197 protein-coding genes, 3 tRNA genes and 3 pseudogenes (1 of these 203 cut by a window edge) are annotated in these 190,716 nt (G+C 64.2%); 96 read left to right on the top strand and 107 right to left on the bottom strand.

What is annotated here, in order from left to right; all coding sequences use genetic code 11:
- Positions 1 to 154 precede the first annotated feature (154 nt).
- Complete coding sequence (locus BRA1253DRAFT_RS36770; protein ID WP_198288283.1) at positions 155 to 817, bottom strand: c-type cytochrome; 663 nt, start codon at positions 815 to 817, stop codon at positions 155 to 157.
- 79 nt (positions 818 to 896) lie between these two features.
- Positions 897 to 1,118: pseudogene (locus tag BRA1253DRAFT_RS36765) on the bottom strand (FixH family protein); the annotation flags it as partial.
- Between the two features lie 177 nt (positions 1,119 to 1,295).
- On the opposite strand from BRA1253DRAFT_RS36765, the gene BRA1253DRAFT_RS44070 reads away from it, so the two are divergent.
- Both BRA1253DRAFT_RS44070 and BRA1253DRAFT_RS36760 read left to right on the top strand, forming a co-directional pair.
- On the top strand, positions 1,296 to 1,580 hold the full coding sequence (locus tag BRA1253DRAFT_RS44070) for a hypothetical protein (protein WP_157158679.1): 285 nt from the start codon (positions 1,296 to 1,298) through the stop codon (positions 1,578 to 1,580).
- A 381-nt stretch (positions 1,581 to 1,961) separates the two neighbouring features.
- A complete protein-coding gene (locus BRA1253DRAFT_RS36760) occupies positions 1,962 to 4,496 on the top strand; it encodes an NAD-dependent epimerase/dehydratase family protein (protein WP_007602724.1) in 2,535 nt (844 codons plus the stop codon).
- Positions 4,497 to 4,532: 36 nt separating this feature from the next.
- On the opposite strand, the gene BRA1253DRAFT_RS42440 is transcribed toward BRA1253DRAFT_RS36760, so the two are convergent.
- The 12 genes from BRA1253DRAFT_RS42440 to BRA1253DRAFT_RS40620 form a co-directional block, all read right to left on the bottom strand.
- A complete protein-coding gene (locus tag BRA1253DRAFT_RS42440) occupies positions 4,533 to 4,832 on the bottom strand; it encodes a helix-turn-helix transcriptional regulator (RefSeq protein ID WP_007602722.1) in 300 nt (99 codons plus the stop codon).
- 160 nt (positions 4,833 to 4,992) lie between these two features.
- Positions 4,993 to 5,610 carry a cation transporter gene (locus BRA1253DRAFT_RS36755; RefSeq protein ID WP_007602720.1) on the bottom strand — a complete coding sequence of 206 codons (618 nt, stop codon included), beginning with the start codon at positions 5,608 to 5,610 and terminating at the stop codon, positions 4,993 to 4,995.
- Between the two features lie 815 nt (positions 5,611 to 6,425).
- Positions 6,426 to 7,121 carry a hypothetical protein gene (locus BRA1253DRAFT_RS36750; protein WP_007602718.1) on the bottom strand — a complete coding sequence of 232 codons (696 nt, stop codon included), beginning with the start codon at positions 7,119 to 7,121 and terminating at the stop codon, positions 6,426 to 6,428.
- A gap of 518 nt (positions 7,122 to 7,639) precedes the next feature.
- Entirely contained in the window at positions 7,640 to 7,771 is a 132-nt protein-coding gene (locus tag BRA1253DRAFT_RS45955) for a hypothetical protein (RefSeq protein WP_007602716.1), read from the bottom strand.
- A complete protein-coding gene (locus BRA1253DRAFT_RS36745) occupies positions 7,768 to 7,989 on the bottom strand; it encodes a hypothetical protein (RefSeq protein ID WP_007602714.1) in 222 nt (73 codons plus the stop codon). Before BRA1253DRAFT_RS36745 ends, BRA1253DRAFT_RS45955 begins: the two co-directional genes overlap by 4 nt.
- A 2-nt stretch (positions 7,990 to 7,991) precedes the next feature.
- Positions 7,992 to 8,249 (bottom strand): hypothetical protein, encoded by a 258-nt coding sequence (locus tag BRA1253DRAFT_RS36740; RefSeq protein WP_007602713.1) that lies wholly within the window; start codon positions 8,247 to 8,249, stop codon positions 7,992 to 7,994.
- 26 nt (positions 8,250 to 8,275) lie between these two features.
- Positions 8,276 to 8,932, bottom strand: a complete 657-nt coding sequence (locus tag BRA1253DRAFT_RS36735) for a hypothetical protein (RefSeq protein WP_007602712.1) — start codon at positions 8,930 to 8,932, stop codon at positions 8,276 to 8,278.
- A gap of 154 nt (positions 8,933 to 9,086) precedes the next feature.
- On the bottom strand, positions 9,087 to 9,236 hold the full coding sequence (locus tag BRA1253DRAFT_RS44065; protein ID WP_007602711.1) for a hypothetical protein: 150 nt from the start codon (positions 9,234 to 9,236) through the stop codon (positions 9,087 to 9,089).
- Positions 9,233 to 9,460: a hypothetical protein gene (locus BRA1253DRAFT_RS36730; protein WP_007602710.1), complete on the bottom strand. Its 228-nt coding sequence runs from the start codon at positions 9,458 to 9,460 to the stop codon at positions 9,233 to 9,235. Before BRA1253DRAFT_RS36730 ends, BRA1253DRAFT_RS44065 begins: the two co-directional genes overlap by 4 nt.
- A 364-nt stretch (positions 9,461 to 9,824) precedes the next feature.
- Complete coding sequence (locus tag BRA1253DRAFT_RS36725; protein WP_007602709.1) at positions 9,825 to 10,292, bottom strand: hypothetical protein; 468 nt, start codon at positions 10,290 to 10,292, stop codon at positions 9,825 to 9,827.
- 271 nt (positions 10,293 to 10,563) lie between these two features.
- Positions 10,564 to 12,858 (bottom strand): replication initiation protein, encoded by a 2,295-nt coding sequence (locus BRA1253DRAFT_RS36720; protein WP_007602708.1) that lies wholly within the window; start codon positions 12,856 to 12,858, stop codon positions 10,564 to 10,566.
- 252 nt (positions 12,859 to 13,110) lie between these two features.
- Positions 13,111 to 13,602 (bottom strand): hypothetical protein, encoded by a 492-nt coding sequence (locus BRA1253DRAFT_RS40620; protein ID WP_007602707.1) that lies wholly within the window; start codon positions 13,600 to 13,602, stop codon positions 13,111 to 13,113.
- Positions 13,603 to 13,791: 189 nt separating this feature from the next.
- On the opposite strand from BRA1253DRAFT_RS40620, the gene BRA1253DRAFT_RS40615 reads away from it, so the two are divergent.
- The 6 genes from BRA1253DRAFT_RS40615 (at position 13,792) to BRA1253DRAFT_RS36685 (ending at position 17,438) form a co-directional block, all read left to right on the top strand.
- Entirely contained in the window at positions 13,792 to 15,192 is a 1,401-nt protein-coding gene (locus BRA1253DRAFT_RS40615) for an AAA family ATPase (protein ID WP_007602706.1), read from the top strand.
- Positions 15,192 to 15,512: a hypothetical protein gene (locus tag BRA1253DRAFT_RS36705; RefSeq protein ID WP_007602705.1), complete on the top strand. Its 321-nt coding sequence runs from the start codon at positions 15,192 to 15,194 to the stop codon at positions 15,510 to 15,512. The genes BRA1253DRAFT_RS40615 and BRA1253DRAFT_RS36705 overlap by 1 nt, the downstream gene beginning before the upstream one ends.
- Positions 15,509 to 15,790 carry a hypothetical protein gene (locus BRA1253DRAFT_RS36700; protein ID WP_007602691.1) on the top strand — a complete coding sequence of 94 codons (282 nt, stop codon included), beginning with the start codon at positions 15,509 to 15,511 and terminating at the stop codon, positions 15,788 to 15,790. Before BRA1253DRAFT_RS36705 ends, BRA1253DRAFT_RS36700 begins: the two co-directional genes overlap by 4 nt.
- 155 nt (positions 15,791 to 15,945) lie before the next feature.
- Positions 15,946 to 16,263, top strand: a complete 318-nt coding sequence (locus BRA1253DRAFT_RS36695) for a hypothetical protein (protein WP_007602690.1) — start codon at positions 15,946 to 15,948, stop codon at positions 16,261 to 16,263.
- Entirely contained in the window at positions 16,260 to 17,000 is a 741-nt protein-coding gene (locus BRA1253DRAFT_RS36690; protein ID WP_007602689.1) for a hypothetical protein, read from the top strand. The genes BRA1253DRAFT_RS36695 and BRA1253DRAFT_RS36690 overlap by 4 nt, the downstream gene beginning before the upstream one ends.
- A 63-nt stretch (positions 17,001 to 17,063) precedes the next feature.
- Positions 17,064 to 17,438: a hypothetical protein gene (locus BRA1253DRAFT_RS36685; RefSeq protein ID WP_007602688.1), complete on the top strand. Its 375-nt coding sequence runs from the start codon at positions 17,064 to 17,066 to the stop codon at positions 17,436 to 17,438.
- 94 nt (positions 17,439 to 17,532) lie between these two features.
- Here BRA1253DRAFT_RS36685 and BRA1253DRAFT_RS36680 read toward each other — a convergent pair whose 3' ends face one another.
- Positions 17,533 to 17,919, bottom strand: a complete 387-nt coding sequence (locus BRA1253DRAFT_RS36680) for a hypothetical protein (RefSeq protein WP_007602686.1) — start codon at positions 17,917 to 17,919, stop codon at positions 17,533 to 17,535.
- A gap of 124 nt (positions 17,920 to 18,043) precedes the next feature.
- Here BRA1253DRAFT_RS36680 and BRA1253DRAFT_RS36675 point away from each other — a divergent pair, with 124 nt between their 5' ends.
- Complete coding sequence (locus tag BRA1253DRAFT_RS36675; protein WP_007602685.1) at positions 18,044 to 18,259, top strand: hypothetical protein; 216 nt, start codon at positions 18,044 to 18,046, stop codon at positions 18,257 to 18,259.
- Here the strand turns inward: BRA1253DRAFT_RS36675 and BRA1253DRAFT_RS36670 are convergent.
- Positions 18,256 to 19,092 (bottom strand): metallophosphoesterase, encoded by an 837-nt coding sequence (locus tag BRA1253DRAFT_RS36670; RefSeq protein ID WP_007602684.1) that lies wholly within the window; start codon positions 19,090 to 19,092, stop codon positions 18,256 to 18,258. The genes BRA1253DRAFT_RS36675 and BRA1253DRAFT_RS36670 overlap by 4 nt on opposite strands.
- A gap of 123 nt (positions 19,093 to 19,215) precedes the next feature.
- Positions 19,216 to 19,301 (bottom strand) — tRNA-Tyr (locus tag BRA1253DRAFT_RS36665).
- 206 nt (positions 19,302 to 19,507) lie between these two features.
- Here BRA1253DRAFT_RS36665 and rlmB point away from each other — a divergent pair.
- Positions 19,508 to 20,338: a 23S rRNA (guanosine(2251)-2'-O)-methyltransferase RlmB gene (rlmB, locus tag BRA1253DRAFT_RS36660; RefSeq protein ID WP_007602681.1), complete on the top strand. Its 831-nt coding sequence runs from the start codon at positions 19,508 to 19,510 to the stop codon at positions 20,336 to 20,338.
- A 61-nt stretch (positions 20,339 to 20,399) separates the two neighbouring features.
- On the opposite strand, the gene BRA1253DRAFT_RS36655 is transcribed toward rlmB, so the two are convergent.
- Both BRA1253DRAFT_RS36655 and BRA1253DRAFT_RS36650 read right to left on the bottom strand, forming a co-directional pair.
- A complete protein-coding gene (locus BRA1253DRAFT_RS36655; protein WP_007602680.1) occupies positions 20,400 to 20,927 on the bottom strand; it encodes a hypothetical protein in 528 nt (175 codons plus the stop codon).
- Positions 20,928 to 20,970: 43 nt separating this feature from the next.
- Positions 20,971 to 21,456 carry a hypothetical protein gene (locus BRA1253DRAFT_RS36650; protein WP_007602679.1) on the bottom strand — a complete coding sequence of 162 codons (486 nt, stop codon included), beginning with the start codon at positions 21,454 to 21,456 and terminating at the stop codon, positions 20,971 to 20,973.
- 283 nt (positions 21,457 to 21,739) lie between these two features.
- Here BRA1253DRAFT_RS36650 and BRA1253DRAFT_RS36645 point away from each other — a divergent pair, with 283 nt between their 5' ends.
- A complete protein-coding gene (locus BRA1253DRAFT_RS36645) occupies positions 21,740 to 22,240 on the top strand; it encodes a hypothetical protein (RefSeq protein ID WP_007602678.1) in 501 nt (166 codons plus the stop codon).
- Positions 22,241 to 22,405: 165 nt separating this feature from the next.
- A tRNA-Thr gene (locus tag BRA1253DRAFT_RS36640) sits at positions 22,406 to 22,480 on the top strand.
- Positions 22,481 to 22,497: 17 nt separating this feature from the next.
- Here the strand turns inward: BRA1253DRAFT_RS36640 and BRA1253DRAFT_RS36635 are convergent.
- The 4 genes and pseudogenes from BRA1253DRAFT_RS36635 to BRA1253DRAFT_RS36620 form a co-directional block, all read right to left on the bottom strand.
- Entirely contained in the window at positions 22,498 to 22,911 is a 414-nt protein-coding gene (locus BRA1253DRAFT_RS36635) for a GFA family protein (RefSeq protein WP_007602677.1), read from the bottom strand.
- Between the two features lie 59 nt (positions 22,912 to 22,970).
- Positions 22,971 to 23,654 (bottom strand): class I SAM-dependent methyltransferase, encoded by a 684-nt coding sequence (locus BRA1253DRAFT_RS36630; protein ID WP_007602676.1) that lies wholly within the window; start codon positions 23,652 to 23,654, stop codon positions 22,971 to 22,973.
- Positions 23,655 to 23,733: 79 nt separating this feature from the next.
- The gene (locus tag BRA1253DRAFT_RS36625) at positions 23,734 to 24,453 is read right to left on the bottom strand and encodes a bifunctional 2-polyprenyl-6-hydroxyphenol methylase/3-demethylubiquinol 3-O-methyltransferase UbiG (protein WP_007602670.1); all 720 of its coding nucleotides are present in this window, start codon (positions 24,451 to 24,453) and stop codon (positions 23,734 to 23,736) included.
- Between the two features lie 247 nt (positions 24,454 to 24,700).
- Positions 24,701 to 26,397: pseudogene (locus tag BRA1253DRAFT_RS36620) on the bottom strand (methyl-accepting chemotaxis protein).
- Between the two features lie 246 nt (positions 26,398 to 26,643).
- Here BRA1253DRAFT_RS36620 and BRA1253DRAFT_RS36615 point away from each other — a divergent pair.
- Complete coding sequence (locus BRA1253DRAFT_RS36615) at positions 26,644 to 26,823, top strand: hypothetical protein (protein WP_198288282.1); 180 nt, start codon at positions 26,644 to 26,646, stop codon at positions 26,821 to 26,823.
- A 3-nt stretch (positions 26,824 to 26,826) separates the two neighbouring features.
- Here BRA1253DRAFT_RS36615 and BRA1253DRAFT_RS44800 read toward each other — a convergent pair whose 3' ends face one another.
- Positions 26,827 to 26,991, bottom strand: coding sequence for a hypothetical protein (locus BRA1253DRAFT_RS44800; protein ID WP_007602663.1), 165 nt, complete (start codon positions 26,989 to 26,991; stop codon positions 26,827 to 26,829).
- Between the two features lie 102 nt (positions 26,992 to 27,093).
- On the opposite strand from BRA1253DRAFT_RS44800, the gene BRA1253DRAFT_RS36610 reads away from it, so the two are divergent.
- Together BRA1253DRAFT_RS36610 and BRA1253DRAFT_RS36605 are read left to right on the top strand one after the other, a co-directional pair.
- Positions 27,094 to 27,468, top strand: a complete 375-nt coding sequence (locus BRA1253DRAFT_RS36610) for a hypothetical protein (protein WP_007602662.1) — start codon at positions 27,094 to 27,096, stop codon at positions 27,466 to 27,468.
- Between the two features lie 304 nt (positions 27,469 to 27,772).
- Entirely contained in the window at positions 27,773 to 28,027 is a 255-nt protein-coding gene (locus BRA1253DRAFT_RS36605; protein ID WP_007602660.1) for a hypothetical protein, read from the top strand.
- Positions 28,028 to 28,081: 54 nt separating this feature from the next.
- Here the strand turns inward: BRA1253DRAFT_RS36605 and BRA1253DRAFT_RS46385 are convergent, their stop codons facing one another.
- The 4 genes from BRA1253DRAFT_RS46385 to BRA1253DRAFT_RS44795 form a co-directional block, all read right to left on the bottom strand.
- On the bottom strand, positions 28,082 to 28,324 hold the full coding sequence (locus BRA1253DRAFT_RS46385; protein ID WP_007602659.1) for a hypothetical protein: 243 nt from the start codon (positions 28,322 to 28,324) through the stop codon (positions 28,082 to 28,084).
- A gap of 254 nt (positions 28,325 to 28,578) precedes the next feature.
- The gene (locus BRA1253DRAFT_RS36595) at positions 28,579 to 29,286 is read right to left on the bottom strand and encodes an outer membrane protein (RefSeq protein ID WP_007602658.1); all 708 of its coding nucleotides are present in this window, start codon (positions 29,284 to 29,286) and stop codon (positions 28,579 to 28,581) included.
- A 289-nt stretch (positions 29,287 to 29,575) separates the two neighbouring features.
- Positions 29,576 to 29,971 (bottom strand): hypothetical protein, encoded by a 396-nt coding sequence (locus BRA1253DRAFT_RS36590; RefSeq protein ID WP_007602657.1) that lies wholly within the window; start codon positions 29,969 to 29,971, stop codon positions 29,576 to 29,578.
- Between the two features lie 390 nt (positions 29,972 to 30,361).
- Entirely contained in the window at positions 30,362 to 30,745 is a 384-nt protein-coding gene (locus BRA1253DRAFT_RS44795) for a His-rich protein BRANT (RefSeq protein WP_007602656.1), read from the bottom strand.
- Positions 30,746 to 30,997: 252 nt separating this feature from the next.
- Between BRA1253DRAFT_RS44795 and BRA1253DRAFT_RS36580 the strand changes: the two genes are divergently transcribed.
- Together BRA1253DRAFT_RS36580 and BRA1253DRAFT_RS36575 are read left to right on the top strand one after the other, a co-directional pair.
- Positions 30,998 to 31,540: a tetratricopeptide repeat protein gene (locus tag BRA1253DRAFT_RS36580; protein ID WP_007602654.1), complete on the top strand. Its 543-nt coding sequence runs from the start codon at positions 30,998 to 31,000 to the stop codon at positions 31,538 to 31,540.
- A 108-nt stretch (positions 31,541 to 31,648) separates the two neighbouring features.
- The gene (locus tag BRA1253DRAFT_RS36575; protein WP_007602652.1) at positions 31,649 to 33,037 is read left to right on the top strand and encodes a serine hydrolase; all 1,389 of its coding nucleotides are present in this window, start codon (positions 31,649 to 31,651) and stop codon (positions 33,035 to 33,037) included.
- Here BRA1253DRAFT_RS36575 and BRA1253DRAFT_RS36570 read toward each other — a convergent pair.
- Positions 33,024 to 34,589: a S10 family peptidase gene (locus BRA1253DRAFT_RS36570; protein ID WP_007602650.1), complete on the bottom strand. Its 1,566-nt coding sequence runs from the start codon at positions 34,587 to 34,589 to the stop codon at positions 33,024 to 33,026. The two genes, BRA1253DRAFT_RS36575 and BRA1253DRAFT_RS36570, sit on opposite strands and share 14 nt — an antisense overlap.
- Positions 34,590 to 34,844: 255 nt before the next feature.
- Between BRA1253DRAFT_RS36570 and BRA1253DRAFT_RS36565 the strand changes: the two genes are divergently transcribed.
- From BRA1253DRAFT_RS36565 to BRA1253DRAFT_RS36555, 3 genes are all read left to right on the top strand, one after another.
- Entirely contained in the window at positions 34,845 to 35,624 is a 780-nt protein-coding gene (locus BRA1253DRAFT_RS36565; RefSeq protein WP_007602648.1) for an NAD kinase, read from the top strand.
- A gap of 87 nt (positions 35,625 to 35,711) precedes the next feature.
- On the top strand, positions 35,712 to 36,257 hold the full coding sequence (locus BRA1253DRAFT_RS36560; protein ID WP_007602647.1) for a response regulator: 546 nt from the start codon (positions 35,712 to 35,714) through the stop codon (positions 36,255 to 36,257).
- 31 nt (positions 36,258 to 36,288) lie between these two features.
- Entirely contained in the window at positions 36,289 to 36,867 is a 579-nt protein-coding gene (locus BRA1253DRAFT_RS36555) for an Hpt domain-containing protein (protein ID WP_007602646.1), read from the top strand.
- A 122-nt stretch (positions 36,868 to 36,989) separates the two neighbouring features.
- Here the strand turns inward: BRA1253DRAFT_RS36555 and BRA1253DRAFT_RS36550 are convergent, their stop codons facing one another.
- From BRA1253DRAFT_RS36550 to folE, 4 genes are all read right to left on the bottom strand, one after another.
- On the bottom strand, positions 36,990 to 38,165 hold the full coding sequence (locus BRA1253DRAFT_RS36550) for a DUF2336 domain-containing protein (protein WP_007602645.1): 1,176 nt from the start codon (positions 38,163 to 38,165) through the stop codon (positions 36,990 to 36,992).
- Positions 38,166 to 38,370: 205 nt separating this feature from the next.
- Positions 38,371 to 39,471 (bottom strand): hypothetical protein, encoded by a 1,101-nt coding sequence (locus BRA1253DRAFT_RS36545; RefSeq protein ID WP_007602632.1) that lies wholly within the window; start codon positions 39,469 to 39,471, stop codon positions 38,371 to 38,373.
- Between the two features lie 66 nt (positions 39,472 to 39,537).
- On the bottom strand, positions 39,538 to 39,960 hold the full coding sequence (hisI, locus tag BRA1253DRAFT_RS36540) for a phosphoribosyl-AMP cyclohydrolase (RefSeq protein WP_007602631.1): 423 nt from the start codon (positions 39,958 to 39,960) through the stop codon (positions 39,538 to 39,540).
- A gap of 27 nt (positions 39,961 to 39,987) precedes the next feature.
- The gene (gene folE / locus BRA1253DRAFT_RS36535) at positions 39,988 to 40,680 is read right to left on the bottom strand and encodes a GTP cyclohydrolase I FolE (RefSeq protein WP_007602630.1); all 693 of its coding nucleotides are present in this window, start codon (positions 40,678 to 40,680) and stop codon (positions 39,988 to 39,990) included.
- Between the two features lie 231 nt (positions 40,681 to 40,911).
- On the opposite strand from folE, the gene BRA1253DRAFT_RS36530 reads away from it, so the two are divergent.
- On the top strand, positions 40,912 to 41,367 hold the full coding sequence (locus BRA1253DRAFT_RS36530) for an iron-sulfur cluster assembly scaffold protein (protein ID WP_007602629.1): 456 nt from the start codon (positions 40,912 to 40,914) through the stop codon (positions 41,365 to 41,367).
- Positions 41,368 to 41,429: 62 nt separating this feature from the next.
- Here the strand turns inward: BRA1253DRAFT_RS36530 and BRA1253DRAFT_RS36525 are convergent, their stop codons facing one another.
- Complete coding sequence (locus BRA1253DRAFT_RS36525; RefSeq protein WP_007602628.1) at positions 41,430 to 42,329, bottom strand: hypothetical protein; 900 nt, start codon at positions 42,327 to 42,329, stop codon at positions 41,430 to 41,432.
- 241 nt (positions 42,330 to 42,570) lie between these two features.
- Between BRA1253DRAFT_RS36525 and yidD the strand changes: the two genes are divergently transcribed.
- Entirely contained in the window at positions 42,571 to 42,909 is a 339-nt protein-coding gene (yidD, locus tag BRA1253DRAFT_RS36520) for a membrane protein insertion efficiency factor YidD (protein WP_035994626.1), read from the top strand.
- Between the two features lie 90 nt (positions 42,910 to 42,999).
- Positions 43,000 to 43,212, top strand: a complete 213-nt coding sequence (locus tag BRA1253DRAFT_RS36515) for a hypothetical protein (protein ID WP_007602626.1) — start codon at positions 43,000 to 43,002, stop codon at positions 43,210 to 43,212.
- A 9-nt stretch (positions 43,213 to 43,221) separates the two neighbouring features.
- On the opposite strand, the gene BRA1253DRAFT_RS36510 is transcribed toward BRA1253DRAFT_RS36515, so the two are convergent.
- From BRA1253DRAFT_RS36510 to BRA1253DRAFT_RS36500, 3 genes are read right to left on the bottom strand one after another with little or no spacing between them, the layout of a single operon-like run.
- Entirely contained in the window at positions 43,222 to 44,178 is a 957-nt protein-coding gene (locus BRA1253DRAFT_RS36510; RefSeq protein ID WP_007602625.1) for a PDR/VanB family oxidoreductase, read from the bottom strand.
- On the bottom strand, positions 44,175 to 44,696 hold the full coding sequence (locus tag BRA1253DRAFT_RS36505; RefSeq protein WP_007602624.1) for an MOSC domain-containing protein: 522 nt from the start codon (positions 44,694 to 44,696) through the stop codon (positions 44,175 to 44,177). The genes BRA1253DRAFT_RS36510 and BRA1253DRAFT_RS36505 overlap by 4 nt, the downstream gene beginning before the upstream one ends.
- Before the next feature lie 55 nt (positions 44,697 to 44,751).
- A complete protein-coding gene (locus tag BRA1253DRAFT_RS36500; protein ID WP_007602623.1) occupies positions 44,752 to 46,065 on the bottom strand; it encodes an MFS transporter in 1,314 nt (437 codons plus the stop codon).
- 356 nt (positions 46,066 to 46,421) lie between these two features.
- Here BRA1253DRAFT_RS36500 and BRA1253DRAFT_RS36495 point away from each other — a divergent pair, with 356 nt between their 5' ends.
- Positions 46,422 to 46,985 (top strand): helix-turn-helix domain-containing protein, encoded by a 564-nt coding sequence (locus BRA1253DRAFT_RS36495; RefSeq protein WP_007602622.1) that lies wholly within the window; start codon positions 46,422 to 46,424, stop codon positions 46,983 to 46,985.
- Positions 46,986 to 47,004: 19 nt separating this feature from the next.
- On the opposite strand, the gene BRA1253DRAFT_RS36490 is transcribed toward BRA1253DRAFT_RS36495, so the two are convergent.
- Positions 47,005 to 48,219, bottom strand: a complete 1,215-nt coding sequence (locus BRA1253DRAFT_RS36490) for a hypothetical protein (RefSeq protein ID WP_088941232.1) — start codon at positions 48,217 to 48,219, stop codon at positions 47,005 to 47,007.
- Positions 48,220 to 48,221: 2 nt separating this feature from the next.
- Positions 48,222 to 49,589, bottom strand: coding sequence for an APC family permease (locus BRA1253DRAFT_RS36485; protein WP_007602618.1), 1,368 nt, complete (start codon positions 49,587 to 49,589; stop codon positions 48,222 to 48,224).
- Between the two features lie 329 nt (positions 49,590 to 49,918).
- On the opposite strand from BRA1253DRAFT_RS36485, the gene BRA1253DRAFT_RS36480 reads away from it, so the two are divergent.
- Entirely contained in the window at positions 49,919 to 51,262 is a 1,344-nt protein-coding gene (locus BRA1253DRAFT_RS36480; RefSeq protein ID WP_007602614.1) for an alpha/beta hydrolase, read from the top strand.
- A 33-nt stretch (positions 51,263 to 51,295) separates the two neighbouring features.
- On the opposite strand, the gene BRA1253DRAFT_RS36475 is transcribed toward BRA1253DRAFT_RS36480, so the two are convergent.
- A complete protein-coding gene (locus tag BRA1253DRAFT_RS36475; RefSeq protein WP_007602613.1) occupies positions 51,296 to 51,688 on the bottom strand; it encodes a hypothetical protein in 393 nt (130 codons plus the stop codon).
- A 92-nt stretch (positions 51,689 to 51,780) separates the two neighbouring features.
- Positions 51,781 to 52,953 carry an MFS transporter gene (locus BRA1253DRAFT_RS36470; RefSeq protein ID WP_007602611.1) on the bottom strand — a complete coding sequence of 391 codons (1,173 nt, stop codon included), beginning with the start codon at positions 52,951 to 52,953 and terminating at the stop codon, positions 51,781 to 51,783.
- A gap of 186 nt (positions 52,954 to 53,139) precedes the next feature.
- Between BRA1253DRAFT_RS36470 and thrS the strand changes: the two genes are divergently transcribed.
- The 3 genes from thrS to BRA1253DRAFT_RS36455 all read left to right on the top strand — a co-directional run bounded on the left by thrS (position 53,140) and on the right by BRA1253DRAFT_RS36455 (position 57,210).
- Positions 53,140 to 55,221: a threonine--tRNA ligase gene (thrS, locus tag BRA1253DRAFT_RS36465; RefSeq protein WP_007602610.1), complete on the top strand. Its 2,082-nt coding sequence runs from the start codon at positions 53,140 to 53,142 to the stop codon at positions 55,219 to 55,221.
- 93 nt (positions 55,222 to 55,314) lie between these two features.
- Positions 55,315 to 55,878 carry a nitroreductase gene (locus tag BRA1253DRAFT_RS36460; RefSeq protein ID WP_007602608.1) on the top strand — a complete coding sequence of 188 codons (564 nt, stop codon included), beginning with the start codon at positions 55,315 to 55,317 and terminating at the stop codon, positions 55,876 to 55,878.
- A 63-nt stretch (positions 55,879 to 55,941) separates the two neighbouring features.
- The gene (locus BRA1253DRAFT_RS36455) at positions 55,942 to 57,210 is read left to right on the top strand and encodes a serine hydrolase (protein ID WP_007602606.1); all 1,269 of its coding nucleotides are present in this window, start codon (positions 55,942 to 55,944) and stop codon (positions 57,208 to 57,210) included.
- On the opposite strand, the gene BRA1253DRAFT_RS36450 is transcribed toward BRA1253DRAFT_RS36455, so the two are convergent.
- The 3 genes from BRA1253DRAFT_RS36450 to BRA1253DRAFT_RS36440 all read right to left on the bottom strand — a co-directional run bounded on the left by BRA1253DRAFT_RS36450 (position 57,196) and on the right by BRA1253DRAFT_RS36440 (position 62,350).
- Entirely contained in the window at positions 57,196 to 59,658 is a 2,463-nt protein-coding gene (locus BRA1253DRAFT_RS36450; RefSeq protein ID WP_007602600.1) for a bifunctional diguanylate cyclase/phosphodiesterase, read from the bottom strand. The genes BRA1253DRAFT_RS36455 and BRA1253DRAFT_RS36450 overlap by 15 nt on opposite strands.
- Before the next feature lie 1,040 nt (positions 59,659 to 60,698).
- Positions 60,699 to 60,938, bottom strand: a complete 240-nt coding sequence (locus BRA1253DRAFT_RS44790; protein ID WP_007602597.1) for a hypothetical protein — start codon at positions 60,936 to 60,938, stop codon at positions 60,699 to 60,701.
- Positions 60,939 to 61,276: 338 nt separating this feature from the next.
- Complete coding sequence (locus BRA1253DRAFT_RS36440) at positions 61,277 to 62,350, bottom strand: hypothetical protein (RefSeq protein ID WP_007602595.1); 1,074 nt, start codon at positions 62,348 to 62,350, stop codon at positions 61,277 to 61,279.
- Positions 62,351 to 62,590: 240 nt separating this feature from the next.
- Here BRA1253DRAFT_RS36440 and BRA1253DRAFT_RS36435 point away from each other — a divergent pair, with 240 nt between their 5' ends.
- Positions 62,591 to 63,631, top strand: coding sequence for a patatin-like phospholipase family protein (locus BRA1253DRAFT_RS36435; protein WP_007602593.1), 1,041 nt, complete (start codon positions 62,591 to 62,593; stop codon positions 63,629 to 63,631).
- Here the strand turns inward: BRA1253DRAFT_RS36435 and BRA1253DRAFT_RS36430 are convergent, their stop codons facing one another.
- Entirely contained in the window at positions 63,632 to 64,060 is a 429-nt protein-coding gene (locus BRA1253DRAFT_RS36430; RefSeq protein WP_007602592.1) for a CBS domain-containing protein, read from the bottom strand.
- A gap of 189 nt (positions 64,061 to 64,249) precedes the next feature.
- Entirely contained in the window at positions 64,250 to 65,086 is an 837-nt protein-coding gene (locus BRA1253DRAFT_RS36425) for a rhomboid family intramembrane serine protease (RefSeq protein WP_035995689.1), read from the bottom strand.
- Between the two features lie 448 nt (positions 65,087 to 65,534).
- On the opposite strand from BRA1253DRAFT_RS36425, the gene BRA1253DRAFT_RS36420 reads away from it, so the two are divergent.
- Positions 65,535 to 66,089: a PAS domain-containing protein gene (locus BRA1253DRAFT_RS36420; RefSeq protein ID WP_007602588.1), complete on the top strand. Its 555-nt coding sequence runs from the start codon at positions 65,535 to 65,537 to the stop codon at positions 66,087 to 66,089.
- A gap of 13 nt (positions 66,090 to 66,102) precedes the next feature.
- On the opposite strand, the gene BRA1253DRAFT_RS36415 is transcribed toward BRA1253DRAFT_RS36420, so the two are convergent.
- Positions 66,103 to 66,483 carry a hypothetical protein gene (locus tag BRA1253DRAFT_RS36415; RefSeq protein ID WP_007602587.1) on the bottom strand — a complete coding sequence of 127 codons (381 nt, stop codon included), beginning with the start codon at positions 66,481 to 66,483 and terminating at the stop codon, positions 66,103 to 66,105.
- 147 nt (positions 66,484 to 66,630) lie between these two features.
- On the opposite strand from BRA1253DRAFT_RS36415, the gene BRA1253DRAFT_RS36410 reads away from it, so the two are divergent.
- Positions 66,631 to 67,140 carry a GNAT family N-acetyltransferase gene (locus BRA1253DRAFT_RS36410; protein WP_007602586.1) on the top strand — a complete coding sequence of 170 codons (510 nt, stop codon included), beginning with the start codon at positions 66,631 to 66,633 and terminating at the stop codon, positions 67,138 to 67,140.
- A gap of 65 nt (positions 67,141 to 67,205) precedes the next feature.
- Here BRA1253DRAFT_RS36410 and BRA1253DRAFT_RS36405 read toward each other — a convergent pair whose 3' ends face one another.
- Complete coding sequence (locus BRA1253DRAFT_RS36405) at positions 67,206 to 69,200, bottom strand: DEAD/DEAH box helicase (protein WP_007602585.1); 1,995 nt, start codon at positions 69,198 to 69,200, stop codon at positions 67,206 to 67,208.
- Between the two features lie 368 nt (positions 69,201 to 69,568).
- Here BRA1253DRAFT_RS36405 and BRA1253DRAFT_RS36400 point away from each other — a divergent pair, with 368 nt between their 5' ends.
- Positions 69,569 to 70,309, top strand: a complete 741-nt coding sequence (locus BRA1253DRAFT_RS36400) for a metallophosphoesterase (protein WP_007602584.1) — start codon at positions 69,569 to 69,571, stop codon at positions 70,307 to 70,309.
- Positions 70,310 to 70,361: 52 nt separating this feature from the next.
- Positions 70,362 to 70,715 (top strand): cupin domain-containing protein, encoded by a 354-nt coding sequence (locus BRA1253DRAFT_RS36395; RefSeq protein WP_007602583.1) that lies wholly within the window; start codon positions 70,362 to 70,364, stop codon positions 70,713 to 70,715.
- 37 nt (positions 70,716 to 70,752) lie between these two features.
- Here BRA1253DRAFT_RS36395 and BRA1253DRAFT_RS44060 read toward each other — a convergent pair whose 3' ends face one another.
- The 4 genes from BRA1253DRAFT_RS44060 to BRA1253DRAFT_RS36375 form a co-directional block, all read right to left on the bottom strand.
- Positions 70,753 to 71,265, bottom strand: coding sequence for a hypothetical protein (locus tag BRA1253DRAFT_RS44060; protein ID WP_007602582.1), 513 nt, complete (start codon positions 71,263 to 71,265; stop codon positions 70,753 to 70,755).
- A gap of 114 nt (positions 71,266 to 71,379) precedes the next feature.
- Entirely contained in the window at positions 71,380 to 71,793 is a 414-nt protein-coding gene (locus BRA1253DRAFT_RS44055) for a VOC family protein (RefSeq protein ID WP_007602581.1), read from the bottom strand.
- 14 nt (positions 71,794 to 71,807) lie between these two features.
- A complete protein-coding gene (locus BRA1253DRAFT_RS36380) occupies positions 71,808 to 73,547 on the bottom strand; it encodes a serine hydrolase (RefSeq protein WP_007602580.1) in 1,740 nt (579 codons plus the stop codon).
- A gap of 93 nt (positions 73,548 to 73,640) precedes the next feature.
- Complete coding sequence (locus BRA1253DRAFT_RS36375; RefSeq protein ID WP_007602576.1) at positions 73,641 to 74,792, bottom strand: zinc-binding dehydrogenase; 1,152 nt, start codon at positions 74,790 to 74,792, stop codon at positions 73,641 to 73,643.
- A gap of 254 nt (positions 74,793 to 75,046) precedes the next feature.
- Here BRA1253DRAFT_RS36375 and BRA1253DRAFT_RS36370 point away from each other — a divergent pair, with 254 nt between their 5' ends.
- The 4 genes from BRA1253DRAFT_RS36370 to BRA1253DRAFT_RS36355 all read left to right on the top strand — a co-directional run bounded on the left by BRA1253DRAFT_RS36370 (position 75,047) and on the right by BRA1253DRAFT_RS36355 (position 79,163).
- Positions 75,047 to 76,288, top strand: coding sequence for an MFS transporter (locus tag BRA1253DRAFT_RS36370; protein ID WP_007602575.1), 1,242 nt, complete (start codon positions 75,047 to 75,049; stop codon positions 76,286 to 76,288).
- Between the two features lie 71 nt (positions 76,289 to 76,359).
- Positions 76,360 to 77,526 (top strand): CynX/NimT family MFS transporter, encoded by a 1,167-nt coding sequence (locus tag BRA1253DRAFT_RS36365; RefSeq protein WP_007602574.1) that lies wholly within the window; start codon positions 76,360 to 76,362, stop codon positions 77,524 to 77,526.
- Between the two features lie 68 nt (positions 77,527 to 77,594).
- On the top strand, positions 77,595 to 78,206 hold the full coding sequence (locus BRA1253DRAFT_RS36360) for a PilZ domain-containing protein (RefSeq protein ID WP_007602573.1): 612 nt from the start codon (positions 77,595 to 77,597) through the stop codon (positions 78,204 to 78,206).
- Positions 78,207 to 78,536: 330 nt separating this feature from the next.
- Positions 78,537 to 79,163, top strand: coding sequence for a transglutaminase-like cysteine peptidase (locus BRA1253DRAFT_RS36355; RefSeq protein ID WP_007602572.1), 627 nt, complete (start codon positions 78,537 to 78,539; stop codon positions 79,161 to 79,163).
- Between the two features lie 131 nt (positions 79,164 to 79,294).
- On the opposite strand, the gene BRA1253DRAFT_RS36350 is transcribed toward BRA1253DRAFT_RS36355, so the two are convergent.
- On the bottom strand, positions 79,295 to 81,055 hold the full coding sequence (locus BRA1253DRAFT_RS36350) for a CYTH and CHAD domain-containing protein (RefSeq protein ID WP_007602571.1): 1,761 nt from the start codon (positions 81,053 to 81,055) through the stop codon (positions 79,295 to 79,297).
- A gap of 320 nt (positions 81,056 to 81,375) precedes the next feature.
- On the opposite strand from BRA1253DRAFT_RS36350, the gene BRA1253DRAFT_RS36345 reads away from it, so the two are divergent.
- Both BRA1253DRAFT_RS36345 and BRA1253DRAFT_RS36340 read left to right on the top strand, forming a co-directional pair.
- Complete coding sequence (locus BRA1253DRAFT_RS36345) at positions 81,376 to 82,188, top strand: helix-turn-helix domain-containing protein (RefSeq protein ID WP_007602570.1); 813 nt, start codon at positions 81,376 to 81,378, stop codon at positions 82,186 to 82,188.
- Positions 82,189 to 82,351: 163 nt separating this feature from the next.
- Positions 82,352 to 83,281, top strand: coding sequence for a tripartite tricarboxylate transporter substrate binding protein (locus BRA1253DRAFT_RS36340; RefSeq protein ID WP_245286046.1), 930 nt, complete (start codon positions 82,352 to 82,354; stop codon positions 83,279 to 83,281).
- A gap of 15 nt (positions 83,282 to 83,296) precedes the next feature.
- Here the strand turns inward: BRA1253DRAFT_RS36340 and BRA1253DRAFT_RS36335 are convergent, their stop codons facing one another.
- The gene (locus BRA1253DRAFT_RS36335) at positions 83,297 to 84,592 is read right to left on the bottom strand and encodes an amidohydrolase family protein (protein ID WP_245286045.1); all 1,296 of its coding nucleotides are present in this window, start codon (positions 84,590 to 84,592) and stop codon (positions 83,297 to 83,299) included.
- Between the two features lie 804 nt (positions 84,593 to 85,396).
- Between BRA1253DRAFT_RS36335 and BRA1253DRAFT_RS36325 the strand changes: the two genes are divergently transcribed.
- A complete protein-coding gene (locus BRA1253DRAFT_RS36325) occupies positions 85,397 to 85,606 on the top strand; it encodes a hypothetical protein (protein WP_007602565.1) in 210 nt (69 codons plus the stop codon).
- A gap of 18 nt (positions 85,607 to 85,624) precedes the next feature.
- On the opposite strand, the gene BRA1253DRAFT_RS36320 is transcribed toward BRA1253DRAFT_RS36325, so the two are convergent.
- Positions 85,625 to 86,329, bottom strand: a complete 705-nt coding sequence (locus tag BRA1253DRAFT_RS36320) for a GntR family transcriptional regulator (RefSeq protein ID WP_007602564.1) — start codon at positions 86,327 to 86,329, stop codon at positions 85,625 to 85,627.
- Positions 86,330 to 86,593: 264 nt separating this feature from the next.
- On the opposite strand from BRA1253DRAFT_RS36320, the pseudogene BRA1253DRAFT_RS36315 reads away from it, so the two are divergent.
- The 6 genes and pseudogenes from BRA1253DRAFT_RS36315 (at position 86,594) to BRA1253DRAFT_RS36290 (ending at position 92,183) form a co-directional block, all read left to right on the top strand.
- Positions 86,594 to 87,582, top strand: a pseudogene (locus tag BRA1253DRAFT_RS36315) (ABC transporter ATP-binding protein).
- A 42-nt stretch (positions 87,583 to 87,624) separates the two neighbouring features.
- Positions 87,625 to 88,914, top strand: coding sequence for a PotD/PotF family extracellular solute-binding protein (locus BRA1253DRAFT_RS36310; protein ID WP_007602563.1), 1,290 nt, complete (start codon positions 87,625 to 87,627; stop codon positions 88,912 to 88,914).
- 4 nt (positions 88,915 to 88,918) lie between these two features.
- Positions 88,919 to 89,878: an ABC transporter permease gene (locus BRA1253DRAFT_RS36305; protein ID WP_007602562.1), complete on the top strand. Its 960-nt coding sequence runs from the start codon at positions 88,919 to 88,921 to the stop codon at positions 89,876 to 89,878.
- Positions 89,879 to 89,881: 3 nt separating this feature from the next.
- Positions 89,882 to 90,760: an ABC transporter permease gene (locus BRA1253DRAFT_RS36300; RefSeq protein WP_007602561.1), complete on the top strand. Its 879-nt coding sequence runs from the start codon at positions 89,882 to 89,884 to the stop codon at positions 90,758 to 90,760.
- 20 nt (positions 90,761 to 90,780) lie between these two features.
- Positions 90,781 to 91,512, top strand: a complete 732-nt coding sequence (locus BRA1253DRAFT_RS36295) for an aspartate/glutamate racemase family protein (protein ID WP_007602560.1) — start codon at positions 90,781 to 90,783, stop codon at positions 91,510 to 91,512.
- Between the two features lie 176 nt (positions 91,513 to 91,688).
- Positions 91,689 to 92,183: a hypothetical protein gene (locus tag BRA1253DRAFT_RS36290; protein WP_007602558.1), complete on the top strand. Its 495-nt coding sequence runs from the start codon at positions 91,689 to 91,691 to the stop codon at positions 92,181 to 92,183.
- Positions 92,184 to 92,357: 174 nt separating this feature from the next.
- Here the strand turns inward: BRA1253DRAFT_RS36290 and BRA1253DRAFT_RS36285 are convergent, their stop codons facing one another.
- Both BRA1253DRAFT_RS36285 and BRA1253DRAFT_RS36280 read right to left on the bottom strand, forming a co-directional pair.
- Positions 92,358 to 92,720: a hypothetical protein gene (locus tag BRA1253DRAFT_RS36285; protein WP_007602557.1), complete on the bottom strand. Its 363-nt coding sequence runs from the start codon at positions 92,718 to 92,720 to the stop codon at positions 92,358 to 92,360.
- 103 nt (positions 92,721 to 92,823) lie between these two features.
- A complete protein-coding gene (locus tag BRA1253DRAFT_RS36280) occupies positions 92,824 to 93,126 on the bottom strand; it encodes a hypothetical protein (RefSeq protein WP_007602556.1) in 303 nt (100 codons plus the stop codon).
- A 92-nt stretch (positions 93,127 to 93,218) separates the two neighbouring features.
- On the opposite strand from BRA1253DRAFT_RS36280, the gene BRA1253DRAFT_RS36275 reads away from it, so the two are divergent.
- A complete protein-coding gene (locus BRA1253DRAFT_RS36275; RefSeq protein ID WP_007602555.1) occupies positions 93,219 to 93,434 on the top strand; it encodes a hypothetical protein in 216 nt (71 codons plus the stop codon).
- 31 nt (positions 93,435 to 93,465) lie between these two features.
- Here BRA1253DRAFT_RS36275 and BRA1253DRAFT_RS42430 read toward each other — a convergent pair whose 3' ends face one another.
- The 4 genes from BRA1253DRAFT_RS42430 to BRA1253DRAFT_RS36255 all read right to left on the bottom strand — a co-directional run bounded on the left by BRA1253DRAFT_RS42430 (position 93,466) and on the right by BRA1253DRAFT_RS36255 (position 96,232).
- The gene (locus BRA1253DRAFT_RS42430; RefSeq protein ID WP_245286044.1) at positions 93,466 to 94,872 is read right to left on the bottom strand and encodes a PAS-domain containing protein; all 1,407 of its coding nucleotides are present in this window, start codon (positions 94,870 to 94,872) and stop codon (positions 93,466 to 93,468) included.
- Positions 94,873 to 95,112 (bottom strand): hypothetical protein, encoded by a 240-nt coding sequence (locus BRA1253DRAFT_RS45715; protein ID WP_245286043.1) that lies wholly within the window; start codon positions 95,110 to 95,112, stop codon positions 94,873 to 94,875. It abuts the gene before it with no gap.
- A 169-nt stretch (positions 95,113 to 95,281) separates the two neighbouring features.
- Positions 95,282 to 95,812 (bottom strand): gamma carbonic anhydrase family protein, encoded by a 531-nt coding sequence (locus tag BRA1253DRAFT_RS36260; RefSeq protein WP_007602554.1) that lies wholly within the window; start codon positions 95,810 to 95,812, stop codon positions 95,282 to 95,284.
- Between the two features lie 90 nt (positions 95,813 to 95,902).
- On the bottom strand, positions 95,903 to 96,232 hold the full coding sequence (locus BRA1253DRAFT_RS36255) for a hypothetical protein (protein WP_007602553.1): 330 nt from the start codon (positions 96,230 to 96,232) through the stop codon (positions 95,903 to 95,905).
- Positions 96,233 to 96,454: 222 nt separating this feature from the next.
- On the opposite strand from BRA1253DRAFT_RS36255, the gene BRA1253DRAFT_RS36250 reads away from it, so the two are divergent.
- Complete coding sequence (locus BRA1253DRAFT_RS36250) at positions 96,455 to 97,162, top strand: hypothetical protein (RefSeq protein ID WP_007602552.1); 708 nt, start codon at positions 96,455 to 96,457, stop codon at positions 97,160 to 97,162.
- A 166-nt stretch (positions 97,163 to 97,328) separates the two neighbouring features.
- Here BRA1253DRAFT_RS36250 and BRA1253DRAFT_RS36245 read toward each other — a convergent pair whose 3' ends face one another.
- The 3 genes from BRA1253DRAFT_RS36245 to cysE all read right to left on the bottom strand — a co-directional run bounded on the left by BRA1253DRAFT_RS36245 (position 97,329) and on the right by cysE (position 99,807).
- Positions 97,329 to 98,519 (bottom strand): FAD-binding domain, encoded by a 1,191-nt coding sequence (locus BRA1253DRAFT_RS36245; RefSeq protein ID WP_007602551.1) that lies wholly within the window; start codon positions 98,517 to 98,519, stop codon positions 97,329 to 97,331.
- A 94-nt stretch (positions 98,520 to 98,613) separates the two neighbouring features.
- On the bottom strand, positions 98,614 to 98,832 hold the full coding sequence (locus tag BRA1253DRAFT_RS36240) for a DUF3126 family protein (RefSeq protein WP_007602550.1): 219 nt from the start codon (positions 98,830 to 98,832) through the stop codon (positions 98,614 to 98,616).
- A 150-nt stretch (positions 98,833 to 98,982) separates the two neighbouring features.
- A complete protein-coding gene (gene cysE / locus BRA1253DRAFT_RS36235) occupies positions 98,983 to 99,807 on the bottom strand; it encodes a serine O-acetyltransferase (protein ID WP_007602549.1) in 825 nt (274 codons plus the stop codon).
- Between the two features lie 275 nt (positions 99,808 to 100,082).
- On the opposite strand from cysE, the gene BRA1253DRAFT_RS36230 reads away from it, so the two are divergent.
- Positions 100,083 to 101,441 (top strand): hypothetical protein, encoded by a 1,359-nt coding sequence (locus BRA1253DRAFT_RS36230; protein ID WP_007602548.1) that lies wholly within the window; start codon positions 100,083 to 100,085, stop codon positions 101,439 to 101,441.
- A gap of 316 nt (positions 101,442 to 101,757) precedes the next feature.
- On the opposite strand, the gene BRA1253DRAFT_RS36225 is transcribed toward BRA1253DRAFT_RS36230, so the two are convergent.
- The gene (locus tag BRA1253DRAFT_RS36225; RefSeq protein WP_007602547.1) at positions 101,758 to 102,528 is read right to left on the bottom strand and encodes an alpha/beta hydrolase; all 771 of its coding nucleotides are present in this window, start codon (positions 102,526 to 102,528) and stop codon (positions 101,758 to 101,760) included.
- A 215-nt stretch (positions 102,529 to 102,743) separates the two neighbouring features.
- Here BRA1253DRAFT_RS36225 and BRA1253DRAFT_RS36220 point away from each other — a divergent pair, with 215 nt between their 5' ends.
- On the top strand, positions 102,744 to 103,706 hold the full coding sequence (locus tag BRA1253DRAFT_RS36220; protein WP_007602546.1) for an AraC family transcriptional regulator: 963 nt from the start codon (positions 102,744 to 102,746) through the stop codon (positions 103,704 to 103,706).
- A 149-nt stretch (positions 103,707 to 103,855) separates the two neighbouring features.
- On the opposite strand, the gene BRA1253DRAFT_RS36215 is transcribed toward BRA1253DRAFT_RS36220, so the two are convergent.
- Together BRA1253DRAFT_RS36215 and BRA1253DRAFT_RS36210 are read right to left on the bottom strand one after the other, a co-directional pair.
- Positions 103,856 to 104,611: an alpha/beta fold hydrolase gene (locus BRA1253DRAFT_RS36215; RefSeq protein WP_007602545.1), complete on the bottom strand. Its 756-nt coding sequence runs from the start codon at positions 104,609 to 104,611 to the stop codon at positions 103,856 to 103,858.
- 34 nt (positions 104,612 to 104,645) lie between these two features.
- Positions 104,646 to 105,782 (bottom strand): hypothetical protein, encoded by a 1,137-nt coding sequence (locus tag BRA1253DRAFT_RS36210; RefSeq protein ID WP_007602544.1) that lies wholly within the window; start codon positions 105,780 to 105,782, stop codon positions 104,646 to 104,648.
- Between the two features lie 304 nt (positions 105,783 to 106,086).
- On the opposite strand from BRA1253DRAFT_RS36210, the gene BRA1253DRAFT_RS36205 reads away from it, so the two are divergent.
- Both BRA1253DRAFT_RS36205 and BRA1253DRAFT_RS36200 read left to right on the top strand, forming a co-directional pair.
- Entirely contained in the window at positions 106,087 to 106,332 is a 246-nt protein-coding gene (locus tag BRA1253DRAFT_RS36205; protein ID WP_007602543.1) for a zinc-finger domain-containing protein, read from the top strand.
- Between the two features lie 19 nt (positions 106,333 to 106,351).
- Entirely contained in the window at positions 106,352 to 107,554 is a 1,203-nt protein-coding gene (locus BRA1253DRAFT_RS36200) for an FAD-dependent monooxygenase (protein ID WP_007602542.1), read from the top strand.
- Positions 107,555 to 107,569: 15 nt separating this feature from the next.
- Here BRA1253DRAFT_RS36200 and BRA1253DRAFT_RS36195 read toward each other — a convergent pair whose 3' ends face one another.
- Positions 107,570 to 108,004 carry a hypothetical protein gene (locus tag BRA1253DRAFT_RS36195; RefSeq protein WP_007602541.1) on the bottom strand — a complete coding sequence of 145 codons (435 nt, stop codon included), beginning with the start codon at positions 108,002 to 108,004 and terminating at the stop codon, positions 107,570 to 107,572.
- A 172-nt stretch (positions 108,005 to 108,176) separates the two neighbouring features.
- Here BRA1253DRAFT_RS36195 and BRA1253DRAFT_RS36190 point away from each other — a divergent pair.
- Positions 108,177 to 108,265: transfer RNA gene (locus BRA1253DRAFT_RS36190), tRNA-Leu, on the top strand.
- Positions 108,266 to 108,424: 159 nt separating this feature from the next.
- Positions 108,425 to 109,675 carry a multidrug effflux MFS transporter gene (locus tag BRA1253DRAFT_RS36185; RefSeq protein ID WP_007602540.1) on the top strand — a complete coding sequence of 417 codons (1,251 nt, stop codon included), beginning with the start codon at positions 108,425 to 108,427 and terminating at the stop codon, positions 109,673 to 109,675.
- Between the two features lie 204 nt (positions 109,676 to 109,879).
- On the opposite strand, the gene BRA1253DRAFT_RS36180 is transcribed toward BRA1253DRAFT_RS36185, so the two are convergent.
- Both BRA1253DRAFT_RS36180 and BRA1253DRAFT_RS36175 read right to left on the bottom strand, forming a co-directional pair.
- On the bottom strand, positions 109,880 to 111,475 hold the full coding sequence (locus BRA1253DRAFT_RS36180; protein ID WP_245286042.1) for a glycosyltransferase family 39 protein: 1,596 nt from the start codon (positions 111,473 to 111,475) through the stop codon (positions 109,880 to 109,882).
- A 244-nt stretch (positions 111,476 to 111,719) separates the two neighbouring features.
- Positions 111,720 to 113,327 (bottom strand): ABC transporter substrate-binding protein, encoded by a 1,608-nt coding sequence (locus BRA1253DRAFT_RS36175; RefSeq protein ID WP_007602537.1) that lies wholly within the window; start codon positions 113,325 to 113,327, stop codon positions 111,720 to 111,722.
- A gap of 280 nt (positions 113,328 to 113,607) precedes the next feature.
- Between BRA1253DRAFT_RS36175 and BRA1253DRAFT_RS36170 the strand changes: the two genes are divergently transcribed.
- From BRA1253DRAFT_RS36170 to BRA1253DRAFT_RS36135, 8 genes are all read left to right on the top strand, one after another.
- Positions 113,608 to 114,738, top strand: a complete 1,131-nt coding sequence (locus BRA1253DRAFT_RS36170; protein ID WP_007602535.1) for a M20/M25/M40 family metallo-hydrolase — start codon at positions 113,608 to 113,610, stop codon at positions 114,736 to 114,738.
- A gap of 167 nt (positions 114,739 to 114,905) precedes the next feature.
- Positions 114,906 to 115,847, top strand: coding sequence for an ABC transporter permease (locus tag BRA1253DRAFT_RS36165; RefSeq protein WP_007602533.1), 942 nt, complete (start codon positions 114,906 to 114,908; stop codon positions 115,845 to 115,847).
- Positions 115,848 to 115,868: 21 nt separating this feature from the next.
- Positions 115,869 to 116,756, top strand: a complete 888-nt coding sequence (locus tag BRA1253DRAFT_RS36160) for an ABC transporter permease (protein ID WP_007602531.1) — start codon at positions 115,869 to 115,871, stop codon at positions 116,754 to 116,756.
- A 14-nt stretch (positions 116,757 to 116,770) separates the two neighbouring features.
- Positions 116,771 to 118,420 (top strand): ABC transporter ATP-binding protein, encoded by a 1,650-nt coding sequence (locus BRA1253DRAFT_RS36155; RefSeq protein WP_035995682.1) that lies wholly within the window; start codon positions 116,771 to 116,773, stop codon positions 118,418 to 118,420.
- Positions 118,421 to 118,632: 212 nt separating this feature from the next.
- Positions 118,633 to 120,138 carry a M81 family metallopeptidase gene (locus BRA1253DRAFT_RS36150; RefSeq protein ID WP_007602526.1) on the top strand — a complete coding sequence of 502 codons (1,506 nt, stop codon included), beginning with the start codon at positions 118,633 to 118,635 and terminating at the stop codon, positions 120,136 to 120,138.
- A 13-nt stretch (positions 120,139 to 120,151) separates the two neighbouring features.
- Positions 120,152 to 121,324, top strand: a complete 1,173-nt coding sequence (locus tag BRA1253DRAFT_RS36145) for a M20 aminoacylase family protein (RefSeq protein WP_007602524.1) — start codon at positions 120,152 to 120,154, stop codon at positions 121,322 to 121,324.
- The gene (locus tag BRA1253DRAFT_RS36140; protein ID WP_007602522.1) at positions 121,317 to 122,738 is read left to right on the top strand and encodes an amidase; all 1,422 of its coding nucleotides are present in this window, start codon (positions 121,317 to 121,319) and stop codon (positions 122,736 to 122,738) included. Before BRA1253DRAFT_RS36145 ends, BRA1253DRAFT_RS36140 begins: the two co-directional genes overlap by 8 nt.
- A gap of 98 nt (positions 122,739 to 122,836) precedes the next feature.
- Positions 122,837 to 123,727 (top strand): crotonase/enoyl-CoA hydratase family protein, encoded by an 891-nt coding sequence (locus BRA1253DRAFT_RS36135; RefSeq protein WP_007602513.1) that lies wholly within the window; start codon positions 122,837 to 122,839, stop codon positions 123,725 to 123,727.
- Between the two features lie 105 nt (positions 123,728 to 123,832).
- Here the strand turns inward: BRA1253DRAFT_RS36135 and BRA1253DRAFT_RS36130 are convergent, their stop codons facing one another.
- Both BRA1253DRAFT_RS36130 and BRA1253DRAFT_RS36125 read right to left on the bottom strand, forming a co-directional pair.
- A complete protein-coding gene (locus BRA1253DRAFT_RS36130; protein ID WP_007602512.1) occupies positions 123,833 to 124,810 on the bottom strand; it encodes an NADPH:quinone oxidoreductase family protein in 978 nt (325 codons plus the stop codon).
- Positions 124,810 to 125,418: a 2-hydroxychromene-2-carboxylate isomerase gene (locus BRA1253DRAFT_RS36125; protein WP_007602510.1), complete on the bottom strand. Its 609-nt coding sequence runs from the start codon at positions 125,416 to 125,418 to the stop codon at positions 124,810 to 124,812. The genes BRA1253DRAFT_RS36130 and BRA1253DRAFT_RS36125 overlap by 1 nt, the downstream gene beginning before the upstream one ends.
- Positions 125,419 to 125,528: 110 nt before the next feature.
- Here BRA1253DRAFT_RS36125 and BRA1253DRAFT_RS36120 point away from each other — a divergent pair, with 110 nt between their 5' ends.
- Both BRA1253DRAFT_RS36120 and BRA1253DRAFT_RS36115 read left to right on the top strand, forming a co-directional pair.
- Complete coding sequence (locus BRA1253DRAFT_RS36120) at positions 125,529 to 126,551, top strand: methionine synthase (protein WP_007602507.1); 1,023 nt, start codon at positions 125,529 to 125,531, stop codon at positions 126,549 to 126,551.
- Positions 126,520 to 126,783, top strand: coding sequence for a hypothetical protein (locus BRA1253DRAFT_RS36115; RefSeq protein ID WP_245286113.1), 264 nt, complete (start codon positions 126,520 to 126,522; stop codon positions 126,781 to 126,783). The genes BRA1253DRAFT_RS36120 and BRA1253DRAFT_RS36115 overlap by 32 nt, the downstream gene beginning before the upstream one ends.
- On the opposite strand, the gene BRA1253DRAFT_RS36110 is transcribed toward BRA1253DRAFT_RS36115, so the two are convergent.
- The 3 genes from BRA1253DRAFT_RS36110 to BRA1253DRAFT_RS36100 all read right to left on the bottom strand — a co-directional run bounded on the left by BRA1253DRAFT_RS36110 (position 126,780) and on the right by BRA1253DRAFT_RS36100 (position 128,803).
- Positions 126,780 to 127,397 (bottom strand): hypothetical protein, encoded by a 618-nt coding sequence (locus BRA1253DRAFT_RS36110; RefSeq protein WP_007602506.1) that lies wholly within the window; start codon positions 127,395 to 127,397, stop codon positions 126,780 to 126,782. The genes BRA1253DRAFT_RS36115 and BRA1253DRAFT_RS36110 overlap by 4 nt on opposite strands.
- Before the next feature lie 107 nt (positions 127,398 to 127,504).
- Positions 127,505 to 128,032: a xanthine phosphoribosyltransferase gene (gene gpt, locus BRA1253DRAFT_RS36105; protein WP_007602504.1), complete on the bottom strand. Its 528-nt coding sequence runs from the start codon at positions 128,030 to 128,032 to the stop codon at positions 127,505 to 127,507.
- Between the two features lie 33 nt (positions 128,033 to 128,065).
- Complete coding sequence (locus BRA1253DRAFT_RS36100) at positions 128,066 to 128,803, bottom strand: molybdopterin-binding protein (RefSeq protein WP_007602502.1); 738 nt, start codon at positions 128,801 to 128,803, stop codon at positions 128,066 to 128,068.
- A 277-nt stretch (positions 128,804 to 129,080) separates the two neighbouring features.
- On the opposite strand from BRA1253DRAFT_RS36100, the gene BRA1253DRAFT_RS36095 reads away from it, so the two are divergent.
- From BRA1253DRAFT_RS36095 to BRA1253DRAFT_RS36075, 5 genes are all read left to right on the top strand, one after another.
- Positions 129,081 to 130,499 (top strand): circularly permuted type 2 ATP-grasp protein, encoded by a 1,419-nt coding sequence (locus BRA1253DRAFT_RS36095; RefSeq protein ID WP_007602500.1) that lies wholly within the window; start codon positions 129,081 to 129,083, stop codon positions 130,497 to 130,499.
- A 4-nt stretch (positions 130,500 to 130,503) separates the two neighbouring features.
- Positions 130,504 to 131,448, top strand: a complete 945-nt coding sequence (locus tag BRA1253DRAFT_RS36090) for an alpha-E domain-containing protein (protein ID WP_007602499.1) — start codon at positions 130,504 to 130,506, stop codon at positions 131,446 to 131,448.
- A 109-nt stretch (positions 131,449 to 131,557) separates the two neighbouring features.
- On the top strand, positions 131,558 to 132,406 hold the full coding sequence (locus BRA1253DRAFT_RS36085; protein WP_007602496.1) for a transglutaminase family protein: 849 nt from the start codon (positions 131,558 to 131,560) through the stop codon (positions 132,404 to 132,406).
- Between the two features lie 123 nt (positions 132,407 to 132,529).
- Complete coding sequence (locus BRA1253DRAFT_RS36080; protein WP_007602494.1) at positions 132,530 to 133,288, top strand: peptidase; 759 nt, start codon at positions 132,530 to 132,532, stop codon at positions 133,286 to 133,288.
- A 26-nt stretch (positions 133,289 to 133,314) separates the two neighbouring features.
- Complete coding sequence (locus tag BRA1253DRAFT_RS36075; RefSeq protein ID WP_007602492.1) at positions 133,315 to 134,073, top strand: SDR family oxidoreductase; 759 nt, start codon at positions 133,315 to 133,317, stop codon at positions 134,071 to 134,073.
- 156 nt (positions 134,074 to 134,229) lie between these two features.
- Here the strand turns inward: BRA1253DRAFT_RS36075 and BRA1253DRAFT_RS36070 are convergent, their stop codons facing one another.
- The gene (locus BRA1253DRAFT_RS36070) at positions 134,230 to 135,468 is read right to left on the bottom strand and encodes an MFS transporter (protein ID WP_007602490.1); all 1,239 of its coding nucleotides are present in this window, start codon (positions 135,466 to 135,468) and stop codon (positions 134,230 to 134,232) included.
- Between the two features lie 158 nt (positions 135,469 to 135,626).
- Between BRA1253DRAFT_RS36070 and BRA1253DRAFT_RS36065 the strand changes: the two genes are divergently transcribed.
- On the top strand, positions 135,627 to 136,877 hold the full coding sequence (locus tag BRA1253DRAFT_RS36065) for a NupC/NupG family nucleoside CNT transporter (protein ID WP_007602488.1): 1,251 nt from the start codon (positions 135,627 to 135,629) through the stop codon (positions 136,875 to 136,877).
- Between the two features lie 126 nt (positions 136,878 to 137,003).
- On the opposite strand, the gene BRA1253DRAFT_RS36060 is transcribed toward BRA1253DRAFT_RS36065, so the two are convergent.
- Complete coding sequence (locus BRA1253DRAFT_RS36060) at positions 137,004 to 138,074, bottom strand: low specificity L-threonine aldolase (protein ID WP_007602486.1); 1,071 nt, start codon at positions 138,072 to 138,074, stop codon at positions 137,004 to 137,006.
- 27 nt (positions 138,075 to 138,101) lie between these two features.
- Positions 138,102 to 139,022, bottom strand: coding sequence for an amino acid ABC transporter substrate-binding protein (locus BRA1253DRAFT_RS36055; RefSeq protein WP_007602484.1), 921 nt, complete (start codon positions 139,020 to 139,022; stop codon positions 138,102 to 138,104).
- A gap of 25 nt (positions 139,023 to 139,047) precedes the next feature.
- On the opposite strand from BRA1253DRAFT_RS36055, the gene BRA1253DRAFT_RS36050 reads away from it, so the two are divergent.
- Positions 139,048 to 140,097, top strand: coding sequence for a LysR substrate-binding domain-containing protein (locus tag BRA1253DRAFT_RS36050; protein WP_245286041.1), 1,050 nt, complete (start codon positions 139,048 to 139,050; stop codon positions 140,095 to 140,097).
- Positions 140,098 to 140,218: 121 nt separating this feature from the next.
- Positions 140,219 to 142,345, top strand: coding sequence for a tetratricopeptide repeat protein (locus BRA1253DRAFT_RS36045; RefSeq protein WP_007602480.1), 2,127 nt, complete (start codon positions 140,219 to 140,221; stop codon positions 142,343 to 142,345).
- 12 nt (positions 142,346 to 142,357) lie between these two features.
- On the opposite strand, the gene BRA1253DRAFT_RS36040 is transcribed toward BRA1253DRAFT_RS36045, so the two are convergent.
- Both BRA1253DRAFT_RS36040 and BRA1253DRAFT_RS36035 read right to left on the bottom strand, forming a co-directional pair.
- Positions 142,358 to 142,897 (bottom strand): cupin domain-containing protein, encoded by a 540-nt coding sequence (locus BRA1253DRAFT_RS36040; RefSeq protein ID WP_007602478.1) that lies wholly within the window; start codon positions 142,895 to 142,897, stop codon positions 142,358 to 142,360.
- Between the two features lie 149 nt (positions 142,898 to 143,046).
- The gene (locus BRA1253DRAFT_RS36035) at positions 143,047 to 143,334 is read right to left on the bottom strand and encodes an usg protein (RefSeq protein ID WP_007602477.1); all 288 of its coding nucleotides are present in this window, start codon (positions 143,332 to 143,334) and stop codon (positions 143,047 to 143,049) included.
- 378 nt (positions 143,335 to 143,712) lie between these two features.
- Here BRA1253DRAFT_RS36035 and BRA1253DRAFT_RS36030 point away from each other — a divergent pair, with 378 nt between their 5' ends.
- Both BRA1253DRAFT_RS36030 and groL read left to right on the top strand, forming a co-directional pair.
- A complete protein-coding gene (locus BRA1253DRAFT_RS36030; protein ID WP_007602476.1) occupies positions 143,713 to 144,027 on the top strand; it encodes a co-chaperone GroES in 315 nt (104 codons plus the stop codon).
- A gap of 44 nt (positions 144,028 to 144,071) precedes the next feature.
- Positions 144,072 to 145,712 (top strand): chaperonin GroEL, encoded by a 1,641-nt coding sequence (groL, locus tag BRA1253DRAFT_RS36025; protein ID WP_007602475.1) that lies wholly within the window; start codon positions 144,072 to 144,074, stop codon positions 145,710 to 145,712.
- Between the two features lie 237 nt (positions 145,713 to 145,949).
- On the opposite strand, the gene lepB is transcribed toward groL, so the two are convergent.
- On the bottom strand, positions 145,950 to 146,696 hold the full coding sequence (lepB, locus tag BRA1253DRAFT_RS36020) for a signal peptidase I (protein WP_007602474.1): 747 nt from the start codon (positions 146,694 to 146,696) through the stop codon (positions 145,950 to 145,952).
- A gap of 108 nt (positions 146,697 to 146,804) precedes the next feature.
- Positions 146,805 to 147,638 (bottom strand): LysR family transcriptional regulator, encoded by an 834-nt coding sequence (locus BRA1253DRAFT_RS36015; RefSeq protein WP_035995675.1) that lies wholly within the window; start codon positions 147,636 to 147,638, stop codon positions 146,805 to 146,807.
- Positions 147,639 to 147,770: 132 nt separating this feature from the next.
- On the opposite strand from BRA1253DRAFT_RS36015, the gene BRA1253DRAFT_RS36010 reads away from it, so the two are divergent.
- The 3 genes from BRA1253DRAFT_RS36010 to BRA1253DRAFT_RS36000 all read left to right on the top strand — a co-directional run bounded on the left by BRA1253DRAFT_RS36010 (position 147,771) and on the right by BRA1253DRAFT_RS36000 (position 150,480).
- A complete protein-coding gene (locus BRA1253DRAFT_RS36010; RefSeq protein ID WP_007602472.1) occupies positions 147,771 to 148,364 on the top strand; it encodes a cysteine hydrolase family protein in 594 nt (197 codons plus the stop codon).
- Positions 148,365 to 148,377: 13 nt separating this feature from the next.
- Positions 148,378 to 149,016 (top strand): glutathione binding-like protein, encoded by a 639-nt coding sequence (locus BRA1253DRAFT_RS36005; protein ID WP_007602471.1) that lies wholly within the window; start codon positions 148,378 to 148,380, stop codon positions 149,014 to 149,016.
- Positions 149,017 to 149,127: 111 nt separating this feature from the next.
- Positions 149,128 to 150,480 carry a caspase family protein gene (locus BRA1253DRAFT_RS36000; protein ID WP_007602470.1) on the top strand — a complete coding sequence of 451 codons (1,353 nt, stop codon included), beginning with the start codon at positions 149,128 to 149,130 and terminating at the stop codon, positions 150,478 to 150,480.
- A gap of 31 nt (positions 150,481 to 150,511) precedes the next feature.
- Here the strand turns inward: BRA1253DRAFT_RS36000 and BRA1253DRAFT_RS35995 are convergent, their stop codons facing one another.
- Positions 150,512 to 151,585, bottom strand: a complete 1,074-nt coding sequence (locus tag BRA1253DRAFT_RS35995) for a DUF2778 domain-containing protein (protein ID WP_035994611.1) — start codon at positions 151,583 to 151,585, stop codon at positions 150,512 to 150,514.
- A gap of 647 nt (positions 151,586 to 152,232) precedes the next feature.
- On the opposite strand from BRA1253DRAFT_RS35995, the gene BRA1253DRAFT_RS35990 reads away from it, so the two are divergent.
- Together BRA1253DRAFT_RS35990 and BRA1253DRAFT_RS35985 are read left to right on the top strand one after the other, a co-directional pair.
- Positions 152,233 to 152,757 (top strand): FecR domain-containing protein, encoded by a 525-nt coding sequence (locus BRA1253DRAFT_RS35990; RefSeq protein ID WP_007602468.1) that lies wholly within the window; start codon positions 152,233 to 152,235, stop codon positions 152,755 to 152,757.
- 76 nt (positions 152,758 to 152,833) lie between these two features.
- Positions 152,834 to 154,723: a CHASE2 domain-containing protein gene (locus BRA1253DRAFT_RS35985; RefSeq protein WP_007602467.1), complete on the top strand. Its 1,890-nt coding sequence runs from the start codon at positions 152,834 to 152,836 to the stop codon at positions 154,721 to 154,723.
- 26 nt (positions 154,724 to 154,749) lie between these two features.
- Here BRA1253DRAFT_RS35985 and BRA1253DRAFT_RS35980 read toward each other — a convergent pair whose 3' ends face one another.
- From BRA1253DRAFT_RS35980 to BRA1253DRAFT_RS35965, 4 genes are all read right to left on the bottom strand, one after another.
- Entirely contained in the window at positions 154,750 to 156,252 is a 1,503-nt protein-coding gene (locus BRA1253DRAFT_RS35980; protein ID WP_007602466.1) for a glycosyltransferase family 39 protein, read from the bottom strand.
- Between the two features lie 6 nt (positions 156,253 to 156,258).
- Complete coding sequence (locus BRA1253DRAFT_RS35975; RefSeq protein ID WP_007602465.1) at positions 156,259 to 157,392, bottom strand: glycosyltransferase family 2 protein; 1,134 nt, start codon at positions 157,390 to 157,392, stop codon at positions 156,259 to 156,261.
- Between the two features lie 290 nt (positions 157,393 to 157,682).
- Complete coding sequence (locus BRA1253DRAFT_RS35970; protein ID WP_007602463.1) at positions 157,683 to 157,886, bottom strand: hypothetical protein; 204 nt, start codon at positions 157,884 to 157,886, stop codon at positions 157,683 to 157,685.
- 88 nt (positions 157,887 to 157,974) lie between these two features.
- Positions 157,975 to 158,355, bottom strand: coding sequence for a hypothetical protein (locus BRA1253DRAFT_RS35965; RefSeq protein ID WP_007602461.1), 381 nt, complete (start codon positions 158,353 to 158,355; stop codon positions 157,975 to 157,977).
- A 115-nt stretch (positions 158,356 to 158,470) separates the two neighbouring features.
- Here BRA1253DRAFT_RS35965 and BRA1253DRAFT_RS35960 point away from each other — a divergent pair, with 115 nt between their 5' ends.
- On the top strand, positions 158,471 to 159,292 hold the full coding sequence (locus BRA1253DRAFT_RS35960; RefSeq protein WP_007602458.1) for a DUF72 domain-containing protein: 822 nt from the start codon (positions 158,471 to 158,473) through the stop codon (positions 159,290 to 159,292).
- Between the two features lie 22 nt (positions 159,293 to 159,314).
- Positions 159,315 to 159,776, top strand: coding sequence for a DUF488 family protein (locus BRA1253DRAFT_RS35955; protein WP_007602457.1), 462 nt, complete (start codon positions 159,315 to 159,317; stop codon positions 159,774 to 159,776).
- 115 nt (positions 159,777 to 159,891) lie between these two features.
- Here BRA1253DRAFT_RS35955 and BRA1253DRAFT_RS35950 read toward each other — a convergent pair whose 3' ends face one another.
- The 7 genes from BRA1253DRAFT_RS35950 to BRA1253DRAFT_RS35920 form a co-directional block, all read right to left on the bottom strand.
- Entirely contained in the window at positions 159,892 to 160,806 is a 915-nt protein-coding gene (locus BRA1253DRAFT_RS35950; RefSeq protein ID WP_007602456.1) for a PhzF family phenazine biosynthesis protein, read from the bottom strand.
- A 123-nt stretch (positions 160,807 to 160,929) separates the two neighbouring features.
- Positions 160,930 to 161,241, bottom strand: a complete 312-nt coding sequence (locus BRA1253DRAFT_RS35945) for an amidohydrolase family protein (RefSeq protein WP_245286040.1) — start codon at positions 161,239 to 161,241, stop codon at positions 160,930 to 160,932.
- A 384-nt stretch (positions 161,242 to 161,625) separates the two neighbouring features.
- Positions 161,626 to 162,933 (bottom strand): adenylate/guanylate cyclase domain-containing protein, encoded by a 1,308-nt coding sequence (locus BRA1253DRAFT_RS35940; protein ID WP_007602452.1) that lies wholly within the window; start codon positions 162,931 to 162,933, stop codon positions 161,626 to 161,628.
- Between the two features lie 31 nt (positions 162,934 to 162,964).
- Complete coding sequence (locus BRA1253DRAFT_RS35935) at positions 162,965 to 164,128, bottom strand: ABC transporter permease (protein WP_007602451.1); 1,164 nt, start codon at positions 164,126 to 164,128, stop codon at positions 162,965 to 162,967.
- A complete protein-coding gene (locus BRA1253DRAFT_RS35930) occupies positions 164,125 to 165,057 on the bottom strand; it encodes an ABC transporter ATP-binding protein (protein WP_007602449.1) in 933 nt (310 codons plus the stop codon). Before BRA1253DRAFT_RS35930 ends, BRA1253DRAFT_RS35935 begins: the two co-directional genes overlap by 4 nt.
- Positions 165,054 to 165,995, bottom strand: a complete 942-nt coding sequence (locus tag BRA1253DRAFT_RS35925) for an HlyD family secretion protein (protein WP_007602447.1) — start codon at positions 165,993 to 165,995, stop codon at positions 165,054 to 165,056. The genes BRA1253DRAFT_RS35930 and BRA1253DRAFT_RS35925 overlap by 4 nt, the downstream gene beginning before the upstream one ends.
- Positions 165,992 to 166,687, bottom strand: a complete 696-nt coding sequence (locus BRA1253DRAFT_RS35920; protein ID WP_007602445.1) for a TetR/AcrR family transcriptional regulator — start codon at positions 166,685 to 166,687, stop codon at positions 165,992 to 165,994. The genes BRA1253DRAFT_RS35925 and BRA1253DRAFT_RS35920 overlap by 4 nt, the downstream gene beginning before the upstream one ends.
- Before the next feature lie 109 nt (positions 166,688 to 166,796).
- On the opposite strand from BRA1253DRAFT_RS35920, the gene BRA1253DRAFT_RS35915 reads away from it, so the two are divergent.
- The 3 genes from BRA1253DRAFT_RS35915 to BRA1253DRAFT_RS35905 are packed head-to-tail and all read left to right on the top strand — an operon-like array spanning position 166,797 to position 168,022.
- A complete protein-coding gene (locus BRA1253DRAFT_RS35915; RefSeq protein WP_007602444.1) occupies positions 166,797 to 167,132 on the top strand; it encodes a helix-turn-helix transcriptional regulator in 336 nt (111 codons plus the stop codon).
- The gene (locus BRA1253DRAFT_RS35910) at positions 167,129 to 167,593 is read left to right on the top strand and encodes an SRPBCC domain-containing protein (protein WP_007602441.1); all 465 of its coding nucleotides are present in this window, start codon (positions 167,129 to 167,131) and stop codon (positions 167,591 to 167,593) included. The genes BRA1253DRAFT_RS35915 and BRA1253DRAFT_RS35910 overlap by 4 nt, the downstream gene beginning before the upstream one ends.
- Before the next feature lie 12 nt (positions 167,594 to 167,605).
- The gene (locus BRA1253DRAFT_RS35905) at positions 167,606 to 168,022 is read left to right on the top strand and encodes a GFA family protein (RefSeq protein ID WP_007602439.1); all 417 of its coding nucleotides are present in this window, start codon (positions 167,606 to 167,608) and stop codon (positions 168,020 to 168,022) included.
- Positions 168,023 to 168,182: 160 nt separating this feature from the next.
- Here BRA1253DRAFT_RS35905 and BRA1253DRAFT_RS35900 read toward each other — a convergent pair whose 3' ends face one another.
- Both BRA1253DRAFT_RS35900 and BRA1253DRAFT_RS35895 read right to left on the bottom strand, forming a co-directional pair.
- Positions 168,183 to 168,593: a DUF2000 family protein gene (locus BRA1253DRAFT_RS35900; protein WP_007602437.1), complete on the bottom strand. Its 411-nt coding sequence runs from the start codon at positions 168,591 to 168,593 to the stop codon at positions 168,183 to 168,185.
- Positions 168,594 to 168,656: 63 nt separating this feature from the next.
- The gene (locus BRA1253DRAFT_RS35895; RefSeq protein WP_007602435.1) at positions 168,657 to 169,046 is read right to left on the bottom strand and encodes a DUF4189 domain-containing protein; all 390 of its coding nucleotides are present in this window, start codon (positions 169,044 to 169,046) and stop codon (positions 168,657 to 168,659) included.
- Positions 169,047 to 169,223: 177 nt separating this feature from the next.
- Between BRA1253DRAFT_RS35895 and BRA1253DRAFT_RS35890 the strand changes: the two genes are divergently transcribed.
- Entirely contained in the window at positions 169,224 to 169,715 is a 492-nt protein-coding gene (locus tag BRA1253DRAFT_RS35890) for an avidin/streptavidin family protein (protein WP_007602433.1), read from the top strand.
- Between the two features lie 51 nt (positions 169,716 to 169,766).
- Here BRA1253DRAFT_RS35890 and BRA1253DRAFT_RS35885 read toward each other — a convergent pair whose 3' ends face one another.
- From BRA1253DRAFT_RS35885 to BRA1253DRAFT_RS35850, 8 genes are all read right to left on the bottom strand, one after another.
- Positions 169,767 to 171,371: an NTP transferase domain-containing protein gene (locus tag BRA1253DRAFT_RS35885; protein WP_007602431.1), complete on the bottom strand. Its 1,605-nt coding sequence runs from the start codon at positions 171,369 to 171,371 to the stop codon at positions 169,767 to 169,769.
- The gene (locus tag BRA1253DRAFT_RS35880; RefSeq protein WP_007602429.1) at positions 171,368 to 172,069 is read right to left on the bottom strand and encodes an XdhC family protein; all 702 of its coding nucleotides are present in this window, start codon (positions 172,067 to 172,069) and stop codon (positions 171,368 to 171,370) included. The genes BRA1253DRAFT_RS35885 and BRA1253DRAFT_RS35880 overlap by 4 nt, the downstream gene beginning before the upstream one ends.
- Before the next feature lie 2 nt (positions 172,070 to 172,071).
- A complete protein-coding gene (locus tag BRA1253DRAFT_RS35875) occupies positions 172,072 to 172,395 on the bottom strand; it encodes an XdhC family protein (RefSeq protein WP_007602422.1) in 324 nt (107 codons plus the stop codon).
- A 9-nt stretch (positions 172,396 to 172,404) separates the two neighbouring features.
- Entirely contained in the window at positions 172,405 to 173,607 is a 1,203-nt protein-coding gene (locus tag BRA1253DRAFT_RS35870; protein ID WP_007602421.1) for a VWA domain-containing protein, read from the bottom strand.
- Between the two features lie 122 nt (positions 173,608 to 173,729).
- Entirely contained in the window at positions 173,730 to 174,650 is a 921-nt protein-coding gene (locus BRA1253DRAFT_RS35865) for a MoxR family ATPase (protein ID WP_007602420.1), read from the bottom strand.
- A gap of 61 nt (positions 174,651 to 174,711) precedes the next feature.
- Positions 174,712 to 175,518: a xanthine dehydrogenase family protein subunit M gene (locus BRA1253DRAFT_RS35860; RefSeq protein ID WP_007602419.1), complete on the bottom strand. Its 807-nt coding sequence runs from the start codon at positions 175,516 to 175,518 to the stop codon at positions 174,712 to 174,714.
- A gap of 31 nt (positions 175,519 to 175,549) precedes the next feature.
- Positions 175,550 to 176,035, bottom strand: coding sequence for a (2Fe-2S)-binding protein (locus BRA1253DRAFT_RS35855; RefSeq protein ID WP_007602418.1), 486 nt, complete (start codon positions 176,033 to 176,035; stop codon positions 175,550 to 175,552).
- Between the two features lie 164 nt (positions 176,036 to 176,199).
- On the bottom strand, positions 176,200 to 176,646 hold the full coding sequence (locus tag BRA1253DRAFT_RS35850) for a carbon monoxide dehydrogenase subunit G (protein WP_007602417.1): 447 nt from the start codon (positions 176,644 to 176,646) through the stop codon (positions 176,200 to 176,202).
- Positions 176,647 to 176,825: 179 nt separating this feature from the next.
- Here BRA1253DRAFT_RS35850 and BRA1253DRAFT_RS35845 point away from each other — a divergent pair, with 179 nt between their 5' ends.
- The 3 genes from BRA1253DRAFT_RS35845 to BRA1253DRAFT_RS35835 all read left to right on the top strand — a co-directional run bounded on the left by BRA1253DRAFT_RS35845 (position 176,826) and on the right by BRA1253DRAFT_RS35835 (position 179,495).
- Positions 176,826 to 178,181 (top strand): 3-carboxy-cis,cis-muconate cycloisomerase, encoded by a 1,356-nt coding sequence (locus BRA1253DRAFT_RS35845; RefSeq protein WP_007602416.1) that lies wholly within the window; start codon positions 176,826 to 176,828, stop codon positions 178,179 to 178,181.
- A 35-nt stretch (positions 178,182 to 178,216) separates the two neighbouring features.
- Positions 178,217 to 178,999 carry a 3-oxoadipate enol-lactonase gene (pcaD, locus tag BRA1253DRAFT_RS35840; protein WP_007602415.1) on the top strand — a complete coding sequence of 261 codons (783 nt, stop codon included), beginning with the start codon at positions 178,217 to 178,219 and terminating at the stop codon, positions 178,997 to 178,999.
- Between the two features lie 103 nt (positions 179,000 to 179,102).
- A complete protein-coding gene (locus tag BRA1253DRAFT_RS35835; RefSeq protein ID WP_007602414.1) occupies positions 179,103 to 179,495 on the top strand; it encodes a carboxymuconolactone decarboxylase family protein in 393 nt (130 codons plus the stop codon).
- Here BRA1253DRAFT_RS35835 and BRA1253DRAFT_RS35830 read toward each other — a convergent pair.
- Entirely contained in the window at positions 179,457 to 179,993 is a 537-nt protein-coding gene (locus BRA1253DRAFT_RS35830; protein WP_007602413.1) for a hypothetical protein, read from the bottom strand. The two genes, BRA1253DRAFT_RS35835 and BRA1253DRAFT_RS35830, sit on opposite strands and share 39 nt — an antisense overlap.
- 343 nt (positions 179,994 to 180,336) lie before the next feature.
- Here BRA1253DRAFT_RS35830 and BRA1253DRAFT_RS35825 point away from each other — a divergent pair, with 343 nt between their 5' ends.
- The 5 genes from BRA1253DRAFT_RS35825 to BRA1253DRAFT_RS35805 all read left to right on the top strand — a co-directional run bounded on the left by BRA1253DRAFT_RS35825 (position 180,337) and on the right by BRA1253DRAFT_RS35805 (position 185,430).
- Complete coding sequence (locus BRA1253DRAFT_RS35825; protein ID WP_007602412.1) at positions 180,337 to 181,254, top strand: branched-chain amino acid ABC transporter permease; 918 nt, start codon at positions 180,337 to 180,339, stop codon at positions 181,252 to 181,254.
- Positions 181,255 to 181,265: 11 nt separating this feature from the next.
- Positions 181,266 to 182,585 carry a high-affinity branched-chain amino acid ABC transporter permease LivM gene (livM, locus tag BRA1253DRAFT_RS35820; protein WP_007602411.1) on the top strand — a complete coding sequence of 440 codons (1,320 nt, stop codon included), beginning with the start codon at positions 181,266 to 181,268 and terminating at the stop codon, positions 182,583 to 182,585.
- Complete coding sequence (locus BRA1253DRAFT_RS35815; protein WP_007602409.1) at positions 182,582 to 183,415, top strand: ABC transporter ATP-binding protein; 834 nt, start codon at positions 182,582 to 182,584, stop codon at positions 183,413 to 183,415. Before livM ends, BRA1253DRAFT_RS35815 begins: the two co-directional genes overlap by 4 nt.
- A complete protein-coding gene (locus BRA1253DRAFT_RS35810) occupies positions 183,412 to 184,152 on the top strand; it encodes an ABC transporter ATP-binding protein (protein ID WP_007602407.1) in 741 nt (246 codons plus the stop codon). Before BRA1253DRAFT_RS35815 ends, BRA1253DRAFT_RS35810 begins: the two co-directional genes overlap by 4 nt.
- 159 nt (positions 184,153 to 184,311) lie before the next feature.
- Positions 184,312 to 185,430, top strand: coding sequence for a branched-chain amino acid ABC transporter substrate-binding protein (locus tag BRA1253DRAFT_RS35805; RefSeq protein WP_007602405.1), 1,119 nt, complete (start codon positions 184,312 to 184,314; stop codon positions 185,428 to 185,430).
- A 76-nt stretch (positions 185,431 to 185,506) separates the two neighbouring features.
- Here the strand turns inward: BRA1253DRAFT_RS35805 and BRA1253DRAFT_RS35800 are convergent, their stop codons facing one another.
- Entirely contained in the window at positions 185,507 to 185,899 is a 393-nt protein-coding gene (locus tag BRA1253DRAFT_RS35800; protein WP_007602393.1) for a response regulator, read from the bottom strand.
- Positions 185,900 to 186,137: 238 nt separating this feature from the next.
- On the opposite strand from BRA1253DRAFT_RS35800, the gene BRA1253DRAFT_RS35795 reads away from it, so the two are divergent.
- The 3 genes from BRA1253DRAFT_RS35795 to BRA1253DRAFT_RS35785 are packed head-to-tail and all read left to right on the top strand — an operon-like array spanning position 186,138 to position 190,265.
- Positions 186,138 to 188,948, top strand: a complete 2,811-nt coding sequence (locus BRA1253DRAFT_RS35795; RefSeq protein WP_007602391.1) for a PAS domain S-box protein — start codon at positions 186,138 to 186,140, stop codon at positions 188,946 to 188,948.
- Positions 188,949 to 189,006: 58 nt separating this feature from the next.
- Positions 189,007 to 190,002, top strand: coding sequence for a P1 family peptidase (locus tag BRA1253DRAFT_RS35790; RefSeq protein ID WP_007602390.1), 996 nt, complete (start codon positions 189,007 to 189,009; stop codon positions 190,000 to 190,002).
- A gap of 50 nt (positions 190,003 to 190,052) precedes the next feature.
- Positions 190,053 to 190,265 carry a KTSC domain-containing protein gene (locus BRA1253DRAFT_RS35785; protein ID WP_007602387.1) on the top strand — a complete coding sequence of 71 codons (213 nt, stop codon included), beginning with the start codon at positions 190,053 to 190,055 and terminating at the stop codon, positions 190,263 to 190,265.
- A 12-nt stretch (positions 190,266 to 190,277) separates the two neighbouring features.
- On the opposite strand, the gene BRA1253DRAFT_RS35780 is transcribed toward BRA1253DRAFT_RS35785, so the two are convergent.
- Positions 190,278 to 190,716, bottom strand: partial view of an EF-hand domain-containing protein gene (locus BRA1253DRAFT_RS35780; protein ID WP_007602385.1) — the 3' portion only. The gene runs 362 nt beyond the window's last position; 439 of the gene's 801 nt are visible here — the last part of the coding sequence; its start codon lies off the right edge, out of view — the gene reads right to left on this strand; its stop codon occupies positions 190,278 to 190,280.

The following is a 190,716-nucleotide window of genomic DNA, read 5'->3' as shown; positions in this document are numbered from 1 at the left end:
GCGGCGGAGATACGCCATGACGGCGTCCGCCCTGTCCTGCCCGATCTTGGCCGCGAGCGCCGCAGGGGTCGTTCCGATCAGCGCCTTCAGGTCCGGAAGGAGCCCATGGAGGGACGCGTCCTTCTTCCAGAGCCGCTCTCCTTCCGCGGCAGCCTCATCCGGGGAAGGCGAAACGACCGGCGTAGAACGCCAGAGCCCAGCGATCGTCGGGCGGCAGGGCCTCGAAGCTCGCCATCGCCGTGCCGTCGAGACCTTGCGTGACGACCTGGTAGAGCGCGAACACGCTGCGTTGCCGGCCGCGTTCCGCCTCGGTGAACGCAACGGGCGGCGGGTCAAGTTTGGCCGCATCCGGCCCACGCCCGTCGCCGGCCTCGCCATGGCATCCCGCGCAGTTCTGGCCATACAAAGCGGCGCCTCGCGCGAGATCGGGGACCTTCTTCGGTGCAAGCGGCACCGGATAGGCGGCGAGAAGAGCGGCTGCCAGTTGATGAGCTATTCCCGCGACCTGCTCAGGCTCGGCCTTCTGGCCGATGGCCTGCTGAAGCCGGCCGGCCTCGGTGAGCAGGGCTTGCCGTTCGGGCTTCGCGGGCAGCGCCTTGAGCTTTTCGGCGACGGTCGCGGCGAACTCGTTCTGCTCGGCGTATTCCGCAGGGCTCGAGACCTGACCCTGAGATACCGCGCCGGCATAGTCGACCGCGATGTAGTCAAGCAGGCGCCATGTCGTCTCCACGTCGCTCGTCTCCGCCTTGGCGGCGCCGAAGACGAAGACCAGCACGATCAAGGTAGCGATGCGGAAAGACCAGGAACGTACAGTCACAAGCAGCCACTCATCTCACAGGAGGCCTCTGTAGCGCTGTCGATCAGGGGCTTCAATTGGAGCCGTTCTAAACGGCCGGCATCACGAGAGCCGCTTTAAAGCGATAGACGCCGGGCTCCGTTGACGGCAGTTGCTCGATCAGCTCGGCCATCTCGGCCATGCCGTCTGGCGCCATATCGACACGTTTGGCGATGATCACCGCGTCCGGCACAGGCTTGCCGGAACGCTTGTCGACCAGGCGAACAGTCACGACGGCACTGTCACCCTTCTTCACTTCGCTCTGGACGAGCTGGAACTCATATATGGCGGATCACGTGGCTTCGCCGCATGAACTCGGTCATGCGGCATGATGCGGCTCACAAGGAGCCGCCGATGAATTCAGGCTCGGGGAGGTCGGGGTGGTGGCGGGTCGATCAGGCCGTCGCTCCACAGATGATCGCTCGGCTCCTTCACGCTGGTCACGGCGAACCGAGCGGGAATGAAAGCTGATGCCGGTAGAGAACCGGGAAGACAACTGGCCGTGCATAGAACGGCCAGCGGGCAGGATTTCGAACAATCCGGCTGCGCAGGTTTCTCACTCGAACAACAAGGCATGCTGTCCGACATAGACGCCATTTCGGATGTCGTCGCCATCTGGGCAGCCCCCATCGTCCTCGCAGACGACAGACCAACCGTCGGCGCAATCAAAAGGCTCAAAGACCGCAAACATCGAGAGCAGGCGGGGGACAAGCGACCACGGCTTCACCGGGTCACGCTCACATAGTGCACCGCAAGAGAAAGCCGACTTGTTCACTTCTCGTCAGCGCATGCAGCGCGTCACTGAGACTCAAAGTGAGACTTGCTGGCAGCGCCACAAGCTAGGCGCGCCCTGGCCGCGGCAGGCGCACGCGATACCACGCCAACACCCGGGCGGACGGCGGATAATCGTATTCATAACCACACGGCATTAGAGAGTCAGTGCGGCGTGATGTGGAGTGCTCCCCTCATCAGGGGAAACACGTCATGATCGGTGCAGGTGGCGTCGGCAAGGGTCGTAAAGGCTCGCTCCGATTTAAGCTCCGCGGCAGATTCCTGACTGCCCGAGTGGGCAGGGACGGTGGAGGAGCAGAACCTACCGACCCCACACGAGGAGCTTGAAAGTCGAGTGGCAGAGCGTAAGGATACGGTCATTATCACCGGCAGTACGGGCTTCATCGGTTCGGCCGTCGTCCAGAAACTCGGTGGGCGATTCGCCCTCGTCGGACTGGATCGGGCGGCCACCCGCCAACCGCCGCCGGCCGCCGAATGCATTTGCATCGACCTGACATCGGAAGATGCGATCGCAGCCGGTCTGCAACGTGTACGGACGGTTTATGGCACCCGCATCGCATCAGTGATTCACCTTGCAGCTTATTTCGATCTCACCGGCGAGCCGAACCCGCTTTACGATGAGATAACGGTTCGCGGCACCGTAAACCTGCTGCGCGCACTTCAGTCGTTCGAGGTCGAACAATTCGTCTTTGCGAGCTCGATGCTGGCGCACAAAGCGGGACGGCCGGGCGATGTGATCAGAGAGGACTCGCCGCTGGAAGCGAACTTGCCGTACCGGGCTTCAAAAATCGAGGCAGAGCGCGTGATACGCGAGCAGCACGGGTCGATCCCGGTTGTGTATATCCGGCCGGCCGGCATCTACGACAGCCTTTGCCACAACGCTTTTCTCGCCAACCAGATTGCGCGGATTTACGAGAACAATCCGACGGGACATGTTTATCCCGGTGACCTGAGCACCGGGCAATCCTTCCTTCATCTGGACGATCTGACCGAGGCGATGGCGCGCCTGGTCGAACGGCGCAAGGTGCTTCCCCCGGAGGTGGCGCTGCTTCTTGGCGAGCCTGACGTTGTTGGTTACGGCGATCTTCAGGCTGCGATCGGACGGCTGATCCGTGGTGAGCGTTGGGACACCCGCGAAATTCCTAAGGCGCTCGCCAAGGCAGGCACCTGGGTGCAACAGGATCTTCTCGGCGAAGATTCCTTCATTCGGGCCTGGATGGTCGATCTTGCCGATGACCACTATGCCATCGATATCAATCGCGCCCGTCATCTCCTCGGCTGGGAACCGGTGCATTCATTGCGCGAGACGTTGCCGCAAATGATCGAGGCGCTCAAGGCAGACCCCGCTGGCTGGTATCAGGCAAACAAGCTCAATGCCGCCAAGGTGGCTGGCGAGGGAGCCGAGGCGCGTAAGCGATCCGAGGCGCATCATGCCAATCATGAAAAGATGGAGTCAGGGCGCATGGTCGACATGGCGGGGATGAGCCCACGGATGCTGTGGGCTCATTTTTTGGTGCTCACTCTCGGTATCTGGCTTCTCACCAGTCCGCTTCAGTTTGCTCTTTTCGATCTGGCGGCGGCCCGCGCAGTGCACGATATCACGCAGGAGCGCGGACTGTGGGAGCCCGTATTGCGCAATGCGCTTACGGGGTGGAGCGACATCATATCGGGCTTGCTGCTTGTGCTCTTTGGCTCGCTTGCACTGTCGCGGCGTTTTTCCTGGGCGCAATGGGGCTCGACGGCCGTCGGTCTCTGGCTTCTGTTCGCCCCCCTTTTCTTCTGGACGCCGAGCGTCGCCGCCACCACGAACGACACGATCGTCGGCGCGCTGGCAATCGCCTTCTCGGTGCTCGTTCCGATGATGCCGGGCATGAGCCACGAAGGTATGATGGATCAGAGCACCGTTCCGCCTGGCTGGACTTATTCGCCGTCGTCATGGCTGCAACGTCTTCCGATGATCGCGCTCGGCTTCTTCGGGTTTCTTATCGCCCGCTATCTTACCGCCTACCAGCTGGGGCAGATAAATGACGTCTGGGACCCGTTCTTCTCCGGAGGTGATGGGAGAAACGGCGCCGAGTTCATCATAACGTCCGCGGTGTCCCGCGCCTGGCCGATTCCCGATGCCGGGCTTGGCGCTGCAGCCTATATGATCGAAGCGCTGATGGGCGCGATGGGCACCGCCACGCGTTGGCGGACGATGCCGTGGATGGTGACCTTTTTCTTCATCTTGGTCGTGCCCCTCGGCGGTGTCTCGATCTTTTTCATCATCATTCAGCCGATCGTGATCGGCACCTATTGCACGCTGTGCCTGCTTGCCGCGCTCGCCATGCTGATCATGATCCCATTGGCGCTCGATGAAGTGGTCGCGATGGGCCAATACATGCAGCGAAGCGTCCGAGAGGGCCGACCTTTCTGGCGCACTTTTTTCCAAGGCGGGCCTCAGTCGAATGGAAGCGCAGACAAGTGCGATCCGGGCTTCTCTGCCGGGCTTATGACGCAATCTGTCGCCGCGGTCCGCGGCGTCACGGTACCCTGGACACTGGCCGTGAGCTGCCTCGTCGGCGCGTGGCTTATGTTTTCGCGCCTGATATTCGGCACTGGGGGAACCATCGCAAACAACGATCATCTGATCGGTGCATTGATCATCACGATGGCGGTCTGTGCTATGGCCGAGGTGGCGCGGCCGTTGCGGTTCCTGAATCTGTTGTTTGGGCCGTGGTTGATCGTGGCGCCGTGGCTGCTCGGTGGCGCCGGGCCCGCCTCGTCTTGGAACGACGTCGTAGCTGGGCTTGCCATTATCGGTCTCAGCCTCCGACGCGGAAGGAGAAGCACAGAGCACTATGGGTCGTGGGACCGATATGTCGTCTAGCACTACTTTGGCAGAATCTATTTTCGCCGGTATTTTTCAAGGATTTGTTCTCGGCAGTATGGACACCGTTGAGGCGGCGGCCGCAGGATGAGATCGACGATGGCATGACGTACGGCGACAGATCACGGACCGTCCAATCCTTTCCTGAGAGACGAGTCCTGCACCGACTAGCCCGCGCAGATGGAACGCGAGCGTAGAGGCCGGTATGTCGAGCCGGAGCTGGATTTCCGAGATGTTCAGGCCAGGCGGGCCCGCCCGGACCAGCAGCCGATAGATACCGAGCCGGGTCAAATTGCCCAATTCGGCAAGACAACGGGCGGCGAGCTTGCGGTTCATGCCCACGCATACCGCAAAAACCAAGACGACCCAACCACAATACTAGTTTTGTCGTTCTATGTTGGGCATGGCGCAGCGCTGCGGGGGGGACGCGGCGGAGCGTCTGACGCAGGTCGCCCAGTCCACCGCTTGAATGTCTGCAGGCTCGATTATCGAGGTCTCACGCCGCTCTGCGAAGATCGCCACGTGCGTCCCTGATGATGGAAAAGGAGGACTGTAGGAACAGCCCGGCGACCACCACCGCCACGACGAGATCCGGCCACGGCGTTCGCGTCCAGGCCACCAGGAGCGCCGCGATCACGACGGGGACGTTGCCGATGGCGTCGTTGCGGCTGAACAGCCAGACCGCACGGACGTTCGCATCGCCTTCCCTGTGGGGTAGCAGGACCACGGCCGAGGCGACGTTGATGACGAGACCGATCGCGCCGAGGATGCCCATCAGATCGGCTTCGGGCTGCTGATGGACGAGCGCGCGGTAGGCCGTCGCGACGAGAACTCCGGCCCCGAGCAGACCCAGGAAGATGCCCTGCAGCAGGGCCGCCTTGCCCCGAGCCGACAATCCCCATCCGATCGCGATCAGCCCGAGGAGCGAGATCACGCCGTCCCCGATAAAGTCGAGCGCGTCCGCCCTGACTGATTGCGAAGCGGCGACGACGCCTCCCACGATCTCGATCAGCCCGTATCCGGCGTTGAGCAGCACCACGATCCACAGCGCGCGTCCTGCTTCATAGCCCCTCCGATTCGCGGGATTGCGGGAAGGCTTGAAGATAGCGGACATTTCGAGCCGCGGGCGCCGACCGCAATTACCTCATCGTTTGCAAATTTGCCCCCTCATCGGCGTCCAATTTTATATTGCAGGCCGAATGACATCCAGTCGCCGGTCAGAGCGCCGGCTCGTCTTCAAATGCCACGAAATCGCCCGAAATCGACGGCCGAATCGGCCGTGCAAGTGGTACACAGCGGTGGTCACAAATCCGACCTGGCTTTTTAGGAATCCTTGTTTTCTGCGGGTTTTCGTGCATTTCCGGCATGGGGGGAGAGATTCCCACTTTCTGCGCCACCTGCCCTCAGTCGTCATCTCTCAAGATCGGCCTTACTCCCACAGAGGCGCACTTGCTTCCTGATTGGAAAATCTTCAGCCTCCCTTATCGGTGTCGCGCTCGCGTAGATAATCCCGCCGTCACCGGCCGCGGTTCTGGGTACATCGGTTGCTTACCGCAACGCGCCCCGACCCTCGCTGAAGGCCTCGCTCACGCAGGCGGGGATCAGAACTTGGTCAAAGAAGTGGTCGTTTCAGTGGTCGACGGGCTACCCGATGTCTCATCCGTGAAGCAGGGGGTGATTTCATCCTCCGCGCACTGGCCAGCTCCCGCAGTCCACACCGGCGCGACGTCGTCAGCAAGGAACGACGACCCTCCTGCGAAGCGAATGCTGAACGGACTCTCGCTCTAGCCATCCAATAGGAGCTGCGAATCTGATCCAAGCTTCTTGATGCTGCGGCGAGCAAAAGGAATCACTTCCCAGCACCGTATGCTCCTGCTTGTGGCGAGCCCTCGGCTCATGGACGCACAATCGTTGTCTGAATCTTTAAGCCTAATCCGATCGCCCTGCTGTCGAGTTTTCGGATGCGCACTCATAGCTGGTCCAACTGTTGTCGGCTGAACTTCGAAACGTGACGCTCTCTCGCAAATTGGTCAATGATGCTGCGACGTCCACGAGGCGTCCAGAGCGTGAGCCATGGCCAACGATGATGCAGCGGCCAGTGAACGTAGCGTCGTCCTTCCGCCACTCCGGAAAGTTCCTCGCAGCATCTGCGGCGGCGAATACAGCATCTCCTCCCGGAGCGCGGAATTGGAGCCTAATCTCGCCGCCCATCCGACTCAGCACGGCATGCATCGTCGGAGCGATCGAAAACTCTTCGATCGAGCGCCGCTCCGGGTCGATCTCGATCGCTCGCACCGTAGTGCGGGTCTCTGCTGTGTCCGGCTCTTCGATGGACGTCCAGCGGACCATCTGCGCGACCTGATCTGGATCGACAAGAGCGGGCGCGCGCTCGCCCGCTTCGAGCTTGCGACCGACGATCAGCCCAGGCCCGCCGATGGGCCGGGATCCTCCGAGGACGAAGGCATCTCCTCCCCTCGATTTAGCAGCGAGCAGGATCTCGCTCCTCGGAAGCTTGAGGGCGGGCGTGGGCCTCTCGCCGAAAAACATGTTCGTCGCCCAGTTGACCGAGCGCAGATCGATGACACTGATCGCCTTGGTTGTCGGATCAATCAAAACCGCCTTCATAAAAACCTCTTCGTTGCTCCTCGGCGCGCTTTGAAGCCCAGGCTTGTATGACGATCGCCTCGCGTTCGGCGAAGGTCAACAGCATAGCGCGAAAAGCCGCGGATCTATCGTAGCTGATCGATCGGGAAGTGACCGTCACGCAGCCGTGCGCCTCATGTGAAGCTAAGCCGCGTTCCATGCTCCGACGGCAATGATGGCAGGTCCGACTTTCATTCCGGCCTCACGCTCCGCTCGTCTCGTCGCCCCCGAAACTCGGTGGTGCGGGCGGGCCGGCCGCTCCACGGCACGTTTCGGCCGACGACAGCTAGGTTGGCGAATGCGCTCGCTGAGGCGCTGCAGACATCCGCCCTGCAGGTGTCGCGCGTACATCTCGGCGCGTCGCCGGCGAGCCATCCATGCCGCAGATGTGGGAGCCGAGCTGGTGCGCCCTTCTCCTCGATCAGGAGATCACGCGCACGCTCTCGCGGTTGCCCGGTACAGCATGGCGATGGTCTCACGTGCTTTGCGTTCTGCCTCGGTCACAGCTCGACTCCTCTCTTCTCCAGCTCGGTCTCGATGCTGTCGAACACCGGGTCGAACGTCACCATGACGAGCATCAGCCATCCGGTGATGGACGCGCGCGACCACATCAGGAACGGTGTCGGCATCATGCGAACACCAGGCCGCGCCAGCCCTTGGTCGCGTGAAACCAGCGCTGCTTGCCGTCGCGGTCGAGCCGGATCGACATGTGGTTCTTGCGCACGCGCGGCTCGGGCTTGAATGCGACGGCAGCACCGTGCGGTCCGACGTTGCCATTCTGCTCATCCCAGCGGTCTTTGGCCTTGAAGAGTTCGAGCATGCGCTCGTTGCTGATCTTCGGTGCGTCCATGGTCAGGTCTCCTCGTGCAGCAGGGGTTCGGTCGGGCGGTCGCCGGACCAGATGGGCTCGGGCTTGATCTCGCCGTACGGGCGGCCGATCTGCCGACGATACTTGTGGGCCAGCCGGTGCAGCATGCGGCGCTCGCCGTCGGTCAGGCCGGCGACGACGTCGCGCTCCTTGAGCTGGCGGCGGAAGCGCTTGTCCGAGCTGCCGGGCGACATCGAGACGGCGCCGATGCGGCCGTAGACCTGCGCGTCGAGCGCGGTCATGGGGGTTCGGGGTGTGAGCGTCATGATCAGTGCCCCATCAGCCGGTTGTAACGGGCTTCGAAGCCGTCGGCCGAGAGCTCGAAGCCCTTGTTCATGGCCCTGGTGCGGTCGACGACCTCGTGGTGCACAGTCCATGTGTGATGGGTCTTGGTCTCGTAGGCGAGCAGGATCATGGGCACGCCCCGGTTCTGGACGCGCCGGTCGCCGAAGCGCAGCGAGCGCCATTCGCCGCCGCCGCGGACGCCGTTCTTGTTGGTCTTCTTCTTGACGTAGTAGGGGTCGCCCTCGAAGCTGCCGCGCTTCGTGTCGATGAAGCGGCCGTCCGGACCACGCTGGCGCAGCGCCAGGCTGAACTGGCGACGCTGCTCTTCGCGCTGCTGCATGCGGGGGTCGAGCGCCGGCGTTCGCTTCGGCCTGGCCATGAATCCGAGCGGCAGGCCCTTGGTCTTCCCCGTCCCGTTGCTGAGGAAGACTCCGCCGCGGGAGGACTTCGGCAGACCTCCGGAGGCCGCGACGCCGGTCTTCCAAGCCCGATAAAGCTTCGAGCTCCACGAATCCGGGATGCCGCCGAAGCTGGACCGGTACGGCTTGACGCTGTAGTCGGCTCCGAGCGTCGTGCCCGGTCGGGTGCCGGGCGTCCAGACGTGCTTGTCGGATGCGCCGGCGTCGCCGATGTAGCGCACGCCGCGCTGACCTTCGGTCTTCTTGTCGACGATGAACTGCAGGTAGGCGGACTGCTTGGGCCGGATGTAGGCTTCGGAGAACGGCTTCGGATCGTTGAACTTCGCGATCCGGACGCCCTAGCCGGACTCGCGGACGGTGAAAGGCGCCGGGCGATCATTCGGTCTTCAGAGCATGGATGAACTGTTCGTTCGGGAAGACGGCGGCGTCCGTCAGCGTCAGCACCAGGGCTTTGTTGATCGACTTGCCGATCTTGTCCATCTTGCCGTCGACGCCCTTGTCGAGCTCGATCCGGATCATGCTCATGACCGGTCTCCGTAGGCGGCGATGACCCGGTTGATGCCTTCGACGGAGAAGCGCTTGGCCAGGCGTTCGCGCACGAGCACCAACGCCTTCGCCGGCGTCATGGATTCGTTGGCGACGTGTTCGATCACGACGAGCCGCAGCTCACGGTCGAACTGTGCGTTCGTCGGGGCGGCGACGACGCTGCGCTTCTCGCGGAATCTCCGCGCGCGCTCTCCTCCGGTCATCGCCCTGCTCTCAGCCATGACGGATTCGTTACGCGTGACGATGCGGCGGAACTAGTGCGAGTCCACGGAGACCTAGAACGCGAGAAGCCCCGCAGGGATCTCACTGGGGGTGAGTGCTGCGGGGCTTCAGGTGCGGCTTGTCCTCGCGGAGCGAGTTGGACCGACATGCAGCAATTGGACGATCGCGCCGGCCCCGGCGAAGGTCAACACCGGCTTCGCGTGCGGCCGACAAAAAACTAGGCCCGGTCTCCCGGGCCCAGTTTGTCAACCCATCCAGCCGGGGCTTCTTGCGGCTGCCTGAGAGCGATCATGGTCGCCGACGTCCCGGCCAGTCAACGGCAGTATGACTAGGGGCCAATCGACTCTAGAACAGCGCCGGCCCCCACGCGTCCGGCCGGATCGGCGGGCCGCAGAATTCTGATTCTTCACCCTGACGGTCGAGCGGGTCAACGAGACGAGTTCTCATGCGACGCAGAGTCGACTTCGCCTCCTCGACGTCGAATCCGTTCGCCCTCAGATAGGCGAACGCACGCCGCACGATGGCGACGTCCTCTTCGCTGAGGAGTCCGACGTTCGGCATGGTCGTCAGCGCCACGACCATGGCCATGGCCACCTGCTCGGCCGTCGGCGCTTTGCGCTGGTCCATCGATGAGCGCCAGCGCGCCGTCCGGAGCCGTCCTTTGGCCTTGCGCTCCTCCGGGGTCACCCGGCGGTGCGTCCGGACGAACCGGGGGTCCGGCCGCATGGGGTCACGGAAGAAGTGCGTGCGACGCACGTCGTCGAGCTCCGCGATCTTGTCGACATCCTCCGGGGTGAGCTTTCTGGTCGTCATCGTTGCCTCCACAACATGTCAGCCGGCTGACCCGGCCACCTGATGGGGATTCTACGGGCTGCGCCTGCAAAGACGAAGCGACGACGATGTGGCCGGAGGCTCCGCGACGACGGCGCCGCAGGCGGTGCGTTCGACCCCACAGCGTGCTGCGCTATCGATGACACCAGCCGGCGGCGCTACGGGAGACATCGAGGAGAGAAGATTCTAGGAGTGGCCGGGATTGCCGGCGATGGCTGCGCGTCGGGAGACGTCAGGCCGCGCGGCTGTCGGCCTACTGCACGGTCTCGTGGTCGGCGTGCACCACACCGTCGCCGTCGATGTCGATGCGACGACCACCCCAATGCATCCATGTCGACGAATGCGAGGGTGGACTACCGACGTGGTGTGGCAGACGACGGCACGCATGCGTCGACGACGATGGCTCCGCAGGACGACAGGAAGGATCAGCGAGGGGCTGGCCGGTGTTGCCGGTGGCGACCGCTGCGCTGGCGACGGTGGCATCGGACACGAGCACGGTGGCCGGAGCCGGCACGATGGCGACCTCGATGGCCTGGGAGGCGACGGAAGTCGGGTCGATTGATCCGGTATCCGGGTTGGCTATATATCCAGAAGCATCGCGAAAATCCGCCAAGATCACGGGCAACCACTTGTTCACGCACGTTTTTTGGCGCTTCCCAGAGAGCATGACGAAACGCACGACGGCCTCGTCGTCGGAGATGTCGCCACCGATGCGTGCGAACAGCTCCACCTGCTCGCGGATGATCAACCGCGAGCCCGCCCCCTGCAGCGTACGGGTGATCGTGCCGGCGAACCGCTGGCGTTCCTCGCCCTGAGCCTTGCGCTCCCCTGGACTCTCGGCGCCGACGAGGCCCTCTTCCTCGTGGGCCAGCGAATCCCGGTAGCGGTTCTCGCCCCAATACTGACGCGAGTTCATCGACGGCGGATTGTTGGCGCGCCACTTGATTTGTTTCGCCAGCTCGCGCTCGACCGCCTTCCTGTCGCCAGCGACGGACGCCATGACGCGCTTCGTCACGGTCTCTCTGAGCCATGATGCGTGCAGATCAGCCGACGCCAGCGAGTTCAGGAATTTCTGCGAGCGGGAGCGGAATGCGATCTGGTACTCGGCCTGGATGACCTCGAGAACGTCGCCGAAGAGCTTCCCCGACGCGCTACGCTCATCCTCGTCCTTGCCCTGCCGCTTGGCCTGGCGGCGGCGCATCTCGCGGGGGTCGGCGCTGACCGTCGGCAGGCCGTCGCTGAAATCCTTGAGGACCGGAAAATTCTCGCAGCAGGCCACGCTGAAATGCGGATCCAACGGCGACTTGGTCTTGTCTGAGTTTTTGTGACCGGGATCGGCGCCGAGCGGCATCAGATGGCAGATCAGGGCACTCTGGATCGTGCGGAAATAGTGGACGGGCCGGTCCTTGCTCCGGCCGCGCACGCCGACCTCGGATCCGGGCGGCAGGAGCCACAGCACATGCGCCCCCTCGATCCAGCCGCGCTTGTCGCACCGATAGATGACCTTCGTCGGGAAGAGCGTCGGACCGAGCAGCCGAAGCAGGTCCCTGCCCAGCGCCTCGAGGGTAGGCCAGCCCTCCTCGGGGTCGAGGTCGACGACGAGTTGAGACAGCACCGCTTCACCATTGGAGGTGACGTGGGAGCAGTCGCGCAGCTCGCTCGGCGTCAGACCCGCCTCTTTGGCCCTGAATACCGCGCGCTTGTTGCGGCCAACGAGCGCGTTCTGGGCGACGCGCGAGCTCCAGAGCTTGAATCCCACGATACCGAGGTCGGTCCGATAGCCATATTTGACGCCGTCTTCGCCGAGGAAGGACTCGTCGATCGGACCGTAGCGCCTGTCCGCGTGGATGTGCTCCGTCGGGGCGACATAGGCGCGGCGCCGGCCGCGGCGCGCCCGCGCCCGGCGTTCGGCGTGCTTCTTCTTGTCCGCGCCGATCGCTGCGTACTCGGCGGCGACAAAATCCTTGTGCGCCTTGTCGGCCATCTGCTCAGGCGACAGATGATTGATCGTGCCGCCAGCAGGTGCCTTCTTGACCTTCTTGACCTTCTTCGGCTTCGGCGGCTCGTCGGCCGCGATCTGAGCCGCCAGGATATTGCGGGCCACGGCGGTTTTGTAGTCGGCGTCCCACTTCACCCAGGCAGACCTCCGCGTTTCCGGGAGATCGGGGCCGGGCTGCCAGATCTCCTCGGGGCGCAATGGCGCTGTCATGGTGCGCGCATTGGTGCCGAAGTTATCCCAGAGTGTGACGATCGGCGTATGGTCGATCGTCGGCGCGATCTCCTCGCGACGGCGCGCCTCCTGCTCCCAGGGGAATCCTTGCCACTCTTCGCCACGTTTCCATGACCAGCTCGGGGTCCAGTCGGCGGGCACAGGTTCGGCATCCGCCATCTCGGCCAGCCTCGCCTCCACGCGCGCGAGCAGCTCCAGCGTGCCCGGTTCGGGCTGCAGCATGGCCTGGACCTCGAGCGAGTAGGCGCACGACGCTTCGCCGCCACCGCAGATGGCGGGCGCGAGTCCTTGGTCCTGGCTGGTCTGGGCGGTGTGCATGCTGTCGATCCAGGCTGGACGATAGCCGCTACGCGCGCAACAGGCAAGGACTCGAAATACACAGCCGGCACCGTAGTGTGCCCGGGAGCCTCTGAGCCGCTCCGCACCGGGTTCCAACAATTCGAGTCTAGAATTGTCGCCCCGACGTCCGGGCCTCGGACAATTCTAGACTCGAATTGTCAGATCTGCAGAGCTTGACGGTTAAGTCATTGATATCGTTGCAAACGAGATTACGAAACTAGAATTGTCGGCTCAGTCGAGGTTGCGCCTTCGACGGACGTAGCCGCGCGCCGCCTCGGGGGTCTCGTCCTGCTCGACCGGCCCACGGTCGGCATAAGGGACCCCATTCCAGTAGGTGCGAGGATCATCGAGCCAATCCTGCGCCGGTGGCGCTCCGATCACGATCTCGTGAGCGGTCGCGAATTTCCTCCAGCGGTCAGCAAGTTGCACGGGGCTCCTCTCGCGAAGCGCGAGCGGTGTCTCGGCATCCGAGATGATCCTGCCCACGGCATCCATCCGCGGATTGCGGGGGTCGGCCTTCATCATGCCGACCAATATCTGCTCGACCAGGTGGGACCGCGAGACCCCGCGCTCGGCCGCACGGATGCTCAAAATTTCCAAAATGTCCGGATGCATCCTTAGGGTGAGTCGGTTCGCTTTTGCCTCGCTCTGCGCCTCGGCGGAGGGGCGCGGCGGCAGGCGGCCGTGCCCGAGGAAGCTACCTGTTTTCGAATCCTTAGCCATGATCGGAACCTTTCATTGCAATGATACACGTCGTGGTCTACAGACCGACCCAATGATGGCAGGTTGGTACACGATGGCATACGCTCCTACCAAGGATTCGTCTACGGCAGATTACTGGCGCCGGACCGTCGAGGAGGACCGCGCCGAGAGCGCGCCGCCGCCACCGCCGCGGCCCGAGGAGGACGAGCGATGACCCGAAGTGACGAACTGGACCGTGTCGTCCCGGCGGTGCCGCCATGCGTCGAGCTGCTCGAGTCCGATCGCTGGGACGACGCGTTCGAGTGGCTCTGCCGCGAGACGGCGGCTCAGTGCGCCCGGCTCGGGATCGGCCATCCGCCGAAGCACGACGACCGCAAGAAGCAAGCTGCCGTGATCCGAGGCTACGTGGACCTGCTGTTCGCCCAGGAGCGCGAACGGTGCGGTGAGCTGGCGCTGGCGTGGCAGATGATGCTGTGCGACCCGCGCCGTCCGGACACGTTCAACGCCGTGCTGCCCCAGCTCGCCTGGTCGCTGCGGCACCGCTCCGTCATCACGAACCCGGCGGAGGAAAACCTCCTGCGCGCCCGCCTGCACCTGTGGTGGGAGGCCGCCGCCGGAAAGTGGGGCGACCACAAGGACTCGATTTTCGCGATCACCGCCCGGCTGGCGGATAAGGACGAGATCCATGACCGTCACCGAACGCAGGAGGACGCCGACGAACAGCCCGAGTTGACAGAACCGGCGACGGCCGCACCGACCGTCATCGTGATGCCCAAGGACCGCGCCGAGGAAAAAGGCCTGCCGCAGGCGTGGAAGGATCTGCGCGACGAACCGCTGCCGCTCGTCGTCTGCCGCGACGCCGCCGAGGTGCGCCAGCGCCTGCAGGACGAATATCCGCACGCGTGGCGCGAGGTGGCGATGCTGACGCAGGACCTGCGCAGCGGCGAGCCGGCGAGGATCAAGCCGAGCTTGTTGTTGTCGCAGCCGGGCACCGGCAAGACGCGCCTGATCCGGAGGCTCGCCGAGCTGATTTCTCCGCAGATGTACGTCAGCCGCTTTGATGCAGCGAGCGCTTTCGATGGCATGTACGGCGGAACGCCGAAGGGCTGGACTAGCGCCCAGGCGTCCGTACCGGCGCGCGCCGTGCTGGCGTCGCGGACCGCGAACCCGATCGCGTTGGTCGACGAGATCGAGAAGGCGTCGGAGAGCACGCACAACGGCAATCTATGGTCGGCGATGACGCCGTTCCTGGAGCGCGAGACGTCGCGCAGGCACCCGGAGAGCGGCATCGACGCCGAACTCGACCTGTCCTACGTGATCCACCTGGCCACGGCCAACTCGGTCGAGCGCCTGCCCTCGCAGCTGCGCGACCGATTCCGGGCCATCAAGATCCCGGCGCCCACGCTGGCGCACCTGCCGCGGCTGGCGGCGCTGGTGATGCGCGACCTCGCGGCCGAGGACGATGCGCGCGCACACGACGAGCCGCTCGCCGCGGACGAGCTGGAGATCATCGGCAGGGCCTGGGCGCCGGAGCGCTTCAGCATGCGAAAGCTGCAGCGCCTGGTCGGCGCGACCCTGGAGGCGCGCGACATGTGCGCACGGAGGCACTGATGTCATTGGAAGAGAAGCTGCTGCGGAACGACGTCGAGAGCTACCTGCGCGGCGAGCAGCCGGCGGCCGATGTGCTCGCGGCCGCGCCAAGGCTCGAGCAATGGGCACCTGGGATAACGAGGGCGCCTGACGGCGGGTATGCCCTGACGCTGTGTGGACTCCCGTTCGGACATCCACGCGTTCCGGATGGAAAGCCGACTACCACCGGCGAGATCGTTTGGCTCGACCGCAAGGGGCGGTGGGCGCGGACGTTGACGCGGCTCTGGAATCTCGGCGAGCCGGAGGGCACCGAGATTCCGATCGACGGGGTCGAGCTATGAGCGGCGACGAAGAGCATGTGGCGCGACTGCTGGAGCGCCTGCAGACCGGATGGCGGCCGACGCCAGACGAGATCGACATGCGCGTCCGGCAGCGGAGGATCTACGCCTGGTCCTTCGCGCCTTCGTTCTCGCTACCCGAAGCGGTGATCATCGGAAGCCCGGAGAGCCGCAAGGGCGTGATCCGGACGGATGTGATCCTCTGGATCGACGCCGGCCTCCGCTGGGCGCTGTGCGAGGACGGGCTCTGGTGGCTGGAGAGGGAAGCTAAAACGCCTTAGGTATCCAAAAGGCGCGGGTCTTCGCGCGCTCGCTCCGAGCTATCGCACCCTGTCGCACGGTGCCATAGCTCGCTTGCGACCGCCTTCCTAAAATTCTTCCATGCCCGCCTCACGCGGCGCTTCCGTTTCGCCGGGGCGTCGGGGATGCTCTACGCATGAACACCGTCATCATCCTCGCCGGACTCGCCGCGGTCAGCTTCATCCAGAACGCGGCGTTCACCGCAGTCAGCCGCTCGCGCAACTCAGGCGATGTGGCGCATCACGCGAAGTGGTCTGTCGCCAGCAACGGCGTCTGGTTCGTGACGCAGATCCTGATCTATTCGAGCGTTTGGAGAGCGATTGAGACCGGCAGCTACGGCCTCATCGCCGCAGCCGCCGTCGTCTACATCGCGAGCACGACCGCCGGGAGTTGCTGGATGATGGCGAAGATGCTCCAGACCGAGACCGGAAAGCAGATGGTGGGATCGCGATGAGCCGCATCGTAGTTTGGTTCTCCTGCGGGGCTGCATCGGCGGTGGCCGCGAAGCTGACGCTGGAGCAGCATCCGGACGCCATCGTCGCCTACTGCGCGACGCGCTCCGAACATCCGGACAACGAGCGCTTCATGCAGGACTGCCAGCGCTGGTTCAATCGGCCGGTCATGCAGATGTCCTCCATGGAATTCCAGGACACCTGGCACGTATGGGAGAAGGAGCGCTACCTCGCGGGCATCAGCGGAGCGCCCTGCACTCGCGCCCTAAAATTCGAGCCCAGGCTGGTGTTTCAGAAGCCGACCGACGCTCACGTCTTCGGCTACACGGCGGACGCAGGCGACAAGCGCCGAGCAGACGCCATGCGACTGAACTACCCCGAGATGGTTGTGCGCACGCCGCTGATCGACCGCGGCATCACGAAGGCCGGTACGCTGGCCATGATCCAGAACGCTGGCATCGAGCTTCCGGCGATGTACGGCTTAGGATTCCACAACAACAACTGCATTCCCTGCGTGAAGGCGCAGAGCCCGGCCTACTGGGCGTTGGTGCGCAGGCAGTTCCCGGCCGAATTCGAGCGGATGGTCGAACTCTCCAGGCGATTGAACGTGCGCCTCTGCAAGATCGATGGAGAACGGCGCTTCATCGACGAGATCCCGGCTGATCAGCCGACCACGAATCCAGTCGCTCCGGCGTGCGACTTCCTGTGCCAGATCGTCGAGAGCGAAATGGCCGGGTAATGAATCTGGGACCTCGCCCCCTGAATCTAAGAGATTTGAGACCTCGATAAGGAATTTGAGACCATGGCCGACCGCCGCCTGTTCGACAGCAGCTCGATGACGCCGCCGCCCGCCGCGGAGATCGACGCCATGACGTGCAACGTGGACGAAGGATTCATGCCGGAGCCTCGGTCTTATCCTGCGATCGAGAAGGCGCTCCACGAGCTGGCCGCACTTATGGCGGAACGGCGGGCCAAGCCGCGCACCAAGATTGAGGAGATCTTGGACAGGCTAAACGTCGACGGAGAAGCCATCGTCAAGATCGGCGACACGACGTACCGCTTCACGACCAGCCTCGAAGGTCAGCTGCGCACCGAGATCATCCGCCGCGGTGACTACGGGCCCGTTCGCGAGCTCTACAGCTACATCGATCCGTACAATCAGGCGGAGCGCACGTGATGGACGCGATTGTCGGCATCTTCATCGTCTCCGTGTTTGCCTGCGCTGGTGCATTTGCGCTGATCGATTCCGTGGCTCGATGTTCATTCGACCGTCAGCGCAAGTCCGGCCAGCACCCGTCCTCCTCGTGACGCCCGGTCCGGTGCATGCAGCCGTCGGCGAGGAGTCGCAACGCGACCGCCTTCCACAGTGAGCCGGGATCGAAGAGCTGCAGCGCCTCCGCCCGCGTTATCTCGACCGTCCGGAAGCACTTCAGGCATTCGACGCGCAGGTCCTCGGACCTGATCTCGGCGAGCGTGCGATCGGCGCGCGGCCGCGACGTCGTTGCGCGCGGATCGGCCAGCACCGAGGCCCACCAGGCGGCCTCGTCGGTGACGCCGGCGCGGCGCCGCTGCAGCTCGGCCAGGCGCCGCGCCGTCTCCTCCGCGCGCTGCTGCTTCGCTGTGGGAAATCGCCAGTCTGCACACCTTCTTCCGGCCATACGCGAGCCTCCAATTGACCGGAGAACGAATAGAGAACAAGATGGTTTCACAGTCAACCGCCGTGATTTTCGGATGAATGACGCGACGGTTCTTCATCCGAAAATCACATCCAGGAATCCTTCGATGGCCGACCCCGCCGAGCAGCAACCCGTCGACCAGGCCGCCGAGCTGGAGGCTGCCGTCCGCGACGCCATCGAGGCCTGCGGCGGCGATCCGGTCGACGCTGTGCGCGCGCTGATCGTGTTGAACACCGCGCTCGAACAGGAGCTCGCCGACGTCTACGCGAAGGCCTCGCACGGATTCCTGCGCGGGCGACGGGTGCCGAAGCGCAATGACTAACGGAAGCGCGGGCGCGGCGCCCACTCCGGGATCTCGACGACCAAGTCGGGAATGAAGCCGGTATTCGGCTCCCAGGCATAACCAGCCGGATTGCAGACTATGCGAGTCCCGTCGCCGCCGGCGCCGCTCACGACCCCGTCGCTTCCCACGATGTAGTCGTGACTGTCATGGACATGCCCGTGGATCCAGAGCGCCGGCTGGTGCTCCACGATGATGTCGGAGAGATCGCTGATGAACGACGCGTTGAGGGGCTCCTCCTCATAGCGCGGGTGCAGCGATCCGGGGTGCGGGGCGTGGTGCGTGATGCACACGGTCGGGCCGTCGTGCTCCTCCGAAAGGCAGTCGGTCAGCCAGCGCCGCTCGGCCAAGTGGCGCTTGAGGGCCTCGACGGGCGTGAAGGGCTTGGGGAATTCGGCGCCGTCCGAAGTCCTGATGAATTTGTTGTCGTTCATGTAGCGTCCGGCGTGGAGGCCGTGCGCCTGGCTCTCGGCATCGAAGCGGTAGTCGGTCCACATCGTGCAGCCGAGGAAGCGGACGCCGTCGATCACCGGCACTTCGGTCGCATCCAAAAACCTCACGTTGGTCCGGCGCGCCCGGTCGCGGATCTCGGCCGCGGCGTCTTCCAGGATGGATCCGTAATACTCGTGGTTGCCGGCTACGAAGAGCACCTCCTTGCCCCACAGCGCGCGCTGATTGGTCAGCCAGCTCACCGCCCGATAGGCGTTGTGGACGTCGCCGGCGAAAACCGCGACGTCGAAATCGAGTCCTTCGGGGACGTTGTAGCCGTGAGACCATGCCTCGCCGTGCAGGTCGGATGCGATGAAGATTTTCATGCCGGGACGATCGCTCCGGCACCGGCAAGAGGCAACGTCGGAATGTTGGACGGAATCTGCCCCCCGGCCCGATCGGGGGCGAAATCGGGTCCTTGGGACGTCGGCCTAAGCCGTTGATTTCACTGGTGGGGGAGGCAGGACTCGAACCTGCGAAGCCATGAGGCGGCTGATTTACAGTCAGCTCCCTTTGCCACTCGGGACACTCCCCCGCTCGACGGCAGCACAATCGGGCCGGACCTTGCCGGCGACCGAAGACGGCCATGGAACGTGAAGGCCGCGACAGCCCGGATGGGGGCGCGACCGGGCGCGGTTATCGGCGAAGCGATGGGGTAAAGTCAACCGAGGCGAACAGCTAAAATCGCCCCCGACACCACCCAAATTGCCATATTCCGGGACCCGTGACACAAGCGAGCCCATGAAGGATCGAAAATTCAACCCGAGGGGCCCCCGCGGCGGGTCTAAGCCCTTCAACAGGCCCGGAAAATCGGCCGGTCGCCCGGCCCGGCGCGATCGCGATTTGGACACCGACGGTCCCGTCATCCTCTATGGCTGGCACACCGTCACCTTGGCGCTCGCCAACCCCCAGCGGCAGATCCGCAAGCTGACGCTGACCGAGAATGCCGCAAGGCGTCTGGCGGACGAGAACATCGCAACCCGCATCACGCCCGAGATCGTCCGGCCCCAGGAGATCGACCGCCTGCTGTCGCCCGACGCCGTGCACCAGGGCCTGCTCGCCGAGGCCGATCCCCTGCCCTCTCCCGACATCGAGGATTTGGAGCAGGACGGCATCGTGCTGGTGCTCGACCAGATCACCGATCCGCACAATGTCGGCGCCATCCTGCGCTCGGCTGCGGCGTTCGCCGTGAAGGCGATCGTCACCACCGCGCGCCACAGTCCGGAAGCGACCGGCGTGCTGGCCAAGGCCGCCTCCGGCGCGCTGGAGCTGGTGCCGATGGTGACGGTGCAAAACCTCGCCCGCGCACTGACCACGCTGAACGAGCTCGGCTTCCAGACCGTCGGACTGGACAGTGAAGGCAGCGCGGATCTCTCCGAGGTCACCCTGCGCGAGCCGCTCGCCCTGGTGCTGGGTGCCGAAGGCAAGGGCCTGCGGCAATTGACGCGCGAGACCTGCAGCGTCGTGGCGCGGCTCGACATGCCCGGCGAGATCAAGAGCCTCAACGTCTCGAATGCCGCCGTGCTCTCGCTCTATGTCGGCGCCAGCCGGCTCGGGCTGATGAAGCGGTAACAAAACAAAACGCCCGTCCGCATCGCGGACGGGCGTCTCGTTGGTTTAACCGATCAAGCGATCAGTAATAGCGACGCAGCACGCGGTGGCCGCCGTAGTACGGCACATGGCGCGGGGCGTAGCCGTAGCGCGGACCGTAGCCGTAATGCGTGCGCGGCAGATAGCCGGCGCGCGGGCCGTAGCCGTAGCGATACGGACGGTAATACGGGCGGCGGTAGGGATAGGCGGCCGGGGCTTCGACCGCGGCGGCGCGATAGCCATAGCCGTGCCCATAGCCACGGCCGTAGCCGTAATTGGCGGGCGCAACCACCGCGTCTTCACGGTAGGTCGGATACGGCGCGAAGGCGCCCGGGCCAGTGTAGGTCGGGCCCTGGTTGACGTGATAATATTGCGTGGTGGGCTCGGCGAGACGCTCATAGGCGCCATAGCCGTAGCCATAACCGGCCCCATAACCGCCGCAGCCGGTGTTGCAGCCGGAATAGACCGGCGCAACCGGCTGGCACGGATCGAAGCCGCAGGCCGCGGCGGGCGCAGCCCCGATGAACATCACGGCAGCCGCCGCGACCAGTCCCGAAATCATCTGACGCATTACTCTCTCCTGTTGATTTCCGTTTTTTGGATTTTGTCGTTTCTTAACCCGGCGGTCTGCCGGGCATCTCTGCACGCGGCCGCGGCCGAGGACGCCGCGGATAGTCGTTGATCTCAGGCGCGAGGATCACCGGCGGCGGATTGACGGGCACGTCCATCTGCGGCGGCAGCGGCGCCGATTGCGCGCCCCAGCTTTGGTGATAGCTCTCGGCGGGCTTGGGCAATTTGCGGTTAGCGGGCGGCTCGACCTCGAGCCGGCCATAGCCGGGCCGCAGGCCCAGTGTCGGGTAGTAATGGCCGACGTCGGTAGGCTGGCGCTCGGCGACATAGCGTCCGCCATAGATCGTGGGCTGCACCTGCACGTTCTTCCCCAAGCCCCAGGTCCCCTCGACCACGGCATAGGACGCGTCGATGTTGTTGATGATGATGGGCACGCCGGGGCGACCGGGAACGACGATATCGAAGCCGCCGCCGGCAAACGCCGACGCGGGCAGTCCGATCAGAAAGGCGGCGAGCGCAGATGCGCGCATGAGAGGATCCCATTTATCCGGCGACAACCTACCCGATGGCGACGCAGAGAGGGTTAAGGCCCTCTCTCCAATTGCCGGTAAGGCTAATGTGTAAGGATTGCGCGCCGCTCAAATGCGCCAAAGCGAACTAGCGAAGCGTTAACGCCGCCGGCCCCCGCAGTCCGGAACCATCGGGCGTGCTCACTTCCGTTTGACTGCCGCTCACGAAAATCCGCCGGTTTCAGCGGAACGTCCGGCGTCTTCGGCGTTTAGCCCCCGTCAACAAAACGGGAGCCAAACAATCATGAACGTCAAACTTCTCGGAGCCACGGCGATTGCGGCGACCCTCGTGACGGGCTCTGCCATGGCGCAGGCCGTGATCACCAATCCCGGCCGCTGCGCGGCGCAATTCCCCAACGCCAACTGCCAGAACGTCGGACCGGGAAATCCGTACACCGACAGCGGCTATCGGCATCGTCGCGTGTCCTATCGCCAGACCAACAACGGCGACTGGAATAACGACTGGAACAGGAGCCGCACCGGCTTCTGGCCGACCGACGTCGCCGCCGGCGCGGTCGGAACAGCCGCGGGCGTGGCCGGCGCAGCCATCGGGACTGCAGGCGCAATCGCAACCGCCCCGTTCCGTGCCACGAACGACGCCTACGCCTACGACAATGGCTGGGATAACCGCGGCTGGGACAATCGCGGTTGGGACACCCGCACCTACGCCCAGCGCAACGGCTTCGTCTGCACGCCCGGCACCTGGTTCAAGGGCGAAGACGGCCGCCGGCACATCTGCCAATAAGGCGATTTAACCGAACGCGACAGATCAGGCGGCCTTCGGGCCGCCTGATTCGTGTCTGCATCGGGCATCGCGGGTTCTGGCACTTTCCGGTCAAGTCTGGTATTGCGGCGCGCACGGGCGGACGGCTCCGGCGTATGCTGGTCCCTGCCCGCTTCTCCAGGCGTCGCCGGCTTAGCTCAGCGGTAGAGCAGCGGTTTTGTAAACCGAAGGTCGGGGGTTCAATCCCCTCAGCCGGCACCAGCTTTTGAGCGCAAGGCTCACTTCGAATGCTTAGGTGCGCTGCCTTGCTCGAAGTGCTCAGCGCCTGATATTTCCATCCAGGCATGTTTCGACTGCTCGAAAACCGAGCGGATGGGCGCCGGGTAGTCCGGATCCGCGATCGCGCCCACGGCAACGCCGATCATCGCAGGCAGATTGTCCGCCTTCCAATAGACCGTCGAACCGCACTCGGGACAAAAATAGCTGCGGACTTTGCCGCCGCTTGCGGCTGTCCGGACGTACTCCTTCGACGTTCCCGAGATCGTAATAACCTCCGTGGGATAGAAGGCACCGACACCGAACGGCGCGCCGGTTCGACGCTGGCAGTCAATGCAGTGGCAGGCAACGACGAGGCTGGAAGGTCCTGGAAGCGACAGCGCGAGAGCGCCGCACCTGCATTGGGCATCGATCATCGGGATTCACTCCACCTGCGTTGGTCCTCTAGTTCGGAGGGAGCGCAGCGCAATCCGGGCTACAATTGATCGAGCCGCCACAGCCCGAGGCTCTTGTCGCGCCAGCCGCCACCGCCCTCCTCGCAATGCTCCTTGATCAGCTCGCGCGGTGCCGGCCAGTCGAACGGCGCCTTCTCCATGTTCAGCGCGCGCCAGTCGCCGTCCTCGCAATCGCGATTGTCGTCCCATTCGGGAAACGTCGTGACCAGCAGGAAACGCGCGCCGCTGGCGCGAAAGTTCGAGACGGCGCGGGCGATATTGCCGAAACTCAAATGCACCAGGCAGTCCCGGCACAGAACGACATCCGCGCGCGGCAGTGCATCGCGCGTGATGTCGGCAACGAGAAACCGGCCGGACAACTCGCCGCCCGCCACGCGCTGGCGATTGGCCGCGATCAGCGACGGAACGATGTCGATGCCGGTGTAGTCGAGATCCAGCCTCACGCGGCCGATCCAGCCCGCGTCCCCGCAGGGCGCATCGAGCAGCGAGCGCGCGCCGAGCCGTTGCAGCAGTGGAGGAAGCACCTCGCGGACCGCTGCGGTCGCGGGGTCCTCCGAGCCGAGGCCCGACACCGAACTAGCCGCGCCCCACAGGTTGGTCTGCTCGATCCGCTCGAACCGCGCGGCGAGGCCGAGGCCCGCGAAATTGTCGCGGTCGGCGGCGAACCGCTCATGGGCGAGCACGGGTGGACGATTGGCGGTCATCGGGCGGACCTCAAATCAAGATTCCGTCGCGAACACACTAGCAGTTCAACTGCGCGTCCGAAATCGCAGGCCTCGTCCCTCAAGCCGGCTTCTGCCACTCCATGATGTGGAAAAAGGGCACCCGGCGATGACGGGCAATTCTGTCGGGATCACCGCCCGTAGGCTGCGGCTCAACGAACAGGCGCAACTGGAGTCCGTGATCGAGCAGCAGCGTCATGTAGGTGGAGAGCGGACGATGCCAGTTCTGGACGCGAATGCCGCGCCATGTCACCCAGGTCGGCCGCTCGTCCATGTAATGATCGATGACGAAGCGCAAGACGCCCTCGCCGTCACGTGTCCAGCCCTCGGACGGACCGGCGGTGTTGAAGCTGGTCAGGTTGGCGATCAAGAGCGTACCGCCCGGCCGCAGCGCCGCCACCATCCTCGCGACAGATCCAGCGAGATCGGGCATGTCTATCAAACTGAGATAGCTGACGACCAGATCGAACTCCGCGCCGAAATCCATCGTCTCGGCTCGGCCGAGCCGATAGTCGCCCTGCGGGTCTAACTCCATGGCACGCGCGAGCAGCGCTTCGGTTGGATCGACGCCAGTGGTGCGGATACCGGCGCGCTGCATGATGCGACAGAAGCGCCCCTCGCCGCAGCCGACGTCGAGCGCATTGCGGAAGCCTCGCCCTTCGATCCGCGCCCGCATCGGCGCGTCCAGCACGAAGCGTCGGCCATAGTCGCCGTCCTCGCCCTGCTCGACGATCCAGGCGACCGCGGACGCGGCCCAGCCGTCGCTGACATCCTCGTTCATGGATCGACCTTCCGGAATGCATGTTGGCCGCGCGTGTCGCGGGCGCGGCTACTGACCATAGATTGGATCAGAGTTCAACATGAGGTAGATTGCAGGACCGATGCGCCCCACCGTCAAAGAGAAGGCCAGGATCGCCGCCGGCGCGACGGCGGCCGTCGTCATGACGGCCGTGCTGTTCGCATTCGCAATGGGATTTCTGCTGGCGCGATGAGTGCGCAGCGCGGCGGACGAAGCCGCCGCGCCGGACTCAGGCGGCGCGCACCGTGTGGAGGAATTTCCCGACCTCATCCTTCAGCCGGTTGCTGTCGGTCGCCAGCATCTTGGCGGTGGAAAGCACCTGCGAGGAGGCCGAGCCGGTCTCGGCTGCACCGCGCTGCACGTCGGCGATGTTGGTGGAGACCTGCTGGGTGCCGTGGGCGGCCTGCTGCACGTTGCGCGAGATCTCCTGGGTCGCGGCGCCCTGCTCCTCGACGGCCGCGGCAATGGTCGACGACACTTCCGAGAGCCGCTCGATCGTCGCGGAGATGTCGCGGATCGCGTTGACGGATTCCTGGGTCGCGGTCTGGATACCGGAAATCTGCTGGCTGATCTCGCCGGTCGCTTTCGCGGTCTGCTCGGCCAGCGTCTTCACCTCGGCGGCGACGACGGCGAAGCCGCGGCCGGCCTCGCCGGCACGTGCCGCCTCGATCGTGGCGTTGAGCGCCAGGAGGTTGGTCTGGCCGGCAATGGTGTTGATCAGCTCGACGACGTCGCCGATGCGCGTCGCCGCAACCGAGAGCTCGCTGACGCGCACCGTCGTGGTGCGGGCCTGGGTGACGGCCTCGCCCGCCATCCGCGCGGATTCCTGCACCTGCCGGCTGATCTCGTTGACCGAGGAGGACAGCTCCTCCGTGGCGGTCGCGACCGACTGCACGTTGCTGGTGGCTTCGCCCGAGGCAACCGCGACGACCGAGGTCAGTTCCTGCGCACGCTGCGCCGTAGTGGCCAACGTCGAGGACGACGCTTCGAGCTCGGTGGACGCCGAGCCCACCGTCTCGATGATCTCGCCGACCGCGCGCTCAAAACCGTCGGCAAGGTTGACCATGTCGCGCTTGCGCTGATCGGCGGCCTGCTTCTCCACTTCGACCTGCGCAGATTTGAGGCGCTCGACCTCGATCCCGTTGGTCTTGAAGATTTCGACCGTCCTGGCCATGTCGCCGATCTCGTCGCGGCGGTCCTTCTCGGGCACTTCGGTCTTGAGATCGTTGCGGGCAAGGCCCTCCATGGCGAGCTTGAGGCGGGCAATCGGCCGTGACATCGCATTGAGGCCAATGAACAGCGCGATCGCGATACCCATGATCAGGCCGCCGGCGCTGACGCCGATCACCGTCCAGGTCGCGGATCTGGCGTCGCGGTTGATGGCGTCCTTGCTCTTGGCGACCGCCTCTGCGGTCTCGCCCACGAACTTGGCAACGCGCCCCAAGGCCGCATCCATCACCGGATCGCACTCCTTGTGCGCACGCTCGGCCGCCTTGGCATTCTCTTCCGGGCTGCTCGCGAGCGAGCCTGCCTTCAGCACCAGATCGCAGCCGGCGAACACGGCTTTCAATTGGTCGCCGATACTCTTGATCTGGCTCGCGCGCGCGGGATCGTCCTGTTCGGCTGCCTCGAGGTATTGGCGGATCTCGTCGCGGTTCTGGGTCGCGGTCTTGAGGCGGTTGGCGTTGCCCGCCTCCGTCGCCTCGGTGAAGACCGCATAGAGCGCGGCATGATAGGTCTCGGCGCGGCGCTGGGCCCGCGTCAGGTTGAGCGCCGAGGATTGCGCGGCGGAAAGCTCGGCGAAGCCGTCGACAGTTGCCGAGAGTTCGCGCGTGCCGAAGCCGGCGACGGCGACCATGGCAAAGCCCATCACGGCGACGATCAGCGCGACTTTCACACGATTTTCAGATTGTTCAAAACGCTCATTGCAGCCGCCCCAGTGATTTTCTGCCGATGCATATTCCCAGCACCGTGCATTGGAACCAGCTGACGTTAAGATTTAATGCCAAATGTCCCGGGTAGTCTTACGGAAAACTAACTATTTTGGCTTCCGCCGTAAGCTTCGCGTAAGCTTCGGCCTATTCCGGGGCGCGAGCCGGGCGTGGAATGCCGGAACCGGTCGCCGGTGTCCTCCGTTGTCGGCCCATGCGGATCAGGGAAGAAAACCGAAACATGTTTCTGCTGGCCACCGTGACGCTGTGCTGTAGCGCCTTGGCCGCGGCAATTGCGCTGTTCGAACCGGCTCCGGCAAAGCGGCAGGCTGAAACGGCGGCGATCGACGTGCCCGCTTCGACGCCGGTTCGGGTGGTCGGGGCTCCGTTCCGGCCCAACCTCAATCCGCGGGAGCGCTAGCCCTCACCCCGGCGAGACGTCGGCGCCTTCCTCGGGACGGCGTTTGGCGCGGGCCAACTCCTCAACGAACGCGATCACCTCCGCCCGTTTGTCGGGCGGCAGCGAGAGGAACGCGCGGACGAGCCTCAAGCCCTCGGCTTCGGCTGAATGGTCTGCTTTGGCATCCATTCCCCACTGTCGGGCGGCCGGGAAAAATATGCAATCCCCCACGCAACAGCTTCTTGATTCGGCCGGCCAGCTTTGCTGGAATAGCCCCGACAGGGGTGCACCATGAAGTGGATCACGGAACGCGACGCGCTGATCGCGCAGACAATGGCCTTCGTCCAATCGGTCACCGGCAAAAAGGATGGCTTGCATCCACCGGAGATCCCGATGGCGACAGTGGCCGCGTCGGTGCAGATCGTCCCCGCCAACACCGTCGTCGAGACCGAGCCACTTCAGGCCGCTCCGCCCCAACCCTTGCCTCTCCCGCCGCAGCGCGCGGCGAGCCACGACGTCCGCACCGAGATGCATGCTCGCATCGCCAATTTCCGCAAGCATCAGGAGCGGTTCGAGCGCGAGCGCGAGGAATATTGCGCGGCCACCCTGACCAAACTGCGCGCCGCCATCCGCGACCCCTCCTCCCGTCCACCGGCTGACCAGTGAAGCCGGATCTCCCGTCGCTGGCCTAAAGCCAGGACCACACCAGCCAGAGATTGGCCGCGCAGGCGCCGAACAGGGCCAGCGTGAGGGGCAGCAGCATGCGCCCGCAAGAGGTTTTCAGGTCCGTCGTCATGGCCGAAAACATCCGCTGATTCCGCCAAATGAGTCCCGGGGATTCTTTTTTTCGGGATTCAGGACTCGTTAAGGACTCAGGCCCCGGCGACCCCGATCACGGCCGCGTGACCGAGCGGCCCAATGGAACCCCTCCTCCGCAAAGTCGTTAATGCGCTTTCCGGGAGCGGGAAGAATGCCCTACGCCCTGTTCTGCAACGACGCCCAGATCAGCAAGGCCTATCCTGATGAGTCCGACGTCTGGAGGCTCGCGCAGCGAAGTGGCCTCGTCGTGGACGTATCCGCAGATGACAACCGCCCCGGGCCACGCCGGGTGCTCGACAACGATTACGAGATCAAGCCCTGCCGGGCCGCACAGGGCGAGGACCCGGCCCGGAACAAGGCGGAGGCCGATCGCCAGGCGAGGATGGAGCTCGAGCTGAATTCGTAAGGTCCGGCCGGAAGCTGGAAAGTCAGAGCCCAAAAGTCAGAGCCCTGGTGAATCTCACGGCGTCGCGGTGGCCAGCGAGGCCTGCTCGCCCGCCAGGGCCACGCAGGCTTTCCGGCGATGCAGTCCACGGATCGCGCCGGTGACCTTCAGCACCTTGCCGGAGGAGCAGGAGGCCTCCTTGACGAAGGCCACCTCATAGGGTGCCAGCATCAGAGGCTCGGATTTGAGGATTGTTTGGGCAGCGCACGGCAAACTGACGAAGCACGAGAGCACCACAGCCGACACCAAGATACGCATGTCCGTCGTCCCACCAGCCCGGTAATTCTCATATAACGCGTTCCGGCGCGCGAGTTCCGTAAGCTGCAAAAATTATTTTTGCTTTACCCGAGCTCCATGACGCGCGTGAGAAAGCGCGCGCCAAAACGTTTGCTTGCAAATGACGCGCCAGATGGTTGACGCAATGCAAACGACAGGAGGCTGACAACCAGAGCCCGGCAAACGAAAGGCCGGCGGGAGCCGGCCTTTGTCAGATCGTGGTTGTTGGTGGCGCGTCAGTAGCGCGAGGCTGCCGGACCGCCCCAGCCAAAGCGGTAGTTCACGCCGACCTTGACGGTATGCTCGTCCTCCCGGCCGCGGACGCCGACAACGTCGACCGGACCGGAGGTGATCGTCGTGCTGCCGAAGTTGTAATACTGGTACTCGGCCTTGGCGGACCAGTTCGGCGCGAACATGTATTCGAGGCCAGCGCCAACGGTATAGCCATCCTTGCTGTTGCCGGTGGCGGTGAAGGACTGCGGCACCCCGGCAATATTGACGCCGAGGCCGCCATTGCGCCAGGCATAACCGCCCTTGGCGTAAAGCAGCGCCGGACCCCAGGTGTAGCCGATGCGGCCGGTCACCGAGCCGAGCTGGTCGGTATTGGAGGTCACCTGCGTGCCCAGCGGGAACGTGGCACCGCCGTTGTTGGTCGGCAGCCAGGAGTACTGGGCCTCGACACCCATGACCCAATTGGGCGCGAACTGGTAGTCGAAGCCGCCCTGGACACCGCCGAGGAAGCGCGCGTCGCTCGACTGGAAGCTGCTGTCGCCCGCAAAGGCGCCGCCGACATGGCCGCCGATGTAGAAGCCGGTCCAGTTGTAGATCACCTGCGGCGGCGTGTAGGCCGGAGCCTTGGTGTAGGTGCGCGCCTGCATGTCGGCTGCTGCAGCCGGCGCGGCCAGCGCAAGCAGGGCAACTGCACCCAGCAAAATCCTTTTCATGATCATCCCCGTTCTTTCAAATTCGACACTCAGGAAACAACGTGGCGTGAATTGGGTTGCTTCGAGGCGATGCCGGAACGTTGATCGTTCGTGACTGTGACGGAGCGGCAACAACGCGATTTTGTTCCGTCCCGCAGGCGCGTGCCGACGGTTTTTTTCCGTCGGAAGCAGAACCCGCCGTAACGATTAGTCGCAACGCAAAACCACTCCGTTCAAAGCTCCCCGAAATGTGATCCGGCAGCTCCGGCGGGCTCTGTCCTATCACCAAGCGATGAAGGTGGGCTTTGCGCTACCGCGTCATCTTTTCAAGTTCCGGAAAGGGTACGTAAACCGCGCCCGCGCACAGCTCGCTGGCACGATCAACGACGCGGTCCGCCCGACCGTTGACGAAGATCACGGCGCGCTCCCTCATGGCCTTGTAGGAGCCGTCGGTCTCGCGTGGGGTGAAGTGCAGGCAACTGACATAGAACTGCCGGCCTCCGACCTCGCGCTGCACCGGCTCAGCCATGCTGGCGTCACGCACGCCGACAGGATTGTTCAAATAGCTGCGCATCAAGGCCAGCGTGTCGCCACGGAAATTATCCGGGAACGGTTGTGGACCTCCGGCCTGAGTCCCGTCCATCAGAGTTGGACGGTCACCATCGCTGCCGAAACATCCCGTGAGCGCCAGCGGCAGTGCCAGCATCAACGCCAAGCTCACTGCGCGTTCCGCTAGTCGCCGCACCGCTTACGCTCTCCGCTCGATCAGTCTCGGAGACGTTCCAGCCCCAAGGTTGCAATGATGCATGTCTACAGGTGTTTTGCCCGACGAGTCAAACGGCTTCGTAAAATCCGCAGATGAGCCACCCGTCAAACCATTGATTTATCTACGACCCGCTACTGTGCATGGGGTTGTTTTTCGAGGTTTTGTTTGCGGCCGCCAAACCTGGGACGTTGCTTGCGGGCTTCAGCATGGTCGTACCGGCCCGCCGCCAGCACCTCGAGCTTTCGCCCAAGGCGTGACGAACGGGCCGGTCCTGAATTCCTCACGCGGCGGTTGGGGCAATGCTAGGACGCCGCCGCGCAGGATCAGTCGTTAGCTGCGCTTCTCCATCGTCGCCGGCTTGGTCACGTCCGGCTGCGTCTTCAGCGACTTCTTCGCTGAGAGATGCTTGTGGTGGTGGCGATGCGTGCGCACGGTCTTGTGCTCGTCGGGAGTGACCGCGGCGTTGGCGTTCATCGCCTTCGACTTGGTGTCCACCTTGGCGTCCGCCTTGACGTCCGAAGCCTTGACGTTTGAAGCCTTGGCATCGGGCTTGAGGCCGGCATCGGGTTTCGCGGCGGTGGTGGACACCTTGGTCTGGCTCTGGTCTGCCTTGATCACCGGCGTGGTCGTGGTGGTCTTGCCGGCCTCGGCTGCGAAGGCCGGGGCTGCGATCACGGAAGCTGCGAGCAAGGCTGCGGAAATGGTCTTCAACATGGTTGGTCTCCTCTTGGAAGGATCTTGAGGCGGGCGCCCTCTCGCCAACCCTTCGATCGTAGGTTGGAGCCTAGGGGGCACGCACTGAACCCAATCTGAAGCCCGCAGCAGGCTTCCGTTCATCTGGATGACAAGTTTGTCATCCGCCCGCAGGGCGAATAGGCCAGGATGCCGGGAATGTTTTTGCCTGATGGGTGTTCCGGTCTTTGGGCAATCGTGTAGGATCGCCACGTTCCATACCGGAGAACTTAGATGCGCAAACTCTCAACGCTTCTTGTGCCGGGACTTGTCGCCATGACATTGGCGGCCGGGCCGGCTCTGACCAGCGCTTATGCCGCAGGTGGCGACACCCCCTCGTCGCCGCCATCGTCGGACACCTCGACCAAGAAGGGCAAGAAGAAGAGCTCCTCCATCAGCGATCCGAAATTCCTTGCTGCCTATCGCACCGCCTACACCAAGATCTATGACAATCACGACTACACCGGCGCGATCGGCCAGCTGAAGTCGCTCAAGCGCGACGACGTCGCCGACGTCGCCAATCTGATCGGCTACTCCTATCGTAAGCTCGGCGATTACCAGTCGTCGAAGATCTATTACGAGCTGGCACTGAAGGACGATCCGAACCACGTCCGCACCTGGCAGTATTATGGCCTCTGGCAGCTCGAGCAGGGCAATCGCGAGCAGGCGCAGTATCACCTGAACAAGCTCGCCTCGCTCGCCGGCACCGACAGCTCCGAATATCGCTCGCTCGCCGCCGCGCTCGACAAGCCGACCGGGGCGACCCTCGTCTATTAAACGCATCGCATCTTCGCACGAGGCGAACGGGCACAACCGCAGGGTTGTGCCCGTTCTGCGTTCTCGGCTAGCTTGCCCACCAAACCTCCCCTCGCAAACCGGTGCGCAATGGACAATTGGCTGCGATCCGCGATCGACTACATCGGCTTCTGGATCGAATTCCAGCACACCACAATCCAGCAGCCCGGCGTCGTCATCGCATTCGCCCATCGCGGCGAAATCGTCGCCGAGCACGCGTTCGGCCTCGCCAATCTCGACACCGGCGAGAAGCTCACCCCGCGCCACCGTTTCCGCATCGCCTCGCACTCGAAGAGCTTTACCTCGGCCGGCATCATGAAGCTGCGCGAGCAGCGCAAGCTCCGGCTCGACGATCCCATTGGCCAATATGTCGCCGGCCTGCATCCGCGCGTCGCGGAAACGACGATTGCGCAAGTGCTGTCGCACAGCGCGGGACTGACGCGCGACGGCGCCGATTCCGGTCAGTTCATCGACAGCCGTCCCTATCTCGACGCGAGCGAGCTGCTCGCGGAATTGAAGCTGCCGACCGTAATCGAGCCGGGCACACGCTTCAAATATTCCAATCACGGCTTTGGGCTGATTGGTCTCATCATCGAGGCCGTGACGAAGGAGCCCTACCGGGTTTGGATGAAGCGCGAGATCATCGAACCTGCGGGCCTGCGCGAGACCGAGCCGGACGCGCCGCTTCCCAAGGGGGCGCCGTTCGCGCGCGGCCACACACGAAGGGTGCCCTACGGAGAGCGATGCGTGATCCCCGGCGACAATCCCACCCACGCGATGGCTTCCGCCACGGGCTTTGCCGCTACCGCCGCCGACACCGCCCGCTTCTTCGCGCAGCTCGCGCCCAACGCAAGAAAGAGCCTGCTGTCGGTCGCAAGCCGCCGCGAGATGACGCGACATCATTGGCGCATCCCGCAGAGTTTCGAGGCCTATTACGGCTTGGGTATCGGCGCCGGCAGGCTCGACGGCTGGGACTGGTTTGGCCACGGCGGCCATTTCCAGGGCTATATCTCGCGGACCTGCGCCATTCCCGCCTGCGAACTCGCGATCAGCATCATCAGCAACTCCATCGACGGCGCAGCGCCGTTCTGGATGGACGGCGCGATGCAGATCCTGCGCGTTTTCCAGACCCGTGGCGCACCCGACCGCCGCGTGAGCGACTGGACCGGCCGCTGGTGGACGATCTGGGGCGCGACCGATCTGGTACCCGTGGGCAACCGCGTGCTGGTCGCCAATCCTCAGTTCAACAACCCGTTCATGGATGCCGGCGAGATCGAGGTCACCGGCCGCGACACCGGCAAGCTCGCCTGGGCCGCCGGCTACTCCAGCCACAGCGAGCCGGTGCGCCGCGTCCGCGACAAGCGCGGCAAGGTTAGTGACGTCTGGATCGCTGGCGCCAACATCAAGCCTGCGGCCGCCGTCGCCCGCGAGATCGCGCGGAGATACAAGCCGCGCAAGCGCCCGCCTACTCCCGAATGAGAGTCTCGACCTCGCTCCGAAGGGCCTGCCGCGAGCCGTCTCGCGAATAGAACATGTGGCCGCCGGGATAAACCACGAACTTGACCCGCTGCGTTGCGAAGGCCGGCAACTGGTCGAGCACCCGCTTCGATCCGAAATAGGGCGTGGCGAGATCGAACAGGCCGTGCGCGACCAGCACGTTCAGCTTCGCATCCGTGGCGAGGATCTGGCGCAGCTCGGAGACCGACTGCGGCGGGTTGATGCCGCGGCCGAAATCCCAGTGGCCTTCGATGGCGCCGTTCAACACCTCGTAGGAGCCATCGGGCCGCCAGTTGAGCTTGTGCGTCAACAGGTCAACCGCAGCACTCGTTAGCGGCGCCTGCAGCGCATCGCCGGAGGGATCACCGAACCGCGAGCTGCTGGAATCCGGATAGGGATCGAAGCCGCGCACCGAGGCGTCGTAGCGCCCCGTCACCTTGCCGTTCTTGCGGTCGAATTCGCGGCGGAATTCGCCGACGTCGAAGCGGCCCGCAAGCCGACGGCTCACCGACTGGTCGATGCCGGTGAGCTCGGCGACCTTGTCGGCAAGACGATTGGTCGCTTCCTTGTCCGCCTCACCCTTGACGAGGTCGGCCAGGAATTCGCCGCGCGCGTAAGCCTCTGCGTCGGCGAGATCGGCGCGTTTGACCGGACCTTTCGCCTCACGCGCCACCGCGACATAGCTCGGCAGCGTCGCGACATATTGCAGGAGGCTGGTGCCGGTGAACTCACGGAAGTCCAGGAGCGGCGACACCAGAATCAATCCCCTGACCCCGACGCCGTGCTGGAGCTGCAACTGGCGCACCACCTTCGGCCCGCGAATGCCGCCATAGCTTTCGCCGGCGACGTATTTGGGCGAGGTCAGCCGGTCGTGCTTCTCGAGCCAGCGGCGGATCACGAGCGCGATCGAATTGACGTCACCATCAACGGAGTAGAACGATTTGCGCGCGTCATCGCCGGTCGCGACGAACCGGCTATAGCCAGTGCTGACGGGATCGATGAAGACGAGATCGGTGAAGTCGAGCCAGGTCTCCGCGTTCGGCTTCACCTCGGGCGAGGCGGACGGCGACAGCGCTTCGCCATCGAGCGGCAGCCGCCAAGGCCCGGCCGCGCCGAACTGGAGCCATGCCGAGGACGCACCGGGCCCGCCGTTGAACAGGAACGTCACGGGGCGCGTCGCACGGTCGGCGCCGTCGAGCTCATAGGACGTATAGGTGATGTCGGCCACAGGCTCGCCCTTGCCGTCGAACACGCGGATCGATCCGGCGGTCGCTGCGAAATTGAGGGTGCGGCCGGGAAGATCGAGCGTCTGCTTCGTGGTCGAATCCGACGGAAGACGGTGCGGCTCGGCGGATGACGATGAATTTTGCGATGCGCCTTGTGCACCGCCGCGTCCGCCCTTCTGTCCGGCTGGTGCCGCCGCCTCGGCGCGCGGCTGCGGCGGATCGTCGGCGCGCGCCAATCCTGCGAGCGCGAAGGCCGACACCGCCAGCACCAGGGTCGCGCGGCGGAGCGCCGGCATATTCGTGGCCATGATCGTTCTCCCTGTCCGGCGACGACCGCCGGTGCGGATCGTAAGGCTAGCGCGGAATTGCGACGGTTTGGGGGATCATGGCTCCGGTGGTGCCTGAAGAGCCCGGTTGGGCACAAACCGACCCGGTTTCGTGCTCAAATCGGAATCGGCAGTTGCCGGTCTGCTGTGAAGGGCGGTCATCCTCGACAATCGGGGGCGAGATCGTTAGACGAGCCCGGCGGAACTTTCTCCAGCCAGCGGCCCTGCCCGGAAGCCATGACCAAGCCAGCGCGATACGACCGGATCGCCTTCGTCGCCAGCCCGAGCAGCGAGGCGCAAGCCGCCTTCGGCCAGCTCACCAGGGACTTCGGCAATTGCGATCCGAAGGACGCCGACATCGTGGTCGCACTCGGCGGCGACGGGCTCATGCTCCAGACGCTGCATCAGCACATGCATACGGGCAAGCCGATCTACGGCATGCACCGCGGCACCGTCGGCTTCCTGATGAACGAGTACTCGACCGTCGATCTTCGAGCCCGTCTCGAGGCGGCGCAGGAATCCGAAATCCACCCCCTCCTGATGCGCGCGACCGACGCCAACGACCGCGTCCACCTGCATCACGCCATCAACGAGGTCGCCCTGTTCCGGCAGACCTACCAGGCGGCGCGCCTGCGGATCCTGATCGACGAGCGCGAGCGCATGTCCGAGCTGATCGCCGACGGCATCATGGTGGCAACGCCGGCCGGCTCGACCGCCTACAATCTGTCCGCCCAGGGACCGATCCTGCCGATCAACGCCGCACTCCTGGCGCTGACGCCGATCAGCGCCTTCCGCCCGCGACGCTGGCGCGGCGCGCTGCTGCCGAACACGGCTTATGTCGTGATCGAGGTGCTGGAGGGCGACAAGCGCCCCGTGGCGGCGGTCGCCGACCACGACGAGGTCCGCGACGTTCGCCGCGTCGAGGTGCTGTCCGACAGGACCATCTCGATGCGCATGCTGTTCGACCCCGGTCACAGCCTGGAAGAGCGCATTTTGCGCGAGCAGTTCGGGTCCTGAGCCGCCTCGCCGGACTGCCGATCGCAACCCTTCATTAACCCCGGCGAGATATGGTTAACGAAAGTTGACCGCTCCGGCCCGGGCTCCATGTTCCGCATCGATTTCAACAAGCTGCGTTTCCTCGTCTGCGACGACAATCCGCACATGCGCCGCATCCTGCGGACGCTGCTGCATTCCTTTGGCGCGCGCGAAGTCTACGAGGCCGAGGACGGCGCCACGGCGCTGGAAATGTACAGCCATTACGTGCCCGACATCGTCATCACCGACTGGGCGATGCCGATCTTCGACGGGCTCGAGCTGGCGCAGATGATCCGGCAGCCGGAATCCAAGGGCAATCCCTACGCGCCGATCATCATGCTGACCGGCCATTCCGAGAAGCGCCGCGTCACGGTGGCGCGCGATGCCGGCGTCACCGAATTCCTGGCCAAGCCGATCTCGGCCAAGGGACTCTACCAGCGCATCCTCAACGTGGTCGCCAGTCCCCGCCCCTTCATCAAAACCAAGACCTATTTCGGCCCGGACCGGCGCCGCAACATCAACTCCGCCTATATGGGCCCCGAGCGCCGCGTCGGCGAAAAGCACGAGGTGCTGCAGCAGCCCTCGCTGCTCGACAAGGCCCGCTCCACCATCTAGCGCAACGTCTCTCACGATCGAGGCCGATATCATGGCGAAGAACAGCGCAAGAGACATCGAGATCACGGCCTTCGCCACGCATCAAATCATCACGCAGCCCAACCCGCTGCGGTCGGTCCTGCGCCGCGTCGAAGACAAGGACATGGACGATCCGGTCGGCCGCGCCGAACAGGCGCTCGCGGGCCTTGCCGGCGAGTTCAAGGACTGGATGGCGACCGAGATCAACCGGCTGTCGGCGGCCTACGTCGCCATCCGGCACGACGGCTTCACCAAGGACAGGCGCGACGAGTTGTTTCGCGCCGCGCACGACATCAAGGGCGATGCCGCGACTTTCGGCTATCCGGTGGCGGCGGGCGTAGCCGAGAGCCTGTGCCGCGTCATCGAGCACGCGCCCGATCTCGAAAAGGTGCCGGCCGAGCTGTTCACGCACCACATCAACGCCATCCTCGCCATCGTGCACGAGAACACCAAGCTCGACAGCATCAGCGTCTCCGCCGAGCTCAGCCGGCGCCTGCGCAAGGTCGCCGACGATTATCTCGCCGACGCCAACCGCGATCGCCCCGAGCATCTCGAGGTGATCCTGGCGCCGAGCATCGCGCCGGCGGGGTAGCTTCGCCGTTCGCGAGGTGTGGTAGGGTGGGCAAAGCGAAGCGTGCCCACCAGTCGCCATGAATTGTGCGGAGAGACGGTGGGCACGGCGCAATGCGCCTTTGCCCACCCTACGTCGTCTCGTTACGCTGCAATCAGCTCGCCATACACCGGATCAACCATCTCCTCCGCGACCAGCTCGTCGCAGAACAGCCTTGCCTCTTCGCGTGCGGATTCGGTGGCGAAGCGGCGCAGCAGGACCATCAGCGGCTCGGTCGCGCCGCGGTCGGTCTCGCAATGGGTGAGCACGCGCTCGACCATGCGGCGGCGCAGCCGCGCTGCATTGTCGTGGCTGTCGACGAAGCCCTGCTCGTGGGAGGCATCGAGGGCGACCTGGAAGGCCGCAAACGTCGCCTCGGGAAGCCCGGCGCGGCGGAGCAGCGCGTGCAGGCTATTGCCGCCGCGATCGTGCAGCAGCGCGGACACGCGCGCCAGCGGCAGCTCGGCGAGCTCAGCCAGCGCCGCATCGAAGAGATCCAGATTGCTCGACAGCAGCGCGCGCAGAATGAGACCCGCGGTGAGCTGGCCGGTGATGCGCAGGTGCCGAACAAGCCCTTCCATGTCTTCGCCGCGCGAGCGCGCCGCGATGTTCATGGTGGAGCGATCGCGGGCCTCGGTCGCGATGCGCTCGGCGCGGTCGGCAGTCAGCCAGTTCCGGGCGACGACGAATTGAGCCAGCGTCTCCGAGAGTTTTGCCACCAGCGCGGCGCGCGTTGCGGACGGCAGATCCTCCAGCACCAGCATCGCCTCGCGGATCGCGGCGAGATGGCCGTGACGCTCGACGATGCGATCCCAGGAGAACGGCGCAAGCTCGGCATGAGGATTTTCGATCAGCTCGAGCGCTGCCGCCGCGCAGCCGACTTCAGCAATGGCGGCGCAGACCGATACCGGCAGCGCGATGCGGCGCGCGACCGCGCACTGCACCTCGTCGTTGCCGGTCGCGACGATGTCGACGAGATCGGCGTCGATCAGCAGCGGAGAATGTTCGAGCACGGGCAACGCGACGGTCGGCTGGTCCCCCGACAGCGCCCGCACGATCGACGCGGGCGCCTCGGTACTGCGCGCAAACGCCTCGGCCATCGCCTGCCGCACCAGCGGCGAGGGATCGTCGAGCAGCATCAGAAGCGCGCCCTCAGCGGCAACACGGTCATCATGGGAAAGGTCTGAGATCAGCCAGGCCCGGGCCAGCGCCCGCGTTGCCTCGGCCCGCTCGCCAGCGGGCGCCGTCCTGATCCAATTGATGAACTGCCGAACAATCATGGTGCTTCCGGCTTACGCAACGAAGACGAAGCGGTGACGGCTTGTCACCTGCAACACAAAATAAACCACGACGCTTAACAAAGCGTTCACCATAACTGGCTGGTTTTATTGACGTTTTGTTAAGGGAACAAAGGCGGCCCGTTCACGCGCCGGGACCTGCGCGCAGCGTTCACGCTGCGACGTATCCGAGACACGGGCGCGCGAATTAGCTTGAGAACGTGCCGCTGCGATCGCTGAAGAGATCAAGAGGCTGCGGCGGCCGGACGTCGGGCGTTGCCGACGCGGCCGAGGTCGCGGGTGCGACCGAAGTGAGCGAGGCATTGTTGCCCCACAATTTCTGCACGGTCGTCGAGACCGGCTGGGTGGTGTCGCCGGGCTGATAGATCGAGCGAAACACCGGCGTGCTCGGTGCATTGTCCGCGACCGTCGTCGGCGCCGTCGCGCTGACCGGCGTCACCGCGCGTGTGTTCGGAAAGGACTGGAGATACGCGGCATTGTCGATCAGCGGCGCGGCAGGCTGTACGCCGTTGGCGCTCGCGACCTGCGTGGTCGACGGCGTGCCGCCATACATCGCCATCGCGCTGCGGGTGGTTTTCGAATTTGCCGCGCCGGCGTAGCGTGCATCCAGCACCGAATAGACCTCGGAAACGCTGCGCGCGCGGCCGTCCTTGGCGTAGAAGATCGAGCGATTGGCGGACGCCGCGTTGGGAAACAAACGCGCGCCGACCGCTTGCGGATTGTCCTCGGCATTGGCGATCAGTTTCGCGGCGCCGCCGACGCCCATGAAATGCGCCATGTAGAGTTCGCTGTCAGACGGCCTGCGGCCGAGCAGGCCGGTGAGCTTGAAGCTGTTCGACTGCGTCAGCGCGGCCGCCATGCTGGAGGCGGCCTCCGGATCGTCGCGCAGTTTCATAATCGACCGCTTCATCGCGGGATCATCGACGGTGTAGGTGCCCGACGACGTCCTGGTGATGGCGTCGGAATAATTGCCATAGCCGAGCTGGGTGCCGGCTTCCTTCACCGTGCCGAGCCAGGTCTGGTCGATGAACTGGTAGAGCCCGTGCGCGGATGACGTAGTCGCCCCCGCCGTGGGATCGAAATCCGATTCCATCTTGGCGGTGGTCAGCATGTACTGGAAGCTGATGCCGGTCCGGTTGGAGACCTGATTGATCGCACCGGCGACGCGTGCCCGCGACGGATCGAGAACCGCCGTCTGAGAGGCACTGGAGTTGTCGACCGACATAATGAAGTGCCCGCACCGCACGGCGTTGAGTGGCGCCGGCAATTCGGCGCCCTGTCGTCTCATCGTGGGACAGGTATGGTTAATGCGGGGTTAATTCGGCCGTCAGCCCTACCCTCAATGACGGCAGGACTACTTCTTGTACACCGCGTCCGGATCGAACAGCCTCTCCGCATCGACGAAGACGAGCCTGGCGCCGCCGTCTTCGGCCTCGACCTTGCGGTAGAAGCAGGACCGGCGGCCAGTGTGACACGCCGCGCCGATCTGCTCGACACGGAGCCAGACCGCATCCTGATCGCAATCGGTGCGGATCTCGACCACGCGCTGGGTCTGACCTGAGGTCTCACCTTTTCGCCACAAGGCATTGCGCGAGCGGCTGAAGTACCAAACCTCGCCGGTCGCGATGGTCTTGCGCAGCGCCTCGTCATTCATGTGCGCGACCATCAGCACGTCGCCAGTGGCGACGTCGGTCGCGACGACGGTCACGAGGCCGGCCGCGTCGAACCTGGGAAGGAAGGCGAGACCTTCCTCGGTTTCATGGGAGTGAGCAGACACAACGCCCTCGCCGGTCTATTCGCGAGGTCAGCGCTGCAGACCTCGCACCAGGGACAGAAAACGGGCCTGCTCCGCCGGATTGTCGCGGAACATGCCGGTGAAGCGGCTGGTGAAGGTGGAAGCGCCATGCTTGGCGACGCCGCGCACCGACATGCAGGTATGCTCGGCCTCGATCAGCACGGCGACGCCGCGCGGCTTGAGGATCTCGTCGATCGCCGCCGCGATCTGCGCGGTCATGTGCTCCTGGGTCTGGAGCCTGCGGGCGAAGATGTCGGTGAGGCGCGCAAGCTTCGACAGCCCGACCACGCGTTCCACCGGCGTGTAGGCGATGTGCGCCTTGCCGTAGAACGGCATCATGTGATGCTCGCATTGCGAGGTGAACTCGATGTCGCGCACAAGCACGAAATCATCATAGCCGGCGGTCTCGCCGAAGGTGCGATCGAGCACCTCGGCCGGGCACTGGTGATAGCCCTGATAGAGTTCGTCGAAAGCCTCGACCACGCGGCGCGGCGTGTCGAGCAGGCCCTCGCGGTTGGTGTTCTCGCCGATATAGGCGAGCAGCGTCTTCACTGCCTGCTCGGCCTCGGCGCGCGCGGGGCGCGGCTGGTCGGCCCGGACGGCAGCGGCGAGGAATTCGGAAGGATCAAGCTCCGCCGGACGGCTCTCGGGCTGCCGGTCGGAGGGCTTGTTGGGGCGGATGGATTTGATGGTAGCGTCCATGTCGACTCCGTTCGACGGCCTTGCGGCCGGAGTGTCACCGGCAGACGGGGCGGCACGCCGCCGGACGCCTGAGAGAACAGTTTCGGCGAAAAAATCTGCAAGCTGTAACGCCGGCAGCAGGGTTCTGCATCACACCACTGCTGCAGCGCTGGACTGTTTTTCCGCCAGTTCCGACCCTATATAAGGCCGTGGACGGCGCACGCCAAGGCCGATCCTGCTGGACTCCATCACATGCTGAACGACATTTATAACAAGCGGATCATCGAACTGGCCGGGAATATTCCGCGGCTCGGGCGGTTGCCGGATCCCGATGCCACCGCCACCGCCCATTCCAAGCTGTGCGGCTCGACCGTCAAGGTCGACCTCAAGATGGAGGGCGAGAAGGTCACTGACTTTGCCCACGACGTGAAGGCCTGCGCGCTGGGACAGGCTTCTTCATCCATCATGGCAAGTCAGATCGTCGGATCGACTGCGAGCGAACTCCGTGAGTTACGCGAAACTGTTCGCAAGATGCTGAAGGAGAACGGCGCGCCTCCTGAAGGCAAATGGGAAGAGATCAAGTTCCTCGAGCCGGTCCGCGACTACAAGGCGCGCCACGCCTCGACGCTCCTGACCTTCGATGCCGTGGTCGATGCCATCGGCCAGATCGAGGCGAAGGCGAAGCAGCCGGCTGCGGCGCAAGGCTGATTCCGGCGGAGGTTGATCCCGGGCTCGTCGCTGGGCCCGGATATAGATCAGAGATTCCGAGGCTACTTCTGCGATGCCGCGACCGGCGTGGCCACGCGGCCCGTCGGCACCAGGGCTTCCGCCGTCTTGGTCGACTTGGCAGGCTGCTCCGGTTCCGCACCGAACCTCGCCTGGGTCTTCGGTGCAAGCTCCGCCATTGCCGGCGCGGAGATATCGACATGCGGCAACACGTCGGCCACGAGATCCGTCGTCACGAGATTGGTAAGCTTGAGCTCGCCCGCATCGAGCTCGTGCAAATCTTCCCACGGCGGGACGCTGAGCGCGAGCGACAGCAGGTCGCCGGCACCGCCCATGTCGAACGTGTATTTGGCGAGCCGGCCGATATCGCGCTCCACGATCATCAGGTCCTGCGCGCTGTAGCTCGCGGCCTTGGCATCGTCGGCGCGATCACCCATCCAAATCTGATGGACCCGCACATGGGCCGCTTCCGGCACGTAGCGCTTCTTGCCCGCCAGCAGCAGGAACACGCACATGGATTCGCAATAGGCCTCGGGCGCGACCGCCGGCCGAACCGTCTGCCCGCCGCGGGTCTGAACGCTGATACCGACCGTGGTCAAAAGTCCGAGATTGCGAAAGCGCCGGCCGAGCGTGATCGCGTCGTTGACGGAACCGCCACTGGAATCGAGCACCACGGTGGCGCCGCCGAGCTGGCGCCCGCGGGAAAACTCTTCGAAGTCCTTGGGCGTATCGGCGGTGATGATGCCGACCGCACTGACCCACCCGCGGCAATTCGGCTCGCAGGCGACCCAATTGAACTTCATCGGCAGCTTGCGCTCTTCGAGGGCAGCACCGGCCCGGGCCGACGACCCGAGCGTCGCGACGGCGCCAGCCAGCACGACTCCACAAGCAGCGGTTCCTACCAGCAACCAGCCGCGAAGTTTGAGCGACTTCAGAAGTTTCAAACTGGTCCCTTCCCCAAGCCCAAAGCAATAAGCCAAAGCCGATTCAGGCAAGCCCCGTTCTGACGTTCCATGAGTCTCACATGGGCGTCACAAAAATGGTATCCGGGGGAATACAGATCGTCCATAGGTACTTGCTGCACTGCTCCCAAAAAGCACGCAAAATATGGCGTGCAAACAACAGCTTACAGTTCCCTGCATCGGAACCACGCAAAACCTCGCCTACGATCTCAGCAAAGCGCCCATGAAGCAATCAGCCTGCGAGCACTGTTCCAATTCCGTCGCGGGCGCGCTCCGGCTTCCGCGCAGATTCGGCCGCGCGCTGATCTGGATCTACCGCCACACGCTCTCGCCCTTGGTTGGCTACAACTGCCGGCACCTGCCGACCTGCTCCGCCTATGGCGACGAGGCGATCGAAAGGTTCGGGCTGTGGGCCGGCGGCTGGATGACGCTGGCGCGCCTGCTCCGTTGCAACCCCTTCGGCACCTCGGGCATCGACAACGTGCCCCTCACCGCGCCACAGGGCGCGCGCTGGTACTCGCCCTGGCGCTACGGCCGCTGGCGCGGTGTCAATGCATCCTAAGCACGGCGCGGCGCCTCACGCGTCGCTACCTTGAGTGGAACCGAAATTCTCCCCTCGCGTTGATGTGACGCTCCCGCGGGAGGAAAAACAATGCGCTGGAAAATCAGCCCTCATTTTCACTTCAGGTCTGGACCGGATTCGCGGATTGGTTCGCGAGGCCACGATCCCAGAACCCTCGACATGCTCGCCATCATCGTCCTCTTGATGCTCGCGGTCGGCTCCGGCTGGTATCTGGCCACGAGCACTGCCACGCCGCCCAGTACGACGGCGTTCATCGTGCCGAGCCAGAGCGTGCACTGGTAGAGCTAGACTTTAGAGGTCCAGCACCAGCCGGTCGGCATCCGATCCGGCGACGCAGATCATGAGAAAGCGTTCGCGCTCATACGGCGACAGGACGCGGTCGCGGTGCACGGGCTTGCCCTCGATCCAGCCGACCCTACAGGCGCCACAGATACCGCCGCAGCAGGACGTCGATATATCGATTCCTCCTTCCTGCAAGGCCGCCAGCATGGTCTGGCCGGCGCGAACCGGGATTTCGGTCCCCGTACGCGCCAGCAACAGCGTGAAGGGCTTTGCGTCAGGGTCGATCACCGGTGGCGGCGCGACGAAACGCTCGATGTGAACATTGGCTGCGGGCCAGGCTGCGGTCAGGCGCTCGAACTCGTCGGTCATGCCTTCCGGCCCGCAGCAGGCGACCATCGTCTGCCCCCCAACTTCGCCGACCAGCGAAGCGAGATTCGGACGCCCGGCGCAGGACGTGCGGTGCACGACGACACGCCCCTCATCGATCAGCGGCGCGAGGTGTGCGGCAAGCGGCACCTCCTCGCGCACGATGAGGTGCAGCACAAAGCCTGTATTGCCAATCTGCAGGAGGTGACGGGCCATCGACAAGAACGGCGTTACACCGATGCCACCGGCGACGAACACATGATGCGCAATGTCCGCACCCGGCTCCAGCCCGCCGCGCGGCAGTGACACGCCGATGACGTCGCCTATGCCAACCTCGTCGTGAAGCGCGCGCGAACCGCCGCGCCCATCGGCCTCGCGTTTGACCGCGATGACGTAACGCGAGTTGTCGGCGGGCTCGTTGCACAGCGAATAGGTCCGCACGAGACCGTTCGGCAGATGCAGGTCGATGTGGGCGCCGGGCTTGAACGGCGGCAGGTCCCAACGGTCGGGATCGGCCAACGTGAACACCTTGATCCCCGCACCGGCCTCTTCGATGCCGGCGACAACCGTCTTGATCGTCGTTATCGGCCGTGCGCTCATGCCATGTTCCGCACGGTGTCGCCGACCCTGACGATGCCGCCTTGCAATATCCTGCAGTTGAGGCCCGAGCGGTTGATGAGCGGATCGAAGATCGCCTTGCCGGTGATCTCCTCGATATGCCGGCATGGGATCGATAATCGGGTCGCTTCCAGCAAGGTCTCACCTAACCAGAAGCGGCGGCCGACCAGATGGTTCAACGGCACGCCCTCGACCGTCACGTTGCGGCGATGCTCCTCGGGACCGAGTTCGATTCCCGCGTCGCGCTTGAGCGCAACCAAGGTTTCGAGCTCGAACAAGGTGACCTGCCTGCCCTCTTCGGGCTTGTGCGAATAAAATCCTTCCTCGCGCCCGATCATGTAGCGGTCGCCTTCTATCCCTTGGCCGGCGACGAGAACGAGGTGCTCCATCGCGCGCATTGGCAGGAACGCGCGTGGAGCGAGATGGAGGAAGCGGACCAAGCCAGTCCAGCCGAGGCGTGCTGTGCTATCGGCCGAGCCGGCGTCTATCTCATCGAGCATGACAAAATCCTTGTGAGAAGCGACGGCGCGCCGCCGGCAGCGGCGCGCCGCGGGATCAGGTCAGTTCCTTGTTCGCCATTTCCGGCGCGAACGTGGTCGCGGTCGCCGTGATGGCGGCGCAGCCAATCAGCAGCAGCGAAACCGGCCAGGTGGCGCCGCCACTCCAGCCCATCAGAGCCGCCGCAATCAGCGGCGTCAATCCGCCACTGATGGCGGCCCCGACCTGGAACCCGAGCGAGGCGCCGCTATAGCGCAGCCGCGCGGAAAACAGCTCGGAGTACCAGGGCGCGCCGATGCCGAACATCACCATCTGCCCGAAAGTAATCGCCACCACGATGGTCCAGATGACGATGGTGGGATCGCGGGTGTTGAGCAGCCAGAACAGCGGAAAGGCAAACAGCGCCGAAAACAGACAGCTTGCATAGAACATCTTTTTGCGGCCGACGATGTCGGACAGCCAGCCGAACAGCGGAATGGCGAGCAGCGCGACCAGCGATGCCGCGAAGGCGCCGTTCAACACCACCGTACGAGATAAGCCAAGATTCGCGGTGGCGTAGGACATCACGAACACGCCGCCGATGCTGGCATAGGCGATCTCCGAGATCTTCAGTCCGACCGCGGTAAAGAAAGGACGGCGGTGATGCCTGAAGATCTCGACCAGCGGCAGACTTGCGACCTCCTTTTTGGCCTGGACCTGGCGGAAGGCCACGGTCTCTTCCATGTTGAGGCGGATGTAGAGACCGACGCCGACCAGCAAGATCGAGATCAGGAACGGAATGCGCCAGCCATAGGACATGAACTCACTTTCTGGCAGGCTCGCCACCAGCGCAAACACGCCGATCGCGGCGAGATTGCCGATGGGATTGCCGACCTGCACCATGCTGCCGAGCAGGCCGCGGCGGTGCGTCGGACAATTCTCCACCACCATCAGCACCGCACCACCCCATTCGCCGCCGAGGCCAATGCCCTGGAGGAATCGCAGGCCGATCAAGAGCAGCGGCGCGGCGATCCCGATCTGCTGATAGGTCGGAAGCAAGCCGATCAGAAAGGTGCCGATGCCCATCACCATGATCGTGATCGCGAGCATCGCCTTGCGGCCCACTCTGTCGCCGTAGTGACCGAAGATCGCGGCGCCAAGCGGTCGCGCCAGAAAGCCGACCGCATAAGTGCCGAAGGCCGCGATCGTGGCGAGCGCGGGGTTGCCGGCAGCGAAGAAGACCTTGTTGAAGACCAGCGCGGTCGCCGTGCCGTAGATGAGGAAGTCGTACCATTCGACCGCGGTGCCGATCACGCTCGACCACACGATCCGCCGCAAGCTCGCCGCCTCGTCCGGGGCTACGTTCAGGGTTACGTCGTCTGCTACGGTCATCGATGTCTCCAAAAAGTACCGGCGCCAGGGAAAGCAGTTGGTTCTGTCCGCGGAGCCCATCGGCAGCCCGGACGGTAAAAATCGATCATGTTTACTGTTGGAAATCAACGGCGCGGAACGCGGCAAATGCCGTCCGGAGCGGCAAAGCACGCTTATTGCCCTTTAAATGAGCTGTTTAGGCGATAAACCAGAGTCTTTGCTTACAATATCTGCGACCTTGCTCTAAATTTCTGCGCATATGTTTTCCTTTGGAATACAGCTGGCGCGTACACGGAAGGGACAGCGCGCACCCGCCGGACTGGCAGTCGAGCGGCATCTGTTGCAAAAGAGACGTCAGCAATTCGGGAGACTCATGCGTGCTTGACGTCAGCAAAGCGGCAGCCGTCGGGGCCAACATTCGCCAGGCGCGGATCGCCAAGGGCCTGACACTGGACCAGCTTGCCAAACAGAGTGATCTCACGCGCGGCTATATCTCGCTGGTCGAGCGCAACCTGAAGATCCCTTCGCTCGCCGCCCTGCTACGGATGGCAGCCGCGCTCGAGGTCAACGTCGCGACCTTCTTCGACCCGAACGCCGAGCCCGCGCCGCGCTACACGCTGTTCCGCCGTGAAGGCGGCAGCGTGCCGCTGTTTCAGGACACCTTTGGCGTGGTGCCACTGGCAACCGGCCGCACCCGCAAGATGATGGAGCCGTTCCTCCTGAGCCCGCCGCACAAATCGGCGACGCGCGCCTCGCATGCGGGCGAGGAGTTGCTGTTTGTCATCAACGGCAAGATCGCGATCAAGCTCGACGGCGAAGAACTCGTCCTCGGCAAGGGCGATTGCCTATATTTTTCAGGCGAGACACCGCATGAGGTCAGGAGCCTCGGCCGACAGAAGGCGGAGGTCCTGGTTGTGGTCGCCCAGAGCCCGGCGGCGTAACGCCGGCCGAGCACCAGGTTTAGCGGGACCAGAAAAAGCGCCCGGGTGGCGGCGGGACCGGCTCGGGCGGACGTGGCCGCTTCGGACGCGGTGGTTTCGGCGAGGGCTCGGCGGACGAGGTGGTCTCCGCGCCGGGCGCTGTCTCGCTTCCCGGCACCTTCACCGCCAGCAGCAAGTTCGATTCATGCATCCGCCAGCGGTAGCCGACGCCGAAATCGATCGGCCGGGCGCGCGTGAACAGCGCGGCGTAACGTTCCTGGTAGCGACCGGGAAATTCGCTGATGGGTCCGAGATAGCGGCCGAACGGGAAGAAGCGCCATTGCCGCGAATTGTAGTTCGAAAGCGGAATGCCGGAATCGTCCTGGACGATGGTCGCGCTGTTGGCGAGCAACCAGTCGCGGGCGACGGTGAAGTTGCCGGAGTGCAGCAGATAAGACGCACTCTTGATCAAGCTGTTGCCGGGGCCGAGCGTCTCGCAGAACTTCAGGAAGCCGGCTGCGCGTGCACCTGAATTGGAGAGATCGGTCGAGAAATAATATAGCGTGCGCGCCTCGCCGTCGGGGCCCGCAAAGGTGATGCGGGCGCCGCGCGTCGCGTTCGGTCCGGGGTTGTCGTTGCCGACATGCATCCCGCCCTTGTCGTCGAGTGCAACCATTTCGACATTGCGGATGGTCTTGCCGGAGCGGACGAGGAAGACGTAGAGGATCGGCAAGGTGCCGTTGACCTGGTTGGTGTGCAGGTCGACCTTCATTTGCTTGGTGATGAAGAAGGAAAAACTCAGGATCGAGCCGAGCGAGCGCTCGACATTGTAGAGCGCGGCGCCGACCGAACCGCGTGGCAATCGCGTCAGGTCAGCCACCGCACCGACCGGCTCCAGCGCGCCGAGCACGTAAGTGCTGGCCTTCGAATAGAAGGCGTTGGCGTAGAGGAAGTCGGGGCCGCTGAACAAATAAAACATGGTCGGTCTGGGCGCCGCCAGATTGACGTCGGCCCAGTTGCGGATCTTCGAGAGCTGGCGCTCCTCAAGCTGGGCGAAGGCGCCGTCGAAGAATCTCGCGTGGCGCTGCCAGCCCGGGTCCTTTGTGAGCGGCACCAGCGGCGAATCCGCCGAAGGCTGCATGCCCGCGAGGAAGCGCGCGGTGTCGTCGAAGGTTGCCTCGGCAGCACGTGCGGACGGGACGGCCGCAGCCAGCAAGGCGAGAGCCACGGCCGCAATTCTCATGGGTCGAAACATGTCTATTCGCGATTGTGTGACGTGCCAGCGGCGACCGGCCGCCTGCGGAAAACAGCATAAATCAACAGGCCCGAGAGCATGACGAGCATCCCCGACAGCGATTGCACGAGCCGCTCGGTCAACAAATAGTACATCATGAACCCGGTCACGAGCAGGAAAACGAGCGGCGTGAACGGGTATCCCCAGGCACGATAGGGCCGCGGCAAATCGGGATCCGTGATGCGCAGCTTGATGACGCCGGCGACCGTGAAAAACGAGCAGAACAGCAGCGCGAACTGGATGAAGTCGAGCACGGCCTCGAAGCTGCGCGTGAACAACAGCAGATTGGCGACGGCGAGCTGAAACAGGATCGCATAGGCCGGCGCGCCGCGCACCGATCTCTGCGAGAACACGCGCAGCGCCGGAATGTCCTCCCCCATCGTCATCATCACGCGCGGGCCGATCCACATCATCGCGCTGATCGAGGAGATCAGGCCGAAACAGATCATCGCGCCGACGATCCGGCCGCCGAGATTGCCGAAAATCGCGCTGCCGGCGACGCTGGCGACGTCGAGCTGACCCGCGAGCGCGCCGACCGGCGTCGAATGGAGAAACACCGCATTCAGCGCGACGTACAGCACGAGCACGATCAGCGTGCCCGCGAGCAGCGCGCGCGGCAGGTCCCGCTGCGGCATGTTCATCTCGCCGATGATGTAGGTTGCGGCATTCCAGCCCGAGAAAGAATACATCACGAAGACGAGCCCGATCGCGAAGGGCGCGCTGACGATATGCGCGAGATCGCCCGCCTGCGGCGTGAAGGCGATCGGCTGCGGCACGCCGACAATGAATCCTGCAACCAGGAAGGCAACGATCAGCACGACCTTCAGGATGGTCGAGATCAACTGGAAGGTCGAGGAGTGCCTGACCCCGGTCAGTTGCACGAGCGAGACCAGCCACACCACGGCGATGGCAAGCGGGATCGGCGGCACACCGGGCACGACCGATTTGGCGTATTCGCCGAAGGCCATCGCGGCGAGCGCGACGGGTGCTGCAAAGCCAACGGTCGCCGACACCCAGCCGGCGAGAAAGCCGAAGGCGGGATGGTAGGCACGGCCGAGGAAATTGTATTCGCCGCTCGAGCGCGGAAACATCGCGCCGAGCTCGCTGTAGGAGAATACCCCGCATAGCGCGACGATGCCGCCTACGGTCCACAGCAAGAGGATCGAGAAGCCTGAGGGGATGTCCTTGACCTGGAAGCCGAGACTGGTGAAGACGCCGACCCCGATCATGTCGGCCACGACGATGGCGGTTGCGACCAGAACGGAGACCCCCGACCCGCGTCCGGTCAGCCGGCCGGTCCAGGGTGCAGTACCCGCATCTGATGCCGTCATCGCCGTCCTCAACCTCAGGCGTCACGCCTCGTGGGAAGCATCGTGCAGTTCGGTCCAGTCAATTCAAGCAGGGTTAACAAGGGTTAAATGAGGCGAGGCCAAATCGGTACTGCAGCACCATTAATGCACGATCCGGACAATAAAGCTTCGTAAACACCGGGACATCCCGCTTCCCTCCCCCACAATCACGACACGATTGCGTGGTCCCTTTGAGCGTTCCGGATGTGGGGAAGTTTCTCCGGACACTTAACGTCGCCTAAACGCCCATCGGCTCAATTGCCTTAATGATTGCCGATGGACTTGTGGTCATGACTTGGGGTCATGGGTGAATGGTCGGGGCCGTTCCGAAACCGAGAGCTGACATCCGCGCCGACCGGACCACGTCCGGCGCACGCGGTCGTGCGCTCCGGACCGCTCTGATCTCAGCCTTGGTGCCGTTGTCGCTGACGCTGGTTCAATGCGGCAAGGCGCCCAATCCGGCAGCGCTCGCGGCGAACTCGCAGGCCAATGTCCAAGGCAACGTCCCAGCCAACGTCCAGGTCGTCGCGAAGACAAGCCAGCAAGTCGCAAGCGGCGACACGTTCGAGGATCGCTTCCCGGCCCCCCAGTTCAAGGAGCGCTTCCCATCCGCGAGCGAGGGTTTTCTGCAACGGCAGATGTCCGACTTCTCACCCAAGCGCGCCGTGCAGCAGCAGCCGGAGCAGGCGCCCTACAAGGTCGCTTCGCTCGCGCCGCAGGCCCCCTACCAGCGTCCGCCACGCGAGGACCTGACGACGCTCGTCAGCATGAAATCGTCAGCTTTCCCCTATTTCGGCAACAACCCTGCCTCCGACGCGCCATTCCTCAACATCTCCAAGGGCGACCGCCGCGGCCACCGCAGCTATTCCGGGCGCGTGTTCTGGCAGGACGAGACTTACAACGACAACCGCGTCTTGATGCACGTGCCCGAACATTTCGACGTGCGGAAGCCAGGCGTGATCGTGGTGTTCTTCCACGGCAATGGCGCGACGCTGGAGCGCGACGTGCGCGACCGCCAGCTGGTGCCGCAACAGATCACCGATTCCGGCGCCAATGCCATCCTGCTCGCACCGCAGATGGCGGTCGACGCCGCCGATTCCAGCGCAGGAAAATTCTGGCAGGCCGGCGGCCTCAAGCGCTTCATCGACGAGTCGGCGAACCATCTCGCCCGGCTCACGGGCGATCCCAACAGCGCCCGCGCCTTCGCCAACATGCCGATCGTGATCGTCGGCTACAGCGGCGGCTTCCTGCCGACCGCCTGGAGTCTCGAGGTTGGTGGCATCAGCGACCGCGTCCGCGGCGTCGTGTTGCTCGACGCCGTCTATGGCGAGATGGACAAGTTCGCCTCATGGATCGAGAGCCACCGCTCCGGCTTCTTCGTCAGCTCCTACACCCGCTACACCGCGCGGCGCGACCGCGAACTGATGAGCACGCTGCGGCAGAAGGGCATCACCGTCTCCGAAGACATGGACGGCCCCTTGCGTCCGGGCAGCGTGGTGTTCGTCGAAACCGGGGACGGCATCACCCATCGTGACTATGTCAATCGCGCCTGGACGCAATATCCGCTCAAGGACGTGCTGGTGAAGATGTCAGCGACGCCGGCACTGGCGCTGACGCGCGTCGCAGCTACGGCGTCATCCGCATCGAGTCGCTGATTGGACGTGACTCGCTAAGCCTACGTCTGTCGCTCAGCTCTTTGGCAGCTTCGGAATGCTCTCGGCAAACCCATTGAAGCAGGCCAGCCGTTCGTCCTCTTCCTTGAAGAAACGGCAATCGGCGTAGCCCTTGGCCTTCGGCGGCTTCGGTTTCGGCGTCGGCGCGATCACGGCGTCGTAGCAATTGAGCCGGTCCTTGGTGCCGTCATCGAGGTCGAGGCAAGCCTGGAGCCGCGCCGCGATCGATTGTGGCTTGCCCTTCGGCGCGGCGGCCGGCTTGGCCGCCGCCTCCTTGGTCCCCGCCTTGGTGCCCTTGGGCTTGACCTGAACCAGCGGCTTGTCCCCGACCATCGGTGGTGGCTTGTCGGCTTGTGCAAACGCGGAGGCTGAATAGAGCACCGCGACAACCGCCAGAATCATCCTCATTTCAGTCAACCCTCTTTGGTCCCCATGCCTCGCCTTCTAGCGCTCCCGCGCGCGATTTGCCAAGCACCTTGCGCACACGGACACGCTTCCGTTCAGGCCGGGGCGGCAGTTGCCGGCCGGGGCCGGGTCAGGACCACCAGGATCAGCGCGACCACGACGAAACCGACCGCGACGAAGCCGAGCGTATGCAGGAGCCCGCGGGCGAACAACAGTCCGCCGACGGCAGAGCCGACCGCCTGGCCGATATAGAGGACGGAGGTGTTGAGTGCGACGGTCGCGGATGCCAGCGACGGTGCGGCCGAGACCAGCCGCACCTGCTGCATCGAATTGGTCGAGGCAAAGCCGAGGCCCCAGATCGCGACCGCACCCGCCATCAACGCGAGCGTGCCGGCGCCGAGCGCCCAGCCCGTGATCCCCGCAAGCAGCAGGCAGGTGAACAACAGCGAGGTGCGATAGGGCCCTGATGTGTCGACGATGCGGGTCGCGATGACAACGCCGAGGAAGCCACAGACGCCATAGAGAGCGAACACCAGGCCGATCGCATCGGGCCCTGCGCCGGTCAGCTTGTTGAGCAGCGGCCCCATGAAGGTGAACACCACGAACTGCCCGGACATCTGCAACATCGTGATCGCAAGCAGCAGCAGGATGGTTCTGTTGCGACCGACCGCGCTCCAGGTCTTCAAATCCACCGGCGACCCCTTCAAGCCCGCCGGCAGCCGCATCAGCAACAGCAGCAGGCTGACGCAACCGAGCGCGCCGATCCCGCCATAGGCCGCGCGCCAGCCATAGCGGCTGGCGATGAAGGTGATCAGCGGCAGGCCGACGGCGGCAGCGAGCGACCAGCCGAGAAAGATGTAGGCAATCGTGCTGCCGCGACGCTCCACCGGCACGATCAGCGCCGCCGTGCCGGCGGCCTGCGGCGTGTAAAGCGCGCCGACCGCGAGCATCACCAGGCGGATGACGAGGAGGCTTGCATAGTCGGGCGCAAAGGCCGAAGCGAGGTTGCCAAAGGCGAGCACCGCCAGCGTCGTGGTGAGCAGCGCCCGGCGCTCGATGCGGCTGGTGAGCCAGGCCGTCAGCGGCGAGCCGATGCACAGGATGACAGCCCCGAAGGTGATCAGGAGCGCGGCCGCATGGATGCTGACGTCGAGCCCCGTCGCCAATTCCGGCAGCATGCCGGCCGGTGCCAAGACCGAGCAGCCGGTGACGAGATTGCCGAGCATCAGGGCGGTTGGCGCGAAACGGCCGGCGCGTGCATTTTCCATGCAAACGCATGTAGAACCGCCTTGCAACCAGTTAAAGGGCATTGCCCGGAATAGTTCGTGCAGCGCCCCCGCTTTTGCGCGCCGTTTTCTTGGAAATGCCGGATTGCGCAGGCCGAATCGCCTGATATATCGCTCGTTCCCGCTTACCTGCGCTCGTTCGCAGGAGTGAGCCTCAGGAGACATGCCATGACCGACCAGCCCACGGACCAATCCAAGGACCAATCCAAGTCCGAGCAGCCCAAATCCGAATCCGGCTTTCAGTACAGCCTCAGCAATTTGAGACCCGTGACCCCGCCGGAAAAAATCACCCTCACCTTCCCCGACGGCGCCCGGCGCGAATACGCCAAGAGCATCACCGGTCTCGAACTCGCCAAGGGTATTTCGCCGTCGCTGGCCAAGCGCACGGTCGCGATGGCGCTCGACGGCGTGGTCTCCGACCTCGACGATCCCATCGAAGCCGATGCCAGGATCGAGCTGATCAACCGCGACGATCCGCGCGCGCTCGAGCTGATCCGCCATGACTGCGCCCACGTGCTTGCCGAAGCCGTGCAGACGCTGTGGCCGGGCACGCAGGTCACCATCGGCCCCGTGATCGAGAACGGCTTTTATTACGATTTCTTCCGCAACGAGCCGTTCACGCCGGAAGACTTTGCCGCGATCGAGAAAAAGATGCGCGAGCTCATCGCGCGCGACAAGCCTTTTACGAAGGAGGTTTGGGATCGCGAAAAGACCAAACAGGTGTTCCGCGACAAGGGCGAGGCGTTCAAGGTCGAGCTGGTCGACGCCATTCCCGGCAACGAGCCGATCAAAATCTATTACCAGGGCGACTGGTTCGATCTCTGCCGCGGCCCGCACATGACCTCGACCGGCAAGGTCGGCAACGCCTTCAAGCTGATGAAGGTGGCCGGCGCCTATTGGCGCGGCGACAGCAACAACCCGATGCTGACCCGCATCTACGGCACGGCATTCGCCAAGCAGGAGGACCTCGACGCTTATCTGAAGCAGATCGAGGAAGCGGAGAAGCGCGACCATCGTAAGCTCGGACGCGAGCTCGACCTCTTCCACTTCCAGGAGGAAGGCCCGGGCGTCGTGTTCTGGCACGCCAAGGGCTGGACCATCTTCCAGCAGCTGATCGCCTATATGCGGCGACGCCTCGCCGGCGACTACAGCGAGGTCAACGCCCCGCAGATCCTCGACAAGTCGTTGTGGGAGACCTCCGGCCATTGGGGCTGGTACCGCGAAAACATGTTCGCGGCGCAGTCGGCCGGCGAGGAGGCCGAGGACAAGCGCTGGTTCGCGCTGAAGCCGATGAACTGCCCCGGCCACGTGCAGATCTTCAAGCATGGCCTGAAGAGCTACCGCGACCTGCCGCTGCGGCTCGCCGAGTTCGGCGTGGTGCACCGCTACGAACCGTCCGGCGCGATGCACGGATTGATGCGCGTGCGCGGTTTCACCCAGGACGACGCGCACATCTTCTGCATGGAGGATCAGCTCGCCGACGAGTGCCTGAAGATCAACGAGCTGATCCTGTCGACCTACGCCGATTTCGGCTTCACCGGCGATCTCACGGTGAAGCTGTCGACCCGGCCGGAGAAACGCGTCGGCACCGACGCGATGTGGGATCACGCCGAGCGCGTGATGGCGACGGTGCTGCGCGAGATCCAGTCGCAGAACAATCACATCAAGACCGAGATCAATCCCGGCGAAGGCGCCTTCTATGGGCCGAAGTTCGAATATGTGCTGCGCGACGCCATCGGCCGCGACTGGCAGTGCGGCACCACGCAAGTCGACTTCAACCTGCCGGAACGGTTCGGTGCGTTCTACATCGACCACGACAGCGGCAAGAAGCCGCCGGTCATGGTGCACCGCGCGATCTGCGGTTCGATGGAGCGCTTCATCGGCATCCTGATCGAGCACTATGCCGGCAACTTCCCGCTCTGGCTGTCGCCGGTGCAGGTGGTGGTCACCACCATCACGTCGGAAGCCGACGAGTACGCCAAGCAGGTGTTGGAGCAAGTCCGGCGTGCGGGACTTCGGGCCGAGATCGACCTGCGCAACGAAAAGATCAACTACAAGGTCCGCGAGCATTCGCTGGCCAAGATTCCGGCACTGCTCGTGGTCGGCAAGAAAGAGGCCGAGACGCAGTCGGTCTCGATCCGCCGGCTCGGCAGCGACGGTCAGCAAGTGACGACGACGGCGGAGGCCATCGCCGCCCTCGTCGACGAGGCGACCCCGCCGGATGTGAAGCGGAGCCGCGGCGCGGCCTGACATCTGAAATCGGTCTAAACTCGCTTTCGGTTGCGGGCGTGCATTCCTATGTGGGGACTGCACGCCCGACGACCAGCCGAAGAGGAAACCGCAGTGCCCGATGCCATCGAACTCCTGAAGACCCGCCGCTCGGTCAAGCCGCGCGAGATGTCCGGACCCGGCCCCTCCCCGGCCGAGCTCGAGACCATCCTCACCATCGGCGCGCGCGTGCCCGACCATGGCAAGCTCGCGCCCTGGCGCTTCATCATCTTCGAGGGCGATGCGCGCCAGCGCGCCGGCGAGGTGATCGCGAAGGTGTTTGCCCGGAAGAATCCCGGCGCGGCGGCGGCCGATGTCGAGACCGAGCGCAAGCGCCTCACGGATGCGCCGCTGGTGATCGGCATCGTCAGCTTCACCAAGCCGCATCCGAAGGTGCCGGCCTTCGAGCAGGAATTGTCGGCCGGCGCCAGCGTCATGAACATCGTCACGGCCGCGACCGCGCTCGGCTACGGCGCGTGCTGGCTGACCGGCTGGTTCGCGTTCGATCGCGACGTGCTGGATGGCCTCGGCCTCAAACCGGACGAGAAACTCGCCGGCTTCGTCCATATCGGCAAGCCGACCAGGCCGAGCGAGGACCGTCCGCGACCGGTCCTTTCCGAAATCGTGACGCGATTTTAATCGAAGGCGTGTTGACGCCTTCGACGTCTTGCGGCTTTGATCCCGGCAAGGGAGGAAGCCCGGATGAAGCGTCGTGAATTTCTGGTCGGAGCCGCGCTGCTGGCCGGCACGATGGCGCGGGCCCGCGCCGCCGACATCCCCGCTCCGTCGTCCGAGGGGCTCGACCGCATCACCGCGTACTTTGACAACGAGGTGACGAGCGGCCGGCTGCCGGGCGCCGTGGTCCTGGTCCAGCAGCACGGCAAGCCGGTCTATCTGAAGACTTTCGGCGTGCGCGACACCAGGACGGGCCTCGCGATGACGCCCGATACGATCTTCGCCATCCACTCGATGACCAAGCCGGTCACGTGCCTTGGCGCGATGATGCTGATCGACGAGGGTAAGCTCGCGCTCACCGACCCGGTGTCGAAATACGTTCCCCTCTTTGCCGATACCAAGGTGGGACTTGAGGTCACCAATCCCGACGGCACGTTGCATCTGGATCTCGTGGCGCCGATCCGTCCCGTCAACATCGAGGATCTGCTGCGGCACACCTCCGGCATCAGCTACGACTACATCGGGGGCAAATGGGTCGAGCAGGCCTACAAGGCCGCCAATATCTTCGAAGGTCAATTCGACAACAGGGAATTCGCCCAACGCATCGCGAAGCTGCCGCTGGCGCGGCAGCCGGGGACCCTGTGGCGCTACGGTCATTCCACCGACGTGCTCGGCAGCGTCATCGAGATCATCTCGGGCCAGACGCTGTACGCATTCCTCAAGCAGCGCATCTTCGATCCGCTCGGCATGAGCAGCACCAAGTTCGCGCTGGCGACCGAGGACGAGCTCGCGCGGATGGCGCGGCCGCTGCCGAACGACAACATCCTGCTCGCCGCCGAGCGCGAGCGCCTCGACCATCCCGAATGGCAGTCCGGCGGCGGCGGGCTGCTCTCGACCATCACCGACTATCAGCGCTTCGCGCAGATGCTGCTCAATGGCGGCGAGTTCGACGGCAAACGCTATCTGAGCCCCGCCGCGTTCAAGGCCATGACGACCGATCACGTCGGGCCGGGCTCGGGCGTCGGACGCGATTACTTCTATTTTCCGGGCGACGGCTTCGGCTATGGCTATGGCCTCGCGGTGCGGACCGATCCCGGCAACGCCAGACCGCCGCCGCCGGGCTCGCTCGGCGAGTTGAAATGGGACAGTGGCAGCGGCACCTATTTCGGCGTCGATCCCAAGCTCGACATGGTCTACCTGCTGATGCAGCAGACCCAGAACGAACGCAGCCGCATCACGCCCGCCTTCAAAGCGCTGGTCTATGATTGTTATCCGTCCGAGTTACGCCGCCCGTGAAGCACGCTGGCCGAAATCGGCGAGCAGCTTTGCGATCTCGGCCGCGGGCCGCGCAGCGCTGAACAAGAAGCCCTGCACTTCGTTGCAGCCTTCGGCGCGCAACCACGCGAGCTGATCCTCGGTCTCGACGCCTTCCGCGGTCGTGGTGATGTTGAGGCTGCGGCCAAGCCCCGAGATCGCGCGAACGATCGCGACGCAATCGGGCCGCCCTGCCAGATCCTTGACGAAGGAGCGGTCGATCTTGATCTTGTCGAAGGGGAAGCTGCGGAGATAGCTGAGGCTGGAATAGCCGGTGCCGAAATCATCCATGGAGATGCTGACGCCGAGCTCGCGCAACTGATGCAGGATGGCGAGATTGGCGTCGGTCTCGGCCAGGAAGATCGACTCAGTGATCTCCAGCTCGAGCCGCTTCGGCGACAGGCCGGACTGCGCCAGTGCCGAGATCACGACCTGAACCAGATTGCGGCTTCGGAACTGCGCCGGCGACAGATTGACCGCGACCTTGACGTCGACGGGCCATTTCACCGCCTCGGAGCAAGCTACGCGCAGCACCCACTCACCAAGCTGGGTGATCAGGCCGATGTCCTCGGCGACCGGAATGAACTCCGCCGGCGAGATCATGCCCTTGTCGGGGTGATGCCAGCGCAGCAGCGACTCGAAGCCGGAGATGCGGTCGGAGGCGATCGAGACCAGCGGCTGGTAGTGCAGCTCGAACTCGCCATTGGCAAACGCGCGGCGCAGATCGAGCTCCATGTCACGGCGCTTCTGCGCCTGCAGATCCATCTCGCGCTCAAAGAAATGATGCACGCCGCCGCCGTCGGATTTCGCCCGGTACAGCGCCATATCGGCGTTGCGCATCAACTCTTCCGACGTCGTACCGTCGCCCGGCGATAGCGCGATGCCGATGCTGGCGCCGATCACCATCTCCTGACCGTCGATCTCGTAGGGCGCCTTCAGCAGGTCGATCAGCAAGCCCGCGCAGGCGCTGGCCTCGTTGGGCGTGACGTCGGCCGCCAGGATCACCGCGAACTCGTCACCGCCGAGCCGGGCCGCGAGATTGGCGCCGCGGACCGCGGTGCTCAGACGGGTGGCAACCTCCTTCAACAGGCGGTCGCCCACCGGATGGCCGAAGGAATCGTTGACGTTCTTGAACAGGTCGAGATCGAGGTAGAGCACGCCGACTCGCTTTTCGCTGGCCTGGTCGAGCGCCTGCTTCAAGCGCTCCTGGAAATATTCGCGGTTCGGCAGATCGGTGAGCCCGTCATGGTGCGCCATGTGGGCGATCCGCGCCTCGGCCTTGCGCCGTTCGGTGATGTCGACCACCGCGACCAGATATCCGTCGCGATCGTCGAAGGCGACGCGGCGGCCGAAGGTCAGCACCTCGATCTCGCTGCCGTCGGCGCGCAGATGCCGCCAGTTGCGCGAGGAGTGATAGGCGTCGCCGACGCGTTCGAGCGCCTCGGCGTGGCTGCCCCATTCGTCCTGCGGCCAGATTTCGTGCAATTTCATGCGCAGGAAGGTGGCGCGGCTGTAGCCGTAATGCTGGACCGCCGCGTCGTTGACGCTGAGAAACTGCTTGCTCGCGGCGTCGAACACCCACATCGGCATCGGGTTGTTGTCGAACAGCAGGCGGAAAGAGGCGTCGCGCCGCTTCAACACAGTGACATCCGAGATCGTCAGCGAGACCACGTCGGCAAACGCGGTGGCGCTCAGCCGGAGATGGCGTCCGTCGCTCTCGATCTCGAGCTGCTCGCCGCGACCGCCGGAGACGGCCTTGAGCAGGAAGTCCATGACTTCAAGCGAGGCCAGCAGCGTGTCGCCCTCGCCGATGCGGCGCCACAGCAGGCTCGCCCCTTCGGCCTTCAGCAGCCGCGCCGCACTCTTGTTGTGGTGCACGACCTGGAGATCGAACGGCTTGCCACCCGCGTCTCGCAGGGTCGCCAGCGAGACCACCGCGTCGTCGGTCGAAGCGAAGATCGCGTCCAGGAGATTGTATTGCGCGCCGCGTTCGTTGATGTAGGCGCCGACCAGCGTCGCGCCCCAGCGCGATGCGGTCGGAAGCGCCAGCACATCAAACGTCCTGACCATGCCGTCGCGCACGCAATGGGCGCTGGCCAGGTGTGGCCGCCCGTTGGCGAGCGCGCTCGCCGCGGCTTCCAACAGCGCGGTAGCGCAATCGGGCGAGAGCGCGGCAACCGGGATGTCCCAGCGCTCTTCGCCGAGCCATTTCTGCACGTAGCGTCCGCTGCGCGACAGTTCGAGCGCGCCGTCGCCCTTGAGCAGCGCGATGTGGTCGGCGAGCCGTCCCAGGCTGCCGAGCATCACGTCCTCGTAGCGCGGCAGCCGTTCGCCCGGCTTCAACGCGGCACGCCATTTGCGCTGAAGCACCGGGATGTCGTCGAACATTTCGGCGGCCGGTTTTCCCGACACTTTCTTCACGGCACTCATGGCAGTCCCCAACGCACTTTCCGCTGCATCCAATGCAGCCGCGCTTAACGGCGTGTAAAGAGCGCACGAGCGCGGGTTCCGTTCGGCGATTATGACAGTTTAAAGTCGGGCGTTGGTTAGTGGGCGTTAGAGACTGTGACGGTTGTGCGAAGGCGTTGCGTAGGAGGCGCGTGAGACCGAAGCTTTGGCGCACCGCTGCATCAGCATCGTCATTGCGAGCGCAGCGACGCAATCCAGAATCTCTCCGCGGCGGCAGACTGGATTGCTTCGCTGCGCTCGCAATGACGGAGTCTCTGGGCGGCAGCGTCACGCTTCCATTCACATTTTCGATCCCAGACGCACCTTCGCATCCTCGCGGCGCATTCGCCCGAGCTTTGCTTCGATGCCTCACCCTCAAATGAAAAGAGGGCGCAGGGAAGACCGGGTGCCGGCTGGCACCCGCGGTCCACTGTGCGAAATTGTCGTAAGAACAATGCACAGCGGCATACAGGTGAAGCCTGAACATCCGGCCTTCCCTGCGCAGTGGCTTTACGGCTTATGTCGCGCTCTCCCCGGGGAGCGATGCACTATTGCCCCCGTCGCCTTGCGGATGGCTGATGCGTGTGCCCGGTCGGGCAACCCACATCACCGCAACACTTGGCGCACAGACCCCGGGCGCCAGGACCACACGATTTCGCCGTACGCCGATCACACCGGTCGTGTGCGCGACACTTTCGCTCACGGTTGCCCGCCCTGCGAAACCCTTCGCGCCGATGTGACTAACGTCCACCGCCGTCCGGCCCGCGTTCGTGACGATCGCGATACGCCCCTCTTCCTTGGGCCGGAGTGAGGCGAAATATACGCAATTCCGAAATTCGGTAAAGTGGAATATTTTAAGCCACGCGGGTTGACCGGCAGCTTGGGTGTTTTGCCCGACGGGCAACGCGATATCTTGTAGCCCGGATGAGCGAAGCGACATCCGGGATGTCTCCGCGAGCGCCCCCGGGTATCGCTTCGCTCACCCGGGCTACGAGACCTACCGGACTGCACGCGAGTCGCGACTAGTCCTCGCTGGACGTCGCCAAGCGATTGCGCAGATGGGCCTGCGACAACAGGAAGAACAATGCGCGCTCGCCATGATATTTGGCGGACGGCCGGGTGCGCTCGAAGCCATCGGCAAATTTCTTGCCGGATTGGTCGCACACCTGCCACCGCCAGCCGAACCGCTTACGCCTGGTGAGGATCACTTCGAACATGCCGACGAGCTTGGCCCCTGCTCCTTGCCGGTCTCGCAGACGCACGAGCTTGCTCCGGCCTCCCCCGTTGGAGTGATGCCCGACATATAACGCGGCAGGATGGAAAGCGAATAAAATTGATTATCGGAAATAGGTATCTTGCACCGGCTGTGAGGAAGTCGCGGCGCCGCCGGAATAAGCCGGCGGTGCCGGTGTTGATCGGTCCTGCTTGGTAGCGCTGACAAAGCTACTCAAATCGCAACACCAAACGGAGCAGCGGAGAGCATCTGCTTTGCACACGGGACTGGCGGTAATGAGATATGGGGGATCCGTGCGCTGAATGAGAAGCGTTCACCAGACACGGAGATCAGCGTCAGGCCGCATGCGGTATCACCGCTCAAGCACTACCGCGCGACGACTTCCACCTCGCCGTCGACGCCGTTGACGACGTTGAAACCGCGCTCGTAGACCTTGCCCTCGTTCTTGGCGATGGCGCGGTATTCGCCTTCGGAGAGCACGACGCGCGGAAAGGCGCCGATCGATTCCTTGATGACGTCGCCCCCCGGGGTCAGCACCGACCAGGCAGTGTTGGCGAGCGCTTCGCCGCCCCTGTCGCTGACGAGCTTGAGCGTGATGACGGCGGCGCGGTGGGTGATGGTGACGTCGGTGAGCTTGCTGGCCTGGACGCGGATGTCCGAGCGCACCACCGAATTGGCGTCGCCGTAATTCGAGATGATGTAGTAGGTGCCCTCCGGCAGGAGCACGACGTCACCTGCGGCGACGTTCGGCACCAGGGAGGCGCGCTCGCCGGATTCGAACTGGCTGCCCTTGTAGATCGCGAACGAGATCTGGTTCTGCGGAATGCGGCTGGTGCCGACGCGGCCCTCGATGCGCAAGCCGCCGGCGGGCAGCACGAAGGATTCCCGGTCGGTTTCGGCCTTCAGGCTGACGGTGCGCACCGCGCTGACCAGGCCAAAGGCGACGTGCACGACGTAATTGCCGGGCGGCAGCACGATGTTCGGCGTGGCATTGCGGTCCTCGCGGATCAGCTTGAAGGTGCCGTTTTCGTCGGGACGATCGGCAAACACGCGCCAGACCAGGCCGCTGGTGATCGGCGGGGTGTCCTTGCCGTATTTGGCCGTCAGCGACAGCACGCCCTGTCCGGGCACGGCCGCGTTGAGCGGCGGGGCGGACGGCACGGTCGTGACCGCGGGCGGCGGCATGCTGGGCGTGGTCGGCTGCAACAGGGTCGGCGGCAGGCTCGGTGGTCCGGCACCCGGGCCGGAGGGCGGCGCCAGGCTGACGGCACCGCCGGGATCGGGCACTGAAGCCGGCGGTACCGGCGGCGGACGATCGGAGAAAAGCTGCGCCTGCGCAGCATTTTGGCCAAGGGTATAGAGGCAGGCAGCAAGGACCAAGGCCGGCAGCAGCGATGCGCTGCGCCGCCATCCGATGATGCCGTCACCCCCGAGAGTCATGCCACCTGCTTTTCACCGAAAACGCGGCAAATTCAAGCCTCTGTCCCCCTGAGAAATACGGCCCGACAGGTTTTGGAACCCGGTTGACGCCTGCGTGATTACCCGAGAGGCAGCCGCGCCTCGCCATACTCCTGCCCCGCGCGCTTCCCAAACCGGCATAAACCATGCTTCGGCCCGGTTCTGGCGGAGCGCGAGTACGGTGCCTAGTCTGATGGCGGGTCCCGGCGTAGGAGAGTTTCGGTGCTGGACATATTGAAGGGTCGGGGTTCGAACAGCGATAAGGTCACCGAGAAAGTCGGCCTGGGCAGCATCCGCCGGCCGGTCATCGGCCTTGCGCTTGGCGGCGGCGCGGCGCGCGGCTTCGCTCATATCGGCATTATCCGGACCCTGCTCGCCAACGGAATCGTGCCCGACGTCGTGGTCGGCACCTCGATCGGCGCGGTGGTCGGCGGCCTCTATGCGGCCGGCCGGCTCGATACGCTGGAAGAATGGGGCCGCAGCCTGCAAGGGATGCGCAACATCCTCGGCTACCTCGACATCCGCCTCAACGGCTCCGGCCTGATCGGCGGCGAGAAGCTGGCGACCCGGCTCGAGGCCGCCTGCGGCCAGAGCCAGATCGAGGACCTCCCGGTCAAGTTCGCCGCCGTCGCGACCGAGGTCCGCACCGGCCACGAGATCTGGCTGACGCGCGGCCGCGTGGTCGACGCGATGCGCGCCTCCTACGCGCTGCCGGGCATCTTCTCTCCGGTCCTGATCGGCGATCGCTGGCTGGTCGACGGCGCATTGGTGAACCCGGTGCCGGTCTCGGCGGCCCGCGCGCTCGGCGCGGAAATCGTCATCGCCGCAAATCTTTCCAGCGACATCTTCACCTATTCGACGACGGTCTATTCGCACGGCGCGATGCCTGAACCGGTGATCCCCGCGGCCGAAGAGCCGCCGTCAAAGCGGCGCTTCCCGAGATTCTTCTCGCCCGAGAAGACGGTGAAGCGCGAGTTCTTCGGCGGCGGCAGCGCCCGGCCCGGCCTCTCCTCGGTGATGGTCGACGCCTTCAACATCATGCAGGACCGCATCACCCGCGCCCGCCTCGCCGGCGATCCGCCCGATATGCTGATCACACCGCGGATCGGCCAATTCGGCTGGTTCGATTTCCACCGCTCCGAGGATCTCATTGCCCTGGGCACCCGCGCTGCCGAGCGTGCGCTGGAGTCCATCCAGGAGGCCATCCACGAGCTGGCGCCGGCGCCCGAGGGCACCGCGCCCAAAGCCGACCAGCAGGCCTGATCAGGCGGTCTTGATGTAGTCGCGCAGAGCTTCCTGCTCGGACTCGTATTCCTGCACCCGGCGCTTGACGATGTCGCCGATCGAGATCAGGCCGACCACCTTGCCATTGTCGACCACGGGCAGATGGCGGAACTTTCCGGTGGTCATCATCTCCATGAGCTCGGCGACCGTGTCGGTCTCCTTGCAGGTGACGACCTTGCGGGTCATGACCTGAGCGACCGGCTCGTCGAGCGCGCCGGCGCCGCGCTCGCCGATCACCCGCACGATGTCGCGCTCCGACAGGATGCCTTCCAGCCGGCTCTGGTTCATCACCAGCACCGCGCCGATCTTCTTCTCGCCGAGCAGTTTGACCGCGGCCGCCAGCTTCGCGTCCGGCTCGACGCTCATGATCTGGTGGCCCTTGGTGTTGAGAATCGAACGTACCGTCATTGTCGCCTCCCTGAATCGGAACCGTCCGCTGTTCGCGGTCCGGACTTGTTCTTCGAGTCTTCAACTAACAGTTTCAGCGCCGGTTTCACGCTCAGGCGCTTTGCGAAGCATCGCCTCTAGCGGCCTGTCGCTTCGGAACATTCTTCTCGGGAATGATGGATGAATTCGGGCGGCGCCGCAAGCGCCGGTTCAAATACGGCCCGAAATGTCCTGCGATGACGCATCCGCAGCATCGCTTCGCACGCGCGGCACGGGATCGAACAGCGTGAACAGCAACAGGCCGGCAAGGAAGCCGCCGATATGCGCCTGCCAGGCAACGCTCGTGGTCTCGCTATCGACGCCGATCGCGCCGACGCCGAAGACGATGTTGACGCCGAACCACACCGCGAGGAAGCCGAGCACCCGCCCGTCGCGCAACGCGCGCGACAGCGGCAGCGCCGGAACTCTTGCGGCGGTATCGGCATCCGATCGGCTGAATGACAGGAAGCTGCCGCGAACGAAGGCGAAGCGGATCGCCGCCGCCATCGCGCCCGACACCGAGGCCGAGGCGCCGATCATCGGCGCCACCGCGTGCTCGTGGGTGACGAGATGGGCGAGTGCGCCGGCCGCCGCCGTCACCGCGAGGAACAGGAAGAACCTGATGGCGCCAAAGCGCCGCGCCAGCGCGCTGCCGAATGGCAACAGCCACAACACGTTGAAGCCGATATGGGTGAGATTGGCGTGGAGCAGCGAATAGGTGACGAAGGTCCAGACCTTGGCGCCGGCCCCGCCGGGGATCTCCAGATTCAGCAGCGAGGAATCGTAACGCTTGGGGATGAAACCGAAGACGTCGATGGTCCAGTTCTCGAGCTCCGGCGGCAGCAGCACCCGCAGATGGATCACCGCGAGCAAGAGGATATAGGCCGTCAGCGCGAACGGCAGCGTCAGGATCGGCTCGCGCGGAGCCTCCTCAACGACGGCCGGCACTGCCAGCGAAGCATCTTGCGACGGAGGATCTTGCGGCGGAGAATTTGGCGGGGAATCCAAGGCGGCTTCGCTTTCAGGCGCGATCGACAGGCCTTGGAGATAGTCGCCTTTGCCCGCCCTGCGCAAGTGCACAAAAGGAAAAGGCAGGGCCCTGGGAAAGCCCTGCCTATCCGTGTCGGACTTCCGGTACCCAGAGAGACGGGAATATCCCCACCCCTCCCCGCGGCCGGTGACCAAACTGTTTGACGCCTGTGTACAGGCCTCGCCGAGAACCTGGAGAAAAGCGGCGAAGCTTGCGACCGCGATCACCATAGCAGCGGCGTGGCGCGCGGAAAGCGCATAGTTAACTTAACGTTAACGACGCAAAGGCAGCGCCAGGGACGCCGAAAACGCCGCTGCGGCATGGACGCTGCAAAGCCCCTCCTGCACAACAACACAGGGATCGCGGCTGCACTGAAGCGGGACAGGTTTGTCCCGCGAGGTTGCGCCCCGGGGTAAGCGTTCAGTCATGAAACATCCGTCAAGCCGCGAATTCTTCGCATATTGGAACGAAAAGCGCGGCACTGCGCGGGCGCCAGACCGGGCCGATATCGATCCGGCTGCCGTGCGCGGCCTGCTCGGAGACATCTTCGTGCTGTCCTGCGAGCCCCATCTCGGCTTCCCGTTCCGCGTCGCCGGCACGCGCGTTTGCGCGCTCGCAGGGCGCGACCTCAAGGACTCGAGTTTTGCGGCGCTGTTCAACGAGGCTAGCCGCCGCGAGATCGAGGAGATCACGACCATCGTCGCCGACGAGAGCCTCGGCGCAATCGCCGGCGTCACCGCCGCGCGCGAGGACGGCAGCAAGGCGCATCTCGAGCTGCTGCTGCTGCCGTTCAACGCCCGCCCGCATACACCGGTGAGCGTGACAGGCGTGCTCGCGCCGTTCGACGACGAATGCGGCGCCCTTGGCCCTTTCGCCCTCACCTCCTGGCGCTATCTGCATCAGCCGGAAAAACTGCTGCCACGCGCGGTCCGCAAGCTGCAGATCGCACGCGGGCTGATGGTATATGAGGGGCTGCGCTAGCAGTGCACCCTGCTCACGGCATCGCCAGATGCCAGGCGCCGTTCAGGAAGCCGTCGCCGGTGACGTCGCCGGGCTTGGTGTCCTTGGCGAAGGTGTAGAGCGGCTTGCGCTTGTAGGCCCACTGCTTCGAGCCGTCGTCGCGCGTGATGACGGTGTAGCCGTCGGCGGCGGCATCGCTGGCCTCGGCTTTCAGCACCGGCCAGTTGGTCGCACACGGACCATTGCAGGCCGACTTGCCGTCAGCATCCTTGTCGAAAGTATAGAGCGACATGCCCTTGGCATCGGTGAGCACGTTGCCTTTGCCGGTCTCGGCCGGCGGTGCCGCGAAAGCAGTGGGAACCAGCGCCAGCGATATTGCGAGCGTGAGCGCGAGGCGGATCGAGGTTGTGGTCATGGTCTCTCCTGTCATGCAATGGGCTTGCATCGATAGGACGCCGCGCGAGCCGTCGTATTCCTGAGATGGCGGCAAAGATATTTTTCGCTGCACGCATCCTCGCATCGGAATAAACTGGAAATGATTGAGACGGAACGACGGATCGACATGAGCAAGCCGCATTGGCGTCCCGGGCGCGCCTCCGATCTGCCGGCGATCAGCACGATCGCAGTGCGGATCCATCCTGATCTGCCTGAACGCCCCGAGGTGCTCGCGGAAAAAATGCGGCTCTATCCCGACGGCTGCCGCGTGCTCGTCGCGGACGACGGGATCGTCGGCTACGGTCTCGCGCATCCCTGGATGCAGCACCGGATTCCCCCGCTCGACGGGTTGCTCGAGCAATTGCCCGACGATGCGGATTGCCTCTATTTGCACGACGTCGCGGTGCTGCCTGATTTTCGCGGCGGTGTCGTGCGCGATTATGTGCTGGCAATCGAACAGCTCGCGCGCGCGTCAGCGATTGCGACGCTCGCATTGGTGTCGGTCTACGCCACGCGGCCGCTGTGGGAGCGTCTCGGCTTTCGGTCCGTCACGACTGATGCGAAGCTGCGGGCAAAGCTCGCGACCTACAGCGACAGCGCAACATACATGCTGCGCGACCTCGCTGCTCAGACTTGATTTCCGAGATAATGCCGCCGGTGAAATCCGGCAGCATCATTGCCGTCCGCGCCGTGCAGCTGCAGTCAGGCGCGATACTTCTTTTTCGTCTTCGGCTTTTTCCCGGGAGCGCCCTTCTCAGACCACGACGTGACCGAGGGCTCAGCATAGCCCGGCTTGTTCTTGTGCTTCTTCTTTTTTGCGAAGGAAGGAGCATCGTCGAATTTCGGCGTACGCTCGCCGTATGGCTTTTCGTGCGATTTGCCGTGTGTCTTGCCGTGTGGCTTGCCTTGCGGTTTGAACCCGCCCGGCTCGCGCGGGCGATCGTCGCGGCGTTCACGATGGTCGCTGTCGCTGCTCTCGCGCCGCGGCGCGTGGGACCGCTCTTCCGAAGATGCCTGCCGTTGCGGCGCATCCGCCATGGACTCGATGCGAATGTTGTCTTCCTTGTCCGGACGCTTGATCTTGGCGGCGAAAGATTCCACGACCCGCTCGGAAATCTCGAACTCGGTCGTGGTGTCCATGATCTTGATCGCGCCGATATCGTTCTTGTCGATACCGCCACGGCGGCAGATCATCGGCAACAGCCAGCGCGCTTCCGCATTCTTTTTTCGTCCGATGTTGGCCCGAAACCAGACGCTGCCATCGGCCATGCCATGTTTCGACGATTTCCCCGATTTGGGTCGAGCCCTTTCGGGGCGGTCATCGCCACGCGAAGCGCGGACATCGTCGCGCGGTGCGCGCGTATCGTTGCGACCGCGATCCTCGCGCGGCCGGCCAGCTCGCTCGCCGGGATCCATGATGTCTTCGGGCGACGGCAGCCGCGCGCGATAGAGCCGTGCGAGAGACGCGGCGATCTCCTCGGCCGACCGCTCGGCCAATAGCGCCTGCGCCAGCGCCAGATCGTCGGCGGTCGTCTCCTCCGTGAACAGCACGTCCTTCATGCGCTCATGATCGAGCTTGCGGATCTCATCCGGCTGCGGCGCCGTCCCCCAGACCGCGTCGATGCCCGAGACGTTCAGCAGCATTTCCGCACGCCGCCGCCGCACGGGCGGCACCAGCATGACGCTCGTCCCCTTGCGGCCCGCGCGGCCGGTGCGGCCGGAGCGATGCTGCATGACCTCGGCGTCGTTGGGCAGGTCGGCATGAATGACGAGATCGAGGCTCGGCAGATCGATGCCGCGGGCGGCGACGTCGGTCGCCACGCAAACGCGCGAGCGTCCGTCCCGCAGCGACTGCAGCGCCGTGGTTCGTTCGTTCTGCGTCAATTCGCCCGACAGGGCGACCACGGAGAAGCCGCGCTCCAGCAGCGCCGCCTGCAAATGCCGGACGCCATCGCGCGTGCTGCAGAATACCAGCGCGCTCGGCGCCTCGTAGAAGCGCAACACGTTGACGACGGCGTGCTCGGCATCGCCGGGCGCGATCCGGATCGCACGGTACTCGATATCGGCATGACCGCCTTCGTCGCCGGCGACCTCGATCCGGAACGCCCGCTGCTGATACTGCTTGGCCAGCGCGACGATGCCGCGCGGGAATGTCGCCGAGAACATCAGGGTGCGGCGGGTGTCCGGCGTGGTCTTGAGGATGAACTCCATGTCCTCGCGAAAGCCGAGATTGAGCATCTCGTCGGCCTCGTCGAGCACGACCACTTTCAATTCCGAGATGTCGAGACGGCCGCGGCGCAAATGATCGCACAACCGGCCGGGCGTGCCGACGACGATATGAGCGCCGGCCGCAAGCTCGCGCTGCTCGCGCCTGGGGTCCATGCCGCCGACGCAGGAGACGACGCGCCCGCTCGCATGCTCGTACAGCCACGCCAGCTCGCGATGGACCTGCAACGCGAGCTCGCGGGTCGGCGCCACGATCAGGGCGAGCGGTGCACCCGCCCGCTCGAACCGCTCGGCGTCACCCAGCAGGTCCTTGGCCATGGCCAGCCCATAGGCCAGCGTCTTGCCGGAGCCGGTCTGGGCCGAAACCAAGAGGTCGCGGTCAGCGGCCTCGTCCGTGAGCACTGCGAGCTGAACGGGGGTCGGACGGTCGTAGTTGCGCTCGGCCAAAGCTCGGGCGAGCGGCGCACTCATGGTCGGAAAAGACACGGGATAAACCTTGGTTGGTCCAGGCGCGGAACGTCGAGCCGCGCGACCTGAAGCTGCGTAGGCGGCAAATGGTCCAGCCGCACGCGTGGTGATTTGATTTGGACGCTCTTTACGCCAAGTGCGGGCAAATCACCATGCCTATGACGCATGGCTTTGGCGATGCCGAGAATAAGCTTACTGGCCAGCTCGACCCACTACATCCAGCGTTTTCGAGCCGTTTTGCTGCATATAGCGGGATTTTGGGGCGAGGCTGCAGATTTTCACGGCCACCTCGCTTAAATTATGCGCGGTTGGAGCTGCCGGAGACGCACAACAGGGCTAAGCTCAGGCCGATTGGACTAGGGAGCACGACGATGCGATTGGCAGTCATTTCCGATATCCACGGCAACCTTGCCGCGCTGGAGGCGGTGCTGGCCGACATCAAGGCGCGTGGCGTCGATCGTACGGTCAACCTGGGCGATTGCGTCACCAGTCCGTTGTGGCCGAAAGAGACTTTCGAAGCTCTCGAGGCGCTGTCGTTGCCGACCGTACGCGGAAACCATGATCGCTGGATTGAGGAGTTTCCGGACGACAAGCTCTCGTCCGCAGGCCTGTTTGCGCGCAACGCATTGACTGCGGAGCAACGTCTCGCACTCCACAGCCTGCCTTCCCAAATACGGCTGGACGATGGTATCCTGGCCTGCCACGGCACGCCCGACAACGATACGACATGCCTGCTGGAAGAAACGCTCGACGACGGCCGCTTCGTACCGGCACGCCGCGACGTGCTGGCAATGCGCCTCGCGAGTGAGCCGACGGCGCGTGTGGTGCTGTGTGGTCATAGCCACCGCCAGGCCGTCGTTCACGGACCTCATGACTGTCTGGTTCTCAATCCAGGGAGCGTTGGTTGCCCGGTCTTCGCAGACATTCCCGTTGCCGCAAACCTGGAATACCGCTCGCCGCACGCGCGATATGCAATCCTCACGAAGCGACAAAGGGGCTGGCAGGCCGAACTCTTGGCCCTCGAATACGATTGGGACGCCGCATCGTCCCGTGCCCTCGCCAACGACCACCCGAAATGGGCGCGGGCCATATCGTCGGGATATGTCAAATAGCTGCTGGCATCGCTCGACCCAAATCGTGCCGCACGGAAGAACGGGAGAACACATGGCCGACGGCATTTCGCTTGCCGACAAACTCGCGACTTTTGGGGATTTCTGGTCGCCACGCACGATCACGACCTTCAACGATTGCGACGTGATGGTGGTGAAGGTGAAGGGAGAATTCACCTGGCACAAGCACGACGACACCGACGATTTCTTTCTCGTCCTGAAAGGCAGTCTGGACATCGAATTGCGGGATCGCACGGTGACGCTCGGTCCGGGCGAACTCTATGTCGTGCCCAAAGGTGTTGAGCATCGATTGGTCGCGCGCGAGGAGGTTCATCTCCTGCTGATCGAGCCGACCGGCACGCCGAATACGGGCGACAAAGCCACCGCCGGGGCCCGCAAGCTCGCATAGAGGGCAACTCGCCCAGCGCAGCTCTATGCCTGCAGCCCTAATCCCTGGAGGTCACCAGGCTGCTGAAGCCGCCGACCAGTCTAGCTCTTGCCCGCACAAGAGTGTCCCTGGCCGCGCGGCTCAGTGCGCGGATGGCGCGCCAGGCGTCGGTTGCCTGCAGCCACGCCTTCACCTCGGAGTACTTGCCGTACGTCCAGGCAAATGCCGGAATCCGCATCAGCTTGTCACGCGTGAGATGGAACAGGCGCTCGACCAGCACGAGCTTGAGCAGCTCGCCGACGATAAAAGTCGCGGCCCCGCTCAGGACCTGGCCGGTTGCCGCGAGATAGGCTGCCACGGGCTTGACCGGCTCCAGGATGATGACGGGCACGGAAAACAGGGCGAGCGAGCAATAAGGCGACAGCGATCTGATCCAGGCGCGCAATCGCTTCAATTGGAGATGCCGCCCGGTCCAGCGCGAGATTGGCCTCGCCACAGCCATGAAGACCGCATCCACCAGGAAGTAGATGGCGGCCAGGATGTAAGTGACGGGTTTCAGGATCCGCTTCACGATGAACTCTCCCGTGAACTGAAAGCCGAAACCCGGGCCTAAGTTTCACCCCGGCGTGAATAACTCGCGGATTTTCTGTGGAACTTTTCGTGCACAGCCCCGCAGCTGCGCGGTTCAGATCTCCGCATAGACCTCCAAGAGATTGCCGTCAGGGTCGCGGAAGAACAGCGTCCGGTGCCCGAACGACTGGTTCGTCGGCGGTGACAGCAGCGCCACGCTGTGGCGTGCGAGTTCGTCGGCACATGCATCGACTTCGGCCGCGGACACCTTGAAGGCCAGTTGCAGCGAGGCGCTCCTGTGCGGCACAGGCGCGTCAGTCGCAGTCCGGCCCGGCTTTGCGAGAGCCAACGTGTTAGGGCCCAGGCCGTACTCGATCCAGTTCGCCGACAACTCCCGCAGCACCGGAAATGCGAGAACCTCCTCGTAGAAGCGGCGCATCGCCACCATATCGCGTACGAAGATGACGGTGTAGTCGATCGCGCGGATAGCGCGGAAGGGCGAGCTCGGGTCACCTAAAGGCGGCTCCATGGGTGGTCTCCCTCCTATTCCGCGACGCGGTCCGCGACGAAGATGCCGTTCGGCTGGTGAAGGACGATCTGGTCAACCCGATCGTCTTCTCCGCGAAATTCGACGGCAAAACCGTCCAGCTCGACGATGCGAAACCGGCGGCCCTGCTGCGGCTCGAGACGATAGGCCGGCTGGAAATCGGACTTCAAGATCAGCCGGCCTTCGGCGTCGAGACTCACGTTGTGGTTCACGCCACCGCTCTTGAAATGCCCGGCGCATCGCTCGCGAAACGCAGGATCCATACAATGGCCGGCGGCACGGCGTGCGAACACGATGTCCTTCACCATCGGCTCCAGGGGCGCCGACAGGTGCACGATATTGCCGTCGCGGTCGGTTTGGAAGGTGATCGGCAGATTGTCCGGGTGGAGTTGGTCGATGATCTCCGGCGTGACGAACGTCTCGAAATGCCAGTGCGATAGCGGCGCGCCCATGCCGCGCCACGACCAGTGCAGCGCGTCGTCCCGCTCGCGGATCGATATGACACCATAGGCGGGATGGGCATAGTCCGCCGCATAAGTGGACAAAGCATGCGCCGGCCTTGTGTCCCTGTGACGCGCTTTCTCGCGCACCTCCTTGTTGGCAGGAATGTGAGCGATGATGTCGTCGCGCATCTTGCGGAAGCGTGAGAGCCAGTCGACCGGCTCCCGGCCGCGCAGCCGGTCGATGATGTACCACGTCAGGATCGATGTGACCTCGTTTCGACTGCGGTTCGTCAGCACGGCCACGCCGATGCCGGCGTCCGGCACCAGCGTCATCAGCGAGCCCCAGCCGTTCCAGCCGCCGCTGTGCAATACTACGCGCTCGCCCTGATACGTGTTCGACTGAAGCCCCAATCCATAGTGCCAGTGGCCGAACTCGGAAAATTCCGAGTTGCCAACAGGCGCGAGCGGCGCGTGCAGCTGGTCCACCAGCGATGCCGGCAGCAGGCGTTCGCCCTCGAATTCGCCCCTGCCGAGATGCAGCCGCATCCAGTTGGCAAGATCGGCCACCGACGTGTTGATGGCGCCTGCGGCCGTGGTGCGGATCGGCAGCCGCAGCGCTGGCGACCGCGTGTCGACGTCGATCTTGTAGGGCCGCGCCGGCTCCTGTGCAGCTTCGAGTTCATCGAGCGAGAAACTGGCCGTCATGCCGAGCCGGTTTGTCAGACGCTCGCGGACGAAAGCCTCATAGCTCTGGCCGGTTACGCGCTCGATGAGGAGACCGGCGGCGTTATAGCAGAGGTTGCAGTATTGCCAGGCGGCGCGGATGTCCCGGCTCAGTTCGAGATGCCGCATCAGCGGCAGCATCTCGGCCGGCGCGAGGTCTCCGGGCAGGTGAAGCCAGTCGTGTCGCGGTAACCCCGACTGATGGCTGAGCAGGTCGCGAACGGTGACGCGTTCGGTCGCGACCGCATCCGAGAGGCGAAACTCCGGCAGATAGTCGCGGACCGGCTTGGTCCAGTCGAGCAGCCCCCCGTTATGCAGCAATGCAATCGCGGTCGCGGTGAAGGATTTCGTGATCGAGCAGATCACGAATTGTGTACGCGGCGTGACCGGCAGATCGGCCTCGACGTCGCGCTGGCCGTAGGCGCGCGTGAGCACCACCTTGCCGTCCTGCACGATGGCGAGCGCTGCGCCCGGCACCTTCCAGACCGCCATCGCGTCAGCGGCAAGTCGGTCGATGTCGGGGATAAGGGATGCGAAGGAAACGTCGGGAAATTCGGATGAAATGTTCATGACACCTGCCGGCCTTGCGAGGTGCGCAGGCTAGCTGGTTCAACGTCAAATGGAAGTCGCGGGATACGATTTTTTTTCGCGATAGCGTGCTCTTCATTCCACCAATTCCGGCCACGGCACGATGGTCGACTTCACCGTCTTCATCGCCATCGCGTCCCTGACCGCCTGCGCGACGCCTTCTTCCGTGAACGGATAGATCGTCTGCATCTTCAGCCAGGGATATTTGTCCGCCGTGCGATAGAGCATGTCGACGCCGAGCGGCAGATCGTTGCCGGTAAAACCCCAGGAGCCGAGTACGTTGAGATCCTTGGTGCAGATGCGGTGCCAGGAGGTCTCGATCGAGCCGGCGTCGGTGAACTGGCCCATCTCGACATAGGTGCCGCCGTCGCGCAGCATCTCGATGCCTTCGGGGCCGGCGGAGGGGTGGCCCGAGCAATCCATCACCAGATCGGCGCCGAAGCCGCCGACGATGTCGCGCACGCGGGCGATGCGTGCCTCGGGCGATTTCAGTTCGTCGATGTTCACCGTTGCCTCGGCGCCGAACTCACGCGCGAGCTTGAGCCGCGGCTCCTCCGGCGCACCGACGCAGATGACGCGCCCTGCTCCCATCTCCTGCGCGGCGGCAACCGCGAGAATGCCGATCGGGCCCGAGCCCTGGATCACCACCGTGTCGCCCCAGGTGAAACCACCGGCGCGGCTGGCGCGATTGAAGGCGCGGATGCAGGAGGTCAGCGGCTCCGACAGCGCCCCCAGCCGCAGCGACATGTCGTCAGGCAATTTGTAGATCTTGGTGCCCGGCAGCATACCGAGATCGACATAGACATATTCGGCCCAGCCGCCCCACATGTGAGGCGCCTTGTCGAAGCCGAGATAGCGGCCGTAATAGACCGGCGTCAGGCACTTGTTGGCGACTTGCGGAAAATGGATGCAGTAATAGCAACGGCCGCAGGGCATCAGCGGCGGGATCATCACCTTTGATCCGACCTTCAGCGGCTTGCTCATGAAGTCCTCGGTGAATTCGTCGCCGCATTCGATAATGATTCCGCCGAGCTCGTGGCCGAGCGTGAACGGCCACGGCAGCGGCTTCGGCCAGTGCCCCTTCAAAATGTGCAGGTCCGTGCCGCAGACGCCGCACGCACCGACCTTGATCAGCGCCGCCTTCCGGCCGACCTTCGGCCACGGCACGGAGCGGATGACGGGTTCGCTGCCCGGCCCTGCGTGGGTGCAGACGCGGATCTGGTCCATAGAGGTTTCCTCGATGCCCGCTTTTATTATGGCTGATTGGTGCGAGCTGACGAGCAGCGTATGTGAGATGCACGGTCGTGCCAAGCCGCGGCCTCGTAGCCCGCATGAGCGAAGCGACACGCGGGGCCGGCGTTCCCGGATATCGCTTCGCTCATCCGGGCTACGGGACCGCTGTCCTCACACACCCAAGTGTCTTGAGCGCTCGACGGCGAACGTGTAGGCACGGCGCGAAAAGTCCCACCCCAGGTGCCCGCTTGAACCCCCTCCCTCAAAATCCTGTCGTCGCGTCCGGCTCGTTCGCGGCGATGAAGTCGGTGCCGTACCGGCTCCAGTTCATCGCTTACGTGCTGGCGATGATGGCGGATAATATTGAGCATGTGATCAGTTATTGGGTGGTGTTCCAGAAATTCCATTCGCCGGCGCTGGCGGGCTTTGCGGTGCTGTCGCACTGGCTGCCGTTCCTGCTGTTCTCGGTCGCGGTTGGCGGGCTCGCCGACCGGGTCGATCCGCGCCGCATCATTCAATGCGGCATGCTGCTGTTCATCGTTGCTTCGGCCGGATGGGGTTTCTTCTTCATCACCGACACCATCGAGATGTGGCACGCCATGCTGCTGTTGGTGATCCATGGCTGCGCCGGCGTGTTGTGGCAGACGCCGAACCAGCTGCTGCTCTATGATCTCGTCGGCCCCGCCGATCTTCCGAGCGCGGTGCGGCTGAATGCGATGGCGCGCTATCTCGGCATTTTGGTCGGACCTGCCGTCGGCGGCATCATCATGCTGACGCTCGGCACCTCGCATGGCATCATCTTCAACACGCTGTTCTATCTGCCGATGCTGCTGTGGCTGTTCTGGGCGCCGGTGCGGGACAAGAGTGTCGCTGTGCGGCGCTTCGCCGTGCGCGGCCTTGCCGACATCATGCTGACGATCCGTGCCATCGGCACGCAGCCGGTGCTGACGGCGATGACATGGCTTGCCGGCCTCACCTCGTTCATGATCGGCAACGCCTATCACGCACAGATGCCCGGCTTTGCCGGCGATCTCGGCCACGGCGATCCCGGCATCTCCTATAGCGTGCTGCTCGCGGCCGATGCTGCCGGCGCGCTGCTCGCCGGCATCGCGCTGGAATCATGGGGACGGCTCAAGGGCACGCCGCGCACCGCGATCTTGCTCGCCATGCTGTGGAGCGTGGCGCTGCTCGGCTTCGCCTCGGTGCGGATCTATCCGGTCGCGATCGTGCTGCTGTTCTTTGCAGGCTTCTTCGAGCTGTCGTTCAACACAATGGCGCTGGCGCTGGTGCAGTTGAACGCGCCGTCCGATATTCGCGGCCGCGTCGTCGGCCTCTACAACATGGCCGGGCTCGGGATGCGAGCCTTCAGCGGCATCACGGTCGGCCTGTTCGGTGCGGCGATCGGCATTCACTGGTCGCTCGGGCTCTCGGCCGCGGTGCTGCTGGCGCTGCTATGTCTCCTCTATCGGCGTGCGACGAGGAAGTCGTAAGCTCAGAGCTTGCGGTTGACTCCGGCGTCTCCCCACCGCACGCTCGATATAGGGTTTGGGGAGATGAAGCGTTGCGCAATCGCTGGGGCATACTTGCGATCCTGTTCGTCGTTCGCCTCACCATCGCGTTCCAATTCCAGAGCGTGGCCGCGGTCGCGCCGCTGCTGCAGCAGAGCTTCGGCGTCGGACTCGCCGATATCGGCATCCTGATCGGACTCTATTTCACACCGGGCATCGTGCTGGCGCTGCCGGGCGGCGCGATCGGCCGCACCCTCGGCGACAAGCCCACCACGATCGTGGCGCTGCTGCTGATGACGGCGGGCAGCCTCGTCATGGCCACCACCGACGTCTGGGGCTGGCAAATGGCGGGCCGGCTCGCCTCCGGCGCCGGCGGCGTGCTGCTGACGGTGCAACTCACCAAGATGGGCACCGACTGGTTTGCGGGGAAGGAGATCGCCACCGCGATGGCGATCTTCGTCAACTCCTGGCCGGCCGGCGTTGCGATCTCGCTGCTGGTGCTGCCGGCGATCGGCACGGCGTATGGCGCCGGCGCCGTGTTCCTCGTGGCCGGCGCGCTGACCGCGATCGGCATCGTGCTGATCATTTTCTACCAATCGCCGCCGGGAGCAACCGCCAGCGCGGCCGGCTCCAGGCTGCTTGATCCGCTCGCGCTTCTGGCGGTGATCGTCGCGGGTGCGATCTGGGGCCTTTATAATATCGGCTTCGCCATGATTTTCTCGTTCGGCCCCTCATTGCTCGTCGAGCGCGGCTGGAGCATTGCGGCGGCAGGCTCGGCGATCAGCCTCGTGATGTGGCTGTCGGTGATCTCGGTGCCATCAGGCGGATATCTCGCCGATCGCACCAAGCGCCCCTTTGTCGTGGCGATCGCGGCGAGCCTCGTGGTGGCCGCCCTGCTGGCCTGGCTGACCCGGTCCGACGCTGTGATCGCGATCCTCGTCCTGGGCGGCTTGATCGGCGGCCTTCCCGCCGGCCCGATCATGAGCCTGGCCGCCCGCGTACTCGCGCCGGAGACACGAGCGGTCGGGATGGGCGTGTTCTACACTCTCTTCTATGCCGCGATGATGCTGGGGCCGGCGGTGGCGGGTCGGCTCGCCAAATCGGCCGGCACTGCCGCCGTCGCGCTCGACCTCGGCGCGCTGACGGTGCTGGCCTGCCCGCCCCTGATGTGGCTTTTCGAACGCATCGTGTCTGTTCGTCATCGCCGCGCCCGATCCTAACGTAGCATTAACCCTGTGCACCTTAGGGTGGTCCCGGACTCCGCCAGGCGGGGGGGCGGGTTGTGAAAATGGCGTTGGCGCACAAAAAATTTCTTCCGGCCGCCGAGGAACGTCGGCGTTTCCAGCGGGTGAAGGTTCACCTGCTCGGCCGCTACATGTTGCCGGACCGCCGTGAATTCCCCTGCCAGGTGATCAACATGTCGCCGGGCGGGCTGGCGCTGCTGGCCCCCGGCATCGGCAATGTCGGCGACCGCGTGGTCGCCTATCTCGACCATATCGGCCGCGTCGAGGGCAAGATCACCCGCATCATCGACAATGGCTTCGCCATGACGGTCGGTGCGACGCCGCGAAAGCGCGACAAGCTTGCGGCACAGCTGACCTGGCTCGCCAACCGCGACATCCTCAATTTGCCGGAAGACCGCCGCCACGATCGTATCGTGCCGCGCAACCCGATCGCGGTGCTGACACTCGAGGACGGCACCAAGATGACCTGCCGCATCATCGACCTCTCGCTGTCGGGCGCAGCCATCGCCGCGGAAAACCGTCCCCCGCTGAAATCGACGGTTCTGCTCGGCCGGGTGCAGGGTCGCGTGGTCCGAAACCTCGAAGACGGCTTCGCGCTCGAGTTCATGCATTCGCAGCCGATTGAAACTCTCGAAGAGAGCGTTACCGCGCGGTAAAGCGCGAAGGCACCAAAACCACTGCATTTCCAGTACTGAAGGCGGCCTCCGCGATGCGGACGCCGCCTTTTTCATGGTCGTGACGGGCCTCGCGCGGGTTAACGCGGAGGTCGCGGGTGCGTGCAAACAACGGTTTCGCCAGCGTTTCCGCGTTAATCGATAAAATTTGAATCAATTGCAGTCATATCGAATTTTATTCAAGTTTGAGTCAAGTATAGATCGAATTCGCCGCGCGTTTTACTTGTATTCGTCTCGACTTGACTTGACTGACTTAGCGGCAACTCAAAAGCTCCCTGCGCAATGTGGTCCCAACAAGAAACGGGGGCCGCAATGTTTGATTTCAGGGGACAGGGGAAGAGAATGGCGCTGGCCGCCATGCTCTTCGGAATGAGCGCGGCAGCGCAGGCCGGCGAAGGCCGTCTGCTCTACGCAAGCCTCGGCGACACCACGCGTGCGCCGATCGGCTGGGTCGAGTTCTGTGCGGACAATGCCGCTCAGTGCCAGGGCGCACCGACGCGACCGCGCGACATCGTGATGTCGCAGGCTGCATGGCGCGACCTCGTCAAGGTCAATCGCTGGGTCAACGAGACCGTCAAGCCTTTGACCGACCAGGAGCACTGGGGCGTGATCGAAAAGTGGTCGCTGCCGTCGGACGGCTACGGCGACTGTGAAGACTACGTGCTGTTGAAGCGCAAGATGCTGATCGATGCCGGATGGCCGCGCGAGGCCCTGCTTATCACCGTCGTGCGCGACAAGAAGGGCGAAGGACACGCGGTGCTGACGGTGAAGACCGACAAGGGCGAGTTCGTTCTCGACAATCAGAACGAGAACGTCGTTGCCTGGACGGAGACCGGCTACCGCTTCGTCAAGCGCCAGTCGCAGAGCGATCCGAATGTCTGGATCTCGCTCGGCGACACCAAGCCGGCGGTCTCCACCGCCAGCGCAAGGGACCAGTAGCAGATCAGTAGAGACAAACGAAAGAGATACGCGACCGGTCACATCCCCACCCCTCCCCGTCCCAGACCGGTTCGCGCGCGCCCAGCCATCCCCCAATGGCTGGGCGCAACTTTTTTAAAGATGTACTTCGCTTAGTTCTGCGGCGTCTGCCGCGACCAGGGCACGCGCGCGGCGGTGAAATCGCGCCATGTGCTTTGCAGGGCGGGCTGCACCCCGACCGACGCGCGCGCCTGCCAGCCGGCGATCGCCGCCGCGGCAATGGCACCCTCGGGCTCGGCACCAAGCCGGTCGAGCAACGATGCCGTCACCACCATGTCGTTGAAGGCGCCGAGCTGCTCCTGCAAGCCGGCGAGCCTGCGCGAGAATTTTCGCGCGGATTTGCGGTCTGCGAACAGCGGCAGCAGAAACTCGCTGAGATAGCGCAGCCGCTTGGTCGCGAGCCGTACGCGGTGCAGACCTTCGGCGGGAAGCGACTTGAAGCGGCGGCCGCGCCTGAGCACCTTCGCATATTGCTCCGACAGAATGCGCTGCGCGAAGTCGACGGCGGGGTCGGCGAGCTGGCCGAGATCCTGCGCGGCGATGTCGTTGCGCCAGCCCCGCGTCTCGATCCACCCGCCGAGGCTGATCAGGAACATCGCGCAGCGGCGATCGTCGAGCGCATCGTGCGCCTTGCGATAGGCATCCGACTGGCATTCGGCCGCAACCTGGCCCAGCGCGTCAAAGCCCGCGACCGACGGACAGGCTGTTGCGATCGTCGGCAAAGTATCGAGCCGGAACACATCCCAGTCGCGCGCGGCGGACAAATCCTGCGCCAGCCATCTGGCTTCGGTTCGCAGCGTGTCGACGTTGCTCGACACGCCCGCCGAATGCATCAGATCCAGCACCGACCGCAGCCGGCGCAGCGAGACGCGCAACTGATGGATTCCTTCCGGATTGCGGCCGTCCTCGGCAGCCGGCAGCGACTGAAGCAGATGGAGGAAGCAGGAGCGCAGGATCGTCGCGAACGCCTCGTCCAATGTCACTGACGGATCGAGGCGAAGTTTTCGCGGACGAAGCGCCGAGGGCGGCTTGTCGGCGGCAAGATCGAACCCCCGTGCCGATTTGGTGCGGATCGACGGCTTTACGTCACCGTGCTCCGCGAGCCGCAGCGCGATCTCGTAGATCGCGCCCGCGCTGCCGCTCTTGAGCTCCAGCTCGATCTCGTTCACCGGCAGTGAACGGTCGCCGGCCGTCAACTCACCCCGGTCGAAGGCGATCTCGACCGCGCCTGACGGCAGCTCGATCAGCCGCGCATGGCGATGGACATCGGCGGTGAAGACCGCTTCGAGCGGCTGCGCTTCCAGGTGGCCGCGAAGCTTCTCAGGAATGAAGGGCATTGCCAAAGCGAGGTCGGGCGCAAGCGAAGGCACGCTCGCCTCCCACTCGCCACGGCGGAGTGGATCGTCCACCGCATCGGTCTTCACGGTTTGAACGAAGCGCGCACCGCTCTGACGAACGCGCAGGCTCAAGCCGTTGCGCCGAAGTGTCCGCTCCGGCGTGTCGTAATAGACGGACTTGAGATGTTTGCGCGTGCCCTTGTTGCGCGCGTTCGTCGCGATCACAGGCGCAGCGTTGAAATGCGCCATGCGATCGGCATCGACGAGAAGCTTGAGTTCGATCTCACCGGCGCCATGCGCGGCAGCACTCGACCGGAGTGGTTCCGTTGCCGGTTCCGCGTCTTGCGATGGCGTCTGATCGATCACAGCGCCCTCGACGATCACAGGTTCCGCGGCGGGTTCGCGTTGCCTGAGGAAGCCGGCGACGGCTTGCGTTCTCTTGTTGTCCTTCGCAACAGGACTCCCATCCCGCGCGCTCGGATGCTTGCGGACCGGCGTTGCGTCTGACTTCAGCATTTGAGGTAACATGACAGTTCAATGACAGAGCGACAGCGTATAGCCGCTGCCGCCCGCGAGGAATAGTCACCTTACGTCGCAGTACCCCACCGTCCACACGAGGCCGCGAGCGGCTTGACCACAGGAACTAAATTGCCGCCGGGCGCTGCAAGCGATCGAATTGACTGCGAATTCCGCTCTGCTCGAAACCGAGATGAACGCGTCAGCGAGCTTGACTCATGCCAGCCTTCCCGCAATCGGTGGCGATGGCGTCGAGCGCGCTGCCCTGTCCCTCCGGGTTGCTTCATCGGCTACCGGCACGGCAATCACAAGGAGCTGCCATGACGTCGTTCCGTCCCGTCATCGCGTTGTCCAGGGGCCTCGAAGTCCTGCGGGTGATCAACCAGGAACGGCGGTCGACCGTCGGCTCGCTGCACAAGGCGACGGGGCTCAACAAGGCGACGATCGTCCGGATGCTCGAGACGCTGGAGCATGAAGGTTATGTGGTGCGCCGTACCGAGCCGGCCAGCTACGCGCCGACGGGACGCGCGCTGCTGCTCAGCGCAGGCTATGACGAGCCGACCTGGATTGGCGGCATCGCCGAACCCATCCTCAACAAATTCCGCAAGCAGATCCACTGGCCGTCAGACATCGCGGTGCTCGATCAGGAGTCCATGGTCATCGCCCACACGACGCGGGTGGACGGATCGCTGCTGTTCAGCCGCCCGCCGGGTTTTCGCTTTCCCGTCCTCGGCACCTCGATGGGACGCGCCTATCTCGCCTTCTGCGAGCCTGCCGAGCAGGAGCGCATTGCCGCGCGGCTTGCCCTCGGTCCCGAGCCCTGGAACGATCTGGCGCGCAATCCCGACAAGCTCACCAAGGCGCTGCGCACGATCCGCAAAGCCGGGTTCGCGGTGATGGACGACAGCTACAGCCGCAGTATCTTCGGCGGCGCAGTCTGGGCGCTTGGCGTTCCCGTCGCGCTTCAAAACCGGCTGTTCGGCAGCATGAACGTGATGATGCTCCGCGAAGCGGTCAGTCCGGAGGAAGGCATACGCCGCTTCGTACCTCCGATGAAGAAGGTCGCTTCCGCACTTGCCGAGGCGCTCGGCGCCAAGCTTGCTGCGCCAGGCTCTCCTGCAGGTCGGCCGTGACCATTTCACACAGTGAAACGATATTTTGATTTCTTGACCCTCCTCCTTGCCCATGTGACACCTCGTTGCGGCGGCTGCCGGCTGCCCAATGACACAGGGAAAAGGGGAGGCCGAAGTGCGGACATCCGCGAGAATTTGGGCTGCCGCGATTGCATGCCTGACGATGGCCGCTTCTGAAACGGCTTGGGCCGAAGCCTGGCCGACCCGGGCAATCAAGATCGTCGTCTCCACGCCGGCAGGCGGCATCACCGATGCCTTCGCCCGCGCCTATGGCGACTATATCTCGCAGAAGCTTGGCCAGCCGGTCATTGTCGAAAACAAGACCGGAGCCAGCGGTGCGCTGGCGGCACAGTCGGTGAAGGATTCCCCGGCCGACGGTTACACGCTGATGTACACGATCTCGTCCACCTTGCTCGGTAACCGGCTGCTGCTGAAATCGCTGGCCTATGATCCGGACAAGGATTTCACGATCGTCGCGGTGACGCCTTCGGGGCATCTGCCGTTGGTGGTCCATTCCGCCACCAATGCAAAGACGATCGAAGAGTTCGTCGCGTACGCACGTAGCAACAAGGTCACGGCTGGCTCGTACGGGATCGGCTCGTTCGCGCACATTGCGATCGCCGAGCTCAACCGACAATTCGGTCTCGACATTTCCATCGTGCATTATCGCGGCGAAGCGCCGATGTGGCAGGATCTTGCCGCCGGGGTGATCCAGGCGGCGGTCGGAAGCTATCAGGCCGCGCTGCCGGTGCTCGATACCGGCATCGGCCGCCCAATTGCCGTGCCGACACCGGTGCGCATGAAGAAGCTGCCCGAGACCAAGACATTTGCCGAGCAAGGGGTCACCGGCAATGTCTTCCAGCTCATCAGCTTTACCGCGCTGGTGGCGCCTGCTGCGATGCCTGCAGACCGGATCGACATGCTGGCCAAGCTGATGGTCGAAGGCGGCAAGACGGAGCGCGTGCAGAAGCTGCTCGATGCCTTCGGCGTCGACCAGCCGGCCATGGATCGCGCATCCTCGATTGCTCTCTACGAAAAAGAAGGGCCGATCTGGCTCGAGTCGATCAAGACTCTCGGATTGGAGCCACAATAGATTCGGGGCGGCTCCTCACTGCGCGAGACTGTTCTTGTAAATCCTGCCGCCCTTCATGATCAGCACAAAGTTCTTGGCGGGATCCTTGACCAGGGCGATGTCTTCGAGCGGATTGCCGTCGACGAGCAGGAGATCGGCCAGCGCGCCCTCCTCGACCACACCGAGCTTTCCGGGATAGGGATTGCGCAGGCCCGACAATCCCAGCAATTCGGCATTGGTCGATGTCGCCATGGTCAGCGCCTCGGCCGGCGTATACCAGCGCGTCAGCGCGGCCAGCATCGCGCCCTGCTTGTCCGCCAGCGCCTGCGAGAACAGGACGTCGGTCCCGAACGCTGTCTTGATGCCGTACTTTTTCGCCAGCCCGTAGACGCGGTCGGTGCCGGCAACCACCTGCCGCATCTTGTCCTGCTCCGCTGGTCCCAGCGCGGCGGCGCCGGAGATATCCAGGAATGGCTGCGTGCTCAACCAGATCCCCTTTTCCGCCATCAGCCGTGCACTCGCCTCGTCGATGAGGTGGGCATGCTCGATACATTTCACGCCGGCCGCGATCGAGCGCTGGATCGCGACCGGCGTGTAAGCGTGGGTGGCGACATAGGTGCCCCAATTGTCGGCGGCCTCGACGGCGGCGCGCAGCTCGGGCTCGGTGAAGGTGGAGACATCAAGTGGGCTGAACGGCGACGCGACACCGCCGCCCGCCGTGAGCTTGACCTGCGAAGCCCCCTGCATCAGCTGTTCGCGCGCCCGCACACGGACTTCGTCGGGACTGTCGGCGACCATGCTGCCGCCAATCCGCTCCATGCGGCTGAGCATGCCGCCGATCGTTCGCGGCAGATCGGCAAGCTGGCGGAAGTCGCCATGGCCGGCAGTAATGGTGATCATGGCGCCGGAGGGATAGATGCGTGGACCCGCAACGAGGTCCTCGTCGATGGCCTGCTTCAATCCGAACGAAGGTCCTCCCATGTCACGCACGGTGGTGAAGCCGCGCATCAGCGTGGCCGCTGCCTCAGTGGCAGCGAGCAGATTGTTGTAGCCGACGTCACCTGCAAGCACGGCCATCGGGGTCGGCCGTACCAGCATCGCGTGCCAATGCGCGTCGATCAGCCCCGGCATCAGCACGCGGCCGCCGCCGTCGATCACCTTGGCTTCTGCCGTGATGTCCGTGGCCGAGATCTTCTCGATCGTCTTGTTCCTGACGAGAACATTGGATGAGGCAGAGAGCGCGCCGTTCTTTCCGTCGAATATCCGCACGCTGCGGAACAGAACGGCGGAGTCCTGCTGGGCCATTGCAGGCGACGGGCTGAAGATGCTCATCGTCCCCAACGTCAGCAGAACGGCAGCTCTCGCGAGTCCAGCTCGCGAACCCAAACCCCGCATCTTCGCTCTCCGCATCCGGTGCGCGCGCTAGGCAGCGGCAGCTGCAGGCCGCCATGCAAGGCTCAGCCATCCGATGCCGTGGGACAACAGGTCAATGCCGAGCAGCAATCCCAGGACCCAGAGCCCCGTGAGCGGAAAGCCGGTGAGGATGATGAGACCTCGCCGGCGCCTAGACCTGTCCGCTGGTTCCGACGACGCAGACCCCGAACAGCTCGCTCGGAACGCGGGCGAGCGCAGGGTAGACCTGCGAGTTTGTTCCGTCGCGATTGATTGAAACCGCCGCTGCGCCTCGTTCACCAGCGCTTGCACAATCTCGGGAGCGGACAAGTGGCCGGTCGAAACGTAGGCAATCTCTCGTTCGTCAGCCAGAGCTCGCGCCATGGCAGCACTCCGCAGAACGGATTCACCTGATGTCGGCTCCGTTCTAGAACTCGACGCTCACGCTTCAGTTGATTCCCATCATCGCCGCGAGTCAATTTACAACCATAAGGCGATTTTGCATTTCAGCCATACGACTCTATGAGACATGGATGACTGCACAAAACGCCGGGAATTTTCGGCACGTGTGTAAGCGCTACTGTCGCGCTTGCATCGAACTCAAATCAAAAGAGCGAAGAGCAACTCTCAACGCGAGATTGCAATACCCGTGCGCTGGAATACGATCGGCCACGGGCTACGCGAGAGGGTCATGGGCGAAGGGAGACGCGAGGACAGCCCTACATCAAGTGAACGAGGCGCAACATGGTAGCACAAACGAGTGACGGATATGTCCTGCTGGTCAAGAAGCTCGGCGGGCTCTTCGCAATCATCCTCGGATGCCTGCTGACCGCGGTCGGTGTAACCTTCGAATCCGGCGGCACGACTTTCTTCGGCGTTCTCTTCCTGGTTCTTGGCGCAGGTTTGCTGGTGCTGAAGATAGTCAGGCGAAACGAAGGATCTCCGTCGCCATAAGCCGCCGGCGCAGCTTGCTCACGCGCCCAGCACGTCCGCGAGCCGCAACTCGTCGGCTGGATCCTTCAGGAACAGCTCGGCCTCGATCTCGTTCAGATGCGACAACATCTGCGCGCGCGCGGCTTCCCTGTCGCATTTGCGAATCGCAGCGACGATGCCGGCGTGATGATCGGTGCCGCAGGCCGGCGTGTCGTGCCGGCGGTAGAGCAGGATGATGAGCGACGAGCGCGCGATCAGCTCCTTGAGAAAACCGAGATAGATGCTGTGGCCACTCATCTCGGCGACGAGTCGATGGAAATCGCCGGAGAGGCGGACCGAAGCACGCGCATCGCCACGCAGCTCCGCCTCGCGTTCCTCGGCAAGATGGCGCTGGAGACGCCCGATCCAGGCCGGCGACACCGCGTCAACGGCGTGGTCGACGATCGTCGGCTCGATCAGGCGGCGCGCCTCGAACACTTCGCGGGCGTCCGCAGGCGTCGGCCGCGCGACGAAGGCGCCGCGGTTCTTCTCGATGTTGACGATGCCCTCATGCGCGAGCTGTTGAAGCGCGGTGCGAACCAGCGTTCGGCTCGCGCCGTAGATCTCGCCGATCTCATCCTCGCCGAGTTTCGTGCCGGGCAGCAGGCGATGCTCGAGGATCGCCGCGGTCACGCCTTCCCGGATGCGGCTGACGCGATCGCTCGCATCTGGCGCGTCGGATTTCGATCGGGACTTGGCGGCCATGGGGTGAGGACTCGATCGTCGAAGATGGCGTCGAATCCTAATCGACCAGCTGTATCCAATCACAGGCGAAACTTTATACAATCCGCGCCTGTTTTGTGTGCACGCAGCTGCGAAGGCAACGAGCCGCCCACGCCCGAGGGATTCGATCTAACGATCTGACTCCGCTGCATTGTTTTGGAATTCGGCCGGCCGAGAACGATTCAAGCGCGATTGGCATGGACCTTGCGGAGAGAGGCGCAGCATCGCCCTCGCCCCGGACACGCCATGGCCACTCCCGCCGCCCTCGAACTGGTCGCCGTCACCAAGCGCTACGACACGACGCTGGCGGTCGACACCGTCAATTTGAAGATCCCGGCCGGCACCTATTGCTGCCTGCTCGGCCCCTCCGGCTGCGGCAAAACCTCGACCTTGCGCATGATCGCCGGCCACGAGGCCGTCAGTGAGGGCGACATCATCCTGGGCCCGCAGAACGTCACCGATCTCGAACCCGCCAAGCGCGGTACGGCGATGATGTTCCAGTCCTACGCGCTGTTTCCACACCTCACCGTGATCGACAACGTGGCGTTTGCCCTGAAAATGCGCGGCATCGACCGGGCGACGCGGCACAAGCGCGCCGGCGAGCTGCTCGAGCTGGTGGCGATGACGCCCTACGCGGCCCGCCTCCCCGCACAGCTCTCCGGCGGCCAGCAGCAGCGCGTCGCGCTGGCCCGCGCGCGCTGATCACCGAGCCGCAGATCCTGTTACTCGACGAGCCGCTCTCGGCGCTCGACCCGTTCCTGCGGGTGAAGATGCGGGGCGAACTGAAGCGGCTGCAGCGCGAGCTCGGCATCAGCTTCGTTCAGGTCACGCACGGCCAGGAAGAGGCGATGGCGCTGGCCGACCACATCGTCGTGATGAACCAGGGCAGGATCGAGCAGCAGGGAAGCGCCCGCGACATCTTCCATCATCCCCGCACCGAATTCGTGGCGCGCTTCATCGGCGGCCACAACGTCCTCAGCGACGCAGGCAAACTCATCGCCGTGCGCGCCGATCAGCTCGGCATCGTGCCGATCGCCGACGGCGCGGTCGGCGCGCCGGCGCTGCTGACCCAGACCGAGTACCAGGGCTCCTACATCGCCGTCTCGCTCACGCTCGAAGACGGGACCGCCCTGTTCTCCCACCTTCCCGAGGCCGCCTTCGACGTCCACCAGTTCCGGCCGGGCGATCGCGTGCTGGCCACCTGGGATCCCGCCAAGGCGCAACGTCTGCAATAGCGCCGATCAATCACCGGAATGCGCAACAGAGGAGTCAGTGATATGACCGAAACGACCAGGAAGAAGGGCCTTAGCCGCCGCACGCTACTGAAGAGCACCGCGGGTCTCGCCGGCCTTGCCGCCGGCTCCGGCGCCATCACCGGATTTCCCTACGTCATGTCGGCCGAGCCGAAGGTGCTGCGCTATCTCGGCACCGCGGTTAACGAGGGCGACGAGATCTCCAAGCAGTGCCTGAAGGACACCGGCATCAAGATCGAATACATCACCGCGACCACCGACGACGTCACCAAGCGCGTGATGACCCAGCCGAACTCCTTCGACGTGCTCGACACCGAATATTTCGCGCTGAAGAAGATCGTGCCGTCGGGCAACATCCTTGCCCTCGATGCCAGGAAGATCAAGGAATTCGACAACATCACGCCCGTCTTCACCAAGGGCGTCACTCCCGGCGGCAAGAAGATCGGCGGCCAGGGCACCGCGCCCTGGAAGGTGCTCTATCTCGAAGGCAAGGACTCCAAGAAGTTCGCGACCTCGGCAACCGAGTTCGTCACGCTCATCCCGACCGTCTACAACGCCGACACGCTCGGTATCCGCCCCGACATCATCAAGCGTCCGATCAGCTCGTGGGCCGAATTGCTCAATCCCGAGTTCAAGGGCAAGGCCTCGATCCTCAACATCCCCTCGATCGGCATCATGGATGCCGCGATGGTCGTGGAAGCCACCGGCAAGTACAAATATGCCGACAAGGGCAACATGACCAAGGAAGAGATCGATCTTACGATGAAGGTGATGACCGAAGCCAAGAAGGCCGGTCAGTTCCGCGCCTTCTGGAAAGACTTCAACGAGAGCGTCAACCTGATGGCCTCGGGCGAGACCGTCATCCAGTCGATGTGGTCGCCGGCGGTGACGAAGGTCCGCTCGATGGGGATTGCCTGCACCTTCCAGCCGCTCAAGGAAGGCTATCGCTCCTGGGCGTCCGGCTTCTGTGTCTCCAAGGGCGTCTCGGGTGCGAAGCTCGAATGGGCCTACGAGTTCGTCAACTGGTTCCTTTCCGGCTATGCCGGCGCTTATCTCAACCGCCAGGGCTACTACTCCGCCGTGCTCTCCACCGCGAAGGCGCATATGGAGCCGTACGAGTGGGCCTACTGGATGGAAGGCAAGGCGGCAGAGAAGGACATCAAGGCGCCCGACGGCTCGCTGCTCGAGAAGGCCGGCGCCGTGCGCGACGGCGGCTCCTACGAGGACCGCATGGGCGGCGTTGCGTGCTGGAACGCCGTGATGGACGAGAACGACTACATGGTGCGCAAGTGGAACGAGTTCATCGCAGCGTAATCTGATGGACACGTCGGAGGACATTTTGCAACAGGCATCCCCGGACCTGGTCCGGGGATCGGAGACGGCGCGCCGCAGCAAAGCGGCGCGGCTGTCACCCTCCTTCATCTCCTGGCTTCAGGCCGGGCCGATGATGCTGGTGTTCCTCGCCTTCTTCCTGATCCCCCTCGTCTTCGTCGTCATCGTCTCGTTCTGGGACTACAACGAATACCAGTTGCTGCCGGCCTTCTCGGGCCGCGGTTACACCGACACGTTCGAAGGCTGCATCGCGCAGCTCCCCGATCTCTGCACGATCGCCAAGACTTATCTGAAGACGCTGAAGCTGTGCTTCCTCGTGTGGGTCATCACACTTTTCATTGGCTTTTGGGTCGCCTACTTCCTCGCCTTCCACGTCAAGTCGAAGACCTGGCAGATGGGACTGTCGCTGCTCTGCACGATCCCGTTCTGGACCTCCAACGTGATCCGCATGATCGCCTGGATTCCGCTGCTCGGACGCAACGGCCTTGTCAACTCAGGCTTGGTGAAGACGGGGCTGATCAACCATCCCGTTGAATGGCTGCTGTTCTCCGAATTCTCCGTGGTGCTGGCACTTGTGCACCTCTTCACCTTCTTCATGGTGGTGCCGATCTTCAACTCGATGGTTCGCATCGACAAATCGCTGATCGAGGCCGCCTATGACGCCGGCGCGACCGGTTTCCAGACCCTCGTCAACGTCATCATTCCCCTGGCAAAACCTGGCATCGTGATCGGCTCGATCTTCGTCATCACCATCGTGATGGGCGATTTCATCACCATCGGCGTGATGGGCGGGCAGCAGATCGCGGCCGCCGGCAAGATCATCGAGACGCGGGTGAACGCGCTGCAATTCCCGGCAGCAGCGGCCAACGCCGTGATCCTGCTCGTCATCACCTTCCTGATCATCACCATGATGTCGCGCATCGTCGACATCAAGAAGGAGCTCTAGAGCATGAAGGAAGGACGCCCGCGCTCTTTCTACGTGCTCGCGATCTTCTTCGCAGCCTACACGCTGTTTCTCTACGGCCCGATGATCGCGATCTACGTGCTGTCGTTCCAGGGGCCGCAGGGTGGCCTCACCTTCCCGATGAACGGTGTGTCGACTTTCTGGATCGCAAAACTGTTCCAGGGTACCGGCATCGTCGATCTCGGCGCGGCCTTTCGCCGTTCGCTGCTGCTCGGCATTATCGTGATGATCGTCACCGTCGTGCTGTCGGTCGCCGCGGGCATGGCGTTTCGCCGCAAGTTCAAGGCGCAAAGCATCCTGTTCTACTCGGCGATCGCGAGCCTCATCGTGCCCTCGATCATCACCTCGCTCGGCATCTCGCTTGAATTCCGCATCATCGACGATGTGATCAAGGGCACCTTCAACGAGAATTTCGAGACCTCGATGGGCCTGCTCACTTCCGGCCTCGGCGCGCATTTGACCTGGACGCTGCCGTTCGGCCTGCTCATCATGTTCGCGATCTTCAACCGCTTCGATCCCAGGCTCGAGGAAGCCGCGCGCGATCTCGGTGCGACGCCGTGGCAGGCGTTCCGTCATGTCGTGCTGCCGATCATCCTGCCCTCGGTGATCGGTATCGGCCTGTTCGGCTTCACCCTGTCCTGGGACGAGCTCGCGCGCTCCAGCCAGGCGATCGGGGCCGTGAACACGCTACCTCTCGATCTCCAGGGCCTCACCACCACCGTGACAAACCCCGACATCTATGCGCTCGGCACCGTGATCTCGGCGGTGTCGTTCACGGTGATCGCGCTTGCGCTTGGCACCATCCACATGCTGAACAAGCGACAGGCGGCCAAAGGCTCGGACGCCGGCAAGGGGCTTGTCTGAAAAGGGGCTTGTCTGATCTGATGCGGCTTCACGTCGTCAATCCCAACACCACTGCGACCATGACGGTGAAGATCGCCGCTGCCGCGCGAAGCGTCGCCCTGCCCGACACGATGATCGATGCGCGCCAGCCCACGATGGGCCCGGTCTCGATCGAGGGATTTTACGACGAGGCGTTCGCGGTGCCCGGCATGCTCGGCTGCATCCGCGAGGCCGACCGCGACGGCGCGGATGCGCACATCATCGCCTGCTTCGACGACACCGGTCTCGACGCCGCGCGCGCCGCGGCAAAGACGCCCGTGATCGGCATTGGCGAGGCCGGCTTCCACATGGCGAGCCTGATCGCCGCGCGCTTCGCCGTGGTGACGACGCTCGGTGTTTCCATCGTGCCGATCGAACATAATTTGCGGAAATACGGCCTCACCGACCGCTGCACCCGCGTCCGCGCTGCCGAGGTGCCGGTGCTCGCACTCGAGGAGCGCAACACCGATGCGCTCGCAAAAATCTCTACGGAAATCACGGCCGCGATCCGCGACGACCGCGCAGAGGCCATCGTGCTCGGTTGCGCCGGCATGGCCGATCTCGCCAATGAACTCGCCGCCACGCACGGCCTGCCCGTGATCGACGGCGTCGCGGCCGCGGTGACCTTGGCGGAATCACTGGTGCGATTGGGACTGAAAACCTCCCGGCTCGGACCCTATGCGGCGCCCCGATCGAAGACCTATTCAGGTCCGTTTTCGCCGTTTCAGCCCTGATCTCTGCCTCTGACGGGCGCTTGGATGCCCTAAGGCATCCTGATTGCTGGTTTTTTTGCTCTTAGCCTCTTTTTGGTCCCATTCCTTGCCGAAACGTAACGCTTTCGGGACACCCGGTGGCCTCAGGGTTGCCGGTCTTCGCCACTCACCAAGTTTCAATTTGGGTTTTGTCAGCGATGATCGATCTCGCAGAGGACGCACCGTCCAACCCGCTTCTTCGCCTCGGCGCCCAGCCCATCGCGCTGACCGCCGCCGCCCTCCTCCTGCTGATCGCCGGTGTGACCTCGATCGCGATCTGGCGCGCCTATACCGGCTCAGCCCCTGAGACCGACCGGGTGGTGGCGTCGCGGCAGCTTCAGGCTCGGACCGCACAGGCATCCGAGCAGCTGGTCGAGAAGACCAAGGGGCTGGAGGCAACCCAGCAGGAATCGATCGACCAGCTTCAGGTCGTGCAGGACCAGCTCCAGAGTATGAAGCGCTTGCTCGCATTCCAGCAGGCCGACACCAAGCGTCTGTCCGAGCAGGTCACGACACTCAACGAGTCCATCGACGGCCTGCGGCAATCCTTTGCGAGCGCCCGGGCGACCGAGGCGGAGACTCCCTCGGTTTCCCGCAGGAAACCGGCGCGGCATCGTGTCCATGCCAGTGCACGCAAGCGCTCGCGCGGCTGAGCAGCCGGCGCCGCCTAAATTTTTGGACTTGTGAACTGGATCACATTCGCCCGTATGATTCCGAGCGATGCTCGCCGTCACCGGATGGCGTGAGCCGATTTCAATGTCCGGGGCTGGCAAGGTCGTTGACGGTATATTGCGTCAACGGCCTTGTTTTTTAACGGGTACCGCCGCCTATTGGCAGACATCCACGGAGCGGATGCGCCAGCCCGACGGCGTCATGACGCGCTTGCGCACGACGTAGCAGCCGCCATAGCCACCATCGTCGTAGCCGGTACCATAGTAATAGGGATCGCCGTAATACGGTTGGCCGTAGCCGTAATAGCCGCCGTAATAACCCGCGCCGGCGATACCCGCCCCGATGGCGATTCCCGGCCAGAAGCCACCGCCATGCCAGTGGCCGCCGTGACCCCAGCCGCCACCGTGGCCCCAGCCGCCACCACCGTGGCCGAAACCGCCCCGCGCCTGGGCGGCCTGTGGGGCTGACAGCCCGACTATCGCGACCGCCAGCGCCGCCATCATCATCTTGCGTAACATCCACTCGATCCTCCGCGTGGACATGCTCCACGCTCAAAGCAGGATCAAGCTAGCGTTCCCTGGGCATTCCGGACAGCCACGCTGCCTCACTTCCGCGCGAGCGTCAGCAGCCGCGGCAGATGCTCTTGAGCTTCTTGTCGAGCAGCCGGTTCTCGGCGTTGACGGCGGCGTCGGTGGATCCACCTGCGCCGGTCCCGGTGGTGGTTCCGGAGGTGGCATTCGCTCCCGATGATTGCGCCGTACCCAGGCTGTTGGTCCCGGGCGGCGGAGCCGGAGAATTGGCGACACCTCCGGCCGATCCCGCTGCGCCGCCGCTCGCTTGCGCGAACGCTACGGCCGGCATCGCGGCAAGGGCGAAGATGACAATCATGGTCTTGATTGAACAGGTTGCGGACGATGTTGCCATTCGAATGCTCCTTTACCGATCAACCGCCGCATCGATGACCGGTTCCGGAACAATTGCCGTCAGTTCAGCTTGAAAGGGGGAGAGCCACGATCATGCGAAAGCCGATCGCGTTCGACGCTGCAAACCAGAGAGGCGAAATCAGGATGACGGATCGCGATCCTTTTGCGGAGGGCGAACGCGCCGCGCGCGAAAACATTCCGGCAGAAGCCAATCCTTACTCGGACGGCAGCGACGAACACGCGTTGTGGGCTGCCGGTCACGAGAGGGTCGCGGGTGCGATCGAAGCGCGCGAATCCGAGGGAAGCTGAGGCGCCGCTTCGAATGGCGCGCGCCGTTGAACTACGCGGCCGCCACCATCCCCTCGGTCCGGTCCTCGACCATGGTCACGAACATGTGGGACTCTTCCCCTGCGCCGCCGATCTGGACACGGCGGGCGGAGATCACGCGGCGCCCGCGCGCGGCATTGTCGATGGTATCGACGATCGGCTCGAGCTGCTGTTTCTGCGCCAGAAGCTGTTGGTCGCGCTGCTCGATCAATTCGGCTGCCTCCGCGGAGAACAACTCCCGCGCGGTCTTGCCGATGATCTCGCCGCGCGACATGCCGATCATGTTCTCGGCCGCCTTGTTGACGAAGACGTAACGCAAATTGCGCGCGTCCTTGGCGATGATGCCCTCGGCCACGTTCTCGATGATGGTGGCGAGGAAGCGCTCCATCCGCTCGAGAATGCGCTCGCGCTGACGCTGCTCGGTGACGTCTTCCTGCACCGACACCCAGCCGCCACCGTCCATCGGACGCTCGTAGATCTTGATGATGCGGCCGTCATTCAGGGCGACCTCGTAGACCGCCGGCTCGCGCTTGGTGATCCGGTCGAGGACCGCCGCGACATATTTCGCGACGTTACCGCTGAACAACCCGCTCCTGACTCTGTGCTGGAGAATTTCCTCGAGCGTCGACCCGGCCTGGATCGTCTCGGGTAGATTGTAGATCCCCCGGTAGTTGGTGTTCATCGCGACCACATTGGCCTTGCCGTCGAGCATAACCAGGCCCTGCGGCATGCTTTTGATAGCTGCCGAAAGCTGCCACTTCTTGGCCTGGTACTTGTCGTTGAACTTGTCGCGCTCGGTCATGGCCGCGTCGCGCGCCTGCGCTGTGCCGCGTTCGATCTCCTCGAGCTCGAAGATCCGCGCCACCGCATCGCGGAAGTTCTGTACGGCTCGCGCAAGACGACCGATCTCGTCGTGACGGCCGAGATGCGGCACCTCGCTCTTGACGTCACCGCCGGCAATGCGGTCGGTCGCTTGCGTGATCTCAGCCAGCGCCCCGACCACCGAGCCCCGCATCACAACGACGTTCAGCCCCGCGAAAACGAGCGCCACGAGCCCGAGCACGAACAAATAAGCCGCGGCATAGCGGTTCTCGTTGGCAAGTTCGTCCGCCTCGCGGGCGCGCTGCCCGTAGATCCGTTCCAGCGTCTCCAGATCGAGATTGAGCTTGTTGCGTAGCGTCCGGTTGGCGTCGTTATCGCCCCATTCGCGCGCTGCGGCCGGACTGATCTCCAGCCCGCGCCGAACAAGTTCCTGGCGAAATTCGATGAACTGCGCGATGCGCTGGCGGAAGCTCGAGACTTGCGCAGCATCGTCGGCGGCGACGGTCCGCTCCATGCTCTTCACCGCCTCGGCGAGTTCGCGGTTACGGCGCACCAGACCGTCGGCGAACTGCTTCATCGCGCCGCGATCGGCGGACATCTAGATGCCGCGCGATTCCATGACGACGGCGTAGATCAGCGTGTTGATACGCCCGACATTGATCGCCGCCTCCGCCGAAGAGGCGTGCATGTGGCGGTAGGTCGTCTGCAGGCGGACGGTCTGGATCGACATCACGAGCAGGAAGGTGGTGACGATCGCGAGAAAGCCGGCAATGCTGTAGACTTTCTCCGCAACGCTCAGGGTATCCGCGCCGCGAGCGAAACGAACGAGCTTTTTCACAAATTTGGTTCCGGCGCCGAGTCCGGATCCCAGCGCCGCAGATGGCGCCACTCCTCCTGGTTGAAAACGCTCCAGGATAGGCATGATGGCGCTAGCGGAGGATTAAAATACCGGCGGGTGTTTTTACGGTACGGAACCAGATGCCGGCCGCACACGGCCTGCGTGCATCTCAGTCGATCCGCTTTAGGCCCTTCGTGAAGCGCGGGCCGTTCGCGACGTAGAACTTCGCCGCGCTGCCCATCTTCTGCACCTGGGCGTCGTCGAGCGTGCGGATCACCCGCGCCGGCGAACCGATGATCAGGGACCGTTCGGGGAATTCCTTGCCCTCGGTGATGACAGAGCCGGCGCCGACGATGCTGTTGCGGCCGATCCTGGCGCCGTTCATCACGATGGAGCCCATGCCGACGAGTGCGCCCTCCTCGATGGTGCAGCCGTGCAGGATGACGTTGTGGCCGACCGTACAGTTTCTGCCGATGTGAAGCGGAAAACCGAGATCGGTGTGGCAGGTCGAGCCGTCCTGCACGTTGGATCCCTCGCCGATCTCGATCCACTCATTGTCGCCGCGCAGCACCGCGCCGAACCAGACGCTCGCGCCCGGCTTCAGGCGCACGCGGCCGATCACGGTGGCGGTCTCAGCGATGAAGTAATTGCCGTCGGCGGGAAGGTCGGGCGCCTGCCCGTCGAGCTCGTAGATCGCCATGAGGGTCTCCTGTCGGGTCAACCCCAGCCATAGCGAAACGGCAGCCTTGACGCAAAGGCCCGCCGCGCAGGCAGCCCTACAGCGCCCGTATCAGACCAGAACGCCGGCCGCGCGGAGCGTCATCAGGAAGAAGGTGCCGCTCATCATACTCCAGAAGCCGGCGATGACGGTGGCCATCATCACGAATTCGACGCGGCGGCTCTCCACCTGCCTGCCGCGCAGGGTGTTGCGCATGATGATGAAAGGCGCCGCGAACACCAGGAACGGAACCGCCGCGAAGGTCTTCGGCGCCACGCCGTCCTGCAACAGACCGAAGCCGGCGGGCCGCTGTGCGACCGTCTGGTATCCGCTGACGAGCGCTCCCGCGAGCGCGAAACCGATGCCGATCGAGAAGAATGTATTGAGAGCTTCAGGTGTCATCGGAACGGTCCGCCCTTACGCAACGCGAGGTGACTTCCTGTGACAAAGAGTGCCGGTTAACGCTACATTATCCTTAAGGGAAGGTTAACGCCGCCGGCCGTTCCACGCAGGCCTGTCTCCCTTCCCTGCAGCCGGCGAACGCTCCGCGAAATCGCAGCCGCGTGGCATATTCGCTGCTGATTCGTCGGCCATCGGCCGACTTCCGGCTCATTCGCGCGGCTCATGACGGTGTTTTCGGCAATTTCCCCTCAATCTCCCCGAGCGCACACCCGGGCCCATGTGGTGCCGATCGTGCTCGGCGGCACTGCCGCGATGTGCGCCGTCGCGCTCGTCGCCTATTTGTTGTGGCCAACCTGGGGCCCGAGCGGCGCGAGCGCCCCGGACAAGCTGCCGGTGAGCGTCGGCGGCACGCTGTTCAACCTGCCGACCAATGCGATCCGCATGAAGATCCAGCGCCACTCCGGGCCGCAGGAGCGGATCGATCTCGACTTCCTGTATCCCTCGCTCGAGCCGCCGGGCGCGCCGAAGCACGTCACCGCCGATAGTGTGGATGCGGCGATGCAGCCGATCGACCGCATCTTCCTGTCGATCGCCGCGCATCGCGATGCGCTCTCGCCCGAGCAGCGCACCGCCACGATCTATCCGCGCTATCTCGACCAGGCCGCGGCAACGCCCCAGGACGGGCTAACAATGCGGATGTTCCGCGCCGATACGCCCTACGGCAACGAGGATCTCTACTCTGCCGCGAGTCCTGCACTGACCGCGCGCTGCACGCGGGATGCGGCGACGCCCGGCATGTGCCTCGCCGAACGCCGCGTCGGCGGCGCCGACCTCACCTTCCGCTTTCCGCGCAGCTGGCTATCGCAGTGGCGCGATGCGGCGGAAGCGATGGAGAAGCTGACGGCGCAACTGCGCGGCCCGAAGGGCTGAGCGCAGCCTCTGCGCCCCGAGCCTCCAAAACAAAAACTGCGAAAACAACCCCATGCACAGTAGCCAAGTGCCTGGCATGACTTCGTATTTTCGAAGCCAGCCTGCAAAAAATTCGGCCCCTCCCGAGAATTCGTCTTTTCGAAAAAGATTCAAAGCCGCAGGCAATTCAAACGCCGATCTCCTTGTGGCCGCTCCAGCGATAAGTCGGCAGATCCAGCTTGTCGGCAAGGTCTCGACCGATGGCGAGTCTCGCCGCACCGGGAAACGAGAACGCCTTCACGACCTGATTGCGAAACCACAATCCCCATGACGTCCGCGGCGCAAATGCCGCGGCGAAGCGCTCCGCTCCGCGCTGCTTGGCGCCGATATAGCTGCGAAGGCGGGTCTCATAGGCGCTGAATGCTTGCTCGTGGCGCCCGTCGGCGCGTGCGAGTTCTCCCGCAAGCACATAGGCAGAGATCATGGCCAGAGCCGAGCCCTGCCCGGCGACGAGCGACACGCAGAAGGCAGCGTCTCCAATCAGCACGACGCGGCCCCGCGACCAGCCGTCCATCCTGATCTGGCTGACCCGGTCGCAATACAAATCATCGGTGCGCTCGAGTTCGTTCAGAATGTCTGGGCATTCCCAGCGGGCGTCGCGATAGAGATCACGCAGCTGTGCCTTTGCGGCAGGCCCGCCTGCATCGCCGCGAAACACGAAGAGGAACAAGGTGCGATCATTGCACAGCGCGAAACGGCCAATCATCCGGCCCGGCCGGTTGTGCATCAGATACACATTCTCGTCGCGACGACGATAGCCGCGGGTTTCGAATGCCGCGACGCCATAGCCGAGATTTCTTTCGAACGTCCCGATCGAGCCGAACGCAAGGCTGCGCACCTGCGAATGCAAGCCGTCAGCACCGACGACGAGATCGAAACGTCGGCTCCCGCCGCGCCGCAACTGGACGTCGACCCATTCAGGCTGCTGCTCCAGGCCAACGATCTCCTCATCGAAGATCGTTTCAACACCGTCGCGGACCGTACCGTACAGCAGGCGCGACAGATCGCTTCGTGCCAGAGTGACGTAGCGGCCGCCTGTGAGATCGTCGAGGACGTCCGTGCCAAATCCGGCGATACGCCGGCCATGATCGTCGACGATCCGCATTTCCCTGGCGCGATAGCCGGCGTTCTCGATCGCCGGCAGCAGCCCCATCCGTTCGGCGATGTCGTAGCCGAGTCCCCAGAAATCGATCACGTAGCCGCCGCGACGAAGTGCGCTCGCGCGCTCGACCAGCGTCGGCGCGTAGCCCGCCGCCTTGAGCCAATAGGCGAGCGTCGGCCCTGCAATCCCCGCCCCGGAGATCAGAACTGTTCGCATGGAAGGAATATGGGAAAAGCGGCGGCCGATCGCACCGCCGCGTCAGACACCAAATGGTGAGGGCGGGAAGTTCCGCCTCACCAGTCGTGTCGCATCACTCCTGGTCGACCAGATCGTCCTCGAGGATCGCCATCTGGAACTGGAACGAGCGATCATCGTCCTCGTCGTCGACGAAGAGCACACCGATGAATTCCTCGCCGATATAGACTTCGGCGGAATCATCCTTCTTAGGCCGCGGCACGACGCGGATCTTGGGATTGCCGAATACGCGTTTCAGGTACGCGTCGAGCTTCCTAACTTCCTTGACGTCCACGGCAAGTCTCCAATCGAAATCTAGGTTGGCGCGGGTTTTAGGACGAGACGCGACCAACCGCCAGCATGAATTGCCAAAGAATTTGGGGACCGAAAGGGGCGGGAAATCCCGCCCTTCCGACAAGCTCGAAGTCCGCCTCAGAGTCCCGCCTCAAAGTCCCATGGCGTTGATCATCTGATCCATGGTGCGCGACGGCTCGGCGCAGCCGGCTTCGCCGACGACCTTGGCGGGCACGCCTGCGACCGTCACGTTGTGCGGCACCGGTTTGACCACGACCGAGCCCGCCGCGATGCGCGCGCAATGACCGATCTCGATATTGCCGAGGATCTTTGCGCCCGCGCCGATCAGGACCCCGTGACGGATTTTCGGATGGCGGTCCTCGTTCTCCTTGCCGGTGCCGCCGAGCGTGACGCCGTGCAGGATCGAGACGTCGTCCTCGATCAGCGCAGTCTCACCGCAGACGAAACCGGTGGCGTGGTCGAGGAAGATGCCGCGGCCGATGCGCGCGGCGGGATTGATGTCGGTCTGGAATACCGCAGACGCCCGGCTCTGCAGATAATACGCAAAATCCTTGCGGCCCTTCAGATAGAGCCAATGCGCGAGGCGGTGGGTCTGGATGGCGTGAAAGCCCTTGAAATAGAGCAACGGGTCGATGAAGCGCGACGTCGCGGGGTCGCGGTCGTAAACGGCGACGAGATCGGCGCGGAACGCGTTGCCGAGATCGGGATCATCGCGTAGCGCCTCGTCGTAGGTCTGGCGCACGAGATCGCCCGACAGCGCGGAATGATCGAGCCGATCGGCGACACGATGGATGACAGCATCTTCCAGGCGGCTGTGATGCAGCACCGTCGAATAGATGAAGGTCGCAAGCTCCGGCTCGCGATGGACGATGTCCTCCGCTTCGCCGCGGATCCGATCCCAGATCGGATCAAGCGTTGCGAGCTTTCCTCCCGGATTGACCTGATGCACTGCCATGAGATCTGCTCTTTCGAATTGGCTCGTTTCGATGGTTCTATAACACAGTCTAAGCGACAAAGTCCTGACGGGCTTGCCTGAGAGTGAACAGTGCGTTGCCCAGCGGGGGCATGCCAACACGTTGAATCACAACAATTTCTTCCGACACCCCCGGCGGCAAGGTCGGCTCAAAATGGTCAGGGTTTCGCCAAATTCAAGCCGGGCGGCGTCAAACTATTGGTGAATTCCGCCTCAACCGTGATTGCGGGCATGGTCCGAGTGAGGACGGAGCGGATTTGACCATCACCACCGATCATTTGCGCGCGGGCGCCGCTGATACCCTCTGGCTGCGGCTCGCCGCGGTCGCCCTGCCTCTCCTGATGATCGCGCCGGCGCTCTGGAACGGCTACCCGCTGTTGCAATGGGATACCGGCGGCTATCTGGCGCGCTGGTACGAGGGCTATCTCGTTCCGAGCCGCTCCACCGTGTTCGGCCTCTATCTGCACTATGGCGAGAGTTTTGGCTTCTGGATCAACCTCGCGATCCAATCGCTGGCGACATTGTGGCTGCTCCAGCTCACCTTGCGCGTGCTCTCGATGATGCAGACGTTCCTCTTCGTCGCGATCAGTCTGCTCCTGATCCTGTCGACCGCGCTGCCCTGGCTCGCCAGCATGCTGCTCACGGACATCTTCGCAGGGCTCTCGGTGCTGTCGCTGTTTCTGCTGGTCGTCGGCAGCCAGCGGACATCAACGCTCGAAAAAATCTCGCTGTTCGTCTTCACCGCCTTTGCCGCCGCGACCCATAGCGCCACGCTCGGCGTGCTGCTCGGGCTCTGCGTTGCCGGCTGGATGATGCGGCCGTTCCTGCGCGCGCGTCTGCCCGTCGCAGGACTGGCGCAGGCGAGCCTGACCATCGTCGTGGGCGGGCTGATGCTGGTGTCAGCGAACCATGCGCTGTCAGGCAAATGGGCCTGGACGCCCGGCGGCACCGGCGTTGCCTTCGGCCGCATGATGCAGGACGGCATCGTTGCGCGTTATCTCAACGACCATTGCCCGCGCGAAAAACTCAAGCTCTGCCCCTATCGCGACCAATTGCCGGCGACCGCCGACGAATTCCTGTGGGGCAAGAGCATGTTCAACACGCTCGGCCGGTTCGAGGGCATGAACGACGAGATGGGCGCGATCGTCGTGGGTTCGCTCGCCGACTATCCGGCCTGGCAAGCCGGCGCGGCGTTGCGGGCGCTGGGTCGGCAATTGCTGCATGTCGCGACCGGCGAAGGCACCAATGGCTGGATCCCGCACACCCGCGGCATCATCGAGCGCTATATCCCCTCACAGGCCGCGCCGATGCGGGCGGCGCGCCAGCAGCACTGGGGTCTCGATTTCGCCTACGTCAACTGGCTGCACGTGCCCGTTGCGCTGGCCTCGATGCTGGCGCTTGTCGTGCTGCTTGCGCATGCTCTCGCGATCCGCCGGCTTGACGACCTGACGCTGCTGGCGGCAACCGTCACGCTGGCGCTGCTCGGCAACGCCTTCATCTGCGGCGTGATCTCCGGCCCGCACGACCGCTACGGCGCGCGGATGGCGTGGGTCGCGACCTTCGTGGTGCTGATGGCGCTGGCGCGACGGTTTGGCGAGGACAGCAAGGCGCGATGAGATTGGGGTGAAGCGCTATCGCGCTCCAGTTCTTGGAACGAATTCGTCGCCCTCGTCTGCTTGAAAATTCGACCATGTCGGGTTGCCCGACTGCCGACTTGAACGCTGCCACGACAACGTCGAATGGCTTCGAGCCCCTAAGGCTGAAACGCTCGACCTCGACTTTAGCGATTGTCATTGGTCCTCCGTAACTGCTGCAAGCTGTGCATCCAGTCGCCATGTCGAGTTGGGCAATGTCATTCTCCGGATGCCTGGCTCAAAATGGTCGAGCGGAAGCGTGCGGGCTCCCGGCGCCAAAGCGCCGGGAGCGGCACCGTCACTTCGCGAGGGCCGCTTTTTCGATCACCTCAGCGACCTGCTTCGCATGGACGACGAGCGAGGCATGGCTGCCGGCGACTTCCGTCGTCTGAGCATGGATCCTGGCTGCGAACGACTTCTGGGCCTCGGGCGCGAGGACTTTGTCCTTCGTGCTGATGACGTAGAAATTCGGCTTGTCATGCCAGGCCGCAACGTCGACCGGAGCTTCGAACGCAACGTGGTTCAGCGGAAGCTGCGAGTTGGCCAGGTGCGCGGCGATCTCCGGAGGAAGGTCAGCCGCGACGGCTGACGGAAACACCTTTGGATCGATGTACAGATTGCCCTTCGCATCGGGGTGGATCGCCTTGCCGCCTTCGGTCGGCGGACCGGCCTTCGTCAGCGACGCCAGGGATTCACCGATCTCCGGCGCAAAGGCGGACACATAAACCAGCGCCGAAATCTTGGGATCGTTGCCGGCTTGCGTGATCACCACGCCGCCCCATGAGTGGCCGACCAGAACGGTCCTGCCGGCTTGCTTCGCGAGCGCCTGTTTGGTCGCATCGACGTCGGCGGCGAGCGAAGTGAGTGGATTTTCGACGAGCGTGACGTTGTAGCCTTTCTTCGTGAGAATATCGGCAACCGGCTGCCAGCTCGTCTGGTCTACAAAGGCGCCGTGCACGAGCACGATATTGTGGGCTGCCCCCTTGGGCAGTTCGGCGGAACGGGCGGGCCCGACCATTGTCGATCCGGCCAGGAGTACGGCGGCTGCTGAAAGTAGGAAATTTAGCATTGATTGTTCCTGTTGGTATGTCGGACGAACACAGTCCGGGGGAATGGACAGGCGTTTCCAGCAAGGTCGCGGTTCTTCCATCTGCCGTTGGCGAAATGGTTGCCGCACGTCACGTCGGCCCGCCGTGGCATGACGTATTCCATGGACCTCATCGGACGATAGGGACCAATCGTCCGCGTCTTGTGTCCGATCGTCCATGGATCTAGTCTCGGTGGATGGATATACTTACCCAGGTGCTCGATCGGGTTCGTCTCGGCGGGACGCTGCTCTTTCACTTCGAGCTCGGCCATCCCTGGCATCTTGAGTTGCCGGCGCGCCCCTACGCCCTGTTTCACTATCTCAGCCAAGGTTCAGCGACCCTCGCGCTCGAACAGGGAGAGGAAATCCAGATCACCGGGGGCGATTTTGTCGTCATCACACGTGGCGAGCCCCATGTGTTTTATTCGGATCGCCGGGCCGAGCCTTTGCGCATCGTGGATATCGAACGGTCGTCGCCACGCCTCGGCTTCCTTCGCCACGGCAGCCGTGCAAAGCCGCTCTCGACCATGCTCTGCGGCAATTTCACGGTGTCGCGGCCGACGTTTGGCAGCGTGCTGGAGTTGCTTCCACCCGTGCTCTTGCTGAAGCCGACGTCGGACCGTGGTTGGCTTGAAGCCATCCTGCGCCGCATGATGAGCGAGTCCGCGCTCGAGCGTCCTGGCCAAGGCGTCGCGCTTTCACGACTGACGGAAGTGCTCTTCGTCGAGGTGCTGCGAAGCTGGATCGCGTCTCTCAGCCCCGGACAAGGCGGCTGGATCGGGGCCATTTCTGACCCCCATATCGGACCCGCGCTGAAGCTGATTCACGAAAGTCCGGAGCAGCTTTGGACGCTGAGCGACCTTGGCCGTCGCGTCGGGCTCGGCCGCTCGGCATTTTCGGCGCGCTTCACCAGGCTCGTGGGCCAGCCCATGCAACGTTATGTGATCGAACGCCGGATGACGGAGGCGGCGTTCCTGCTCGAAACCAGCGACGAGCCGATCGCACGGATTGCCAACCGGGTCGGTTACGAGACTGCAGCGGCGTTTTCGAAGTTGTTTCACCGGCACATTGGTCAGTCGCCCGGCCGTTACCGGGCTGCGCGACGCGCCGACGGAGGCCGTGCGCAGTTGGACGGATCGGAATTGCAAGTATCCGATTGACCTGGATAAGGCTGTGGCTTTGAGCTGAGTCTCATATGCGCGCTTAGCGAACCCCGGTGCCTGCGTAGAGGAATGGACGGTTGCCCCGAAGGGAGTGGATGGCCCATTGTAACGAGACATTTCAGGATAGCTGAAACCGCCTCATCGCCTCAGCTCCTGCGTGAGAGGAAATCCAGCACGCCGGTCTTGTAGACCTTGTCGCCGACTGCGCGCATGTGATCGCGGTTCGGAATGTCGAGCACTTCCGAACCCGGGATGATGGCGCCGAGCGCGCTGGCCGATCCCGCGACGTCGTCGGTCGAGCCGACCGCGATCAGCACGGGCACGTCGATGCGTGCGGCTTCGTCCTTCGTCATGAGATCGCGCGTGCCGCGCAGGCAGGCGGCCAGCGCCTTGTGGTCGGAACGGGTTTGGTCTGCAAAAGCACGAAAAGTGCGTCCGACGGGATCGGAGACGTCGTCGAGCGAGGGCGCTTCCAGCGCCTTCGCAACGTTCTCGCCCGGCCCGGTGCCCTCGATCAGGCCGCCGATGCCGATGCCGCCGAGAATTGCCGAACGCAGGCGCTGCGGCTCGTTGAGGGAGAGCCAGGCCGTCATCCGTCCGCCCATCGAATAGCCCATGAGATCGGCCTGCGGGATGGCGAGGTGATCCATCAGCGCGAGCACGTCGCCGGCCATGGTCGGGATCGAGTACTGCGCGGGCTCGTAGAGCTTGGCGCTTTCGCCATGGCCGCGATTGTCGAGCGCAATGACGCGGCGGCCGTTCTTGCGCAGCTCCGAGACCCAGGTCGGATAGACCCAGTTCACGTTCTTGCTGGAGGCAAAGCCGTGCACCAGGATGATCGGATCGCCCTCGCCTTCGTCGAGATAGGCAATTTCAACGGCGCCGTTGTGAAAGCTCGGCATCATCAGTTCCGCAATCTTGAGGGGAAGAGGTATCTTAGGCGGTGACGGCAGCGCTTGCCAGAACGGCTTCGGCGGCGATCCGGGCCTGGCGAAGTCGCCGCGCCCGCCTGCGATCGCACCAGGCCTGGGTCAGGCGCTCCGTGGTCGCCTTGATCGAGGACAACAGGCCGAACAGCGTCAAGGCCGCACCGAACAGCCAGAGTGCGAGATTGAACGCCCCGCCGATCAGCAGCAGCGCGCCGCGGCCGAGCAGCTTCAGGATCGCGCGCGTCTTGCCGCCCTGCGCTTCCGCGAGCCGCGCCGCGCGTGCGACGTCCTTCGGACCTTCGGCGATGCGCAAGCTATCCATCGCACCGCGCGTGCCGGTCTTCTCGACGACGCGCGTGACATCCTTGCCGAGCCGAACCAGCGCGCCGGCCTTCTCGGCGCGGAACGCGGCCTTGATCGCGCTCAAGGTCTGGCCCGGCCTCAGCACCGAGCCGGAGGCAACCGCGTTCTGGAGCATCGGCGTATCGACGACCTCGCGCGCGGACCGGCCGGCCCATGCCGCCAGTCCCTCGCCGAGCCGGCCCACCTTCCGCGCGTCCTTCACCAGCGTCAGCCCGGCGCGAACCGGCGCGGCACCGCCGACGGAGACGTAGGTCACGGCCGTGACCGCGAGACCCGCGGCCGCGAGGCCCAGCACCAGGCGATCGGTCTCCTCGCCCATGGCGAGGTGCTTGCCCTCGCGCACGACATCCCTGATGTCGCCGATGACGAAGAGATCGCCGGCCACGGTCCCCGACAGGCTCGCAACATCGTCCGCGTTGCCGGTGACGAGACCCGTGGCAAACCGTTTTGCGACATGCGAGGTGGAATTTTCGGCTTTGACCGCGTCGCTGACACGGCTCAGGAGGTCGTCAGGCAGCGCGATGTTGCGGTCGCGCGCCAGCGCGACAAAACTGTCGGCGAGATCGGCATCGCCCGACGCGAGCGCGGCCTCGATGTTGTCCTGAATCATGCGGTCATTGTGCCGCAGCAGCGCGTCGAGCTTGATCTCGGAGAGCGCGGCGGGATCGTCCTGGGCGGCCAGAATCGCCCCGGCCTCGCGGGCAGGCGGTGCTACCTGCGCGAGCATGAAGCCGCAAGCCACGATACCGGTCAACGCTGTGCTGATTCGCAACCACTTCATGCGGAGAGCCTGGACGGTCCTGAGATCGTTGACGCCTAACAGTTGGTCTTTCGTCGCAATTACGCTCGCCCACAGACATAGTATGCCAAAATTGCGACACAACGTCCCCGACGAAAGAAGGGCTTCTCTCAGGCCGCAAGATTGTGTCGAATTTGCATGAGCAAATGAGCATGGGGCATTGCGGAGCTTTCGGTTCCGCTGGACTAGCAATCATCCACACCCGCCAGTATGGTCCGCGGCGCCTTAATAATGCCGCGTCAGTCGTGATTGTGTCTGCCGCCATTGCCACTCCAGGATGAGTACGATGTCCGACCATGTCGTCCCGCACTTCCACAACGATGCCGGTGTCCCCGTCATCGAGATCGGCTCGCAAGAGTTCATGTGCGTGGGCGCCAACCCTCCGTTCGATCATCCGCACGTCTTCCTCGACCTCGGCAACGACAACGAGATCATCTGCCCCTACTGCTCGACGCTGTACCGTTTCGCCGCCGACCTGAAGGCGGGCGAAGCCCGTCCGCCGGAATGCGTCCTGAAGGACAAGGTGGCCTGACCGCTTCCATCGGCCAGGGGTGGCGCTCTCCCGAACGATTGTCATCGCCGGTGCCGGCATAGGTGGACTGACGGCTGCGCTTGCGCTCGCGGCACGCGGCTTCCGCATCGTCGTGCTGGAAAAGGCCGAGCGGCTCGAGGAAGTCGGCGCCGGTCTGCAACTTTCTCCCAATGCCAGCCGCGTGCTGGTCGAGCTCGGCCTTACCGAGCGCCTCAAGCTGCGCGCCGTGATCCCGGAGACGGTCTCGATCATGAGCGCGCGGGCCGGCGGCGAGCTGTTGCGCATGCCGCTGGGAGAAGCCGCCGCCGCGCGCGCCGGCGCCCCCTATTGGGTGGTGCACCGCGCCGATTTGCAATCCGCACTCGCCGGCGCAGTCTCCGACCATCCCGATATCGACCTGAAACTCGGCGCGACCTTCGAAGACGTCGCGCCTCACGCCAAGGGGCTGACGGTCGTCCATCGCAGCGGCACGATCCGGCGCAGCGATCTCGCCAGTGCGCTGATCGGCGCGGACGGCATCTGGTCGACGGTGCGCCAGCATCTGTTTCCCGAGGTGCAGCCGCGCTTCTCCGGGCTGATTGCCTGGCGCGGCACGCTCGACGCCACGCAACTGCCGAAGGACTACACCGCGCGCCGGGTCCAGCTCTGGATGGGCCCGAATGCCCATCTCGTCGCCTACCCGATCGCGGGGGGACGCCAGATCAACGTGGTCGCGGTGCTGCCGGGCACCTGGAATAGACCGGGCTGGAGCACGCCCGGCGATCCGCGCGAGGTGATGGACGCCTTCGCCGCGCCGCGCTGGCCGCCAGCGGCGCGCATGATGCTCGCCACGGTCGATAGCTGGCGGAAATGGGCGCTGTTCGGCGTGCCTGACGACTGCCCCTGGAGCAACGGCCCGGTCGCGCTGCTCGGCGACGCCGTGCATGCGATGCTGCCGTTTGCAGCCCAGGGCGCCGGCATGGCGATCGAGGACGCCGCGGTGCTCGCGCTGCATTTGAGCCTTGAGGTCGCCGAGAGCACCGCGGGCATCACAGCTGCGCTGAGACAATACGGCCGTACGCGCCAGGCGCGCGTCCGGCGGGTGCAGCGGACCGCGCGGCAGCAGGGCCGCATCTATCATTTCACTGGGCCGCTCGCGTTCGCGCGCGATCTTGCGGTGCGCGCCCTCGGCCCGGAACGCATGCTGGCACGGCAGGACTGGATTTACGGCTGGCGACCCTGATGCGAGGCGCCGGTTTCAGCGCACTGCTCTTGTCGATTTCGGGGCAGGCTTGATCGGGCCAGGATTGGCTGCGGGCGCCGGCGCAGCGGCGGGCGTCGCCTCGGGGGGCGTTTCCCGGCACTTGTTGCGGCGCCAAGCGTCATCGGCCATCTGCGCGTGCCCGCGCACCGCGACGTAGTCATTGCGATAGGCAAGCTCCGACACGACGGCGCCGCCCGCGCCGGTCTGTGCCTTGTCCATCAGCCTCTGTAAATCAGCGGTGCGGTTAGCGAGCCCCTTGCGCTCGGCTTCGAGCAGCTTGCAATCGTACAATTCGTACCTGGCAGGATCGGCAAAGGCCGGAGCGACCGTCTCGCTGATGCCTGCGCAGCCGGACAGTGCGAAGCCGGCCGCGAGCAGCGCGACGGCCACGCAGCACGTGCGCAGGCGATATCGGATCAAAGCAGCCATGCCGGATGAATAGTCCCCGTGGATTGAGAATGCCTAAAGCAACAACAGATGTCCGGATTGAGGCTTTGCCTTGTGCGGCCGGCTCGCCTAAGGAAGAACCGCCCCTCCGGCCTGCAAACGCCAATTCCAGACGGCCGGCAAGGGACTTAAGTGATTGATCTCGTTGGATCAAGCGGGCATGGCGGAATTGGTAGACGCAAGGGACTTAAAATCCCTCGGTGCGCAAGCGCTGTGCCGGTTCGACCCCGGCTGCCCGCACCACGAGAGACGCGCGGACGATCCCGCCGATCGCCGCGGCCCCGAGCGCTGATACCTCGTCAATGTTGTCCGCTCCTGCACCGCCTGCCAGCTATCCCGAAACGTCGCTTGTGCAACGCAGCATTGAAGATAGACAGGGGCCTCAAATCAGAGGTGAGCTGCTTGTCCGACGTCAATGCCGACGATTGGGTGTCCTCGGGACACCGGCCGATGGGTTTCCCCGAATTCGTCATCGTGATCGCGTCGATCATGGCGCTGAATCCGCTTGCGATGGACATGATGCTCCCGGCGCTGCCCAACATCGGGTCGGCCTTCAATATCCCCGTCGCCAACCATCTTCAGCTGGTGCTGTCGACCTTCCTGATCGGCTTTGGCGCGGGGCAGTTCGTCATGGGTCCGCTGTCGGATCGTTTCGGCCGCCGCCCGGTGCTGCTCGGCGGGATGGCGGTCTATGCGGTGGCGAGCGTGCTGGCGATCGCCGCGCCGTCGTTCGAGACGCTGCTGCTGGCGCGCGCACTGCAGGGCTTCGGCACCTCGGCGACGCGCGTGATCGCGACCTCGATCGTGCGCGACTGTTACGTCGGCCGCCGCATGGCGAGCGTGATGTCGCTTGCGATGATGATCTTCATCGCCGTCCCCGTGATCGCCCCCTCGTTCGGACAGGCGGTGCTGCTGGTGACGCAATGGCGCGGCATCTTCGTCGTGCTGATGCTCTACGGCCTGCTCGCGCTTGCGTGGTCCGTGCTGCGGCTTCCAGAGACCCTGCCTGAGAGCGAACGCAGGTCGCTCGCGCCGGCCGACGTGCTCACGGCCTACTGGCAGACCGTGACCCATCGCCAAACCCTCGGCTACGCGCTCGCCGCCGGAAGCGTCATGGGTGCGCTGTTCGCCTACGTGTTTTCGGCCCAGCAGGTTTTTGTCGGCATCTATCACCTCGGCCATTATTTTCCGCTCGCCTTCGCCGCGATCGCAGCCGGCACCGCCATTGCCGGCTTTCTCAATGCGCGATTCGTCGGGACCCTCGGCATGCGCGTGATCTCGCACGGCGCGCTGACGCTCTACACCGCGGTGGCCGGCGTGATGCTGCTGACCGAAAGCCTCGGCGCGTTGCCGCTTCCCCTGTTCATGGTGCTCTCGGCGCTGATGATGTTCTCGTTCGGCATGATGGTCGCCAACTTCACCGCACTCGCCATGGAGCCGCAGGGCCACATCGCCGGCACGGCGTCCTCGCTCTACGGCTCGATCACCACGCTTATCGGCATCGTCGTCGGCATGGCGATCGGACAAAGCTTCGACGGCACGCTGCTGCCGTTCTCGGTCGGCTTCTTCGTGTCGTCACTCGCCGCGCTCGCGATCGTGCTGGTGGTGGAGAGAGGACGGCTGTTCAAGCCGCATCATCGCGCCATCGGGTGAGGAACTTCGCGGCGCTCTCGATGTTGTACTGCAACAATCTGAAAAGGCGCTTCAATGGAACCGAAACCCCGTAAAGACCACGACGCCACGGAGCGGGCGAAGACGGAACGCACGCCGTCGAGCGTTGAAAAGACCGCCGTCACCGTGCCATTCGCGAGTGAAGGGCTCGAGCGGGTCCGCGACAGCCACTGTTGAGCAACACGTCTATTCCGTTGCGCGCCTGTTGGCGCTGAAATCGTCCGCAACGCCCTCGGGTGCCGCGCGGCCTTCACGGGGCGGCACCATCAGCACAACCACGTCCCGCGTGAGACCGGGCCGGCCCCATAGCTGCGCCTGTACGATAAATTCCCGCCTGACGAAGTGCCCGGCCCGCCCGGCCACCCCGTCCATCCACCGGCTGCAATCATCCTGATCGCGGAAACAGAGCGCGGCCCAGCCGCGGTCCAGCGTCGTCTTGCGCGGCAAGCCTCCGGGAGATTGATCCTCGAACGGCTGGGCGTAGTGCGGGTGGTCCGGGCTGTAGAAGGCCATCGCGAAGGCCAGCGCATCGTCGCCGCTAACGGCGGCGAGCAGCTCGCCCGTCAGTTCGCGCCACTCGCGAGTCAATTCGCTGGCGGCCTGCGCGTAGAAATTGCGCCCCTCTTCGTAACCGTGATCGTTGCGATAGAGGGCATGGATCGGCGCGGCGACGAGGACGGCCGTGAGCGCGACGCCGGCCACGACCAAGGTGAGGTTGACGGTGTAAAAGCGCTCGATCGGGTAATTTGTGCCGCAGACCACGAGAATGGCGAACAGGAACAACCCCTGCAACGCCCACAGCGACGGCAGATCGGTGCCGATCACGAGCGAGATCAGAACCGGCAGCGCAATCGTGCCGACGGCAACGTAAAAGAGGAGCCGCAGGCCCGGATTCATCGCCGCGAAATCGTCCGGAAACTGCTTCAGCCGCGTGCCGGCGATCAACATCCAGGTGACGGATGACACACTGATGGCCGCCAACAGCCCCAGAAGGAAGTTCCTGGCCTCCCCGAGCGAGCTCGCCGCAGTGCCGTTGGCATGGTTCAGCGCGTAGGTGAAGGTCGGCGCCCCGGTCGTGGCGAGCCAGTGAACATGCGGTGACAGCGCCGCAAGCCCGACGACGACCGAGATCCAGGGCGAGGCGGAAGTGAAATAGGCGCGACGCGCCGGATGCGCCAGCGCGGCAAACGTGAAGCTCGCGACAAGGAAGATCGAATAATATTTGCCGGCCATGGCCAGCGCCGTCGTGAATCCCACGGCGATCGCCCACGACGCCGCGCGGGTCTCGAATGCGCGGACGAAGCACCAAGTCGCCAGCGGCCAGACGGCCAGCAGCACCGCATTGGCATTGAAGCGCTGGGCATGGAACTGATAGGCCGGCGTCAGCATCAGGAGCAACAGCACCAGGACGCGCTTGTGCCCCGTCACGAATTGCCGCGCGATCCGGTCGACGAAGACCAGCGCAAGCCCGGCATTGGCCATCGCCATCAATTGCAGCGACCAGTCAGTGAGCGGAAAAATGGCGCTCCAGCTCGCGGCAACCCAGCCGGTCAAGGGCGGATGCTTGGGATAGCCCCACGCGAAATGCCGCCCCAGCGTCCAGGCCTCCAGCGTATCGGGGTGCAGACCGCCGCCGGCATAGGCGACCGCTAGATAAAGTGTCCAGATCGCGACGAAGCCCGCGATGAGAAGCGGCACCGCCCAGCCCGTCTCGACGCCATCGAGCCAACGCAGGAATGGCCGGCGCCATCGTGCCGGCGTGCGATCGGACCGTTCGGCCATCGCCTGGAATGCAAAATCGATCGGCACTGGAATCAAATGGAGGAAGGAAGGTGATGCGCAAGGACGGCACATCTAGTTCAGGACGGAAACAAATAGCAATGAATGGAAACTGGAAAAGTTTGAAAACGTCCGCCTTCTCAGCCGGCGCAAGGTCGACAAAAGAGCCAAGATCGACAAACGACAACGGCGCCGCTGATGACAGCGGCGCCGCAGGATGATCCGGACGAAAGGAAGAGCCTTCGCCCTACTCCGACTTGTCGACGTTCCAGAACAGCGGGGTCGCGGGACCGTCGAGCACGCCGGTCAGCGATTTGCGCCAGCCGCTCGGCAGGAGATACTGCCCCAGCGGGATGTAAATCACCTGCTCATAGGCTTCCTTCTGGATGTCAGCGGCGATCTTCTTCTGATCGTCGAGCGAGGCGGCGCGAACGAAGTCGTCCTTGAGCTTTTCGATCTTGGCGTTCTCGGCCCAGCCAAACCAGCCCTTCTTGCCCTGACCGCCGATCGAGAGATTGGCGATCGGGTTGGAGACGTCGGCCGCGACCCAGTTGGTGAAGAACATGTTCCAGCCGCCCTCCTTCGGAGGCTTCTGGCTGGCGCGGCGGCTCACCACCGTCTGCCAATCGGTCGCTTGCAGGTCGACCTTGAAGCCGGCCTCGCGCAGCAACTGGGCCGCAACGATCGGCTGTGCCTTCAGGGTCGTGACATCGCCGGGGGCCATGATCACGATCGGGGTGCCGTCATAGCCGGATTCGGCGAGCGCCTTCTTGGCTTCGGCCATGCCATTGCCCTTCACGAGGGTCTCGGCACCGGCCTCGGTCGCGAACGGCGTATCGCACACGAAGAAGGCGCCACAGATCTTCTGATATTTGGCGTTGCCGACGAGCGCGTCGAGAACGTCCTTCTGGTTTATCGCCAGAAAGGCAGCACGGCGCACTTTGACATTATCGAACGGCGGATAAAGGAAGTTCATCCGGCCGAGCGTCTGGAAACCGAACTTGTTCGAGACCTCGATCGTGATCTCCTTGTTCGCTTCCAGCAACGGGAGCATGTCGTAAGGCAGATTTTCCACAAAGTCGATGTCGCCCGACTGCAACGCGTTCACCGCGGTCTGCGAGTCCGGCATGGTGATCCACTCGACGCGGTCGACCTTCACCACCTTGCCGCCGGAGGTCCAGCTCGACGGCTCCTTGCGCGGCACGTAGTCGGTGTTCTTGACGTAGACCGCCTTCACGCCCGGCTGGAATTCCGACTGCACGAACTTGAAAGGACCCGAGCCGATCTGCTCGGGGATCTGCTTGTCCGGCGGCGTCTCGGCGAGGCGCTTCGGCATCATGAAGGCAACGCGGGAGGACGGCTTGCCGATCGAGTCGAGCACGAGGCCGTAGGGCTCCTTCAGCTTCAGCGTGATGGTCTTGGCATCGGTCGCCTCGATGCTCGCGGTGAAGTCGAAAAGTTTCTGGCCCATGCCGTCGACTGCGCCCCAGCGCTTGAGCGAGGCAACGCAGTCCTCCGCCGTCACCGGCGCACCGTCATGCCACTTTAGGCCGTCGCGCAGCGTGAACGTATAGGTGAGCTTGTCGTCGGAGATCTTCCAGTCCGCCATCTGCGGCTGGATCTTGAAGTTCGAATCGGGCGCCACGAGCGTGTCGTAGATCATGTAGCCATGGTCGCGCGTGATGTAGGCCGTGGTGAAGATCGGATCGATGATGCGCAGATCCGAATGCATCACCGCCGTGATGGTCTTGCCGGCCGCAAGCACCGGCGAGGCCAGTGCGGTCGAAAGCGCGACGACCGACAGCGCAAGTTTGGAGGCGAACGCGCGAGGCCCCCGGCGCATCAACTTAAACATAAAAAGTTCTCCTGACGTGAAACTGTTCAAAGGCAGGTTATTGATTGAGCATCCGGTTCGTTCTTTAGGCGAACTAACCTCATGCAATGCCTTTATCTTTTCGAGACTTGCAGACAGTGCCGAGCGCGTCAATCCGGTTTCGCTGCAAGCCCAAGCAGCGCGCGCACGGGCTCCACACGGATCGGTTTGGCTCTACAACGCTCTCCGCCTGCCCTGCCCCGCGCCAATGCAATGCGCGTTCCATGTTCCGAAGCCCAAGAGACATTGGAGAGACATTGAGATGAATCCAGCCAATCTTCCCTTCGATTCCGAAGCGATGCTCCAGGGTCTGCGCGGCTGGGTGGAATGCGAAAGCCCGACCTGGGACGCGAGCGCCGTGAATCGCATGCTCGATATCGCAGCGCGGGAGATGGCGATCATGGGTGCGACGATCGAGCGCATCGCCGGTCGCCAGGGCTTCGGCGGCGTGATCCGCGCCCGCTTTCGGCATCCGAAGCAAGGCGAGCCCGGCATCCTGATTGCCGGACACATGGATACCGTCCACCCCACGGGCACCATCGAGAAGCTGAAATGGCGGCGCGAGGGCAGCAAGTGCTACGGACCCGGCATCTATGACATGAAGGGCGGCAATTATCTTTCGCTGGAAGCGATCCGCCAACTGGCCCGCGCCTCGTTCACGACGCCGCTGCCGATCACCGTGCTGTTCACGCCCGACGAGGAAGTCGGCACACCCTCCACGCGCGATATCATCGAGGCGGAAGCCGCGCGCAACAAATACGTGCTGGTCCCCGAGCCCGGCCGCGCTGACAACGGCGTCACCACCGGACGTTACGCCATTGCGCGTTTCAATCTCGAGGCGACCGGCCGGCCCAGCCACGCCGGCGCGACCTTGTCGGCGGGCCGCTCTGCTATCCGCGAGATGGCGCGGCAAATCCTCGCCATCGACGCGATGACGGGCGAAGACTGCACGTTTTCGGTCGGCGTGGTGCACGGGGGGCAATGGGTCAATTGCGTTGCCACGACCGCCACCGGCGAAGCGCTTTCGATGGCCAAGCGCCAGGCCGACCTCGAGCGCGGCGTCGAGAGGATGCTGGCGCTCTCCGGTACAACCAATGATGTCACCTTCAAGGTGACGCGCGGCGTGACACGTCCGGTCTGGGAGCCCGATGCCGGCACCATGGCGCTTTACGAAAAGGCGCGCGGGATCGCCAAATCGCTCGGCGCAGAACTGCCGCATGCGAGCGCCGGCGGCGGCTCCGACGGCAATTTCACCGGCGCAATGGGCATCCCGACTCTCGACGGCCTGGGCGTGCGTGGCGGCAACGGCCACACGCTCGAAGAGTATATCGAGGTCGAAAGTCTGGTCGAACGCGGCCGGCTGATGGCGGGGCTGCTCGCGACCTTGGAGTAAGGCGCGAGCCACGGCACCAAAAGCGGGCCAGGTCTCCCGAAACAAGTTGACCGCACTGCAAAAACCGTGGCCCGGATGGCATGGGAATTGCTGAAATGTTAGGCTGGTGGCAGAACGCAGCCTTCAGCCGCTGTCTCTGATTTGACTCTAATCTGACGGGATCCAACTTGCTCGGATATCTCCTTCGCCGAATTCTCGCCGCCGTGCCCGTGATGGGCGTGGTGGCGCTGTTCGTCTTCCTCCTGCTCCGCCTCACCCCCGGCGATCCCGCCGCGATTCTTGCCGGCGACAACGCCACGCCGGAGCGGCTCGAGCGCATCCGCACCTCGCTCGGTCTCAACGAGCCGCTGATCGTGCAGTTCATCACCTGGCTGAACAAGCTGCTGCATGGCGATCTCGGAACGTCGCTCATCTCCAACCTTCCGGTGATGAAGATGATCGGCCAGCGGGTCGAGCCGTCGATCTCGATCGCGTTGTCGACCATCATCCTCGCGGTCATCGTCGCGGTTCCCCTCGGTGTAATCGCTGCCTGGAAGCACGGCACCTGGATCGACCGCTTCGTGATGGGCCTGTCCGTGCTCGGCTTCTCGGTGCCGGTGTTCGTGGTCGGCTACATCCTGATCGAGGTCTTCGCGATCGACCTGCGCTGGGTGCCGGTCCAGGGCTTCCGCAGCATCTCGAACGGGTTTGGGCCGTTCTTCGAGCGCATCATCCTGCCAACCTGTGCGCTGTCCTTCATCTACATCGCTTTGATCGCGCGCATGACGCGCGCGGCGATGCTCGACGTGCTCGGCGAGGACTACGTCCGCACCGCGCGCGCAAAAGGCATCAACGAAGTCGCCGTGATGATGCGCCATGCGCTGCGCAACGCCGCCGTGCCCGTGATCACGGTGATCGGTACCGGCTTTGCGCTTTTGATCTCCGGGGTCGTCGTCACCGAGAGCGTGTTCAACATCCCCGGCATCGGCCGCCTCACGGTGGATGCGGTGCTGGCGCGCGACTATCCGGTGATCCAGGCGATGATTTTGCTGACGTCCTTGATCTATGTCGTCGTCAATCTTCTGATCGACGTCGCCTACACGCTGCTCGATCCCCGGATCCGGTACTAGGGCTAAGGATAACAACGAAAAATGTCGGTCGATACCCTTCCCCAGTCGTCCATCCCGATCACGTCGCCGCTGCGGCCGCGCTTCGGATTCCTGACCTCGACGCCGATCATCGCGGCGGCGACCATCTGCCTGGCGTTGGTTGTGCTGATCTCGATCCTGGCGCCCTTGATCGCGCCGTATGATCCGATCCAGCTTGCGCCCTCGCAGCGGCTGAAGCCCTCTTCGGCGCAATTCCTGCTCGGCACCGACGCCTATGGCCGCGACCTGCTGTCGCGCGTCATGTATGGCGGACGCATCTCGCTTCTGATCGGCATCGGCTCGGCGATCATGTCGATCGTCATTGGGTTGGCGATCGGCCTGGTCTCCGGTTTCTTCAAGCTGGTCGATTCCGTCATGATGCGGATCATGGACGGCCTGATGGCAATGCCGAGCATCCTGCTGGCAATCGCCGTGGTGTCGCTGTCCGGCGCCAGCCTCTGGACCGTGCTGATCGCAATCACGATCCCTGAAGTTCCGCGCGTGGCACGCCTGGTGCGCTCGGTCGTGCTGTCGGCGCGCGAAGAGCCCTATGTTGAAGCGGCGATCTCGGTCGGCTCATCCCTGCCAAAGATCATGTGGCGGCATTTGATGCCGAACACGATCGCGCCTCTGATCGTGCAGGGTAGTTATGTCTGCGCGTCCGCGATCCTCACCGAGGCCATCCTCTCCTTCCTCGGCGCCGGCATCTCGCCGGAAACGCCGACCTGGGGCAACATCATGGCCGAGGGTCGTCAGTACTTCCAGCTCAAGCCGACGCTGATCTTCTGGCCGGGCCTGCTGCTCTCGATCGCGATCCTCAGCATTAATTTGATCGGCGATGCCGCCCGCGACGCACTCGATCCGCGCATGAAGCAGCGGGAAGGCAAATGATGACCGATCAAGTGATGACCAGCCCGATCCTCGACATCAACAACCTCGTCGTCTCCGTCGGCAAGAAGCCGAATGCCGCAAACATCATCGACGGCATCTCGATCCAGGTGCACGAGCGCGAGACGCTGTGCCTCGTCGGCGAAAGCGGCTCGGGCAAGTCGGTGACCTCGCTGACCACGATGGGTCTGCTGCCGAAGGGCACGCTGATTCCGACCGGCGGCAGCGTCAAGCTGGTCGGCGAGGAGATTCTCACCGCGACCGACCGCCGCCTGCGGCAGCTCCGCGCGACCCGGATGGCGATGATCTTCCAGGAGCCGATGACGGCACTCAATCCGGTGATGCCGGTTGGCCGCCAGATCGACGAAGTCCTGCGCGCGCACACCAAACTCGATGCGAAGGCGCGCAAGAAGCGTATCCTCGACATGATGGAGCAGGTGCGCCTGCCCCAGGTCGAGCGTATCTTTTCCTCCTACCCTCACCGACTCTCCGGCGGTCAGCGCCAGCGCATCATGATCGCGATGGCACTCGTGCTCGAACCGAAGCTGCTCATCGCGGACGAACCGACCACCGCGCTCGACGTCACAACGCAGAAGCAGATTTTGACCCTGATCCGCGACCTCCAGCGCGATCACGGAACCGCCGTGCTGTTCATTACCCATGACATGGGCGTGGTCGCCGAAATCGCGGACCGCGTCGCGGTGATGCGGCAGGGCCGACTGGTGGAGACCGGAACGCTGGATTCCATCCTGCGCAATCCGACCATGGAATACACCCGCAACCTGCTCTCCGCGGTGCCGAGCCTGGTGCCGCGCGCGGCGCGGCCTGAGACCAGGGAACCGGTGGTGCTGGAGGCCAACGAACTCGGCAAGGTCTATCGCGAGCGCGCGTTCTTCGGTAAAGGCCGCGAAGTCGTCGCCGCCGACAAGGTCACGCTGACGCTGCGCAAGGGCCGCACGCTCGGCATCGTCGGCGAGAGCGGCTCCGGCAAATCGACCGTGGCGCGCTGCATCGTCCGCCTGATCGACCCGACCTCCGGCGGCGTGCGCCTCTCCGGCCGCGAGATCTCGGACATCTCGCGGCGGCTGTTGCAGCCGCATCGGAAGAAGATCCAGATCGTATTCCAGGACCCCTACCGCTCGCTCAACCCGCGCGTCACTGTCGGCGAAAGCATCGCGGAAGGCCCGATCAATTACGGCGTGTCGCATGCCGACGCAATGAAGCGTGCGCGCGAATTGCTCGAGCTGGTCGGCCTGCCCGCCGATGCGGTCGCGCGCTATCCGCACCAGTTCTCCGGCGGCCAGCGTCAGCGCATTGCGATCGCCCGCGCGCTCGCGCTCGATCCCGACGTGCTGGTCGCGGACGAGGCGGTCTCCGCCCTCGACGTGTCCGTGCAGGCGCAGGTGCTGGACCTGTTCGACGAGATCCAGACGCGGCTCGGCATCGCCATCCTGTTCATCACTCACGATCTGCGCGTCGCAGCGCAGATCTGCGACGAGGTCGTGGTGATGCAGCACGGCCGCGTCGTCGAGCAGGGTCCGGCCGCCGAAGTGCTGACGCATCCGAAGGAAGCCTACACCAGAGCCTTACTCGAGGCAGCACCGGGCCGCGGCTGGGATTTCGCGAACTTCCGGCCGGTGGTCGAGGGCGTGGCGGCTAGCGCCTAGTCACTCTCCTCGTCATTGCGAGCGCAGCGAAGCAATCCAGACTGTCCCCGCGGAGGGATTCTGGATTGCTTCGCTTCGCTCGCAATGACAGCGGTTGCGACAAGCATTCCCAAAACGGCCTGACGCCATGCATGGCGCGATTGCTTCCCGGCTTGCTCTCGCCGCAAGCACAGGGCTAACGTCGCGCACTTTCAATTGCTGGACTTGAGTTGATGACACGTATCGCCGTCGGCGGCTTCCTGCACGAGACCAACACCTTCGCTCCGACGAAGGCGACCTTCGCGGACTTCCAGCACGGCGGCGGCTGGCCGGCAATGACGCAAGGTCCCGACGTGCTGAAGGTGATGCGCCGAATCAATGTCGGCCTAGCCGGTTTCGTCGACAGCGCCGAGGCCAACGGCTGGGAACTCGTTCCGACAATTGCCTGCGGCGCGAGCCCCTCGGCGCACGTCACCAGGGACGCCTTCGAGCGCATCGTCAAAGCGATGCTCGACGGAATCGCAGCCGCCGGCCCGACCGACGCCGTCTATCTCGATCTGCACGGCGCGATGGTCACGGAACATCTCGACGACGGCGAAGGCGAGATCCTGGCGCGCGTGCGCCGCGTCATCGGCAAGGACATTCCGCTGGTCACTAGCCTGGATCTCCACGCCAACGTCACCCCCGAGATGATGGAGCATGCGGACGCGCTGATCGCCTACCGCACCTATCCCCATGTCGACATGGCCGAGACCGGCCGCGCCTGCGCGCAACATCTCGCATTGCTGCTGAAGACAAAGCAGCGTTTCGCAAAAGCCTTCCGGCAATTGCCGTTCCTGATCCCGATCAGCTGGCAGTGCACCAACGACCAGCCCACCAAGGGCATCTACGAAAAGCTTGCCGCGCTGGAGAGCGATGCGGTTCCGACATTGTCCTTCGCACCCGGCTTCCCCGCCGCCGATTTCCGCGATTGCGGGCCGAGCGTGTTCGCCTTTGGCAAGACGCAAGCCGATGCCGATCGCGCGGCGGATGCGATCGTGAAGCTGATCGAAAGCCACGAGGACGATTTCGACGGCAAGATCTGGTCACCCGATGACGGCGTGCGCCACGCGATGGAACTCTCGAAGGGCGCGAGCAAGCCGATCATCATCGCCGACACCCAGGACAATCCCGGCGCCGGCGGCGATTCCGACACCACCGGAATGCTACGAGCGCTGGTCCGCAACAAGGCCAGCGCCGCGACCGGTGCGATCTACGATCCGGAATCGGCCAAGGCCGCGCATGCAGCCGGCGTCGGCGCCACCGTGACGCTGTCGCTCGGCGGCAAGTCCGGCATTCCCGGCGATGAGCCCTATCGTGAGACCTTCGTCGTTGAAAAGCTCTCCGATGGCCGCTTCATCGCGCCCGGGCCCTACTATGGCGGCCGCGAGATGGAGATGGGCGCGTCCGCCTGCCTTCGCATCGGCGACGTCCGAATCGTCGTCTCCTCGCACAAGGCGCAGCTCGCCGATCAGGCCATGTACCGCTATGTCGGCATCGAGCCGACCGAAGAGAAGATTTTGGTCAACAAGAGCTCGGTGCACTTCCGCGCGGATTTCGAGCCGATCGCGGAAAAGCTGATGATCTGCGCTGCCCCCGGCGCGATGCCGGCCGACACAGCCACGCTGCCATGGACACGCCTGCGGCCGGGCATCCGCATCAAGCCGAACGGCCCGGTTTTCACTCCCTCCTCACGCTAACTGGACAGAACACATGCCCACGATTGACCGCATCGACGGCTATGCCGACGAACTCACCGCCATCAGGCGCGACCTCCACGCCCATCCGGAAATCGGCTTCGAGGAAGTGCGCACCTCCGGCATCGTCGCCGACAAGCTGAAGAGCTGGGGCATCGAGGTGCATCGCGGTCTCGGCGGCACCGGCGTGATCGGAATCATCAAGGGCAAGGGGTCGAGCGGCAAGCGCATCGGGCTTCGCGCCGACATGGACGCGCTGCCAATGGAGGAGAACACCAATCTGAAATGGAGTTCGAAAATCCCGGGCCGCTTCCACGGCTGTGGCCATGACGGCCACACCACCATGCTGCTCGGCACCGCGCGCTACCTCGCCGAGACCAAGAACTTCGACGGTACCGTACACCTGATCTTCCAGCCGGCCGAGGAAGGCCTCGGCGGCGCCCGCGCGATGATCAAGGACGGGCTGTTCGAGAAGTTTCCCTGCGACGAGCTCTACGGCCTGCACAATGCGCCGGACCTCAACCACGGCGAGATCGCGATCCTGCCCGGCCCTGCGATGGCCAGCGCCGACTTCTTCGACCTCCGCATCACCGGCTACGGCGCGCACGGCGCGATGCCCGAACGCTCCAAGGACGCTGTGATCATCGCGACCACGCTGGCGCAGGCGATCCAGACCATCGTCAGCCGCAACGTCGAGCCGCTGCAGGCCGCAGTTGTCTCGATCACGCAGATCCACGCCGGCTCGGCGTACAACGTCATCCCCGGCGAAGCGCATCTTTGCGGCACCATCCGCACTTTCTCGAAAGAAGTCCGCACCCTGATCAGCGAACGCATTCGCACGATCTGCGCCGGCATCGCGAGCGCCTATCAGTGCGTGATCGACGTCGACATCCGCGACACCTTCGATGTGCTGGTCAACCAGGTCGAGCAGTCCAAGGTGGTCGAAGACGTCGCGCGCACCATCGTCGACCCCGCCAACGTGATCACCCGCGCCCAGCCGAAGATGGGCAGCGAGGATTTTGCCGACATGCTGCAAACCATTCCCGGCGCCTATTTCTGGGTCGGCCACGACGGCTCGGTGCCCGTGCACAATCCCGGCTTCGTGCTCGACGACAAGATCCTGCCGATCGGTGCCAGCATGTTCGCCCGGATCATCGAGACCCGGATGCCGGTGGGTGCCCATGCATAAAAAGAGCGTCGAAGAGGAAGTCACCTCGCTGCACGATCTCTCCGCGGTCGATCTAATCGCGGGCTATCGCGCCAAGCAGTTCTCGCCGAGCGAGGTGCTGGAAGACGTGCTCGCGCACGTCGCAGCTTGGGAGCCGCACCTCAAGGCGCTCTATGCATTCGATCCCGACGGCGCGCGCGAGGCCGCGAAGGCCTCGACCGCACGCTGGACCGGGGGCGAGCCGTCCGGAGCGCTCGACGGCGTGCCGGTGACGGTGAAGGACAACATCGCGACCAAGGGCGTGCCGGTGCCGCTGGGCGCGGCCAGCGTCAAGCTGGTCCCGGCCGAGAAGGACGCGCCGCCCGCCGCGCGCCTGCGCGAGGCCGGTGCGATCATCTTCGCCAAGACCACGATGCCCGATTACGGCATGCTGTCCTCGGGGCTGTCCTCTTTCCATGCGCTCGCGCGTAATCCCTGGGACCTCTCCAAAAATCCCGGCGGCTCCAGCGCTGGCGCGGGCGCAGCTGCGGCAGCCGGCTATGGCCCGCTGCATCTCGGGACCGATATCGGCGGCTCGGTCCGCCTGCCCGCGGGCTGGTGCGGCCTCGTCGGACTGAAGCCGAGCTTTGGACGCGTGCCGATCGATCCCGCCTATGTCGGCCGCGTCGCCGGTCCCATGACCCGCACCGTCGACGATTGCGCGCTGATGATGAGCGCGATCGCGAAACCCGACCGGCGCGACGGCACGAGCCTGCCCGCGGAGCCCCTCAACTGGAAGGGGCTGGAGAAATCCCCGCGCAAACTCCGCATCGGACTGATGCTCGATCCCGGCGTTGGCCTGGCGCTGGAGAAACCGGTGCGCGAGGTCGCGGTGAAGGCGGCGAAAGGGTTCGAATCCGCAGCCGCCGTCGTCACCGAGGTCGACGGCATCCTCACGCGCGAGATGCTCGACGGCCTCGACAACTTTTGGCGCGCACGGATGTGGGATGATCTGTCGAAGCTGACGCCCGCCGAACAGGCAAAGGTACTGCCCTACATTTTCAAGTGGGGCGAGTCTGGCGCGAAGCTCTCGGGTGTCGACGTTATCCGTGGCTTCAACCAGACTATGGCAATCCGCGCCGCGGCATCGAAGCTGTTCTGCGAACTCGACTATGTGATCTCGCCGACCGCGCCGAACGTGAACTATCCGGCGGAGTGGGCCTCGCCGACCAACGATCCCATGAAGCCTTTCGAGCATATCGCCTATACCGTTCCGTGGAATATGTCGGAAAATCCGGCGATCTCCATCAACGGCGGCTTCGACGCCAAGGGTTTTCCCATCGGCGTGCAGATCGTCGGCCGCCGCTTCGACGATATCGGCGTGCTCGGCATGGCCAAGGCGTTCGAGAGCCTGCGCGGCCCGCAGAAGCCCTGGCCCAGCCCGCCGGCGAAGTAGAGCTTGGCCACCACACGCCCAGTCCGCGCAAGACGGACGCTGGCAGCCATGCATGACGTCTCTTCGAGACAGAATTCAGGACAGGGAAGGAAACCACCATGGCGTATGAGACGATTAAATACGAAATCGCCGAGCAGATCCTCACCATCACGCTGAACCGGCCCGACAAGCTCAACGCCTTCAACGCGCAGATGCAAGCCGAACTGATCGACGCGTTCGACGCCGCCGACAAGGACGACGACGTCCGCGCCATCATCGTCACAGGCGCCGGCCGCGGATTTTGCGCGGGCGCAGACCTTTCGTCTGGTGCCGACACCTTTGATCGCGACGCACGGCGCGGGCCGGTGAAGCGTTTCGCCGACGGAAAGGTCGACTACAGTGATTCCCAGGTGCGCGACGGCGGTGGCCAGGTGACGCTGCGCATCTTCAAGTGCCTGAAGCCGGTGATTGCCGCGGTGAACGGACCCGCGGTCGGCATCGGCGTCACCATGCAGCTCGCTATGGACATCCGCATCGCGTCCGATGCCGCGCGGTTCGGCTTCGTGTTCTCCCAGCGCGGCATCGTGCCGGAAGCTGCCTCGAGCTGGTTCCTGCCGCGCATCGTCGGCATCTCGCAGGCGCTGGAATGGTGCTATTCCGGCCGCGTCTTCCCGGCGCAGGAAGCCCTCGCCGGTCGCCTCGTCAGCAAGGTCGTAGCGCCCGATGATCTGCTGCCGACCGCCCGCGCGCTCGCCAAGGAATTCGCGTCGAAGACGGCGCCCGTGTCAGTGGCGCTGATCCGCCAGATGATGTGGCGCATGATGGGCGCCGACGATCCGATGGAGGCCCACAAGGTCGACAGCCGTGGCATCTACGCCCGCGGCCGCTCGGACGATGTGAAGGAAGGCGTGGTGTCGTTCCTGGAAAAGCGCCCTGCGCAGTTCAAGAACAAGGTATCGAGCGACATGCCGGATTATTTCCCGTGGTGGACAGAGCGGGAATACAAGTAGGGCATCGTAGGGTGGGCAAAGCGAAGCGTGCCCACCATTCTTGTCACGGTTGCCGATAAATGGTGGGCACGGCGCTCACGCGCCTTTGCCCATCCTACGGCACTGTCACTCCATCACCAACGCCACGCGCCCGATCGCCTTGCGGTCGATCAGCAACCGCATCGCCTTCGCAACCTCCTCCAGCGGCAGGCGGTGCGAGACGTGGGGCCGCAGCTTGCCCTCCTCGGCCCATTGGAGCAGCGCCTTGAGCCGGACCTCGCCGAGCGCGGGATTTTTGCGTACCGCTTCGCCCGCTCGCACGCCGAGCACGCTGGCGCCTTTGATCAGCAAGAGATTGGTTTTCGCCGAGCCGATGCCGCCGGTGAAGCCGATCACCAGCAGCCGTGCGCCCCAGGCGATGCAACGCATCGAATTCTCGAACACTTCGCCGCCGACGGGATCGAACACGACGTCGGCACCGCGACCGTCGGTGATACGTTTGACGGCATCACGAAACGGCTCGCGGTCGTAGCGCACGAGATGATCGGCGCCCCGCGTCCTGGCAATCGCGAGCTTTTCGTCGCTGGAGGCCGTCGCAATCACGGTCGCGCCCAGCATCTTCCCGATCTCGACGGCAGCAAGGCCCACGCCCCCGCCGGCGCCGTGCACCAGCAGCACCTCGCCCGGCGCAACCCGGCCGCGGTCGATCAGCGCGTGATAGGCGGTGCCGTGCCCGGCGAGATAGGTCGCGGCTTCCGCATAGTCGAACGTCGATGGCATCGGCGTGAGCTGCGACGGCATCACCACTGCTTCATCGGCGAAGGCGCCGTGCCGCATCTTGACGATGACCTTGTCGCCGACGGCGACGCCGCTCGCCTCTGCGCCGACCTCGGTCACGTCGCCGGCCGCCTCCATTCCCGGCGTAAACGGCAGCTCCGGCTTGAGCTGGTACTCGCCGGCCGCCATCAGCACGTCTGGAAAATTCAACCCAGCCGCACGGATCGCGACGCGCACTTCGCCCGGCTTCAGGGCGCGCGACGGAAACTTTTCGATCTGCAATTTTTCGGGCGCGCCGAGCGTGCGGCAGACGACAGCCCGCACCATCAGGCCGCGCTCGCCTTGCCGCGCAGCAGCGCCTCGCGGATCAAGGGCAGGCGGTCATTGCCGAAATACATGTCGGTCTTGCCGACAAAGATCGTCGGCGAGCCAAAGCCGCCGCGGGCGACGACCTCTTCGGTGTTGGCCTTGAGCTGATCCTTGATCCCCTGCCCGGAAATGCCTGCGAAGAATTTCTGCTCGTCAACGCCGACCTTTCTGCAGATCTCGGCGAGCACTGAATCCTGCGAGATGTCCTTGTCCTCGCCCCAATAGGTCTCGAACACCGCCGTGGCGAAAGGCACCGTTTCCTGCCCGAGCCAGATGCAGCCGCGCATCGCTTTCACGCTGTTGACCGGGAATACCGTCGGCGGCATCTTGATCGCCAGGCCGGCCGAGCGCGACCAGTCCGCAAGGTCCTTTTTCATGTAGCGCGCCTTCAGCGGCACCGGTGTCTCACGTTGCGCATAGACACTTGGGTTGACCGTATTGAAGATGCCGCCCACCGGGATCGGCCGCCAGACGATCTCCGCGCCAACCTCCCTGGCCAGCGGCTGGATGTTGTGGAAGGCGAGATAGGTCCAGGGGCTGGAACAGTCGAAGAAGAATTCGATCATGGCGTTTCCGGTCCGACGCCGCCGGTTTCAAGGCGACTTTTGTTGTTCTGTACCTCGACGTTAAGACATGGCAGGAAGGGGCGCAATCACAACTCGCCGAGAGGGCCGCCATGCTGTTTCCAACCACGATCGCCGGCTCCTTGCCGAAGCCGGAATGGCTCGCCGAACCCAACATGCTCTGGGCGCCCTGGAAGTCGCAAGGCGACGAGCTCGTCCGCGCCAAGCGCGATGCGACGATGCTTGCCGTCAAGGTCCAGGAGGATGCCGGGATCGACATCGTCACCGAGGGCGAGCAGGCCCGGCAACATTTCGTCCACGGTTTCCTGGAGAAGATCGAGGGCATCGATTTCGCCCACAAGGTCGAGATGGGCATCCGCAAGGATCGCTACAAGGCGATGGTGCCGCAGGTCGTCGCCCCGCTCCGGCTGAAGAGCCGCGTCCACGCCGACGAGGCGCGCGTCGCCCGCGCGCACACGAGGAAGAAGCTCAAGTTCACCCTGCCCGGCCCGATGACCATCATCGACACCATTGCCGATCGCTACTATGGCGACCGCGTCAAGATGGCCTTTGCGTTCGCCGAGCTCCTGAACGAGGAAGCCAAGGCGCTCCAGGCCGACGGCGTCGATCTCGTGCAGTTCGACGAGCCCGCCTTCAACGTCTACATGGACGAGGTCAACGACTGGGGCATCAAGGCGCTGGAGCGCGCCGCGCAGGGCCTGACCTGCGCCACCGCCGTTCACATCTGCTACGGCTACGGCATCAAGGCCAACACCGACTGGAAGGAAACGCTCGGCGCGCAATGGCGGCAGTACGAGCAGATCTTTCCCGCGATCGACGCCAGCCCGATCCAGCAGGTCGCGATCGAATGCCGCAACTCGAAGGTGCCGCTCGACCTGCTTGCCCTGCTCAAGACCAAGATCGTGCAGGCCGGCGTGATCGACGTCGCCAGCGACACGGTGGAGACGGCCGATGACGTCGTGCAGGTGATCGACGCGGTGTCGAAATTCGTGCCCAAGAGCAACATCATCGCCACCACCAATTGCGGCATGGCGCCGATGCGGCGCGAGATCGCCGAAGCCAAGCTGATGGCGCTTGGGGCCGGTGCTGCGCTGGCACGCGAGAAGCTGGGTTAAGGCGGTGGTCCGATCCGCTTTCGTTGTTGCGACGCTTGCGGCGATCGCACTGCCGGCGCGCGGTGAGGATCGCTCGGTGCTCCTCACCTGCAAGGCGATGGTGGAGCGAGCATCGAGGGAGGCGAACGCCGCCAACGAAGTCGAACTGATCCGGTGCCGTCAAGTGATCCGCGAATGGGCGCTGCGCGATGCGCGCACGACAGTGGATGAAGACGGCAATCCGCTGCGCTAGCGGCGCGCGGTCGGATGCAGCACAGGCTGATATCCGGAGTTGATCGCGCGGAGTGTGGAAGGCGGCGTCAACAGCATCGGATGATCGAGGGCGCTCGGATACGCGGCGTAGCCCGCGAATGACCACAGCAGCGCTTTGCCCTGCGCGACGAGGAAGCAGTCATCCCCCTGCTGCACCATCGCGCCGTCCGGCAATTCCGCGAGCGGCCTCGGCAGCGCATGCAGCCGTTTCTTGCCGCGCTCGAGTCGTTCCCGATGCAGTACGGCATCCATCGCCTTGGCGCTGATGCCGCTTGCATCATTCCCTGCTTCCCATGCATTGCGAAAGCGCTTCGCATCGTCACGGCGGCAGAAGAAGCAGGGACGGTGGCCTGCGGCAAAGGCGGTGGCCTCGTCCAGGAAGAACAGTTCGGTCCAACTCCGCCGCGCCATCACCGGCCGCCGCCAGCCGCGGAATTCACATAGGCAGGTGATCCAGGCCGGCGACGACCAGCGCTTTTTCAGCAGCGTCTTGGTCGCGGGATCATGGATGATGCCGCGGTTACCGGTGAATAGGCCGCGATGTGGCGTGGCAATGATCTCGCCGGTCGGCGTGACGCGGTTTTGCAGGGGCATGGTCGCTTCTGCCCGTCATTGCGAGGAGCGAAGCGACGAAGCAATCCAGACTATTTCCGCGGACACATTTCTGGATTGCTTCGCTGCGCTCGCAATGACGGTGATACTCACGCCGCCCCGTCGCGAAGCGGCGGGTGGTAGGACAGCGCGGTGTCCCAGGGGAAGAATATCCATGTGTCCTGCGAGACTTCGGTGATGAAGGTATCGACCAGCGGACGTCCCTTCGGCTTGGCGTAGACGGTGGCGAAATGCGCATCGGGGAGCATCGCGCGCACCAGCTTGCCGGTCTTGCCGGTATCGACGAGGTCGTCGACGATCAGGAGCCCCTTGCCGGTGCCGCCGCCGAGCTTCATCACGTCTTCGGAGATGCCCTTCAGCACTTTGAGGTCGCCCTGTTTGTCGTGGTCGTAGCTGGCGATGCAGACCGTATCGATCACGCGCACGCCGAGCTCGCGGGCCACGATCGCAGCTGGCACAAGCCCGCCCCGGGTGATCGCGATCACCGCATGAAACGGACCAACCTCGTTGAGCCGCCAGGTCAGCGCCCGGCAATCCCGGTGGAACTGGTCCCACGAGACCGGAAAGGGGCGGCCCGCCCGTTCTTCCGCACTCAGTTCCGGTGCTTCACCAGCCATTGTCGTCTCCTTCGTCTGCCGGCAGCTTGGTTGTTAGCGGGTGATATTCAATCCCGCCAGCATTGCCTTCACCGCGGCCATCGCCGCCGCCAACTTGTCCGCATCGCGCGAGCGCACCACCAGATTGGTGTTGGGCTTCTGCTCTTCATCCGTGAAGGGATAGCTGCCGATGATGGTGTCGGGATGTTCGGCGGCAATCGCCCGCAGCGGGCCGCCGATGTCGCCTTCCCGCGCATTGGCGCGGACCGATTCGGAGAGCATGCGCACGCCCGATTTCAGCTTGGGCGAGACAATGTCCATCATCGCCTGCATGATCGAGGGCACGCCCGCCATCACGATGACATTGCCGATCTTGAAGCCGGGGGCGAGGATGGTCGCGCTCTGGATCAACTCGGCACCATCAGGAATCCGGGCCATGCGCAGGCGGGCCTCGTTGAGATCCTGCTCGCTCCAGCGCTCGCGGAAACGGGCGACCACCTCCGGGTGATGGTCGATGCCGACGCCGAACGCCTTGGCGACGCTGTCGGCGGTGATGTCGTCATGGGTCGGCCCGATGCCACCTGTGGTGAAGACATAGGTGTAGCGATGCCGCAATGCATCCAACGCGGCAATGATGTCGGGCTCGTCGTCGGAGACGACCCGGACCTCCTTCAGGTCGATGCCGATATTGGTCAGGTATTCGGCGATGAAGCCGATGTTCTTGTCCTTAGTCCGGCCGGACAGGATTTCGTCCCCAATGACCAGAATACCCGCCGTGACGATCTCGCTCATACCTCAAGTCCCTCACCTATCGGCGCGACTTTGCCGAGGTAACGCGTTGAAGTCACGCGGTTTTGCTGCCGAAATAAGCAGTCCTCAGCCATTTTTTCAGGCAAGCCGCCGGCCATCCCCGGCAAATGTCCTCTCCCCATGCTTATCGCGCTGGCCCGGCCCTTGCTACCGCATGAAAGTCATGCACTCTTGCCGCATGGCCAGGACGTTGCGGTCTTCACCAAGGCCTGGCGGCCTGTCGAATGGCGCAACGCCTTGCGGAGACAAGTCGGGATCTATGGCAGTCGCGTTTGATGAAATGAACATTCCCGGTGGGGACCTTCGCCCCGCCTATCAGGAGCTGGCGCGCTGGCTCAAGGAGACGCCTCCCGAGGCGCTCGAATATCGGCGCCAGGAGGCCGAGCTCCTCTTCCGCCGCATCGGCATTACCTTCGCGGTCTACGGGGACTCCGAATCCACGGAGCGCCTGATCCCCTTCGACGTGATCCCGCGGATCATGTCCGGCAAGGAATGGTCGCTGCTGGAGAAGGGCCTGAAGCAGCGCGTGCGCGCGCTCAACATGTTCCTGCGCGACATCTATCACGGCCGCGATATCCTGCGCGCCGAGATCGTGCCCGCCGATCTGATCTTCCAGAACCCGGTGTTCCGTCCCGAGATGAATGGCCAGCAGGTGCCGCACGACGTCTACGTGCACATCGCCGGCATCGATATCATCAGGGTCGATGCCGAGGACTTCATCGTGCTGGAGGACAATGCGCGCACGCCTTCGGGCGTGTCCTACATGCTGGAAAACCGCGAGATCATGATGCGGCTGTTTCCGGATCTGTTCGCCCGTCACAGGGTGGCGCCGGTCGAACGCTATCCGGACGAGCTGCTGTCCGCCTTGCGCTCGGTGGCGCCGCAAAGCGCCTCCGGCGAGCCGACCGTCGCGCTCCTCACGCCGGGCGTCTACAACTCGGCCTATTACGAGCACTCCTTCCTCGCCGACAAGCTCGGCATCGAACTCGTCGAGGGCCGCGACCTCATCGTCAAGAACAACGAAGTGTTCATGCGCACGACGGAAGGGGTGAAGCGTGTTGACGTGATCTACCGCCGCGTCGACGACGACTACCTCGACCCCCTCACATTCCGCCCCGACTCGGCGCTCGGCGTGCCCGGGCTGATGTCGGCCTACGCGGCCGGCAACATCACGCTCGCCAACGCCGTCGGCACCGGCATCGCCGACGACAAGGCGATCTACTCCTACATGCCGGAGATCGTGAAATTCTATCTCGGCGAGGAGCCGATTCTGAAGAACGTGCAGACCTGGCGCTGCCGCGAGCCGAAGGATCTCGCCTATGTGCTGGACAATTTGAACGAACTCGTCGTGAAGGAGGTGCACGGCTCCGGCGGCTACGGCATGCTGATCGGACCTGCCGCGACCAAGGCGACGATTGAAGCCTTCCGCGAAAAGCTCAAGCGCGAGCCCGAAGGCTTCATCGCGCAGCCGACGCTGGCGCTCTCGACCTGCCCGACCTGCACGGCATCCGGCCTTGCGCCGCGCCACGTGGACCTGCGACCATTCGTGCTCACCGGCAGCAAGAGCACCACGATCGTGCCCGGCGGGTTGACACGCGTTGCCCTGAAGGAAGGCTCCCTAGTGGTGAATTCGAGCCAGGGCGGCGGCACCAAAGATACCTGGATCCTGGACGAGTAGAGAGATGCTGTCGCGTACCGCCGAAAACCTCTATTGGCTCGCCCGTTACGTCGAACGGGCCGAGTACCTCGCGCGCACCATCGATGCGACGCTGCGCGTCACCGCGCTTCCCGCCGCCTATATCGGCAAGACCAACGAATGGGACTCGGCGCTTTTGACCGCCGGCGTCGCCGCGAGCTTCTATCAGCAGTATGAAGAAGCCAACGAGCACAACGTCGTCGACTATCTCTCGTTCTCCGCGGACAATCCGTCCTCGATCAGGAACTGCATCGAGGCGGCGCGGCTGAATTCGCGCTCGGTTCGCACAGCGCTGACGAGCGAGATGTGGGACACCATCAACTCGGCCTGGATCGAACTGCAGGAGGTCTGGAGCAGAGGGACCTCCACGCGCGAGGATCTCGCAAAGTTCCTGCGCTTCGTGCAGGAGACCTCGCTGCGTTTCGACGGCTCGGCCTACCGGACCATGTTGCGCAACGACGCGTACTGGTTTTCGCGGATGGGCCTGCATCTCGAACGCGCCGACAACACCGCGCGTATTCTCGACGTGAAATACCATGTGCTGCTGCCCGAGGAGGAGCATGTCGGCGGCCCTCTCGATTTCTACCAGTGGACCTCGATCCTGCGCTCGGTTTCGGCGCTGACGGCCTACCACTGGGTCTATCGCGAGACGCTGAAACCCTGGCTAATCGCGGACCTCCTGATCCTCAACGACACGCTGCCGCGGTCACTGGCGAGCTGCTACGGCAACCTCGTGCGCAATCTCGATCAGATCGGGGTCGCCTATGGCCGCCAGGGCCCGGCCCAGCGCCATGCCCGCGGCATCCGCAACCGGCTGGAACACAGCAATATGAACGACATTTTCCAGCATGGCGTGCATGAATTCATTCAGGAATTCATCTCGGACAATTCCAGGCTGGGCGAAATCATCACGAAGCAGTATTTGATCTGACCTTCTGTCATTCCGGGATGGTCCGTAGGACCAGACCCGGAATCTCGAGATTCCGGGTTCGATGCTGACGCATCGCCCCGGAATGACCATTTAGAAATCACGGTCCACCATGCGCCTGCGAATCCTGCACACCACGACCTATCGCTACGAGCCGCAGGCTACGAGCGTGATCCAGATCCTGCGCATGACGCCGGGCAGCCATGACGGGCAATATGTGGCGGAGTGGCAGATCGACGTGTCGACCGACACCAAGCTCGACACCCACGAGGACGCGTTCGGCAACGTCACCCATGTGCTGTCCTGCGGACCCGTCGGCGACATCAAGATCACCGCCGAGGGCCTGATCGAGACCCACGACACCGGCGGCGTTCTTCGCGGCGCCGACGAGCGCTTTCCGGCCGGCATGTTCTTGCGCGCCACCGACCTCACCGCGGTCAATCCGGCGATGAATGCGGTCGCGCGCCAGCTGCGCAGCGAGGCCGAGAGCGACACGCTCGGCTTCCTGCACACGCTGATGACGCAAATCAGCGATCACATGACGTTCGACGAGGACCCCACCAACAGCGGCACGTCGGCGGCGGAAGCGTTCACGCTCAAGCGCGGCGTCTGCCAGGACTACGCGCACATCTTCATCGCCTGCGCGCGCAGCGGGGGCGTGCCGGCGCGCTTTGTCTCCGGCCACTTCCTGCGCTCAGACGGCACGGTGCATCAGGACGCGGGCCATGCCTGGGCGGAGGCCTATGTCGACGGTCTCGGCTGGGTCGGCTTCGACCCCGCCAACAGCATCTGCGCCACCGACGCCCATGTCCGCGTCGCGATCGGGCTGGATTATCTCGGCGCAGCCCCCGTGCGCGGCACCCGCTATGGCGGCGGCGCGGAGACGCTGTCGGTGGCGGTCAAGGTCGAGCAGGCCGGCCGCGGCGGCCAGTCGCAATCGCAGTCCCAGCGGCAGAGCTGAGCCGCGCCGCGCGCGCCCCTCACCCACAGTCGGTTTCCACCCTGCCGCCCCGCGGCAATCGGGGGTTGGAGCGGCCCTTGAAATTGGCTAGTAATTCCGCGCAAACGCGTTCGGGGACTGGAAATGACCTATTGTTGCGGAATTCTGGTTCGGGACGGTCTGGTGATGATCGCCGACACCCGCACCAATGCGGGCCTCGACAACGTCTCGACCTTCCGTAAGCTCCACATCTTCTCCAAGCCCGGCGACCGCATCATGGCGATCGCCAGCGCCGGCAACCTCGCCGTCAGCCAGTCGGTGCTCTCGACGCTGACCGAGGGCCTCGAAGACCCCAACACGGGTGAGATCGAGACCCTGATGAACGCGCCGACCATGTTCCAGGCCGCCCAGCGCATTGGCCGGGCGATCCGGGCCGTGCACGCGACCGAGGGCCCGGCGCTGAGATCCGAGGACGTGTCGTTCGACGTCTCCTTCCTGTTCGGCGGCCAGATTAGCGGCGCGCGCATGCGCCTGTTCATGGTCTACACCGCCGGCAATTTCATCGAATGCACCACCGACACACCCTATCTGCAGATCGGCGAGCACAAATACGGCAAGCCGGTGCTCGACCGCGCCATGCATTACGACGTCGAGCTCTACGAGGCACTGAAGACCGGGCTGATCTCGATGGATTCGACCATGCGCTCGAATCTCGGCGTCGGCCTGCCGATCGACGTACTGGTCGTGCGCGCCGACGCCTGCGAGGCCGATCTCAACCACCGCATCGAGGCGGGGGAGCCCTATTTCCACGATTTGCGCTCGCGCTGGTCGGCGGCCTTGCGCGCCGCACATCAGAACATTCCGCGGCCGCCCTACAAGAACGAAAAAGAATCCAAAACCTGACAGATCAAGAGAAAAGGCAGGAAACGATGAGTGAAGCGAAAAAGATCGCGGTGGTGACGGGCGCCGGCACTGGAGTCGGGCGCGCGGCGTCACTGGCGCTGATGAACACCGGCTTCACCGTGGTGCTGGTCGGGCGCCGGCCCGACATGCTCGAGGAGACGGCCAAGCTCGGTCCTGCGGGAAAAAGCCTCTGCGTCACCGCCGACATGACCAAGCCGGACTCGATCGCCGCGCTGTTCGACAAGGTGAAGGCCACCTATGGCCGGCTCGACGTGCTCTTCAACAATGCCGGCATGGGCGCACCGCCGGTGAATTTCGAGGATCTCAGCCTCGAGCAGTGGCAGGCGGTAGTGAACACCAACCTCACAGGCCCGTTCCTGTGCACCCAGCACGCCTTCCGCATCATGAAGGACCAGAGCCCGCGCGGCGGCCGCATCATCAACAACGGCTCGATCTCGGCGCATGCGCCGCGGCCGTTCTCGGCGGCCTATACCTCGACCAAGCACGCCATCACCGGCCTCACCAAGGCGTCCAACCTCGACGGCCGCATGTACGACATCGCAGTCGGCCAGGTTGACATCGGCAATGCCGCGACTCCCATGACCGATCGCATGGTCAACGGTCCCGGCGTGCTGCAGCCCGACGGCACGTCGAAGCAGGAGCCGCGCATGGACGCGAAAGCGGTCGGCGATGCCGTCGCCTACATGGCCGGCCTGCCGCTCGATGCCAACGTGCTGACCATGACCGTCATGGCAACCAAGATGCCGTTCGTCGGGCGGGGTTGAACGCCGCTCTCGTGCCCCGCGGACGCAGCGCGGCATGCAATGACGCGCTGCTGAGCCGGGGCCCACGCATCCGCGACCTCGTTCTTGGCGTTCTGGGTCCCGGCTCTGCGGCGCGTCACTTCGTGCCGCACCGCGTCCGGGACACGAGGCCTTCCCCTACTCCAAACTCTCCACCTGCCGCAGGCTCGGAAACAGCTTCATCCACAACAGCGCCACCGCGACCGTGCAGACGCCGCCCAGCACGGCAGCTGGCATGGCGCCGAACAGTGCGGCGGCAACCCCGCTCTCGAACTGGCCGAGCTGGTTCGAGGCGTTGATGAAGAGGAAGTTCACCGCACCGACCCGGCCGCGCATCTCGTCGGGGGTCGCGAGCTGCACAAGCGAGAAGCGGATCACGACGCTGATCGTATCGGCCGCGCCGAGAACGGCGAGCGCGAGCACCGACAGCCACATCCAGGACGACAGTGCGAACACGATCGTTGCGACGCCGAACACGATCACGGCCTGAAACATGCGCAGGCCCACATGCCGCGAAATGGCGTGTCGGGCCAGCACCACGGTCATCAGCAGCGCGCCGACCGCGGGCGCGGCGCGCAGGATCCCGAGCCCCATCGGACCGGTCTGGAGGATATCTCGGGCATAGATCGGCAACAGCGCGGTGACGCCGCCGAACAGCACCGCGAACAGATCGAGCGAGATGGTGCCGAGGATCGCCGGATTGCTGCGGATGAAGCGGACGCCGGCGAAGATATCGTCGGCTCCCGCCATATCCTTGGCGATCGCCTGCGGGCGCGGCCGGATGAAGCCGGTCAGGATCATCCCGAAGATCCAGAACAGCACCATCACCGCGTAGGCGAGATGCGGCGCAACCGCGTAGGCAAAACCGCCGAGCGCCGGCCCTGTAATGGTCGCGACCTGCGCCGCACCGCTGGAGACGGCGGTGGCGCGCTGGAGCGAGCCCTGCGGCGCGATCGCCGGCAGCAGCGCGGCAGTGGTCGGACTTTCGAAGGCTCCGGCAATGCCGAGCACGAAGGTTGCCACGAAAATCTGAAGTTCGCTGACCAAGCCGAGATAGGTGATGACGCCGAGATAGAGCGCGGTCGCGGCTTCCACGAGCTGGCAGAGCTGGACCACGCGCTTGCGCTCGTAGCGGTCGGCGGCATGGCCGGCGACGAACACCAGCAGCGCGGTGGGCAGGAATTGCACGAGGCCGACCATGCCGAGATCGAAGGCCGAGCCCGTGAGATCGTAAATCTGCCAGCCGATCGCGACCGCCGCGATCTGGCTGGAGAAACGCGACAAGCTGCGCGAGAGCTGAAAGAACAGGAAGGCGCGATGGGAGAGGAGCGCGCGGGCGCTGACCGGCGGGTTTCCCGATATTGGCTGGCTTGGCATCGCCTCTTCGGTCACGTTCGGACTATCCGGCTCCTGATGGCGACGTGCTCCGGGTGGCTGACGCGGACCTGCTTGTCAACAGCGGGACGCTCCGACAATTTTCCGGCATTGCGTTTGCAATGCAGGGGTGGCCATAATCATCGGGGTTTGGGGACATCATGCTGCGGCTGCAATCGGCACTCGGCATTTTCGCATTGCTGTTGATCGCCTTGGTCCTGAGCGAGAATCGCCGCGCGGCCTCGCTGCGCCAGGCGGCGATCGGCCTCATCGCTACCTTCGTCACCGCGATCGTTCTCCTGAAGGTGCCCGTCGTCGCGCGCGCCTTCGGTACCATCAACGACGCCGTGGGCGCGATCTCGGCGGCCTCGCGCGCCGGCTCCTCCTTCGTGTTCGGCTATGTCGGCGGCGGTCCCCTGCCCTTCGACCTGAAAGCACCGGGTGCCGATTTCGTCCTGGCGTTCCAGGCGCTGCCGATCGTGCTGGTCATGAGCGTGCTGACGACGCTCTTGTTCTATTGGCGCGTGCTGCCGCCGGTGGTGCGCGGCATGGCCTGGCTGCTCGAGCGGACGCTCGGCGTCGGCGGCGCGGTCGGGCTCTCGACCGCCGCCAACATCTTTCTCGGCATGGTCGAGGCGCCGCTGTTCGTGCGACCTTATCTCGCGCAGATGACCCGCAGCGAGTTATTCCTTGTAATGACCGGCGGCATGGCCGGCATCGCCGGCACGGTGCTGGTGCTGTATGCGACGCTCCTTGCTCCCCTCATTCCCGATGCAGCCGCGCATTTCGTCATCGCCTCGGTGCTGGGTGCGCCGGCCGCGATCCTGGTCAGCCTGATCATGGTGCCCGAGACATCCGACAAGCGCACCGGCGGCGCACTGGAAGATCCCGACATGGAAGTCTCCGGCACGATGGATGCGATCGTGAAAGGGACCGGCGCGGGGATCGAGCTGCTGATCAACATCGTCGCCATGCTGCTGGTGCTGGTGGCGCTGGTCTACCTCGTCAATGCGATCCTCGGCCTGCTGCCGGATATCGGCGGCGCCGCGATCTCGTTGCAGCGCCTGCTCGGCCTCGTGATGGCGCCGGTGTGCTGGCTGATGGGATTGCCGTGGGACCAGGCGATCACCGCCGGTAGCCTGATGGGCACGAAAACCGTGCTGAACGAGCTGATCGCCTATGTCGACTTCTCGAAGCTGCCGCCCGGCACGTTCGATCCGCGCTCGCGCCTGATCATGCTGTATGCGATGTGCGGCTTCGCCAATTTCGCCAGCCTCGGCATCATGATCGGCGGTCTCGGCGTGATGGCGCCGGAACGGCGCGAGGAAATCAACGCGCTCGGGCTGAAGTCGATCGTGTCGGGGACGCTGACGACGTGTCTGATGGGGGCGGTGGTGGGCGTGCTGACGTAGTAACGATCTCGTAGTCCGGATGGAGCGCAGCGCAATCCGGGAAAGCCTATCGGTCGCAAGCAGCGGCCCCGGATTTCGCTTCGCTCCATCCGGGCTACAAGAGACCCGATTCACATCGGCAGATGTCTAAACCAAAGCCGCAGCCACGGTGCGAAATGCCATGACCGCACGATCAATATCCGCATCATCGATATGGCGATGGGTCACACAACGCAAGCGATGCTTGCCCCAAGGCCTCGCCCGCAGGCCCGCCTTTTCGAGAGCCCCCGACCACACGGCGCTGTCGCGCCCGGAGAGAGAGACATCAACCTGCACGATGTTCGTCTGCGGGATTGTCGCGCTGATGTTTGGATGCATCGCGTTCAACGCATCACTCAGGGCTCGCGCACGCCGGTGATCCTCCGCCAGACGCGGCCCCATGACCTGAACCGCCTCCAGGCCGGCCGCGGCGAGGACGCCGATCTGGCGCTGCGTGCCTCCGAGCATGCGGCGAAACCTGCGACTGCTGTCGATCACCGCGCGCGGCCCGGCGAGCACGGCACCGGCGGGTGCGCTCAGGCCCTTCGACAGACACAGAGACACCGTGTCGCAATGTCTCGCAACCTCGGCCGGCGTCGTTTCAAGGGCGACGGCGGCGTTGAACAGCCGCGCGCCGTCGAGATGCACCGGCACACCGCGGGCTGAGGCCATGGCGTGCACGGCCTGCATATGATCCAGCGGCAATACGGCGCCGCTCGCGTTGTTGTGCGAGGTTTCCATTGCGACAAGAGCGGTCCCGAGCTTGAGCCCTTCGCCCTGCAGGGCGTCCTCCAACAAATTCAGGTCCATAGCTCCGGCGGTGCCGGCTATTGCAAGATAGAACTGCCCGGTAAACGTCGCCGCCCCTCGTTCCGAGGTGTACATATGGGCATTCGATTCCAGCACGATCTGTTCGCTGCGCTGCGACTGCGCCAGCGTCGCCAGCAGATTGGCCATGGTGCAGCTCGGCACAAACAGGCCGGCGTCCTTGCCCAACGCCGCAGCTGTGACGGCCTCCAGCTCTTGCACCGTCGGGTCACCGTCCAGCCCGTCATCGCCGAGCGGCGCAGAGGCCATGCGGCCATACATCGCCTCGGTCGGCTTGGTGACAGTATCGCTGCGCAGGTCGATGGGTGGCAACCCGGCGCCCGCCGGACTCGTGTCGTGTTGATGTGCCATTGCGAGACCTCTAGAGCGCTTGTCGCGTCATTCGTAGACTGCCGGGTCGCCGGAATCCGTCGGGTTGGCCAGCGCCCGCTTCAGGGCGGCGCTCATCGGAAATTTCAGGTTGAGGCCATGCGGCGGGATCGGTGAATTGAAATATTTGTCGTAGAGCGCCGCAACCTGCCCGCTCTTCATCAGATCGATCACGGCATCGTCGACCATCTTCTTGAAAGCAGGGTCATCCTTGGGTTGGACGATACCATAGGGCGCCGTCTCGAGACTCTTGCTACCGATCAGGAAGTCATCCGGCGTTCTGGACGATGCGACCGTGGCATAGGCGAGACCGTCATCGTTGGCGGTGCCGGCCACACGGCCCGTCGACACCAACAAGAAGGTCTCGGCGGTGTCCTTGGCTGGCACCACCGTGATGCCGAGATTGTCCCTGGCGTTGATCAGCGTAATCACCTTGAAAGTCTGGCCGCCGGCTTGGGCGGCGATGGCCTTGCCGCGAAACGAAGCCGGCTCGTTGACATCGACCCCCCCATCCTTGCGCGCGACGAGGACAACCTGCGCAACGAAGGTGGTGGGAGCAAAGGCAACGAGTTTATGCCGCTCGACATTGTTGGTCGTGTTGCCGCATTCGAGATCGATCGTCCCGTTGGCGAGCAGCTGAATCCGTGTCGCCGAGGTTATGGGGTTATAGCGAATCTCGAGCTTCGGGAGCTTGAGGGCCGTCTTGATCGCCTGCACCACCTGTTCACAGATTTCCACGGTGTAACCGATCGGCTTCTGGTTACCGTCGAGATAGGCGAAGGGCACCGAGATCTCGGGGTACCCCAATGTGATCGAGCCGCTCTCACGGATCTTGTCGAGCCTGCTCGCACCCTGGGCCATGGCCTCGCTGGAAAGAAGAACACCAGCGACGGTCGCCGCGGCCAGTGCCTTGATCATTGTCGCTTTCATATGTCCCCTCTTGTCGCGAATGTCGGTGACGCCCTCCACGGCGGGTGAGCAACCACAGGACAGCTCCGTACGAACGGGCTTCATGCTCTGGACTATCGTCGAAAAGCCCGATCTGATGAAATTCCAGTTTCATACTCTCCTATACGGATTTGATATGGCCACCAGACGCATGGGCCTGAAGCATGTGGAGGCTTTTCGGGCGGTCTTCGTGACGGGATCGATGACGCAGGCGGCTCAGCGCATGCATACCTCGCAACCCCAGATCAGCCGCTTGATCGGACAGCTGGAAGCGATCACACAATTCCCGCTGTTCGACCGCAGTGGCGGCCGCCTCCGCCCGACGGTGGACGGATCGCGCTTTTTCCAGGAGGTCGAGAAGACTTTCATCGCCTTGGCAGGACTGGAGGCCAGCGCAGCCAGCATCCGCTCGTTCGGTATGGGTCGGTTAAGCGTTGCGGCGATGCCGCGCCTGGCCGGCGGCCTGCTGACGCGCATCGCGGCACGCTTCAAGGTGGACTATCCGCATGTGATGATCTCGATCCGATCCGGCACGGCGAGCGCCGTGCACGACTGGGTCAGTTCCGGGCTTTGCGACACCGGATTGGCGATGCTCTACGGCGAGGTTGCCGGGGTGCATGTCGAGCCGGTGCTCAAGACCCGTTGCGTCGCGATCATGCCGAAGGCGCATCGTCTTGCGCAGAAGAAGACGTTGCGTCCCGCCGATTTCGCCGACGAGGCCTTCATTTCCTTCGCCACGGGGAGCCCACTCTACGATCGCATCGATACGATCTTCGCGCAGGCGGGCGTCGCGCGCCGCATTGTTGCGGAGACCGATCTGGGCGCGTCGGTCTGTGCCCTGGTCGCGGCGGGCCTCGGCATCAGCATTATCAACCCGATTGCCGCGCATGACGAAAGCTCTGGCGCGGATCTGGTCACGCGCCCCTTCAACCCGGCTGTCCCCGTTACGATCGCATTGCTCTATCCGCCTTATGCCGCGCGCGCCCGGTTGATTGATGCCTTCAGCGAATATGCTCGCAAGGTCATGAGCGCGGAATTGGGCTATCTCGAGCGGTAGTGGGTCGATCCGGCGTGAAGCTTGTGTGAGGCTGGTGCCGTCGCAGCTCCGATAGAGCGCAGCGCAATCCGGACAATCCTTCCATGTTAATCTCTTCAGGAGATTCGGGTGGAATTGATTCATGAGCAACAGCGCAGGCCAGCGGGCATTTCAAAATGCCCGGCTTCAGAAACGGCAAAAAGCCGAGGTGACGCCGTTGCTCGCGCGCGCCCTCCAGCTGCACAAAGCGGGACTTCTCCGCGAGGCCAAGGCGGCCTATCGCGAACTCCTGGAGCTCGCGCCCAACCAATTCATCGCGCTTCATTTGCTGGGCGTCTTGGAGTCTGAAGCCAAAAACTATCAGCAAGCGCAAGTTCTGCTGAGCCGAGCGGTTGCCGTGGATCCGCGATCTGCCGAAGCTCATATGAGCCTGGGCGTCGCGCTCAACGGGCTCAAACGTCACAATGAGGCCCGCGAGAGCTATCGAAAGGCCCTCGCCTTCCGACCCAACTACGCCTTAGCCCTGTCCAATCTCGGGAACGCGAGCGCGGCCCTTGAACTTTACCAGGAAGCGCTCGAGAGCTACGACAAGGCGCTCGCAATCGACGGAAAACTTTCCGAAGCCCATAACGGCCGGGGTTGGGCGCTCTGCCGTCTGCGCGCCTATGACGAGGCTATCGCAAGCTTAAACCGCGCGCTATCGATCAAGCCTGACTATGCCTCGGCGCTGTCGACCCGCGCCGTTGCATTGCGGGAACTTCAGCGATTTGACGAAGCCATGGCGGATTGCAATCGAGCAATCGCCCTGGCACCCGATGACGCGAATGGGTGGCTCCGGCGGGCCAGCATCCTGCTCCTGACCCGGCAAGTTGCTGAAGCATTGGCCGATTGCGAGATGGCTCTCGCGACCGATCCCGGCTTCTCTCAGGCCCACAGCCTGCTCGGCCAATGTCTCGCGGCACTTGGCCGGGTTGACGAAGCCCTCGCCAGTTTCGACAGAGCCCTCGACATTGAGCCTGATCAGAGCACGATCTCCAGCAAGATATTCACCCTCGATTTCATGGCCGACGCCAGCGTTGCGCAGCATCAGCAAGCGCGACATGTATGGTGGGAGCAGATCGGTGCGAAGATCGCCTCAGCGGCGGCGGGACCGCATGATAACAGCCGCGATCCGGATCGCCGTCTGGTGCTGGGTTATGTCTCGTCGGATTTTCACGCACATTCGGCGGCGTTCGTTTTCAAGCCGGTCCTGCAGCACCATGATCAGGCACAGTTCGAGATCGTGTGCTACGCGTGTTCATCAAAAACGGATGCGACGACCCGCGAATTTCAGGGGATCGCCGATCGCTGGCGCGACGCCTCGCAATGGTCCGACGATCGCCTCGCCGCTCAGATCCGCGCCGATGGCGTCGATATCCTGATCGATCTGTCCGGCCATACCAGCGGAAACCGCCTCGGTGTGTTTGCGCGCAAGCCGGCACCTGTTCAGGTGCATGGCTGGGGCCACGGTACCGGCACCGGGCTGCCAACGATCGATTATCTATTCTCGGATCCGGTCGCGATTCCTGTCGCGGTTCGGCATCTGTTTGCGGAGACCATCGTTGACCTGCCGTGCTTTGTGACGCTGGCGCCGCTGCCGGCGGGGATTGCGCGGGCGCCGACGCCGGCGATTGCGAACGGCTTCGTCACGTTCGGTGTCTTCAACCGCATCAGCAAGATTTCGAACGAGGCAGTGGAAGTCTGGTCCAGGATTCTCGAGCGGGTGCCGGGTTCGCGACTGCTGATCAAGGATACCGCGCTGGACGCTCAGCTGGTCCGCGACAACCTGCTGGCGCGGTTTGCCGCTTGCCGATTGCCGGCCGAACGCGTCGATCTGCTCGGAGCCACGTCGCGCGACGAACATCTGGCAACGTTCAATCGGGTCGATATTGGTCTCGACCCATTCCCGCAGAATGGCGGCGTCAGCACTTGGGAAGCCTTGCAGATGGGCGTGCCGGTGGTGGCGAAGCTCGGTCATAGCCTGCCGAGCCGTGCTGCCGCCTCCATCCTTGCCGCGCTGGGCCTGCCGGACTGGGTCGCGGATAGCGATGAGGCGTATGTCGAAATCGCAGCGAGCCGTGGGTCGCAGATCAGCGAGCTCGATAAGTTGCGCGGCGAACTGCCCGGACAAATCAAGGCTGCCGCCGCCGGCAACCCCGTCTCATACGCGCAAGCGGTGGACGATGCCTATCGCGCGATGTGGAAACGCTATTGCAACGACGGCGGCTGATCTGCGCGTCGCCTACGCCTTCAACTCCACCGTCCTGAACTCCGCCGGCAGGATCACCTCCAGCAGTTCGACGTCGTCCGAATAGTCGAGGATCATGTGCTTGATCTTCGGCGGCTGGGTCCAGGCGCTGCCTTCTTTCATCAGCGTCTCGCCCTCTCCGTCCATATAGGTCTTCACCCAGCCCTTGAGCACGTAGACCATCTGGAATTCGACGTCGTGGAAGTGCAGCTTCGACACCTCGTCCGGATTGCAGGGGCCTTGCAGCCGGATCACGTGCGCTTGCGCGAGGCCGTGGCTCGCGGCGGCGATGCCGAGATCGCGATACTTCGCGTAGGTGCGCAGACCGTCGGCCTTGAAGTCTTCCTCGCGGTGATGGCTGATCGCGATGCGCTGCTTGGGCCGCGCGGTTTTCTTGACGGATGACTTGGCCGTTGTCGTGGGGGCTTTTGCCTTCACCGCCTTGCGCGCCGTGGATCGTGCTGCGGGTTTGGCCCCGCTTTGCTTCTTCACCGCCGCCTGCGATGCGCTACGCGATTTTGCTTTCTTGGCCATGAGCGGCCTCCCCTGTTGTTATGGGGAGAGGCTAGCACAGAATGCGAAATCGTAGGGTGGGTTAGCGTCAGCGTAACCCACCACTTCGTTCCGCAACCGTTGAAGCATGGTGGGTTACGCTGACGCTAACCCACCCTACAGCTCCGACTTCAATGCAGCCGGAACACGCCGTCCACCGCGCGCAGCTCGGCCGGCTTGATCAGCTTGGAATGCGCTACCGTGACCGAGAATAGCGGCCCGTCGAGCTTCTTCTGCCAGAACGCCAGGAAATCCGTCAGCGCGGGAAATTTCGGAAACATGTCGTAGTTCTGCCAGACATAGGTCTGGAGCAGCGAGCGATGATCCGGCATCCGGTAGAGAATTTCGGCCGTCGTCAGCCCGTAACCCAGCACCTGTTTCCGGAAGTCGTCGGAAACAACCCCAACTCGCGAGACCATGCCAACCTCCTTTGCAGGAGCGCATATTCAAGGGATGGCTTTCCGGTACGCGCCCTACGAGCCACCCGGCGGAGATGCGCTCACATGAGTGAAATGTGACGCAAACTGACAATCCATCTCAAGCCCAAAAGTTTAACAAGCTGTTGAAATTCAATGCGTTAGCAGCAGATGTGGCTCCGTGCTAATACGGGCGCCGAGCACGATTAACGATGGAAAGAGATTTTGGCAGGCGGCGCTTCCGAGTGCTATTTTTCTGCTACAAGCCCTTGCTCCCGCCAAAATCCTGCCTTATCTCAGCTGTGCCTGTGCTAGCACTCGCGGGCGCAGACTGCTAACAACCCAAAATTCCCAACTCGTGCAAAAGCTTAGGAGAACTGCATGAAATTCCGTCCGCTTCACGACCGCGTCGTGGTCAAGCGCATCGACGCAGAAGAGAAGACCGCTGGCGGCATCATCATTCCCGACACGGCCAAGGAAAAGCCCTCGCAGGGCGAGATCGTCGCCGTGGGCCCGGGTGGCCGCGACGAAGCAGGCAAGCTGATCCCGATCGACCTGAAGGTCGGCGACCGCGTGCTGTTCGGCAAGTGGTCCGGCACTGAGGTCAAGATCGACAACATCGATCTGCTGATCATGAAGGAAAGCGACATCATGGGCGTCCTCGACGTCCCCGCTTCCAAGAAGAAGGCGGCCTAAGAGCCCCTCTCTTATCCAGCTAAACACCTAAGGAAAAAATCCAGATGGCAGCAAAAGAAGTTAAATTCTCCGTTGATGCGCGCGACAAGATGCTCCGCGGCGTCGACATTCTCGCCAATGCGGTGAAGGTCACGCTCGGTCCGAAGGGCCGCAACGTCGTGCTCGACAAGTCGTTCGGCGCTCCCCGCATCACCAAGGACGGCGTCACCGTCGCCAAGGAGATCGAGCTCGAGGACAAGTTCGAGAACATGGGCGCGCAGATGGTGCGCGAAGTCGCTTCGAAGTCCGCTGACGCGGCCGGCGACGGCACCACCACCGCCACTGTGCTGGCCCAGGCGATCGTGCGCGAAGGCGCCAAGTCGGTTGCCGCCGGCATGAACCCGATGGACCTGAAGCGCGGTATCGACCTCGCGGTCGAAGCCGTCGTTGCGGACCTCGTCAAGAACTCCAAGAAGGTTACCTCGAACGACGAGATCGCCCAGGTCGGCACCATCTCGGCCAACGGTGACGCGGAGATCGGCAAGTTCCTCGCCGACGCCATGAAGAAGGTCGGCAACGAGGGTGTCATCACCGTCGAGGAAGCCAAGTCGCTCGAGACCGAGCTCGACGTCGTCGAGGGCATGCAGTTCGACCGCGGCTACATCTCGCCCTACTTCGTCACCAACGCCGACAAGATGCGCGTTGAGATGGACGACGCCTACATCCTCATCAACGAGAAGAAGCTCTCCTCGCTGAACGAGCTGCTGCCGCTGCTCGAGGCCGTGGTGCAGACCGGCAAGCCGCTGGTCATCGTCGCCGAGGACGTCGAAGGCGAAGCGCTTGCGACCCTGGTCGTGAACCGTCTCCGTGGCGGCCTCAAGGTTGCGGCCGTCAAGGCTCCGGGCTTCGGCGATCGCCGCAAGGCCATGCTGCAGGACATCGCGATCCTGACCGGCGGCCAGGCGATCTCGGAAGATCTCGGCATCAAGCTCGAGAACGTCACGCTCAACATGCTCGGTCGCGCCAAGAAGGTGATGATCGACAAGGAGAACACCACGATCGTCAACGGCGCCGGCAAGAAGGCCGACATCGAAGCGCGCGTGGCTCAGATCAAGGCGCAGATCGAGGAAACCACCTCGGACTACGACCGTGAGAAGCTCCAGGAGCGTCTTGCCAAGCTCGCTGGCGGCGTCGCAGTGATCCGCGTCGGCGGCGCGACCGAGGTCGAGGTGAAGGAGCGCAAGGATCGCGTTGATGACGCGATGCATGCGACCCGCGCCGCTGTCGAGGAAGGCATCGTCCCGGGCGGCGGCGTCGCCCTGCTCCGTGCCTCCGAGCAGCTCAAGGGCCTGCGCACCAAGAACGACGACCAGAAGACCGGCGTCGAGATCGTGCGCAAGGCGCTCTCCGCGCCCGCTCGCCAGATCGCGATCAATGCCGGTGAAGACGGCTCCGTGATCGTCGGCAAGGTCCTCGAGAACAAGTCGTACGCCTACGGCTTCGACTCCCAGACCGGCGAATATGTCGACCTCGTCAAGAAGGGCATCATCGACCCGACCAAGGTGGTCCGTACCGCGATCCAGAACGCAGCCTCGGTTGCGGCTCTCTTGATCACCACGGAAGCCATGGTCGCCGAGCTGCCCAAGAAGGGCGGCGCCGGTCCGGCGATGCCCCCGGGCGGCGGCATGGGCGGCATGGATTTCTGATCCAGCCATTCCGGCAAACGACAAAATGCGAAACCCCGGCAGCGATGCCGGGGTTTTGTTTTTGGAGGATCGCTTCACGCGCCCCGCGATCATAGTCCCTAGCCTGGAAGGAGCGGAGCGCAATCCGGGGCACCGTATCCGGCGCGAGCAGTCTCCTGGATTACGCTGCGCTCCATCCAGGCTACGAACTCAATTCATGCAGGCGCCGCGCACTGCCCCGGGAATGGCGGAGCGGCCTCACCACACCTTCCCCAGTCGCTCCATGTGCGGCTCGCCCTCTTGGTCGAGCGACCAGACTATCCGCGTCACCTTGCCGACCAGATTGTCCATCGGCACGAATCCGATCGACGACATCACGCGGCTGTCGCTCGAGTTGTCTCTGTTATCACCGAGCACGAAGAAATGGCCCGGCGGCACGGTGTAGACGTCGGTGTTGTCGTAGTAGCCGTTGTCGACGCAGTCCTGCGTGACGTAGGACGCGCCGTTCGGCAGCGTCTCGCGCCAGCGCTTGGCCTTCGCAGCGGCGTCCACGCCGCAGCTGGAGCCGGCGAATACCTGCTTCAGAGCGACGCGCGTCACCGGGCGGTCGTTGAGGACGAGCTGGCCCTGCCGCATCTGGATGCGATCACCGGGCAGCCCGACCACGCGCTTGACATAGTCGACCGAGGTGTCCTTTGGCGTCCGGAACACGACGACGTCGCCATACTCGGGCTCGGCGGCCCGGAAACGCCCGGATATCCATGACGGCGCGAAGGGAAACGAATAGCGGCCATAGCCATAGGCATATTTTGCGGCAAAGACGTAATCGCCGACGACCAGCGTCGGCGTCATCGAGCCGGACGGGATGTTGAACGGCTGAAACAGGAAGATGCGAAACAGGAACGGCGGCGACCACAGCACCGGGATCAGGAGGATCAGGATGACGATCGCCTTCCATTCCCGCACTTTGGCCTGCGGGTGGATGGTTTCCTGAAGAGTGGTCATGCGCCTGCCCTGATCAAGCCCGTGCTCGTTGCGAGACTACGCAACCTTTGCGCGCGCGCAATCCCATAACTTGGTCGCGCCGCCCGCGGATCGCGTTCACGCCCGCAATCAGCCGCGCGCGAGATCGCTGAAGCAGCGGCGGATCCATTCGATGGTGAGCCGCGTCGCCGGATCCCGCTTGAGGTGGTTCTGCACCAGCAGCCAGACGTCGCGGCGCCCCGGCAGCAGTGTGGCGCGCAAACGGCGGTCACCGAGCAAGTCCGCGCAGACATGCTCGGGCAACACGCCGGCGGCCTGATGCGCGCGGATCAGGTTACGGATGACCCGAACATTGTCGGTGACGCAGCGCGCGCGGGCTTTCTTCGCGCGCAGGAATTGCATCTCGGGAATGGCACCGAGTTCGTCCGGATAGGCGCACAGCATCGGCTCGCCCTCCGTCGTAACAGGCTCGAAATAATAGAGCTTGACGTCACCGAGCCTGGAGATCGCGAAGTCGCCCTTGTCGGGCTTGCGCAGCCGGATCGCGAGATCGGCTTCCCAGCGCGAGAACTTGACGTTCTCGCTCGAGGTGAGGAATTGCAGCGTCAGGCCGGGATTGGTGCGCAGGAAGTCGCTCGCGCGCGGCGATAGAACCTCCTCGGCGACCGTGTTGGTGGAGGCGATACGCAGGCGTCCCACCGGGCCTGCCAGACTCTCGCCGACGCGACCGATCTCGGCGGCATGTGCGGCCATCGCCTCGACATGCGCCAGAACCGCCTCGCAACTCCGCGTCGGCCGGCGCTGGCCGTCCACCGCATCGAACAGCGGTACGCCGAGATCGCGCTGGATGCGTGCGAGTCTGCGGCCGACGGTGGTCTCGTCGATGCGCAGCCGTGCGCTGGCGCCGGCATAGGTGCCCTCGTCCCTGACGGCGGCGATGATGCGCAGATCGTCCCAGTTCATGGCGATGAGCCTAGCAGGCACGGTCGGCTCCTGCAAATTTGCAGCCATATGCTGCAATAGTCCTGCACATTAGCAGGCCGCCACCGCGCTAGTGTCGCACCATCCGATATTCCTTAGGAAGGCCCGACCCGCATGACCGCCCCCAAAACTCTGCTTGAATTGTCCGGCGCCGATCTCACTCCGCCCGGGCTCGGCGATTCCTGCCTCGTGCTGATCGACATCCAGAACGAATATTGCGCCGGCCCGCTTGCCTTGCCGGATGCGGAGCCCGCGATCGCCGCCGCCGCGCGCCTGCTCGCCCGCGCGAGGGCGAGCGGCGCTGCGATCTTCCATATCGCGCACAAGGGACGTGCCGGCAGCCTGTTCGACCGCGAGGCCGCGCGCGGTGCGATCGTCAGGCACCTGGCGCCGCTCGCCAGCGAAGCTGTAATCGAAAAGGCGCTGCCGAACGCTTTTGCCGGCACCGACCTGCAGGTCCGGCTGGCCGCAACCGGACGCACGAACATCGTGCTGGCCGGTTTCATGACCCATATGTGCATCAGCTCGACCGCCCGCGCCGCGCTCGACCTCGGCCTGCGCACGACGATCGCAGCCGATGCCTGTGCGACACGCGATCTTCCCGACGGCCGCGGCGGAGCGCTCTCCGCGAAGACCATTCACGAGGTCGCCCTGGCCGAATTGTCGGACCGGTTTGCGATCATCGCGCAAACCGAGACGTTGACCTGAAGGAGCGTGGGCGATGCTGCAACTCTACTTCTCCCCCATGGCCTGCTCGCTTGCGAGCCGCATCGCGCTGATGGAAGCGGGCCTCGAGGCCCGCTATCATCCGGTCCATCTCCAGACCAAGCAGGTCGTGGACGACGGCAGCGACTTCCTCGGCGTTTCGCCGAAGGGCGCGGTGCCGGTCCTGGTGCTGGAAAACGGCGAGCGGCTGACCGAAAGCGCGGCGGTGCTGCAATACATCGCCGATCTGAAGCCGCAGGTGGGCCTTGCACCCGCGTTCGGCGATCCCGACCGCTATCGGCTCCAGGAATGGCTGAGCTTCATCGGGGCCGAGATCCACAAGGCGTTCCTGTTTCCGACCTTCTGGTACAAGGACGACGCCTCGCTTGCCAAGCCGCGTACAAGGATAGCGCAGAGCTTATCGATCCCTGCCACGCATCTGGCGGACCGCGAATTCCTCGTCGGCAACAGCTTCACCGTGGCAGATGCCCACCTCACCTGGGCTTTGCTGCTGCTCCGTCCCGCAGGCGTCGACATCGCGCAATGGCCATCGTTATCGGCCTATCTCGCGCGCATGCAGGCCCGGCCCACCGTGCGGGATGCGATTGCGACCGAAATGGCGGTGCGCAAGACGATGGCGGCGAGCCCGGCGTGACAGGATGTCACGGCCGCGAAACCTGAGCGTTGTCTCCGGCAGGGCATTGATGTCGGCGCGGCATGCGCTAATCTGGAGGGATATTTTTCGACATTTCCTTGGAAGGCATTCATGCGTGCTCTTTCCAGTTTTTGCCTCGCCAAACTTTGCGTCGCCCTCTTCGCCTGGTGGCTATGCCCCGAGCCTGCATCGGCGGAAACGCGGGTCGCGCTGGTGATCGGCAACGGCGCCTATGCCAGTACGGCGCAGCTTCCCAATCCGGCTCACGACGCCGAAGACGTCGCCGCTTCGCTCAAGCGCAGCGGCTTCGAGGTGCTCCAGGGCATCGACCTGCGCCAGGCCGACATGCAGGACCTCACCATCCGCTTCGCGCGCGCCGCGAGCAAAGCCGACGTCGCCATGTTCTATTACAGCGGCCATGCGATGCAGTACAACGGCGTGAACTATCTGATGCCTGTCGACGCCGTGCTGAGCGACGAAGCCGACCTGAAGCGCTTCGTGCGGGTCGACGATATCGTGAACGACCTGCAGCAGGCCAAGAACCTGCGCATCCTCATCTTGGATTCCTGCCGCGACAATCCGCTGGCCGAAAGCTTGAAACGCTCCGCCGGCCTGACGCGCGGCGCCTCGATCGGTCGAGGCCTGTCGAAAGTCGAAGCACCGCGCGGCACGATCGTGTCGTTCTCAACCCAGTCCGGGCAAACCGCGGCCGATGGCAGCGGCCGCAACAGCCCCTACACGACGGCGTTCCTGAAGCACATCGAGGAGCCGCAGGAGATCGGCGAAGTTTTTCGCGACATCAGCAGCGACGTCTACGATTCCAGCGGCAAGACCCAGTTGCCGGAACTGTCGCTGTCGATCATCGGCAAGTTCTACCTGAACGGACCGGTGTCGGTCACGGTGGCCCCGGCGGCGCCGCAAGCCGCACCCCGGGCTGACCCTTGCGCGGCAGCAGAAGCGCACTGGAAGGCCGCGGACGGCATCGGCACGCTCGGCGCTTTCGAGGATCACCTCGCGAGATTTCCGAATTGCATCTTCGCCACGCTCGCCAAAGCTCGGATCGAGGGCCTGAAGCAGAAGGTGGCGCTCGCGCCGGCAACCGGCAACGCCCGTACCGCGAAGGACTTCGACGGCAATTGGGACGTGACGTTGAACTGCCCGCCTACCGGCAAGGCGCAGGGCTTCACCCGGGCTCTGTCTGCCACGGTTGCGAACGGCGTGTTTCACGCTGACGCTCAGAGCCAGGGCGCCGTCAATCGCCTGGAGATCGATGGACAGATCCCCGCGGACGGCAAGACGACTTTGAGCGCGCGCGGAACGACGGGGGCGAGCACCTATACCCTCAACAATCTCGCGCCCGGCTCGCCCTACGCCTTTACGGTCGATGCGCAGTTCGATCGCACCCGAGGCACCGGCAAGCGCAACGAGGCGCGCGCCTGCGGCCTGGTCTTCGTCAAGCGCTGATTGTGCAAAAAGCGGTGAGGCGCATTGCGCCTCACTCCACCCGCGCCAGCACCGCGAGTTTGCGGATGCCCTTGTTGCGGTAGGCGTCGAGGAACGCGTAATAATCCTTGAAGGACACGCAGCCGTTGGAATCGCCATTGGGCCCGAGCATGAAGGTGTGCGCGAGCAGGCCGTCGCGGCCGTAGATCGCGCTCTCGCCGCCGATCGGGGTCAGGCGCAGCGCGGGCACGCCGTGGAACAGCGCTTCGCGCGGCTTCAGGTCGTAGATGTGCGGCGGCGTCACGCCACGCATGCGGATGCGCGAGGAACGGGGATCGTCCAGATTGGAGCCGAGGCCGGAATGTGCCTCGAGCTTGGTGCCGTCAGGCAGATACACCGTCTTCGCGCTGATGTCGTAAACCGCGGTGGAGCGGTCGTAGGGCGCCGAACCGCCGAGCATGGGATTCTGCTCCTTCGGCGCGATGGAAGCGGTCACGCTGGCGTCGGCCGAGGCATAGGCGAGCAGTCCGCCGGAGGGCTCACGCTTACCCCAGAGCTTTTCCACCATCGACTGACGCGGCCCGGTGATCGACATCACTGCAGCCTTGGCGCGATCGGCTATCGATTTTGGCTTCGCCTCAGGCGCCGGCACGATCTCGGCCGGATCTGCCGAGGCAAGTTGCACCGGCGCGTCGGCGCCGCGCTTGGACTTCGCAGCGTCAGCGATCTTGGCGGGACTTGGCTTCAGGACCTCCGCGACCCTCGCGATCACGCTCAGCTTCGGCGCGTCCTTGGCTTCCGCGATCTTGGCTGCGGGCGCGGCGCTCGCCGCATTCGATGTCACGCCTTGGGTCGCAGCCGCGGCAAAGCGATCGTTGAACATTTCGCGTGAGATCGGCGCTGCCACCTGCAACCGGTCGGGCAAGAGCGCAAAGGCTTCCTTGACGGCCTCACCGGCCTCGCGCAACGCGACCCTGGGCGCGCGCTTGATCACGGGCTCGTCGTAGCCGCTGCTGCCGACGGTCGGATAGACGCTGGCGGCAAAGATGTTGCTGTAGATGGTCCAGCCGGCGCCAAGCACGACGCAGCCGATCACGGCGGCGCCAAGCACGTTTTGCGTGGTCATTTTCCGGGAAGGCTTCCGATAGGAATTGCTCGAGAACCCTTTGGACTTCCGTGCCGCGATACCTTGCGCAGCGATACTCGTACTCATTCGCCTTGCGTCCAGAACGGTGTCACTCAGTCCCCCTTCGAAGCGCCGCTGGTCACGATCCGGGAACAGCATCTCGCAGAGGGTCGGAGCGTCATTAAGGCCACTTTTAGTTAAATGCGGATTAAGTTCGGGCGGATGTGGGGCAACCCGTTCGGGTCGTCCCATTTTGGGAAAACGCCCGCAGGACTACGGACTTAGGCGCGTCTGTTAACTATAATTCTCGGCCGGATCGCTGCGGTCGGCGAACGTCTTTGGCCGCCTCTCTAGACGCACCAACCAAGTCCTTTTCGTGGTCTTCAATACCCGGACGTTAACGGGGAATCATTGCGCGAGGCTGGTGTGCAATAGCCCGCTTCCACCTCTCGTGGCACGCCGCTTACGCATCGCACAGGGCCCTCGCACGGCACGGCGCCCTGACCGAAAGTTGATCGAGCCGGTCTGGCAAAGCCGGTGCCGAGAAAATAGCTGCGATATCGGCACTTTTCAGCAGCCTCTGCGTGTGATACGGTACCGTATCAACATCGCTTTGAACTGTGCCTGGCACGCAAACGGAGGCTGGCATGAGAGAGTTCGCGCGCGCGGGGTTTTTCGCTCTGGCGGGGTCGCTTCTGTTGACCGGACATGCGATTGCCCAGCCCGCTGCCAATGTTGGCTGCACGGCATCGCCATCCGCTGCCGGTACGCAGACCTGGCGCTGCGATAACGGCATCACCATCGTTGCGGAAAACGGCGCCAGATTTGAACTTAAGGACGCCAACCGCGACGGACATATAGACTCGGTGGAGTTGAGCAGCAAAGCGCTGCTGGTCGAGATGCCCAGGAAGCCCGGCGGCAATCCCTTCAAGGTGCTGACGCCGCAAGCGATCGCCGCGGTGCGCGGCACGAAATGGGCGGTCGATGTCGCAGAGGCCAAGACCTCCGTCTTCGTGGCTGACGGTCGTGTCGGCGTGAGCCGCAGGAGCGGCGGGCGCGGCGTGGTACTAGGCCGCGGCGAAGGCGTCGACGTGGAAGCGACAGGCCCGTTGACGGTGAAGACATGGGGTCAGCCGCGCGTCGACGCGTTGATGACAAGACTAGGTCAATAGACTAGGCCGATAAGTTCGGGTCACCGTGGCTCGGCCAACAGCATTTGGACGATAGAGAGAATTGCAACACGACCACATGAGTAGCCGACGCGTTCAGATCCTCGTGGCACTCGTCCTCACCGCGCTGTGGGGCGCGAGCATCTATGCCGGCCATGCCAACGGTCATCTGCGCTTTCTCGATCGCCTCGAGGCGACGCTGACGGATTGGCGGACGCAGGTCCGCGGCGTGCGGGTTCCGCCCGATCTCGTCACCATCGTCGCGATCGACGACACCGTCGTGAAGCGCGGCGGCAGCTATCCGCTGCCGCGCGCCGATCTCGCCCGCGTCGTGGACACCATCGTGCAGTTCAAGCCGAAGGTCGTCGCGATCGACCTGCTGCTGGTCGACCGCAGCGCTGCGATCGGCGACGCTACGCTGGCAAATACGCTGGCTACGGGTCCCATCGTCCTTGCCGCCGCAGCGATTTTCCCGTCCGCCAGCGAGACCGTGGAGACCAGCGGCCAAGGCCCCCTCGCCGCCCTGCCGCAGGCCGAGCGCTTCCTGCTGCCTCTGCCGGCGTTCGCCGATCATGCCGAGGTCGGCGTCGTCAACGTTGCGACCGGACAATCGGGCTCGCCGCTCTCGGTGCCGATGCTGTTCCGGACGAGCGACAAGGTCGAGCTGTCCTTTCCGTTGCGGGTCGCGGCGCGCGCGCTCGACAGGTCTCTGACGATCGCGCCGGACCATCTGATGCTCGGCGACCGCGCGGTGCCGACCGATACCGATTTCGCGCTGCCGATCACCTATTACGGCCCGCGCCGGACCATCCGCACCGTCAGCGCACAGAGCATCTTCGACGGCACGTTAAGTCGCGCGGCGATCGAGAACCGGATCGTCGTGATCGGGGCCTCGGTCGCCGGCGGCGGTGATTTCTACCCAACGCCGTTCGATTCCCTGATGCCCGGCGTCGAAGTGGTCTCCACCGCGATCACCCATCTCGTCGCCGGCGACAGCATCGTGCGCGACCGCAAGGTCCACATCGCCGACGCGCTCATCGCGATCCTGTTGCCGATGCTGCTGGTAGGCCTGCTCGCCTGGCGGCGCAGCGCGCTTGGCATCGTCACCGCGGCCGCGGTGATGATCGCCTGGGCCGGCTTCAATCTGTTCGCGTTCACGCACGGCGCCTGGCTGAACGCCGCGACCACGCTCGCCGCAGCAGTGCCGCCGGTTGCGGTCTTTGCCGGCGTGCAATTGTGGGCGGGAGGCCGCCGCACGCAATATTTCGCAGCCAAGAGCCGGTCGCTCGCGCAATTCCAGGCGCCGGCCGTGCAGGAGTGGTTGGCGCGCGATCCGAATTTCCTGTCGACACCCGTCCGGCAGGACGCAGCAATGGTCTTCATCGATCTCTCCAGCTTCACGGCGTTGAGCGAGCGGATTGATCCAAGCGAGCTCCAGGACATTCTAAAGGCGTTTCACGCGCTGATCGAGAAGACCGCGATCGATTGCGGCGGCATGATCAGCGGCTTTCTCGGCGACGGCGCCATGATCCTGTTCGGCCTGCCCGGCGCAATGCCCGACGACGCCGCACGCGCGCTGAAATGCGCGATCGACCTGCACCGCGGCGTTGAACGCTGGATCGCATCGTTGCCGCCCGCGATCAGGAATCAGCTCGGCTTCAAGATCGGCGCGCATTTCGGCCCGATCGTCGCCTCCCGCCTCGGCGAAAGTCATCAGCACATCACGGCGACAGGCGACACCGTCAACGTGGCGAGCCGGTTGATGGAGGTCGCCGCCCAGAACGGCGCGCGGCTCGCGCTCAGCGATACGCTGCTGGATGCGGCCGACTTTCAGAGCGGTCCCGACGGCGTTCTGTCGGGCCCCCTGCTCACGCAGGTCCGCGGCCGCTCCGGCGTCGTGACCGTCTGGTTCTGGCGCGACCAGGACAGGCCGAACCAGGCCGCGACCAAGGCCGAGATGATCGACTGAACCTTCGTCGTCGTTCCGAGGAAGAGCTACCGCGCTTCCGGCGGTGGCGAGCGGTCCAGGACGTCGCCCTTGGCGCCTTCGAGCAGATCCATGCTGTAAGTCTCGATCACGAGCGGGCCGCGCTTGCGCTGCAATTGCGCGACCTGCGTCACCTTCCCAAAGAGGTCGTGGACGGCGGGATGGCCGTCAGAGCGCAGCTCGTCGACATAGATCAGCTTGCCCGCAAGCAGCTTTGGATCCGGCTCGGGCATGTTGGCCCAGCGGATGCGCTGGTTCTGCTGCGCCACGCAGCTGCCGCGCGGCAGATAGAAGGCGAGCCAGCCTGTCGTGCCGTAGTCCGGCGCAAGCACGCAGGTCGCGCCATTGCGGACGCGCACCGCTTCGATTTCGGCAGCGAGCTCGCGCCAGCCGACGCCGACGCTGCGCACGGTCGCATCGCGGCGATAGCCGGACAGCCAGCCAGTATTGGCCTGCACGATCAGCGCGGCAAACATCACGATGCCGGTGGGTGCGGCCCAGCGCAGGCAGAAATCCGCGAGGCGCCGCTGGCGCGGCTTCCACTGCACGAGATTGGCGGCGGCGGCCGCGGCGACGACGAAAGGCGGATAGACCGGCGCGAACCAGTTGGCCTCGACGCGGGCATGCAGCGAATGCCAGACGAAATAGGCGACGATGGTCCAGAACATCGTCTCGATCAGCACGCGCGAGGCCAGCGCGCCGGCCCGGCGCCAGGTCAGCGCGTGCAGCCCCATCGCGCCGAGGATGAACACCAGCGGGGTTGCGAACGCGATCTGGGTCGGGATCAGTTCGGCAATGAAGACCGGACGAAAATCCTCGATCCTGGCGCGCCCGAGCTGCTTGGCGAACGAGACCCATTGATGATCGGCATTCCAGAGGATCACCGGCGAGAACAGCGCGAGCGCAACGAAACCGCCGAGATACGGCCAGGGCGAGAGAAACCAGTGCCGCAGTTTCGGCACGGCCGCGATCCAGATCAGGATCGCCAGCCCGAAGAACATAGCGGTGTATTTCGACAGGAGCGCCGCGCCGACGGCTGCGCCGACCGCGAGCCACCAGACGCCGCGGCCGCTCTCCAGCACCTTGGCGAGAAAGAACAGCACGAAGCTGGAGGCAACCAGAAGCGGCGCATCGGGCGTGACGATCAGCGTGCCGACCGAGGCCAGCAGCGTCACGTTGAGCAGGATGGCGCTGGTCGCCGCTACCCGCGCACCGCCGAACAGGATCGCAGCGGAGCGATAGATCGCGTAACTCATCGGCAGCGCGAGCAGGATCGAGACCAGGCGGACGCCGAGTTCGGTGTCGCCGGCGATGAGGGTGCCGGCGCGGATGACGTAGGCAACCATCGGCGGGTGGTCGTAATATCCCCCGGCGAGGTTCTGCGACCACATCCAGTAATAGGCTTCGTCGAAGGTGATCGGCGTGACGGCGGCCGCGACGAGCCGCAAGCCGACCAGCGCAATGATTACCAACGCCGTATTGCGGACGATCCGCGCGTCAGTCCCGCCCATCGTGAGCTATTTCTTGCGCCAGACGAACAGTCCGGACATCGCGTAGTTCCACACCACGCCCATCAGCGCCCCGGCCGCACCGGCAAGCCACCAGATCGGCTCCTGGTCGTAGACCGAAAAGGCGACGCCGACATTGGCGAGCAGGCCGACGCTGCACACGATGTAGAACGCGATCAGCCCGCGCAGCAGTGCAAAGCCCTTCAGCCGCTGGTCGCGATAGGTGAGGAAGTTGTTGAGAACGAAATTGCTGGTCATCGCGACGATGGCGCCGGAGGCCTGCGCTTCCGCGAACGGCTCCTTGAACAGCTCGAGCGATATGAACAAGGTGGTGAGATGCACCACGAGGCCGATCCCGCCGACCATCGCGAACAGCAGGAAACGTAACGAGACAGCATCGTTGGTGAACTTCGCCAGCACCAGGCCGAGAAAATCCAGCGCGACCATCGAATCGAGCTTGCTTTCGCCGTGCTGGCGCTCGCCGAACGTGTAGGGAATTTCGATGGCGCGCAAGGTGCCGTTGGCGCTGGCGACGAGGTCGAGCAGGATCTTGAAGCCGTGCACGGAAAGTTTCGGCGCCAGCTGCTCGAAGCGGTCGCGGCGAACCATGAAGAAGCCGCTCATGGGATCGGCGATCTCGACCCGCAGCGCTTTCCTGGCGAGTTCCGTTGCCAGCGCGCTGGCGCCGGCGCGCTGCTTGTTGAAGCCTTCGCTCTTGTAGCCCTCGATGTAGCGGCTGCCGACCACGAGTTCGGCCTGCCCGCTCGCGAGCAGCGACAGCATCTTCGGCAGTTGCGTCTCGTCGTGCTGAAGATCGGCGTCGATCACGGCCGCATAGGGCGCGCTGGAAGCCAGGATGCCCTCGATGCAGGCCCCCGACAGGCCGCGGCGGCCAATACGGCGGACACAGCGCACGCGGCTGTCGCGCTGTGCCAGCGCGCGCACGACATCCCAGGTGCCATCAGGCGAATTATCGTCGACGAACACGACCTCCCAGGCGATGCCGGCCAGCACGGCCTCCAGCCGCCGGTACAGCACCGTGACATTGTCGCGCTCGTTGAAGGTCGGGACGACGACCGACAATTCCGGCGCCGGCGAAGCCGCCTGTGGGGTATCGGAGCCCGGTCTGATCGCTTGATTCATGACGGCAGCGTATATCCGCCGCGTCCTGTGCTGCCAAGAACTTGTGCTGCCAAGAACTTGTGCTGCCAAGAACTTGCGCTGGCAAGCCGGGGTTTCTCTGGGGGGCGGCCCAAAAGGGGCCCTAAAATGCCAACGACCCCGGAACGGCGGGCGGCGCGTACATCCGGCGCAGCCTGTGCTATTCCAAGGTCGTTCCAGCGCCGGAGTTTTCGCTCAACGTCGCCGTTAGAAGCTAAATAGGAACGACAAAGCCGCTTTGCAAGGAGCGAAAGAGGCCCTTTTTCATGCCCTTACTGGTTGGGGACTTCCTTGATCACCGGCCCTCGCGGCACGGGCGCGGCAGGGGCCGCCGGCGCCGTAATGGCGGCCGGATCGGCCTTCGCAGGCTTGGGCGGCTTGCCGTACTGGCCGATCGGCCCGAAGACGACGGCGACCGCAAGCACGATCGCCGCGACGATCGCGCCCAAAATGCCCCCCACCGACTCAGACGACATGGAAACCCATTCCTGTTCCAGATGCGCCCAGTGATACCATGGATGAGCGCGCTGCCGGAAGGGCTTGCCGGACGCACGGGTCGATGGGCTATTTCTGCGGCGGCTTGTGCTTGACGAAGGCCGTCACGATGTCCTTCTGCGCCGCCTCCACCGCTCTGTTCGCGGTCGCGAGATGAGCGCCGGCATCGATACCCGGATATTGCGTGGTGAGATAATCGAGCAGTGCCACCCGGTAGTATTGTCGCTCTGACGGACAGGCTCCGGCGACGGAGCGGCCAAAGTCCTGTTCCGACAGGCCCTGATTGCCGTCGCGCGAATATTCCCGCGCCAGGCAATGCCAATAATCGTCGCGGCCCTGCATGGCGAGCTTCTGCGCACCCTTGGCATCGTCATCGTCGGCCATGACTGAAGATATCATGGCAGCAGATGTCATCATGACGAGCGCCGCTCCCACCACCAGCATCCGCATCTTGTTCTCCTTTTTTCGCAGATCCCGTCGCGAGCTTAGACGGGACGTCGCAACTGGCCAATCACAACTGGTTTGATTAGGATGGAGGCCCTCCTCCCGCATCCGAGATCCTCCCGTGGCCAAAGCAAAAACCGCGTCTAAAAAATCCGGCAACATCTACATCGGCATCGGCGGCTGGACCTTCGAACCATGGCGTGGGGTGTTCTATCCGGAGAAGCTCACGCAAGCCAAGGAGCTGTCCTACGCCGCCTCGAAGCTGACCTCGATCGAGATCAACGGCACCTATTACGGCTCGCAGAAACCGGAGAGCTTTCGCAAATGGGCGAGCGAGGTGCCTGATGGCTTCGTGTTCTCGGTCAAGGGGCCGCGATTCGCCACCAACCGGCGCGTGCTGGCCGAGGCCGGCGATTCCATCAAGCGTTTCTATGATTCCGGCGTGCTGGAACTCGGCCATCATCTTGGGCCGGTGCTGTGGCAGTTCGCGCCGACCAAAAAATTCGACGGCGCCGATTTCGGCAAGTTCCTCGAGCTGTTGCCACGCAAGCTCGAGGGACGCGCGCTGCGCCATGTCATCGAGGTCCGTCACGACAGTTTCTGCACGCCGGATTTCGTCGCGCTGATCCGCGAATTCGAGACGCCTGTCGTGTTCGCCGAGCACGGCAAATATCCGGCGATTGCCGACGTCGCCGGCGATTTCGTCTATGCCCGGCTTCAGAAAGGCAATGACGAGATCAAGACCTGCTATCCGCCGAAGCAACTCGATGCCTGGGCCAGGCGTTTTCAGGACTGGGCCGAGGGAAGCGAACCCGACGACCTGCCGAAGGTCGACAAGTCCAAGCCGAAGAAGGAGCCGCGCGACGTGTTCGCCTATGTCATCCACGAAGGCAAGGTGCGCGCGCCGGCCGGCGCCATGGAACTGATCGCGCGGGTGAGCTGAGGTGTTTCGCTAAAGGTCTGTCATGGCAAAGCTGAAAAAACTTTTCACCATCGGCTATGAGCAGACGCCGCCGAAGGCCGTACTGGACGAGCTGGAGCAATCCGGAGTCAAGCTGGTCGTCGATGTGCGCGCGGTGACGTCGTCGCGCCGGCCCGGCTTTTCCAAGAAGCAGTTGTCCGCGGGCCTCGACGAACGCGGCATCGCCTATGTCCACCTCGCCGCGCTCGGAACGCCGAAGGAAGGCCGCCTCGCCGCCCGCAGCGGGCAATACGATGTGCTGGAGAAGATTTTCTCAAAGCACCTGAAGACGCCGGAGGCCCGGGAGCAGATGGACGAGCTCTCCGCGTTGGTGAAGAAAGCAGGTCCGGTCTGTCTGCTTTGCTATGAACGCGATCACACCCACTGCCATCGCCAGATGATCGCTGAGATCATCGAGGAGCGTAACGGCGTGACGGTGAAGAATTTGGCGGGACGGCAGATCTAACCTCCGCCCGTCATTCCGGGGCGCGCCTCTTGGCGCGAGCCCGGAATCCATCGGGCCGCAGAGTTGGTGGATGAATGGATTCCGGGCTCGCGCCACGCGCGCCCCGGAATGACCATTACCCCTCCCCCGCGAGCCTGAACGTTCCTTCCATCATCTGCACGCAGCACCCGCCGACATGGGCTGAGACGATCTTGCCGTCCTGCTTGCGCACGCGCGTCAGCAGGAGGCTCGGCCGACCCATGTCAAAGCCCTGGCCGACCGTGAGCTTCAATTCGCCATCTCGCGTGGCATCGAGCTCGGCAAACAGCGCGGCGGCTGCAACCGTGGCGCTGCCGGTGGCGGGATCCTCGGTGAGGCCGCTGGCGCCGCGCATGAACATGCGCGCCTGCCGTTCGCACGGCGCCTCCGCCGCGGGCACGTCGCGTGTATAGAACCACACCGAGCGGGCGTCGTCGCGCGGCAAGACCCTGCCGAACGCGGCCGCGTCGGGCCTGGCCCGTTTCAGCGCATCGCGCGAATGCACCTCCGCCACCAGGAACGGCGTTCCGACGCCGACGACCTGCGGCGCGTGGTGATCGATCCTGATGTCATCAGCGGTCAAGGAGATGCAGGCCGCAACGTCAGCGGCGGAAACCTGCGCCAATCGCGACAGCGGCTGCGGCGCGGTGAGTTCGGTGCTGATGACCCTTCCCTGCTCCCGAAAAATATCGACCGGCACCACCCCCGCCTTCTCCTCGAACAAAAGGCGCGGCTTCGGCTCTTTCGCGAGGCTCGCCAGCACGAAGGAGGTGCCGATATTGGGATGGCCGGCGAACGGCATTTCCCTCACCGGTGTGAAGATGCGCACCTCGGCGTCGTTGCCCCTGTCGCGCGGCGGCAGCACGAAGGTGGTCTCCGAATAGTTGAACTCGGTCGCGATCGCCTGCATCTGCTGTGTGGAGAGCCCGCCGGCATCGAGCACCACGGCGAGCTGGTTGCCGCCGAAGGCGCGGTCGGTGAACACGTCGATGGTGATGTAGCGGCGCTGCATCTTTCGCTTCCTCTTCACGCAAGCGCAGCCGCGGTCGGCTGCATCGCCGGCACTCTACAAGCCGGCGACATCGCCCGTCATGCCCCAAAATAGAGTGCAATCGGAGCAATCGCGGAAGACGGATCAAAAGCGGCAGAGCGAACGTGGCGATGCTAGCACTTGCGCGCGTTCACTCTGATCGACGATCAGCCCATCGATAAATCGCAGGTTCTTCGCGTAGCTTTGCGCCTTCTCGAACTGCGTGTGCGGCCAGTCGCTGCCCCAGAGCAGTCGATCAAGGCCGTACGCGTTGCGCAGCAGCGGGTAGGCCGTCTTCGCAAAATCTTCGCCGGCCGCGCCGTTGCGATACGGCGCCGAATCTACTCGGCTACCTCCAGCGCGAGATCCCGCGGAGTCCGCCATCAGCGTTCGCAACGCCGGGCTGGCGGACTTCACCGGCCCGGCTTCGTCTCTGCAGCGAGTTAGTACGCGGACGCCGTATTGGGGAGGCAAGGCGGCTGCGTGTAAGGCGCAGAGGCATACGCGCCTGCTGCGGGAGCCCTGACGCAGTCGGTCGCCACGTGAGTTGCGGCGCGGCGCGGCACGCTGTCCCGCGCCGATGCGGCCTGGCTTTGGGTGACAGCAGCGGCGATCAGGGCGGCTGCAACAGGGATCGATCGAGTCATTGGCTTTCTCCGGGTGACAAAGGGAAGCTGAGATTTTCGGCTTCCACCGTGCAAGACCCAAAAGCTACCAAGGATATTTCATCACGCGCCTTCAACGAAACGCGAGCCGCTTCAACGAAACGCGACTCACAAGTGAAGGCGCAGGAGGCGGCCCTCACCCCAGTTGAAACACCGCCACCTTCTGCTCGTAGCCGCGCACCTCGACCTCGCCGAGCGAGACCGCATCGTCGCCGTCGGCGCCCAGCGCGTCGCGGACAGACGCGGAGATCAGGAGCTGCGAGCCGAACTCCTTGTTGAGCGCCTCTAGCCGTGAGGCGAAGTTCACGGTGTCGCCGATCACAGTGTACTCCTTGCGCCGGGGCGAGCCGATATTGCCGGCGACGACCTCGCCGAAATGGATGCCGATGCCGATCTTGAGGGGCCAGCTCGTCTGCGCGTTGATGCGCTCCATCGCGGTCAGCATCTCGCGGCCCGCGGCGACTGCGCGATGCGCGGCGTCGGAGGCCTCGAGCGGCGCACCGAACAGGGCGAGAAAGCCGTCGCCCAGAAACTTGTTCACGATGCCACCCTCGCGGTCGAGAATGTCGACCAGCACGGCGAAGGCGCCGTCGAGCCGGTCGACCACCTCCTGGGGAGTACGCGACTGCGCGCCGGCGGTGAAGCCGCGGAAGTCGACGAACATCACGGCGACTCGGCGGAGGTCGCCGGCGGCACCCGTCCCCTCCGTCATCAGCCGCTCCACAACCTGCGGCGAGACGTGCTGGCCGAACAGGTTGGTCACCCGGTCGCGCGCAGTGGCTGCCGCAATGCTCGCCGCAAATTGCCGCCGCAATCGCGCGCCGACGGCGCCCGCCAGCACGCCGCAAATCAGGATGATGGTGCTGCGGACCGCGTGAAAGTAGATCAGGGGTTCACCGGACTCGCTGACCGAGTTGTAATACAGCGCGACAGCCAGGAGTTCGGCTGCGGCCACAAATCCCGTGAAGGTGGACAGCCAGAAATCAAGCCGCAGCGTCGAAAGAATGATGAAGATGAAATAGGCCAGTGGCAGCACGAACCCGAGCGCCTGGCTCGCGCCCATGCTGTGAATCTGCAGGATCAGGATGATCGTTGGCAGCGACGTTTCGATTGTTGCGCCGATATAGCGCCTTATCACCGGAAGGTCGCGATCGAGCTTGAGGTATCGCCTGATCTGGCTGTGGACCCAGACTTCGAAGAGGACGAAGCCTGCCAAGAGACCGTATTCGCGGACCAGGCCCTCCGTCCCGCGCCAGACCCGGTTCACGATGGCGGGGTCGATCAGATAGGTTGCGGTGAGAAACAGGATCATGACGCAGCCCGTGATGATCAACGCCCTCACCCGCAACAGCTCGGTCCGCAGCACCTCCCGCGTCAGCTCGCGCTCGAAGTCTTCGGACATCACGGCATGCTGCCGGGCCTTCCTGCTCGCAAAGCTGACCATTCCGCCCCCTTGATTCCAGGGGCATCTTGCCTCAATCCAGCGTGCGGCGGAAGCGCGTCACGGCGATGGTCATGGCGAGCAGCATCAGCACCGCCAGCGCCAACGCGTCGAAACGCAAATTTTGCATGCTCGCGCCCTTCAGCATGATGGCGCGGACGATGCGCAAATAATGCGTCAGCGGCAGGCACTCACCGACATATTGCGCCCAGGCCGGCATCCCGGCAAACGGGAACATGAAGCCGGACAGCAAGATGCTCGGCAGGAAGAACATCATCGACATCTGCATCGCCTGGAGCTGGTTCTGCACCAGCGTCGAGATCGTATACCCGATCGCCAGATTGGTCGTGATGAACAGCGTCGAAAGCAGCGCCAGCAGGAACAGATTGCCGAGCACGGGCACGCCGAACAGGCCGACGCCGATGCCGATGATGAGGAACGCCTGCACGAACCCGACCAGCACGTAGGGAATGATCTTGCCGAACATCACCTCGACCGGCCTGATCGGCATCGACAGCAGAGCCTCCATGGTACCGCGCTCGACTTCCCGCGTGACCGAAAGCGCGGTGAAGATCAGCATGGTCATGGTGAGGATGGTACCGACCAAGCCCGGCACGATGTTGAGGCTCGACGCGGCGGCGGGGTTGTAGCGGGCGTGCGCGCGGATCTCGAACGGCATCTCCGGGGGATCTCCGATGTAGAGATCGTGCTTGAGCGCGGTCTGCACGACCATGCCGAGCGAGCCGATCGCCGCGCTCGCCGCCACTGGATCGGTGGCGTCGGCCGCGACCAGCAGCGCCGGCTTATCGCCGCGCCGCACCGCCCGCTCGAAGCCGCGCGGGATCTCGACCCCGAACAGAACCTTGCCGGATTTCAGGAGATTATCGAAATCCTCGACGTCGTGGACTTCATAGAGGAAGCGGAAATAGGCGGTGTTCTCCAGCGCCTTCAGGATCGAGCGTGCGAGATCGGAATCCTCCTGAAGCAGCACCGCGCTCGGCAGATTGTGCGGCGTGGTGTTGATGGCGTAGCCGAACAAGAGCAGCTGCATCACCGGCAGCATCACGATCATCGCAAATGACACACGGTCCCGCTTGAGCTGGATGAACTCCTTGATCAGCATCGCATAGGAGCGCCTCCAGAAGCCGAAGCGCTCCCGGATCGCGTGCTGGGGTTCGTGACGATCGACCGCGCTCATTGGAAATTGTCCTTGGAACGACTCATCAATTCGATGAACACGTCTTCCAGTGACGGCGATGATTTGTGCCAGTGCAGTCCGCTTTTTTCGCGCCACGGCGCGATGCTGGCTTCGAGCGCGGCGACGTCGCGGCCGGAGACGTGCAGCGACGTGCCGAACGGCGCCACCATGTCGATTCCCGGCTTGCCGGTGAGCGCAGCCGTGAGCTCGTTCAGGTCCTCGCCCGTCACGGTGTAGGTCGTCAGCGCGGATTTCGCGATCACCTCGTCCACGGTGCCGTGCACGAGCAGATGGCCATAGGCGATATAAGCGATCTCGTGACAGCGCTCGGCCTCGTCCATGTAGTGGGTCGAGACCAGCACGGTGAGACCGTCGGCCGCGAGTGCATGAATCTCGTTCCAGAAATCGCGCCGCGCTTTTGGATCGACGCCGGCGGTCGGCTCGTCAAGCAGCAGCAGCTTCGGACTGGGCAATGTGCAGGCACCTAGCGCCAGCCGCTGCTTCCAGCCGCCGGAGAGTTCGCCGGCGAGCTGTTCCTCGCGCCCCGAGAGCCCGATCCGCTTGATCATGTCGCGCGCGGCGCCGCGTGCATCGCGAAGGCCGTACAGCCGCGCGACGAATTCGAGGTTTTCGCGGACAGAGAGATCCTGATAGAGGCTGAACCGCTGGGTCATGTAGCCGACCTGGCGCTTGATCTTTTCGGCATCGCGCCTGATGTCGTAGCCGAGGCAGGTGCCCTCGCCGCTGTCGGGCGTGAGCAGGCCGCAGAGGATGCGGATGGTCGTCGTTTTGCCCGAGCCGTTCGGGCCGAGGAAGCCGTAGATCGAACCGCGCTTCACCTGCATCGACAAATCGTGCACGACCTCGCGGCCGCCGAACGACTTGGTCAGGCCCTTGACGTCGATCGCGATGCCATTGCCGCCGTTCATCGCTTGTCCGCCACCGGAGTCTTTGGATTGAGATGGACGTCGATGGGTTGTCCGACACGCAGCGCATCGGGGCGCGATGGCCGCGCCTGGATCAGATAGACGAGCTTGTTGCGCTCCTCGAGGCTGTAGATGACGGGCGGTGTGTATTCGGCCGAAGTTGCGATGAAATAGATCTTCGCGGTGAGATCGGCGGCGCAATTGTCGCATGCGATCCGCACGGTATCGCCGATCGCAAGCTTCGGCAGCTCGGTCTCCGGCACGAAGAAGCGCAGCTTCATGTTGCCGGGCGGCATGATCGAGAGCACCGGCCGCTGCGCCGCCACCATCTCGCCTTCGCGAAAATAGATCTGCTGGATGGTGCCGGCCACGGGCGCAAAGCCCTTGCGCCGCGCCATCCGCGTCTCCGAGGTCGCCACCCGCGCCTCAGCAACGCGCAGGGCGGAGACGGCCGAGTCGAGATTGGCTTGCGTGCCCGAGCCGGTTTTGCTCAGCGAGGCCGCGCGGTCATAGGTCTGCTGCGCATTGGCAAGTGTCGCCTTGTTCTGGTTGAGATCGGCAAGCTGGAGATCGTCGTCGACGGAATAGAGGTGATCGCCGACCTTGACCTCGTCGCCCTCGCGGACGTTGAGCTTGATCACGCGGCCCGCCTCGTCCGGACTGACGAAGATCATGTCGGCCTCGACCCAGCCCTGGAAGCCGGGCTCACGCTTGTCCTTGCACCCGGCAAGCCCGGTCGCGAGGACCAGAACCGCGATCGAACAGAGGCGCGGCAAAAACTGGATCGCGCTTGGCGGCAGCCACGGTCGTCGATCCCTCACCCTGAGGAGCCGCGAAGCGGCGTCTCGAAGGGCGAAGGGCCAAAGCCGGGCCTTCATCCTTCGGGACGCGCATGCCGCGCTCCTCAGGATGAGGTGAGGGATGTTTTGGGACGACCTCATGTCGTGCTCCGTTCGCCAAAAATCAAATCGAGATGGACGCGCAGCATGTCCTGCGCGTCGAGCGGCGCGTGCCGTGCAAACAGGCTCTGCCAGATCACCGCGATCATCGCGGGGGCGACCAGGATCTGCGGGTAATGCGCCAGGTTCTTCTGGCGGATCTCGCCGCGGGCGATGCCGAGCTCGATCAGGGAGCGCATGGCGGCGATGCCGCGAGAAACCACCTCGCGGTAGTAGAAATCGGCCACGGAGGGAAACCGCGGCCCCTCGGCCACGATCAGACGCACGAGGTCGCCGCGTCTGGTGCCGATCACCTCCTTCAGGAAGTTGCTGGCAAACGTCTCGACGAGATCGCGCACCGAGCCCGCGGGCGGCGGCAATGCCGTCAACCGCGTCACGACAGGCACGATCACCGTCCGCACCAGCTCCTCGAACATCGATTCCTTGTCCTTGAAGTGCAGGTAGATGGTGCCCTTGGCGACACCCGCGCGCTTGGCGATGTCGTCGAGCCGCGTGGCGGCAAAGCCGCGCGCGATGAATTCCTCCATCGCGGCGTCCACGATCGCCGCACGCCGTTCCGCCGCACGCGTGGCGCGGCTCGACGCGGGCACCGCATCGTTGCCAGCGTGCGCAGAGTCCTTTGCGTTGGCGCGAACTGCGGGCGGCGTGGCGGCTTTGGTGGGCTTTCTGGCCATCTACACGATATGACTGACCGGTCAGTCATAGTCAAGACAACACGGCAGACCCAATCTGACCAACAAATTAGTCTTGACTAATTCATTAGCATGCACTAATCTAACACTCATGATTGAAGCCGCCCCAAATCCCATGACCACCGTGATGCGCGCCCTTGCCGATCCGACCCGCCGCGCCGTGTTCGAGCGCGTGTTCGAGAGCAAGGAGATCAGCGTCGCCGAGCTCACGCGGGGAAGCGGCGTGACGCAAGGCGCGATCTCGCAACATTTGAAGTCCCTCAAGCAGGCCGGCCTCGTCGCCGAGCGTGCCGAGGGCCGCAACGTCTATTACCGTGCCGCGCCGCAAGGCCTCGAACCGCTGGTCTCCTGGATGGACCATTACGGCGTGTTCTGGCGCGAGCGCTTCCAGAACCTGCGTGACCTCTTGAAGGAGATCGATCCGTGAGTGCTGCCGAATTGAAAGCCGAAATAAAGGACATCGTCATCGACGAGGTGCTCCCACACGCGCCGGAGACGATCTGGAAGGCGCTGACCAGCGCCCAACTGATCGCGCGCTGGCTGATGCCGCCGAGCGGTTTCGAGGCTGTCGAAGGCAACACCTTCACCTATCAGACCACGCCGGGCGGCGCCTGGGATGGCGTCATCCATTGCCGCGTCCTTGAAGTCATGCCGAACCGGCGCCTCGTCTACGCCTGGAAGGGCGGGAATGAGCGCAACACCGGCTACGGTGCGCCGCTCGACACTGTCGTGACGTGGTCCCTCACCCCGGTCGAGGCCGGCACGCGGATCCGCCTGGTCCATGCGGGCTTCGTCATACCCAGGAACGAATCCGCCTACACGGGCATGAGCGGCGGCTGGAAGAAGGTCGTCCGCCAGCTCGACGAGATCAGCGGCGAAGACAGGTAAGGAGTTATCGCAATGACCAAACCGTTTACCGGCGGCTGCGCCTGCGGCGCAATCCGCTATTCGATCGCCAGTGAGCCCCTGTTCAGCAATCACTGCCAATGCCGGGACTGCCAGCGCGAAAGCGGCAGCGGCCACGGCTCGTACATGACGTTCGCGCGCGCCGGCGTCACCGTGACGGGCGAAGCGAAGCATTGGGACATGGTTGGCGACAGCGGCAATTTGAAGACGCGCGGTTTCTGCGCCCAGTGCGGCTTGCCTGTTTACCTGACCTTCGCGGCCATGCCCGACATCTTCACCATCCGCGCCGCAAGCCTCGACGAACCCGCCCGCTACGAGCCGCAAGTGGTGACTTATGCCGCGCGCGGACATGCCTGGGATCGCCTCGATCCCGACCTGCCGAAGTTCGCAGGCATGCCGCTGGGGGGATAGCTGCCGCGCAAACGGTGCGCTCCCTCCCCCCGCTTGCGGGGGAGGGTTGGGGAGAGGGTGCCACCGCAACGGGACAATCCCCAAGCGGAGAGAGCCCTCACCCGCGCCTTTGGCGCGACCTCTCCCGCAAGCGGGAGAGGTGAAACAACAAGCACCCGCCTCAACTATGAAACCTCAGCCCATCGACGATCTTGTCGATCACCTTGCGCTCGGCGCGCACGGCGAGACCGACGAGGTTGAGATCGGTCCGCGCCACCGCCCTCACCGCTTCGCGGTTGGCAGCATCGTGCGTGGTCTTAAACATGTCCTCGGTATAGACCGCCGGCTTGACGCTGCGCGTCAGCGCCCGATCGAGCGCACGCGTCAATGCGGGACCGTCGGCGCCATAGATCAGGATCGGCTGACCGATCAGCGCGTGATATTTCGTACCCGACGCGTCCTCATAGGGCTCGCCGATGCATTCCGGAAAGGCCGCGGCAATGCCGCTGGTAAGGAAGGCCGCGACGTTGAGCTTCTGCCAGGCCTGAAGATCGGTGCGGATCACGACGGCGATCTTGGTATCGAACTGCATGCAACTCCTCGACTGTCATTCCGGATTCGACGCTACGCAACATCGGAATGACGGCAACAGGAATCAACCCTTCGCGTCGCAGGCCCAGGCGCGGATCACGCATTCCTTGCCGCCGTATTTGTAGCATTCGCGCGTGGCGGCATTGAGCGTGGCCGAGATCTTCGGCTTGACGGCATAGCCATAGGCGCCGCAGGGATTGGAAAGATCGACCGACATCGCGGCGCAGGCGCGCTTCATCGTCACGGTCGTGCAATCGCCCTTGCACTGCTTCTGCGCCGCCGCACGCGCATCGTGCTCGGCGCCATAATCAAAGGCCTGGCCATAGGCGCCGCACTTGCCGACCGCAAATGCTCCGGCGGCGTGCGCATCCGTGATATGGCGAGCGCCCGCGACGCAGACGGACAGCGCAAAGAAAAACATCGCGCAACGGCGCGCGACGACGTTCGAAGCCATGAAAAACCCCTCCCCCCAAGGCAGGCGAAGGCGACTCTAAGCGTCGGTCGTTTCCACTTGGTGAACGCGTGGTTGAAAAGCCGCGCCGGAATAGCGGCATGAATATGCACTTTATAGTTGTATTTTTCAATCGCGTTATTTAAGGTCGTGAAGCTCAGAGAGCCGGAGGAAGCGACCATGCGCCACATCAATGCAATGCTGTTCGGAATGCTCGCGTCGGCCTGTCTCGTCGGACCCTTGCCCGCATATGCGCAGTCGGTGAACTGGACCTGGACCAACCAGTATGGCTCGACCCTGGCCATCACCAACGTCAACACGACGACAGGTGCCATCACGGGGACCTATACCAACAATGCTGCGAACAGCTGCGACGAAGGCAAGCCGCAAGGCGTGACGGGTTGGCTGGCCTACGGTAGCACTGGCACCGCGATCAGTTTCTCGGTGAACTTCCTTGGCTGCGGATCGACCACCGTGTGGACCGGACAATTGAACAATTCATCGGGATTCCAGGGATTGTGGTATCTGTCCATCGCAGAAGCCGTCGCGTGGAACGGCATCAGCGCGGGCGCCGACACGTTTACGTTCAACACCGGCGACAAGACCCTGTTGACGAAGAGCGGTGTCGAGCTGAAGGCCGGGGTCGAGAAGCTATCGAATACGAAGAAGTAGGCGAGCCGCGGACATCGGCGCTGTGCGCCTTTGCCCACTTCTACGGCAGCGTCAGCCCCGCCGTGCCGCTTCCAATGCCTGCGGCGTGTCGATGTCGAGAAAGGCGCTCTCGCCGTCGACCGGCACTTCGGCGACCGCCTCGGTGTGCTTCGCGATCAGGTGACGCGCGCCGACATCGCCGTCGAGCGTCATCAACTCCTTGAAGAAGCGGCGCGACCACAGCACGGGATTGCCGCGGCGGCCTTCGCTGACGGGCACGACGATGAGATTGCCGCGGTCCGGTGCGAACGCGTCGATGAGACGGTCGATCAGACCGGCATCGATCAGCGGCATGTCGCCGAGGCACACCACAGCGCCGTCGGACGTCTCGGGCACGGCCACAATGCCGGCCTTGACCGAGCTTGCGATGCCGCCAGCAAAATCCGGATTTTTGACGAAACGCACCTTCAGACCCTGCAAGGCTTGCTCGATCAGCTCGGTCTGATGGCCGGTGACGACGATCACCTCGGACGCCTTGGAGGCTAGCGCCTGCTCGGTCGCGATTCGCACCAGCTTCTTGCCGTCGAGCTCGGCCAGTAGCTTGTTCGGCCCACCCATCCGGGTCGAACGGCCAGCTGCGAGCACGATGACCGCGACTTGGTTGTTGCCCTCGATCTCCGGTTTTGCGCGCGGCTGCGGGCGCGTGACGATCTCCATCAGGAGGCCGCCGACGCCCATGCCCATCAGCTCGGACCGCGTCACCTTGATGCCGGCCAGCAGCCGCATCAGTACCCAATCGAACCCGTTCTCGACCGGCGAGCGCGCGCAGCCGGGCGCGCCCAGCACTGGCACGGTGCCGGCCCGGGCAATCAGCAGCAGATTGCCGGGATCGACCGGCATGCCGAAATGCTCGATCTCGCCGCCGATGCCGGTCACGGCCGCAGGGATCACGTCGCGGCGGTCGGCGATCGCAGATGCCCCGAACACGATCACGAGCTCGGCGCCAAGTCCCAGTAATTCCTTGATCGCAGCCGAAAGCGCCTGCTCCTCATGCGGGACCCGCCGCTCGGCGATGATGCCGGCGCCGGCCGGCGCCAGCCGCTCGGCGGTGACGCGCAACGTCTTGTCGATCACCTTGGAGGACAGGCCGGGCAGCAGCGTCGAGACCACGCCGACACGCTTGATGACGTAAGGCGCGATCTTCAGAACGTCGCGACCCGCGGCCTTTACCGCGGCATCACGCAAGTTTCCTTCGACGCCGAACGGGATGATCTTGACGGTGCCGACCATCTCGCCCTCGACCACCGGCTTGAAGGCCGAGAGCGTGGCAAAGGTAATGGCCTCGTCGATATTGTTGATGCGATCCACCGCGGCGCGATCGATCACCAGCACGCCGGGGCGCGCGGCGAACAGATTGGCACGACCGGTGAAGGCCCGCTCGACATGAATGCCGTCGCCACCGACGGCGAGCGCGATGCTGGCAGCCGCGATGTCCTCGGAGACATCGCCCTCCTCCATCCGCACCACCACGACGTCCTTGATGCCGGCGCGCTCCAGCGCCTCGACCTCGGTGGGCCCGATCGTCGTGCCCTTCTTCAGCACCAGCGGTCCCTGGCGCAGGGTGTGGACGGTCACCCCGCCGATCGCATCCCTGGGGCTCGCCGGGCCGAACTTCATGCGGCTTCTTCTTTTTCCTTGGGCGGCAGGCGAAGCACCGCCGTGATCTCGGCCATGATCGACACCGCGATCTCGGATGGCGAGACCGCGCCGATCGCAAGCCCGATCGGCGCGTGGATGCGCGCGATGTCAGCCTCCTTGGCGCCCTGCGCCCGCAGCCGGTCGCCGCGCTTGGCATGCGTCTTCCGCGAGCCGAGTGCGCCGATATAGAAGCAGTTGCGCTCGAAGGCGTGCAGCAGCGCGGGGTCGTCGATCTTGGGATCGTGCGTCACCGCGACGAAGGCCGTGTAGGCATCGACGTTGAGCGGCGGCAGCGCCGTGTCGGGCCATTCCGCGACCAGTGGAACGTCGGGGAAGCGCTCGGGGCTCGCAAAGGCCGTGCGCGGATCGACCACGGTGACGTCGTAGCCGAGCGAGCGCGCCAGCGGTGCCAGGGCCTGGCTGATATGGACGGCGCCGACGATGACGAGCTTGGCGGTCGGGGCATAGACGTTGAGGAAGAGCTTCTTGCCGCCGGCTTCGACACTGGCGCTCTTGCCCATGCGAAGCTGCTTGTCGAGCTCGGCGCGCAGGGGATCCTTACTGAAGTCCTCGGCCTTCACCAGGCGTTGCTCGCCGCTCTCGGTGTCGGTCACCAGGATCACCGGGCGGCGCGCGGCGCGTTCGGCATTGAGTTCGTGCAGGATTGCGATCTTCACGGCTAGCCGACCTTCTCGACGAAGACGCGGATGGTGCCGCCGCAGGACAGCCCGACATTCCAGGCAGTCTCGTCGGCAACGCCAAACTCCAGCATCCTGGGCTTGCCGCTCTGGATCACATCCATGGCCTCGGTGACCACGGCGCCCTCGACGCAGCCGCCGGAGACGGACCCCAGGAACGTGCCCTCGTCATTGATGACGAGGCTCGAGCCCGCCGGACGCGGTGCCGAGCCCCAGGTCTCCACCACGGTGGCGAGCGCGACGCCACGGCCGGCCTTCTGCCAGTCCTCCGCCGCCTTCAGAATATCCTCGTCGCGATCGAGCATGGCTACCTCTCAGGCTGCGGAGCGGATCAGGCTGCGGTGATGCGGCGGCAGCGGCCCGGAGAGCGTGATGATCAGCTCCTGGATCGAGCTCAAATTATGTACCGGACGGAATTCGTCAACGTGCGGGAGCATCATTTTGATGCCCTGCGCCTTGGCCTCGAAGCCGCCGAACCGCAGCAGCGGGTTGAGCCAGATCAGCCGCCGGCAGGAGCGGTGCAGCCGGTCCATCTCGAAGGCCAGCTTGGAATCGGCCTCCCGCTCGAGCCCGTCGGAGATCAGCAGCACGATGGCGCCCTGGCTCAGCACGCGCCGGGCCCACAATTTGTTGAAATTGTGCAGGGACGCCGAGATCCGGGTGCCGCCGGCCCAGTCCTCGACGGAGGCCGAGCAGCTCGCCAGCGCCTCGTCGGGGTCGCGCTGGCGCAGCGCCCGGGTCACGTTGGTGAGGCGAGTGCCGAACAGGAACACCGAGACACGTTTTCGCGCGTCCCCTATGGCATGCAGGAAATGCAGGAACAGTCGGGTGTACTCGCTCATCGAGCCCGAGATGTCGAGCAGCGCCACGATCGGCGCCGGTTTCTCGATCCGCCCGAGGCGATGGATGTCGATGATGTCGCCGCCAGTGCGCAACGAGGCACGCAGCGTGCGGCGGAGATCGAGGCGCAGGCCGCGGGGATCGGGCCGGTGCCGACGCGTCAGAAGCTCGGCCTGCGGCAACCGCATTCGCTCGACGGCGCGGAGCGCTTCGGTGATCTCGGCCGCGCTCATCTGCGCAAAATCCTTTTTCTGAAGGATTTCCTTGTCCGAAACCGACAGGCGCAAATCCTGCTCCTGGTGCTGTGGCGTCTCCGTCATGCGCGGCTGCGACATCGCTTCCTGCACACGGCGCGAGCCTGCCTGCGGCTTCTTCTTGGCCTGCTCCGGCAACGGCACCGAATCCAGCATGTGCTTCCACTCTTCCGAGGCGCGGAAGAATAGGTTGAAGGCCTGCTTGAAAATCAGCGCATGCTCGTGGCGCTTGACGAAGATCGCCTCAAGCGTGGTGAAGACGTCGGCGCGGTTGCCGATGTCGATCACCTCAAGCGCGCTCATGGCATCGATGACCGCACCCGGCCCGACCGGCATGCCGGCCGAACGCAGCGCGCGGGCGAAGCCCACGATGTTGTCGGCGAACTGCTCGGTCTGCTCAGGCGCCAGGTGATTGATGGCCATAGTCTGCTGTCTCTGCCGTCATTCCGGGGCACGCGAAGCGTGAACCCGGAATCCATTTATCCATAATCCCCGCCGCACAATGGATTCCGGGCTCGCGACTTCGTCGCACCCGGAATGACAAGTTAGTCGCTCGTCGCTTCCTTCAGCACCTTCTGCAAGGTGTCGCCCTGCATCCGCGTGATGTCGTCCTGGTATTTGAGCAGCGCGCCCAGCGTGTCGCCGACCACTTGCGGGGTCAGCGAGCGGGCGTCGAGCTCCGACAGTGCGGTGGCCCAGTCGATGGTCTCGGCGACGCCCGGCGATTTGTAGAAATCCTGATTGCGTAGTGCCTGGACGAAGCGCACGACCTGCTGCGACAATTTTGCGGAGATGCCCGGCACGCGCGACTTGACGATCGCGAGCTCGCGATCGGCGTCGGGATAATCGACCCAGTGATAGAGACAGCGCCGCTTCAGCGCGTCGTGGATCTCGCGGGTGCGGTTGGAGGTGATGATGACAATCGGCGGGCTCGGCGCCTTCACGGTGCCGAATTCGGGAATCGTCACCTGGAAGTCGCTGAGGATTTCGAGCAGATACGCCTCGAACGCCTCGTCGGCGCGGTCGAGCTCGTCGATCAGAAGGACCGGCGGCCCGGCGACGTCAGGCTCAAGCGCCTGGAGCAGCGGTCGCTTGATCATGTAGTGATCGGCGAAGATGTCGGACGACAATTGATCGCGATCGGTGTCGCCGGCGGCCTCGGCCATCCGGATCGCGATCATCTGCGCGGCGCTATTCCACTCGTAGACCGCCGAGGAGACGTCGAGGCCTTCGTAACACTGCAGGCGGATCAGCTTCCGCCCCAGTGCCGCCGACAGCACTTTTGCGATCTCGGTCTTGCCGACGCCGGCCTCGCCTTCCAGAAACAGCGGCCGACCCATGCGCAGCGACAGATAGGTCACCGTGGCCAGCGATCGCTCGGCGAGATAGCCGCGCGACGTCAGGAGTTCGAGCATCGAATCGACCGATGCCGGCAAGGCACCGGACGTGTTGGCCACTGAGGTCATGAAAAAGCCAGTCTCGCTACGCCCTCACCGGGACAAGTTTGGGCCGAGGCGTGAGGATCACTCACTCCTTGGCGTTGGCGGCGTCGAGGGCACGCCGCGTCAGCACGCCGATGAGGTGCGCGCGGTATTCGGCGCTGCCATGGATGTCGCTGTTGAGGCCGTCCGCCGGCACCTCGATGCCGTCAAGCGCTTTCGCGGCGAAGCGCTTTTTCAGGGCTTCCTCGAACGCGGTGACACGGAACACGCCTTCGGAGCCGGCGCCGGTGACCGCGACGCGCACGTCGGAGGGACGCCGCGCCACGAACACGCCGACCAGCGCGTAACGCGAGGCCTGGTTGCGGAACTTGATATAGGCCGCCTTCTTCGGCAGCGGGAACATCACCTTGGTGATGATCTCGTCGGCTTCGAGCGCCGTCGTGAACAGGCCTTGGAAATACTCCTCTGCCTTGAGGCGGCGCTTGTTGGTGACGATGGTGGCGCCCAGCGCCAACACGGCAGCCGGATAGTCGGCAGTCGGATCGTTGTTGGCGAGCGAGCCGCCGATCGTGCCCTTGTGGCGCACGGCGGGATCGCCGATCTGGCCGGCAAGGTTCGCGAGCGCCGGGATCGCCTCGCCGACGATAGCCGAGGTTGCGACCTCGGCATGCCTGGCGGTGGCACCGATCACGAGCGCGCGGCCCTTCATCTCGATCGTGTTGAGCCCATCGATATGGGAGAGGTCGACCAGATGCGGCGGGCTGGCGAGGCGCTGCTTCATGACGGGAATCAGCGTGTGGCCGCCGGCGATCACCTTGGCGTCTTCGTTCTTCACCAGGAGGTTGGCGGCCTGCCGAACTGTCCCGGGGCGATGGTATTTGAAGTCGTACATCTGAATGTCCTGATCGCAGAGTGCGCGCGGTTTACGCGAGATCGGATTTCGCCATCGCCTTGGCGCCGGCGGAGATCGAGGTGACGATGTTCTGGTAGCCGGTGCAGCGGCAGAGATTGCCTTCCAGCTCCTCGCGGATGGTGTGGTCGTCGAGCTCGTTGCCCTTGCGATGGACGATGTCGATCGCGGTCATGATCATGCCGGGCGTGCAGAAGCCGCACTGCAGTCCATGGTGTTCGCGGAAGGCCTCCTGCATCGGATGCAGCGGCGCGCCGTCGGCGGCCAACCCCTCGATCGTCTTGACCTCGTGGCCATCGGCCATCACGGCGAGCGTGGTGCAGGACTTCACGGCCTTGCCGTCCAGATGCACGACGCAGGCGCCGCACTGCGAGGTGTCGCAGCCGACATGGGTGCCGGTGAGCCGCAGATTCTCGCGCAGGAACTGCACCAGCAGGGTGCGGGGATCGACGTTGGCCGTGACAGGATTGCCGTTCACGATGAGGGAGATTTTTGCCATAAGCACTCTCTATCAGCGCCCCGACGGGTCCCGTCGAAGCGGTTCTTATAATTATTCCGACCCATCATATGGGCCATTATGCCCCGGGGCAACATCACCGGGAATGCAAGGCGCCATGACAAAACGCGATATGCCGGAAGGCGCAATGCTTGAGGCATCGGCCCTCAGCCCTGTACCGCCTTGGCGAAGTTCGCGAAAAATTCGTCGGCCAGTTTCTTGGCGGCGCCGTTGATCAGGCGCTGGCCGAGCTGCGCCAACTTGCCGCCGATCTGCGCCTCGACCTCGTAGGACAAAAGCGTACCGCCGTCCTTCTCCGCAAGCTTGACCACGGCGCCTCCCTTGGCGAACCCAGCCACCCCGCCCTCGCCTTCGCCGGAGATCTTGTAGCCGTTCGGCGGATCGAGATCGGACAGCGTGACCTTGCCCTTGAAGCGCGCCGACACCGGGCCGACCTTCATTTTCGCCGTCGCACGAAAGCCGCCATCCTCGGTCTTCTCCAGCTCCTCGCAGCCGGGGATGCAGGCCTTTAGCACCTCGGCATCGTTGAGCTTGGCCCACACGGCCTCGCGCGGCGCCGCAAGCTGGACTTCGCCGTTCATCGTCATGGCCATTGGGTGCCTCCCGGGATGGATCGCGCAACTAAACTATAAGGCAGCTCAAGTACCGCACGGAGGCGGCAAAAGAAAGGGTGGCCTCGGTCACGTGCAATGCATATTCGCAACTGCAAAAAGCTTGCGCCGCCGGTTTGGGATTGGCACAGGCGGGCCATGGTGGTTAGGTCCCGCACAATATGAGCACATCCCTCTCCCCCCTGCTCGCGCCGATGCTGTCGAGCGTGGCCATGCGTACGGTCTGCGACGACCGGTCGACCCTCCAGAACATGCTCGATTTCGAGGCAGCACTGGCCCGAGCCGAGGCGGCCACGGGTGTGATTCCCACGTCCGCGGTGGGCCCGATCGAAACCGCGTGCAAGGCCGATGTCTTTGACATGGCCGCGCTGGCCGAGGCCGCCACTCGATCCGGCAATCTCGCGATCCCCCTGGTCAAGATTCTGACCGCCAATGTCGGCAGGGCCGACGCAGAGGCCGCCCGCTACGTGCATTGGGGCGCGACCAGCCAGGACGTCATCGACACCGCGACCATGCTCACGCTTCGCGCCGGCATCGATGCATTGGACGCCGATCTCAGCCGCGCCATCAAGGGCTTTGCCGCACTGGCGCGGGCCCACCGCAACACGGCAATGGTGGCGCGAACCTGGCTCCAGCACGCCCTGCCGATGCCGTTCGGCCTGAAGGCCGCCGAATATGCCGCAAGCCTCGCCCGCGCCCGCTGCCGCCTCAGGCGGCTCTCCCGCGAGGGCCTCGCACTGCAATTCGGCGGTGCGGCCGGCACGCTTGCAGCCCTTGGCGACAAGGGGCTCGTCGTTTCCGAACGGCTCGCGCAAGAGCTGAACCTGCCGCTGCCCGAAGCCCCCTGGCACACCCACCGCGACCGCATCGCGGAAGTCGCATCAGCCTTTGCGATTCTTGCCGGCAGCTGCGGCAAGATTGCGCGCGACGTCTCGCTGCTGATGCAGACCGACGTTGCCGAGGCGTTCGAGCCGGCAGGGGAAGGCCGCGGCGGCTCCTCGACCATGCCGCACAAGCGCAACCCGGTCGCGGCCGCAAGTGCGCTCGGCTGCGCAACCATGGCGCCGCAGCTCGCCGCGACGATTTTCGCGGCCCAGGTGCAGGACCATGAGCGCAGCGCTGGCCCGTGGCACGCGGAATGGCCGACGCTGCCGCAATTGATGCTGGTCACCTCCGGTGCCCTCGCAGCCATAGTCGACATCGCGGAAGGACTCGATGTCGATGCAGCGCGCATGCGCAGCAATCTCGATGCGACCCACGGCCTGATCATGGCGGAAGCGGTCACCTTCGCCCTGGCCGAGACGATCGGCAAGAGCGATGCGCATCATCTCGTCGAAGCCGCGAGCAAGCGCGCGGTCGTCGAGAAGAAGCATCTGCGCGAGGTGCTCGCAGCCGATTCGCAGGTCACTGCGCATCTTTCGCCGGAAAAAATTGCGGCGTTGTTCGAGCCGATGGCCTATCAAGGCGCTTCCCAAGCCCTGATCGACCGTCTGCTCGACAGCCTCGAACGCGAATAAAACAGTCCTGATCGCAAATAAACGGAGACGCCCGCATGCCCATGATCGATGCCGACGGTTGCCTGATCAACGTCTCCGTCGAGGGCCGCGACGGCGGGCCGACGCTGATGCTGTCAAACTCGCTCGGCTGCACGCTGCAGATGTGGGAGCCGCAGATGAAGGCACTGACGCAGATATTCCGCGTCATCCGCTACGACCGCCGCGGCCACGGCAAGTCCAACGTTCCGCCTGGCCCCTATACGATGGAGCGCTTCGGCCGCGACGTGCTGGCCATCCTCGACGACCTCAATATCGAGAAAGTGCACTGGTGCGGCCTGTCGATGGGCGGCATGGTCGGGCAATGGCTGGGCGCGAACGCGCCGGAGCGCTTCGGCAAGCTCATCCTCGCCAACACCTCCTGCTACTATGCCGAGCCAACCAAATGGCTCGAGCGCATCGACGCCGTGAAGAAGGGCGGCATCGCTTCCGTCGCCGATGCCGTTATCGCCGGCTGGCTCACCCAGGATTTCCGCGAGCGCGCGCCCGACATCACCGCCAGGATGAAGGCGATGCTGCTGGCCTCGCCGGTCGAAGGCTATCTCGCCTGCTGCGAGGCGCTGTCGACGCTCGACCAGCGCGCGCTGCTGCCGAAGATCAAGAGCCCGACACTGGTGATCGCCGGCCGCCACGACATGGCGACGCCGATTTCGGCGGGTGAATTGATCCGCTCAAGCATTCCCGGCGCGAGCATGACCATCATCGACGCCGCCCACATTTCCAATGTCGAGCAGCCGCACGCGTTCACCGACGCGGTGGTGGGCTTTTTGACGCAACGTTAGTCACAACCGTGATTGCGAGCGCAGCGAAGCAATCCAGAAATCCCTCCGCGGTGACAGACTGGATTGCTTCGCTACCTCGCAATGACGGAGAGGAGGATAGAGAATGGACGACCAGAAACGCCGCGATGCCGGCATGAACGTGCGCCGAAAAGTGCTGGGCAATGCCTGGGTCGACAAGTCGATCGCGGGTCGCAATGCATTCAACACCGATTTCCAGGACATGATCACCCGCTACGCCTGGGGCGAGACCTGGACGCGGCCGCATTTCGACGAGCGCACGCGGCGGGTGCTGGTGATCGGCACCATGGTTGCGCTTGGCCAATGGGACGAATTCCGCCTGCATGTGCGCGCGGCCCTCGCCGAGGGCGGCTTCACGCCCGACGACATCAAGGAAATCCTGCTGCAGCAGGCGATCTATTGCGGCGTGCCGGCGGCGAACCACGCCGTCAAGGAAGCCTCAGCGATTGTGCAGGAGCTCGGCCTGCTCAAGACCTAGCGGCGGAGTGGCCTCTACGGTCTTCTGAACGATCTTGGGCGCCGCCTCGGGCCGTTCGATCACCACCACGATGGCGGCACCGAGCAAGAGCAGGAGCTCGGTGGCGTGCAGCCGCAGCGCGGCCATCTCGCCGACCTTCGAAGCCATGATCATGCTCGCAAACGAGATCAGGCTGCCGATCGCAAGCGCAATGCCGAGCGCTTCGTCGCTACCCCCGTTCTTGCGGATGCGGGGAATGCAGAGCAGCGCAAGGTAGATCGCAAAGAACGCCACCACCGTCAGTCGCCCCAGTGCCAGCAGCCAGGCGGCGCGCACCGTGTCCATCCCCGCCATCTGGAGATGGTCGCTGAGGAAAAGCGCCACTGCGACGCTCGGCCGCTCATAGAGGCCGTGCACCGGCGCCACCATGATGTTGAAGGCGACGAGGGTCCAGGCCGGGATGAAATAGGCCGCCAGAAGTGCGCCGTTGACCGAACCGATCCGCCAGTTTCCGAACATGCCGCTTCCCGCTTCGTTTGGTCCGCGCCTTCGATGGAAGGCTTTGCCGGGAGCTAACTCGCATCAGACTGTGGTGGCAATTTAAACCCTTTGTTTACCTTACTGGCACCCACAGGCTTGCAATTGGGGCACCGGGGGAACCGGTTCCGCCCATTGCGGGGGGAACCAGAGCGCCAAATGATCTCTGTAAAAGCCTTGATGCAGAGGCGGGGCCGGTTGCAGCCGCCAGTTCCCTCCTGTTACAAAACGAGAATGCTTAAGGGCTGCCGGGGCCCGAGAAGAAACCAGCACTCTCTCTCGAAGAGCTCCCTTTGAGCCGCGTCAGATTTGGGTACGGCAGCCTATGGATTATTTCGCCCAGCAGCTCATCAACGGCCTCGTGCTCGGCTCGATCTACGGGCTGATCGCGATCGGCTACACGATGGTCTACGGCATCGTCGGCATGATCAACTTCGCCCATGGCGATGTCTTCATGATCGGCGGCTTCATCGCGCTGATCACCTTCCTGCTCCTGGTCTCGACCGGCCTGACTGCGGTCCCGGTGATCCTCTTGATCGTGATTCTGGTCTCGATGGCGGTCACCGCCCTGTATGGCTGGACCATCGAGCGCATCGCCTACCGTCCGCTGCGCCACTCCTTCCGCCTCGCGCCGATGCTGTCGGCGATCGGCATGTCGTTCGTGCTGACCAACTATTCGCAGGTGGCGCAAGGCGCGCGGGTAAAGCCAGTGCCGCCAGTGATCACCGGCGGCTATACGCTGCACGAGAGCGCCGATGGCTTCGTCATCCAGCTCTCCAACATCCAGATCGTGGTGGTCATCACCACCATCGTGCTGCTGGCGATCTTCACCTGGCTGGTGTCGCGCACCCGGCTCGGGCGCGACATGCGCGCCTGCGAGCAGGACCAGACCATGGCGGCGCTGCTCGGCGTCAACGTCGACCGAACCATCTCCATGACTTTCGTGATCGGCGCTGCGCTCGCCGCAGTGGCCGGCCTGATGTACCTGCTCTATTACGGCTTGGTCGATTTCTTCATGGGCTTCGTCGCCGGCATCAAGGCGTTCACCGCGGCCGTACTCGGCGGCATCGGCTCGCTGCCCGGCGCCATGCTCGGGGGGCTGGCGATCGGGCTGATCGAGACGTTCTGGTCGGCCTATTTCTCGGTCGAATACAAGGACGTCGCCGCGTTCTCGATCCTGATCGTCGTGCTGATCTTCATGCCGACCGGCCTGCTCGGCCGCCCCGAAGTCGAAAAAGTCTGACGGTCGCGCGCGTGAAAACTCCCTCGATCAATACGGCCAAAACTGCATCGGGCATCCCCGCTCTCCTGAAGACCGCCTGCGTCAACGCGCTGATCGCGCTGGTGCTGTTCTCGCTGATGGTCGGCGTCCGCACCGAAGCTGGTTCCGACGGCCAGCTCACCTATTGGACGCGCTTCGGCGAGGTCGCCTCCCTCGTTGCCGCGGTATTCGGCGGTTCGATCGTGCTCGAGCTGCTCAAGCAATGGATCGGTCCAACGGGCGCCGAGAAGCTGGTGCCGCCGGCGGTGCAGAGCGGAATGTCGTTCCTCGGCCGCTATCTCGCACCGGCGCTCCTGATCTTCACGCTGCTGGTGCCCGTGATCTTCTATGACCAGCGCTACATCCTCGATCTCGCCATCCTCGTGCTCACCTATGTGATGCTTGGCTGGGGGCTGAACGTCGTGGTCGGGCTGGCCGGCCTGCTCGATCTCGGCTACGTCGCCTTCTATGCGGTCGGCGCCTATTCTTACGCGCTGCTCGCGACCAATTTCGGCTGGTCATTCTGGATCTGCCTGCCGCTAGCGGGCGTCCTCGCCGCATTCTGGGGCGTGCTGCTCGGCTTCCCCGTGCTGCGCCTGCGCGGCGACTATCTCGCCATCGTGACGCTCGCCTTCGGCGAGATCATCCGCCTCGTCATCATCAATTGGCAGGATCTGACAGGCGGGCCCAACGGCGTCTCCAGCATTCCCCGCCCCTCCTTCTTCGGTATCCCCCTCGACAACAGCGACAACGGGCTCGCCGCCAGGCTCGGCATCGAATATTCGCCGACCCACCGCATCGTCTTCCTGTTCTACCTGATCCTGGCGCTCGCGCTGCTCACCAACTGGGTGACGATCCGGCTGCGCCGCCTGCCGATCGGCCGCGCCTGGGAAGCCCTGCGCGAGGACGAGGTCGCCTGCCGTGCGCTCGGCATCAACACCACGACCACCAAGCTCACGGCATTCGCGACCGGTGCGATGTTCGGCGGCTTTGCCGGCGCGTTCTTCGCGACCCGCCAGGGCTTCATCAGCCCCGAATCCTTCACCTTCCAGGAATCGGCGCTGGTGCTCGCCATCGTCGTGCTCGGCGGCATGGGCTCGCAGCTTGGCGTGGCGCTCTCCGCACTCGCCATGATCGGCGGTTTCGAGCTGTTCCGCAGCCTCGAGAGCTACCGCATGCTGGTGTTCGGCATGGCCATGGTGCTGATCATGATCTGGCGGCCGCGCGGCCTGATCGGCCATCGCGCACCGACCGTGTACCTGACCAAGGCCCACGCGATCTCATCCGACCTCGTCAAGGAGGGGCACGGATGAGCCGCGACCAGATTCTCGAGGTCGACCGGCTCACCATGCGCTTCGGCGGCATCGTCGCAGTCCAGGACCTGTCGTTTGCTGCAGAGCGGAACAAGATCACCGCGCTGATCGGACCCAACGGTGCCGGTAAGACGACGGTCTTCAACTGCATCACCGGGTTCTACAAGCCGAGCGGCGGCGCCATCCGCCTCAGCCATGACGACGGCAAGGTGATCGCGCTGGAACGGCTGAACGATTTCCGCATCGCCAAGCAGGCCAAGGTCGCCCGCACCTTCCAGAATATCCGCCTGTTTCCCGGCATGACCGCGCTGGAAAACCTGATGGTGGCGCAGCACAACGCGCTGATGCGCGCCTCCGGCTTCACCTTGCTCGGGCTCATTGGCGCGCCCGTCTACCGCGGCGCCGAGAAACGCGCGATCGATCTCGCCACCGACTGGCTCAAGCGGGTCAATTTGCTCGATCGCGCCGACGATGCCGCCGGTAATTTTGCCTATGGCGACCAGCGACGGCTCGAGATCGCACGCGCGATGTGCACCGAACCCGCGCTCTTGTGCCTGGACGAACCCGCCGCCGGGCTCAATGCGCGCGAGAGTGCCGCCCTGAGCGAACTGCTGCTGTCGATCCGCAACGAGCTCGGCACCTCGATCCTGCTGATCGAGCACGACATGTCTGTGGTGATGGAGATCTCCGACCACATCGTGGTGATGGACCACGGTGTGAAGATCTCTGAAGGCTCCCCGCGCGAGGTTCGCGACGATCCAAAGGTGATCGCCGCTTATCTCGGCACCGATGAGGAAGAGGCGGTGGCCGTGATGGAGAGCGGGTCGTGACATCGCCCACTGCCCTGCTCGCGGTCCACGGCCTTCGCGCCTCCTACGGCAAGATCGAGGCGCTGAAAGGCGTCGACCTCGATATCAATGCCGGCGAGATCGTGGCGCTGATCGGCGCCAATGGTGCCGGCAAATCGACACTAATGATGACGATCTTCGGCAAGCCGCGCGCCCGCGCCGGCCAGATCCTGTACGAAGGCCGTGACATCACCGAAGTGCCCACCCACGAGATCGCGCATTTGCGCATCGCGCAATCGCCGGAAGGCCGCCGCATCTTCCCGCGCATGAGCGTGGCGGAAAATCTCCAGATGGGGGCGGACGCCACCGAATGCACCGACGCGGAACGCGAGACGACGCTACAACGCGTGTTCACGCTGTTTCCGCGGCTGAAGGAACGCTACGGCCAGCGTGGCGGAACCCTGTCCGGCGGCGAGCAGCAGATGCTGGCCATCGGCCGCGCCTTGATGAGCCGTCCTCGCCTGCTCCTGCTCGACGAGCCCTCGCTCGGTCTGGCGCCGCTGATCGCGCGCCAGATTTTCGATGCGATCCGCACCCTGAACCGGCAGGATGGCCTGACCGTGCTGATCGTCGAGCAGAACGCCAACCATGCGCTCAAGCTCGCCCATCGCGGCTATGTCATGGTCAATGGCCTGATCACGCTGGCCGGGACCGGCGCCGAGTTGTTGCAGCGCCCCGAGATTCGCGCCGCCTACCTGGAAGGCGGCCGGCACGGTTGAGGCCGCCCAAGGCGAACCCGTGCTGCCGAATGTGGCGAGATATCTCTGCCCATGCCCGTATTTTGCCGGTGACTTCTCCTCGAATTCATTCAAGAATGGCGCCGGTTTGAACCGGGTATGCCCGGTAACTTCCACAGGCGACCACCCTCGAGGTATCTCATGAAATCACTGAAGCTCATCGGTCTGGCATTCGGCGCATCGATCGCGCTGTCGAGCGCAGCATTCGCGCAGGATGTCACCGTCGCAGTCGCAGGTCCGATGACCGGCGGCGAGTCCGCTTTCGGCCGCCAGATGAAGAACGGCGCCGAGATGGCCGTAGCCGACATCAACGCCGCCGGCGGTCTCAATGGCAAGAAGCTCGCGCTGTCCGTCGAGGACGACGCCTGCGATCCGAAGCAGGCGCGCTCGATCGCCGAGAAGATCGCCGGCGCGAAGATCCCCTTCGTGGCCGGGCATTATTGCTCGTCGTCGTCGATCCCGGCGTCGGAAGCCTATGCCGACGGCAACGTGCTCCAGATTACTCCCGCCTCCACCAATCCGAAGTTCACCGATAGCGGACTGTGGAACGTGGCGCGCGTCTGCGGCCGCGACGACCAGCAGGGCCTGGTCGCCGCCCAGTACATCGCCAAGAACTACAAGGGCAAGAACATCGCCATCCTCAACGACAAGACCACCTACGGCAAGGGTCTTGCGGACGAGACCAAGAAGGCGCTCAACAAGGCGGGCGTCACCGAGAAGATGTACGAGTCCTACAATAAGGGCGACAAGGACTTCAACGCGATCGTCTCGCGACTGAAGCGCGACAACATCGATCTCGTCTATGTCGGGGGCTACCATCAGGAGAGCGGCCTGATCTTGCGCCAGATGCGCGACCAGGGCCTCAAGACCGTGCTGATGGCCGGCGACGCGCTCGCTGACAAGGAATACGCCTCCATCACCGGCCCGGCCGGCGAAGGCACGCTGTTCACCTTCGGCCCCGATCCGCGCAACAAGCCGACCGCGAAGAAGATCGTCGAGGCCTTCAAGGCCAAGAACATCGATCCCGAGGGCTACACGCTCTACACCTACGCGGCGATGCAGGTCTGGTCGCAGGCGGCCAAGAAGGCCGGCACCACAGATGCCAAGAAGGTCATGGCGGCCATCAAGGCCGGCAAGTGGGACACCGTGATCGGGCCGATCGAGTATGACGCCAAGGGCGACATCAAGCAGCTCGACTACGTCGTCTACAAATGGGACGCCAAGGGCGGCTACGCCGCGATCAGCGGCAACGGCACCTAAGCACGGTTGCCGGGGCCTGAAGGCCTCATCAAATCATCATCGCGCCCCGGCTTGCCCCGGGGCGTTTCTTCCTGCGTCAGGAACAGACGGCTGCGGGCAGCGCGCCGTCCGCCGCGACTTGGGCCTTCCTTAGCGCTTGAAGAAGATCGTTCGGCCGAAACGGCTTTTGCAGGCAGACCACGTTGGCAAGGTGAGGCGATTGTTCCATGAAATCCAGCGCCGTCATCCCCGACACGGCAACGACCGGGAGGGTCGGTGCAAGCTCGCGCAGGGTCGCGATGACCTCGACGCCGCTGGTATCGCCGAGGAAAATGTCCACGATTGCCGCATCGAAGCGGGCGTCGGTGAAGGCTTTTACCCCGGCTGCGCCGCTATCGGCCTCAACGACGTCGTAACGGTTGACGCGCAGCACGATCGCGACCATCGCCCGGACGTCCTTCTGGTCGTCGATGTTGAGAACGCGGGGCATAGGAACAACTCCCGGATCGTGAAATCAAAATGCCTGATTCAAACCTGGAACCCGTAGCAGCGGGAGAGCATTATAGCACCGTCCAGTAAAGCGCATCTTACCGATCCCCCGTGCGCGTTCCCCCTAAAATTAAGTAAGCTGTAACCTTCGGTTGAGTCGCGGTGGGTTTTGTCATGATGCGTGCCCAGAACTAGCTACCATGGACAGAAACTGATTAAGCCAAACGAGATTGGCAAAAATGCTCAAGACCGATCTGCGAGAGCTGCACGTGTCCGCGCCGACCGATCGGAACACATTCCTTTCGACGCTGCCGGCGACCCCGAAAGACCGCACCGCAGCATTGACGATCGTGGGCGTCTCCTCGATCCTGTTCGCAATGGCCGTGCCCTTCGCAGGTATCCCGCTGCTGCCTGTGCCAGCCTTCGTCGCGAGCTATCAATCCGCTCTCGTCGTCGCGGACATCGTGACGGCGGTCCTGCTGTTGTCGCAGTTTGCGGTGCTCAGGACCCGCGCGCTGCTCGTGCTCGCGGCCGGCTATCTGTTCACCGCCGCCGCCGCCGTGGTCCACGCCCTCACCTTCCCCGGACTCTTTTCGCCGACCGGGTTGCTGGGGGCCAACCAGCAGACCACGGTCTGGCTCTACATGATCTGGCACGGCGGCTTCCCACTCTGTGTGCTGGCCTATGCCTGGCTGAAGGAGGCCGAGGGCGGCGCCAGGATCGCGGGCTCGGCAAGCAAGGCGATCTACGCCAGCGTGGTCGGCGTCGTCGCGGTCATGATCGTCTTGACCTGGGCCGTCATTGCCCAGCACGACCTGCTTCCGGTCCTGCTGCGCGATGGCCGTTACACGCAGATCATGATCGGCGTGGTGTCCTTTGTCTGGTCCTTGAGCTTCGCCGCGCTGGTCTCGCTGTGGTTCCGCCGTCCGCATTCGGTCATCGATGTCTGGCTCATGGTGGTGATGTGCGCATGGCTGTTCGACATCGCGCTGTCGGCGATCGTCAACGTCGCGCGCTTCGATCTCGGCTTCTACGCCGGTCGTGTCTACGGCCTTTGCGCGGCGACCTTCGTGCTTGCGGTGCTCCTGATCGAAAATGTCCGCCTCCAGGCGCACACGCTGGGCCTCGTCGGCAGGCTGCGCCAGCAGTCGGCATTGGATCGCGATTACTACGGCAAGCGCCTTGCCCTGTACGGCGCCGTCGTCGAATCCGCCAATGATGCCATCATCACGAAGACGCTCGACGGTGTCATCACGGGCTGGAACAAGGCCGCCGAACATCTGTTCGGCTATGCCGCCGCGGAGGCCATCGGGCAGCCCATCGACATCATCGTGCCGGAGGACCGCAAGGCCGAGGTCAGGGGTATCCTGAACCGGGTCGGCGGCAACGAAACGATCGCCCAGCACGAGACGGTCCGCATCCGCAAGGACGGCCGGCGCGTCGATGTCGTCCTCAATGTTTCTCCGCTCAAAACAGCCAGCGGAGAGATCATCGGCGCCTCCAAGATCGCCCACGACATCACGGAAGAGAAGCAGGCACGAGAAAAACTGCGCCGCGAGGTCGAGGAGCGGGAGCGGATCTTCGAGACCTCACAGGACCTGATCCTGGTCACCGACGGTTTTGGCAATTTCATCCAGGTCAGCCCGAGCGTGAAGACCATTCTCGGCTTGAATCCGGAAGACATGATCGGGCACAGCGCCACCGAGTTCATTCATCCCGATGACCTCCAGAAGACGCGCGACGAGATGCGCGCGGCGCGGCGTGGCGCGGTCAAGCGCAGCTTCGAGGCACGCTACTACCATTACGACGGTCACGAGGTCACGCTGAACTGGATGGGCACCTGGTCCGAGCCGGTCAAGCGCCATTTCTTCATCGGCCGCGACCTCACCGAGAAGCAGGCAGCCGAGGCGCAGTTCAGGCACGTCCAGAAGATGGATTCCATCGGTCAACTGACCGGCGGTGTCGCGCACGACTTCAACAATGTGCTGACCGTCATCACCGGCACCATCGGAATTTTGGCGGACGCGGTCGCTGACCGTCCCGAGCTCGCCGCCATCACCAAGCTGATCGACGACGCCGCCGAGCGCGGCGCGCAACTGACCAAGCATCTGCTCGCCTTCGCCCGCAAGCAGCCGCTCCAGCCGCGCGAAATCGACGTCAACGCATTGACGCTCGAGGCCGCAAAGCTCCTGCATCCCACGCTTGGCGAGCAGATCACCATCATGCCGCAGCTCACCGAAGATGCGTGGCCGGCACTGATCGACCCGGGTCAGCTTTCCACCGCGATCCTCAATCTCGCGCTGAACGCGCGCGATGCCATGCCCGACGGCGGCACGCTGGTGCTGGAGACCCGCAACATCTTCCTCGACGACGGCTATGCCAGCATGAATCCCGACGTGGTGGCCGGCAATTACGTCATGATCGCCGTCAGCGATACCGGCTCCGGAATCCCGCCGGAGTTGATGGACCGGGTGTTCGATCCCTTCTTCACCACGAAGGAGGTCGGCAAGGGCACCGGCCTCGGGCTCAGCATGGTGTTCGGCTTCGTCAAGCAGTCCGGCGGACACATCAAGATCTACAGCGAGGAAGGCCACGGCACGAGCGTGAAGATCTACCTGCCGCGCTCGAGCGGCGTGCAGGAGACCGAATTCGAGGCGCTCCAGAACGCACCCGTCACCGGCGGCCGCGAAAAGATCCTGATCGTCGAGGACGACGCGCTGGTACGGCAATATGTCGTGACTCAGATCAAGAGCCTCGGCTATACTGCCCTCGAAGCCGCCAACGCGGCCGAGGCCCTCGTCATCATCGACGCCGACAAGAACATCGACCTGCTGTTCACGGACGTCATCATGCCCGGCAACATGAACGGCCGCCAGCTCGCCGACGAGGCGGCTCGCCGCCGCCCCGATTTGAAGACGCTGTTCACCTCGGGCTACACCGAGAACGCTATCGTCCATCACGGGCGGCTCGATTCCGGCGTGCTGCTGCTGGCGAAGCCCTACCGCAAGTCCGAACTCGCCAAGATGCTGCGGACCGCGCTCGCGGGTTGAGCCTGCGGCATCCCTGCGATATCGCTGAAGCGAGCGCCTTTCAGCCTTCGGAGCCGCCTTGAAAAACCTTCTCACCGATATCGCCGGCGTCCGCGTCGGCCATGCCGAGGATGCGAAAATCGCCACTGGCACGACCGCAATCATCTTCGACGCCCCCGCGGTTGCGGCCATCGATGTTCGCGGCGGCGGACCCGGCACGCGCGAAGACGCGTTGCTCGACCTCGCCAGCACCGTCGATCGCGTTGACGCGATTGCGCTGTCCGGCGGCTCCGCCTTTGGAATCGACGCCGGCGGCGGCATCCAGGCCTGGCTCGCCGAACAAGGCCGCGGCCTTCGGATTCGCGAAGCGGTGATTCCGATCGTGCCGGGCGCGATCGTTTTCGACCTGCTCAACGGTGGCAACAAGGCTTGGGGACGCTTCGCGCCCTATCGCGATCTCGGCTACGCCGCAGCGTTGGCCGCCCGCGACGATTTCGCACTGGGCAGCGTCGGCGCCGGCCTTGGAGCCACCACCGCAATCTTCAAGGGCGGACTGGGGTCGGCCTCCGCGGTCCTGGCCAATGGTATCAAGGTCGCAGCGATCATGGTCGTCAACGCGGTCGGCAGCACAACCGTTGGCGAAGGGCCTTGGTTCTGGGCTGCGCCGTTCGAGGAGAACGGCGAGTTCGGCGGGCGCGGTCTGCCGTCCGCGTTCACGCCGGACATGCTGGCGATGCGCATCAAGGGCGGACCCGCCGCGAGCGCGCGTGAGAACACCACGATCGGCCTCGTCGTTACCGATGCCATGCTGACCAAGGCCCAGGCCAAGCGGCTTGCGATGATCGCGCATACCGGGTTCGCCCGTGCGATTTATCCGGTGCATGCTCCAACCGATGGCGACGTGCTGTTCGCCGCCGCAACGGGCGAGAAGCCGATCGAGCCGCTGGTTGGCCTCACCGAGCTCGGAACCGTCGCCGCCAACGTGGTCGCACGCGCGATCGCTCGCGGCGTCTATAATGCGACGGCCCTGCCGTTTGCCGGCGCACTGCCGGCGTGGAAGGATCGGTTCGGCTAGAAACGAAATGGCGGAAACGGCGTTACCCCGAGGGAACGAGGCGCACCGCCATGCCGTCTTCCGTGATCCGGTTTGTCCGCTATGCGCCCGCGACGCGCGAACTGAAAGTGACTTTCGTCAGCGGACGCCTCTATGTCTACGAGGACGTCCCGCCCGAGGTCGCCGCCGCATTCAAGGCCGCGCGCTCAAAGGGTACCTTCTTCAATCAAGAGATCCGCGATCGGTATGTCTACCGTGACATCACTCACGAATATGCGGGCTAGCCGTGAGCAGGGTTACACGCTCATCGACATCGATGAACCTGCAGTCGCTGAGGCGCCTTGTCCCTGCCCGCCCTGCCGCTGCATCAACTGCGCGAACAGATCGTACGCCGAATTACGAGAGCTGGAGGCGCCCGGGACCGTCGTCGACATCTTGAAGCCGTCGGCGTAGGTGACGGTGGTGGTGGTCGATCCGTCGGCGCCGGTCGTCGAGGTCGAGGTCGAGCCGCCCTTGGCCTGCGAGGAGGAATCCGAGCCGCTGCCGGACGCATCGCCCGCACCTTGCGCGTGATGGTGGCCGCGATGGCCGCTCTTCAGCGCCTTCGACATCTCATCGAGGCTGACGCTGCCGTCCGTGTTCGAATCCAGCTTCGAGAAAACGTCGTCGGCCTGCGCGAGGTTGGTGCCGCCGGCACCGAGCGCATTCTCGAATTCCAATTTGGTGATCTTGCCG

It is taken from the genome of Bradyrhizobium sp. WSM1253, from assembly GCF_000244935.1.
GTDB lineage: Bacteria > Pseudomonadota > Alphaproteobacteria > Rhizobiales > Xanthobacteraceae > Bradyrhizobium > Bradyrhizobium canariense.
Note: the sequence above shows the minus strand (reverse complement) of the source record. Positions and strands in the feature narration are given on the sequence as shown.

Bases quoted from the DNA above. Each gene is read 5' to 3' on its own strand.
- BRA1253DRAFT_RS44070 (WP_157158679.1), top strand. From the start codon at position 1,296: ATGAAAGCTGATGCCGGTAGAGAACCGGGAAGACAACTGGCCGTGCAT.
- BRA1253DRAFT_RS42440 (WP_007602722.1), bottom strand. From the start codon at position 4,832: ATGAACCGCAAGCTCGCCGCCCGTTGTCTTGCCGAATTGGGCAATTTG.
- BRA1253DRAFT_RS36755 (WP_007602720.1), bottom strand. From the start codon at position 5,610: ATGTCCGCTATCTTCAAGCCTTCCCGCAATCCCGCGAATCGGAGGGGC.
- BRA1253DRAFT_RS36750 (WP_007602718.1), bottom strand. From the start codon at position 7,121: ATGAAGGCGGTTTTGATTGATCCGACAACCAAGGCGATCAGTGTCATC.
- BRA1253DRAFT_RS45955 (WP_007602716.1), bottom strand. From the start codon at position 7,771: ATGATGCCGACACCGTTCCTGATGTGGTCGCGCGCGTCCATCACCGGA.
- BRA1253DRAFT_RS36745 (WP_007602714.1), bottom strand. From the start codon at position 7,989: ATGGACGCACCGAAGATCAGCAACGAGCGCATGCTCGAACTCTTCAAG.
- BRA1253DRAFT_RS36740 (WP_007602713.1), bottom strand. From the start codon at position 8,249: ATGACCGCGCTCGACGCGCAGGTCTACGGCCGCATCGGCGCCGTCTCG.
- BRA1253DRAFT_RS44065 (WP_007602711.1), bottom strand. From the start codon at position 9,236: ATGAGCATGATCCGGATCGAGCTCGACAAGGGCGTCGACGGCAAGATG.
- BRA1253DRAFT_RS36730 (WP_007602710.1), bottom strand. From the start codon at position 9,460: ATGACCGGAGGAGAGCGCGCGCGGAGATTCCGCGAGAAGCGCAGCGTC.
- BRA1253DRAFT_RS36725 (WP_007602709.1), bottom strand. From the start codon at position 10,292: ATGACGACCAGAAAGCTCACCCCGGAGGATGTCGACAAGATCGCGGAG.
- BRA1253DRAFT_RS36720 (WP_007602708.1), bottom strand. From the start codon at position 12,858: ATGCACACCGCCCAGACCAGCCAGGACCAAGGACTCGCGCCCGCCATC.
- BRA1253DRAFT_RS40620 (WP_007602707.1), bottom strand. From the start codon at position 13,602: ATGGCTAAGGATTCGAAAACAGGTAGCTTCCTCGGGCACGGCCGCCTG.
- BRA1253DRAFT_RS40615 (WP_007602706.1), top strand. From the start codon at position 13,792: ATGACCCGAAGTGACGAACTGGACCGTGTCGTCCCGGCGGTGCCGCCA.
- BRA1253DRAFT_RS36705 (WP_007602705.1), top strand. From the start codon at position 15,192: ATGTCATTGGAAGAGAAGCTGCTGCGGAACGACGTCGAGAGCTACCTG.
- BRA1253DRAFT_RS36700 (WP_007602691.1), top strand. From the start codon at position 15,509: ATGAGCGGCGACGAAGAGCATGTGGCGCGACTGCTGGAGCGCCTGCAG.
- BRA1253DRAFT_RS36695 (WP_007602690.1), top strand. From the start codon at position 15,946: ATGAACACCGTCATCATCCTCGCCGGACTCGCCGCGGTCAGCTTCATC.
- BRA1253DRAFT_RS36690 (WP_007602689.1), top strand. From the start codon at position 16,260: ATGAGCCGCATCGTAGTTTGGTTCTCCTGCGGGGCTGCATCGGCGGTG.
- BRA1253DRAFT_RS36685 (WP_007602688.1), top strand. From the start codon at position 17,064: ATGGCCGACCGCCGCCTGTTCGACAGCAGCTCGATGACGCCGCCGCCC.
- BRA1253DRAFT_RS36680 (WP_007602686.1), bottom strand. From the start codon at position 17,919: ATGGCCGGAAGAAGGTGTGCAGACTGGCGATTTCCCACAGCGAAGCAG.
- BRA1253DRAFT_RS36675 (WP_007602685.1), top strand. From the start codon at position 18,044: ATGGCCGACCCCGCCGAGCAGCAACCCGTCGACCAGGCCGCCGAGCTG.
- BRA1253DRAFT_RS36670 (WP_007602684.1), bottom strand. From the start codon at position 19,092: ATGAAAATCTTCATCGCATCCGACCTGCACGGCGAGGCATGGTCTCAC.
- rlmB (WP_007602681.1), top strand. From the start codon at position 19,508: ATGAAGGATCGAAAATTCAACCCGAGGGGCCCCCGCGGCGGGTCTAAG.
- BRA1253DRAFT_RS36655 (WP_007602680.1), bottom strand. From the start codon at position 20,927: ATGCGTCAGATGATTTCGGGACTGGTCGCGGCGGCTGCCGTGATGTTC.
- BRA1253DRAFT_RS36650 (WP_007602679.1), bottom strand. From the start codon at position 21,456: ATGCGCGCATCTGCGCTCGCCGCCTTTCTGATCGGACTGCCCGCGTCG.
- BRA1253DRAFT_RS36645 (WP_007602678.1), top strand. From the start codon at position 21,740: ATGAACGTCAAACTTCTCGGAGCCACGGCGATTGCGGCGACCCTCGTG.
- BRA1253DRAFT_RS36635 (WP_007602677.1), bottom strand. From the start codon at position 22,911: ATGATCGATGCCCAATGCAGGTGCGGCGCTCTCGCGCTGTCGCTTCCA.
- BRA1253DRAFT_RS36630 (WP_007602676.1), bottom strand. From the start codon at position 23,654: ATGACCGCCAATCGTCCACCCGTGCTCGCCCATGAGCGGTTCGCCGCC.
- BRA1253DRAFT_RS36625 (WP_007602670.1), bottom strand. From the start codon at position 24,453: ATGAACGAGGATGTCAGCGACGGCTGGGCCGCGTCCGCGGTCGCCTGG.
- BRA1253DRAFT_RS36615 (WP_198288282.1), top strand. From the start codon at position 26,644: ATGTTTCTGCTGGCCACCGTGACGCTGTGCTGTAGCGCCTTGGCCGCG.
- BRA1253DRAFT_RS44800 (WP_007602663.1), bottom strand. From the start codon at position 26,991: ATGGATGCCAAAGCAGACCATTCAGCCGAAGCCGAGGGCTTGAGGCTC.
- BRA1253DRAFT_RS36610 (WP_007602662.1), top strand. From the start codon at position 27,094: ATGAAGTGGATCACGGAACGCGACGCGCTGATCGCGCAGACAATGGCC.
- BRA1253DRAFT_RS36605 (WP_007602660.1), top strand. From the start codon at position 27,773: ATGCCCTACGCCCTGTTCTGCAACGACGCCCAGATCAGCAAGGCCTAT.
- BRA1253DRAFT_RS46385 (WP_007602659.1), bottom strand. From the start codon at position 28,324: ATGCGTATCTTGGTGTCGGCTGTGGTGCTCTCGTGCTTCGTCAGTTTG.
- BRA1253DRAFT_RS36595 (WP_007602658.1), bottom strand. From the start codon at position 29,286: ATGAAAAGGATTTTGCTGGGTGCAGTTGCCCTGCTTGCGCTGGCCGCG.
- BRA1253DRAFT_RS36590 (WP_007602657.1), bottom strand. From the start codon at position 29,971: ATGCTGGCACTGCCGCTGGCGCTCACGGGATGTTTCGGCAGCGATGGT.
- BRA1253DRAFT_RS44795 (WP_007602656.1), bottom strand. From the start codon at position 30,745: ATGTTGAAGACCATTTCCGCAGCCTTGCTCGCAGCTTCCGTGATCGCA.
- BRA1253DRAFT_RS36580 (WP_007602654.1), top strand. From the start codon at position 30,998: ATGCGCAAACTCTCAACGCTTCTTGTGCCGGGACTTGTCGCCATGACA.
- BRA1253DRAFT_RS36575 (WP_007602652.1), top strand. From the start codon at position 31,649: ATGGACAATTGGCTGCGATCCGCGATCGACTACATCGGCTTCTGGATC.
- BRA1253DRAFT_RS36570 (WP_007602650.1), bottom strand. From the start codon at position 34,589: ATGGCCACGAATATGCCGGCGCTCCGCCGCGCGACCCTGGTGCTGGCG.
- BRA1253DRAFT_RS36565 (WP_007602648.1), top strand. From the start codon at position 34,845: ATGACCAAGCCAGCGCGATACGACCGGATCGCCTTCGTCGCCAGCCCG.
- BRA1253DRAFT_RS36560 (WP_007602647.1), top strand. From the start codon at position 35,712: ATGTTCCGCATCGATTTCAACAAGCTGCGTTTCCTCGTCTGCGACGAC.
- BRA1253DRAFT_RS36555 (WP_007602646.1), top strand. From the start codon at position 36,289: ATGGCGAAGAACAGCGCAAGAGACATCGAGATCACGGCCTTCGCCACG.
- BRA1253DRAFT_RS36550 (WP_007602645.1), bottom strand. From the start codon at position 38,165: ATGATTGTTCGGCAGTTCATCAATTGGATCAGGACGGCGCCCGCTGGC.
- BRA1253DRAFT_RS36545 (WP_007602632.1), bottom strand. From the start codon at position 39,471: ATGAGACGACAGGGCGCCGAATTGCCGGCGCCACTCAACGCCGTGCGG.
- folE (WP_007602630.1), bottom strand. From the start codon at position 40,680: ATGGACGCTACCATCAAATCCATCCGCCCCAACAAGCCCTCCGACCGG.
- BRA1253DRAFT_RS36530 (WP_007602629.1), top strand. From the start codon at position 40,912: ATGCTGAACGACATTTATAACAAGCGGATCATCGAACTGGCCGGGAAT.
- yidD (WP_035994626.1), top strand. From the start codon at position 42,571: ATGAAGCAATCAGCCTGCGAGCACTGTTCCAATTCCGTCGCGGGCGCG.
- BRA1253DRAFT_RS36515 (WP_007602626.1), top strand. From the start codon at position 43,000: ATGCGCTGGAAAATCAGCCCTCATTTTCACTTCAGGTCTGGACCGGAT.
- BRA1253DRAFT_RS36510 (WP_007602625.1), bottom strand. From the start codon at position 44,178: ATGAGCGCACGGCCGATAACGACGATCAAGACGGTTGTCGCCGGCATC.
- BRA1253DRAFT_RS36505 (WP_007602624.1), bottom strand. From the start codon at position 44,696: ATGCTCGATGAGATAGACGCCGGCTCGGCCGATAGCACAGCACGCCTC.
- BRA1253DRAFT_RS36500 (WP_007602623.1), bottom strand. From the start codon at position 46,065: ATGACCGTAGCAGACGACGTAACCCTGAACGTAGCCCCGGACGAGGCG.
- BRA1253DRAFT_RS36490 (WP_088941232.1), bottom strand. From the start codon at position 48,219: ATGTTTCGACCCATGAGAATTGCGGCCGTGGCTCTCGCCTTGCTGGCT.
- BRA1253DRAFT_RS36485 (WP_007602618.1), bottom strand. From the start codon at position 49,589: ATGACGGCATCAGATGCGGGTACTGCACCCTGGACCGGCCGGCTGACC.
- BRA1253DRAFT_RS36480 (WP_007602614.1), top strand. From the start codon at position 49,919: ATGGTCGGGGCCGTTCCGAAACCGAGAGCTGACATCCGCGCCGACCGG.
- BRA1253DRAFT_RS36475 (WP_007602613.1), bottom strand. From the start codon at position 51,688: ATGAGGATGATTCTGGCGGTTGTCGCGGTGCTCTATTCAGCCTCCGCG.
- BRA1253DRAFT_RS36470 (WP_007602611.1), bottom strand. From the start codon at position 52,953: ATGGAAAATGCACGCGCCGGCCGTTTCGCGCCAACCGCCCTGATGCTC.
- thrS (WP_007602610.1), top strand. From the start codon at position 53,140: ATGACCGACCAGCCCACGGACCAATCCAAGGACCAATCCAAGTCCGAG.
- BRA1253DRAFT_RS36455 (WP_007602606.1), top strand. From the start codon at position 55,942: ATGAAGCGTCGTGAATTTCTGGTCGGAGCCGCGCTGCTGGCCGGCACG.
- BRA1253DRAFT_RS36450 (WP_007602600.1), bottom strand. From the start codon at position 59,658: ATGAGTGCCGTGAAGAAAGTGTCGGGAAAACCGGCCGCCGAAATGTTC.
- BRA1253DRAFT_RS36440 (WP_007602595.1), bottom strand. From the start codon at position 62,350: ATGACTCTCGGGGGTGACGGCATCATCGGATGGCGGCGCAGCGCATCG.
- BRA1253DRAFT_RS36430 (WP_007602592.1), bottom strand. From the start codon at position 64,060: ATGACGGTACGTTCGATTCTCAACACCAAGGGCCACCAGATCATGAGC.
- BRA1253DRAFT_RS36420 (WP_007602588.1), top strand. From the start codon at position 65,535: ATGAAACATCCGTCAAGCCGCGAATTCTTCGCATATTGGAACGAAAAG.
- BRA1253DRAFT_RS36415 (WP_007602587.1), bottom strand. From the start codon at position 66,483: ATGACCACAACCTCGATCCGCCTCGCGCTCACGCTCGCAATATCGCTG.
- BRA1253DRAFT_RS36410 (WP_007602586.1), top strand. From the start codon at position 66,631: ATGAGCAAGCCGCATTGGCGTCCCGGGCGCGCCTCCGATCTGCCGGCG.
- BRA1253DRAFT_RS36405 (WP_007602585.1), bottom strand. From the start codon at position 69,200: ATGAGTGCGCCGCTCGCCCGAGCTTTGGCCGAGCGCAACTACGACCGT.
- BRA1253DRAFT_RS36400 (WP_007602584.1), top strand. From the start codon at position 69,569: ATGCGATTGGCAGTCATTTCCGATATCCACGGCAACCTTGCCGCGCTG.
- BRA1253DRAFT_RS36395 (WP_007602583.1), top strand. From the start codon at position 70,362: ATGGCCGACGGCATTTCGCTTGCCGACAAACTCGCGACTTTTGGGGAT.
- BRA1253DRAFT_RS44055 (WP_007602581.1), bottom strand. From the start codon at position 71,793: ATGGAGCCGCCTTTAGGTGACCCGAGCTCGCCCTTCCGCGCTATCCGC.
- BRA1253DRAFT_RS36380 (WP_007602580.1), bottom strand. From the start codon at position 73,547: ATGAACATTTCATCCGAATTTCCCGACGTTTCCTTCGCATCCCTTATC.
- BRA1253DRAFT_RS36375 (WP_007602576.1), bottom strand. From the start codon at position 74,792: ATGGACCAGATCCGCGTCTGCACCCACGCAGGGCCGGGCAGCGAACCC.
- BRA1253DRAFT_RS36360 (WP_007602573.1), top strand. From the start codon at position 77,595: ATGGCGTTGGCGCACAAAAAATTTCTTCCGGCCGCCGAGGAACGTCGG.
- BRA1253DRAFT_RS36355 (WP_007602572.1), top strand. From the start codon at position 78,537: ATGTTTGATTTCAGGGGACAGGGGAAGAGAATGGCGCTGGCCGCCATG.
- BRA1253DRAFT_RS36350 (WP_007602571.1), bottom strand. From the start codon at position 81,055: ATGCTGAAGTCAGACGCAACGCCGGTCCGCAAGCATCCGAGCGCGCGG.
- BRA1253DRAFT_RS36345 (WP_007602570.1), top strand. From the start codon at position 81,376: ATGACGTCGTTCCGTCCCGTCATCGCGTTGTCCAGGGGCCTCGAAGTC.
- BRA1253DRAFT_RS36340 (WP_245286046.1), top strand. From the start codon at position 82,352: ATGGCCGCTTCTGAAACGGCTTGGGCCGAAGCCTGGCCGACCCGGGCA.
- BRA1253DRAFT_RS36335 (WP_245286045.1), bottom strand. From the start codon at position 84,592: ATGAGCATCTTCAGCCCGTCGCCTGCAATGGCCCAGCAGGACTCCGCC.
- BRA1253DRAFT_RS36325 (WP_007602565.1), top strand. From the start codon at position 85,397: ATGGTAGCACAAACGAGTGACGGATATGTCCTGCTGGTCAAGAAGCTC.
- BRA1253DRAFT_RS36320 (WP_007602564.1), bottom strand. From the start codon at position 86,329: ATGGCCGCCAAGTCCCGATCGAAATCCGACGCGCCAGATGCGAGCGAT.
- BRA1253DRAFT_RS36310 (WP_007602563.1), top strand. From the start codon at position 87,625: ATGACCGAAACGACCAGGAAGAAGGGCCTTAGCCGCCGCACGCTACTG.
- BRA1253DRAFT_RS36305 (WP_007602562.1), top strand. From the start codon at position 88,919: ATGGACACGTCGGAGGACATTTTGCAACAGGCATCCCCGGACCTGGTC.
- BRA1253DRAFT_RS36300 (WP_007602561.1), top strand. From the start codon at position 89,882: ATGAAGGAAGGACGCCCGCGCTCTTTCTACGTGCTCGCGATCTTCTTC.
- BRA1253DRAFT_RS36295 (WP_007602560.1), top strand. From the start codon at position 90,781: ATGCGGCTTCACGTCGTCAATCCCAACACCACTGCGACCATGACGGTG.
- BRA1253DRAFT_RS36290 (WP_007602558.1), top strand. From the start codon at position 91,689: ATGATCGATCTCGCAGAGGACGCACCGTCCAACCCGCTTCTTCGCCTC.
- BRA1253DRAFT_RS36285 (WP_007602557.1), bottom strand. From the start codon at position 92,720: ATGTTACGCAAGATGATGATGGCGGCGCTGGCGGTCGCGATAGTCGGG.
- BRA1253DRAFT_RS36280 (WP_007602556.1), bottom strand. From the start codon at position 93,126: ATGGCAACATCGTCCGCAACCTGTTCAATCAAGACCATGATTGTCATC.
- BRA1253DRAFT_RS36275 (WP_007602555.1), top strand. From the start codon at position 93,219: ATGCGAAAGCCGATCGCGTTCGACGCTGCAAACCAGAGAGGCGAAATC.
- BRA1253DRAFT_RS42430 (WP_245286044.1), bottom strand. From the start codon at position 94,872: ATGTCCGCCGATCGCGGCGCGATGAAGCAGTTCGCCGACGGTCTGGTG.
- BRA1253DRAFT_RS36260 (WP_007602554.1), bottom strand. From the start codon at position 95,812: ATGGCGATCTACGAGCTCGACGGGCAGGCGCCCGACCTTCCCGCCGAC.
- BRA1253DRAFT_RS36255 (WP_007602553.1), bottom strand. From the start codon at position 96,232: ATGACACCTGAAGCTCTCAATACATTCTTCTCGATCGGCATCGGTTTC.
- BRA1253DRAFT_RS36250 (WP_007602552.1), top strand. From the start codon at position 96,455: ATGACGGTGTTTTCGGCAATTTCCCCTCAATCTCCCCGAGCGCACACC.
- BRA1253DRAFT_RS36245 (WP_007602551.1), bottom strand. From the start codon at position 98,519: ATGCGAACAGTTCTGATCTCCGGGGCGGGGATTGCAGGGCCGACGCTC.
- cysE (WP_007602549.1), bottom strand. From the start codon at position 99,807: ATGGCAGTGCATCAGGTCAATCCGGGAGGAAAGCTCGCAACGCTTGAT.
- BRA1253DRAFT_RS36225 (WP_007602547.1), bottom strand. From the start codon at position 102,528: ATGCTAAATTTCCTACTTTCAGCAGCCGCCGTACTCCTGGCCGGATCG.
- BRA1253DRAFT_RS36220 (WP_007602546.1), top strand. From the start codon at position 102,744: ATGGATATACTTACCCAGGTGCTCGATCGGGTTCGTCTCGGCGGGACG.
- BRA1253DRAFT_RS36215 (WP_007602545.1), bottom strand. From the start codon at position 104,611: ATGCCGAGCTTTCACAACGGCGCCGTTGAAATTGCCTATCTCGACGAA.
- BRA1253DRAFT_RS36210 (WP_007602544.1), bottom strand. From the start codon at position 105,782: ATGAAGTGGTTGCGAATCAGCACAGCGTTGACCGGTATCGTGGCTTGC.
- BRA1253DRAFT_RS36205 (WP_007602543.1), top strand. From the start codon at position 106,087: ATGTCCGACCATGTCGTCCCGCACTTCCACAACGATGCCGGTGTCCCC.
- BRA1253DRAFT_RS36195 (WP_007602541.1), bottom strand. From the start codon at position 108,004: ATGGCTGCTTTGATCCGATATCGCCTGCGCACGTGCTGCGTGGCCGTC.
- BRA1253DRAFT_RS36180 (WP_245286042.1), bottom strand. From the start codon at position 111,475: ATGGCCGAACGGTCCGATCGCACGCCGGCACGATGGCGCCGGCCATTC.
- BRA1253DRAFT_RS36175 (WP_007602537.1), bottom strand. From the start codon at position 113,327: ATGTTTAAGTTGATGCGCCGGGGGCCTCGCGCGTTCGCCTCCAAACTT.
- BRA1253DRAFT_RS36170 (WP_007602535.1), top strand. From the start codon at position 113,608: ATGAATCCAGCCAATCTTCCCTTCGATTCCGAAGCGATGCTCCAGGGT.
- BRA1253DRAFT_RS36160 (WP_007602531.1), top strand. From the start codon at position 115,869: ATGTCGGTCGATACCCTTCCCCAGTCGTCCATCCCGATCACGTCGCCG.
- BRA1253DRAFT_RS36155 (WP_035995682.1), top strand. From the start codon at position 116,771: ATGACCAGCCCGATCCTCGACATCAACAACCTCGTCGTCTCCGTCGGC.
- BRA1253DRAFT_RS36150 (WP_007602526.1), top strand. From the start codon at position 118,633: ATGACACGTATCGCCGTCGGCGGCTTCCTGCACGAGACCAACACCTTC.
- BRA1253DRAFT_RS36145 (WP_007602524.1), top strand. From the start codon at position 120,152: ATGCCCACGATTGACCGCATCGACGGCTATGCCGACGAACTCACCGCC.
- BRA1253DRAFT_RS36140 (WP_007602522.1), top strand. From the start codon at position 121,317: ATGCATAAAAAGAGCGTCGAAGAGGAAGTCACCTCGCTGCACGATCTC.
- BRA1253DRAFT_RS36135 (WP_007602513.1), top strand. From the start codon at position 122,837: ATGGCGTATGAGACGATTAAATACGAAATCGCCGAGCAGATCCTCACC.
- BRA1253DRAFT_RS36130 (WP_007602512.1), bottom strand. From the start codon at position 124,810: ATGGTGCGGGCTGTCGTCTGCCGCACGCTCGGCGCGCCCGAAAAATTG.
- BRA1253DRAFT_RS36125 (WP_007602510.1), bottom strand. From the start codon at position 125,418: ATGATCGAATTCTTCTTCGACTGTTCCAGCCCCTGGACCTATCTCGCC.
- BRA1253DRAFT_RS36120 (WP_007602507.1), top strand. From the start codon at position 125,529: ATGCTGTTTCCAACCACGATCGCCGGCTCCTTGCCGAAGCCGGAATGG.
- BRA1253DRAFT_RS36110 (WP_007602506.1), bottom strand. From the start codon at position 127,397: ATGCCCCTGCAAAACCGCGTCACGCCGACCGGCGAGATCATTGCCACG.
- gpt (WP_007602504.1), bottom strand. From the start codon at position 128,032: ATGGCTGGTGAAGCACCGGAACTGAGTGCGGAAGAACGGGCGGGCCGC.
- BRA1253DRAFT_RS36100 (WP_007602502.1), bottom strand. From the start codon at position 128,803: ATGAGCGAGATCGTCACGGCGGGTATTCTGGTCATTGGGGACGAAATC.
- BRA1253DRAFT_RS36095 (WP_007602500.1), top strand. From the start codon at position 129,081: ATGGCAGTCGCGTTTGATGAAATGAACATTCCCGGTGGGGACCTTCGC.
- BRA1253DRAFT_RS36090 (WP_007602499.1), top strand. From the start codon at position 130,504: ATGCTGTCGCGTACCGCCGAAAACCTCTATTGGCTCGCCCGTTACGTC.
- BRA1253DRAFT_RS36085 (WP_007602496.1), top strand. From the start codon at position 131,558: ATGCGCCTGCGAATCCTGCACACCACGACCTATCGCTACGAGCCGCAG.
- BRA1253DRAFT_RS36080 (WP_007602494.1), top strand. From the start codon at position 132,530: ATGACCTATTGTTGCGGAATTCTGGTTCGGGACGGTCTGGTGATGATC.
- BRA1253DRAFT_RS36075 (WP_007602492.1), top strand. From the start codon at position 133,315: ATGAGTGAAGCGAAAAAGATCGCGGTGGTGACGGGCGCCGGCACTGGA.
- BRA1253DRAFT_RS36070 (WP_007602490.1), bottom strand. From the start codon at position 135,468: ATGCCAAGCCAGCCAATATCGGGAAACCCGCCGGTCAGCGCCCGCGCG.
- BRA1253DRAFT_RS36065 (WP_007602488.1), top strand. From the start codon at position 135,627: ATGCTGCGGCTGCAATCGGCACTCGGCATTTTCGCATTGCTGTTGATC.
- BRA1253DRAFT_RS36060 (WP_007602486.1), bottom strand. From the start codon at position 138,074: ATGGCACATCAACACGACACGAGTCCGGCGGGCGCCGGGTTGCCACCC.
- BRA1253DRAFT_RS36055 (WP_007602484.1), bottom strand. From the start codon at position 139,022: ATGAAAGCGACAATGATCAAGGCACTGGCCGCGGCGACCGTCGCTGGT.
- BRA1253DRAFT_RS36045 (WP_007602480.1), top strand. From the start codon at position 140,219: ATGAGCAACAGCGCAGGCCAGCGGGCATTTCAAAATGCCCGGCTTCAG.
- BRA1253DRAFT_RS36040 (WP_007602478.1), bottom strand. From the start codon at position 142,897: ATGGCCAAGAAAGCAAAATCGCGTAGCGCATCGCAGGCGGCGGTGAAG.
- BRA1253DRAFT_RS36035 (WP_007602477.1), bottom strand. From the start codon at position 143,334: ATGGTCTCGCGAGTTGGGGTTGTTTCCGACGACTTCCGGAAACAGGTG.
- BRA1253DRAFT_RS36030 (WP_007602476.1), top strand. From the start codon at position 143,713: ATGAAATTCCGTCCGCTTCACGACCGCGTCGTGGTCAAGCGCATCGAC.
- groL (WP_007602475.1), top strand. From the start codon at position 144,072: ATGGCAGCAAAAGAAGTTAAATTCTCCGTTGATGCGCGCGACAAGATG.
- lepB (WP_007602474.1), bottom strand. From the start codon at position 146,696: ATGACCACTCTTCAGGAAACCATCCACCCGCAGGCCAAAGTGCGGGAA.
- BRA1253DRAFT_RS36015 (WP_035995675.1), bottom strand. From the start codon at position 147,638: ATGAACTGGGACGATCTGCGCATCATCGCCGCCGTCAGGGACGAGGGC.
- BRA1253DRAFT_RS36010 (WP_007602472.1), top strand. From the start codon at position 147,771: ATGACCGCCCCCAAAACTCTGCTTGAATTGTCCGGCGCCGATCTCACT.
- BRA1253DRAFT_RS36005 (WP_007602471.1), top strand. From the start codon at position 148,378: ATGCTGCAACTCTACTTCTCCCCCATGGCCTGCTCGCTTGCGAGCCGC.
- BRA1253DRAFT_RS36000 (WP_007602470.1), top strand. From the start codon at position 149,128: ATGCGTGCTCTTTCCAGTTTTTGCCTCGCCAAACTTTGCGTCGCCCTC.
- BRA1253DRAFT_RS35995 (WP_035994611.1), bottom strand. From the start codon at position 151,585: ATGACCACGCAAAACGTGCTTGGCGCCGCCGTGATCGGCTGCGTCGTG.
- BRA1253DRAFT_RS35990 (WP_007602468.1), top strand. From the start codon at position 152,233: ATGAGAGAGTTCGCGCGCGCGGGGTTTTTCGCTCTGGCGGGGTCGCTT.
- BRA1253DRAFT_RS35985 (WP_007602467.1), top strand. From the start codon at position 152,834: ATGAGTAGCCGACGCGTTCAGATCCTCGTGGCACTCGTCCTCACCGCG.
- BRA1253DRAFT_RS35980 (WP_007602466.1), bottom strand. From the start codon at position 156,252: ATGGGCGGGACTGACGCGCGGATCGTCCGCAATACGGCGTTGGTAATC.
- BRA1253DRAFT_RS35975 (WP_007602465.1), bottom strand. From the start codon at position 157,392: ATGAATCAAGCGATCAGACCGGGCTCCGATACCCCACAGGCGGCTTCG.
- BRA1253DRAFT_RS35970 (WP_007602463.1), bottom strand. From the start codon at position 157,886: ATGTCGTCTGAGTCGGTGGGGGGCATTTTGGGCGCGATCGTCGCGGCG.
- BRA1253DRAFT_RS35965 (WP_007602461.1), bottom strand. From the start codon at position 158,355: ATGCGGATGCTGGTGGTGGGAGCGGCGCTCGTCATGATGACATCTGCT.
- BRA1253DRAFT_RS35955 (WP_007602457.1), top strand. From the start codon at position 159,315: ATGGCAAAGCTGAAAAAACTTTTCACCATCGGCTATGAGCAGACGCCG.
- BRA1253DRAFT_RS35950 (WP_007602456.1), bottom strand. From the start codon at position 160,806: ATGCAGCGCCGCTACATCACCATCGACGTGTTCACCGACCGCGCCTTC.
- BRA1253DRAFT_RS35940 (WP_007602452.1), bottom strand. From the start codon at position 162,933: ATGGTCAGCTTTGCGAGCAGGAAGGCCCGGCAGCATGCCGTGATGTCC.
- BRA1253DRAFT_RS35935 (WP_007602451.1), bottom strand. From the start codon at position 164,128: ATGAGCGCGGTCGATCGTCACGAACCCCAGCACGCGATCCGGGAGCGC.
- BRA1253DRAFT_RS35930 (WP_007602449.1), bottom strand. From the start codon at position 165,057: ATGAACGGCGGCAATGGCATCGCGATCGACGTCAAGGGCCTGACCAAG.
- BRA1253DRAFT_RS35925 (WP_007602447.1), bottom strand. From the start codon at position 165,995: ATGAGGTCGTCCCAAAACATCCCTCACCTCATCCTGAGGAGCGCGGCA.
- BRA1253DRAFT_RS35920 (WP_007602445.1), bottom strand. From the start codon at position 166,687: ATGGCCAGAAAGCCCACCAAAGCCGCCACGCCGCCCGCAGTTCGCGCC.
- BRA1253DRAFT_RS35915 (WP_007602444.1), top strand. From the start codon at position 166,797: ATGATTGAAGCCGCCCCAAATCCCATGACCACCGTGATGCGCGCCCTT.
- BRA1253DRAFT_RS35905 (WP_007602439.1), top strand. From the start codon at position 167,606: ATGACCAAACCGTTTACCGGCGGCTGCGCCTGCGGCGCAATCCGCTAT.
- BRA1253DRAFT_RS35900 (WP_007602437.1), bottom strand. From the start codon at position 168,593: ATGCAGTTCGATACCAAGATCGCCGTCGTGATCCGCACCGATCTTCAG.
- BRA1253DRAFT_RS35895 (WP_007602435.1), bottom strand. From the start codon at position 169,046: ATGGCTTCGAACGTCGTCGCGCGCCGTTGCGCGATGTTTTTCTTTGCG.
- BRA1253DRAFT_RS35890 (WP_007602433.1), top strand. From the start codon at position 169,224: ATGCGCCACATCAATGCAATGCTGTTCGGAATGCTCGCGTCGGCCTGT.
- BRA1253DRAFT_RS35885 (WP_007602431.1), bottom strand. From the start codon at position 171,371: ATGAAGTTCGGCCCGGCGAGCCCCAGGGATGCGATCGGCGGGGTGACC.
- BRA1253DRAFT_RS35875 (WP_007602422.1), bottom strand. From the start codon at position 172,395: ATGCTCGATCGCGACGAGGATATTCTGAAGGCGGCGGAGGACTGGCAG.
- BRA1253DRAFT_RS35870 (WP_007602421.1), bottom strand. From the start codon at position 173,607: ATGGCCATCAATCACCTGGCGCCTGAGCAGACCGAGCAGTTCGCCGAC.
- BRA1253DRAFT_RS35865 (WP_007602420.1), bottom strand. From the start codon at position 174,650: ATGACCTCAGTGGCCAACACGTCCGGTGCCTTGCCGGCATCGGTCGAT.
- BRA1253DRAFT_RS35860 (WP_007602419.1), bottom strand. From the start codon at position 175,518: ATGTACGACTTCAAATACCATCGCCCCGGGACAGTTCGGCAGGCCGCC.
- BRA1253DRAFT_RS35855 (WP_007602418.1), bottom strand. From the start codon at position 176,035: ATGGCAAAAATCTCCCTCATCGTGAACGGCAATCCTGTCACGGCCAAC.
- BRA1253DRAFT_RS35850 (WP_007602417.1), bottom strand. From the start codon at position 176,646: ATGGCCATGACGATGAACGGCGAAGTCCAGCTTGCGGCGCCGCGCGAG.
- BRA1253DRAFT_RS35845 (WP_007602416.1), top strand. From the start codon at position 176,826: ATGAGCACATCCCTCTCCCCCCTGCTCGCGCCGATGCTGTCGAGCGTG.
- pcaD (WP_007602415.1), top strand. From the start codon at position 178,217: ATGCCCATGATCGATGCCGACGGTTGCCTGATCAACGTCTCCGTCGAG.
- BRA1253DRAFT_RS35835 (WP_007602414.1), top strand. From the start codon at position 179,103: ATGGACGACCAGAAACGCCGCGATGCCGGCATGAACGTGCGCCGAAAA.
- BRA1253DRAFT_RS35830 (WP_007602413.1), bottom strand. From the start codon at position 179,993: ATGTTCGGAAACTGGCGGATCGGTTCGGTCAACGGCGCACTTCTGGCG.
- BRA1253DRAFT_RS35825 (WP_007602412.1), top strand. From the start codon at position 180,337: ATGGATTATTTCGCCCAGCAGCTCATCAACGGCCTCGTGCTCGGCTCG.
- BRA1253DRAFT_RS35815 (WP_007602409.1), top strand. From the start codon at position 182,582: ATGAGCCGCGACCAGATTCTCGAGGTCGACCGGCTCACCATGCGCTTC.
- BRA1253DRAFT_RS35805 (WP_007602405.1), top strand. From the start codon at position 184,312: ATGAAATCACTGAAGCTCATCGGTCTGGCATTCGGCGCATCGATCGCG.
- BRA1253DRAFT_RS35800 (WP_007602393.1), bottom strand. From the start codon at position 185,899: ATGCCCCGCGTTCTCAACATCGACGACCAGAAGGACGTCCGGGCGATG.
- BRA1253DRAFT_RS35795 (WP_007602391.1), top strand. From the start codon at position 186,138: ATGCTCAAGACCGATCTGCGAGAGCTGCACGTGTCCGCGCCGACCGAT.
- BRA1253DRAFT_RS35785 (WP_007602387.1), top strand. From the start codon at position 190,053: ATGCCGTCTTCCGTGATCCGGTTTGTCCGCTATGCGCCCGCGACGCGC.